At 60.5% G+C, this 189,634-nt stretch carries 165 protein-coding genes, 1 rRNA gene and 1 pseudogene (1 of these 167 cut by a window edge); 78 read left to right on the forward strand and 89 right to left on the reverse strand.

The features are described 5' to 3' along the window. On the reverse strand, positions 1-629 hold the 5' portion of the coding sequence (locus tag ACILSO_RS15415; protein ID WP_395738321.1) for an RNA polymerase sigma factor. Its footprint begins 88 nt before the window's first position; the window shows 629 of its 717 coding nt (coding positions 1-629); its start codon is at positions 627-629; its stop codon lies off the left edge, out of view. 327 nt (positions 630-956) lie between these two features. On the opposite strand from ACILSO_RS15415, the gene ACILSO_RS15420 reads away from it, so the two are divergent. Further along, positions 957-1,520, forward strand: coding sequence for a hypothetical protein (locus ACILSO_RS15420; protein ID WP_395738322.1), 564 nt, complete (start codon positions 957-959; stop codon positions 1,518-1,520). Between the two features lie 21 nt (positions 1,521-1,541). On the opposite strand, the gene ACILSO_RS15425 is transcribed toward ACILSO_RS15420, so the two are convergent. Continuing rightward, complete coding sequence (locus tag ACILSO_RS15425) at positions 1,542-2,564, reverse strand: alpha/beta fold hydrolase (RefSeq protein ID WP_395738323.1); 1,023 nt, start codon at positions 2,562-2,564, stop codon at positions 1,542-1,544. A gap of 145 nt (positions 2,565-2,709) precedes the next feature. Further along, positions 2,710-3,036 carry a hypothetical protein gene (locus tag ACILSO_RS15430; protein ID WP_395738324.1) on the reverse strand — a complete coding sequence of 109 codons (327 nt, stop codon included), beginning with the start codon at positions 3,034-3,036 and terminating at the stop codon, positions 2,710-2,712. A gap of 97 nt (positions 3,037-3,133) precedes the next feature. Between ACILSO_RS15430 and ACILSO_RS15435 the strand changes: the two genes are divergently transcribed. From ACILSO_RS15435 to ACILSO_RS15470, 8 genes are all read left to right on the forward strand, one after another. Next, positions 3,134-4,216, forward strand: coding sequence for a mannose-1-phosphate guanylyltransferase (locus ACILSO_RS15435; protein ID WP_395738325.1), 1,083 nt, complete (start codon positions 3,134-3,136; stop codon positions 4,214-4,216). 54 nt (positions 4,217-4,270) lie between these two features. Next, positions 4,271-4,762, forward strand: a complete 492-nt coding sequence (gene ruvX / locus ACILSO_RS15440; protein WP_395738326.1) for a Holliday junction resolvase RuvX — start codon at positions 4,271-4,273, stop codon at positions 4,760-4,762. Further along, a complete protein-coding gene (truA, locus tag ACILSO_RS15445) occupies positions 4,737-5,603 on the forward strand; it encodes a tRNA pseudouridine(38-40) synthase TruA (protein WP_395738327.1) in 867 nt (288 codons plus the stop codon). The genes ruvX and truA overlap by 26 nt, the downstream gene beginning before the upstream one ends. A gap of 65 nt (positions 5,604-5,668) precedes the next feature. Next, positions 5,669-6,688 (forward strand): hypothetical protein, encoded by a 1,020-nt coding sequence (locus tag ACILSO_RS15450; protein WP_395738328.1) that lies wholly within the window; start codon positions 5,669-5,671, stop codon positions 6,686-6,688. A gap of 431 nt (positions 6,689-7,119) precedes the next feature. Then, complete coding sequence (locus ACILSO_RS15455) at positions 7,120-7,362, forward strand: DUF350 domain-containing protein (RefSeq protein ID WP_395738329.1); 243 nt, start codon at positions 7,120-7,122, stop codon at positions 7,360-7,362. A gap of 18 nt (positions 7,363-7,380) precedes the next feature. Further along, a complete protein-coding gene (locus ACILSO_RS15460) occupies positions 7,381-8,013 on the forward strand; it encodes a hypothetical protein (RefSeq protein WP_395738330.1) in 633 nt (210 codons plus the stop codon). A 6-nt stretch (positions 8,014-8,019) separates the two neighbouring features. Beyond that, positions 8,020-9,135, forward strand: coding sequence for a glutathionylspermidine synthase family protein (locus tag ACILSO_RS15465; protein ID WP_395738331.1), 1,116 nt, complete (start codon positions 8,020-8,022; stop codon positions 9,133-9,135). Positions 9,136-9,735: 600 nt separating this feature from the next. After that, positions 9,736-11,343 (forward strand): peptide chain release factor 3, encoded by a 1,608-nt coding sequence (locus ACILSO_RS15470; RefSeq protein WP_395738332.1) that lies wholly within the window; start codon positions 9,736-9,738, stop codon positions 11,341-11,343. Between the two features lie 54 nt (positions 11,344-11,397). On the opposite strand, the gene ACILSO_RS15475 is transcribed toward ACILSO_RS15470, so the two are convergent. Further along, positions 11,398-11,709, reverse strand: a complete 312-nt coding sequence (locus tag ACILSO_RS15475; protein WP_395738333.1) for a hypothetical protein — start codon at positions 11,707-11,709, stop codon at positions 11,398-11,400. A 57-nt stretch (positions 11,710-11,766) separates the two neighbouring features. Between ACILSO_RS15475 and ACILSO_RS15480 the strand changes: the two genes are divergently transcribed. The 9 genes from ACILSO_RS15480 (at position 11,767) to ACILSO_RS15520 (ending at position 20,023) form a co-directional block, all read left to right on the forward strand. Next, the gene (locus ACILSO_RS15480; protein WP_395738334.1) at positions 11,767-13,860 is read left to right on the forward strand and encodes a hypothetical protein; all 2,094 of its coding nucleotides are present in this window, start codon (positions 11,767-11,769) and stop codon (positions 13,858-13,860) included. Beyond that, entirely contained in the window at positions 13,850-15,445 is a 1,596-nt protein-coding gene (locus tag ACILSO_RS15485; protein ID WP_395738335.1) for a hypothetical protein, read from the forward strand. The genes ACILSO_RS15480 and ACILSO_RS15485 overlap by 11 nt, the downstream gene beginning before the upstream one ends. Before the next feature lie 45 nt (positions 15,446-15,490). Then, positions 15,491-16,180, forward strand: coding sequence for an SDR family oxidoreductase (locus ACILSO_RS15490; RefSeq protein WP_395738336.1), 690 nt, complete (start codon positions 15,491-15,493; stop codon positions 16,178-16,180). A gap of 176 nt (positions 16,181-16,356) precedes the next feature. Then, positions 16,357-16,989: a phosphopantothenoylcysteine decarboxylase gene (locus ACILSO_RS15495; RefSeq protein ID WP_395738337.1), complete on the forward strand. Its 633-nt coding sequence runs from the start codon at positions 16,357-16,359 to the stop codon at positions 16,987-16,989. Between the two features lie 51 nt (positions 16,990-17,040). Next, positions 17,041-17,799 (forward strand): inositol monophosphatase family protein, encoded by a 759-nt coding sequence (locus tag ACILSO_RS15500; protein ID WP_395738338.1) that lies wholly within the window; start codon positions 17,041-17,043, stop codon positions 17,797-17,799. A gap of 37 nt (positions 17,800-17,836) precedes the next feature. Next, positions 17,837-18,076 (forward strand): addiction module protein, encoded by a 240-nt coding sequence (locus tag ACILSO_RS15505; RefSeq protein WP_395738339.1) that lies wholly within the window; start codon positions 17,837-17,839, stop codon positions 18,074-18,076. Further along, positions 18,073-18,375 carry a type II toxin-antitoxin system RelE/ParE family toxin gene (locus tag ACILSO_RS15510; RefSeq protein WP_395738340.1) on the forward strand — a complete coding sequence of 101 codons (303 nt, stop codon included), beginning with the start codon at positions 18,073-18,075 and terminating at the stop codon, positions 18,373-18,375. Before ACILSO_RS15505 ends, ACILSO_RS15510 begins: the two co-directional genes overlap by 4 nt. Positions 18,376-18,446: 71 nt before the next feature. Then, a complete protein-coding gene (locus tag ACILSO_RS15515) occupies positions 18,447-19,229 on the forward strand; it encodes an ABC transporter ATP-binding protein (protein ID WP_395738341.1) in 783 nt (260 codons plus the stop codon). Continuing rightward, positions 19,226-20,023 (forward strand): ABC transporter permease, encoded by a 798-nt coding sequence (locus ACILSO_RS15520; protein ID WP_395738342.1) that lies wholly within the window; start codon positions 19,226-19,228, stop codon positions 20,021-20,023. Before ACILSO_RS15515 ends, ACILSO_RS15520 begins: the two co-directional genes overlap by 4 nt. Positions 20,024-20,432: 409 nt before the next feature. Here ACILSO_RS15520 and ACILSO_RS15525 read toward each other — a convergent pair whose 3' ends face one another. Then, positions 20,433-21,449: a Gfo/Idh/MocA family protein gene (locus tag ACILSO_RS15525; protein WP_395738343.1), complete on the reverse strand. Its 1,017-nt coding sequence runs from the start codon at positions 21,447-21,449 to the stop codon at positions 20,433-20,435. 109 nt (positions 21,450-21,558) lie between these two features. On the opposite strand from ACILSO_RS15525, the gene ACILSO_RS15530 reads away from it, so the two are divergent. Together ACILSO_RS15530 and ACILSO_RS15535 are read left to right on the forward strand one after the other, a co-directional pair. Next, positions 21,559-22,341: a LuxR C-terminal-related transcriptional regulator gene (locus tag ACILSO_RS15530; protein ID WP_395738344.1), complete on the forward strand. Its 783-nt coding sequence runs from the start codon at positions 21,559-21,561 to the stop codon at positions 22,339-22,341. 166 nt (positions 22,342-22,507) lie between these two features. After that, positions 22,508-23,722 (forward strand): aminotransferase class I/II-fold pyridoxal phosphate-dependent enzyme, encoded by a 1,215-nt coding sequence (locus tag ACILSO_RS15535; protein WP_395738345.1) that lies wholly within the window; start codon positions 22,508-22,510, stop codon positions 23,720-23,722. A 68-nt stretch (positions 23,723-23,790) separates the two neighbouring features. Here the strand turns inward: ACILSO_RS15535 and ACILSO_RS15540 are convergent, their stop codons facing one another. The 6 genes from ACILSO_RS15540 to ACILSO_RS15565 are packed head-to-tail and all read right to left on the reverse strand — an operon-like array spanning position 23,791 to position 33,533. Continuing rightward, positions 23,791-25,371 (reverse strand): hypothetical protein, encoded by a 1,581-nt coding sequence (locus ACILSO_RS15540; protein ID WP_395738346.1) that lies wholly within the window; start codon positions 25,369-25,371, stop codon positions 23,791-23,793. Positions 25,372-25,376: 5 nt separating this feature from the next. Further along, a complete protein-coding gene (locus tag ACILSO_RS15545) occupies positions 25,377-28,010 on the reverse strand; it encodes a hypothetical protein (protein ID WP_395738347.1) in 2,634 nt (877 codons plus the stop codon). Continuing rightward, entirely contained in the window at positions 28,007-29,722 is a 1,716-nt protein-coding gene (locus ACILSO_RS15550; protein ID WP_395738348.1) for a hypothetical protein, read from the reverse strand. The genes ACILSO_RS15545 and ACILSO_RS15550 overlap by 4 nt, the downstream gene beginning before the upstream one ends. Continuing rightward, on the reverse strand, positions 29,719-32,268 hold the full coding sequence (locus ACILSO_RS15555) for a hypothetical protein (RefSeq protein ID WP_395738349.1): 2,550 nt from the start codon (positions 32,266-32,268) through the stop codon (positions 29,719-29,721). The genes ACILSO_RS15550 and ACILSO_RS15555 overlap by 4 nt, the downstream gene beginning before the upstream one ends. A gap of 3 nt (positions 32,269-32,271) precedes the next feature. Next, the gene (locus ACILSO_RS15560) at positions 32,272-33,174 is read right to left on the reverse strand and encodes an ABC transporter ATP-binding protein (RefSeq protein WP_395738350.1); all 903 of its coding nucleotides are present in this window, start codon (positions 33,172-33,174) and stop codon (positions 32,272-32,274) included. After that, complete coding sequence (locus ACILSO_RS15565) at positions 33,171-33,533, reverse strand: GntR family transcriptional regulator (RefSeq protein ID WP_395738351.1); 363 nt, start codon at positions 33,531-33,533, stop codon at positions 33,171-33,173. The genes ACILSO_RS15560 and ACILSO_RS15565 overlap by 4 nt, the downstream gene beginning before the upstream one ends. Before the next feature lie 170 nt (positions 33,534-33,703). Here ACILSO_RS15565 and ACILSO_RS15570 point away from each other — a divergent pair, with 170 nt between their 5' ends. Then, positions 33,704-35,080, forward strand: coding sequence for a hypothetical protein (locus tag ACILSO_RS15570; RefSeq protein WP_395738352.1), 1,377 nt, complete (start codon positions 33,704-33,706; stop codon positions 35,078-35,080). Beyond that, on the forward strand, positions 35,077-35,733 hold the full coding sequence (locus ACILSO_RS15575; protein ID WP_395738353.1) for an AIM24 family protein: 657 nt from the start codon (positions 35,077-35,079) through the stop codon (positions 35,731-35,733). The genes ACILSO_RS15570 and ACILSO_RS15575 overlap by 4 nt, the downstream gene beginning before the upstream one ends. A 96-nt stretch (positions 35,734-35,829) precedes the next feature. On the opposite strand, the gene ACILSO_RS15580 is transcribed toward ACILSO_RS15575, so the two are convergent. The 5 genes and pseudogenes from ACILSO_RS15580 to ACILSO_RS15600 form a co-directional block, all read right to left on the reverse strand. Beyond that, positions 35,830-36,909 carry a hypothetical protein gene (locus ACILSO_RS15580; RefSeq protein WP_395738354.1) on the reverse strand — a complete coding sequence of 360 codons (1,080 nt, stop codon included), beginning with the start codon at positions 36,907-36,909 and terminating at the stop codon, positions 35,830-35,832. A 159-nt stretch (positions 36,910-37,068) separates the two neighbouring features. Beyond that, positions 37,069-39,246: an excinuclease ABC subunit UvrB gene (gene uvrB / locus ACILSO_RS15585; RefSeq protein ID WP_395738355.1), complete on the reverse strand. Its 2,178-nt coding sequence runs from the start codon at positions 39,244-39,246 to the stop codon at positions 37,069-37,071. A 129-nt stretch (positions 39,247-39,375) separates the two neighbouring features. Further along, the gene (locus ACILSO_RS15590; protein WP_395738356.1) at positions 39,376-40,494 is read right to left on the reverse strand and encodes a fatty acid desaturase; all 1,119 of its coding nucleotides are present in this window, start codon (positions 40,492-40,494) and stop codon (positions 39,376-39,378) included. A gap of 499 nt (positions 40,495-40,993) precedes the next feature. Beyond that, complete coding sequence (locus ACILSO_RS15595; RefSeq protein ID WP_395738357.1) at positions 40,994-42,388, reverse strand: sulfatase-like hydrolase/transferase; 1,395 nt, start codon at positions 42,386-42,388, stop codon at positions 40,994-40,996. A gap of 249 nt (positions 42,389-42,637) precedes the next feature. Beyond that, positions 42,638-43,021 (reverse strand): annotated as a pseudogene (locus ACILSO_RS15600) (FKBP-type peptidyl-prolyl cis-trans isomerase); the annotation flags it as partial. 735 nt (positions 43,022-43,756) lie between these two features. Here ACILSO_RS15600 and ACILSO_RS15605 point away from each other — a divergent pair. After that, entirely contained in the window at positions 43,757-45,319 is a 1,563-nt protein-coding gene (locus tag ACILSO_RS15605) for a glycerol-3-phosphate dehydrogenase/oxidase (RefSeq protein ID WP_395738358.1), read from the forward strand. Between the two features lie 51 nt (positions 45,320-45,370). On the opposite strand, the gene ACILSO_RS15610 is transcribed toward ACILSO_RS15605, so the two are convergent. Genes ACILSO_RS15610 through ACILSO_RS15620 form a run of 3 tightly spaced genes read right to left on the reverse strand, consistent with a single transcriptional unit; the run spans position 45,371 to position 48,186 of the window. Next, positions 45,371-46,057 (reverse strand): hypothetical protein, encoded by a 687-nt coding sequence (locus ACILSO_RS15610; RefSeq protein ID WP_395738359.1) that lies wholly within the window; start codon positions 46,055-46,057, stop codon positions 45,371-45,373. 13 nt (positions 46,058-46,070) lie between these two features. Beyond that, positions 46,071-47,198, reverse strand: coding sequence for a hypothetical protein (locus ACILSO_RS15615; protein ID WP_395738360.1), 1,128 nt, complete (start codon positions 47,196-47,198; stop codon positions 46,071-46,073). Next, a complete protein-coding gene (locus tag ACILSO_RS15620) occupies positions 47,191-48,186 on the reverse strand; it encodes a hypothetical protein (RefSeq protein ID WP_395738361.1) in 996 nt (331 codons plus the stop codon). The genes ACILSO_RS15615 and ACILSO_RS15620 overlap by 8 nt, the downstream gene beginning before the upstream one ends. Before the next feature lie 602 nt (positions 48,187-48,788). On the opposite strand from ACILSO_RS15620, the gene ACILSO_RS15625 reads away from it, so the two are divergent. Continuing rightward, complete coding sequence (locus ACILSO_RS15625; RefSeq protein ID WP_395738362.1) at positions 48,789-49,490, forward strand: hypothetical protein; 702 nt, start codon at positions 48,789-48,791, stop codon at positions 49,488-49,490. Between the two features lie 267 nt (positions 49,491-49,757). Here the strand turns inward: ACILSO_RS15625 and ACILSO_RS15630 are convergent, their stop codons facing one another. From ACILSO_RS15630 to ACILSO_RS15640, 3 genes are all read right to left on the reverse strand, one after another. Next, positions 49,758-50,240, reverse strand: coding sequence for a hypothetical protein (locus tag ACILSO_RS15630; protein WP_395738363.1), 483 nt, complete (start codon positions 50,238-50,240; stop codon positions 49,758-49,760). A 1,168-nt stretch (positions 50,241-51,408) separates the two neighbouring features. Next, complete coding sequence (locus tag ACILSO_RS15635) at positions 51,409-54,057, reverse strand: protein kinase domain-containing protein (protein WP_395738364.1); 2,649 nt, start codon at positions 54,055-54,057, stop codon at positions 51,409-51,411. A gap of 94 nt (positions 54,058-54,151) precedes the next feature. Further along, positions 54,152-54,400, reverse strand: a complete 249-nt coding sequence (locus ACILSO_RS15640; RefSeq protein WP_395738484.1) for a hypothetical protein — start codon at positions 54,398-54,400, stop codon at positions 54,152-54,154. Between ACILSO_RS15640 and ACILSO_RS15645 the strand changes: the two genes are divergently transcribed. The 9 genes from ACILSO_RS15645 to hpf all read left to right on the forward strand — a co-directional run bounded on the left by ACILSO_RS15645 (position 54,338) and on the right by hpf (position 61,763). Beyond that, entirely contained in the window at positions 54,338-55,516 is a 1,179-nt protein-coding gene (locus tag ACILSO_RS15645) for a Gfo/Idh/MocA family protein (RefSeq protein WP_395738365.1), read from the forward strand. The two genes, ACILSO_RS15640 and ACILSO_RS15645, sit on opposite strands and share 63 nt — an antisense overlap. Before the next feature lie 505 nt (positions 55,517-56,021). Beyond that, positions 56,022-56,477 (forward strand): hypothetical protein, encoded by a 456-nt coding sequence (locus ACILSO_RS15650; protein WP_395738366.1) that lies wholly within the window; start codon positions 56,022-56,024, stop codon positions 56,475-56,477. A 180-nt stretch (positions 56,478-56,657) separates the two neighbouring features. After that, positions 56,658-57,239 (forward strand): ACP phosphodiesterase, encoded by a 582-nt coding sequence (locus ACILSO_RS15655; protein WP_395738367.1) that lies wholly within the window; start codon positions 56,658-56,660, stop codon positions 57,237-57,239. Between the two features lie 62 nt (positions 57,240-57,301). After that, positions 57,302-57,571 carry a type II toxin-antitoxin system RelE/ParE family toxin gene (locus ACILSO_RS15660; protein ID WP_395738483.1) on the forward strand — a complete coding sequence of 90 codons (270 nt, stop codon included), beginning with the start codon at positions 57,302-57,304 and terminating at the stop codon, positions 57,569-57,571. A 371-nt stretch (positions 57,572-57,942) separates the two neighbouring features. After that, entirely contained in the window at positions 57,943-58,734 is a 792-nt protein-coding gene (gene kdsA / locus ACILSO_RS15665; protein WP_395738368.1) for a 3-deoxy-8-phosphooctulonate synthase, read from the forward strand. Continuing rightward, positions 58,709-59,260, forward strand: a complete 552-nt coding sequence (locus ACILSO_RS15670; RefSeq protein WP_395738369.1) for a hypothetical protein — start codon at positions 58,709-58,711, stop codon at positions 59,258-59,260. The genes kdsA and ACILSO_RS15670 overlap by 26 nt, the downstream gene beginning before the upstream one ends. A gap of 1 nt (position 59,261) precedes the next feature. Then, entirely contained in the window at positions 59,262-60,272 is a 1,011-nt protein-coding gene (locus tag ACILSO_RS15675) for an LptA/OstA family protein (RefSeq protein WP_395738370.1), read from the forward strand. Positions 60,273-60,274: 2 nt separating this feature from the next. Next, entirely contained in the window at positions 60,275-61,120 is an 846-nt protein-coding gene (lptB, locus tag ACILSO_RS15680) for an LPS export ABC transporter ATP-binding protein (RefSeq protein ID WP_395738371.1), read from the forward strand. A 34-nt stretch (positions 61,121-61,154) separates the two neighbouring features. Further along, positions 61,155-61,763, forward strand: coding sequence for a ribosome hibernation-promoting factor, HPF/YfiA family (gene hpf, locus ACILSO_RS15685; protein ID WP_395738372.1), 609 nt, complete (start codon positions 61,155-61,157; stop codon positions 61,761-61,763). A 45-nt stretch (positions 61,764-61,808) separates the two neighbouring features. On the opposite strand, the gene ACILSO_RS15690 is transcribed toward hpf, so the two are convergent. Both ACILSO_RS15690 and pyrF read right to left on the reverse strand, forming a co-directional pair. Continuing rightward, positions 61,809-63,617 carry a lysophospholipid acyltransferase family protein gene (locus ACILSO_RS15690; RefSeq protein ID WP_395738373.1) on the reverse strand — a complete coding sequence of 603 codons (1,809 nt, stop codon included), beginning with the start codon at positions 63,615-63,617 and terminating at the stop codon, positions 61,809-61,811. A 94-nt stretch (positions 63,618-63,711) separates the two neighbouring features. Continuing rightward, positions 63,712-64,464, reverse strand: a complete 753-nt coding sequence (gene pyrF / locus ACILSO_RS15695) for an orotidine-5'-phosphate decarboxylase (RefSeq protein ID WP_395738374.1) — start codon at positions 64,462-64,464, stop codon at positions 63,712-63,714. A 163-nt stretch (positions 64,465-64,627) separates the two neighbouring features. On the opposite strand from pyrF, the gene ACILSO_RS15700 reads away from it, so the two are divergent. The 5 genes from ACILSO_RS15700 to ACILSO_RS15720 all read left to right on the forward strand — a co-directional run bounded on the left by ACILSO_RS15700 (position 64,628) and on the right by ACILSO_RS15720 (position 69,510). Next, positions 64,628-65,410, forward strand: a complete 783-nt coding sequence (locus tag ACILSO_RS15700; protein WP_395738375.1) for a hypothetical protein — start codon at positions 64,628-64,630, stop codon at positions 65,408-65,410. 230 nt (positions 65,411-65,640) lie between these two features. Beyond that, positions 65,641-66,168 carry a 5-(carboxyamino)imidazole ribonucleotide mutase gene (purE, locus tag ACILSO_RS15705; RefSeq protein ID WP_395738376.1) on the forward strand — a complete coding sequence of 176 codons (528 nt, stop codon included), beginning with the start codon at positions 65,641-65,643 and terminating at the stop codon, positions 66,166-66,168. Beyond that, a complete protein-coding gene (locus ACILSO_RS15710; protein WP_395738377.1) occupies positions 66,165-67,307 on the forward strand; it encodes a 5-(carboxyamino)imidazole ribonucleotide synthase in 1,143 nt (380 codons plus the stop codon). The genes purE and ACILSO_RS15710 overlap by 4 nt, the downstream gene beginning before the upstream one ends. A 445-nt stretch (positions 67,308-67,752) precedes the next feature. Next, on the forward strand, positions 67,753-68,862 hold the full coding sequence (locus tag ACILSO_RS15715; RefSeq protein ID WP_395738378.1) for a hypothetical protein: 1,110 nt from the start codon (positions 67,753-67,755) through the stop codon (positions 68,860-68,862). 165 nt (positions 68,863-69,027) lie between these two features. Continuing rightward, the gene (locus ACILSO_RS15720; RefSeq protein WP_395738379.1) at positions 69,028-69,510 is read left to right on the forward strand and encodes a hypothetical protein; all 483 of its coding nucleotides are present in this window, start codon (positions 69,028-69,030) and stop codon (positions 69,508-69,510) included. Between the two features lie 60 nt (positions 69,511-69,570). On the opposite strand, the gene ACILSO_RS15725 is transcribed toward ACILSO_RS15720, so the two are convergent. The 8 genes from ACILSO_RS15725 to ACILSO_RS15760 all read right to left on the reverse strand — a co-directional run bounded on the left by ACILSO_RS15725 (position 69,571) and on the right by ACILSO_RS15760 (position 80,984). After that, complete coding sequence (locus ACILSO_RS15725) at positions 69,571-70,419, reverse strand: transglutaminase domain-containing protein (protein ID WP_395738380.1); 849 nt, start codon at positions 70,417-70,419, stop codon at positions 69,571-69,573. 29 nt (positions 70,420-70,448) lie between these two features. After that, complete coding sequence (locus tag ACILSO_RS15730) at positions 70,449-71,507, reverse strand: alpha-E domain-containing protein (protein WP_395738381.1); 1,059 nt, start codon at positions 71,505-71,507, stop codon at positions 70,449-70,451. Between the two features lie 9 nt (positions 71,508-71,516). After that, positions 71,517-72,995, reverse strand: coding sequence for a circularly permuted type 2 ATP-grasp protein (locus ACILSO_RS15735; protein WP_395738382.1), 1,479 nt, complete (start codon positions 72,993-72,995; stop codon positions 71,517-71,519). A gap of 295 nt (positions 72,996-73,290) precedes the next feature. Next, positions 73,291-74,169, reverse strand: a complete 879-nt coding sequence (locus ACILSO_RS15740; RefSeq protein WP_395738383.1) for a transglutaminase N-terminal domain-containing protein — start codon at positions 74,167-74,169, stop codon at positions 73,291-73,293. Continuing rightward, positions 74,169-76,700, reverse strand: coding sequence for a circularly permuted type 2 ATP-grasp protein (locus tag ACILSO_RS15745; protein WP_395738384.1), 2,532 nt, complete (start codon positions 76,698-76,700; stop codon positions 74,169-74,171). The genes ACILSO_RS15740 and ACILSO_RS15745 overlap by 1 nt, the downstream gene beginning before the upstream one ends. Positions 76,701-76,873: 173 nt before the next feature. Beyond that, complete coding sequence (locus ACILSO_RS15750; RefSeq protein ID WP_395738385.1) at positions 76,874-77,284, reverse strand: PIN domain-containing protein; 411 nt, start codon at positions 77,282-77,284, stop codon at positions 76,874-76,876. Continuing rightward, a complete protein-coding gene (locus tag ACILSO_RS15755; protein WP_395738386.1) occupies positions 77,277-77,492 on the reverse strand; it encodes a hypothetical protein in 216 nt (71 codons plus the stop codon). The genes ACILSO_RS15750 and ACILSO_RS15755 overlap by 8 nt, the downstream gene beginning before the upstream one ends. 45 nt (positions 77,493-77,537) lie before the next feature. After that, positions 77,538-80,984: a DUF2126 domain-containing protein gene (locus ACILSO_RS15760; RefSeq protein WP_395738387.1), complete on the reverse strand. Its 3,447-nt coding sequence runs from the start codon at positions 80,982-80,984 to the stop codon at positions 77,538-77,540. Positions 80,985-81,178: 194 nt separating this feature from the next. Here ACILSO_RS15760 and ACILSO_RS15765 point away from each other — a divergent pair, with 194 nt between their 5' ends. The 3 genes from ACILSO_RS15765 (at position 81,179) to ACILSO_RS15775 (ending at position 87,799) form a co-directional block, all read left to right on the forward strand. Then, positions 81,179-83,881 carry a beta strand repeat-containing protein gene (locus tag ACILSO_RS15765; RefSeq protein ID WP_395738388.1) on the forward strand — a complete coding sequence of 901 codons (2,703 nt, stop codon included), beginning with the start codon at positions 81,179-81,181 and terminating at the stop codon, positions 83,879-83,881. A gap of 90 nt (positions 83,882-83,971) precedes the next feature. Continuing rightward, positions 83,972-87,487: a pyruvate carboxylase gene (locus ACILSO_RS15770; RefSeq protein ID WP_395738389.1), complete on the forward strand. Its 3,516-nt coding sequence runs from the start codon at positions 83,972-83,974 to the stop codon at positions 87,485-87,487. A gap of 12 nt (positions 87,488-87,499) precedes the next feature. Continuing rightward, positions 87,500-87,799 (forward strand): hypothetical protein, encoded by a 300-nt coding sequence (locus ACILSO_RS15775; RefSeq protein WP_395738390.1) that lies wholly within the window; start codon positions 87,500-87,502, stop codon positions 87,797-87,799. Positions 87,800-87,844: 45 nt separating this feature from the next. On the opposite strand, the gene ACILSO_RS15780 is transcribed toward ACILSO_RS15775, so the two are convergent. Continuing rightward, positions 87,845-89,061 (reverse strand): IS3 family transposase gene (locus tag ACILSO_RS15780; RefSeq protein ID WP_395737003.1). Its coding sequence is split into 2 segments (ribosomal slippage): positions 87,845-88,803 and positions 88,803-89,061, totalling 1,218 coding nucleotides; the frame shifts between segments, so codons are not numbered across the junction. A gap of 483 nt (positions 89,062-89,544) precedes the next feature. Continuing rightward, complete coding sequence (locus tag ACILSO_RS15785; protein WP_395738391.1) at positions 89,545-90,219, reverse strand: hypothetical protein; 675 nt, start codon at positions 90,217-90,219, stop codon at positions 89,545-89,547. A 303-nt stretch (positions 90,220-90,522) separates the two neighbouring features. On the opposite strand from ACILSO_RS15785, the gene ACILSO_RS15790 reads away from it, so the two are divergent. Beyond that, on the forward strand, positions 90,523-91,128 hold the full coding sequence (locus ACILSO_RS15790) for a fatty acid desaturase CarF family protein (RefSeq protein WP_395738392.1): 606 nt from the start codon (positions 90,523-90,525) through the stop codon (positions 91,126-91,128). A 67-nt stretch (positions 91,129-91,195) separates the two neighbouring features. Here the strand turns inward: ACILSO_RS15790 and ACILSO_RS15795 are convergent, their stop codons facing one another. Continuing rightward, on the reverse strand, positions 91,196-91,705 hold the full coding sequence (locus ACILSO_RS15795) for a transcription elongation factor GreAB (protein ID WP_395738393.1): 510 nt from the start codon (positions 91,703-91,705) through the stop codon (positions 91,196-91,198). A 54-nt stretch (positions 91,706-91,759) separates the two neighbouring features. On the opposite strand from ACILSO_RS15795, the gene ACILSO_RS15800 reads away from it, so the two are divergent. Next, the gene (locus ACILSO_RS15800) at positions 91,760-92,380 is read left to right on the forward strand and encodes a prepilin-type N-terminal cleavage/methylation domain-containing protein (RefSeq protein ID WP_395738394.1); all 621 of its coding nucleotides are present in this window, start codon (positions 91,760-91,762) and stop codon (positions 92,378-92,380) included. 9 nt (positions 92,381-92,389) lie between these two features. Here the strand turns inward: ACILSO_RS15800 and ACILSO_RS15805 are convergent, their stop codons facing one another. The 5 genes from ACILSO_RS15805 to ACILSO_RS15825 form a co-directional block, all read right to left on the reverse strand. Beyond that, positions 92,390-93,262, reverse strand: a complete 873-nt coding sequence (locus tag ACILSO_RS15805) for a hypothetical protein (RefSeq protein ID WP_395738395.1) — start codon at positions 93,260-93,262, stop codon at positions 92,390-92,392. Continuing rightward, entirely contained in the window at positions 93,259-93,792 is a 534-nt protein-coding gene (locus ACILSO_RS15810) for a hypothetical protein (RefSeq protein ID WP_395738396.1), read from the reverse strand. Before ACILSO_RS15810 ends, ACILSO_RS15805 begins: the two co-directional genes overlap by 4 nt. Positions 93,793-93,830: 38 nt before the next feature. Continuing rightward, positions 93,831-94,784 (reverse strand): substrate-binding domain-containing protein, encoded by a 954-nt coding sequence (locus tag ACILSO_RS15815; RefSeq protein ID WP_395738397.1) that lies wholly within the window; start codon positions 94,782-94,784, stop codon positions 93,831-93,833. A 152-nt stretch (positions 94,785-94,936) separates the two neighbouring features. Next, positions 94,937-97,183 (reverse strand): exo-beta-N-acetylmuramidase NamZ domain-containing protein, encoded by a 2,247-nt coding sequence (locus ACILSO_RS15820; protein ID WP_395738398.1) that lies wholly within the window; start codon positions 97,181-97,183, stop codon positions 94,937-94,939. 37 nt (positions 97,184-97,220) lie between these two features. Continuing rightward, positions 97,221-98,585, reverse strand: coding sequence for a sulfatase (locus tag ACILSO_RS15825; protein WP_395738399.1), 1,365 nt, complete (start codon positions 98,583-98,585; stop codon positions 97,221-97,223). A gap of 84 nt (positions 98,586-98,669) precedes the next feature. Between ACILSO_RS15825 and ACILSO_RS15830 the strand changes: the two genes are divergently transcribed. Next, on the forward strand, positions 98,670-99,701 hold the full coding sequence (locus ACILSO_RS15830) for a leucine-rich repeat domain-containing protein (protein ID WP_395738400.1): 1,032 nt from the start codon (positions 98,670-98,672) through the stop codon (positions 99,699-99,701). 55 nt (positions 99,702-99,756) lie between these two features. Further along, entirely contained in the window at positions 99,757-100,353 is a 597-nt protein-coding gene (locus ACILSO_RS15835; RefSeq protein WP_395738401.1) for a cyclic nucleotide-binding domain-containing protein, read from the forward strand. 310 nt (positions 100,354-100,663) lie between these two features. Here the strand turns inward: ACILSO_RS15835 and rlmN are convergent, their stop codons facing one another. After that, positions 100,664-101,791, reverse strand: coding sequence for a 23S rRNA (adenine(2503)-C(2))-methyltransferase RlmN (gene rlmN / locus ACILSO_RS15840; protein ID WP_395738402.1), 1,128 nt, complete (start codon positions 101,789-101,791; stop codon positions 100,664-100,666). Positions 101,792-101,854: 63 nt separating this feature from the next. On the opposite strand from rlmN, the gene ACILSO_RS15845 reads away from it, so the two are divergent. After that, positions 101,855-102,256 (forward strand): hypothetical protein, encoded by a 402-nt coding sequence (locus ACILSO_RS15845; protein WP_395738403.1) that lies wholly within the window; start codon positions 101,855-101,857, stop codon positions 102,254-102,256. Positions 102,257-102,503: 247 nt separating this feature from the next. Here the strand turns inward: ACILSO_RS15845 and ACILSO_RS15850 are convergent, their stop codons facing one another. Further along, positions 102,504-103,364 carry an AraC family transcriptional regulator gene (locus ACILSO_RS15850; protein WP_395738404.1) on the reverse strand — a complete coding sequence of 287 codons (861 nt, stop codon included), beginning with the start codon at positions 103,362-103,364 and terminating at the stop codon, positions 102,504-102,506. 162 nt (positions 103,365-103,526) lie between these two features. On the opposite strand from ACILSO_RS15850, the gene ACILSO_RS15855 reads away from it, so the two are divergent. Genes ACILSO_RS15855 through ACILSO_RS15865 form a run of 3 tightly spaced genes read left to right on the forward strand, consistent with a single transcriptional unit; the run spans position 103,527 to position 107,406 of the window. Beyond that, positions 103,527-103,838, forward strand: coding sequence for an FmdB family zinc ribbon protein (locus ACILSO_RS15855; protein WP_395738405.1), 312 nt, complete (start codon positions 103,527-103,529; stop codon positions 103,836-103,838). 29 nt (positions 103,839-103,867) lie between these two features. Next, positions 103,868-104,440: a hypothetical protein gene (locus tag ACILSO_RS15860; RefSeq protein WP_395738406.1), complete on the forward strand. Its 573-nt coding sequence runs from the start codon at positions 103,868-103,870 to the stop codon at positions 104,438-104,440. Further along, the gene (locus ACILSO_RS15865) at positions 104,437-107,406 is read left to right on the forward strand and encodes a hypothetical protein (protein ID WP_395738407.1); all 2,970 of its coding nucleotides are present in this window, start codon (positions 104,437-104,439) and stop codon (positions 107,404-107,406) included. The genes ACILSO_RS15860 and ACILSO_RS15865 overlap by 4 nt, the downstream gene beginning before the upstream one ends. A gap of 584 nt (positions 107,407-107,990) precedes the next feature. Here the strand turns inward: ACILSO_RS15865 and ACILSO_RS15870 are convergent. From ACILSO_RS15870 to ACILSO_RS15930, 13 genes are all read right to left on the reverse strand, one after another. Continuing rightward, entirely contained in the window at positions 107,991-108,713 is a 723-nt protein-coding gene (locus ACILSO_RS15870) for a hypothetical protein (protein WP_395738408.1), read from the reverse strand. A 255-nt stretch (positions 108,714-108,968) separates the two neighbouring features. Next, entirely contained in the window at positions 108,969-109,532 is a 564-nt protein-coding gene (locus ACILSO_RS15875) for a YqgE/AlgH family protein (RefSeq protein WP_395738409.1), read from the reverse strand. A gap of 492 nt (positions 109,533-110,024) precedes the next feature. Further along, positions 110,025-111,386, reverse strand: a complete 1,362-nt coding sequence (locus ACILSO_RS15880; protein ID WP_395738410.1) for a Gfo/Idh/MocA family protein — start codon at positions 111,384-111,386, stop codon at positions 110,025-110,027. Between the two features lie 352 nt (positions 111,387-111,738). Then, a complete protein-coding gene (locus ACILSO_RS15885) occupies positions 111,739-114,453 on the reverse strand; it encodes a VWA domain-containing protein (RefSeq protein ID WP_395738411.1) in 2,715 nt (904 codons plus the stop codon). Beyond that, positions 114,450-116,219 carry a BatA and WFA domain-containing protein gene (locus tag ACILSO_RS15890; RefSeq protein ID WP_395738412.1) on the reverse strand — a complete coding sequence of 590 codons (1,770 nt, stop codon included), beginning with the start codon at positions 116,217-116,219 and terminating at the stop codon, positions 114,450-114,452. The genes ACILSO_RS15885 and ACILSO_RS15890 overlap by 4 nt, the downstream gene beginning before the upstream one ends. Then, positions 116,216-117,100, reverse strand: coding sequence for a DUF58 domain-containing protein (locus ACILSO_RS15895; protein WP_395738413.1), 885 nt, complete (start codon positions 117,098-117,100; stop codon positions 116,216-116,218). Before ACILSO_RS15895 ends, ACILSO_RS15890 begins: the two co-directional genes overlap by 4 nt. After that, on the reverse strand, positions 117,087-118,571 hold the full coding sequence (locus ACILSO_RS15900; protein ID WP_395738414.1) for a hypothetical protein: 1,485 nt from the start codon (positions 118,569-118,571) through the stop codon (positions 117,087-117,089). Before ACILSO_RS15900 ends, ACILSO_RS15895 begins: the two co-directional genes overlap by 14 nt. Positions 118,572-118,573: 2 nt before the next feature. Continuing rightward, positions 118,574-120,031: a hypothetical protein gene (locus tag ACILSO_RS15905; RefSeq protein WP_395738415.1), complete on the reverse strand. Its 1,458-nt coding sequence runs from the start codon at positions 120,029-120,031 to the stop codon at positions 118,574-118,576. A gap of 61 nt (positions 120,032-120,092) precedes the next feature. Further along, the gene (locus ACILSO_RS15910) at positions 120,093-121,151 is read right to left on the reverse strand and encodes an ABC transporter ATP-binding protein (RefSeq protein WP_395738416.1); all 1,059 of its coding nucleotides are present in this window, start codon (positions 121,149-121,151) and stop codon (positions 120,093-120,095) included. Positions 121,152-121,169: 18 nt separating this feature from the next. Then, complete coding sequence (locus tag ACILSO_RS15915; protein WP_395738417.1) at positions 121,170-122,945, reverse strand: hypothetical protein; 1,776 nt, start codon at positions 122,943-122,945, stop codon at positions 121,170-121,172. Beyond that, positions 122,942-123,958: an AAA family ATPase gene (locus tag ACILSO_RS15920; protein WP_395738418.1), complete on the reverse strand. Its 1,017-nt coding sequence runs from the start codon at positions 123,956-123,958 to the stop codon at positions 122,942-122,944. The genes ACILSO_RS15915 and ACILSO_RS15920 overlap by 4 nt, the downstream gene beginning before the upstream one ends. A gap of 286 nt (positions 123,959-124,244) precedes the next feature. Beyond that, complete coding sequence (locus ACILSO_RS15925; RefSeq protein ID WP_395738419.1) at positions 124,245-125,582, reverse strand: hypothetical protein; 1,338 nt, start codon at positions 125,580-125,582, stop codon at positions 124,245-124,247. A gap of 33 nt (positions 125,583-125,615) precedes the next feature. Continuing rightward, a complete protein-coding gene (locus ACILSO_RS15930) occupies positions 125,616-127,826 on the reverse strand; it encodes an ATP-dependent RecD-like DNA helicase (protein ID WP_395738420.1) in 2,211 nt (736 codons plus the stop codon). Between the two features lie 130 nt (positions 127,827-127,956). On the opposite strand from ACILSO_RS15930, the gene ACILSO_RS15935 reads away from it, so the two are divergent. After that, positions 127,957-128,568, forward strand: a complete 612-nt coding sequence (locus ACILSO_RS15935) for a GNAT family N-acetyltransferase (protein WP_395738421.1) — start codon at positions 127,957-127,959, stop codon at positions 128,566-128,568. On the opposite strand, the gene ACILSO_RS15940 is transcribed toward ACILSO_RS15935, so the two are convergent. Next, positions 128,559-129,299: a helix-turn-helix domain-containing protein gene (locus tag ACILSO_RS15940; RefSeq protein WP_395738422.1), complete on the reverse strand. Its 741-nt coding sequence runs from the start codon at positions 129,297-129,299 to the stop codon at positions 128,559-128,561. The genes ACILSO_RS15935 and ACILSO_RS15940 overlap by 10 nt on opposite strands. Before the next feature lie 92 nt (positions 129,300-129,391). On the opposite strand from ACILSO_RS15940, the gene ACILSO_RS15945 reads away from it, so the two are divergent. The 5 genes from ACILSO_RS15945 (at position 129,392) to ACILSO_RS15965 (ending at position 135,530) form a co-directional block, all read left to right on the forward strand. Further along, entirely contained in the window at positions 129,392-131,959 is a 2,568-nt protein-coding gene (locus tag ACILSO_RS15945; protein WP_395738423.1) for a discoidin domain-containing protein, read from the forward strand. Between the two features lie 82 nt (positions 131,960-132,041). Beyond that, the gene (locus ACILSO_RS15950) at positions 132,042-132,287 is read left to right on the forward strand and encodes a hypothetical protein (protein WP_395738424.1); all 246 of its coding nucleotides are present in this window, start codon (positions 132,042-132,044) and stop codon (positions 132,285-132,287) included. 215 nt (positions 132,288-132,502) lie between these two features. Beyond that, positions 132,503-133,462 carry an HlyD family secretion protein gene (locus ACILSO_RS15955; protein WP_395738425.1) on the forward strand — a complete coding sequence of 320 codons (960 nt, stop codon included), beginning with the start codon at positions 132,503-132,505 and terminating at the stop codon, positions 133,460-133,462. A gap of 5 nt (positions 133,463-133,467) precedes the next feature. Continuing rightward, on the forward strand, positions 133,468-134,397 hold the full coding sequence (locus ACILSO_RS15960) for an ABC transporter ATP-binding protein (RefSeq protein WP_395738426.1): 930 nt from the start codon (positions 133,468-133,470) through the stop codon (positions 134,395-134,397). Further along, complete coding sequence (locus ACILSO_RS15965; protein WP_395738427.1) at positions 134,394-135,530, forward strand: ABC transporter permease; 1,137 nt, start codon at positions 134,394-134,396, stop codon at positions 135,528-135,530. Before ACILSO_RS15960 ends, ACILSO_RS15965 begins: the two co-directional genes overlap by 4 nt. Positions 135,531-136,037: 507 nt before the next feature. Here ACILSO_RS15965 and ACILSO_RS15970 read toward each other — a convergent pair. After that, positions 136,038-137,009, reverse strand: coding sequence for an amidohydrolase family protein (locus ACILSO_RS15970; protein ID WP_395738428.1), 972 nt, complete (start codon positions 137,007-137,009; stop codon positions 136,038-136,040). A gap of 96 nt (positions 137,010-137,105) precedes the next feature. On the opposite strand from ACILSO_RS15970, the gene ACILSO_RS15975 reads away from it, so the two are divergent. Continuing rightward, positions 137,106-138,575 (forward strand): PQQ-binding-like beta-propeller repeat protein, encoded by a 1,470-nt coding sequence (locus tag ACILSO_RS15975; protein ID WP_395738429.1) that lies wholly within the window; start codon positions 137,106-137,108, stop codon positions 138,573-138,575. 4 nt (positions 138,576-138,579) lie between these two features. On the opposite strand, the gene ACILSO_RS15980 is transcribed toward ACILSO_RS15975, so the two are convergent. The 3 genes from ACILSO_RS15980 to lpdA all read right to left on the reverse strand — a co-directional run bounded on the left by ACILSO_RS15980 (position 138,580) and on the right by lpdA (position 140,733). Beyond that, positions 138,580-138,807 carry a hypothetical protein gene (locus tag ACILSO_RS15980; protein WP_395738430.1) on the reverse strand — a complete coding sequence of 76 codons (228 nt, stop codon included), beginning with the start codon at positions 138,805-138,807 and terminating at the stop codon, positions 138,580-138,582. Between the two features lie 14 nt (positions 138,808-138,821). Then, on the reverse strand, positions 138,822-139,223 hold the full coding sequence (locus tag ACILSO_RS15985) for a hypothetical protein (RefSeq protein WP_395738431.1): 402 nt from the start codon (positions 139,221-139,223) through the stop codon (positions 138,822-138,824). 133 nt (positions 139,224-139,356) lie between these two features. Continuing rightward, positions 139,357-140,733 (reverse strand): dihydrolipoyl dehydrogenase, encoded by a 1,377-nt coding sequence (lpdA, locus tag ACILSO_RS15990; protein ID WP_395738432.1) that lies wholly within the window; start codon positions 140,731-140,733, stop codon positions 139,357-139,359. Between the two features lie 289 nt (positions 140,734-141,022). Here lpdA and ACILSO_RS15995 point away from each other — a divergent pair, with 289 nt between their 5' ends. Continuing rightward, a complete protein-coding gene (locus ACILSO_RS15995) occupies positions 141,023-142,009 on the forward strand; it encodes a S1C family serine protease (protein WP_395738433.1) in 987 nt (328 codons plus the stop codon). 93 nt (positions 142,010-142,102) lie between these two features. Beyond that, on the forward strand, positions 142,103-143,116 hold the full coding sequence (locus tag ACILSO_RS16000) for a PDZ domain-containing protein (protein WP_395738434.1): 1,014 nt from the start codon (positions 142,103-142,105) through the stop codon (positions 143,114-143,116). Between the two features lie 9 nt (positions 143,117-143,125). Here the strand turns inward: ACILSO_RS16000 and ACILSO_RS16005 are convergent, their stop codons facing one another. Further along, positions 143,126-143,548: a type II toxin-antitoxin system VapC family toxin gene (locus ACILSO_RS16005; protein WP_395738435.1), complete on the reverse strand. Its 423-nt coding sequence runs from the start codon at positions 143,546-143,548 to the stop codon at positions 143,126-143,128. Next, positions 143,535-143,780 (reverse strand): hypothetical protein, encoded by a 246-nt coding sequence (locus ACILSO_RS16010; RefSeq protein ID WP_395738436.1) that lies wholly within the window; start codon positions 143,778-143,780, stop codon positions 143,535-143,537. Before ACILSO_RS16010 ends, ACILSO_RS16005 begins: the two co-directional genes overlap by 14 nt. Positions 143,781-143,884: 104 nt before the next feature. Here ACILSO_RS16010 and ACILSO_RS16015 point away from each other — a divergent pair, with 104 nt between their 5' ends. The 5 genes from ACILSO_RS16015 (at position 143,885) to ACILSO_RS16035 (ending at position 147,817) form a co-directional block, all read left to right on the forward strand. Continuing rightward, positions 143,885-144,670, forward strand: coding sequence for a hypothetical protein (locus ACILSO_RS16015; RefSeq protein WP_395738437.1), 786 nt, complete (start codon positions 143,885-143,887; stop codon positions 144,668-144,670). A 78-nt stretch (positions 144,671-144,748) separates the two neighbouring features. Then, on the forward strand, positions 144,749-146,038 hold the full coding sequence (locus ACILSO_RS16020) for an aminopeptidase P N-terminal domain-containing protein (protein WP_395738438.1): 1,290 nt from the start codon (positions 144,749-144,751) through the stop codon (positions 146,036-146,038). A gap of 4 nt (positions 146,039-146,042) precedes the next feature. After that, positions 146,043-146,768: a 16S rRNA (uracil(1498)-N(3))-methyltransferase gene (locus ACILSO_RS16025; protein ID WP_395738439.1), complete on the forward strand. Its 726-nt coding sequence runs from the start codon at positions 146,043-146,045 to the stop codon at positions 146,766-146,768. Positions 146,769-146,815: 47 nt separating this feature from the next. Further along, the gene (locus ACILSO_RS16030; protein WP_395738440.1) at positions 146,816-147,166 is read left to right on the forward strand and encodes a DUF5329 family protein; all 351 of its coding nucleotides are present in this window, start codon (positions 146,816-146,818) and stop codon (positions 147,164-147,166) included. Positions 147,167-147,253: 87 nt separating this feature from the next. Continuing rightward, positions 147,254-147,817, forward strand: coding sequence for a hypothetical protein (locus tag ACILSO_RS16035; RefSeq protein ID WP_395738441.1), 564 nt, complete (start codon positions 147,254-147,256; stop codon positions 147,815-147,817). Positions 147,818-147,850: 33 nt separating this feature from the next. On the opposite strand, the gene ACILSO_RS16040 is transcribed toward ACILSO_RS16035, so the two are convergent. Both ACILSO_RS16040 and ACILSO_RS16045 read right to left on the reverse strand, forming a co-directional pair. Next, on the reverse strand, positions 147,851-148,432 hold the full coding sequence (locus tag ACILSO_RS16040) for a molybdenum cofactor guanylyltransferase (RefSeq protein ID WP_395738442.1): 582 nt from the start codon (positions 148,430-148,432) through the stop codon (positions 147,851-147,853). Further along, positions 148,429-148,884 (reverse strand): MOSC domain-containing protein, encoded by a 456-nt coding sequence (locus ACILSO_RS16045; RefSeq protein WP_395738443.1) that lies wholly within the window; start codon positions 148,882-148,884, stop codon positions 148,429-148,431. Before ACILSO_RS16045 ends, ACILSO_RS16040 begins: the two co-directional genes overlap by 4 nt. Positions 148,885-148,930: 46 nt before the next feature. On the opposite strand from ACILSO_RS16045, the gene ACILSO_RS16050 reads away from it, so the two are divergent. Then, positions 148,931-149,962, forward strand: coding sequence for a Gfo/Idh/MocA family protein (locus ACILSO_RS16050; protein WP_395738444.1), 1,032 nt, complete (start codon positions 148,931-148,933; stop codon positions 149,960-149,962). 198 nt (positions 149,963-150,160) lie between these two features. On the opposite strand, the gene ACILSO_RS16055 is transcribed toward ACILSO_RS16050, so the two are convergent. Together ACILSO_RS16055 and ACILSO_RS16060 are read right to left on the reverse strand one after the other, a co-directional pair. Continuing rightward, positions 150,161-151,456 (reverse strand): protein kinase domain-containing protein, encoded by a 1,296-nt coding sequence (locus ACILSO_RS16055; protein WP_395738445.1) that lies wholly within the window; start codon positions 151,454-151,456, stop codon positions 150,161-150,163. Between the two features lie 159 nt (positions 151,457-151,615). Further along, entirely contained in the window at positions 151,616-152,680 is a 1,065-nt protein-coding gene (locus ACILSO_RS16060; protein WP_395738446.1) for a TMEM43 family protein, read from the reverse strand. Positions 152,681-152,919: 239 nt separating this feature from the next. Between ACILSO_RS16060 and ACILSO_RS16065 the strand changes: the two genes are divergently transcribed. After that, positions 152,920-155,970, forward strand: coding sequence for a c-type cytochrome (locus ACILSO_RS16065; protein WP_395738447.1), 3,051 nt, complete (start codon positions 152,920-152,922; stop codon positions 155,968-155,970). A 140-nt stretch (positions 155,971-156,110) separates the two neighbouring features. Here the strand turns inward: ACILSO_RS16065 and ACILSO_RS16070 are convergent, their stop codons facing one another. Genes ACILSO_RS16070 through ACILSO_RS16080 form a run of 3 tightly spaced genes read right to left on the reverse strand, consistent with a single transcriptional unit; the run spans position 156,111 to position 159,513 of the window. After that, positions 156,111-157,403 carry a tetratricopeptide repeat protein gene (locus ACILSO_RS16070; protein WP_395738448.1) on the reverse strand — a complete coding sequence of 431 codons (1,293 nt, stop codon included), beginning with the start codon at positions 157,401-157,403 and terminating at the stop codon, positions 156,111-156,113. Between the two features lie 16 nt (positions 157,404-157,419). Next, positions 157,420-158,823 carry an AAA family ATPase gene (locus ACILSO_RS16075; RefSeq protein ID WP_395738449.1) on the reverse strand — a complete coding sequence of 468 codons (1,404 nt, stop codon included), beginning with the start codon at positions 158,821-158,823 and terminating at the stop codon, positions 157,420-157,422. Between the two features lie 48 nt (positions 158,824-158,871). Next, on the reverse strand, positions 158,872-159,513 hold the full coding sequence (locus tag ACILSO_RS16080) for an N-acetylmuramoyl-L-alanine amidase family protein (RefSeq protein ID WP_395738450.1): 642 nt from the start codon (positions 159,511-159,513) through the stop codon (positions 158,872-158,874). 373 nt (positions 159,514-159,886) lie between these two features. On the opposite strand from ACILSO_RS16080, the gene ACILSO_RS16085 reads away from it, so the two are divergent. The 6 genes from ACILSO_RS16085 to ACILSO_RS16110 all read left to right on the forward strand — a co-directional run bounded on the left by ACILSO_RS16085 (position 159,887) and on the right by ACILSO_RS16110 (position 167,842). Continuing rightward, positions 159,887-160,969 carry a ribonucleotide-diphosphate reductase subunit beta gene (locus ACILSO_RS16085; protein ID WP_395738451.1) on the forward strand — a complete coding sequence of 361 codons (1,083 nt, stop codon included), beginning with the start codon at positions 159,887-159,889 and terminating at the stop codon, positions 160,967-160,969. Between the two features lie 133 nt (positions 160,970-161,102). Next, on the forward strand, positions 161,103-164,423 hold the full coding sequence (locus tag ACILSO_RS16090; RefSeq protein ID WP_395738452.1) for a ribonucleoside-diphosphate reductase subunit alpha: 3,321 nt from the start codon (positions 161,103-161,105) through the stop codon (positions 164,421-164,423). A 452-nt stretch (positions 164,424-164,875) separates the two neighbouring features. Beyond that, on the forward strand, positions 164,876-165,166 hold the full coding sequence (locus tag ACILSO_RS16095) for a type II toxin-antitoxin system Phd/YefM family antitoxin (protein ID WP_395738453.1): 291 nt from the start codon (positions 164,876-164,878) through the stop codon (positions 165,164-165,166). A 506-nt stretch (positions 165,167-165,672) separates the two neighbouring features. Then, positions 165,673-166,308, forward strand: a complete 636-nt coding sequence (locus ACILSO_RS16100) for an HNH endonuclease (RefSeq protein WP_395738454.1) — start codon at positions 165,673-165,675, stop codon at positions 166,306-166,308. Positions 166,309-166,791: 483 nt separating this feature from the next. Next, positions 166,792-167,310, forward strand: coding sequence for a hypothetical protein (locus tag ACILSO_RS16105; protein WP_395738455.1), 519 nt, complete (start codon positions 166,792-166,794; stop codon positions 167,308-167,310). Between the two features lie 70 nt (positions 167,311-167,380). Then, a complete protein-coding gene (locus ACILSO_RS16110; protein ID WP_395738456.1) occupies positions 167,381-167,842 on the forward strand; it encodes a hypothetical protein in 462 nt (153 codons plus the stop codon). 362 nt (positions 167,843-168,204) lie between these two features. Here the strand turns inward: ACILSO_RS16110 and ACILSO_RS16115 are convergent, their stop codons facing one another. The 14 genes from ACILSO_RS16115 to ACILSO_RS16180 form a co-directional block, all read right to left on the reverse strand. Beyond that, on the reverse strand, positions 168,205-168,474 hold the full coding sequence (locus tag ACILSO_RS16115) for an addiction module protein (protein WP_395738457.1): 270 nt from the start codon (positions 168,472-168,474) through the stop codon (positions 168,205-168,207). A 160-nt stretch (positions 168,475-168,634) separates the two neighbouring features. Beyond that, positions 168,635-170,188, reverse strand: coding sequence for a phytoene desaturase family protein (locus ACILSO_RS16120; protein ID WP_395738458.1), 1,554 nt, complete (start codon positions 170,186-170,188; stop codon positions 168,635-168,637). Positions 170,189-170,228: 40 nt separating this feature from the next. After that, positions 170,229-171,569, reverse strand: coding sequence for a sulfate adenylyltransferase subunit 1 (locus tag ACILSO_RS16125; protein WP_395738459.1), 1,341 nt, complete (start codon positions 171,567-171,569; stop codon positions 170,229-170,231). A 65-nt stretch (positions 171,570-171,634) separates the two neighbouring features. After that, positions 171,635-171,874 (reverse strand): hypothetical protein, encoded by a 240-nt coding sequence (locus tag ACILSO_RS16130; RefSeq protein WP_395738460.1) that lies wholly within the window; start codon positions 171,872-171,874, stop codon positions 171,635-171,637. Position 171,875: 1 nt separating this feature from the next. Continuing rightward, positions 171,876-172,169 (reverse strand): type II toxin-antitoxin system RelE/ParE family toxin, encoded by a 294-nt coding sequence (locus tag ACILSO_RS16135; protein ID WP_395738461.1) that lies wholly within the window; start codon positions 172,167-172,169, stop codon positions 171,876-171,878. Next, entirely contained in the window at positions 172,166-172,432 is a 267-nt protein-coding gene (locus ACILSO_RS16140; RefSeq protein WP_395738462.1) for an addiction module protein, read from the reverse strand. Before ACILSO_RS16140 ends, ACILSO_RS16135 begins: the two co-directional genes overlap by 4 nt. Positions 172,433-172,459: 27 nt before the next feature. Further along, positions 172,460-173,368, reverse strand: a complete 909-nt coding sequence (gene cysD, locus ACILSO_RS16145; RefSeq protein ID WP_395738463.1) for a sulfate adenylyltransferase subunit CysD — start codon at positions 173,366-173,368, stop codon at positions 172,460-172,462. Positions 173,369-173,374: 6 nt separating this feature from the next. Next, complete coding sequence (locus ACILSO_RS16150; RefSeq protein WP_395738464.1) at positions 173,375-174,130, reverse strand: sulfite exporter TauE/SafE family protein; 756 nt, start codon at positions 174,128-174,130, stop codon at positions 173,375-173,377. Positions 174,131-174,136: 6 nt separating this feature from the next. Then, positions 174,137-174,793 (reverse strand): phosphoadenosine phosphosulfate reductase family protein, encoded by a 657-nt coding sequence (locus tag ACILSO_RS16155; RefSeq protein WP_395738465.1) that lies wholly within the window; start codon positions 174,791-174,793, stop codon positions 174,137-174,139. Positions 174,794-174,925: 132 nt separating this feature from the next. Continuing rightward, positions 174,926-175,180, reverse strand: coding sequence for a 50S ribosomal protein L27 (gene rpmA, locus ACILSO_RS16160; protein ID WP_395738466.1), 255 nt, complete (start codon positions 175,178-175,180; stop codon positions 174,926-174,928). A 21-nt stretch (positions 175,181-175,201) separates the two neighbouring features. Further along, positions 175,202-175,516: a 50S ribosomal protein L21 gene (gene rplU / locus ACILSO_RS16165; protein ID WP_395738467.1), complete on the reverse strand. Its 315-nt coding sequence runs from the start codon at positions 175,514-175,516 to the stop codon at positions 175,202-175,204. Between the two features lie 116 nt (positions 175,517-175,632). After that, a complete protein-coding gene (locus ACILSO_RS16170; protein WP_395738468.1) occupies positions 175,633-176,433 on the reverse strand; it encodes an HAD family hydrolase in 801 nt (266 codons plus the stop codon). A 16-nt stretch (positions 176,434-176,449) separates the two neighbouring features. Beyond that, a complete protein-coding gene (locus tag ACILSO_RS16175) occupies positions 176,450-177,910 on the reverse strand; it encodes a hypothetical protein (protein ID WP_395738469.1) in 1,461 nt (486 codons plus the stop codon). A gap of 45 nt (positions 177,911-177,955) precedes the next feature. Further along, complete coding sequence (locus ACILSO_RS16180) at positions 177,956-179,026, reverse strand: OmpA family protein (protein ID WP_395738470.1); 1,071 nt, start codon at positions 179,024-179,026, stop codon at positions 177,956-177,958. Positions 179,027-179,138: 112 nt separating this feature from the next. Between ACILSO_RS16180 and ACILSO_RS16185 the strand changes: the two genes are divergently transcribed. From ACILSO_RS16185 to ACILSO_RS16195, 3 genes are read left to right on the forward strand one after another with little or no spacing between them, the layout of a single operon-like run. Next, complete coding sequence (locus ACILSO_RS16185; RefSeq protein WP_395738471.1) at positions 179,139-179,861, forward strand: superoxide dismutase; 723 nt, start codon at positions 179,139-179,141, stop codon at positions 179,859-179,861. Positions 179,862-179,883: 22 nt separating this feature from the next. After that, positions 179,884-180,417, forward strand: coding sequence for a hypothetical protein (locus ACILSO_RS16190; protein ID WP_395738472.1), 534 nt, complete (start codon positions 179,884-179,886; stop codon positions 180,415-180,417). Between the two features lie 14 nt (positions 180,418-180,431). After that, positions 180,432-180,809, forward strand: coding sequence for a rhodanese-like domain-containing protein (locus ACILSO_RS16195; RefSeq protein ID WP_395738473.1), 378 nt, complete (start codon positions 180,432-180,434; stop codon positions 180,807-180,809). 415 nt (positions 180,810-181,224) lie between these two features. Here ACILSO_RS16195 and ACILSO_RS16200 read toward each other — a convergent pair whose 3' ends face one another. The 4 genes from ACILSO_RS16200 to ACILSO_RS16215 form a co-directional block, all read right to left on the reverse strand. Beyond that, complete coding sequence (locus tag ACILSO_RS16200; RefSeq protein WP_395738474.1) at positions 181,225-182,019, reverse strand: ThiF family adenylyltransferase; 795 nt, start codon at positions 182,017-182,019, stop codon at positions 181,225-181,227. A 47-nt stretch (positions 182,020-182,066) separates the two neighbouring features. Beyond that, positions 182,067-183,098, reverse strand: a complete 1,032-nt coding sequence (locus ACILSO_RS16205) for an SMP-30/gluconolactonase/LRE family protein (protein WP_395738475.1) — start codon at positions 183,096-183,098, stop codon at positions 182,067-182,069. Positions 183,099-183,222: 124 nt separating this feature from the next. Next, the gene (locus ACILSO_RS16210; protein WP_395738476.1) at positions 183,223-184,620 is read right to left on the reverse strand and encodes a Gfo/Idh/MocA family protein; all 1,398 of its coding nucleotides are present in this window, start codon (positions 184,618-184,620) and stop codon (positions 183,223-183,225) included. Between the two features lie 40 nt (positions 184,621-184,660). Next, the gene (locus ACILSO_RS16215; RefSeq protein WP_395738477.1) at positions 184,661-185,512 is read right to left on the reverse strand and encodes a sugar phosphate isomerase/epimerase family protein; all 852 of its coding nucleotides are present in this window, start codon (positions 185,510-185,512) and stop codon (positions 184,661-184,663) included. Between the two features lie 228 nt (positions 185,513-185,740). Between ACILSO_RS16215 and ACILSO_RS16220 the strand changes: the two genes are divergently transcribed. The 4 genes from ACILSO_RS16220 to ACILSO_RS16235 all read left to right on the forward strand — a co-directional run bounded on the left by ACILSO_RS16220 (position 185,741) and on the right by ACILSO_RS16235 (position 188,084). Continuing rightward, the gene (locus ACILSO_RS16220; protein ID WP_395738478.1) at positions 185,741-186,259 is read left to right on the forward strand and encodes a LysM peptidoglycan-binding domain-containing protein; all 519 of its coding nucleotides are present in this window, start codon (positions 185,741-185,743) and stop codon (positions 186,257-186,259) included. Positions 186,260-186,350: 91 nt separating this feature from the next. Beyond that, positions 186,351-186,962, forward strand: a complete 612-nt coding sequence (locus ACILSO_RS16225) for a sigma-70 family RNA polymerase sigma factor (protein ID WP_395738479.1) — start codon at positions 186,351-186,353, stop codon at positions 186,960-186,962. Then, a complete protein-coding gene (locus ACILSO_RS16230) occupies positions 186,946-187,590 on the forward strand; it encodes an anti-sigma factor family protein (protein ID WP_395738480.1) in 645 nt (214 codons plus the stop codon). The genes ACILSO_RS16225 and ACILSO_RS16230 overlap by 17 nt, the downstream gene beginning before the upstream one ends. Next, on the forward strand, positions 187,587-188,084 hold the full coding sequence (locus ACILSO_RS16235; protein WP_395738481.1) for a hypothetical protein: 498 nt from the start codon (positions 187,587-187,589) through the stop codon (positions 188,082-188,084). The genes ACILSO_RS16230 and ACILSO_RS16235 overlap by 4 nt, the downstream gene beginning before the upstream one ends. Positions 188,085-188,866: 782 nt before the next feature. Here ACILSO_RS16235 and ACILSO_RS16240 read toward each other — a convergent pair. Further along, on the reverse strand, positions 188,867-189,220 hold the full coding sequence (locus ACILSO_RS16240) for a hypothetical protein (protein WP_395738482.1): 354 nt from the start codon (positions 189,218-189,220) through the stop codon (positions 188,867-188,869). A gap of 319 nt (positions 189,221-189,539) precedes the next feature. Then, positions 189,540-189,634, reverse strand: a 5S ribosomal RNA gene (gene rrf / locus ACILSO_RS16245); the annotation flags it as partial.

Consider the following 189,634-nt stretch of genomic DNA (forward strand, 5'->3'; position numbering starts at 1 on the left):
GTTTTGCCAATGGCTTCACGCAGCCGGAAGACGGCCTGCTTCATCTCCTCGGCATCCATCCCTATCCTGGCCGCGACGTCCTTCTGCAGCGCGGTGTTTTGTTTGAACACACAATCGAGAATTTCAGCAAAGTCCTGCGCGCTCATCCCTTTGCTCAGGCGCTTTTCCCTCTCCGCTTGGACAGCCGCCTTCAGCATCGTCAGCCGCCACTGATTGTGGAACTCCTTGTCAGCCGTCTGCGTGTGGGATGGCTCGATTTTCTCCCGGTCTCCGGTTTCCATGGAATCCAGCGAGTCGGTCTGGTCCCTCCTGCCTCGATGGATCGAGCGCAGGTAATCCAGGTAATGGTACCTCAGTCTGCCCAGCAGCACAGCGCGAAGGGACACCCCTGGCTCCAGCGCCGCGGCAAAGGCCTCCTGGTGCAGGATTTTCACAAAAAACGACTGCCTCAGATCCTCCACGGCGTGAGGATCTGCCACATGCGTTCGCAGCCAGGCTAAAACGGGCGGCTCATACAATCGGCACAGCTCATCCAGCGCGTCCAATGACTTCGGGTCCGCTGCATTCAAGGACCTTTTCAGCAGCGTGATCCTCGTGTCGGGAAAGCGGTGAGGATTTTCAGGGGGCATTTCGGACGATCTAGCCAGAACAGCCCCGGGGATCAAGTCTTAAGAGCACACCCTGAATCACACCTCAGGTCCACCCATCGCGACCTGCGCATCCCGAGATCATCGCCAGACCAAAAACAGTCTCTTCCTCTCCGAGCCGAATCTGCGTGCCACCCTTCACCATAACCCTCTGGCCGTTAACATCTTACACGCTCACCCTCACGAACGAAGCAAGTTCTAGAAAGACGATAAAAGTCAGGATCTTTCACACGCCCGTTCCCTGGCATCGCCTCAGAAACCTACATCCACCTCCCCAAGCCGCTGCGAAAAATCAAGAGTATGAACTTCATGGCCACACTTCTGAGCGAGCAGCTCAAGCAACAGCAGGACGGCATCGCCGAAGCCATCGCCCAGCCGCTTTGGCAGAAAGCGGCTGCCTTCGCCGCCAGCGTCCACGCCTCTGAAGTCGCGAGCGGAGAAACACCCCCTTCCCTTGCCAAGGCTACGCGCGTTGCCCTGACCATTGCCTCCCGCTATCACTGCCCCGAGCCCCCCGTGCTCGCCACCGCGCTCCTGCACAACGTCATGGATAAATCCGAGGTTTCCTTCGACGAGCTTTGCGAGCACTTCGGCCGCCAGATTGCCACCCGCGTCGAGCGTCTGAGCCATGAGACCGAGCAGGACACCGAACTCCATCTCAAACGGCTGCACTCCTGCGACTGGCAGACACGTCTCATCAAGCTGGCAGATGCCGCCGACACCCTTGATCACGACGAAGTCGCTTTGGAAGACCGCATCACGCGCACCACCCAGGTGCTTGAGCTGGCTTTCAGCGAGGAGGAGCCCGTCCAGCGCGCTCAGCGTCACATCACCGAGCTGCTGGAAAACGTTCGCCTGAACTCCGCAGGCTGAGCCAGGTCGGCTCCCTCCTCGTCATCGCGCCGCCCTCGCAGACACCCGGTCATTGAGCCAGGAGCAGGTCTTGTCGAGCATCACCCTCCGCACCATTCGGTCATTCAGCATGTCATGATTCGCCTCGGGATCAGGGTGCCACCACAGCTCCTTGTCCTCCGAGTGAAACATTTCCCACAGCCGCCCGGGGCTGCGTCTGCACATGTACAGCGTCGCATCGCTGCGGCCATACTGCAGCAGCACGGGGATGTTCACCTTGCCCGGCAGATTTCGAGCCTGCTTCCCGGCGTCCATGCACGCGAGCACGTAGCGCAAGGTCATCCCCTTGCACAGCCTGTCGCAGGATCTCTCCCACGCGGCTTCATCCTCCACATTGGACACCAGGTTCCGGCCGATCAGTTCAAACACCGCCGGCCCTGTGACCCGGCTTTGGTTGAAGGTCACCGCCTCCGCCAGCGTGACCGCCGGACGTGCAAACCACGGGGGATAAGCCAGCACAAAGGCAGGCGCGTAAAGCACCAGCGCATCAGGTCCACGCCCCTCGCTAGAAACAGCCGCGCTCAGTGCCAGAATTCCACCCAGGCTGTGCCCCATGTAGGCCATGTGCAGGCTGCGTTTTCCGCGGGCATGATCCGCAAACTCATTCACATCCTCCACCCACCTCTTCCACCGGTGGTAGTCACCCCGCTCCGGGCAGTCCATGTCCCGCCCCTGTCCGCGCAGGTCGCACGAATACACCTCATATCCCCGGGCCGAGAGGTGCCTGCCCAGCTGTCCCCAGTCGTCTGAAGCCTCATCCATGCCGGGAACGGCAATCACCAGTCCCTTGGGCCGCATGCCCTTGGGCGGAAGCCATTGGCAGTAGGGCACCTCCACCCCGTCCGAAGCCCGCCATTTGTAGAGCGGCTCTTCACTCAGCGGCGGCCCTTCGCACATCTTTTTCTGAAACCTCCCGCCACCGTTCAGGCAGGAGGCGGCGAGCAGCGGCAGCAGCACAGCACCTGCTCCTCTCAGCCAGCCACGGAAAGTAAATGGAACCTTCATGCACCCAAATCGGACCTCCGGCGCGCCGAGGACGCATCACTTCCGCATGCCCCACCCCCTAAACATTCATTCAAATTGCACATTCCCAACCCCGCCAGTTCGAATGCTTTGAATCAAAAAAACGCCTTCAAAAGCCGCCGGCGAATCACCGGCTCTTCGTTCCAAACGACTCCGGCGGGTCAGCAAAAAACTCACCCACATCGCCATCCGGCATGCCGTGATTGCGGATGCCTTCCAGCCTCCGGCGGCTGCCCCTTTCGCTGCCTGGACGATTGGCCGTACGCTGGACGATTTCAGTGATCACCGGGGCCGCGATCGCGGCACTCGCGGCCAGCAAAGTCAGTGCGACCATGTTGGAAGATCCGCGACGCATCCCCCGCCCAAACAAGATGCCCAGCGCACATCCCGCAGCGGCAGGGGCGATCAGTGAAGCATAGGTTTCGTAACCGGGGGCGGAAGTGTTCTCTTGCATGCTTTACCATAACCGTTTCGCGAGAATCACCAAAGAGGAATTTGCCCGCATCCGGCTTTCCTGTTAAGGAAAGCCCGATCACTCCTATCTTTTGCACATGTCCCAAGCCGCATCCAAAAAACGTTACGCCCTCATTCTCGCCGGAGGCAGCGGCCAGCGCTTCTGGCCCATCAGCCGCGATGCCCTGCCCAAGCAGCTCCTCAAGCTCTTCGGAGAAAAAACCCTGCTCGAGCTCACCATCGAGCGCCTGGACGGCTTTGTGCCCAAGGAAAACATCCTCATTTTGACCAACAAGCAGCAGGAGGCTTCCGTTCGCGCCATCGTGAAGGACCTTCCGCCTGAAAACATTGTCGCGGAACCCGAAAAGCGCGATACCGCCCCCGCCATCGCCCTTGCAGTCGGCTGGGTGGTCGCCCGCGAACCCACCGCCACCATGATCGTGCTGCCGGCGGATCATCTCATCAAAGACCACGCCCAGTTCCAGCGCGTGCTTTCCAATGCCGCCCTCGCCGCCGAAAACAGCGGCAGCCTCGTCACCGTGGGCATCACCCCCACCTGGCCCTGCCCCAGCTACGGTTATGTCGAGCGCGGCCGCCGCGCCAGCATCGGCGGTCTGGATGACCTGCCCGTTTGGGAAGTCGCCCGCTTCCGTGAAAAGCCCAATCCCGATCTCGCCGAGCACTTCATCAGCCAGGGCAATTTCCTCTGGAACGCCGGCATGTTCATCTGGACCATTCCCGCCATCTTCAGCGAGCTCAGCCGCCACTGCCCCGTGCTCGCCGATTTCATCTCCGAGCTCCGCGGCTCCAAGGACTTCAGCGCCACCGTCGCCAAGCAGTTCGGCAAACTGCCAAAACTCTCCATCGACTACGCCCTCATGGAACGCGCCTCCCGCGTCCTCAACATCGAGTCCACCTTCGACTGGGACGACGTCGGCAACTGGACCAGCGTCGGCCGCTACCTCAAGACCGATGAGGATGGCAACCAGCACAATTGCGCCCTCTCCCAGCAGGATTCGCTCAACAACATCGTCTTCACCCAGACCGGCCAGCATGTCGCCCTCATCGGCGTGCAGGATCTCATCGTCGTCGCCTCCAAAGATGGCCTCCTCGTTGCCACCCGCAGCAAGGCCGAGAACATCAAAAAGATCGTCGATGGCCTCCCCCAGGAGCTCCGCTAATCCGTCTCTGGCTCTGGTATCCAGCATCTAGAAACCAGCATCTAGCCTCCAGCCATGCCGCGCATCCTCGCCATCGATCACGGCACCGTCCGCATCGGTCTCGCTCTCAGTGACGAGACCGAGATCGTTGCGAGCCCCTTCAAAACCATCGATGCCAACCACGAACCCGAGCGCACCCTCGCTCGGATCGTGCAAGAAAAACACATCGCCAAAATCGTCATCGGCATGCCCTTCCGCATGAGTGGCGAGAAAGGCAGCGCCGCCGAGCGCGTGGAAAAATTCGCCCTCAGCCTCGGCAAAGAGCTGCGGCACGAGGTGCCCATCGAGTTCGTCGATGAGCGCCTCTCCTCCGTCGAAGCCGAGGCCTCCATGTCCCGCGCCGGCATCACCGGAAAAAAGGAGCGCAACGAGATCGTCGATCAACTCGCCGCCGTCGTCATCCTCCAGGAATATTTGAATCAGCAGCGCGGCCCCGCCGGCTTCCTGCTCCCCGACGAGTCATACGAACTCTCATGGACCGATGAGCCGAAGCGACGTCGAAAGTAAGGCCGGTAAAAATCACGGCCCCGAGCCGGGATTCAAACGCCTCCGCTTCACCGTCGCCTACTGCGGCACACCATGGCGCGGCTGGCAGAGCCAGGAAGGCGGCGGCGGCGTGCAGGATGAACTCAACACCGCCATCCGCAAAGCCACCCGCATCGTCACTCACGTGCAGGGCAGCGGCCGCACCGACGCTGGCGTCCACGCCCTCGCGCAATCCGCCCACTGCGATGTCCCCGACACCGTCCGCATGAGCACCGAGGCCTGGGCCCACGCCCTCAATGCTTGCCTCCCCCTCACCATCCGCATCCTCAACGTCGAAGAATGCCCGCCCAGCTTTCACGCCCGCTTTGACGCCATCGGTAAAACCTACCGCTACCGCATCTGGCGCCCCCGCATGCTCTCCCCCTTTGAGGCAGACCGCGCCTGGCATGTCTATGGCCCGCTCAATTTGGACGCCGTTCGCTGGTGCTGCGAAAAGCTCGTCGGCACTCACAACTTCGTCCGCCTCTCCGCCAATCGTGGCGACATGCCCGAAACCGAGCGCCGCCAGCGCACCGAGAAAACCACCCGCACCATCCACCGCGCCGAAATGCGCGAAACCGGCGACCTCATCGAACTCGAATTCTCCGGCGACGGCTTCCTCTACAAAATGGTCCGCCTCATCGTCGGCAGCCTCATGCACGTCGCCCGCGGCCGCGAACCCAAAGAATGGTTCGCCAACCTCCTCACCGACCCCTCCGCCCCCCAAAGCAACCAAACCGCCCCCGCCTGCGGCCTCTACCTGATTGGGGTGGAGTATTCAACGGAGCTTTACCCCTTCCTCTCCGAGTCCAAGCGTGAGTAACGCCCACGAAAAACGGTAAGAGCGTTTTTCGTTTAACGGGTAGCAAATAATGCTAAGTATTCCGTATGGGAATCACTTTTAATCCGCTGAAATCAAACACTCGGCCAAAAAAATCGGTCGCAAGAGTCCTTCTCCGTGCTGCAAAAGGAACCATTAGCAAAAAAGCAATTATCGCTTCCGCGATTAGCGCCGCAATAGGATTGGCCATCGTAGTGAAGGCGCACTTTGAAGATATTATTTCATACCTAATAAGCATCCCAGCAGAGAATATCGGCTACACCTTTGTATTGGTCCCATTCACCCTCATCTTTTTTATTGTATATTTTAGAATGTTGCGGAATATGATTCGCCGTAAACCGTATGGTGATGATTCAGATGACTTTTTATCTGTAGATAGACGCTCAGCGAATCGCCGGAATAAGGAATCTTTTACTCCTCAGGAAATCTTCGCTATCATAAAGTCAGAAGGTCGGCAAGAACATCTTAGCCAAGACAAAATTCGTGAAATTGTCGAACAAACACTAACAGCCCGGGAAAAGAATCAACCAAATAACCCTGCAACTTTTACAAGTTATTTTACTTCAATTGTCGAAACGCTAGAAGCTAAAGCAGATGCAGCCGATGAAAAGGCCTCAATACTTCTAAATAAAGGAACGTCTTATTCAAAGTGGGGTATAGCCTTTTTTATTGTATCTATCGCGACATGGCAAGTGTTGGCGTGGGCCAACCAATTTCAAAATCAATTTCTCTATGGTATTATTTCATGTTCGATATTATTCGCTTTCATAGAATTTCTTAGCGCCTGGTTTCTGCGCCAATATCGGCATTTTGTAGATACGTCTACTTATCTGCTTCGCGTCAAATCTATTTTAGATCGCTATCTTCTAACTTATCTTGCAGCAAAAGAACAGGCCAAGGTGGATGGTTCAATTGATGGCAAAGCGTTTACCGCGTTGAATGCTCTTTTGAAAGAGCCAATTAAATGGCCTGAAACTGAGCTTTTTGATAAGGCTAATACAAACTTCGCCAAAGATGCTGCGGAATCCATTACTTTCCTTGCCAAGGAACTCAAAGATAAAAAATAGCATCAATCCTACTCTTGGGGGCCATTAGTTGAGGGATTAGTATACCATCTATGCACACTTCACACTGACGGCATGTGTGACCACTTCGAAAAACCCTTTTTCAGCCCCGAACACCGCTGGAAAAGCAGCGCAAAACACAGCGCGTTGATCAATGCCGCCTCTCACTGGCTCGTCACTTCAAAAATCGATTGCTCATCAATCGTCAATCACGCACTCCCAAAGCGCTTATGGGCCAAAGCATTGGCGATCGTCCTCGCAGACTGGCCACCTGCTCATACCACAAGATACCAAACCATCTGCCCGCTCGCATCCCCCTCCCAGACAAAAATCCCTCCGCCTTGTAATTTATCTTTCCCCCACCCGCGCTCATTTTATAGGCTCACCCCTCACCCTCTCTTCAGCCATCCCCTGCCAATCCCAAGACCACACTCATGCCCTCCCTCCCACACCTCCCCCTCGCCGAATACTCCATCCAGCACGGCCTTGAGCTCTTCCTCATCTTCGGCCTCGCAGGCATCCTCATGACCATCGTGGGCTACAAGCTCTTCGACAAGCTCACCCCCGGCGATCTCCACGGTGAAATCTTCGAAAAGAAAAACATCGCCGCCGCCATCCTCGCCGGCAGCGTCATCATCGGCGTGTCGCTGATCCTCGCTGCTGCGATGAGCAGCTAGGCATTTCCCGCCTCGATCATGAAACGAAGCAACGTCATCATCCTGACGCTCGCAGGAGTGAGCCTGGCTGCCACCCGCTGTCATCGCACACCCTCTGCCGGGCCTGTGAATGTCCACAGCACCGCAGTCCTGCCACCCAGCTCTCTGAGCCCGGCCATGCGTGCCGCCCTGCCTGCCTTTGCGGCAGGATATGACACTTCATACCAGTCCCCGCCGCACAACGCCTACGACCCCCAGCTCGGCTACTACCATCAGCCCTGCTCCGGTTGGTTCCCCTACCCCTACGATCATTACGACTCACGCTGGGGCTACTACCGCTGCGGCAGATGGTCCCGCTATCACAGCACCCAGGCCTACTCATCTTCGTCCTCCTACTATCGCATCGGCCCTACATTTTCAGGCACGTCAGCACCCCTGGCTTCTTCCCCTCCAAATAGCACCACCAGGCCGAGCACCTCGACCCCGGCCCTAAGCGACTACACACTCCAGCCCGCCGGAGCGCCCATCCACAGTGGCGTCCCACAAAACCAGGCCACCGCCACGCGTGCAGCCTTCGCTCCCTCCTCCCGTTACTCCTCGCACTCAGGCACCTCCAGCCGCGGCGGCTTCGGCCATACCGGATACTCCTCGGGCCACTTCTCCGGCTCCTGATCTCCTGTGAAACGCATCACCCAAAGTCCCCGCGCCGACTGGCAGGCCCAGGTGGAATCCCTCGGCCTCACTTACCACACCATCGACGGCCAGCTCTACTGGGACGAGTCCGCCCACTACCGCTTCAGCACCCGCGACATCGAAACGCTGGAGAAATCCACCGCCGAACTCCAGCGCATTAGCATCGAGGCCGCCGAGCGCGCCATCCGCGATAACTGGCGCGAGCGCCTCGCCATCTCCCCCGCAGCCTGGCAGGAAATCATTCAATCCTGGGAGCGCGACGACCTCTCCCTCTACGGCCGCTTTGATCTCATGTGGGACGGCACCGGCACCCCCAAGCTCCTCGAATACAACGCCGACACCCCCACCGGCCTGCTCGAAGCCGCCGTCGTGCAATGGCAGTGGCTCCAGCAAACCCGCCCAAACGCCGACCAGTTCAATTCCATCCACGAGCAGCTTCTCGCCTCCTGGCCCTCATGGCCGCAGAAACAAATCCACTTCTGCGCCCAGCGCGATGCCGAGGAAGACTGGCGCACCCTCCTCTACCTCATCGACACCTGCCAGCAGTCCGGCAAACGCACCGTCGATCTCGCCGTCGAAGACATCGGCTGGAACGAGCGCATGCAAAACTTCGTGGACCACCAGGACCACCCGATGGACCTCCTCTTCAAGCTCTACCCTTGGGAATGGATGTGGCAGGAAGACTTCTCCATCCACCTCCCCGGCAGATGCCAGCGCTTCCTCGAGCCCGTCTGGAAAATGCTCTGGAGCAACAAAGCCTTCCTCGTCCTCCTCTGGGAGATGTTTGAAGGCCACCCCAATCTCCTCCGCGCCTCCTTCAGTCCGGACGGCATGCCCAGCCACGTCGAAAAACCTTTCTTCGGCCGTGAAGGCACCAACGTCCGCCTCATCCGCAACAACGACCTCCTGGAAAGCAGCGACGGCCCCTGGCAGTCCCAGCCCAAAGCCTATCAAGAGCTCCACCCCGAAGTCTCCTTCGACGGCAACCACCCCGTCATCGGCTCCTGGATCATCGGCGGCACCCCCGCCGGCATCGGCATCCGCGAAGACACCTCCCTCATCACCGCCAACTCCAGCCGCTTCGTCCCCCACTGGTTTTAGAAAAGCACGCCACTTCAAAAATCAAAAATCGATTGCTCATCAATCGCCAATCACGCCCGCCCAAGTCGCTCACCATCTCTGGAATTGACCATCTTTCCTTCGCAGTGCTGAACGGAAAACAAATCGGCAATCGTTCTCCCCACACCTTGTCGACAGCATCAGGGCTTACGCATAAACAGCGCCCAAGTATCTAGCTGTCACGGAGCGCCGCGTCCTTTCGGTCCTTTCGCATGAGCCTTCGCCTTCGCTGCCCCTTCATGCGTAAGCCCTGCGCCAACATCTCCGAGCACCAACGGTGCGGCCTATCGCAGCCCTGGGCAGAGCGAGCCTCGGCGAGCGCCGCCCAGGGTTTTCCGCCAACAACTCCGGAAAGCAAACCCAGCGCTTCTCACTCACACAACGGGTCCCAGCAGCGTCTGCAAATCGCCCCGCCACACGCCTGCCTCCATCGCTCTCCTCAACCCCACCACCCCCTCACACCCGGCGCTCCCCAAACAATCGTTCAGCCACCGTCAACAACTGTCAACCACCGTAAACTTCCCCTTCCCCTCATTCCTCATTTGAACCCCCCACCTCCCTGAGGCATGTAAACCGCCCCTCATGCCCCACGAAGCCCAAATCGCCCGCCGTCGCTCCTTCGCGATCATCTCGCACCCGGACGCCGGTAAAACGACGCTCACCGAAAAGCTCCTGCTCTACGGCGGCGCCGTCGCGCTCGCAGGCTCCGTCACCGCCCGCAAAAACCAGCGCGCCACCACCTCAGACTGGATGGAGCTGGAAAAGCAGCGCGGCATCTCCGTCAGCTCCACCGTCCTCCAGTTTGAGTACAAGGACAGCGTCGTAAACCTCCTCGACACCCCCGGTCACAAGGACTTCTCTGAGGACACCTACCGCGTGCTCACCGCCGTGGACGCCGCCATCATGGTCATCGACGCCGGCAAGGGTATCGAGGCCCAGACCCGCAAGCTCTTCGAAGTTTGCCGCCGCCGTGGCGTGCCCATCTTCACCTTCATGAACAAGCTCGACCGCCCCGCGCGCGAGCCCCTCACCCTTCTCGACGAACTCGAAACCGTCCTCGGCATCGGTGCCTGCGCCATCAACTGGCCCCTCGGCCTCGGCCAGCAGTTCCGTGGCGTCTATGATCGCCGCAAAAAGGACGTCCATCTCTTCGAGCGTACCGTCCACGGCGCCTACCGCGCCCCCGAAAAAGTCGGCGGTCTCGATGACGACTTCGTCGCCCAGCACACCGTCCCCGAAGCACTCGAACAGGCCAAGATGGAACTCGAGATGCTCGACGGCGCCGGCCACGCCTACGACCGCACCAAAATCGATCGCGGTGAACTCACCCCCGTCTTCTTCGGCAGCGCCAGCAACAACTTCGGCGTGCAGATGCTGCTCGACGGCTTCCTCGAGCTCGCCCCGCCGCCCGAGCCCCGCATGGCCGCCGATGGCCGCGTCATCGAGCCCACTGCCGAAGGCTTCTCCGGCTTCGTCTTCAAGATCCAGGCCAACATGGATCCCCGCCACCGCGACCGCATGAGCTTCGTGCGCATCGTCAGTGGCAAGTTCGAGCGCGACATGCAGGTCACCCACACCCGCACCGGCAAGCTCGTCCGCCTCGCCAACTCCCAAAAGCTCTTCGCCCAGGATCGCGAAACCGTAAACGAAGCCTACGCAGGCGACGTCGTCGGCATCGTCGGCAATCACGGCTTCGGCATTGGCGACACCCTCGCCGCCGATCCCAAGCTCAAGTTCGACGAAATACCCCGCTTCGCACCCGAAGTCTTCGCCTACCTGCACAACCCCAGCACCGCGCACTACAAGCGCTTCCGCGACGGCCTCGAGCAGCTCCTCAGCGAAGGCGTCGTGCAGCAGTTCATCCAGCCTCACGCCGGTCAGCGCGTGCCGCTCCTCGGAGCCGTCGGCCCCCTCCAGTTTGAAGTCGTGCAGTTCCGTCTCGAAAGCGAATACAACGCCCAGAGCCGCCTCGAAAACGCCCCTTACACCGTCCTCCGCTGGGTCCGCACCAAAGACGGCGGCTCCATCGAAGACTTCGACATCCCCGGCGGCGTCACCACCGCCCAGGACAGCGCCGACCGCTGGGTCGTCTTCTTCTCCGACCAGTGGGCCATCAACTACTTCGAACGCCGCAACCCCAACGCCGAACTCTCCACCATTCCTTGGGATGAGGTGGAGAAGGCGGCATAAAAAACTTGGCCGCCTGCGCCACCATCGCCTATTAGGCTTTCAGTGCATGCACCGTTAGATGTCATTATCCGCCATTCTTGGGAAAAGGCCTTTTTCACCACCTACACCCTGAGTCTGGCATTCTTCGAAAGCCAGCTCAAGGGATCGATGTTGCGGAACGGTTGCCGCGAGCTTTGGATCATCACCGATACGGACGGCTACGAGCGCAGCCTGGATGAACGGCAGGCAAATGCTGTCGGCATTGAATACCGCGTGGTGCCTGTGGCGATGGAACATGGCGTGTTTCATCCAAAGCTGACCTACCTTGTGGGAGCCCATGAGCACGTCTTGGTGATTGGCAGCGGCAATCTGACCTTCTGCGGGCACGGCAGAAACGTGGAAGTGGCCGAAGTCATCTCCTCAAAACAATATCCGCGTGTCTTCATGGATCTGGCAGACGCCCTGGAGGCCTTGGAGCAACGCCGAGATTTCATCAATCCAGACCCCACATGGCTGGTCATCATGCGCGAGCATGCTCGTGATGCCGGCAGAGGAGCCGACCGCGCCGAGTCGCCGCGTCTGTGGCACAGCATCACGAACAGTTTAGCCACTCAAATCAAGGATGCGGCGCTGGCAGCAGGGGGTGCCTCCGCGATTCGCTCCCTTTCGCCCTTCCACGACACAGATGGCGGGGTACTGAGGCGGATGGCCCATGAGGTTGGGGCCGCCAGCCTGACGATTGGCCTGCTGCCTGAAAAACATGAGGAAACCACCTTCCCATTCAACTCGGGCAAGCGTGCCGCGGTCAAAATCATGGCGGCGGAAATCAGCACCGGCGACGAAGATGAGGATTTCATGCTGAGCGACCCTTCGCGCCGTCTGCATGCTAAATGGCTTGAGCTTGATTTACGGGATGACACACGCCTGATGATCACCGGAAGCGTCAACGCGACGACCAAAAGCCTGGAGACCACAGACAACATTGAAGTGGCGCTGATGCGCCGGCCCGGCCACCGGTCCCCGCCCGCGTTGAGGTGGAAAAAAGTGACGGCTCCTGAAACTCACAAGAGACAGGATTTTCGTGGGGCAGGCCTGCGTGGCCGCGCCTTTGTTCACGCCAGGCTGTCCAAAGATGTGCTCAGCGGCCAGATGTTGGGCCGAGGCGTGCTTGCAGGAAGCTGGCAAGTCGCTCTGGAGGATTCCGGGGGCAGCGTGAAGGATTTTATCCTGGAGGTGGACGAGAAGGGGGCCTTTTCGAAACGCCTCGCCGACTTGGGCCAGTTCGGCGCGTCGGCCACCCTTCAGCTCACCATGCATCTCGAAGACAGGACGGCCTGCGGGTGGGTGAGCGTGGAGATGTACCTCAACATGGCCCGGACCGGGCTGATGTCAGTAGGCACCCTGCTTCGCCACCTCAACGGCCAGGCCACCTTTGAGGATGACATTGTGCTGCTGAATTTCATCATGGAAAGCGCCATGCGCCACCTGCACGGCCTGGAGGAAGCACCCGCGACAGCTGATAACCCCAAGACTCCCAAGGCATCCGGCCCAGTCAACACCAGCCTGATTGATCTGGAACGGCTCGCAACGGTCAGCCGGGACCAGTCCTTGAACGAAACCCGCAGTAACTCAGCATCCACCACACAGCTCTCACACCTAATTGATGAGCTGAGAAAACGCCTGCGCCTGAGGCTCTCCCAAGAAACGGCCAACCATGCCACGGAAACGGAGGACGAAAGTGACGGCGGCATCGAGGACACGGAAAAAGGCGACAGCCGCGTGACGGAGGCCTTGGATCGTTTTGAAGCCATGATCCGCGATTCGCTTCGCGGCGGCAGCCCGAAGCAAAGGACTATCGCACTGATGATGTGGCGGGAGGTCAGGCTGGCGATGATGCTGGATCATGCGCGCGACCCGGGGACGATTGAGGCTTTCCTGCGACGCTGGCTGAATGCCGCCTGCCGCAACGCGCCGAAACCCGCCAGCGCGGCCCCCACACAGCTGGACCGCCACATTTTTTCGACGGCAGCCTTTCTGGCGGCGGGACGACGCAGGAATGCTGGCGTGGTCCTGCAAGCCCTGCACGAGGAGATCCAGACGTACATGGAGGGTGAACCCCGTCTCGATTTCATCGAAGCTGCCTTGGCCGAGGGCATCGAACCGGCTCTCCGGCAGCTGTTTCCAAAGCAAGCGGCCGGCATGCAGGAGGCAATACTGGAGATCCTCTGCACGCCTTCCTTGGGCGAGCAGATTCAGAATGCGTGCGCCTGGCTTGGCGGTAGAGGTTCGCAGCCGGACAAACGGCTGGCCCTGTTTCAAACACAAACTGGAGAGCTGCTGGCAAGAGCGCTCGACACGCCGGAGATGGTGCGGTTCACCTTGCGGAAAGATGAGCGCGAGGCCTGCCCGCATTGCCACCAAAGACTGAGCCATGCTGGCCTGAGTGAGCTCAACTATCATCGTCTCAGCCAGTGTGGCAATGAACGATGCCAGCGGTTTATCTTTGACCCCAGACTGCCAGAGCCCCATGCCGACTGATCTCAGCATCTACGGCGACGCGCCTTTTTTCGTCAGCCCTTCGGCCTCCATCGCCCGTGGCCTGGACCATCTGGGCATGGCGCAGGATAACTTCAATCTGATGGACGCCTGCATTCCGGGCATCAGCAATGCCACCCGCCATGTGCGGCCCTACAGCCTTATGTGTTGGGCATCTTGGTATTCGCGCGAGGCATGGAAGGCGCGCAACAGGCGGCCCACGACGGCTGACATGCTGCGGTTTCGCGAAAAAACGGAAAGCCTCTTCCTGTGGGGACACAAGCTTCACGACGCCACCCTGCACATGCCAGGCTCCGATGCCAAGGTGCCCAAGGCGGGCCCGGGGGGAAGGGTGATGCTGGACTTCAAGTCTTGGAACCGCAGCCCCGGGAACACGAGCTACCTCGCCGCCGTGCAGTACCGCCCCTCGCTGACCACAGGCCTAGGTCTGCTGGCGCGGGAAGGACCCGATCTCTTCAAGCCCACCGACACAGGCGAGGATCTGGCCATGGCGTTGCATGCCGAACTTAGCAGATGCACCTCCTTTGATTTGCTGTGTGATGCCGACGCGATCAAAGCGACCCCCAAGGAAGCAGAGGCTGCCTACGAAGTCTGGAACGTCAAAGAAACCTCCAAGGCCGAGGCCTGCTTGTTCCGCTCGGTGTTGTATGAAGAAAACTCGGTGCCGGCCGCCGCAGATTTGGAGCAGGTGAATCCGCTGGCAAGACGCAGCGCCTTCGTGCGGCTGGTGATCGATGCCTTGACACAGGCAAGGCAGCCGCTCGATGCCGCGACGTTGCGGGAACTGCTGGCGTTTGGCCGGCTTTCAAACGGCTCCCCTTTGCGCCTGGAGGCGGGCCCCAGGGCGCAGTCGCAACGCTGGCGGCTACTCCAGATGCGCCAGGCCCAGCGCCAGGCAGTCGAGTCCCTGCTCGCGTGGATTGAACGGATGCTGATTGATGAACAGATCTGTGAACCAAATGATCTCTGGCGGCGCGCGGCTGAGGAGATCGAGATGGATGGCTGCGTGGAAGAAGCTGTAACGGCCTGCCTGCCTGCCCAATGCCGCTCCTTTGAGGACTACAGCCAGTGGTTGCAGCAGGGCGAGGACGAGCACCTGTCCATCATCGCGGAAACCTACGTCTTGGGCCACGCTACCCGAGCAGGAGAACAGACGGTGAACGACTGCCTAGGGCTGTTGTTCAAACTGGAACGGATGCTGTCATGGATCACCCCGGACAGCTTTCTGAGCCAGGAACTTGCGCGATATAGCACCGCTCACAGAGTGCCCTTTGCCAAGTGGCGGAACTTGGTGCGAAGATTCGGGCAGCGCTCCCCTGCTGAGCTGGCCGAGCAGTTGCTAAAGCAGTGTGTGCTAAGCCAGCACTTTGCCATCGCGACACAGCGCAACGAGGAGGGCAAGCCGCGGCTACGCATCAGTGTCGAAGAAGAGGGCTTCCGGGCGTTGGTTGATCGTTCCTGGGCACCCCAGCCCACCCCCGACCGGCTGGAGGCGCTGCTTTCCTTGATGCAAAGCTGCCATTTACTTCGTGAGCGCGACCTATCCTATAGCCCCGCAAAGCTTTGAATGGTCACGATGGCCTTGATCCTGCATCCTCATCACTATCTTCGCATGAACCCCAAAACCGTCGTCATCACCGGCTGCACCCGCGGACTTGGCCGCGCCATGGTCCCCCTCTTCATCAAAGCCGGCTGGACCGTCATCGGCTGCGGCCGCAACACCGCCCAGATCGCCGAACTCTCCCGCACGTTCCCATCTCCCCACCTCTTCCAAACCTGCGACGTCTCCAGCGAGTCCGACATCGCCGCCTTCTGCGCCGCCCTCCTCAAGCACTCCGGCGCACCCGACCTCGTCCTCAACAACGCCGCCATCATCAACCCCAACGCCCCCCTTTGGGAAACCAGCGCCGAGGACTTCAGCCGCATCATCGACATCAACATCAAAGGCCCCGCCGCCATGATGCGCCACCTCCTACCCGCCATGCTCAAGCGCGGCAGCGGCGTCATCGTCAACTTCTCCTCCGGCTGGGGCCGCTGCACCGCCTCAGACGTCGCCCCTTACTGCGCCACCAAGTACGCCATCGAAGGCCTTTCCATGGCCACCGCCCAGGACACCGGCGGCAAAGTCGCCGTCATCCCCATGAACCCCGGCATCATCGACACCGACATGCTCCGCAGCACCTTCGGCTCCACCGCCGGCGACTTCCCCAATGCCGAAGCCTGGGCCCGCCGCGCCGTCCCCTACTTCATCAAACTCGGCCCCAAAGATAACGGCAAACCCCTCACCGTCCCCGGCGGCTAAACACCCACCCAATCTTCCTCCTCCCCTCAAGTCTGGAGACCCAAAGCGCCTTCTCATCACCGCAGGCCCAGCACAAGAACTCTCCAGTCCCGCGCACCTCCTCCCAACGAACCCAACGCCGTATTGTAGTACCGGCTTTAGCCGGTCTGGTCTCATCTCTGTTTCAAACACTCCCCATGCGCCTCCTCATCACCGCCGGCCCCACCCGCGAGCCCATCGACCCCGTGCGCTTCCTCTCGAACCGCTCCTCCGGTCGCATGGGCTACGCCCTCGCCGCAGCCGCCCACGCCGCCGGCCACGAAGTCCTCCTCATCTCCGGCCCCGTCGTCATCCCCGCACCCTCCGGCGTCCAGCTCATCCGCATCGAGACCGCCCGCGAAATGTACGACGCCGTCCGCACTCATCTCCCCGGCTGCACCGCCGCCATCTTCAGCGCCGCCGTCGCCGACTACCGCCCCGCCCAGGCCGCCACCCAAAAAATCAAAAAGTCCGCCACCACCCTCACGCTCGAACTCGAGCGCACCGAAGACATCCTCGGCTCCGTCCGCTCCACCTTCGGCTTCACCGGCTTCCTCGTCGGCTTCGCCGCAGAAACCGAGAACCTCATCCCCCACGCCCAGGACAAGCTCCAGCGCAAAGGCTGCGACCTCATCGTCGCCAACGACGTATCCCAATCCGGCATCGGGTTTGACAGCACAGAAAACGAAGTCACCCTCTGCCTCCCCGGCGGTCACACGATTCCCCTCCCCAGGCAGTCGAAAACCTCCATCGCAGATGAATTGATCCAGTTCATTTCATCCAGAATCTAGCTTGCCCTTCGTAGCTTCAGCGAAGAATGGGCATCCAGTATCCAGCATCCAGTGAAAGAACTCCTCGCCACCGCCACCGAAGCCGCCCACGCCGCCGGCAAACTCATCACCGAAAACTTCGGCTCCGAACTCACCGTCAACGAAATGCAGCGGCACGACATCAAGCTCGAGCTTGATGTCCGCAGCCAGAAGCTCATCACCGACATGATCCTCGCCCGCTTCCCCGACCACGCCATCCTCGGCGAGGAAGGCGGCGAAACCGGCGGCAATGGCGACGTCGAATGGATCGTCGATCCCATCGACGGCACCGTGAACTACTTCTTCGGCATCCCCCACTTCTGCGTCTCCATCGCCGCCCGCAAACGCGAATCCAAAGAACTCCTCATCGGCGTCATCTTCGACCCCATGCAGAACGAGACCTGGACCGTCATCCGCGGCGAAAAAGCCCAGCTCAATGGCAAGCCCATCGCCGTCAGCAATCGCGCCGAAATGGCCGAAGCCGTCGTCACCGTCGGCTTCTCCAAGAGCAAGGAAGCCCTCGACCTCGGCTTCGAGCGCTACAAGCGCATCGCCTACGAAGTCCGCAAAACCCGCATGCTCGGCAGCGCCGCCCTCGCCATGGCCTACATCGCCACCGGCCGTCTCGATGCCTACGTCGAAGAGCAGATCAGCCTCTGGGACATCGCCGCCGGCCAGCTCATGGTCGAAATGGGAGGCGGCAAAGTCATGCTCAAGCCCAGCACCACCAAGCCTGGCACCATGTTCATCTGCGCCTCCAACGGCAAGCTTCCCATCGAGGAGTATCTGTAAACCTTGTTTTTTCGTCAGCTAGAACTAAGCTCACCACATGATTGCCACTTTGGACACGGTGCTCGCGGAGGCGCTGTCTTTGTCAGAAGACAGCAGACTTCAGTTGGTGGAGAGCTTGATCCCCACCATCCAGATCACCCCCGATCTGGAAGCGGAGCAAATCCAGGAAGTGCGTCATCGCATCGATGACGTCCGCAGCGGGCGTTTGAGCACCATTCCTGGCGAGCAGGTTTTTCGTGAGATTCAGCAGTCTCTCGCCGAGCGCCGTTCAGCATGACGTTTGATTTTCATCCAGACGCTCGCAGCGAATTTCAAGAAGCTGCCCACTGGTATGAAGACCGCAGCATCTTTGCTGGAGACAGGTTTGTTAAAGCGGTGCGGCAGTCGATTGAGCAAATCATGCTCGATCCCTCGCGGTATCAAAAGCTCGAAGATGGCATTCATGTCTTCCGGCTCAAGGTGTTCCCATACCGCTTGTACTACACACACGAGGAACACATAGGCCTCATCCGGATTTTTGCTGTGATGCACGAGAAGAGAAAACCAGATTATTGGCGCCATCGTCTCGATGGCTGATTCCACTCCCAAGGTTTTCACCTTTTCCAGCATGACAATCACCTCACCCCCTGCGAACTAACCCACCGCGCATGTCCACCTCCCCCGCCCCCCGCGAAGTCATCCTCGAAGCCCGCGAGCTCACCCGTGAGTTCGATGGCGTCAAGGCGCTCGACCGCTTCAGCTTCCAGCTTCATCGCGGCGAGGTCCTCGGCCTCCTCGGTGCCAATGGCGCCGGCAAGACCACGGCCATGAACTGCCTCCTCGGCCTCACTCTGCCGACCTCCGGCGAGCTGAATGCCTTCGGCGTCCCACTCCACGCCAATCGCATCAGCATCCTTCAGCGCTCCAATTTCTCCTCCGCCTACACCGCCCTCCCCGGCAATCTCCTCGTCTGGCAAAACCTCAGCGTCTTCGCCGGCATTTACGGCGTCCCAAATCCGAAGAAAAAAATCGCCGAGCTGATGGAGCTTCTCGAAATCTCCCACCTCAGCAAACGCGTCACCGGCCAGCTCTCCGCCGGCGAATCCACCCGCGTCAATCTCGTCAAAGCCTTCCTCAACGACCCCGAGCTTCTGATGCTCGACGAGCCAACCGCCAGCCTCGACCCCGACATCGCCGACAAAGTCCGCAAAGTCATCCGCAAGGTCCAGCGCGAGCGCAGCATCGCCATTCTCTACACCTCTCACAACATGCGCGACATTGAGGAAGTCTGCGACCGCGTCATCTTCCTCCACAAAGGCAAGATCGTCTGCGAAGGCACCCCTTCCGACATCGTCGCCCAGTCCAGCAGCGACAACCTCGAAGACGTCTTCATCAAAATCGCCCGCGACGGCGAAATCCTCGACGAACCCAAGAAAGACCCCGCCCCATGAATCTCCGCATCATCAGCGCCCTCGTCATGCGCTACCTCTTCCTCTACTCCCGCACCCCCATGCGCCTTGTGGAGCTCATCTTCTGGCCTCTCGTCGATCTCGTCGTCTGGGGAAACGTCACCGTCTTCATCCAGAAAAACAGCGACGCCAAATTCGGCGAGTTCATCCTCTTCTTCCTCGGCGCCATGATCCTTTGGGACATCCTCTTCCGCGCCCAGCAGGGAGTCGCCATCTCATTCCTCGAAGACGTCTGGACCCGCAATCTCCTCAATGTCTTCGTCGCCCCCGTCCGCACCGCGGAATATCTCGGTGCCACCTTCGTCGTCGGCTTCCTGCGCATCCTCGTCACCTGCTGCGTCATGAGCCTCGTCTCCTACGTCGGCTACTCCTTCAACATCTTTCAGCTTCAGTGGTGGCTCATCCCCTTCTTCCTCAATCTCATGGTCTTCGGCTGGGCGCTCGGCATGATCTCCACCGCGCTCATTCTGCGCTGGGGCCAGGCCGCCGAATCCCTCGCCTGGGCCGTCCCCTTCTTCATTCAGCCCGCCGTCTGCGTCTTCTATCCCGTCAAAGACATGCCCGCCTGGGCCCAGCCCATCTCCTGGTGCTTCCCCGCCACCCCCATCTTTGAAGGCATGCGCGAAGTCATGAAAACCGGCGTCCTCAACTGGAACCACCTCTGGCTCGCCGCCGGCCTCAACCTCATCTACCTCACCCTCGCCGGCTGGCTCTTCGTCTGGGTCCTCAACATCACCCGCCAGCGCGGCCTCCTCACCAAGTTCGCGACTCAGTAAAAGTGATGCGGGCACTCCTGCCCGCACCAGAACTCCCGCAAACACCCGCCGACTCACTCCTAGTAATGGGGTATTCCTGCCCCCCTGCTGCAACGCCGGACCAGCACCCCATTTGGAGTGCGGTCGCGTAGTGAGGCACGAACGGAGCTACCGCTTTCGCCGTGCAGCACTGCGCACAAAGACCACCGAATTTCCGAAAGCGGCAGCCAGCACACTCTCGCAGGCCCCACCAGCACTCGCACACCCCAGCCCCACCGAGAACCCGCGCCAGCGTCCCCGGAGTGCGGCGCTTCAGCGCCGCTTTCGCACCACCCCCAGCTCTCTCCATCTTCCTCCCGTCCCACGCACCTCACACCCCTCTCAAAAGCCGGAACAACCGCCAACAACCGTAAACCATCGTCAACTCCCCTCACCCCTCCCACACCCCCGACGCACGCATCACCGTCTCATGCACGCTGATGTCATGCGCCGCATCCCACGCCAGCTTCTTCTCCCCGCGCACCACCTTCGCCAGATCCGTAAACTCCCCCGCATACCGGTCCTTCGGCACCTCCAGTTGAAACGACTGCGTCCCCTTCTTGTAGCTCCCCTTCGCCGTCGTCAGCGACAGATTCACCTTCCCGCTTTCCATCGGCACGATCTCAAACGTCCCCTCCGTCCCCGTCACATTAAATCTCCGTCGCGGCCCGCCAAACGGATCCACATGATTCACGCGCACCACTGCCGTTGCCTTCGCATACTGCAGCACCGCCATCTGGTTGTCCTTCACGCCATCATCCCGCGTCGGCGTTGAAAAAGCCGTCACCCCCTGCGGCTTGCCCAGGATCGTCGTCACCGCATCGATCATGTGACAGCCCAGCTCAAAAAGCCCTCCGCCCGGCAGCGCTCCCAAAATCCCACGCTGCTTCGCATCCCCCAGCTTCCCCATCGCCGCATCGATCTCCGTGATCTCCCCCAGCCACCCCCCGCGCACCGCCTGAAACAGCAGCTCAAACGCCGGATTGTATCGCAGCATATACCCCATCTGCACCGTCAGCCCCCGCTTCTCCGCCTCCAGTCGCATCGCCTTAAACTCCGCATGCTTCAGCGCCCCCGGCTTGTCCAGATGCACATGCTTCCCAGCCTGAATGCACCGCAGCGCAGTCGCACAAGAATCCGTCATCCGCGTCTCCACCGCCACCGCCTTCAGATCCGGCGTCCCCAGCAGTTTCTCTTCCGTCAGTAGTGGCACACCTTCATACCCCTTCTCCGCCACGACCCCCACCACCTCCCAAAGCTCCGTCAAAGACCGCATCGCCTCCATCTTCCCCGCCGCATGCGCATGCTCCGTCCCAATCTGCCCAATCTTCAGCCTCCCACCGCCACCAGCCGCAGAGGCAAAAGCAGTCGAACCACAGGCAAGAATAAAAGCGCGTCGTTTCATCATAGGCCCACTCAAACGACGCCAAATGGCCGTTCCTCACATCATGGTGCGCTTAAGACAGCTTTGCTTCCGTTTGACGGCGAAAGCTTAATCATGATCTTGCTGAATCACCATGAGCCGAGCAATTAAACAGGACATTGTCGCACTGCTGGAATCCTTGGAGATTTTGCACGATTTTTCAGCCGAACCTTTCGCCCAGCGGCTGCTTCGGGCCTGCACTCAGCTCATGCCTGAGACCTGCCACACCTTCGAACTGTGGGACCAGAAAACAAAAGAACATCAGGGGGCGCTCAATGTCCCCTACGATCCCAAGGACATGGAAGAGCGCTTCCGCTTGATGGGTGAGCTGGTGCCCAGGGAGCACCCTGTTTTGCCTCATTTCGCAGCGGGCTTCACGGGGCCTCTTCGGATCTCCGATTTCCTTACGCAGCGGCAGCTCCGAAAGCTCGACATGTATGATGTGATATTTAAACCGGCGGAAGTTTGTCATCAGGTGTCCATGCCCTTGAAAAATGATACTCATCTGGGCGGTTTCACCTTCAGCCGCGGAGGCAGGCGTGAATTCTCCGACCACGAGTTGAAACTGTTGTCCTTGTTCGGACGCCAGGTCGCCCTCGCCCACCAGAATGACCAGATTCTTCTCGCTGCAAACTTCCGGCAACGCGCAGTGTCTCAGACGGATTTCACCTCACTGCGCCGCCTCGGCTTGACCCGGCGCGAATGCGAAGTTCTCACTTGGATGGCGGAAGGAAAACGTGACCGAGAAATCGCCGTCATTCTTGGAATGAGTATCAGAACAGCGGAGCACCATGCTCGCAGGATCTTGGGAAAACTGTCTGTTGAAACTCGCACAGCTGCAGTGGCTGAGGCAAGGCGGCGCATGGGTCGTGATTGAGCTGAGGCCTCTTTCTGCCTCCTTGATTCTTTAACCCGGAGACCTGCCGCACCGGTCTTCGTGTGGGCATGTCCGTATTCCTACCTATCGCAAAAAGGCTCGTGAGCGCCTAGTGGGGTGAACACCGCCGCCCGTCCACAACGGTGGAATCTGTCCCGACAATCCTATGCGCGATCACCCACTCGAACCTTTCTGGCCAAAACAGAAGCTGCAAAATGAAGACCTCTGGTTCTACAACTCCTATCCAATCCAGGGCTATCCCGAGTCCGGCAAGGCAGATGTCGCGCATCATGGCCGCATGATCTTCCTCGGAAGCTATTCCTACCTTGGCCTGAATGGCGATCCCAGAATCAACCAGGCTGCTCAGGAAGCCATCGGCCTGTATGGCACCGGAGCCCACGGAGTGCGTCTGCTCGCCGGCACGCTTGAGATTCACAAGCAGCTGGAAAGTAAAATCGCCAGCTTCAAAGGCACGGAGTCCGCCATTGTATTCTCCAGCGGGTTCATGACGAATGTGTCCGTCATCGCCAGCGTCCTGTCGCGTCAGGACACCGTCATCATCGACCGTCTCGCCCATGCCAGCATCATCGATGGATGTCACCTGTCCCGCGCCAAACTCCTTCGTTTCAAGCACAATGACATGGACAGCCTGGAGCAATGCCTCACTTCCTTAGAGGCCAAAGGAAGAAAACTCGTCATTGTCGATGGTGTTTACAGCATGGACGGAGATGTGGCGGACCTGCCAAACATTCACCAGTTATGTAGAAGACACGGAGCCACGCTCATGGTGGATGAAGCTCACTCTCTCGGAGTTATCGGCAAAACTGGCCGTGGTATCGAAGAGCATTTCAGCATGCCGATGGACACGATAGACATCAAGATGGGCACCCTGAGCAAGGCCATCCCCAGCGTGGGTGGCTATGTGGCCGGAAGTGCAAAGCTTTGTGAATTTCTCTCGTTGCAGGCACGTGGCTTCATCTATTCGGGAGCCCTTCCGGCGGCTTCCGCGGCAGCTGCGCTTGAGGCGTTCAAGATCATCGAGACTGAGCCCGCGCGTGTCGAGATCCTCCATCGCAACGTGGAGCATTTCGCCAAAGGGCTTCGTGAGATCGGTCTTTCCTACCTGAACAGCACCAGCGCCGTCTTTCCCATCGTTTGTGGCAGCGACTGGGATGCATGGCGGCTCGCCCGCTTCTGCCAGCGAAGGGGAATTTTTGTCCAGGCCATTCCACATCCGGTGGTTCCAAAAGGTCTCGCCCGGCTGCGCGCGGCGGTCACGGCTGCCCACACCGTTGAGGATCTAAACCGTTGTCTAAGTGTTCTCCAGCAGGGCACTTGTTCCATTCCCGAAGTCCTTCGGCAGCACACGTCCAAGAATTAGCATCCCTCTCAAACACCGTCATCCACCAGTTCCGTTGCCCAACCCAAGAAACTGGAATCAAGAACTTCTCACCTCGCCTCCATCACCCTCCCCATCTCCTCCGCGCTCACCTCCAGATCCACCACGCCTCTCTCCTCCGGCAACCACACATCCAGCGTCGTCCCCGCCACCCATTCCTTCAGCTTCAGTCCGGCCATGTCCATCTGCGCCCGCGGATTTGGAAACCGAAAAGCCACATCCCGGTTATGGACGCGGTGCAGGATTCCGTCTGAGAAGGAATAGTTGTAGTCCCCTTCGCACGCCGTGCGCACCTCATGAATCCCCGGCGAGTGCAGCAGCACCAGAAAATCCTCCTCCGGAAACGCTCCCGCCACTTTCATCCGCTCCTGCTCGCTCACCGGTGCCAGCAGCGGATACCTGCGGCGCAGCTTCGCCCAGAAATGCATCTCGCTGTCATAATTCAGCGCACTCATTTCAAAATCCAGCCGGCGTCCCGTGTCCAGCACCAGACGTTTTTCCCCGCGAATCGCCTCACGCAGCGGCATCGACATCACACGCGTCATTCGCTGCACCGCCAGCCGCAGTCGCCAGGGCCTCTCCACATCTTTGCCCACCACCTTCTTCAGCGTCTCCACCCGCTCCGCATCCTCATTTCCATGCCAGAGCGCTCCGGTGGAATAGTGCGGCACCAGCACTCGTGTGTGCGCCATCGTCATCCAGTGCCTGCGATGATGCACCTTCCCCTGCGGCGCATCATCCATCCAGGTATAATCTGAAAACGCCGTCTGCGGCGGCCACGCCTCATCCACCGGCGCAAAGGCCACCACAGACACCGCATGATCCGCCGGCAGCCCCGTCACATACATTCCCGGCCACAGCTCCAGCGCCGCCCCCTCAGGTTTGGACCCACAATGCAGCACCAGCTTCGTCTCTGCGTACCGCCGCTCAGGTTTCGCGCGCCAGTTCCAGTGCCCCAGACTCACCACCAGCACTGTCGCCAGTCCACCGAAGGCCAGCGTCAGCCACGCGCGCCGCGTCAGCGTCGTCTGCCACCACGCCAGCACCAGCGTCACACTCAGCACACATCCCGCCACCGCCAGCACGCAGCGTTCCCCATCATCCCTCCCCATCGAGTACAGCTTCCACAGCAGCAGCGCCACCACCACGGCACTGCCCCCTCCCAGCATCCGGTTTTTCCGCGTCTCCCCGCTCCAGCTCGCCATCAGCGCAGCAAACGCACCCCACAGCACCGCAGGAAGCGCACGCCCAGCCACGTCCGCCACCCACTCCACCACCCCATATCCATAGCCACGATCTTCCGGCCACGCGCACACCAGCCACGGCAGCAGCAGCGCGATCTTGAAAAAGATCACCTTCGCCAGCCATACTGCCCCGCGCCCCAGCGGCCTCGCATGCGCACCCACATCCGCATTTCCCGGCCCATCCGCTTTCACCGATCTCACCACAATCATCAGCGCCAGCAGTCCCGGCAAAAATTCCGGCATCGAAATGTCCGCGTGATCATCCTGCAACACCTGCCAGCAGCCCGTCGCCAGCGCCACCAGCCACAGCAGCACCATCAGCCACTGCGCACGCCACTCCAGCGTGAACTGATGCCACACACGAAAAGCAAAGGTTGGAGCACTCATCGGGTTCATGGTTGGTCAGGCAGCAGTTCCCAGATCATCTTCGCCGCGTCATAGCGGTAATCCTTCGCCGTATGCCGGCGCGCATCCTGGAGAAATTGCTTCAGCGTCTTCACATCCGGCTGTCGCTTCTCCGGCTGGCCAAATATCGCGTTGTGCTGCAGCAGCAGCCCTCGCGCATCTTCATCCTCCTTCAGCACCACGACGCGCAGCAGCCAGTCCAGCGCCTCCGGCATGCCCAGCGCCACCGCCGAAAACAGCGGCCCCTCATGCGAGCGGTTCACTCCCATCGCCAGCGGCAGCTGCGCAAACGCCTCACGCGTCAGCCGCTCCGCTTCCTTCCGATACTTCACATCGGGCTGCTTCATCAGCCAGCGCAGTTCACCACAGTCAAATGTCTTCGCAAAATCCGCCAGCACCTCCTCAGCGTTCCGCGGCTTCTCATCCATCAGCGGCCACAGCGGTTCATCGGAGCGTTTTCGGATCGCCTCCATGTACGCCTCAAAGCTCCTGTCATAAGAGGCCAGCCACAGCGTCTCCATCACCCGCTTCGTCGTCTGTTCCGGCTTGTCCTGCACCGGCGTCACCCGCTCATACCTCGGTTCTCCTGTTGTCTCAGACCGGGAGATGCCCGGTATGCCCGCCTGCAGCACCGCCTCATGCACCACCCCCTGCGTCAGCTCCGCGTTATCATGCGCCAGCCCCGCACGAAACACCTCCGGCGCCTTCAGCAAAAAGGGCACCAGCAGCGCATGCACCTCCCGTTCGCTCCCCGGCCATTTCAGCTCCCCATCATTCCCCCGTTCCGTCCTGCGGACAAACACCTGAGATGCCTGATACACCCCCGCCACATATCGCGCGATCTCTTCACGCCCAGCCCCTTCTCCAGGGCGCACCATCTCGCGCACCTGCTTTAGAAAACCCTCCCGCGGATTCCCCGCGTAAGTCGAAGGTTGGCTCTTCGGCCACTCATCCTCTTTGTGCACATACCCCTCCATCGTCACATCCTTCATCTCAAAGGCATGCTCAGAGCTGCCCACATATTCCGGCTTCAGCCACATCAGCTTCTGCTCGGCCAGATTCTTCGCCGTCACGCCCGTTCCAGGTCCCAGCACCCGCTGAAACGTCAGCTGCTGGACCATCTGGCACCACCCCAGATTCGCACCCCGGATCTGCTCAATACCAGAATGCATCACAAACTGCCACATCAGCCGGTTCTTCTCCGAAACGATGTACGCATGCGGAAACAGCGGCAGCAGATCATTCCGCCACTCAAAACTGCGCGCGGACATCCGGTACACCACGGTTACGCAACCGGTGCTCTTGTTTCCCCGCCCGTCCATGTTCGGCCTCACGTCCAGCACTTCGACCTTGAAATCAGGTGCCTCCAATTTCGCCCCCGCACGCATCGGCATGTCGCCCAGCTTGTGCACCCTCATCCAATCAGCCGTGAGACCCAGCCGCGCATCCGCCGGCACATCCAGCTTTGCCGGCTGGGGCAGCCGGGCTTGCAAATTCTGCGTCTGCACGCTGACGTCCAGAGTCAGCATTCCTGGCGGCCGTCCTCCCGGCAGCGCGGATGCCATGGGGTAGTACTGGCAGAGATAAGCCAGGGCATAAAACGGCTTCCGCAGCAGCTCATCTTGCGCTGGCACAGGCATCGCCTCGCCGTTCTGCATCATGGTCCTCGAACTCGCCCGCCACATCGGCACAAACTCATCCGGCATGCCCTCCAGCCGCGCATGCGCACGGAAAAGAATGTATTTCCCGCCGCCGCCCTTGTCGATCTCCAGCTGAAACTTCCGGTCACGCTCCGGGATCACCACCGCACGCCCCGCCGCCAGTTTTTCGATCAGCTTCGGATCGCTCGGCTTCTCATACGCATTTGAAAAAATCGAGGAAGCAGCCACGCCTGCTTGCAGCACTGTCAGCAGCAGCAGCCCTCCCATTCGCACCAGCAATCCCAGTTGCCTGCGCCGGTGCCACATCACCAGTACCGGCACCAGCAGCCCTACCAGCCAGGCCGCCTGCACGTTGCGCCCAAACTCCATCGCCATCTGCGGCGGGTTGTACTCCAGATGCAGTGCCTCAAAGACCTTCCCCGTCGCTCGCGACAGCGGCGACTCCGCAGACAAAACCACCAGCACGATCATCGCATACCGCTCCCATCCCCGCAGCAAAAGCGGCAGCGGCAGCAGCCACAGCGTCATCGCTCCCGCCGCCCACGCACGCTCCGCCATCCCCAGCGCCACATCTGAAAAAGGCCGACCTTTCAGCACCAGATACGCCGCGCTCTCCAGCATCAGCGGCAGCAGCGCCAGCACCGTCCACACCATCAGTCGCGCCATCCAGTAGCTCATGCGGGAGAGCGGACGCGTCTGCACATAACTCTGCCCGCTGCCTGCGCCCTCCTCCGGTGGCACGCTCAGCATGAACCACCACACCACCATCCACAGCAGCACCCGCATCAGGATGTCGCTCGCAAAAGAAATGCCCTCGGTCCCCCCGGGCACAAGCGCCCTCATCGGCAGCACCCATTCCATCTGTACCGCCAGATCCAGCACCACCACCGCCAGCAGCACACACCACCGCACCCGCAGGTAGCGGAACTCTTTGCAAAACTGGTGCCACGTATGCCTCATGGTTTCTTCACCTCCGCCTGGGGTTGTGGCTGCGCCTTCACTTCCGCCAGCACCTCCGCCATCTGCGCCGCCGTCAGCTCAAGATCCACCGTGCCGCGTTCCTCCGCATACCACAAAGTAGCATTCAGCCGGTTCACCCAGTCCTCGTGCGTCGTCTTCAGCAGTTCATGCTGTACCCGCGGCGTCCACAGCCGGACCTCAAAACTTTGCGAATGATCGTCCTGCAATGCCAGGCTCAAATAACGCTCCAGGCCGTGTTTCTGCTGGAAGGGCCTGAGGTCCATGGCGTCATTTTCCTGCATCATGGGATCTTCCAGCACGAGAAGAAATCCGTCGGCCAGCTCACGTCCACGCGCCTCGGCCGCCCGGTGATCACGCGGTCGCAGCGTCAGCGGATGGAGGTAGTGCAGCCAGCCCTTGGATTCCCAGGCGCCTGCCAGAGAGCTGAAGGGCGTGAACTCCACCCGCAGCCCCTCGCGCACCGGAAATTCCGCACCATGCGCCCAGAGCTCCTTGAAGGGCATGCTCCCCACGCGCTTCATCTCATGCACCGCCAGCCGCAGCCTCCAGCGTTCCGGCATCGCCTGCGGTTTCAGGTGCAGGGGCTTGAGCGCCTCATGGATCTTCGGCCTCCCATTGTAGAGACCATTGCCGTACAACTGGTGCCGCCACAGCGTGGTGGGCGCACTGTATTTGAGCAGCGCACGCAGATGATCCATGTGCAGCCATGTGTCATAGCCGTTCGAGTTCACCATCAGATCGGAATAACTGCCCAGCGGCGGCCACTCCTTTGGGCGTTGGTCCATTGGCGCAAATTCGACCACACTCGCCACCTCATCCTTGCCCAGTCCGGTGAGCCTCAGCGTCGGCCACAGGCTGCGCCCAGGCGTCTTGTCCGCCGGATCCGCCTTGCCCGTTTTCACGCCCAGTTTCTTGCCGTCATATCGCAGCGCTGGCGGCGTGACCCAGTCCGCCTTCCACACCGCCGCAACAAACGGCGCCTGCATCAGACTCAGCACCAGCAGTGCCGCCGCTGCCGCTCGACGCCGCGGCACGGTGACTACCCACCAGGCAGTGATCACGCCCAGAAAAGCGATCCCGCCCGCAGCCATCCAGCCGCAATGTGTCACCGCCTCCGCAGCCACATCGTGTTGGCTCGGCCCCCACAAGTCCACCATGACGGTCTCTCCGCTCGCCATCCACAGAACAGCCGCCAGCACCCCCAGCACCGCGATGGCGATCACCTGCCGCGTGCTGCTCGTGAGCGCCGTCAGCGCACTGGCGATTCCCATTACCAGTCCCGCGCACAAAATCAAACCGCCGCCAAGCGCCAGCCAGCTCCCCACGCCCAGCCGAAAGCCCGTCCAGCCCATGCTCTCCGCCAGCAGCAGCGGCACGATCACGCCACAGAACAGAAACGCCACCTTCCCCAGCCACAGCGCACCTTGCCCCATGGGACGCGTGAGCGTGGCATAGTCTGTGTTCGAGGGCGAGTCTCCGCGGATGCAAAGCCACGCCATTGCCGCGGGCGGCAGCACCGTCATCAAAAGCGCAATATGGACGAACACAGAGCCCAGGTCTCCATTATTCCTCGTGTCGCCAAAGTACCGGTGCAGCACCACCCACGCTGTCCATCCCAGCACCCAGGCCCGGTGATGCCGCCACTCCGTGCGGAACTGATGCGCGACTCGAAAAGGCAGGGTGGCGGTCATGGTTTGCGGAGCCTCCAGGAACGTTGTTCAGGCAGGTACTCAAAATCAGACGCGTGCAGGTGCCGGTAGCGCGGCCACTGTTTCTCAGCGTCCATTTTCACATCCCACAGTTCGCTGCCGTCCGCCTTCAGCAGATGCACTGTGGGCAGGCTCGAGTTGCGCGAAGGCACATCTCCCCCCAGCCCCATCCAGCGCAGGCTCATCTCCAGCGCCTCGCTGCTGCCATATTCGGCGGCGTATTTGTACTCATAGGCCGTCCAGTGATTTCCATTTCTCAGCACAGGAATCTCCCACGTGATGGCTTCTCGCGTCAGCGCCTCCAGCCGCGGGCGCATCTCGGCAAATTTGTCCAGCCCTGCGTAGCCGTTCAGGCTGTCCTTGTGCCTCAGTTCATCCATCAGCTTTTCCAGCGAGGCCTTGTCCCCCCATTTCAGCATCAGCACGTCGATGCCGCTCGGCAGCCTGGGCAGCGACAGCAGGCGCGGCTGCAGACGCCGTGCATCCTCGCTCCACCCCTTGCGCACGATCGTGTCCGCCAGCACCGTGTTTTTCAGCACCAGGTCAATCACCATGTCTTTCTGAGCGTCACCAAGGTACTCATTCAGCAGACTCCTCGGCGGGTAGTTGTTCCAGCCCGGCCAGAGTGTTTCAGGCAGCGCCAGCATCAGCGAAAGATCGTGCTGCATCAGCGGGCGGAAGGCCTCTCCCATGTTTTTTTGCGCAGCAAGCTTGTTGGCTGCTCCCGTTTCAAACACGGTCGCCAGCAGATCATAGAGGTAGCGCCTTGCTTCGGCTTCAGAACTCTCCGCCGTCGGTGCCTTCAAGGTCGCCAGACGATCTTGGAAGGCCTTCACCTCCCGCCCAGTATAGATCTCCTGTTTCCACAGCTCAGGCGCTTCATTGCGTGATGGATGATCCGCCAGCGTGATGTCCGGAGATTTCCATGTCCACTCCGTCGTGCCAAGAAACCGGCTGCGCAGCAGCATCAGCCTGAGCTTCGGCACATTCACCCCGGCATCTTCACCATCCGCATAGTTCAGGACATTGCGCCAGCCCATGTGCACCACATGCCGGCTCCAGCCCGCTTCATTTCCACGTATCGGCTGATGTTTTTGAAATACCGGCTCCAGCCACACCAGACGCCGTTCCGGTGAATAGAGCAGCATCGTCGTGTCGCTCATCGGCCCCGCTGGCTGATGACGCGTGCTCACATGCAGTTCCACGCTCACACCCCCCAGGCTCGGCACACCGCTCTCATTTTTGTTCTCATCCACGTGCAGGATTCTCACCACATCACCATCGGACTCTCCTCGCGCACCGGTCTCCAGCGGCAGGTCCAGCGCGATCTCCCGCTGAAACCAGTCCACCTTGTAATCCGTGGTCATCCGCAGCATCTTCGTGGGATCAGGGAAAGGTGGATCAAATTTGCCGAGGCATGTGGATTCGTCCGTCACCATGCTCCATCCAGAATATTCCCGGCTGGCGGTGAAGAGTGTGCCTGCCGGAAACAGATCCCGCAGGACTCTGTCCGGAGCCATGAGCGTCTTCGAAATCAGCTGCAGATTGAAGCTCCGGTTGCGCAGCCAGTAATCGCATGCGGCTCGGCTCACTCGCTCAGCTTGGATCGTCACACTGGACTGCGGCCTCAGCAGCACGGACACACGCGGATCCGCGGTTTGCGTCCGGATCGGCAAATACAGCCGGCGCTGCTGATCCTCCGCAAAGCTCGTAAACTGCAGCCTGCCCAGATCGATGTTCACGTTCAGACTCGGTGCCAGCTCATTCACCCGCGCCTGGTTCTGCGGCCTGTTGTCGTCGTTCCATGGCCAGAACCGGCCCAGGATCAGGCACACCGTTGCAAGTCCCACCATCACACCCGCGCGCCATCGGAATGTTCTCACGCAGCCGCCTTGGTGCCGCCAGGCCATCCAAAACACACCCGCTGCAAATATCAGCTCCGCCACAGCCAGGCCCATATCGTTCGGCCGGTAAACCACAGACGTGTACAGCCATGTGAGCGCGGAAAATTCCGCCACCCGGTCCACCAGAAACAACCCGGCCGCCAGGCAGCCAAACGCCAGCCAAAATTCCCCGCGCCGCCACAGCCCCGTCATCGGCAGCACCCATGCCGTCAGCCCGATCGTCTTCATCCCCTTCCACAAAGCCCCCGTGCAAACCTCCGCCGCTGGCCGGTGCGAGAGCAGCAGATAAATCGCATCTTGCAGCATCACCGGCACCACCAGCAGCCCCAACCATAGCGCGATGCGTGCCTGCCAATACGCTCGCATCGGCAGCGGCCTCGTGCTGATAAAGCTGCCATCACTCCCCGGCTTGTCCTCGGGAGACGATCCCATCAGGCTGAACCCGGCCAGTATCAGCAGCATCGGCACATAGACCAGCCACCGCGGCACCTCCACTCCCGCCCGCAGCGGCATCAGCCATTCCAGATTCACCGCCAGGTCCAGCCCCAGCAGCCCCAGAAACGCAAACCAGCGCAGCCGCAGATATCGAAACTCTTTGCGGAAGTGATGAAGGATCAGGTTCATAACTCATTTCCCTTCCAGTCGATAAGCACGAGCCAGCGCCACAAAGATCTCCCGCAGGCTCATGGGCCGCACCTCATGATGGGCCGCACCCGGCATCGCCTCACGCAGCGCGGCAGAGAACGCCTCCTCATTGGCAAAGCGGCTCGCCGTAAATCTCAGCGTCCTCCCCGCCTGCTCCGCATGCAGCCAGTCACTCGGCAGCCCCACCGGCGCCCTACCATCATCTGGTAGCACGACTTCCACCGCACGAAACCGCGCCTGCAAGCTGTCGCTCGTTTCATTCAGCGCCAGCTTCCCACGATTGATGATCGCCACGCGATCCGCCAGTCGCTGCACCTCTTCAATATCATGAGACGACACAAACACCGTCCACCCCTCCTGCTCCGTCAGCTCCAGCAGCCCACGGATAAACTCATCACGCACCAGCGGATCCAGCCCGCTGAACGGCTCATCCAGCACCACCAGCTTCGGCCGGTAAGCCAGACTGCTCAGCAGCGCCGCCTTCATTCGCATCCCGCGCGAGAGATCCTTCAGCTTCGTACCTTGCGGCAGATCAAACTGCTTCATGAGCTGCCTCTCAAACGCCGCATCCCAGTTCGGATACAGCGGCCGGCAATAATCCAAAAACTGCTTCACCGTCATCCACAGCGGCAGTTCCATGTTCTCAGACACATACCCAATCTGCGTAAACTGCGCCGGCCCCAGCTTCCGCGAATCCCCGCCCAGCACCGTGATCGTTCCGCTGTCAGGCCTGTGCAAATTCAGCAGACACTTGATCGTCGTACTTTTCCCCGCGCCATTCGGCCCCAGAAACGCCGTCACCTGCCCTTCCGGCACCTCCAGGCTCAAACCGGCCACAGCTTCAGTTTTTCGAAAACGTTTATGCAGATCGTTGATCGTGATCATAGGCTTTTGAGATGTTTGATGACTTGTTCGAGCGTGAGATTGAGATCAGCAGCCTCCTTCAGCAGCGCCCGGCATTCCGGCGTGATCTGCTCCAGCCGCTCCTTCAAACTGGGCTGATCCGGCACCGTCACGACCATCCCGATTCCCGGTCGTGAATTCAGCCAGCCCGCATCCTTCAGTTGCAGCACCACCTTGTGCGCGGTCGTCGGGCTGATGCGCAGCTCCTGGCTCAGCGTCCTCACACTCGGAAACGCATCCCCCGCCCTCATCTGCCCGGTTAAGAGCGCTTTGCGCACAGCCCCAAGAATCTGGTCAGAGACCGGACTCCCATCCTGAAGCTGGATCGAAAAAGGCAGCATATTCGCAGGTGTTCTTACTGTAACAGCACAACTGTTACACTGGCAAGAAAAATTTTACCTGTCTCCTTCCCGCCCGTAAGAAGGGCCGCACAACGCGGTTTGGCATCGCCGATCCCAAACTGCAGCTCGCTTCATTCAAGTGAACCCCCAAGGTAGAAAATTACTCTCTCATGAGCCGCTTACATCATTTGCTCAGACATTCCTCCGTCTTTTGGTTGCTGATGGGGCTGTCATTGATGCTCATGATCGTCGGACATGTCGTCATCCACGGTCAAAACTTTGCTCTGCCCGGCGGACCAACCTATAATCCTGTGACATCGTGGGTTAGTGACTACGCCGCAAGGTGGCCGGAAGGCCTGTGGATCAAAGCGGCCATCGTTTGTTTCTGCCTGGCGATTGCCTGGTTCTGCGACCTCGCAATAAGGAAACTTGCAAAAGGACGCTGGATGCTTGTCGGGCGGCTTTTTTGGCTGTCCGTGACCGGGGTGATGATTGGAGGTGTTTTGCTCGTCATTCTCTTCGACATGCTTCCAGACCATTATGCTGAAGTACCGCCAGGATGGTTCGAAAAGCTGATTGGGAAGGGATCAAGTTATGTGCCCGTGCCCAGGACCACTGAGGAATGGAGCATGCGATGGTATCATCAACTGGGTTTCGAACTGTTTGTTGGGGCGTATGCTCTTGCTGCCATCATAACGCTGGCCGTTGAGGTGCTGAGAAAAACTTGGGGCACCTTGGCAACGAGCATATTCCTCCTGGCTGCGGCTGCTGTCTTTGTTATCTGGCTTTTCAGCAATACCCCATTGGCAGGTGTGCCGCAGAGGGCGCTGCTTGCCTTGATCGCTTTCTGGCTGGTACGCAGCACCCGTTTCTTGCAGGCAAAGGAGCCTGAGTCTACAGGCCTGCTACCTTCAGAAAAGATTTATTCGGCTGAATTAATGCAACAGCCCGTCTTCGATAACCGCCTCCACAAAAGATATCGGGCTTTCATTTACGGTGCCTTGGCACTGATTGCGCTGGGCTTTCTCAGCGTTGTCATCAAATACGGTTTCATCATTTTCCCTGCCGCTGCGCTGATCAGTTTTTCAGCGGGGGTTGTGATCATGTTCAGGAAATACAAGCGTGATAATCACGAACTCCTGAAATCGACAGGTGATGAAACCTTGTTCAAGGCGGGTCATCGCGGCATCAAGCTCGTTGCTTTTGTGTTCGTTGCATTGCTTCCAGGAATAACCATTCATTTTATCTTGGATCGAGTGATTGAATCGAAGCTAACACAGTCCAAAGCCTCGTTGGACAATTCGCTGAGCAGCACACCAAGCTTTTTCAAGGACCCCGAGGGTTGGCTAAGGCAAAAATGGCTGCACGAATCAAAAGAACCCACTGATTGGTTCTTCGAAACACTAATTGAGACCTTGCGCTGGCTGGACAGATTATTTGTCGCATACTTGATCTGCATAGCTCTCTGGCTGTGGGTCAGATACACGGCACGTATTGTCATCGCTCAAGCTGGAAGCGTTCGCTTTAGCCTCAAAGATCATTCATGAAGGCAAGTGTCCATAATCCTTTAAAGCTCAGTTTCCCCGAAGGCACGGCGTTCTACGCCAAGCGTACTTACCATCATATTGGACCGCCGCCCGAAATCGCATTTCCCCAACCATGGAACAGTCTGGTCGCCCGATTTCTCCATGGAACATGGAGCTTGTTTCGCATTCGATCTCCTCAAGGCCCTTTGGAGCTTCAATATGGCGCTTCGGAAGGCCATCGTTATGTGGTCATTGATCTGGATGAAAATGACACGGTCTGCTTCCACCATCACAGTTTGGTGGGCTTTAGCGGCGGAGTAACCCTGAGCACTGCGATAACGCTGCAGCTGTCCGCCGTGAGTCTTGGCCGGATGTTTTTTCACCTGGCGAAGGGCCCCGGTCTCCTCGTTCTGGACAGTCATGGAGAGCCTCAGATCATTGAAGATTTAAGGACCGAAGGAGCCTTGCCTCCTGCTCGTTTGTTGTGCTGGAGCAAAGACACTGAATTCTCCCTGATTGGCTCTCAAAGCGACCCTCAAGTTTTGCTAGATTCTCCCCTGTTTTTTCAGTTGGAGAAAAACAGGTTGGTGGTCATCGACGCAGCCCATGGCGCCCAGCACAAGAGCAGTTCGGTGTTCAGCATTCTCAAGAAGATATACCTTCCTTGGCTGTGAGGGAAATGAGGCACCTCCTTGGCCCGGCTTTCATGGCCTCTTCTTTCAGACTGGCACCGCCCATTCACCAACGCTTTCGCAATTTCTGGAGAAAGACTACTGCTCAGTCCTCTCAAACTGGTCCGCGTGGCTCAACTCATATCTCAGATTAAGCGCCACCACATTCTCCAGCGGTTCCGCACCCGCACACACCTTGTCCCAATGCGCCTGCGGCTTGAGCCTGCGTTTCTCGATGATCGTCTCCCGCTCATCGTCATCCCGCGGCCACTCCTCGCCAAACAGCCTCGCCCATTCCTGCAAACAACGCGCAGTCGCCGGCGCCCCGATCTCCTTTAACGCCTCCACAATCTCCGGCAGGTGATCCGCCTCACTGCTCGCCGCGTAAGTCTCAAACTCGGACCCGGCCGTGAGAAACACAAAGCAGTTCCCCACCAGCCACACCGTCCGTTCAGCGGGCCTCACCTTGTCGAGCCCCACTTCATCCACCCGGCTGCTCAACTTCCACACAGGATCAGGCAGCCCCTCAGCCTTCAACAGCAGCTTCGCGGCATCCAAGGCCATCTCTCCTCTCTCCACCAGCTCCCACAGCCGCCGTTGCGTTTCGGGCAGATCATGCTCGGCATGCGCGCGCAGCATCAGCAGGTACTGCTCTCCCATGCCCTTCTTGCTCAGATCCGGCAGCCCCCTCGGCAGCCACTGCGCCGCAATCTCCGCAGGCACCACAGCCGTAGGCGAAACATTGATCGCATCCACTGCGGCCGCAAATCCCTCCGCGCCCAGCACCAGCAGCCCTTGCTTGGCAAACACTTGAAGCGCGCGCTTCTCATCCACCGCCATCATCACCGCCGGCCACGAAACTCCCGGCCAGCCACGAAAACGATCCGGCGTCGCAGGATTGGCCAGCCCCTTTTCAAGCACTCGAAAGACACCCTCCCTCCACTTCTCGTCCGCATGCTCCGCACCCTCTAAGATGCCTTCCAGCAGATCCGGCCACAAGACGCTGAGACTCCGCGTGGAAAGCCAGTCTGCAATGAACGGCACCGATGCCCCGGTGCCCAGCGCACCCACCGCTTTGAGCACTTCACTCTGCGCCTCGCTGTCCCCTTTCTTCATCGCCGCCGCTGCCCGCGTCAGCAATTTCACCAGCTCCCCGTCTTCCGGAGTCAACGCTGCCATCCTGCGCTTTTCATTCCAAACACGACATCCCCATCCCACCCCGAGAATCGCAAAGAAAAGGACAATCACGTCAATCATCATCCCGCGATCCTGCCCAACCTCATCACAAACGTCAAGCACCACAACCTCTCCCCACACTCACCCCTCCATTCGTCATTCCTACCTCCCCTTCCTCCCACCCCTCTTCGGCTTCGCATACGTCACATTCTTCCGTTGCGCTGGCAGCGCACTCGAATCATCCGCATTCAGCCCCGCCCGCTTCTTCAGCTCACGAATCTGATCCCGCAGCAGCGCCGCGCGTTCATACTCCAGCTTCATCGCCGCCTCAGCCATCTCCTGCTCCAGCTCACGGATCGTCTCCGTGATCGCAAAATCACCGCCCCCTTCGCGCACCACGCTCTCCTCCACGTCACGCGCCTTGCCCAGGATTTGCAGACTCTCCTGCACCGCACGCTGCACCGTCTGCGGCGTGATCCCGTGCTTCTCATTGTGCTCCGTCTGCACCTGCCTGCGATAGCCACTGATGCTCAGCAGCGCCTGAATGCTCTTCGTCTGCAGATCCGCAAACAGCACCACCTCCCCGTTCACATGCCGCGCCGCACGTCCCGCCGTCTGGATCAGTGACGACTCACTGCGCAGAAAGCCTTCCTTGTCCGCATCCAGGATACACACCAGGCTCACCTCCGGCAAATCGAGCCCCTCGCGCAGCAGGTTGATCCCCACCAGCACATCGCAGTCTCCCGCTCTCAAACTGCGCAAAATCTCCACCCGCTCGATCGCATCGATGTCGCTGTGCAGATACCGCACCTTGAAATCCAGATTGCGCAGATAGTCCGTCAAATCCTCCGCCGTCCGCTTCGTCAGCGTCGTCACCAGCACACGCTCACGCTTCTCCACCCGCTGCCGGCATAGCTCGATTGTCTCATCAATCTGCCCCTTCAACGGCTTCACGGTGATGATCGGGTCCAGCAACCCCGTGGGCCTGATGACCTGCTCCACCACCAGCGCACGCCCCTTCGTCGTCACATCAAACTTCTCAATCGACTCCGCACTGCCACTGATGCGCACATTCCCCGCATACGGCAGCGCATCCGTGCTCTTCGCGATGTAGCCCGCATTCCCCACCTTGCTGTTTTCAATCTCAAACCGCGCCGGCGTCGCGCTCACATACACCAGTTGCCCCACCTTTCCCATGAACTCCTCAAACCTCAGCGGCCGGTTGTCCAGCGCACTCGGCAGACGGAACCCATGCTCCACCAGCACCGTCTTGCGCGACTTGTCCCCCTCATACATCCCCCCGATCTGCGGAATGGTTACGTGGCTCTCGTCGATAAACATCAGCGGCGGCTCCTTGAAGAAATCCAGCAGCGTCCCCGGCGTCGCCCCCGGCTCACGCCCCGTCAGGTGCCGGCTGTAGTTCTCGATCCCCTGGCAGAAGCCCATCTCCTGCATCATCTCGATGTCATACTGCGTCCGCATCTTGATGCGCTGCGCCTCCAGCAGCTTCCCTTCCTTCTCAAACCACGCCACCCGCTCCTCCATCTCCTCGCGAATTTTCACGATGGCATTGCGCATTTTGTCCCCCGGCGTCACGAACTGCTTCGCTGGAAAAATCGTATAACTCGGTAGCTTCAGCGTCACCGTTCCCGTCAGCACATCCACCGCGCTGATCCGGTCGATCTCATCGCCAAAAAACTCCACCCGGATCGCCTCGTTCTCCAGATACGCCGGCACGATCTCGATCACATCCCCACGCGCGCGAAATTTCCCACGCGTCAGCTGGATGTCGTTCCGCTCATACAGCATGTCCACCAGCCGCGTCAGCAGCGTCTCCCGCGTGATCTGCTGCCCCACATTCAGCGGCAGCATCATCCCCTCATAATCCTCCGGCGAACCCAAACCATAAATGCATGACACACTCGCCACGATGATCGTGTCCTGCCGCGTAATCAGCGCCCCCATGCTCGCCAGCCGCAGCCGCTCGATCTCATCATTCACCGCGCTGTCCTTCTCAATGTACGTATCCGTCCGCGCGATGTACGCCTCCGGCTGGTAGTAGTCGAAGTAGCTCACAAAATACTCCACCGCGTTGTTCGGAAAAAAGTTCTTAAACTCCGAGTACAACTGCGCCGCCAGCGTCTTGTTATGCGAGAACACCAGCGCCGGCCGCCCCACCTCCGCGATGATGTTCGCCATCGTGAAAGTCTTCCCCGATCCCGTCACGCCCATCAGCGTCTGGTGCCGGTTTCCCGCACGCACCGACTTCGTCAGCTTCGCAATCGCCTGCGCCTGATCCCCCTGCGGGCTATACTCCGTGTTAAGCCGAAAAACAGACATGCTACATGCTACGACCGCGACTCAGCAATGCGCGGAATAATTCGCGAAGAATAAATGAAAACACCGCAGAAAAACCCGGTTCAGCAGGCTCTCTCTGCGGTGTTGTGAAAAAAGGCGTCCCTACATTAATCAGGACATGCCAGAACCAATCTCGCTCGGCGCAGGCAGATCCGCAGGATCCACCTCCTCCGTCGCGGCAGCAGCAGGCGCCTCGGCGCCATAGCGCTGGCGGTACTCCTTCCAGGAGATCAGCCTGCGGTCGCTCTCATCATAAATGCGCAGGTTCATGCACTTCAGGCTCTCCCAGAAATACAGCGGCTTGATCGAATAGAACAGCGGGTGCGAGTTATGGCACTTCTCCAGGTAGTAGTTCGGGATGCGGGAGCTCAGGTGGTGCACATGGTGAAAGCCGATGTTGCCCGTGAACCATTGGAAGATCTTCGGCAGCTTGTAGAAGGAGCTCCCCTCCAGCGCCGCCGTCGTGTAGTCCCACTCCTCCTTGTGCTCCCAGTACACATCCTCATACTGGTGCTGCACATAGAACATCCAGATCCCCGCGATCCCCGCAAACATCGTCACCGGGATCTGCATCATCACGTAGTTCTTAAAGCCAAACAGAAAGCTCAGCGCCACAATCATCGCCACCAGCGCGATGTTCATCGTCATCACCGACTTGCGGTCCTTGCCCTTCGCACGCGGCGAGGGGAAGCGCTGATGGATCAGGAACAGCGCCAGCGGCCCCACCACAAACAGCGTGATCGGATTGCGGATCAGCCGGTAAAACCACTGCCAGCGCGGGCTGGAGGACTGGTATTCCTTCACCGTCATCGTCCAGATGTCGCCATCACCACGGCGGCTCAGGTCGCCAGAGGTCTGGTGGTGCACCGAGTGCTGCCACGTCCAGTGCGAATACGGTGTGAAAGTCAGCATCCCGCAGATGAAGCCCAGGAAGCTGTTCGCCTGCTTCGATTTGAAAAACGACCCATGCCCGCAGTCATGGAAAATGATGAAAATGCGCACCAGCAGCAGCCCCGTCACCGCCGCGATCCCCAGCGTCAGCCAGTAGGAAACCGAGAGGCTCCAGTACATCGCATACCAAAGCAGCGCATAAGGGACAAAAGTATTCAAAATCTGCCACGTCGCTCGGGGGATGGAGGGGACGGTGAAAGGGGCGACTATTTTCTTCCATTCGGAAATCGTGGCCTGCGGCTTGGGCGAAGACATCTCAGGGGCGCTGGATCTGGTCATAGTTGGGTTGAACCGCTTACATAGCACGCTTCCAGCAATAGTCCCGCACTCAATTTGTTAAAATCTTCTCATTTTCTGTGTTGACGCCATACCCTCCCGCAGGCCACCTCATTCATTATCAACGAACTAAATTTTAATAATTCCACGCCACCCCCTGAAAGCCGCACCAACCCTTTTGGAACCGAAGCGCAGCGAAGGTAGACAGCCGCAGGCTGCCCGAAGGGTGAGCGCAGCGAATCAATGCGGTCGCGAAATAAGGCACGAACGCAGCTACCGCTTTCGACGGCCAGCACCGCTCACAATCACCAAAGTTCATCCCGAAAGCAGCAGCCGACATCCCTCCCCGAGCCCCCCAGCCCTCGCGCACCACGCCCCTCCCAAACACCCGCGCCAGCGTCCCCGGAGTGCGGCGCTTTAGCGCCGCTCTCGCAGCCCCCCCGGTCACCGCCCTCCCCCCTACCGTCCAACACCCACCCCAGCCAACCGAGAACCGACAACCTCAATAGTCCCGAAACGGCCCCCGCGGCTCTGTCTCATCCATCTCCGTCCGCCACTTCTCAAACCTCTCCCGCATCATCTTCACCACCTCCGGCTTCTCCCCGCTCAGGTCCTTCTTCTCCCCCAAGTCGGCGCTCAGGTCATAGAGCCCCCCGCCCTTCTCGGACTCCACCCACTTCCAGTTCCCCACCCGTGCCGCCTTGTCTCCGCGGCGCTGCCAGTACATCTCCGTCCTCGGCGACTTCGCCTCCCCTTTCAGCACCGGCAGCATGTCAAAGCCATCCAGCTTCACCCCTTGCGGCGCTTTTCCGCCCGTCGCCGCCAGCAGCGTCGGCACCAGCTCCAGAGACGTGAGAAACTCGTCCGTCACCTTTCCCGCCGGGACCTTCCCCGGCCAGCGCATGATAAACGGCACCCGCAGCCCGCCCTCCCACATCGTGCTCTTCTGGCCCCGCAGCGGCGCATTGCCGCCGTTGCCGCTGCCGCCGTTGTCAGAGAGAAACACAAAGATCGTGTTCTCCGTCTGCCCCGCCTTCTCCACCGCCTCCATTACAGCCCCGATCGCCTCGTCCATGCACGTTACCGCACCGCAGTAGCGCGCCAGCTTCTCGTCCTTCACTTTCCCCCGATACATCGCCACGTATTTCTCCGGCGCCTGCACGCCCTCGCTCAGCTTCTTTTCCCCCTCCTTCGTCCCCTCCCCGAAGCTTGAAGCCCCATGCGGCGCGTTGAAGGCGAGGTAAAGGAAGAAGGGGTTTTTGACCACGTGCTGATCCACAAACGACAGCGCCTCACGCCGAAACACCTCCGTCACATACGTCCCCTTGTCCTCCTCCGTCCGCGCATTCCCGCGAAACAGCGAGGGCACCCCGTACCGCTCATGCGTGTAGTAGTCGATCCCGTTGTTCCCGTGCCCGTAGAAAAAATCAAAGCCCCGCTGCAGCGGCAGAAACCGCTTCGCCTGCCCCATGTCCCATTTCCCCACGCAACCCGTCACATACCCCGCCTGCTGCAGCATGTTGCCGATGGTGACTTCACGCACATCCAGCCCCAGCGTCATCTCGGGCGAAACCGCATACTCCTCCGCACCAAAACGGTGCCCGAAGTTCACCAGATCATTCCGCACCATGTCGTACAGCCCGTTCCGCTGCGGATACCTCCCCGTCAGAATGCTCCCCCGCGACGGCGTACAAGCCGGCCACGTCACATAAAAACTCGTCCCCCTCACCCCCTCCGCCGCCAGCTTGTCCAGATTCGGCGTGATCAGCGGCTTGCTCCCAATGCACCCGAGATCCGGATACCCCTGATCATCGCTCACAATGAGCACGATGTTGGGCTTGGCGGCGAAACCAGAGCACACCAGCAGGCAGGAGATAAAACAAACAGCAAATCGCATCCACATCCCCCCATAACGACGCCTCGCTCCCGTCCTAGCACCCTCTGCACTTCAGAATCTTTTACCATCCATCTTTTAGCAGCCCCTCCTCTCCGCATTCAAAACCTCCGCCCCCTCCGCCTCTCCGCCCCTCTGCGGCAAAACCGCACGTCCCTGCAGGCCGCGCACCAGATGAGTGCCAAAAAAAACTGGGCGGCGCAACACGCACCGCCCAGCACCACAGAGCAAAGAACTGCAAACAGGCGAAACTTACTTCACCTTGATCAGCTCCACGTCGAAAATCAGCGCCTCATTCGGCCCGATGTCACGACCAGCGCCACGGGGGCCGTAGGCGAGCTTCGAAGGAATGAAGAAGCGATACTTCGCCCCTTCCTGCATCAGCTGCACGCCTTCCGTCCAGCCGGCGATCACACGGTTCAGCGGAAACTCGATGGACTCCTTGCGGCGGTAGCTGCTGTCGAAAACCTTGCCGTCGATGAGGGTGCCTTCGTAGTGCACTTCCACCGTGTCAGTGGCCTTCGGGCTTTTGCCAGTGCCGGGGGTGATCACCTTGTACTGCAGACCGCTGGCGGTCACGACCACGCCTTCCTTCTTGGCGTTGTCTTCGAGAAATTTTTCACCTTTGGCGAGAGCGATGTCGGACATGGGATGGGGGGTAGTTGGGGGTTGGTTTGTTTGGGAATCCAAACGCTAGCAAGCCCCCCCGCAATGTCGAACGCCGAATGCACCCCCTTCCCGCAGCATAGTGGTCCGCACAGTCATAGTGGTCCGCACCTCGCGAAGCGCGCCGAAGGCAATCCCCTGTGCGGCGCCCCGCCACACCCAAAACCCCGCCCATCCCCACGCCCTCGGCACCCCCGACTCACCCGCAGACCGGCAAAGGAGCAGAAGTGCCGGAAACGGCTCTTCAAAATCTCCGCCCCCTCTGCCCCTCCACCCCTCTGCGGCAAACCCAAACGTCCCCCTCGCTCCCCCACCCCAAAAACCTCCCCCTCCGACCCCTCCGACCCCTCCGACCCCTCCGACCCCTCCGACCCCTCCGCCAAACCACCGCAAACCACCGCAAACCACCGCAAACCACCGCAAACCACCGCCAACCACCGCCAACCACCGCAAACCACCGCCAACCACCGCCAACCACCGCAAACCACCGCAAACCACCGCAAACCACCGCAAACCACCGCAAACCACCGCCAACCACCGCAAACCACCGCAAACCACCGCAAACCACCGCAAACCACCGCAAACCACCGCAAACCACCGCAAACCACCGCAAACAACCGCAAACTCCCCGCCAACGAACTCCCCCACTTCCCCCTCCTCACTCTACGCTTCCCCTAAGCCCCTCGCCCTCTTAGAATGCCCCCCATGAATCGCGAGCACCTCCTCTCCCAGCTCTCCGCCCACACCGGCCCCTTCGACATCGCGATCATCGGCGGCGGCGCCACCGGCCTCGGCGCCGCGGTCGATGCCGCCTCCCGCGGCCACTCCGTCGTCCTCATCGAGCAGTCCGACTTCGCCAAGGGCACCTCCTCCCGCTCCACCAAGCTCGTCCACGGCGGCGTCCGCTACCTCAAGCAGGGCAATGTCTCCCTCGTCCTCGAAGCCCTCCGCGAGCGCGGCCTCCTCGTCCGCAATGCCCCCCACCTCGTCCACAGCCTCCCCTTCGTCATCCCCAGCTACCACTGGTGGGAGGGCCCCTTCTACGGCATCGGCATGAAGGTCTACGACACCCTCGCCGGCCACCTCGGCCTCGAGCCCTCCCGCTACCTCTCCCGCGAGGAAATGATCGACCTCCTCCCCACCCTCGAAACCGAGGGCCTCTCCGGCGGCGTCGTCTATCACGACGGCCAGTTCGATGACGCCCGCCTCGCCATCCACCTCGCCCGCACCGCCGTCAACCACGGCGCCATCGTCCTCAATCACACCCGCTGCTGCGGCCTCATCAAGGAAAACGGCCACATCATCGGCCTCAAGGCCGAATGCGTCGAAACCGGCCGGCAGCAGGAAATCCGCGCCCGCTGTGTCATCAATGCCACCGGCGTCTTTGTCGATGACATCCGGCGCATGGACGAGCAAAAGGCCGAAAACATCGTCGCTCCCAGCCAGGGCGTCCACCTCGTCCTCCCCCGCGAGTTCCTCCCCGGCGACTCCGCCATCATGATCCCCAAGACCGACGACGGCCGCGTCCTCTTCGCCGTCCCCTGGCACGGCCGCGTCATCATCGGCACCACGGACACCCCCGTCCATCACGCTGCGCTGGAACCCCGCGCCTTGCCAGACGAAATCGCCTTCCTCATGACGCACGCCGCCCGCTACCTCACGCGCGATCCGCAGCCCAGCGATGTGCTCAGCGTCTACGCCGGCCTCCGCCCCCTCGTCGCCACCAAGAACGCCGAAGGCACCGCCGCCCTCTCACGGGACCACACCATCCTCGTCGCCGAATCCGGCCTCGTCACCATCATCGGCGGCAAGTGGACCACCTACCGCCGCATGGCCGAAGACGTCATCGACCAGGCGGAAATGGTCGGCGGCCTCGGCATGCGCCACTGCACCACCCAAAGCCTCATGATCCACGGCTCCGCCACCGTCCTCGATCCCCACGATCCCCTCGCCGTCTATGGCAGCGATGCAGCCGAAATCCGCGCCCTCGCCGCCAAGGAGCCCGAATGGGCCGGCAAAGTCCACCCCCGCCTCGACCTCACCTGCGCCGAAGTCATCTTCCACGCCCGCCACGAGATGGCCCGCACCGTCGGCGATGTCCTCGCCCGCCGCAGCCGCAGCCTCCTCCTCGATGCCCAAAGCAGCATGTCCGCCGCCCCCAGAGTCGGCGCCCTCATGGCCACCGAACTCAACTGGCCCCCCGAAAAAACCTCCCACGAAATCGACCGCTTCCAAAAACTCGCCTGCGGCTACATCCTCGAGGGCTGACGCATCAGAAGGGAGCGCGGACACTCCTTTCCACCTCCTTAATGTAAGAGTCTAGATAGTCGCACAAGTCAAGGCGTCGCCAATCGGCCCTATTATCCGATCGTAATCGCCTTTATGTACGACTGCGGCCCCCGTTGAGCGGAATTCAACTTTCCATTCTAAAGCGCCTTTTTTAATAGTGCAAAAAATATTGCTAGCTCGGACTTTCCTGCTGCCTAGTAGCCTTTCGAGTTCTTTTGCTATATCTCCGCTACCCGTTAAGCGAATAGAACCAGCTATACCACTTGATACTTCGAATGGAAAGGATCTTAAGGCTGAAAGCGACACTGAAGTATTTTTATCTGTTATGCATTGAGCCCATCGAAGAGGATCGATTTCAATCGGAGTTATTGAGATCGTATAGTCTAGCGCATCGGCAATAGTCTCTGTTAAACGTTTTCCGAGCCGGGCAAAATTTTGAAGACGGATATTGGGACTATTGACACCCACCAAAAAATTGCACTGGTCAAAGGCTATTCTGCGAACTTTTACCAAGTTTCCAAATGGATCCCGAACCTCTTCGACAAATTCTCTTTTATGAGTGAAAGTTCCCGCGATACGGTCTTTGCGTATTATTTCCAGGTTAAATCCAGTTGAAGCGTTTTGGTGATATACTTTCTTTTGCAATGAAGCCGCTAGTTTGACAACTGATGCATGATCAAACGGAGATATATTAAACCATCGAAAGCGCGGCTGCATAATAAGATTATTTTTATGGTGCTTCCTCTTTGGGTGGCAGTTCCAATTTTTCGGAACTAACTTTATCCAATGCCCGATAGGCGCTTTCTTCAATTAATTTCAAAAGCCTATTCTTTTCAGCGGGAGTGACTGCTCGACGAGTTTTTGCCAACTCGCCATCTTTTTTGACATCCCACTTTCCAAGCACTCCATATTTAAACCCAGTTCCATCGGGTCCATTTTGGAACTCAGCAGAAAATTCTACAATCCCAAGTGTTTTGTTTTCCGCCTCGGCAATCCACCCGAGCCTGCTAACAGAGTAGCCGCGCTTCGAATAGTCCTGATATTCAGCGGAGGAAAGAAGGGAATCTCCTTCTAGAACGGCCCTATTGACGCGGCCTTGCTTCTCTAGATGAGGATTGTCAGTATCATCGTCATCGTCTTCATTAACGTCGTCCTTTGGCTTATCCACTCGCAGACCGTGTTGATCAGAAAGGTTGTATCCCTCAATCCCCCGGGCTAATTCGATGAAGAACTTTGATCTTTGCTCACTGCCCAGACCTGTTACTATAATTTCCCTTCGTGTGGGGGGAGGACTGTCGTCGGAAGGCTGCAAATGCTGTTCGACATCGTTCATAATTTCGTGTCCACGACCTGCAGCTTGGTGCCGCACTTGAATGCCGGTCTTTGTAATATCTACTCTGAAATTCAATGTTTTTTCGTCTTTCTGACGCAATCTGGTCTTGGAAAAATCCGCTTCCACATATTCCACCGTTAAGACGGCAGACTTATCGTCAATTTTATTTATCTTATAAATTTCATTATATTTTGCTCCGCGTTCCGCCTTTACTTTTTCCATTGCGGTGATTGTGGCATCAATTGTTAATGCTTTCGATGACGCATCAATGCGACAATTTGTGAATCGATCTTCTCGCTCCGGCCGATCCAAAATCTCCAGAAAATCCGCTAATTGAGGCCAAGAAAATTGTAAGCGTTGGAAATAAGTAATTAAATTTTCTTTGCTGGTCTCACTGGATACAAAGGTTCCACGCTGTCGTAAAACTTCCGTCAGTTTAGAGCTTGTTACTGCCCCTTGTGATATTAAGTCACAAATATCTTTATCGTCAGCGAAATACCTGGAAATTCGTGCTACTTTACTCATATGTCTCCATGCCGAGTTCGACGGTTGAAAAGTTTTTAACAATGTTAGACATAGGTCCGATCTGAATACGACTGAGTCTTCCTTGGAATTCCTTAAGTCCGTAGAAGTCGGCTGCGTACGCTTCTTTTGCTTGTTGAAAAGTGGCAGCAGCTTTTAGATCTGCAAACGGCATCCGAATGTTTATGCTTTCCTCATCCCCTAACATTTGAAACCTGAAGAATGCGTCGAAAAGGTACTTGAATTCGTCTACACTTTCTCCTGTGCCGCGGTAATAAACAATATACTCATAACTGATCTGGGCTGGTTCTCCCCGTGTAGTGGATGCAAAGCGAATGATTTGCCAGGGGCTTAAGAGCATTTCGATTGATGCGCTTTTTTGATTCTGCGCTCTTGGATGAAGTCCCACTAAATCTGGGAAATAAAAGCCGCTCTTCGCAGATTGACCATCGTTCGTTTTGCGTGCGCGCAGAATAGCTAAGTCAATCGCTATAGTCGAGAGGTAGTTAACCGTGGCAGGTCCGAACACATGAACTTTGTTTTTGTTGCTCAGAGGGAGATCTTTACTATCCATTTTTTGAATCATTGAGTCAAAATCGCCCGTATACAATCCGTCGTGATTATATACAAAAAGGAGTCCATGCACTTGGTAGTTCGCACTAGAACTCCCATAGAGCGAACTCCAGTCGGCGCTCACATTCGCGCAGTCTGTGGCTTTACAAAGACTGGTCATAGCACTTCGAATTTTTGCCTTTTGTAGTGTTCCGGCAGCATAACTTTTCAGGTCAAAATTGAAGACCATCCGCACATCTTCATAGGGATCTTCGTACCACATGACCAAGTCTGATGGGTGGGTCTGCACCTCATGCTTCTCCTGGCTTACGCATGTCCAATCGTGGTCTTCAGGGCCTATTTGAGTCCATCCAAATTCCTTAAAAATTTCGGCAGAGACCTTTTGCGCAATCAGCGCTATTTGCTTAGTTTCACTCATTTTATACCCGCTTTGGCATGCAAATTAGGTCTTATATAATTAAGTGCAAATACTATTTGACGAGGTCTGTGCCTAGTATTGGGGGGCTAATGTGCAAACACCATATCAGAAGTGATCTGAACAGCCATATCATGGCGGAGGAACTGAAAAACTGGGGGGCAGGCAAATAATTGACAAAATTTCCGCTTACGCTTGGCCCTCAACGCAGCCAAGCCTCTCGCTTCTCCCTCACGTCCCCTCGGACCACTTCAGCATTCAAAAGCCGCGACACATGCAGCCCGCTGTTCCTTATCGCCACAAAGAGAACGGACTCAACTCATCCGTCGCTGCTTCGATGTACATTCATGGCTGCACACAAAAAGCTTTTTCAAGCCTCTCACCATCAATGCAGCCACTCAAGTGCAAAACACATGATTCAGAACAGCTTTGTCTGAAAGAACTGAACACGCCCTTTGAAGATTGCCTACCACCTGGATTGGCCGAGTTTAATTTTATTTAAAATCGGTGCCTTTTCATTAATGGCCAATAGAATAATGGCCGGGTTTTGTATTTTTGATTATACAAAAATTGGTGCAACCTGAGTGACTTCGTTTTTTTACTCAATGCATTTTTTAGCCATTTTTATGACTACGCTTCTTGCCACTCTTGTCGTTATTTGCATTACAGCTATCGTTTTCATTGCCGTTAGAGCGTGTAAATGCAGGAAGTTGGATCATGCAGAGTGGATTACTCTCATCGCTGCGGTCTTAGGGGGCTTCGGAAGCCTCCTCCCCATTCTTCCCGCTTCGACCTCATCCGAAAATTTAATCGCGGAGGGCAGTGGCACTTTGCATGCAGGCTCATTAATGAAAAGTATCGCAGACTGGTTTGGTTTGAATGTGCAAGTTACTAACTGCAGAGTTGTCTGCGAATACTCGATCACAAAAAGCGAAGGCAAACATTTATTTGGCGTAGGGCTGGTCCTCCGTGGCCAAAGTCGTAGTGGGGAAGATGGTGTTCGTATCTTTGTCAATTCAGATGGCACATGGGGAGACGGATATTGGGAAAATGGGCCTAAATGGGTTTCTGGAGGTCCTAGGGTGATCGGCAGTCCGATTGGAGAACTGTCGCTAGAAAGGAAAAATACATTCGAGATTACATGCAGGGATGGGAGAAGCGTGGTGACCCATAATGGCGTGATTTTGGGGGATGTTACGATGGGGCCAATGACAGAAGCTGGAACAATTCGATTTGGCCTTGAGACTCAGGGGCCGTTGACTGAAGTGGAGATTCACAAGCTTTCCGTTTATCACTTGCCTAATTAATTAGCGAAACTGGGGGTCAGGGTGCAAATAATTGACAAATGATCCCCCAGGCAAAGCCCCCAACGCAGCCAAGCCACTCGCTTCTCCCTCACCTCCCCAGGACCACCTCAACAGCCAAAACCAGCGCCACCTGCGTGCCGCCCGCTGTTCCGTATCGCCCCAGGGAGAACCGATTCAAAAACCATCTCTGCTCCCTCTGCCCCTTTGCGGCAAAAACGCACGTCCCAAATCTATCGGTCCTTTTTTGTACCCGGCCTCAGTTTCCTGCTACTCGTTTGCGTCGGCTGGTATTGCATTGAGTTTGGTATCCATATTCCGGCTGCCACCGTGCAGAGTCCGAAGGAGAATGCTTGCCACAATTTCACGCGGATCAGGACCCATGCTGCCAATGATCTCAATGGCCGTGGCACCAAGTCGGACTTCCGGGTCATGCACACCCGTTAAATGCACCTGCCATAGCAAGCTCATGCCACTGCTGCTTGCCGAATCATACTCCCAGAGGCATACCTGATGCTCTTCGAATGCCCCTCCGTAAGGTCTTTTGAAGACCCCGATATAAAAGCGTCTGCTGCCTTCGTCTAATCGCCACCACTTCTGGGCTGGAGTAATTTTGGCCCTGAGTTCAGCGAGATTGCGACAGTTTTTGGGCGGAAACTTCAATGCATCCTCAATCTGCTCTACCCCCGCCATGGCCGCATGAGCCACATGCAATATCATCCCGGCCAGCCAGATGCGAATGACGTTTTTCATGGATTCTAATGAGAGGTTAAAATGATTGAATGGGGCAGACTGCCGGGCGGCAGTAATAGCTGTTGTTACCATCGGCAGGGACATCTGCCGTCCAAGATCCGACAACTGGGTTGAAGAAACTTTTATACCAGGGGGAATGCGGTCACGGTGCAAATAATGGACAAAATCTCCGCTCCGGCAAAGCCCCCTCAACCCAGCCAAGCCACTCGCTTCTCCCTCACGTCCCCAGGACCACCTCAACATCCAAAACCAGCGCCACCTGCGTGCCGCCCGCTGTTCCGCATCGCCCCAGAGACGCCCCCTTCAAAAACCATCCCTGCTCCCTCTCCCTCTCTGCCCCTCCTTCCGTGTATTCCGAGTGTTGATTCGCTGTTCGCTCCCCTTCAGGCTCACTTCGTTCGTCAGATCTCCAAAACTCATCTCTGCGGCGTTCCAACCTCTGCGGTGCAAATCTCCGGCCATTCCTTTGCCAATCCATTCCTTTGCCAAAAAGCAGCGCCCCCTTTTTCCCCTCTTTCCCCTTTTTCGGCCAACCCCTCCGGTCCCTCTGCCCATCCGCCACAACACCTCCCCCCCCAAAGCCCCCTCTTCACAAATCGCAGCATCTGGATCTCTAAAACTCATCTCTGCGTTCTCCAAATCTCTGCGGTGCAAATCTCCGGCCATTCCTTTGCCAATCCATTCCTTTGCCAAAATGCAGCGCCCCCTCTCTGCCCCTCCCAAGTAACTTCCCTCAAAGACAGCGCCAATGGAGCCATCCCAGGGTCGGTTCCGGCTTCTTCCATGAGTGTTTTATGCGTGTCCGATGAGTGGTTCAAAATTCTGGTCTGCGGCGCGCCACCCCATCCGCTCCTCCTTCCGAGTATTCCGTGTGTTCCGTGTGCCACCCCCGTTTTGCAGCAGCCTGCAATCACCCACCGCCCCAGGAAAATCCTCCTCCTCATTTTCGTCGGCCTCACTCTCCAAACCCACGCCCCTGTCCCGGTCTCCATGGAGGCCTGCTCAACTGCAAACAACATGCAAGTCATTGCCGAATCCGACACAAAAACCCAACCGCAACCAGCTTGCAGGATTGCCGAATCCGACACACAAGTACGCCTCGACATCCTCCAAAAGCGCACCTCGTCGGCATGACGATTCTTGATCCAAACCCTCTCCCCGCCGCCCCTCAAAGCGCCCCCTTCTGCCCCGCCGCTTTCTGCCAGGCCGGGAGTTCTTCGGGGGGGAGGGCGGTGGGATCGGCGGCCTTGATGGTTTTCCAGGTCTGGAGGGCGAACTGGGCGATGTATTCCAGGTAGTCGGGCTCCAGCTTGGACGAGGGTTCGGCCAGCGTCTGCTGCCAGGCATCCCGGGCATGGGCCAGGGCGTCTGCCGGGCGCTGCTGGCGGAGGCGGAGGCGGGTCATCTCCCGCAGGTCGTCGATGCGGTTTTTGTAGCTGGCGTTGTGGGCGGCGTGGTTTTCGTAGAGCTGGTGGTGGAGCTGCCAGGCCTCCTCAAGGTGCCCGGCACCCTCGTGCGCGCTGGCCAGGGCGGCGAGGGCGCGGGTCAGGAGCGTCTCGGTGCCGCCCTGCTGGGCCACGCGGAGCCCCTCCTCCGCGGTGGCAATGGCGGCCTCAGGCTGCTTGAGGGCGCGTTGGGCGGCGGTTTTGATCTCATGGGCGACGAGGAGGTCCTCCCGCAGGGTGTTTGTCTGCGCCTGCTCCGGGGTGATGGCGGCATACCGTGCCTGGATGAGCTGGATGGCGGCGTCCGTATGGGTGACGGCCTGGGCGTGGAGGCTGGCGCGGTTTTCCACCTCGGCCAGAAAGACATACTGGTGGGGGAGATTGGGGGCCTGGGGATCGCTGGCCTGCAGGCGCTGGACGACGCCGGCCTGCATCTCGGCGGCGCGGGCGTATTTCCCGGCGTGGATCTGCAGCTCGACAAGGCGGTTGTCGAACTCCCAGAGGCGCGCCTCGTAGTAGCCGCCGGTTTTGGCCAGGGCGATGCACTCCTGGATCTGCTGCTCGGACCGGGAAAATTCGCGCGCGGATTCCAGCGCGGCGGCGTGGTCCATGAGGATGGCGTGAAGCTGGAGGCCGGTGAGCCCCTTGGCCCGGGCCTCGGCAACGGTGGCGGCAGTCTCCTGGGCGGCGTCCTTTCCCCGGCGGAGCTTGATCCAGACGCGGGCGAGGAGGTTCTGCGCGCGGAACCACCCGGGGCTGCCGCGCCCTTCATGCTGCTCGATGTGGCTTCGGAGCTCCTTGAGGAGATCGACCGCCTCGATGCGGGAGCCGTGATCGACGGCCATGAGGAGGTGCCGGAAGGCGGCCTCCCGGGCGACGGGGTGCTCCGCGCCCAATCGGGCGGCGGCGAGCTCCGCAGTGCGGCGGAGGGCGGCGAGGGAGAGCTTGCGGTCGCTCATGGCATCGTACAGGCTGGCGACCTGGCCCATGAGCTCGATCTGCAGGTCGGGGTCCTGGCGCATGTCCTCGATGCGCTTCTGGCTGGTGATGAGGGCCAGGCGGAGGGCTTCGGGGTTGCGGCCAAAGCGGACTTCGTCTGCGACCTCTGAGAGAAGGCTGGTGAGGAAGGCGGCGGTCTCCCGGCTGCGCAGGGACTGGGACTCGGCGCGGGCCTGGGCCTCCCGTGCGAGCTTTGCCTGCCAGATGGCGACGCCGGTGCCGGTGAGGACGGCGAGCAGGCTGAAGCAGGCGGCGGCAAAGGCGACACGGTGCCGGCGGATCCACCGCGAGGCAATGTAGGCGGTGCTGGGGGGGTGGGCGGAGACGGGCGCACCAGTGAGGTAGCACTGGAGATCGGCGGCGAATTCGGCCGCGCTTTGATACCGGCGCTGGGGCTCCTTTTCCAAAGCACGGAGGGTGATCCAGTCGAGGTCCGCGGGGAGCTGGGAGACATCCATGCGCCGCTCGGGGGCGGGGGAGGCGGAAGCGCCGGCGGCGGCGGTGGCGTCCAGGCTGGTGGCGGCCCCTGTGGCGAGGCCGGTGACGATGCTGGTGGAGGGGCGTGAGGGCGCTTTGTGGCGGATGAGGTGCCAAAATTCCTGCCGGGTCTGGCCGTGGCGGGTGACTTCTGCAAAGGGGGGGTGGCCGGTGAGGATCTCGTAAAGGACGGTGCCGAGGGCGTAGATGTCACTCCGGGTGTCCACGCTGCCGACGTCCTCGATCTGCTCCGGGGACATGTACTGGGGGGTGCCGAGCACGAAGTGGGCCTGGGTGGCAAAGGTCATGGCCTCGATGCCGCCGGAGGAAAGGGCCTTGGCGATGCCGAAGTCGATGATCTTGGGGACGGGGCGGCCGTCCACCTGAGTGACGAGGATGTTGGAGGGCTTTAAATCCCGGTGGATGACGCCTTTCTGGTGGGCGTGGTGGACGGCGCTGCAGACCTCCCGGAAGAGGGCGATGCGGTCGCGCAGGGGCAGGTGGTGCTCCTCGCAGAAGGCGGTGATGGGCCTGCCGCGGAGCAGTTCCATGACAAAGAAAGGGCGGCCGTCCGGGGAGATGCCGGCATCGAGAATCGTGGTGATGCTGGGGTGCTCCATGGCGGCGAGCACGCGGCGCTCCTGCTCGAACCGGGCCAGGACCTGGCGGGAGTCCATGCCGCGCTTGAGGAGCTTCAGGGCGACCTCGCGCCGGACGGGCTGGGACTGCTCGGCCCGCCAGACGATGCCGAAGCCGCCTTCCCCGAGCTTTTCCACCAGGCGGTAGGGCCCGAGGACGTCGCCGGGTTTTTCATCGCCGGCCTCCAGCTGCGCGATGCCGTCGTCCAGCAGAGCTGCGGCGGCGGTGGCAGAGAATGCGGGGGTGGAGGCGGGCATGAAGTCGGGCTGAATATCCTTAAGAACGGGGTTTGGCACCTCTTTTCATGCGCGGCGTGGGTGGGAAGAGCGATGAATAAAGAAAAGGCGTAGTTTAGGTGGGCCCGGAGCGGGGGCTGAAGGGGTGTTTGAGATAGGAGAAGGCGAGGAGGCAGGCGAAAGCGGCGCTGAAGCGCCGCACTCCGAGGACGCTGGCGGGACGTGCATAGCGGCGGCTAAAGATGAGGAGGGGACTTTTGACGCGTTGACCATTGCACTCCTCGCGCTTCACTGGGGCTGCATGACTCCTCTCCACCACCTTCGCGCCGGCGTTATTGGCACCGGCTTTATCGGACCTGTTCATATTGAGGCCCTTAAGCGCCTGGGGGTGACGGTGAACGGGATCTGCGGCTCGACGAAGAGCGCGCGGCAGGTGGGAAATCTGTGGGGCATCCCGGAGATCTACGGGGACTATGACCATGAGGCGATGTATGCGAGCCCGAACATCGACGTGGTGCACATCACCTCGCCCAACAAGGTGCACGTGGAGCAGTGCCTGCAGGCGCTGGAGATGGGCAAGCATGTGATCTGCGAGAAGCCGCTGGGGATGACGGCCAAGGACACGCAGCTGGTGGTGGATGCGGTGCGCAAGGGCGGGAAGAAGGGGCCGGTTTTCGCCGTGAACTACATGTGCCGGTTTTTCCCCGCCATTCTCCAGATGCGCGCCATGGTAGCCCGAGGTGACCTGGGGAAGATCATGCACGTACAGGGGCACTTTTTCCAGGACTGGCTGATGTATGAGACAGACTACAACTGGCGCGTGCTGGCAAGCGAGGGCGGAAAACTGCGCGCGGTGGGCGACGTCGGGACGCACTGGATCGACGCGGTGAGCTTTGTGCTGGGCGCGAAGGCGCAAAGTGTGTTTGCGCATGTGGAGACCTTCCACAAGACACGCAAGCGGCCGAAGGGGGAGGTGAAGACCTTTGCAAAAGTTGACCCGAAAAAGATGGTGGACTACAAAGTTGATACTGAGGACTTTGGAAGTGTGCTCCTCAAGTTTGGCAAGGCGAAGCATGGCTTTGCGGACGGGGTGCATGCGAACGCCTTCATCTCGCAGGTGGCGGCGGGGTGGAAGTGCAGCCTGAGCTTTGGCATTTATGGCACGAAGGGCAGCGTGCGCTGGGACCTGCAGCAGCCGAACGAGATCCAGGTGGGGCATCGCGATGAGCCAAACCAGATCATGCAGCGCGGAACGCCGGGATTCCTGGAGGACGTGGCAAACTACACGGACTATCCGCCAGGACATGCGGAGGGTTTCAGCGATGCGCACAAGATGCACTACCGCGCGGTGTATGAGCACATCGCGAGCGGGAAGCAGACGCCGGTCTTGTTTGCGACGGCGGAGGACGGGCACCACGAGATCAAGCTGTGCGAGGCGATGCTGGAGAGTACGGAGACGGGGAAGTGGGTGAAGGTGTGAGGGGGCCGGATCTTGGTTACGATATGAAAAGGGGATACCAAAACTGCAAGAAGTGCAGCAAAGAGGTAATCCGTGTCGTGGCCAAGAAAAGGAAGGGACGCTGCTATGATTGTTGGTTAGAGCTCCAGCGGGAGATTAGGGAAAGGAAAGATCCATACTTTGTTGTCCGCTCGGAAGAGGATCTTCTCAACGCTGCCTATCAAACGGCTCCCTGGATTCTACGAACTTTTGGAATCTCACTGCCTGCCTTCCTGGTTCGCCGAGAACTGCGAGATGCATATCGGAGATTCAAAGCCAAACTTGAACCGCATGAAAAGGTCTGGCCGTTCCACTTCAACAAGTGGTCACTGGCGAGGAGAAAAGGCTTTCTGGTGGTTAGCCATGGCAGACCCAAGAGTGTCTGGATTACTGAATTGAGTTAATGCGATAACCTGGAACATCCAACCACCAAGAGGATGTTATAAAGGTGTGACATGGTGCGTGTATAGGCTTTCATCCACGGCAAATGAATTCTGAGAAGACAGTCTGTTGCAAGTGTGGCACGTCGATTCTGGCTATGACGGCATCGATTTATCATGGCCGCTGCGTGCCTTGCTGGAAACACCGTTTGTCTGTGCGGGTGAAAGAGGCTGTAGCTGGCAGCATCTACGTTTTGGGGCTTTATCTTGCACTGCCTATCACGCTGCCCGCGGGGCTGATCAGGATGGCCGTGAGAAGGGTCTATCGGGATGTTCGTTTTCCCTATTCCCGCCATGAGTTGTTGAAGCAGATCTTCAAGCTCTACCCTGAACGCCGCGTGGCGCGGAGGTATCGGAAAGGGGTGATCGATGGCTATTTCGAGCCCGATGTTTTGAAGGTGTGGGGGCTGCCTTCGGATCCTAGAAAGCTAGCTTATTTTTATGGTCGGAATGCGGGAGCCAGTCTTCGCCGAGGTAAGATTGAGATTTCGTCGATTCCTTAACGCATTGATGTTTGTTTTGGCTGACGAAGAGCTTTGGCTAAGTGGGTTTGGTGGTGTTTGTGGGCTGGGGAGGATGGGGGAGCGCTGATCGACAGACAAGAGTGTCTGTCGTACTGGCTGGCACGAAGGCACTGGCTTTTGAAAGCTCGATCTTTGAGGGAAATGGGGCACTTTGTTTTTATGAACTGGCTGGCGCATCTTTATTTGTCGGAGGGGGATGTGGAGTTTCGGGTGGGGAATTTGCTGCCGGACTGGGTGGGGCCTTCGGAGTTGGTGGGGTTGCCGGAGGGGTTTCAGAGGGGGATTGCGAGGCATCGGAGGATTGATGCGTTTACGGATGCGCATCCGATGGTGAGAAGGAGTGTGAGGAGGTTTGAGAAGCCCTTTCGAAGGTTTGGGTCGGTGCTGACGGATGTGTTCTATGATCACTTTCTGGCGGCGGGATGGTGCGGTCACTGCGCGGGGGCGCCGCCGCTGGGGGAGTTTGTGAGTGAGTTTTACGAGTCGGTGGACGCGGTGCGGGAGAGGGTACCGGCGCAGGCGTGGGAGGTGCTGGAGCACATGCGGCGGGCGGACTGGCTGGGGTCCTATGCGACGCTGCCGGGGATTGAGATGACGCTGAGGCGGATGTCGCGGAGGCTGAGGAGACCGTTTGATCTGGCGGCGGCGGTGGAGGTGCTGGAGAAGGAGTATGAGGGGTTCAGGGAGGACTTTGAGGCGTTTTTTCCGGAGGTGAGGCGGGAGTGCTTGTGCGCTCAGTGATGACTGCGCAATAGAGTGACGCGAATGGAATGCCTGTGAATCTTGAAACCGGGGCTGGGGGCATGCGGGGACTGTGGCGGAGTGGCGTGAAGATTTTCTGGTCCAGCCAGGCGCGGAAAGACCTGCGAGCCATCCGCAGCTACATCGCGAGAGATTCGTCTTTTTATGCGGATCGAATGGTCACGCGAATCATCGAGCGCACGGACATTCTTGCGTTGCACCCCTCGCGGGCCATTCGGTTCATGAAGCTCTGGATTTGGATGTGCGGGAGACTCATGCAGCATCTTATCGCATCATTTATCGTGTGCTGCTTGATGAGGTGGAGATCGTGACGCTGATTCATTTTGCCCAGCGTTTACACACGAAAAAACTGCGATAGCCCGCTCCGGCCCATCCAGACTGTGCGTTGGGTGGGGGGAGGGGCGGAGTCACGAGACGGTCTTCTGCGGGGTGGCGGAAGACGGCCTGCGGGACGCAGGCGCTCCATTTGGGCGCCCGGGGTGGGGTCGGCGTTTGGATGCATCATTCCTGCTTTAATCTTCCGTTGTCTTTCGGCGAGTGCCCGCTTACAATTTGCGTCAGCGGGCCGCGCAACGGGGTTGGAGAAGTTCAAAACCGATTCTGGAGCGAGGCTCACAGAATCAAATTTTTAGTTTTTATGGGGCTGTTCTCTCTTCCGGTGGTGAAAATTGGGTCGGTGTCGATGGATGGCACAGAACCGGTCTTGATTCTTGGGCCGTGCGTCATCGAGAGCGAGGAGTTCATCTGGGGTGTGGCTGAAAAGCTGGATGCCATGGCCCGGCAGCATGGCTGGCGCTGGATTTTCAAGGCGTCCTACGACAAGGCGAACCGCAGCGCGATCTCGTCCTACCGGGGGCTGGGCTGTGAGGCGGGGTGCAAGCTGCTGGCACGGATCGGCGCGAAGCTAGGCGTGCCGGTGACGACCGATGTGCACTCGGTGGAGGAAGCGCGGCAGGCGGCGGAACACATCGACCTGCTGCAGATCCCCGCCTTCCTGTGCCGCCAGACAGACCTCATCGTGGCCGCCGGGGAAACGGGCCGCGCGGTGAATGTCAAGAAAGGGCAGTTCATGGCCCCGTGGGATGTGAAGAACATCGGCGACAAGCTGGTGAGCGCCGGCTGCGAGAACTTCATGTTTACGGAGCGCGGCACGACCTTTGGCTACAACAACCTGGTGGCAGACATGCGCTCCTTGTACTGGATGCGGGAGCTGGGCTACCGGGTGGTGATGGACGCAACCCACAGCGTGCAGCGTCCGGGCGGACTGGGCACGGCCACGGGAGGCGATGGCAAGCTGGCCCCTGTGCTGGCACGCGCCGCAGTGGCCACCGGCTGCGACGGCGTCTTCATGGAGACCCACCCGGAACCCGCCAAGGCCTTCTCTGACGGCCCCAACCAAATCCCGCTTTCCGACATCGCGGAAGTGGTGGAAACCTTGCGCAAGATTCATGGCCTCGTTCGCGACATCACTTGATCTGCTCTACCGCCGCAGGTTTGCCCTATCCATCACGCTCGGTGTGTTGGCGGGGCTGGTCATGTTTGCCACGGCTGACCAGCCAGAGGCGGCGGACGCCGGCATGAGCGCCTTCCTGCGGATGGTGCCGCCCGGCGCCGTCAACGACGGGGCGGTGATTCCCTCCTTTGATGCGTCCGGAAGGCGCTCGTCCCTCATCACGGCAGACATGCTGCGCCGGGTGGATGACCAGAGGATTTACGCCGAGAACCTGGTGGTGCAGATGTTCAACACCGACCCGAAGAACGATCTGCGAGTCGATCTGCAGACTGCGTTTTTCCAAATGGCGGGCGCCGGGGGAATTCTCCGCAGCACGGACCGCAGCCGGGTGACACGCTCCAACCTCGTGATCGAGGGCGACAGCCTGGTCTTCGACACCGCAAAAAATCAGGGACGCATGACAGGAAACATCCACATGGTGATCTTTGACAGCGACGCCGACAGCAGCGAGGTACCACCCCCCGCCGCCACACTCCCACCCAAGTGACATGAAGACGTCATCCATACTCTGCACCGCCCTGCTGCTCTCCTGCGCAGGCGCCATGGCACAGGCGCCGGAAAGCATCCGGCCGCTGCTGGATTTCCGCAAAAAGAAGGTGGATGCAGACACCAAGGCGAAGGCGCTGAACGCCGCCAAGGATGCCGTGAAACAGGTGCCGGACGAACTGAAGGACAAGGCGAAGGAAATCCTGCTCTCCCCCGAAGGCGTGGACATGAGGCAGAAAGCGCTTCAGGCGGCGCAGTCGGTGATGCAGGGCGGCTCCAATGCTGCCACGCCAGGGACCACCGCCACTCCGGCGGATGCCCCGCCGGCAACCGCGCCGGCGTCTGCACCGGCAGTCGCCGTGGCCGAGACACCGCCTGCCCCAAAGCCCACCGGCCCGCAGCCCAAACCCCTGCAGCCACTGAATCTGGACGAGGCGCCGAAGGCGACCAAGGGTCTGATCGACATCACCGCGCAGAAGCATTCCTATTTCGATTCGAACACGAACTACGCGATCTTTACTGGCGATGTGAAGGTCCGGCACCCGCAGATGTACATCGAGTGCGAGGAGATTGAGCTCTTCATTTCCAAGCAGGAGGGCGGCGTTCTCGGCGGAGCCTCCAAGACGAAGAAGCCAGGCCCCTCTGCCAAGGATGCGGACATCCTGGCGCAGCCAAAGAAGAAAGCCGACGCCGAACCACCGATCGACAAGGCGGACGCCCGCGGCCCCATGGTCACGATCGAAAAAATTTCCGAAGATGGCGAATTGCAGATCGGCCACTGCAAGCACCTGATCTACAACGGCAAGACCAAGATCACCACGCTCATGGAGTGGCCGCAGGTGCAGGCGGGCAACCAGCTGCTCAAGGCCACCGAGGCCGGCTGCATCATTGAAATCGACAAGAATGGCAAGCTTACCACCACAGGTAATCATGAGACGCTTATTCTTCAGGGAGACGAAGTCACGCCCCGCAGGAGCGCCACTCCGCCTTCCTCCGCACCCTCACCGCAGTGAACATGGCTCCGCGCAGCAGCAAGAAAAGAAGGCAGAAGGCTGACGGTCATGACCCCCAGCTCTCCTCGGAAGTTGCTGAAGAGCAGCTTCCGGAAGTCGAGCTGGAGGCCATCAATCCGGACGAAAACACCCTGCTTCACACGGAAGGGCTGAAAAAGGTCTATGACGGACGTGCCGTGGTGAATGGCGTGGATATCGAAGTGAAAAAGGGCGAGATCGTCGGCCTTCTGGGTCCGAACGGCGCTGGCAAGACCACCACCTTCTACATGATCGTGGGCCTGGTGCAGCCCAACGGCGGCAAGGTGACCTTCGACGGCCAGGATGCGACCAACAAGCCGATGTACATGCGCTCGAGGCTGGGCATGGGCTACCTGCCGCAGGAAGAGTCCATCTTCCGCCGCCTGACCGTGCGGGAAAACATCATGGGTGTGATGGAGACGCAGCCCTACACCCGTGCCGAACGTGAGGAGCAGACGCAGGCCCTCATGGAAAAGTTTGGCATCGACCATGTCGCCGACAATCTCGCCATCACCCTGAGCGGTGGTGAGAAGAGGCGGCTCACCATCGCCCGCTCGCTGGTGACTTCGCCCAAGCTTCTCATGCTGGACGAGCCTTTCAGCGGGGTGGACCCCATCGCCGTGAGCGAGATCCAGGACATCATCCGCATGCTGCGGAGCGCCGGGCTGGCCATTCTCATCACCGACCACAACGTCCGTGAAACCCTCAACATCGTGGACCGCGCGTACCTTATTTTCGAAGGCCGGGTGCGCCGCCACGGCAGCAAAGATTTCCTCGTCAACGATGATGAGGCGCGACGCCTCTACCTCGGCGAGGGCTTCACCATGTAACCCATTTTAGTCCAACCAAAAAAGGAGAACCACCATGCAAAAACACAACGTCAACCTCCCCATCATCGTCACCGCACGTCACATGGACGTCACGGATGCGATCCGCGAATACGCTCATAAGAAGATCGAAGGTCTCCACCTTGACTACCCCCGCATCATCGAGGCCAAGGTCGTGCTCGACGTGCAGAATCATCACCGGCACATCGCCGAAATCATCCTGTTTTGCGCCGACCACATCGTCATCGAAGTGAAATCGGTGACGGAGGACATCTATGCCTCGATCGACGAAAGCGCCTCCAAGATCGCCCGCCGCATGCGCAAGTATAAGACGCGTCTGCTGCGCAACCACCGCCCGCGCGGCGAGGGTTCGATCCGCCACATCGAGGAGCAGGTCTTCCACCAGGAAGTGCTTCACACCGAAGAGGAGCACATCGAGCCCGCTTACGTGCACAAGGAGAAGTACAAGATCCGTCCGCTGTATGCTGACGAGGCCATCATGGACCTGGAAATCAGCGACCGCCCCTTCGTGCTGTTCCACAACCAGAAGACGCACCGCCTGGCGCTGCTGTTCCGCCGCAAGGACGGGGACTACGGCCTGATCGAGCCCGAGCTGGCGGCGACCAATGGCAACGGTGCACACTGATGCCCTGGCAGAAATGAACTAATCCACCCGAGGAGCGGCCTGAATTCAGGCCGCTTCTTTTTTGATGTTTGCCAGGTAGTTCCGGCAGTTTTCCTCGCCCATGTATTTGCTGAGGAGGCGCTCGTCGATGTCGGTGAAGTCGACCATGATGAGGCCGTCCACCACGGAGGAGAAGTCCTTGTCCACATTAAAGCTGAGCAGCGTGGCGTTGAGCTTGAGGTAGTGCTTGAGCAGGATGGGGATGCCCTTGCCGTCCGTCTCCAGGCTGGAGATCAGCGCGGAGCAGTCGTCCACGTTTTGCAGATCCGCGCTGATGAACTCCCGCATCATGCGGCGGCTGCGGATGTAGCGGAAGGGATTGCGCGCCTTCACAAAGCTGGCCAGATGCGGGTGCATGCGGTTGTCCTGGAGGAACTCCACGATCATCTTCCGCGAGAGGCTGCTGTAGTCCTTGCTGATGCTGACGGGGCCGAAGAGCTTCTTGTAGTGCGGATTCCGCGCAACCCAGTGGGCGATGCCCTTCCACAGGAGCGGGAGGGAGGCGAGATTGCGCTGGTAGGCCTTGATGATGAAGCTGCGGCCCATCTCCACGGCATGCTCGAGATTGGCCAGGAAGGGCTTCTCAAAGCGGAAGAGGGTGCTGGTGTAGAGACCCTTGGAGCCGTACTCACGCAGGATGACATCCGCACGGCCGAGGCGGTAGGCGCCGGCGACCTGCTCCTTCTCCTCATCCCAGAGAATGAGGTGCTCGTAGTAGCGGTCATATTTGTCGATGTCGATCTCGTTGCCAGTGCCTTCTCCGACTTCGCGGAAGGTGATCTCCCGAAGGCGGCCGATTTCAGGCAGCAGCGCCGGGATCTCATGCGAATGGGCCTGATAGACGGAGAGATTTCCCTGACCAACAAGACGCCCGCCACGCGCGCGGATGCGGTCGATCTCGTCCACCATGTGGGCTTGCTGTGTTTCAGAGGGGGGTATGATGGTGAGGTTTTCGCCCTTGACCGTCAGTTTGGCCGTCTGCTCTTTGCCGCGCTGGTGCAGCACAAAGGTGTGGATGCGCAGGTAGCGTGTGAGGGACTCGTCATCCTCAAACTTCTTGAGGCGCGAGTAGGGGATGGGCTGTCCCACGCTCATGGGCACCGGGGTGTTTGCGCGGTTGCAGAACTCACGCAGGAGGAGGCCGGTGCGCAGGCGTGGGTGAATGACACCCGCCGCATGGAAGAGCGCGCTGTTGGAGCCGGGGAAATAGACGGGCAGCACGGTCGCCTGAGTGCGGCGGACGAGGGAGCCGACGTGATTGCTCCACGCCGGTTCATCCAGGCCGCGGCCGGGTTTGTACGAGGCCACCTCACCGGCCGGGAAAATGATGAGCGCACCACCGCCGCGCAACAGTTTGATGGCCTCCTTCATGGGGCCCATGTTGCGCTTGGCAGAGCCTTCACCGCCGAAGGGGTCCACGGGGATGACATGGTCCGCGAGCTCCTTCATGGCGAGCAGAAGCGAATTCGTCATCACCTTCATGTCCGGACGGAACTGGCCGGCCCAGCGCGCAAGCATGACGGGATCGATGACGCCAAAGGGATGGTTGGCCACGATGACGAGGGGACCCTGTTTTGGGAACTCAAATTCAGCGGGCAGATCCACCTCCTCCTGCAGTTTCAGCGAATGCGCCACGGAGTCGAACCAGGCAAAAACTTCAGGATGCCTCGGGTGCTGCTTGTAGAGGCGCGCAGACTCCTGGTAGCAGTCATCAAAGCCACGCAGGCCCAGCGCCTTCTCCAGAGTCGGGCCTATCAGGCGATAGATCCGTCTTTGCAGGGGTGTTTTGAGGTGCTCGCTAATGTCGATGACCATGGGATGGCTTTGAAAGTCATCATCCATCCGCACGAAAACGTTTCAATCAAGTAGCATCCGCGTTCCGATTTTGTTCATTCTTAAAAATGACAGGTCAGCTCAGGGCATTCTGGATTTGACTCTTCCAGAATTCCGCCCGGGCGGCGAAAGTCAGCTCATCCTTCTGATACAGAACCCCTCGCGAGACATTCACGAGCAGGGGTGCCTTCCGCCCGCTGCCTTTCAGGGCCGCCAGATCCCCCCCCTGAGCGCCGAGCCCAGGGATCAGCAGCGGTACGTCCGGGATGTGGTCCAGCACGTTTGGCGCTGCATTGGTGAGGCCGACCACCAGGCCCGCCTGGGGGTGGCCTGCCGTCATGGCGGCCACGAGTTCGTAGACTTGGCGGTCTCCAGTGGGCTGGAGTTCGATGTCCTTGGCGCCCGGGTTTGAGGTGACGCCGAGGAGGTAGAGGCCTTTGTCCGCGTATTTCAAAAACGGCTCCAGCGTGTCCCGCCCCATGTAGGCGTTCAGCGTCACGGCATCCACGTTCATCGCCTCAAAGCAGGCCTTGGCGTAGTAGCCCTGGGTTTCGCCGATGTCCCCGCGCTTCACATCGAGAACCACGGGGATTTCTTTTGGGATTTCCTGCAGGATTTCCTCCAGCATCTTCATGCCGCGCCAGCCGAGGGCCTCGAAGTAGGCTGAGTTGGGCTTGAACGCGGCCGCGAAGGGCGCGGTCTGCTCGATGACATTGAGGATCCAGCGCTTGGTCTCCTCCTCCGCATTTTCCGCCCTCACGTCCAGCCCCACGCAGAGGTTTGATCCAGTGGCGGCGATGCGCTGATTGAGTTTATCGAGGAAATTCATGGCCGTTTGCTTGCCACAAGCTGCGGCATCCGGCAAGGCCCTTGGTGCGAGGAAACTACGAAGCGGATTTTAGGTGGGAACGGCTGGATGCTTCCAGAAGAAACTTCAGGGGGTGCGGGCCTGCTGGATTGACGCTTCCCTGCCGACCCCCTAAAAAAGCGCGATGAAAAAGATCTCGCCCACCACCGCGTTGTTTTGTGCGCTGGGGTTCAATCTCCTTCTCGCCTCGTTTGCTTTCTCGCTGTGGGCGGAGTGGGGGCCGTATGGGTGGATCACCGCGGCGCAGACGGCGCTGCTGGGCAGCTACTCGGGCAAGGCCTCGTTCATGCTCACCTTCATCCTTCACCTGATTCCAGCGATGCTTTTGCTCCTGATGGCGTGGGGCCGGGTGGCCAAGGGGATCGTGCTGGGGCTGCCGGTGCTCTGCATCCTCGCCCACCTGAGTTTGACCGTGTGGCTGGTGAGCACCGGTGGACGGCATACGGATGCCGGATCTTTTGACAGCGCCGTACGGGACGCGAGCTTTGTGCCACAAAACATCGTGCTGGAGCACGCGAAACTGCCGGCGCTGGACATGGAAAAAATCTCCGGCATCCGAACCGGCGCGTCTGACTTGGGTGCGGATCTGTATGTGCCTTTCACGGCGGGTGCGTGGCCAGAGCCGGAGATGAAGGTGATCCTCAAGACCAAGTCGGAAGGCCTCGACAAACTGACCCGGGGAGCCTTTCTCGAGGGAGTGATCCAGAAGGCTCCCCTGCCCTACCTTGTGCGCCAGTCTTGGCCGCAAGATCCGTCTGTTTTTGCGATTGTGATCGAGGATCGGGGGTCGGTGCGGGGGAACTGGATTCCGGCGCTGGCGGCTTATGTGGTGCTGGGGATCTGGGGCATTTCCAGCTTTCTCAAACGCAAGCGTGGTCCGGCGGTGCCGAGGGCGCCGCTGGCGTGAGGAAACGGTAGCTCCCTATGAGGCCAGAGCTGCCCCAGGGCGCCGCTCGCTTAGGCTCGCTTTGCCCTGGGCTGCGATAGGTCGCCCCTTTGGGGCTGGGATCATGCGCAGTAGGATGAGGAAAGAGAACGACGTCCCAATGGTCATGGGGAGTCGAGCGTCTCCCTAAATCTGGGCCAGAAAAAATTTGTGCCGGGCGTGCCTGCTGCCATCGTGAATCTCTTTTCCCGATGAGCAACTCCGCTTCAGACAAGCCCCTTGTGGGCATCATCATGGGTTCCAGTTCTGACTGGCCCACGCTCCAAAATGCCGCCCAGGTGCTCACCGACTTTGGCATTCCGTTTGAGAAGAAGGTGGTCAGTGCGCACCGCACGCCGCAGCTGCTGTACGACTATGCCACCACGGCCTCGGCACGGGGACTCAAGTGCATCATCGCGGGTGCCGGGGGTGCTGCGCATCTTCCTGGCATGACGGCAAGCATGACGACGGTGCCGGTGCTTGGCGTGCCGGTGCAGAGCCGTGCGCTCAGCGGCGTGGACAGTTTGTACTCCATCGTGCAGATGCCGGGGGGAATTCCGGTCGCGACTTTTGCGATTGGCAATGCCGGGGCGCTGAATGCCGGGCTGTTTGCCGTCTCGATGCTGGCCAATGACAATCCCGAGCTGGTGGACAAGCTGCAGGCCTTCCGTGAGCGCCAGACGCAGAAGGTGCTGGAAAGTCAGAAGGAACTCGAAGCCGAAGTCCAACCCAAGGCATGAAGTTTCCGCCTCCCTCCACCCTCGGCGTCCTCGGCGGCGGCCAGCTCGGACGCATGCTGGCCCTTGAAGCGCGGCGCGCCGGACATCGCATCGTGATCTTTACCGATGAAGGGAAGGGCTGCCCTGCTGGGCAGTTTGCGGATGTTGAGATCAATGCGGCGTACTCGGACACCGAGGCGCTGAACGGCTTTCTGCAGCAGGTGGATGTGGTGACGGCGGAGTTTGAAAACATTCCCGGCTCATGTCTGGTTGCGGTGGAGGCGGTGAAGCCGCTGCGGCCCGGTGCGAAGGCACTGATCACGACGCAGCATCGTGAGCGTGAGAAGAATTTTCTGCGCGACCAGGGCATCGCCTGCGCGCCGTTTCGGGTGATCGATGATCTGGCGGGGCTTGAGGCTGCCGTGGCGGAGCTGGGACGCCCTTGTGTGATCAAGACGGCGGCGTTTGGCTATGATGGCAAGGGGCAGTGCAAGGTGACAGCGGACACGGATCTGGCGCAGGCGTGGAGCAGCTTCGCCGGCCAGCGTGCGGTGGTGGAGCAGTGGGTTTCTTTTGACTGCGAAGTGTCAGTGGTTGGCGCCCGGGGCATCGACGGCAGCATGGCGACGCATGGCTGCGTGGAGAATCAGCACACGCATCATATTCTCGATGTCACCATTGCTCCTGCGCGGGTGGATTCCAAGATCACCGAGGAGGCGATCGCGCTGTGGAAGGCGGTGGCGGAAGGGCTGGACTATGTGGGCACGATGGCGGTGGAGATGTTTGTGACGACAGCGGGCAAAGTGATCGTCAATGAGATCGCGCCGCGTCCGCACAACAGCGGACACTACACGATCGACGCGTGCCGGACGAACCAGTTTCAGCAGCAGCAGCGGGCGATTTGTGGCATTCCGTTGGGAGATGCTTCGCAGCATACGCCGGCGGTGATGATCAATCTGCTGGGCGATGTGTGGCCTGCGCCGCTGGTGCATCCGGACTGGTCGCCGGTGCTGAATCATCCACGCGCGAAGCTGCATCTTTATGGGAAACGCGAGGCGCGAGCGAAGCGAAAGATGGGGCATTTCACGGTGCTCGGGGAGACGGTGGATGTGGCGCTGAGGGATGCGTTGGAGATTCGGAAGGCGCTGGGAATTGGGTAGAGGAGGGGCCGTGTGGAAGCGGGGCGGAGTGTGGCGGAACGCCAGGCAGACGCTGCTGGTACCCGAGGGGTGTGGCGGGGTGCCCGGTTTGCTTCCCGGATGGTTTCTCTCTGACCCAGGGCGGCGCTCGCTGAGGCTCGCTTTGCCCTGGGCTGCGATAGGCCGCCCCTTTGGGGCTGGTGTGGTTCGGGGCGGGTTTGACGAGGAGAGGACCTAGCCGTGTTTTGTTAGTCGTGGCATCGGAGTTCGGTCACTGGGGAGCGTGATGGCGGGGAAATTTCAGCCAGTTTTTGCAGGCTCATTTGGGGTGATTTCTCATGAGTGCTTAAAGATTGCCTTTGGTGGACTGGGTGGATAAAATTTGGCGAATTTCCTTACTATGAGATCTGCGCTGTGTTCTTCCGTGTTGCTGGGTGGCCTACTGTTTTTCACCTGTTCAGTGGGAGTGGTTTGGGCTGAAAATGCGGGGCCGCTGATTGATGCGCTGATGAAGTCTGCGGGGGCGTGGAAGAATCCGACGCTGCCGGGAGTGTGGCAGCCGGTGGCGGGACCGGTGGGTTCAACACGGAAGGAAATGCGCAGCAGTGAACCCGTGTTTGATGTGCCGGCGGAGAGACTGGTGGCGACGGAAACCGCCGGAAAGCTGACACGACTGGATGTGCTGCTGATGGAGCGCGGCACGCAGGCGGCGGATGCGGCCTATCTGCAAACCATGCGACAGACGGCGGCCAAGGCCTCCGCTGCTGTGCAAGCGAAGGCTGGGAAGCCGGGACAACTGGTGAAGGCGGCCGGTGCAGTGCTTGGCACGGTGATTCAAGAATGGACCACGCCTGCGAGCAGCATCCGCCTGACGATGGAGCCGGGGGTGCGTCTGTGGGTTTCGATCAGCGCCCAGCAAAGCCCGGCCTCCGGCGCGACCGCGAGCCTCAAGGACACGCTGAAGGCCCACGTCCAGCAGAAGGAGAACGGGGATGTGCTGATCACCGAACTTCCTGAAGTGGCCCGAGAAGCGGAGGACAGGCCTGGTGACAACGAACTGCGTGCCAGCGAGTGCCTGGCCAGCTACTACGGCTGGACGATAGACGTGGAAGCCACCGCACGAACGACCGGATGGAAGCCGGAGTTTAACATGGACCATTCTCCCGAAGTTTTTGCCGCCGTGGCCAAAGCAGCCAAGGTGCGGACGGAGATGATCAAAAAGCTCGAACTGCTGCAGGTTCAGCACTCCATCGATCGAGGCCAGCCCCCAGTCTATACGCACGTGTATTCGGACATAAGAAACGGGTATCTGCTGGATTTTGCCAAGCGATATGCCGCCGATCCCTCACTGGAACTGCCGAGCCCGAAAAATCCTGAAGAAAGGAAAAAATGGCCCGTGGCAACCGACAACACTGACTATTACATTTATACCGCACTGATCATCGGCTATAACAAAAAGCGTGGTGAACTGATCCTGATGTATCCCGGCCATGCACCCGAAGTGCGGACGCTGCGTGTGAGAGAGGAAGAAGCGGTGGTGTCTCAGGCGGAAACTTATTTCATCCGGCCAAACTAGAAGGTTCAGCCGTCGATGCGTTTGACTTTGAGGGCGGTGGTGGCGCCAAAAATGGTCGTAACCGAAGTAGTTCACGACTGCGACTGATCTTGCACCCCAGAGCTTTCTTTGTCAGTTGTATGAAAAGACGGCATCATTTTTGCAGTTTGTCATTCATTATAATGTATGGGAAGACCTTTGTTCCATCGAGCTTGCCAGCTTCTTCTTGCGCTAGCGACCGTGCTTGTGACGGCTTGTGAGACGAATCTGTCGAAAGAACCATCGTTCCGTTCCATCATCGGGAAAAAATATCAAACGACTCAGCGGACATCGGTGTTTTATTATTCTGGAGAGAAACACTTGTTCCTCTACCCGCTGGAAAATGAAGCCTTATCCCCCCCTTCGGGCGCGCAGCTCTATGCCACCCTGCCCAAGGGTTCTATTTTGCAGGTCACTCAGGTGATGCGCACGGCTTCGTATACTTTCGTGCAAAACTATTTCATTGTTTCAGTCCTGACCCCCGACGGAGTCAGGCTGTCCAACATCGACTGCTTTTTTATCTCAAAAGGAATCGAAAGGACGGATGTGCCTCGGTTTGAAAATTATACGCGGGGTGCCGCCGGTGGCGCGTTTCAGGAGCCCATTGCCGTGGAGATGACTGGTCAATGAAGTGACCGCCTCCTTGAATTGGGAAAGAGAAACGGAGCCATGGTCAAATGGAAGCGAGGGTCAGTCGATGCGTTTGACTTCGAGTTCGACTTTGAGGGCGGTGGTGGCGCCGGGGGGGCCGTCGAAGTGGCCGGAGATGGGGGCGGCGTCGTGGTAGTCGCGGCCGGTGGCGATCTTGATGTGGCGCTCGTCGGCGAGGGTGGCGTTGGTGGGATCGAGGCCGAACCAGCCTTTTCCGGGGACGTGAACCTCCACCCAGGCGTGGGAGGCCTGGGCGCCGCGGAGGTGGGAGTCCGGGCCATTGTAGAGGTAGCCGCTGACGTAGCGGGCGGGGATGCCGAGGGAGCGGCAGATGCCGATCATTAGGTGGGCGAAGTCCTGGCAGACGCCATGCTTCTTTTCCAGAACCTCGGTCATGTGAGTGGAGGAGGTGGTGGCATTGGGCAGATACTTCCACTCACGGAAGATGTGCTGCATGACGGCCTCGGCGGTGGCGAAGATGTCGTCGGAGTCGTTGCGGATGTCGATGCCGAGGCGCCAGACTTCCGGGGTGATGGAGACGTAGGAGCTCTCGCCGAGAAAGGGGACGATCATTTCGTCGGTCTCGTTTTTGAGGACTTCAAAGCGGACGCCGAGGGGTTTGCCGTCCTTGTAGGGGCTGGTGGTGTTGATGGTGGACTGCGACTCGATGATGAGATCGGTATGGGGCTCGGAGATGTCGAAGTAGTGGACGTAGTTGAGCCAGTTGTCGCGGAAGTGCTGAAGGCGCGCGGGGGGCTTGATGTTCAGCAGGAAGAACTCGAGGCGCGACTTGTCATCCGTGACGGGACGGAGGCGCAGCTCGTTGTAGCTGTCGCGCACAGCACCACGGTAGACGTAATGGGTACGGTGGAAGACTCGGAATCGCATGAAAAGAAGCGGGGGATTCCGAGACGGAGCTATTGCTGCTGTTGTTGCTGCTGAAGATGAACATCTTCTTCGGCATGGGCGTGAAAGGCACCGGGTGCGGTGGTGGTTTCCACGGGAGCCTCCTCCGGAAGCTGGGAGAGCTCTGCATGCTGAACGAAGGTCTGGAAGATGGCCTCGCCGATCTGATTCAGGCGAAGCTGGAGATCGTCGATGTAGTCATGGAGGCCGGCGGCGAGGACTTCCTCCACGGTGGTGTAGGCGAGATCTGCGCGGAGGCGGCCGACGTACCGCAGGGGCAGGGGCATGCCATGGAGCCCGGCGTCTGCGCAGAGGGCCTGGAGGGCGGACTGGGCCTCTGCGACGCAGCAGGCGATGGAACGAGGGAAGGTTTCGTCGAGGAGGAGGTATTCGATGATCTGGGTGGGGTCCAGCTTGCTGCACTGAGCCTGGAAGGCGTGCCAGGCGGAGCAGGAACGGAGGAGCGCGGCCCAGCGCAGGGGCCTGGCCTGCGGTGAGGGAGGGAGCTCCAGCGAGAGACTGGAGCAGGTGTCCAGCAGGCGGGACATTTTGTCCGCACGCTCCAGGCAGGTGCCGAGGCGGAGGAAGTGCCAGATCTCACCGCGGGGAGTGGTGGAGTCCGCGATGCCCTGGAACTCATAGGAGCCGCGCAGGACGCGCTCATAGTAGGCGGCGCTCTGGGTGCGGTGCATGGTCTTGCCTTCAGAGGACTCGACGAAGAGACGGAGGGAATTCAAGGACTCCCAGATTTCATCGGAGATCTGGTCCCGCACGGTGCGCGCGTTTTCACGGGCGGCGCGGATGCTGTTGAGCATGGAGTTGGGATTGTCCGCGCGGAGGGCGAGGAACTCGGTGACGTCCTTGCCTTTGATTTTCTTGTGCTGGGTGAAGTAGGCCTCTTCATCGCCGGTGGTGGCGAGGAGGGGCTGCCAGAACTGGGCTTCATCGACACCGTCGGAGCCGGCATCGAGCAGGAGGTCCTGGGTGGAGAGGAGGAGGCGTGAGAGGTTTTCCGCACGCTCGACGTAGCGTGCCATCCAGTAAATGCTGTCTGCGACTCGGCTAAGCATGGCGTGTGATCAGGCGGCGGGTGAGGTTTCGGCAGGCATGTCGAGGGGATCATCCCACAGCACCCAGGTGTCCTTGCTGCCGCCGCCCTGGGAGGAATTCACGACGAGGGAGCCTTTTTTCAACGCCACGCGGGTGAGGCCGCCGGGGACGACGCGGACGCGGTCGCCGCACAACACGTAGGGCCGCAGGTCGATGTGACGGCCTTCGAAGTGGTCGTCCACAAAGACGGGGTGGCGGGAGAGCTGCAATACAGGCTGGGCGATGTAGTTGCGCGGGTTTTTCTTGATGCGCTCGGCGAACTCGGCGCGCTCCTTTTTGGAAGCGTGCGGGCCCATGAGCATGCCGTAGCCGCCGGATTCGTTCACGGCCTTCACGACGAGCTTGTCGAGGTTGTCGAGGATGTAGGCGCACTCCTTCTCGTCCACGCCAAGGTGGGTGGGCACGTTGGGGAGGATGGGGTCCTGATCGAGGTAGTATTTGATCATCTGCGGGACGAGGGCGTAGACGGCCTTGTCGTCTGCGACGCCGGTGCCGATGGAATTGGCGAGGGCGACGTTGCCTTTGCGGTAGGCATTGATGATGCCGGGGACGCCGAGGAGGGAGTCCTTGCGGAAAACGAGGGGGTCGAGGAAGTCGTCATCGATGCGGCGGTAGATGACGTGGACCTGCTCAAGGCCCTTCGTGGTGCGCATGAAGACGCGGTCGTTGCGGATGATGAGGTCGCGGCCTTCGACGATGGGGACGCCCATCTGCTTGGCGAGGTAGCAGTGCTCGAAGTAGGCGCTGTTGTAGATGCCGGGGGTGAGGACGACGATGGTCGGATCAATGACACTGCCGGGGGCGAGGTGGGCGAGGGTCTCCCGCAGCATGGAGCCGTAGGCGTCCACGGGGCGGACGGGCAGCGACTGAAGGAGGCCGGGGAAGGCGCGCTTCATGGCGTTGCGGTTCTCCAGCATGTAGGAGGCGCCGGAGGGGCAGCGGCCATTGTCTTCGAGGACGTAGTAGTCGCCCTTGTTGTCACGCACGAGGTCGGTGCCGCAGATGTGGATGTAGATGCCGTGGGGGACCTTGATGCCGCGGAACTCGGGGCGGTAATGGGAGGCGGAGAGGACGAGGTCGCTGGGCACGGCCTTGTCGGTGATGATTTTCTGACCGTGGTAGATGTCGTTGAGGAAGAGGTTCAGCGCGGTGATGCGCTGGATGAGGCCGGCCTCGACGGTCTCCCATTCACGCTGCGGGATGATGCGCGGCATGAGGTCGAAGGGGAAGATGCGCTCGGTGCCCTGGTCATCGCCGTAGACGGTGAAGGTGACGCCCTGGCGGAGGAAGGCGGCGTCCACGGCCTTTTGACGCGTGGAGTATTCGGAGGGGGTGAGGGAACCTGCACTATCAAGCATGGCTCCGTAGTGAGGACGTGCCTTCCCGGAATCGGAAAACACCTCGTCGAAGAAGCTCTCTGGTTGGTAGTCGTTAAACAGTGACGACATGAGGATCTATTACTTAGCAGGGGGTGTGCCAGAATTGGGAGGGCTTTGCGAATGAGATCGGTGGGCCGGGCTTGGCTGGATGTTGCTGAAAGCGGAGATGCGCTGGGGGGATGAGGTGCGGGCTTTCCAAATGAGCGGGGAAACAGGGCAGAAAAATTTTCCGGAGGGCTGATTCGGAGGATTTTACTGTTCTGTTTTTTCCTGACGCTTTTGCTTCTGAACGAGGCTGTGGGTGGCTATGAACCGAGGAACAGGGCAAAAAGATTTCTGACGGAGTGAACCGGGAAATTTTTTGTCAGGAGCCGACGGGTTCGACGTCGACGCCGACGCCGACGGTGTGCTTGCCGCCGCCGGTGATGATGCCGCGGACGGGGCTGACGTCTGAGAAATCGCGGCCGGTGGCGACGGTGATGTGATCCAGGGAGGTGAAGCAGTTGTTGGTGGGATCAAAGTCCACCCAGCCGAAGCCGGGGACGAAGCAAGAGGCCCAGGCGTGGGAGGCATCCACACCCTGCAGGCGGGGCTTGCCGGCGGGCGGGTGGGTGCGCAGGTAGCCGCTGATGTAGCGTGCAGGCAGACCCATGGCGCGGAGGCTGGCGATGGCGAGGTGGGCGAAGTCCTGGCAGACGCCGCGTTTTTTTTCCAGCACCTCATTCAGCGGGGTGCTGATGGTGGTGGCCTTGGGGTCAAAGACGAACTCGCGGTAGATGCGGCGGAAGAGATCTGCGGTGGCGGCGAGGACGGGGCGGCCTTTGGTGAAGCTGGGAAGGGCAAAGTCCCGCAGGGGCATCTCCGGCACGAGAAGGGGGCTGCCGAAAACAAACTGGCAGGGGTTCAGAAGATCCACGGGGACGGGATCCCGAAACATGGCGGCGACGGACTCCCAAGGCGGAGTCTGGAGGGGATCCGGCTGCAGAACGGGGGCAAGGGAGACGAAGCTGCGCGAGGTGACTTCGAAGTGGTGGTGGAGCTTCTGGACGGAGAAGCAGGAGACCTGATTGCCGAAGGAGTCGGTGTGCTCGGTGATGAGATCGGGCACGGGATCGAAGCTGAGACTGAACTCGAGGCAGCGCTGAGTTTCGGTATCGCGCGGGCGCAAACGGGCGGCATGATGGGACATGGCCACCTGGGAGCTGTAGGCGTACATGGTGCGATGGGTGATGCGGTAGTTCATCACGCGGAGGGTGGTTCGGCGGGCGCGACGTCGCTGCTGCTGATGGTGGAATGGGCGAAGTAACCGGCGGTGAGGGCGTCATTGAGGACGGGCATGGCCTCGATGAGCTGGGTGAGCACTTTGGCGACCTGAGTCTGGGACCAGGCGCCCGGCTCCACGCGGGCAAGCTCCGTGGGATCGCAGAGCTGGAGGCGCGTGCTGTTTTCCAGGAACACGCGCATGGCGGGAGTGAGGATGGCGGAGTTTTTTTCGTGCGGCAGGTTTTTGAACTGCTGGCGGATGCGCTCGAACTGAAACCGCAGGCCGCGGGGGTTGAGCTCGTCGAGCATGAGCAGATCGTAAACGGCGGCGAGCTGAGGAAGGAGGCTGTAGCGGTTGCGGTAGGTGATGGTGCTGTCTCCGACCTCAAGAATGGCCTCGAGGAGGCTGGGGTTTTCCGCGTCGTCGCTATGAAGGCCGGCGCGCAGAAGCTCGCAGATGTAAACGGTGCGCTCGATGCGGTGGCCCATGTCGAGAAACATCCAGCCCTGGGCGCGGGTCATGTTTTCCTTGGCGAGACCATGGAAGGAGGCGAGCTCGAGGATGATGCGGGTGAGCACGTTCAGCGCATCGGACATGGGGGTGACGCTGGGCGTGTTGTCATAGGCGTCCAGGGCATCGCCGAGCTGGCTGATGACGCGCCAGGTGTCCACAGAAATGCGGTCCCGCAGCAGGACGCCGATGCGCTGAATGTGGGTGACGCTGGAGCGGATGCTGTTGGGGTGATCGGCGTCAAAGATGGCCTCCAGGAGGCGGGCCTCAATCTGCTCCTGCTGGGAGGCGAGGGAGGCGGCGTCTGGCACGGCATCGAGAACAGTGAGGCGCTTGAGGGCCTCCAGCAACGGAAGGAGCAGGGGTGTCTCGCTCATGCCGCTTTCCGGCGAGCAGCGGAGGAGGGTGGAGCGCAGGAGGCGGGCGCTGGATTCGGCGCGCTCGGCGTAGCGGCCGAGCCAGTAGAGGTGATTGGCGACACGGCTGCCGAGATTGTGGCCGGTGCGGCGGAGCTCCACCGGGGCGCTGGTCCGGGAGAGGAGGGTGACGTTTTCCACGGGGCCGTCACTGAGCACCCAGGTGTCCTTGGTGGTGCCGCCTTTCTGCATGGAGACGAGGGGGGACTCGATGCTGGCGGCGACGCGGGTGAGTGCGCCGGGCATGACCATGTAGCCGTCCTTGGTGGCGACGAGGTAGACGCGGACGCTGACGGGCTTGTGAACGAGCTGGCCTTCATCCCACACAGGCGCGGTGGAGAACGAGATTTTTTCCTGGGCGGCCCAGCGGTCTGGCGCGAAGCGCATGCGCTCGACGAGGGCGGCACGCTCGGCAGCACCGAGAGCGCTGCCGAAGAAGGCCTCCCGGCCACGGCCGCGGAAGGCGCTCTTGATGACCATGCGGTCGAGATTTTTTTCCACCTCGGCACGCGGCCGCTCCTGACCGCACCACCAGGTGGCCACGGAGGGCATGAGGAGATCTGAGCCGAGCAGCTTGCGGCACAAGCCGGGGAGGAAGGCCATGAGGGCGGGGGCTTCGGCGAGGCCGGAGCCGAGGGCGTTTCCGAGGGAGACATTGCCGGCACGAACGGCGCGGACGAGGCCGGGGACGCCGAGCATGGAGTCATTGCGCAGCTCCAGGGGATCGCAGAAATCGTCGTCCACACGGCGGAGGATGACATCCACGGATTCGAGGCCGTTGAGGGTCTTCAAAAAGACGCGGTCATCGCGGACGGTGAGGTCCTCCCCTTCGACCAAGGTGTAGCCGAGGTAGCGGGCGAGGTAGGCCTGCTCGAAGTAGGTTTCATTGTAGGGGCCGGGAGTCAGCAGGACGACGCGGGGCTCCTCGACGGGACGAGGTGCGAGGGCGGCGAGGGACTGCTGCATCTGGCGGAAGAAGCCGGCGAGGCGGCGCACGCGGGCATCGCGAAACACCTCTGGCAGCAGGCGTGAGGTGATGAGGCGGTTTTCCAGGGCGTAACCGGCACCGGTGGGGATCTGGGTGCGGTCTGAGATGACCCACCACTGACCATCCGGGGAGCGGGCGATGTCTGCGCCGTATACTTGGAGAGGTTTGGCGTTTGGCACCTTGATGCCGTGGCAGGGGCGCAGGTAGGCGGCCTGCGCGAGAACGAGGGCCGCCGGCATGCTGCCTTCCCGGATCAGCTGCTGGGGGCCGTAGCTGTCGTTCAAGATGGCATTGAGCAGGGTGGCGCGCTGAATGAGCGCCTTCTCGATGCCCTCCCATTCTCCGGCGGAAATGACGAAGGGCACGGGGTCCATCTGCCAGGGCGTGTCCATGCCCTTTTCATCGTAGATATTGAAGGTGACCCCGCGCTCCGCGAGGAGGCGGCGGGCGGTGTCTGACATGCGTTTGACGCCCGCGACATCGCGCCGGAGAAGGTCGGCGATGACCTGCTCATAATGCGGACGCACCTTGCCGGTGGCGTCCCGCAGTTCGTCATAATGCCCGCGAAGCTCCGGACCCTCCATGCGCGGAGCCATGACCCGTGGCGAGACGGGGGAGGCGGCGGTGGAAGAGCTTTGGGATTGGAAGATCAATGCGGGGTCGGAGGTGGCTGGAGAAACAGGCTGACAGTAGGAACCCTTGCCGCCAGTGCATCCGATTTGTCGGGGGGACGCAAGGTTTATGCCATGAGTGAGCGGTGGGGACTTCTTTATTTGGGAGGAAGCATTTTTTGCTTCACCATGCCGCTCAAAGCCAGAAACTCAGGGTCTTTGTGAATCAGTGTGGCATCCAAATCCTGCGCCAGCGAAGCGACAAAGGAATCCGCAAACGATACCTTGTGAGCCGCTTTGAGTTTTGCCGCAGCGGAGCAAATGGCATCACCGGAATGATGCCAGGTTACCGGCCAGGCTTTGAGGGAGGCAAGCGCCCGGGCGGCGTCTTCCTCTCCACGCTCTTGCATCGTGATGTACTCCACTTCCGTCAAAGTCACAAATGATCCGTGAATGTCCACATGGCCCGATCTGGCATCGACAAGATGCTTTTCGACAACATCCGCTCCGCCCTCATCCTCCAGCAGGGCAAAACAGGCCGACGTATCCAGCACAACTGATTCAGCCACGATTGCGCTCCTCCTGACGATGCTTCATCAGGGCGTTGTTCAAGCCGCCACCAGCAAACATTCCGCGCGCCGAACGAATGGGATCTGGATTTGTTCTGGCAGACGCAGCTGCATTAAACCAAACCAGCACGCGATCACAGACTTCCTGCCGCTCTTCAGGAGGCAGCGCCTCTATCTGGCTCAAAATGGCCTGACTGCGTGAACTCATCTTTTATTGTAGGCTACCGGGGTAGTGGCGTCAATGTTGAGCCTGTCAGGCGTTTCGGAGGTCCAGGGTGAAGGGGAATTCGGGGTTGGGCTTCGCGGGTTCCACTTTCATTTTCCCGGGGGTGTGGCCGTGGCGGAAGAAGCGGGCGTAGCGGCGGCTTTCGGCTTCGTAGGAGTTCACGGGGAACTTTTCGTGACTGAGGCCACCGGGGTGGGCGACATGGTACGTGCAGCCGCCGAGGGAGCGCTGGTTCCACTGGTCCACGAGGTCAATCGTGAGGGGGGAATGAACGCCGACGGTGGGGTGCAGGCAGTTCGGCGGCTGCCAGGCGCGGTAGCGGACGCCGGCGACGTACTCGCCATTGGTGCCGGTGGGGTGCATGGGCACGGTGCGGCCATTGCAGGTGATGGCATAGCGGCCTTCGACAAGGCCCTGGGCTTTGATTTGGATGCGCTCGAGGGAGGAGTCCACGTAACGGACGGCACCGCCGGCACCGGCGTCTTCGCCGAGGACGTGCCATGGCTCCAGAGCCTGACGGATTTCCACGTGAACATTGCGCGTGGCCCAGTCGCCGCTGAGGGGGTAGCGGAACTCGTAGTGCGGAGCGAACCATTCAGGCTTCAATTCGTAGCCAGCCTGGCGGGTGTCCTGACAGACGTCTTCGATGTCGCTCCAGTTGAAGTGCGGGAGCATCCAGCGATCATGGATGTCGGTGCCCCAGCGCACGAGGGGGGCCTCGTAGGGCTCCTTCCAAAAGCGGGCGATGAGGGTGCGGAGCATGAGGGCCTGGGCGAGGCTCATGTGGGGATGCGGCGGCATTTCAAAGCCACGCATTTCCAGCAGGCCTAGGCGGCCGGTGCTGCTGTCCGGGGAGTAGAGCTTGTCGATGCAGAACTCGGCACGGTGGGTGTTGCCGCTGGAGTCGATGAAGAGATTGCGGTACAAGCGGTCCACGAGCCAGGGCGGCACCTCTCCCCCCTTTGCCACGGCATCGGAGGCGGCCTTGAAGGCGACTTCGAGCTCGTAGAGGGAGTCGTTGCGGGCTTCATCGATACGCGGGCTCTGACTGGTGGGGCCGATGAACATGCCGCTGAACATGAAGGAGAGCGACGGATGATTCTGCCAGTAGCTGGTGAGGCTGCGGAGGAGGTCGGGACGGCGAAGGAAGGGGCTGTCCTTGGGGGTCTCCGCGCCCATGACGATGTGATTGCCGCCGCCGGTGCCGGTGTGGCGGCCGTCCACCATGAACTTCTCGGTGCCGAGGCGTGCCTGCCGCGCTTCGTCGTAGAGGGATTCGGTGATGTGCACCATCTCGTCCCAGTTTTTGGCGGGGTGGACATTGACCTCGATGACGCCGGGGTCGGGGGTGACTTTGAGGACGTGCAGACGGGGGTCGTAGGGGGGCGGGTAGCCTTCGATGACGACGGGCTGATCTAGCGCGAGAGCGACATCCTCCACGGCGCCGAGGGCGGAGAGGTATTCCTCCAGCGTCTGGGTGGGGGGCATGAAGACAAAGAGTTTTCCTTCGCGCGGCTGCACGCAAAGAGCGGTGCGGACGATCCAGTCTGCGGACTGCCCGACGGTGGGCGGCTGGAAGGCGGGGTCGATGAAGCCGTCACGCTCCCCTGCCCTGGCCTGCTCTTTTTCCAGAGCTGCCGCCTGGGCCTTCACCCGGGCTTTTTCCTCGTCGGTCAGACCTTCCAGATCGAGCGGGGCCGGGCGCTGGGAAAGGCGCTGCCAGAAGGAAGCGGGGATGCCGCCGATGCCGCGCACGAAGTGCTGCCGGGAGGGGAGTGCGGCGCGGTCCTCCATGGGGTCCTGCTCATGGTGGTAGGGGTAGTCGGTGGTGGTGACCCAAGGCTGGGAATCAAGCGGGAGACGCAGCCCGATGGGGGAGTCTCCGGGAATGAGGTAGCAGCGCTCCGTGCGCAGGAACCAGGGGCCGGTCTGCCAACCGCTGCCGGCGGGCTTGAGAGGGAGTACGTGGCCCATGATCTTGTCCAGGCCCTGCTCAAACACTTTGGCGAGACGGGCGCGCTCTTCTTTGTCTTTGAGGTTGGATTTCAGCGGGTCCACGTTTGAAGGGAGCCGACGCTCACGCCACATGTAGTAGTAGGCGTCTTCGTAGGTGGGCATGATCCATTTGCCGCCGCAGCCGAGGCGCTCTGCGAGGGCGTGGATGAAGCGGGCGGAATGAACCTCACTCACGCCGTAGTCTTTCTGCATGTCTGCATAGAGATGGGGGTGTGCCCAGAGGGGCTGGCCGTCTTTGCGCCAATGGCAGGCGTAGGACCAGCGCGGGAGCTGCTCGCCGGGGTACCATTTGCCCTGGCCGTGGTGGAGGAAGGCACCGGGGGCGAAGCGATCGCGCAGGCGCTTGAGGAGCTCGTCTGAGAGCTGGGCTTTTTTGCGGCCAACGGCGGTGGTGTTCCACTCGGGGGCATCGGGGTCGTCGATGGAGACGAAGGTGGGCTCGCCGCCCATGGTCAGGCGTACATCGTTGGCGTCCAGTTCTTTGTCCAAGGCATGGCCGAGGGCGGCGATCTCGGCCCACTGCTCTTCGGTGTAGGGCTTGGTGACGCGGGGCGACTCGTAAATGCGAGTGACCTTCATGTCGAAATCGAACGTCGATTCGCATTTCTCCAAGATGGCACCGCTGATGGGGGCGGCACTGGTGGGGTCTGGCGTGGCGGCGAGGGGGATGTGCCCCTCTCCGGCGAAGAGTCCGGAGGTGGGATCGAGACCGACCCAGCCCGCGCCGGGGAGATAGACCTCGCACCAGGCGTGGAGGTCGGTGAAGTCGACTTCGGTGCCGCTCGGGCCGTCGAGGGATTTTACGTCCGGCTTAAGCTGGATGAGGTAGCCGCTGACGAAGCGGGCGGCGATGCCGAGGCGGCGCATGATCTGCACCATGAGCCAGGAGGTGTCACGGCAGGAGCCGGTGAGCTTGGTGAGGGTCTCCTCCGGGGTCTGGACGCCCGGCTCCATGCGGACGGTGTAGCCGATGTCCTTCCAGAGGCGCTGATTGATGGCGACCAGGGCGGTGGTGGTGCGTGGCGGCCAGGGCTTCATGGCGAGGAGATCGCTCTCCAGCCGGGTGAAGTATTCCGAGAGCTTTGGCGTGAGAGGGAGGCGCTTCAGGAAGGGGGCAAGCTCGTGGTCGAGCGTGGCATCGTACTCGAAGGGGAAGTTTTCGCCCTCGGGCTCGAGGAAGAAGTCGAAGGGATTGAAGACGGCCATCTCAGCCACGAGATCCACCTCCACGGTGAACTCGTCGGTCTTCTCCGGGAAGACGAGGCGGGCGAGGTAATTGGACTGGGGGTCCTGCTGCCAGTTCAGGAAGTGCTTTTCAGGCGTGATCTTCAGGGAGTAGCTGAGGATGCGCGTGCGGGAATGGGGTGCAGGACGGAGGCGAATGACCTGCGGGCCGAGCTCGATGGGGCGCTCATAGCGGTAGCTGGTGCGATGGTGAAGGGCGACGTGGATGGACATGCGAAAAGGGTTGGGGACGGACGAAAGCTGAGGGCCTGCCGGACTAGCACTTAGCAAGTTCACGGCCAATCTTGGTCCATGCAGAAGGGAAAACGTCATTCCCGGCACCGAAGGACGATAAAGAAGGCATTTATGTTCTTGTACTTTTCCAACGGCGATGGCTTGGCATTGTCTCTTCCCCCCATCCTTTTCGAATGTCCTTGCTGAAAAAACTGCGTCTTCCCCTGGCCCTGCTTCTCTGGGGAGCTGTGCTGCCGCTTCCCTCTCAGGGAGCCACTTTTGTGTGGGATGCGAACAGCGGAACTTCGGGAGCGCAGGATGGCACCGGCACGTGGTCGGACGGCAGTGGCAACTGGCTGGATGAAACCAACACCCTGCAGAACCAACCCTGGTCCAATGCCGCAGGGAACATTGCTGCGTTTGGCGCCGGTGGTGCGGGTGCCGCAGTGTCTGTCTCCGGCACGGTCAATGCTGGCGGCCTCATCTTCCGGGCTGTGAGCTCGGCCTACACTTTGAACGGGGGGACGATCTCGCTCGCGTCCGGCTCTTCCATCACCATGCAGGACGGGTCCAGCTCGGTCGGCTCGCGACTGACGATCAATTCGACGCTGAGCGGCAGCAACATCACGCTGCAAAAGACTGCCGGGGCCTTCGCCCTCGTCACCATCGGCAGCGCCTCGACCCTTTCGGGCACTTTGACGCTCACGTCGGCGGATACGAACGGTCTTTTTGTGCAGGTGAACAATGTGAACTCGCTGCCGTCCGCCACGCTGACGGGGGTGAGCGTGGGCACGAACACCACGCTGGTGCTGGGTGCCAGCGGCAACTGGCAGGTGCCCTTCACGCTGAGCGGCAATGGTGCCGGCGCGCGCGGGGCCATCCGGCTGGAGGTGAACAACGTCACACTCTCCGGGGCGATCACCCTGGCGGGGAACGCGCTGATCACCCAGAACCTCAGCGCGGTGAACTCGATCATCAGCTCGAACATTGGTGAATCCACCGTGGGCAGCGTGCTGAGCCTGGGCACGCAGGGCAGCAGCACGGGAACGATCGCGCTGGCGGGGAACAACACCTTCACGGGAGGCCTGGCGATCGATGTGACGAATGTGCGCATCGACAACGCCGGGGCGCTGAATTCCACCGCGCCCAACAAGGTCACCTTTACCAACAGCACGGTGGTGAAAAGCCTCTCGCTCAACGGCAACTCGGTCACCATCAGCGGGCTGGCCTCCACGACGGGAGCCGGGTCTGGAACGGTGCGCAATCAAAACGCCACGGCGGCCACCCTGACCATCAGCTCCACGGCGGACGCGGCGTTTGCCGGCATTTTGGCGGATGGCAGCGGCGGCGGGGCGCTTTCCGTGATCAAGACAGGGTCGTTTGCCCAGAGCCTGAGCGGGGCCAATACTTTCACCGGGGGGCTGACGCTGAACCAAGGATTGCTGAATTTGAACAACAGTTCGGCCCTGGGTGGCACCGCAGGCACCTTCACCATCAATGGCGGCACCCTGGGCAACAGCAGCGGTGCGGCCATCGTGATCGCCAACAGCAACGCGGTCGTCATCAATGGAGACTTCGCCGCCACGCTCACCAGCGCGCTGGATCTCGGTGCCGGAGGTGTGAGCCTGGGCACGGCGGCGGGAACCACGCGCACCATTAATGTGACGTCAGGCACCCTGACGCTGAGCGGCAGCATCGCGGATGGCACCACGGCCACAGGCATCACCAAAACGGGGACTGGCACCCTGGTGCTGAGCGGCAACAGCACGTTTTCCGGACAGGTGACGGTGAGCACGGGGAATCTGCTGGTGCGCAACGGTGGCGCGCTGGGTGGCACCGGCAACGGCGTCGTGATGGCCTCCACCGCAGGGCACCTGCAGCTGGACAGCAACATCACGGTCACGGGGGAGTCCCTGATCACGCTTTACATGGAAAACGTGTCTGGAAACAACACCTGGGCGGGCCCTGTGCGCGCCACGGTGGGTGCCACGCTGACGCTGGATGCGGTGGCGGGCAGTCTTTCGATTCAGGGTAATGTGAACGCCGCCTCCACCGACAGTGTGAGCCACACCTTCATTGTGACGGGCTCAGGCACCGGGGAGATCCAAGGCGTGGTGACCAATGCGCTCGCCGTCAACAAAACGGGGACAGGGACGTGGATTTTCAGCGGGGCGAACACATACACGAGCGCCACCAATGTGAACGTGGGGGTGCTGCAGGTGGGGAAGGCGGGCGTGGGGCAGACGGGGACAGGTGCGGTGTCCGTGGCCGCCAACGCCAGTCTCTCCGGCACCGGAGTGGTGCAGGGCAGCAGCTTCACGCTGAACGCGAACGCCACGCTGTATGCAGGAGATGGCACGACGGCTGCAAACCACGGTACGCTGACCTTCAGCCCTCTTGCCGCGGCCTCCTACAACCTGGCGGCCAGCTCCAAGATCTCTCTCGACCTCACCACGGCCACCCTCAGCGATGGGAGCTTCGGAGGCAATGCGGTGGGCAGCGCGGGCTACAACACCTGGCTCAATTCTGTGGCTGGCGTGGGCGGGCACGACCGTCTGGTCTTCAACGGCAGCAGCGGCACGCTCACGCTCGCCGGGAACATCGTCGTGCTGGCCAGCGGCTACACCCCGCAGGCGGGAGATGTTTTCAATCTGATGGACTGGTCGGGGGTGCTGACCAAGGATTTCAGCGGTTTCTCCGTCGGGACCAATTACCGCGATGGGAGCGGGGACAATGGCAGCCAGTTTGACCTGCCGGACATCAGCGCCAGCGGTTTGATCTGGGACGTCAGCCAGTTCACCACCTCCGGCAACATCGCGGTGGTCCCCGAAGCCGGACGCGCCAGTCTCCTTTTGCTGGCCCTCGGAGGGTTGGTGCTGCGGCGGCGGCGCGCCTAGCAGGCAAACGTCTCTGCATAAGAGCGCACCTACTCCTTGCCTCCCCGTGATTTCGCGGGACTATGCGCGCGCATTTCCCAACCCAACTCCATGTCCAAGAAAGCCCAAGCCCCTGCCACGATCCGTCCCATCAAGAAGCTGATGGTCGCGAACCGCTCTGAAATCGCCATCCGCGTGATGCGGGCGGCCACCGAGCTGGGGCTGAAAACGGTGGGGATCTATGCGCAGGAAGACCGCTTCTGCCCGCACCGCTTCAAGGCGGACGAGGCCTATGAGCTGAACAAGGACAAAGGACCGCTGGGAGCGTACCTGGACATCGAGGGCATCGTGACGCTGGCCAAGGAGAAGGGCGTGGACGCGATCCACCCGGGCTACGGCTTCCTCTCTGAGAACCCGCAGTTTGCCAAAGCCTGCGCAGACGCGGGGATCATCTTCATCGGCCCGGACTCGAAGATCCTGGAGATGATGGGTGACAAGACGGCGGCGCGCAACGTGGCGCGCAAGCTGAACGTGCCGATCCTGGAAGGCACGGATGAGCCGGTGAGCGACCGCAAGGAAGCGCTGGCGACGGCGAAGAAGATCGGCTTTCCGCTGATCATCAAGGCGGCCTTTGGCGGTGGCGGGCGCGGCATGCGCGTGGTGCGCGAGGCCAAGGACCTGGAGAAGCTGCTGGATGAGGCGCAGACGGAAGCGGAGCGGGCGTTTGGCAACGGGGCGGTGTTCCTGGAGAAATTTGTGGGCAAGGCCAAGCACATCGAAGTGCAGATCCTGGCGGACAAGCATGGCAATGTGCTGCACCTGCATGAGCGCGACTGCTCCGTGCAGCGCCGCCACCAGAAGGTGATCGAGCAGGCGCCGAGCTACGGCATCAAGCAGGAGATCATCGACGGCCTGTGCGACGCGGCGGTGAAGCTGGCACATGAGGTGAACTACACGCACGCGGGCACGGTGGAGTTCCTGGTCGATCACGAATCGGGCGAGTGGTACTTCATTGAGATGAATCCACGCATCCAGGTGGAGCACACGGTGACGGAGGAGATCACGGGCATCGACATCGTGCGCAGCCAGATCCTGATCGCGCAGGGACACAAGATGCACGACGAGCCGCTGGCGCTGCCAGTGCAGGACAAGATCGAGAAGAGCGGCTTTGCAATCCAGTGCCGAATCACGACGGAAGATCCGGAGAACGGATTCACCCCGGACTTTGGCAAGATCCTGACCTACCGCAGCGCGGGCGGCTTTGGCATCCGCCTGGATGGCGCGCTGGGTGCGACGAACGCGGTGATCACGCCGTACTATGACTCGATGCTGGTGAAGATGACGGTGTTTGCGCGCACGTATCAGCAGGCGCTGGACCGCATGGACCGCGGTCTGCGCGAGTTCCGCATCCGCGGGGTGAAGACGAACATCCCCTTCCTCATGAACGTGGTGCACCACCCGGACTTCATGTCCGGGCAGGCGACGACGCGCTTCATCGACAACAATCCGGACCTGCTGAAGTTTGTGGCGCGCAAGGACCGTGCCTCGAAGATGCTGAGCTACCTGGCGGACACGATCGTGAACGGGAACCCGTTTGCGAAAGGGCACAAGATTGCGAAGGCCTTCACGGCGCCGCCGATTCCGAAGTATGACCACCGCGTGGAGCCTGCCAAGGGCACCAAGCAGCTGCTGACGGAGATGGGGCCGGAGAAATTCTGCCTGAACTGGGTGGCGAAGCAGAAGAAGCTGCTGCTGACGGACACGACGATGCGCGACGCGCACCAGTCCCTGCTGGCCACGCGCATGCGCACCTTTGACATGCTGGCCGTGGCGGACAGCGTGGCACGCCGCACGCCGAACCTTTTCTCCCTGGAGATGTGGGGCGGTGCGACGTTTGACGTGACGATGCGCTTCCTGCGCGAAGACCCGTGGGAGCGCCTGCGCAGCATCCGCGCGAAGGTGCCGAACATTCTGCTGCAGATGCTCTTCCGTGGATCAAACGCGGTGGGCTACACGAACTACCCGGACAACGTGGTGAAGGGCTTCATCAAGCACTCCGCGGAGAACGGCATGGACATCTTCCGCATCTTTGACTCGCTGAACTACCTGCCAAACCTGAAGGCGGCGATGGATGCGGTGCGTGAGGACACGAACTCCATCTGCGAAGGCACGCTGTGCTACACGGGTGACATCCTGGATCCGAAGCGCGACAAGTATGACCTGAAGTACTACGTGCGCCTGGCGAAGGAGCTGGAGAAGATGGGTGCGCACATGCTGTGCATCAAGGACATGGCCGGCCTCGTGCGGCCCTTTGCGGCGAAGAAGCTGGTGAAGGCGCTGAAGGATGAAGTGGGCATCCCAATTCATTTCCACACGCATGACACGAGCGGGCTGAATGCCTCGAGCATTCTGGAAGCGGCGACGGCGGGCGTGGATGTGGTGGATGCAGCGATCTCCTCGCTCTCGGGCGGCACTTCGCAGCCGAACCTGAACTCGATCGTGGCGGCGATGCAGCACACGCCGCGTGACACCGGACTGGACAGCGAGGCGCTGCAGGAATTCAGCGACTACTGGGCGGCGGTGCGTGCCTTCTACAAGCCGTTTGATACCGCGGAGCCGTATGGCACGGCGGAGGTGTATCTGCATGAGATGCCCGGCGGCCAGTACACGAACCTCAAGGAGCAGGCGATCGGCATGGGCCTCGGGCCACGCTGGCCGGAGATCGCGCATGCGTATGCGGAGGTGAACCAGCTCTGCGGTGACATCGTGAAGGTGACACCATCGAGCAAGGTGGTGGGTGACCTGGCGATCGAGTGCGTGGCGCGCGGTGTGAAGCCGAGCGATGTCTTCAACCTGACGGGCACCAAGTGGAGCAAGGACGTGACCAGCATGTTTGAAGGCTGGCTGGGCGAGCCTTTCTACGGCATGGAGACCGCCAAGGCGGCGGATTCACGCAAGAAGTGGAACAAGCTGGCCGACGCCATCGTGGGCAAGGACGGCAAGCGCATCAAGGGCCGCCCCGGCACCCATGCGGCGAAGGTGAACCTGACCGAAGTGCGCGCCGAGCTGAAGGGCAAGCTGAAGAAGGACCCCACCGATGATGATGTGTGGAGCTACCTCATGTATCCGGATGTGTTCCTGAAGTTTGCAGACTTCCGCAAGACCTATGGCGATGTGTCCGCGCTGCCCACACCGGCCTACTACTACGGCCTGCAGGACAAGGAGGAGATCCACATCAACCTGGAGGAGGGCAAGACGCTCTTTGTGCGCCTGCTCAACATGACCGAGGCTGACCAGAACGGCCAGCAGACGGCGATCTTTGAACTCAACGGCTACCCGCGCCACACCAACGTGACCAACAAGGCGCTGGCGAAGAACGCGGTGACCAAGACCAAAGCGGATCCTGCGGACTCGACCCAAGTCGGTGCGCCGATGCCGGGCATGGTGGCGAGCATCGCCGTGAGCGTGGGCCAGAAGGTGAAGGAAGGGGAAACCCTGCTGACGCTGGAGGCCATGAAGATGTTTGCGGCCGTGGCAGCACCGACCGCGGGCACCGTGAAGGAGATCTGCGTCAAGATCAGCGAAAGCGTCGAGAGCAAGGATCTGATGGTGAGGCTGGTGAAGTAAACAATTCTGAAAATGAGTCCTCACTTCTCGATGTCTATTGAAACCACACATGTGTGGTTCACTGAAAAATGGAAGGTTTTGATGATTCTATTCAGCCTGTTTCCTCTCTTTGTTTCGATCTACGGCAGGCGTTACCAGAACAGTCCGTTTTGGATTTATCTCTTGGCCAATGCATTACTTGGAATACTTTTTCCAATATTCTTATCAAGTGATGAAAAAATGGCGATTGGACTGCCTGCTATTTTATTCGGCGTTTTTGCTTTTAAAGCACAACAGAGCCTGACTTTATATATGACAAATAATCCGGAGTAATGATATGCCTGCCAATTGATCTGCCCCCGGAGCTTGAGCCAGTTTCTATGAGAGTCTGACGGTGGCTAACGGCTTGGTTTGGGTGTTGTCTTTGTTCTTGGTTGTTGCGGGAACTGCGTTGCCTTTCGGTTGACGCAGCGTAGCGGAGTCGGCCGAAAGGCAACGCAGCGCGAACTCCGCCGGGGGCTCATACCCCAGAGCTGAATGCAGCCGCTGTTCATTGTAGCTGCGCCGATATTCTTTGCCCAGCACTTTTGCTTCTGCCAATGTGGCAAAGACCTCGCGGTTGAGCAGTTCATCTCTGAGGCGGCTGTTGAAGCTCTCGCTGTAAGCGTTCTGCCATGGGCTGCCCGGCTCGATGTAGAGCGTCTGGAAGCCCTGCTGCGCTATCCACTCCCTCACGGCTTTGGCGATGAACTCCGGACCGTTGTCGCTGCGGATGAACTGCGGCGCACGGCCGCGCTGGGCGATGGCGGCTTCCAGCACCCGCACCACATCTCTGGCATCCATCCGCCGCTCCACTTCCAACGCCACGCTCTCTCGCGTGAACTCGTCGCAGATCGGCAGCCATTTGAGCCTTTTGCCATCCACGGTCTGGTCAAACACGAAGTCATAACTCCACACTTCGTTGATGCGCGTGGCGCTGCGTCGTTGCGTGCTGTTGCCGCCGTGGCCCAGCCTGCGGCGCTTGTGCTGGCGTTGCGGCACTCGCAGCCCCTCCTGCCTCCAGAGGCGGGCCACGCGCTTACCGTTGACCTTCATGCCCTGCCTGCGCAGGTGTGCTGCGGCCATGCGATAACCACGTCGCGGATGCGCCGTGGCATAGCGGCGCAGCTCCGCCACGAGCTTCGCATCCCTCGCCGGGCGCGTGCATGCGTAACGCTGGGTCGAACGTGGCTGGCCAATGACCTGGCAGGCCCGGCGCTGCGACACCTGGAGCTTGCGCTCCAGGTGCGCGACTGCCTCGCGTTTGCGCGCCGGGCTCACCACTTTCCCTCCACCAGTTCCTTGAGCATCGCGTTGTCCAGCGCCTGGTCGGCCACAAGCTTCTTGAGCCTGCTGTTCTCCTGCTCAAGTTCCTTGAGCCGTTTGACGGTGCTTCGATCAGCGCCTCCATACTGCTCCTTCCACCGGTGGTAGGTCGGCACGCTCACTCCAATCTGCCGCGCCGCCTCCTCGGCGGTCTTGCCTCCGGCGATAAGCCCTGCGGCATCGCGCAGCTTCTTGATGATTTCCTCTGCTGTGTGTCTCTTGCGTTTCATGTCGTCTGATGATGCGCTTCGCGCACCTCAGACTCTCATAACACATGGCTCAGCTTTTGGGGAGCAGGTCACAATGAAGTCCCCATGATTGTCGGATTGGCGGTTTTCATTCTGGGGTGTCTTTACGCCATAATTCGGGGTTTTATTGTCGGGCCAAGGCTACCTGCCGCCGTGCTCCTGACAGGCATTTTGCTTTTGCTATCTATTTCATTCATAGCCGATTTTTACGTGAGGGCAGAGCCATCCCATTTCAGCTTTGATGAAGAACGCATGCTAATCGACATTTTACTGCATGCTACGATGTTGCTTATGCCATTGATCGCCGGAGTTTATGGGCTGGCAATATCGCGAGCTGAACGACAAATCTCGTGAGGAAGGCAGCTCATTGAACAGGCAAAGTGCCATCCATCAGACCGGCCTAAGCGCTCTGATTTTGGCCTGCCTCGCATGTGTCATGCGGCCGCTATCTGCCAGGTGATGCACTCAGGGCGGCATCGTCCAAACGATCAGATCAATGGGATACACCTGGCCGTCCACGTCGCTCTTGATGAAGTAGGTTTCGTTGGCGTCGAAGGCACCGATCTTGCCGCGACGCCAGGCATGAGGGCGCAGAGTCACGGCGACATCGCGCGACTCCTCCAGGGATTCCCAGCCATGCTGCATCATCCAGGCGCGGATTTCCTGCTCGGTGGGAGCGGAGCCGCTGATGAATGCCTGCGCGAGCAGCAGGCCTGAAACGTCAGCGCCAATCACATCCTCGAACACACAGCCGAATCCGAGCTGCTCCCAGCTGAGGCGCTCGCGCTCCATCGCCTGCTCGAGGGTGCCTGGGCCGTAGTCGATCATGCCGCGCTCATTGCGCGCCAGGATGCAGCCGAAGCCTGCGGTGCCGTAGCCGTTCTCTTCGCGTCCGCGCAGTTTGAGGATGCGGTTTTTTAGGTGGTTGTCCCAAAACAATACTGCTTCACCACGGCTGCCCACGATTTGATAGCGTGAACCTGATGGGCCGAGTTCCTCCCAATCCAACGTGCCATTGACCCTGCGACTGAGAATCTGCGCCGCCTGAAGCCAGCCGCCGCCTTTCTTTGTCAGACGGTCGATTTCGCGATCCACTGAAGGACCATCAACCAACCGTGCAAACTCGCGCTGGGTGAGCATGGAGGCCGTTGATTTGGGCTTTCATTTGGACCGACATCGTGCCTGCCTCGTCATCCTTCAAATGGCGACGCACCTGCTGATAGACCTCCTCATATGACAGCTCATGCCTGTTTTTGGGCGGCATACGCGTCTCCACCCCTGGCGGGGGCAGCTGGATGGAGGCGGGATCAAATGACATGAGGTAAAGGTATGGGAATCCCCACGGTGTGCAACCCGGAGTTCGGCTGTCATTGATCCCCTCAATCACACCTTCAAGAGTATCAATGTCCTGATTTACGAAGGGTGAGGCAGAGCTGCGGGGTCATGAAAGACCTTATCTTATTCTTTATGCAGGCGGCGGGCGTGGTGCTGGCGGCGGACTTTACGGCGGGGCTGGTGCACTGGTTTGAGGATGCGTATGTGCGCGAGGACACGCCGTGGCTGGGGCGGTGGCTGGGAAGGCCGAACATTGTGCATCATCATCTGCCGCGGCACATGACGCACAACACCTGGTGGGAGAGCAACAAGGAGCTGGTGATGACGATGAGTGTGCTGGTCATCGCGGCGGCATGGGCGGGCTGCCTGACATGGCATGTGTGGCTGTTTGCCGTGGTGGGCGGGAATGCGAACGAGGTGCACAAGTGGGCACACCGCACACGAAAGGAGAATGGGCGGGTGATCTCGCTGCTGCAGGACTGGCGGATTTTGCAGACGCCGCAGCACCATGCGGTGCATCACACGAACCCGAAGGACGTGCACTACTGCCCGGTGACGAATGTGCTGAATCCGGTGCTGGACACGCTGCGATTCTGGGAGGGGCTGGAGTGGGTGCTGGCGCATGCGGCGGGGTTGAAGCGGCAGCCGGACAGTTCGGTGCCTGGGCAGGGCCGTGCGCCGGAGTGGATTGTGGAGATGCGGCGGGCGAGGTGAAATCGAGCGGAACGCAGGAGCCGCACTCGGAGAGTGCGGACCACTTCGCGGTGGGTGCTCGAAGACTCTATTGGACTGTGGCTATCCTGGCAGAGAGGCCGGGCTGCATGGGAATAGACTCCCCTGCCCGCCTGCCCATGAGCTTTTGTCCGAGTGCGGAGGCGGGGGTGATGACGACGACTTCGCTGCCCTCGTGGGTGATCTCGGTGCCGCCAGCGAAGGGGCCGAGGAAGTAGTACGTGGTCTCTCCGGACAGGGACAAACTTACCAGTGCGCCGAGTGTGACGGCGGCGCCTGATTCCAACTCATGCCCGGAGAGAGCGCCGAAAGCCTGCACGGCCTGCTGCAGCTCTGCCACGCGCTGGGCCTGACCGCGGGCAACGTAGGAAGCCTCCAGCGTGCGAGTGTCGTATTTGTTTTCGGCCTTGCTGTCAGGATCTGTGGCGGCGGCGAAGGCACCCTGCGCGGCGCGGGTGAGTGCGGCGAGCTCGGCAGTGAGCACGGAGAGGATTTGAGCGAGGACGGAGGATTTGTTCACAGGAGGCGAGCCGTTCCGATGTTTCGGGAGCGGGATCAAGGGTGAAAAAATGGGGATTGACCCTGGAGGGCGATTTCCGGTAAAATCCTTCTCATGAAAACGCACCGGCAATCTGTTCAGGGCGCATTCACCCTGATCGAAATACTTATTACGATCACCATCGTGGCAATCCTCGCCAGCCTCACGGTAGCAGGGATCGGCCATGCGATTGACCAAGCGAACCGTTTGAAAGTGCGAACGGTGGTAACGGAGATCAAGAACGGCATCGAGACCTATTACACGGAGTACAACCGCTATCCTGTGAGCTCCAATTTAGCAGGGGCGAATGGCGAGGACGGGCCGGAGCTGCTGACGGATGGCAGCAGCCCTGTGGTGGATGCACTGATGGGCATTCCGCCAGCATCCAGCGGCACGCCGGATCTGAATCCGAAGCGGACGCAGTATTCCAACTTTGTTCCGGCAAACGGAGACCGCCACGGGCTGGTGGGCGCGGCGCGGCCCTACAGGCTGAATGACATGTATGGCAGGCCCTACCACATCCTGCTGGACACGAATGGTGACAACCAGGTGAAGAACCCTGACACCGCCAACGCCGATCCGAAGATCTCGCAGAATCAAGCGGCGCATCTGGTGATGAAGGTGGCGGTGTACAGCAGCGGAAAAGACCAGACGCCGCTGACGAGTGATGACATCACCTCCTGGCGGCCGAAATGACCCGCCGTGCTACTTTCCCGCGGCCTTGAAAACTTCGGGGTGATCCAGCAGCATTTTCTTCAGCCGCGACACCTGCACCACGGGGCAGTCCGGCGGGATCCATGAGGCTTGTTCGATGGCATCGCGCCCGCCAATGGTGCCGACGATGACATACGCGCCGAGCAGCGTGCCCAGCATGTCCGGGTGCGTGCCGTCCTCTGCGTACAGAGAAAGTGCGGGGTAGAGATCGTGCACCATCCACCAGAAATCTCCCACGGGGCTGACGAGCACCTGTGCGCCGGGATTTTTCTCCAGCGCGGCATTCACGGCGTTCACATTGGCGCGGTGGATGCGGGCGCGGGCTTCCTCCGGAGTGCTGCCGGTGAGAAGGGCGTCCTCCGACTTTTCCTTCCACAGTTTTTCATGCCGCGCCCAGACCTGAAAGTCCACGATGAGGATCTGCGGATTCACTTCCCGCGCGGCAGCCACGAGCCTGGCAAGGCCGGTATTCATCATCTGGGCCACCGGCGGCTGGACGGCGGCGACGGCAGAGACGATGCTCTGCTCCTGCACCACAAGTACATCCCAGGGCCGGCCGTCATCGGCGCCTTTTTTGAGAAGATCCATCGCGGTTTGATCCGCCGCATGCTCCTCCAGTTTGAAGCTGCCGCGCAGGTAGCTGCTGATGTGGGGAGCCAGCAGTTTGGAAGACAGCAGCAGCTCTCCCACCATGGAGGGAAGCTGATGATGCGCCGTGTAGCTGTTGCCGAGGAAAAGGATGCGGACGTGAGGCACCTCCGGGGCGGCGGGTTCGGCGCTGAAAACGCATGCGGTGAAAGCCGCGAAGAGGGCGGCGATCACCGCGACTGACGGGACCTGCTTTTTCATCGTCGGTTTGTTCACGGCCTGCAAAGTTTGTCCGCCAGCATCTCGGCTTTTTCATTTCCTTCCTTCGCGGCGACGTGGCCGACGACGCGGGATTTATCTTTGTCGAGCCGGATGATGACGAGGGTTTCGATGGGTGTCTGCTTTGCGTCGTCTGCGCTGGAGCGCATGCGGTAGATGATGGCGTAAGGCACAAAGGCGCCGCCCCGGCGGAGGCCGCGCCACTGCACGACATCGTTGGCCTTGGCCGGGAACTGACCCGGGCAGGCGGTGAGGGTGTCGTTCATGAGGTCGGTCTTCCGGCCGTCATACAGGAGATTGATCCAGCTCCGGAGATCGCCGCCTTCATGGATGACCTGATAGCCCGCGAGGCCGGGGCAGAGATGCCTGAAGTGATCGATCTCGGGGTCTTTCTCGCGAGCGGAGTCTTCGAGGATTTTGACCTTTTTGGGATCGGTGGTGGTGAATTCGGAATCAGGCTTTGGATCGGCGGCGAAGGCCAGCGCTGAGCTGAAGGCAAAGAATAAAAGCAAGGAGAGCGATCTCATAAGAAAAGGAAACCACAGACCGGCGGGCTGCATCAGGATTATTTCAGTGAAGCATCCGCAGCACCATCGGCTTTGCGATACAAGCTTGTGGGAATGAGCATCTGCGGCGGCAGATCCTCGCCTTTGGAATGGCGCAGGAAGGCGCGCACCACCTCCATGCCCATCTTGTCAGGGAACTGGATCGGGTCGGCGTAGATCTTGCCGTCTTTGATGGCCTGCTTGCCCTCGGGCTGACCATCAAAGCCGATGATGACGACCTTGTCTGCCTTGCCGGCTTTTTCCAGAGCGCCGCGGGCACCGAGAGCGCCAGGATCATTGATGGCGAAGATGCCGACGAGGTCTGGCTGCGCCTGCAGCATGTCCTCGGTGGCCTTGTAGCCTTTGTCATTCGCGCCGCCGCAGTCGAGCTCGCTGACGATCTCGATTTTTTGTGGAGCGGTGGCGTTGTGGGCGGCGAGGACTTCCTTGAAGCCTTTTACGCGGAGGATGCAGGACTCCACCTGCTTCATGTCCAGCACGCCGATTTTGCCCCCCTGCCCTTTCAGCGCCTCGATCATGGCCTGGGCTGCCATCTTTCCGCCGCCGAAGTTGTCCGTGGCGACCTGGGTGACGATCTTCACGCCGGGTTCGTTGCAAGGGATGTCCACCGTGAAGACGGGGATGCCTGCTGCATTGGCCTCCTGGATGACCGGCACGATGCCTTTGGAGTCTGCCGGACTGAGCACAATGGCGGCTGCTTTTTTGACGATGAAGTCCTTCATCTGGTTGCTCTGCCGCGCGACGTCTCCGTCCGCGCTGACGACCAGTGCTTCGTAACCGTGTTTGGCGGCCTCGGCAGCGATGTTGTCGCCGATGACTTTGAAGAAAGGATTCTGCAGGGTGAGCAAGGAGACGCCGATGGTGCCTTTCGAGGCGGCGGCTGGTTTGTCGGAGGTTTTGCCGCAGGCGGCAAGGACGAGGGCGCAGAGGAGAAGGAAGCGGCGGGATTTCATTGTGGGCATGGTAGCATAGACCCGCCCGGTGGGTGCAAGTCATCTCCCGTGGGAATTCTCAGGTAAGTGAGGTGGGAATGCCTGGGAGTCTGGGGGACAAGGGGGCGCTGACCGACAGACAGGAGTGTCTGTCGTACTTCTGAAATGGCGCGTCAGTATCGCAGAAAGCTTTTGCGGCGGACTTCGAATGCCTGCGTCTCAGCCTCCCAGCCTGCGACCACTTTTTTCCAGGCATCGCCCTCGCGCATTGAGTTCACACTGGCCTTCCGGTTGAGCAGTGTGTCCACGAGGGCCAGTTTGAATTCTTTGGGGTAAAGACGCTGGAGAGTGCAGGCGATGGCGATGCCCGCCTCAACTGGGTGCAATGCGGTACGGTCTGTGATGGCGATGCGGACGCCGCCGCAGGTTTCTCCTTTGAAGACGCTGGCGGTTGGGGTGAACCGCATGGGGGTGAACTGCACGCCGGGGAGGCCGAGCTTGTTGAGCTCGTAGGAGAGGCGCAGGTCATCCACATAGGGCGCGCCGAGAACTTCAAAGGGAGTGTCGGTGCCACGGCCGACGCTGATGCTGAACTCCAGCAAGCCGATACCAGGATATAGCAGCGCGGCGTTCAGGGTGCGCATGTTGGGGGAGGGATTGATCCAGGGGAGGCCGGTTTGATCTGAGAGCATGTGGCGCTGCCAGCCTTCGACGGGGATGATTTTCAAATCACAGTTCAAGCCGCGCTCGGCGTTCATCATTGCGGCGAGTTCGCCGGCGGTCATGCCGTGGCGCAGGGGGATGGCATGGGTGGCTGTGGGTTTCTCGGCATCGATGACCGCGGGGCCTTCCACGACGAGGCCGCCGATGGGATTCACGCGATCCAAAACGTAGAAGGCTTTTTTGGCCTTGGCAGCGGACTCCATGCAGAGACGCATGGTGCCGATGTAAGTGTAGAAGCGGCAGCCGATGTCCTGGATGTCGAAGACGAGGGCGTCGATGTCGGCGAGCTGTTCGGTGGTGGGCGCACGCTTTTCTCCGAAGAGGCTGAGCACGGGAAGACCGGTCTTTTTGTCCACCGAGTTGCTGATTTTTTCCTGGTCGAGTTCGCCACGGATGCCGTGCTCCGGGCTGAAGAGTTTTTTTAACTTCACCTCAGGCGCGTTGGCCAGGAGATCGATGGTGCTGCGGCGTTGGGCATCGATGCCGGTTTGATTGGTGATGAGGCCGATGCGCTTGCCGCGCAGATCGGAGAACTTGCGGCGAACGAGAACGTCGATGCCATTGAGCACGGTCGGGACTTCTTTTTCATCGCGGGGCCAGGGCGGGCCGCTGGTGAGTTTGAGGGTGGTGCATTGCGCGGCCGCGGTGCCGATGTCTTCGTACAAGTCGCGCACGCTGCCTTTGCCATTGGGGTGGAGGCGCGAGCTCATGAGAATGACGAAGGTCTGTGAGGGAGGATCGATCCACAGGCTGGTGCCGGTGAAGCCGGTGTGGCCGAAGGTGCCGATGGGGAATGTTTTGCCGCGCGGGCGGCTGAAGGGGGAGTCGATGTCCCAGCCGAGGCCGCGGCGCTCAAAGACGGTGGCGATGGTCTGCGGCGTGGTCATGAGCTTGATGGTCTCCGGTTTGAGCACACCGGCACCGCCGTGGAGGATCATGCGGGCGTATTTGGCGAGATCTCCTGCCGTGGTGAAAAGGCCGGCATGACCGGTGACGCCGCCCATTTTGCGCGAGGTGGGATCGTGCACGACGCCACGCAGCATGACGCCGCTCTCGTCTTTTTCGGTGGGGGCGATGCGTGGCTTCCAATCGTCCGGCGGCAGGAAGCGTGTGGAGTCCATGTGCAAAGGCTCGAAGACATGCTTCGTGGCAAACTCATTTAATTTCATGCCGCTGACGCGCTGAACGATTTCACCGAGGAGGATGAAGTTGATGTCCGAGTAGCGGAAGAAGCGGTCGGGCGGGCCGTCGGGCTCAGAGGCGACGGCGCGGGCGATGCCTGTGGCGTAACCGGTCCACTCCGGCTCTCTGGGAATGCCGGGTTTGAAGCCGGAGGTGTGGGTGAGCAGATGGCGGACGGTGATGCCCGCGCGGAACTCCGGGATGTAGGTCCGCACTTCGGCCTCGAGACTGATTTTTCCCTGCTCCATCAAGAGTAGCACGCATGGCAACGTGGCCACGACCTTGGTGAGAGAAGCGGCGTCGAAGATGGTGTCTTCGGTCATGGCCTCTCTGACCGGCACGAGAGTGCGCTGGCCTTCGACGAGGGTGAGTTTTTTCTCACCGGTTTCAAACCACAGCACGGCACCGGGCGGGTTTCCTTTGGCGACGGCTTTGCCGATGACCGTGCGCAGGGGATCGAACTCGTCCGCGCAAGCGAAAGAGCACAGGAGAAGGAAGCTGAGAAGGCGCTGCATGAGGAATCGCATCCTGCCAGAAACGCCGCTTGGCTGCCTAATTCTTTTTCTTCTTCGCCGCCGGCTTGCCCTGCTTGGGGCTTTCGAAAATGGGGGCGATGGTGCCTTTTTCCCATTCGGCGATGGCAGCGACGAGGTCTTTCACCACCTCAGGCTTTTCAGCGGCGAGGTTTTTGGATTCGCCAATGTCGGTGGAGAGGTCGTACAACTCAGGCTCCGCTTTGCCGAGGCGGACGAGCTTCATGCTGCCACGGCGCACGGCGTTGTTACCACCGGGGCCATTAGTGCGCCAGAATAGGGTGTCGTGCGGTGCGCCAGATTTTTCGCCGCCGAGGAAGGGCAGCAGATTGACGCCATCGAGGTTGTTCGGAGTGAGTGTTGCGGAGTCCGCGGCGGCGAGGGAGGTGGGCAGGAAGTCGAGAGCAATGACGGGCTGCTCGTATTTGCCGGGTTTGATTTTGGCGGGCCAGCTGACGAGGAAGGGCACGCGCATACCGCCTTCATAGACCATGCCTTTGGCGCCGCGCAGCGGGGAGTTGTTGGTGAAGTTGGTGCCGGTGCGGCCTTGCAAGTTTGGGCCGCCGTTGTCGCTGACGAAATAGATGAGCGTGTTGTCGCCCTGCTTGGTGGTCTCGAGTTGAGTGAGAACGGCACCGATGGCCTCGTCCATGGCTGAGACCATGGCGGCGTAGGTCTGGCGGCTTTTGTCGGCAATCTGCGAGTACTTATCCAGCCACTTCTGCGGTGCCTGAAGGGGGGTGTGGGGAGCATTGAAGGCGAGGTAAAGCATCCAGGGCTTGGACTCGCCGGAGTGACGGCTGATGAAGGACGAGGCTTCATCGCCGAACTGCTCGGTGAGGTACTTGGTCTGGGCCTCATCCTTGCCGTTGCGGTTCAGCGGGATGTTGTATTCCGCACCACCGCTAGTGCCCGGGACATACATGTGCCCGCCACCGAGAGCGCCGAAGTATTCGTCAAAGCCGCGCTTGTTGGGGTGGAACTGCGGATGCGCGCCGAGGTGCCACTTGCCCACGGCACCGGTGGTGTAGCCTGCTTTCTGCATGAGGTGCGGGTAGGTCGTCTCGGTGAGCGGCAGGCCGGCGACGGTGTCCTGAGGCAGCCAGGCGGGATTGTTCTCATGACCAAAGCGGTGCTGGTAGCGGCCGGTCATGATGCCCGCGCGCGTAGGGCTGCAGAAGGGATGCGAGACGTAGCCATTGGTGCAGACGAGGCTGCGCGCCGCAAGCTTGTCGAGATTGGGCGTGGTGATCTCCTTGGAGCCCTGAAAGCCGACATCGTTGTAGCCGAGATCGTCCGCGACGATGAGCAGCACGTTGGGTTTGGCAGCGAGGGCCGGGGAGGCCAGGAGCAGCAGGGATGCGAGGAGAAGGAGAGGGCGCATGGTGGTGAGGCGAAAACGTCCATTTGCCGTTCTTGTTTCACTTCCGGCTTGCATCGCCCGGGGAAATCCGGCATGCCCATTGGCATGAAGCCCAACCTGCCGCTCGTCCTGCTCCTGCCTCTTTTCCTGACCCAGTGTGGTGATGAGGCCAAAAAACCTGTGGATGCACCCAAGCCGGTGGCGGAAAAGCAGGGCGGTGAACAGCAGGCAGCGGAAAAGCCGGTGATGGAAAAGGCGGTGGCGGAAAAGCAGCCGATGGAAAAGCAGCCGATGACGGCGGCTCCTGCTGACGCCAAGCCAGAGCCTGCCACAGCTGCGCCTGCACCTGCCAAGGACGCACCGAAGAAGGTGTACTGGACGGAGCAGATGATGCACACGGAGATCAAGTACCACAACCCGACGTACATGGGAGAGGGACAGTTCAACATCCAGGCCGGGGACGTGGTGGCGCTGAGCCTGAAGGGGGCAAAGATCGAAAATGCAAAGTTTCTCGAACACATCGAACCGGTGGTGCTGGATCTGAGCGAAACGCCGATCACCGACCTGCGGCCGCTGCAGGGCAAGAAGCTGGTGGAGCTGTACCTTGAGGACACGAAGGTGCGGGATCTGTCTCCGCTGCGTGGCATGCCGCTGGAAAAGCTGTACCTGAGCCGCACGCCGGTGGAAAATCTGGCGGCGCTGGAAAACATGCCGCTGAAGGAACTGAATGCGCTCGGCTGCCCGATCGGAGATCTTTCGGGGATCGCCAAATGCCCGATCCAGATGCTGTGGCTGACGAACTGCCCGGTGGAGGACATCCGTCCGCTGAAAACGGTGCCGATGATCAGCCTGACTCTGCAGGGCACGCGGGTGAAGGATCTGACTCCGCTGGCAGGCACGGACCTTCAGCGTCTGCACATCGCGGAGACGCCGGTGACGGATCTGTCACCTTTGAAAGGAATGAAGCTCTCGCGGCTGGTCTTCACACCGGCCAACATCAAGGCGGGGATCGATGTGGCGAAGGCGCTGCCGCTGGAGAAAATCGGCACGCGATTTGACGACGGAGGAAATGATCTGATGTCTCCGAGCGATTTCTGGCCTGCGTATGACGCGGCGGTGAAGGCTGCCGGAAAATGACGGAAATTTGTCTTGTCCCCACGGCCTTCCTCCTGACAGAATCCCTGCATATTCAATGAAAGAATTCGCTTACATCCACGACGAGAAGCACAGCCCGTCGCCCCTGCGCGCGGTGCCTGCTCTCGCCAGTTTTAGCGATGACCAGCTTGATGATGTGCTCAATTCCAGCAGCCTGCTGCAATGCGAGCCGGGAGACCATATCATCCAAGAGGGCAGCATCGACTCCCGCATCTACGTCCTGCTCAGTGGTGAGCTGGAGGTGCGGGTCGGCAGCAAGAAAGTGGCTGCCATCACCCGGATCGGGGAAGTTTTTGGCGAGCTGGCGCTCGTGAACCATGACAAGCGTCTGGCGTCCGTGATCGCCTCCAACAAGGCGGTGTGCCTGGCGGTGGACCAGAAGTTTCTGCAGGACATCCATCCGCGTGAAGAGGATCCGGATTTCCATGCGGCGTTGTATGAATTTGTGGCGCGACTGGTGGTGCGGAAGCTGGAGGCGACGTCCAAGCGTCTGGCGGAAGTGGAGAAGGAACTGCGTGAGCTGAAGGAGGCGAATGCCACGGCTGCGGCCAAACCGGTGGCGTCTGCACCGAAGCTGAAGCGGCCGGTGAAGCGTGCGCCGTCTGCGGCGAGGAAGCCGGCGCGGGTGAGGTAGTTTGGAGCAAGAGGAGTTCGTTTAACTCCGCGAGAGAGGCTGGGGCATTTGGACCAGTTCTTGGAAGGGATGTTTGTGGGCTGGTCGTCGGGCTTGGCGTTGGAGAGCGCTGATCGACAAACAAGAGTGTCTGTCGTACTCCAATCCTGCTGCGCTGGAGCGGATGGAAACCAAGCGTTTCGTGTGAGTGACGGGCCAGAAACCGCACTCGGAGAGTGCGGACCACCACACGGGTGAGCCATGCGGGGACCTGTGAAGATAGGGTGGCGAGGCGACGCTCGGCGGCGGTTGGGGGACCAACCGCCCTACCTTAGTCGATGCCGCCGCCGATGGTGATGCGTTTGGCGGGGATGGGGGACTCGATGATGCCGAGTTCAGTTTCCTGCTTGAGGCGGAGCTGGCCGCAGGCGGCGGAGATGTCGTGGCCTTTTTCGCGGCGGAGGGTGGCGGTGACGCCGGCGTTGGTGAGGACGGCGAGGAAGGCATCCTGGCTGGCTTCGCTGGGGCGGACCCAGTCGAGGCCGTCAACGGTGTTGTAGGGGATGAGGTTCACCTTGGCATTGGCGGCACGGGCGCGTTTGGCAAGGGCCTGGGCCTGCTGGAGGCTGTCGTTCACATTGGCGATGAGGATGAACTCGAAGGTGAGGAACTGCTTCCGCTTTTGATTCCAGTAGTCGAGGGCTTCGAAGAGCTCGGCCAGGGCGTACTTGCGGTTCACGGGCATGATTTTTTCACGCACTTCATCGGTGGCGCCGTGGAGGGAAATGGCGAGGCGGATCTGCAGGGGGAAGTCGGCGAGTTTTTTGATCTGCGGGGCGAGGCCGCTGGTGCTGACGGTCATGTGGCGCGCGCCGATGCCGATGCCCCACTCGGCATTGAGGATCTCGATGGCCTTGGTGACGTTGGAGAAATTGGCGAGGGGCTCGCCCATGCCCATGAAGACGAGATTGTCCACGCGCTCACCGGCGTAGGCTTCGACCTGGACGATCTGCTCGACGATTTCGGCGGCGGTGAGATTGCGGGTAAAGCCGGCGAGGCCGCTGGCGCAGAATTTGCAGTCGTAGGCGCAGCCGACCTGGCTGGAGACGCAGAGGGTGCGGCGATCGGAAGCGCCGCCGTAGAGGGCGGGATTGGCCGGGATGAGCACGGTCTCGACATAGCGGCCGTCGTGGAGCTTGAGGAGGAATTTGCGCGTGGTGTCAGCAGAGCCTGTGACCTTGGCAATGGTCATGGTGCGGGTGACGAAGCGGGTGGCAAGGGCTTCGCGCGTGGCTTTGGGCAGATTCGTCATGGCCTCAAAGGTGGCGGCGCGTTTGGCGAAGACCCATTCGACGAGCTGTTTGGCGCGGAAGGCGGGCTGGCCCAGCTCTGTGAACACGGCAGAAATCTCCTCCGGCTTCATGCCGAGGAGTCCCTGGGGTGCGGGGGGCGTAGTCATCAGCGCACTATGCGCGTTGAAATGAACATTTGAAATTCGAGATTTGGGTTTGATGCTAAGGGCATGGGAATTCCCGGACTCATCGCGCTGATTGTCATGGTCGTCCTGATCGGCGTTGGCATTGGGATTGGCCTGTTTGCCTGCATGATCGCGGCAGGGCTGGCGATGCTTGGCGTGGTGTCGAGTTCGGTGGCGCTGGGGTTTTTCACCAAACGGCCGGCCACGGCGGTGCGGGCGCTGCTGCTGCAGTGCGGCATTCTGGCGGGCATTCCCGCTGGTGCGGTGACGGCGTGGGTGGGACGGGCGTTTCTGGACAAGGTGGACGCGAGCTGGATGATCGCCGTGTATGGCGCGATCGGCGGCGCATTTGCAGGCGCGGTGCTGGCGCTGCTGCTGGATTTTATTTTCCGACGCACGCATGCGTGGGTGGAGCAGCGGGTGAAGCGGAAGGCGCTGGTGGGGTAGGTGGCGATGGAATCGCACGCTAGCGGATGGGATGATGGCCCCTCACCCCAACCCTCTGACTCACTACGTTCGCCCTTCGGGCTGCCTGTGGCAGTCTATCTTCGCTTCGCTGCGATTCTCCGGCGGGGATCTTGGAGAATCGTGAGTCAGGGGCGGGGAGAGGGAACCTGCTCCCGAATCGTTGGGTTTTTCGGGCACTGGAAAGCTGGCGGGAGCGCTGGGCTCTTCTCGCGGAGCGAGAAGACTACTATGGCTGCTTCTCCTGGTCGCGGAACTGGGTGGGGGTGAGCTTGGTCATTTTTTTGAAGTCTTTGGAGAAGAAGAACTGGTCGTGGTAGCCGACCTGGCGGGCGATTTCTTTGACGGGGTCGTCGGACTCGATGAGGCGGCGTTTGGCCTGATTGATGCGCTCGCGGCGGAGCCAGTCGATGGGGCTGGTGCCGATGGCGGATTTGAACTGGCGGCTGAAGTGGCTCTCGCTCATGCCGCTGAGCTGGGCGAGCTCGATGACGCGCATGGGCAGGTGGAAGTAAAGGCGCATGCGCTCAAGGGCCTTCGATACTGCGGAGGGTAGCTCGGGCTGGACGAGGCCGGGCTCAGAGAGACGCACGTGGAAGGCGAGGCCGATGATGGCGGCGACGGCGGCGCTGGCGAGTGCGGCATCGCTGGGACGGGTGCCGCTCATGTATTGGAAAGCGCGCTCGAACTCCTGGCGGATGGCCTGCTCATTGATGCCTTCGAGCACGGGCTGGGAGCGGACCTGGAGGAGCTCGGCGATGCGGTCGAGGGAGCGGCCTTCAATGCGCATCCAGTAGAGCTCCCAGGGGTCTTTTTTGGCGGCGCCGTAAAGATGGGGGTGGTGGCAGTTCACCCAGAGGAGGGCGCCGGGGCCGACTTCATGGCGTTTGCCCGCGACCTGGACCCAGCCGCGACCTTTGAGGCAGAGAATCAGCTCGTGGCCGGGGTAGGTTTCCCGCTCGATGCGGTGCTCGAACCCGGCCTTCAAATGGCCTGCGCGCACCACGGAATAAAACAAATCGCGCTGCCAGTCGGCGGGCGTGGCGTAAAGATTCGTCATGAAGACGGTTTCTTGGAACAGCGTGGCCATGGCCGGATAATACATCGCACACCGGGCAGGTGTCGAGCATAGAATGCTGGAGGATGGAAGCAGGGAGGGGGAAAATCCTTTTGCAGCAGAGGGTGCAAAGCGGCATACTCACTCCCTGCTGCGCCCATCTGCAAAACGGCGCGGGCTTATTTCAAAACCATCATGCCAACTTACGAATACGAATGCCAGACTTGCGGTCATCAGTTTGAGGCCAAACAGTCGATGAAGGATCCGCACCTCACGGACTGCCCGAAGGAGGGCTGTCCGGGACCGGTGAAGAGGAAGATTGGACTGGGCTCAGGCTTCATTTTCAAGGGAAACGGCTTTTACATCACCGACTACCGGAGTGACTCGTACAAGGCGGCGGCGAAGAAAGATTCTGAAAGCGCTTCTTCCTCGAGCAGTTCAACGACGGCTGCCGCGCCTGCGGCGAGCACGCCGGCACCCGCGAAGCCAGCGGGTACTTCCGCCTGAGTTTGCCACCCTTTTCCACTCCAAACGCCGTGATTCGACATCTGTTCCAGACTTTGCGGCTGCTCGGGATCAGCATGCTGGCGGGAGCGGCGTGGGTGGCGCACCGGCCGGCGGAAACGCCGAAGATTCTTGCGTCTCAATCCGCAAAGACGGAGGACCTGGTGGACACGCTGAGGCAGGCGGCGATCAAGCGGGCGGCGGTGATCGAGATCAGTGAAGCGGACATCAACCGGTATCTGGCGACGACGCTGAATGGCAAGATCGACGGGATGCTGGGGGGATGGGTGACCTTTGATGGAGCGCGCCTCGACCTGGAACCGGACCGCGCGCGGCTGTATGTGATGTGGAAGATCCACGGGCATACGAGGACCGCCAGCGTGGACCTGGCCGTGAGGCGGGACGGGAATCATTTTCAGGTGGATCTGCTGAGCGGCGCGTATGGACACCTGCAAATGCCGCGGGGCATGATGAGGCCGATCTACCCTTCCCTGCGTGCGCTGGCGGAGGCGCTGGACCCGGAAATACGGGCGCTGTTTCAGATGACGCAGATCACCCTCGACAAGGACAAGCTCGTGCTTGATTCCCGCTTTCCCACAGCATGAAACGCCGCTTACCAATCATCCGAGGAGGAGTGCTCTCGCTTATCTATGTACCATGCATGGCGATGGGGCAGGCGACGGTGCCACCGCTGACGCAGGCGCAGAAGGAAGCAGCGGCAGCCATCGAGGCTCCGAAGACCTTCATGGTGCCGCCGGTGCCGGGGCAACTGCAAAACAGTGGACCGCCTGCGCCGGCGAATGTGCCGGTGCCGTCGTCACCTGCGCCTGGACCTGCACAGGCACCCATGCCAGGGGCTCCGGCAGGCGTCCCAGCGCCGGCGGCGACTGTACCGCCAGGGGTGGTGCCGTCTGAAAGCTCCCTGAGCAAGATGCAGGCGCTGGAGGCGGTGACGCAGAAGCCCGCGGTGACCGAGGTGCCGCGGGTGGCGTCTCCTTCGGAGAAAGCACCTGTGACGAGCTCCACCAGCACGAGCAGGCAGTTCGTCGTGCACGGGAAGGTGTTTGAGACGCGCAGCGCGATGTCCACACGGTGCGAGGAGATCGCCCAGGAAGTGCGGAAGGTGCTCAATGACAAGGAGCCGTGGGTGCTGCCGATCGTGGTGCTGCTGAACACCGGGGAGGCAGCCGCGAAGGCGCAGGGGCCGGCGATCTCGACCACGGTGTCTGAGCTGACGTTTGGAGGCTTTCACCTGCAGGTGACGGTGAATGAACAGCCGGGAATGAATGTGGCGGACCTGCGCAAGGAAGTGGTGCGCGCGCTGCTGGCGGAGCGCATTCTGCGCAACCACCAGAAGATGGAGATACCGAAAGGGCGGCTGATGCTGCCCGACTGGATTTTGACGGGCGTGCTGCATGCGATGGACTACCGCGCCACGACGAGCCCGAGCGCGGTGTTTGCCTCGCTGTTCCGCAGCGGCAAGGTTTATGGCATTGAGGAAATCATCGAGGCCTCTCCGACGGAAATGGACGGGCTGTCTCGAACGATTTATGACACCTCGTGCAGCGCGCTGGTGCTGGCGCTGGTGGACCAGCCCAACGGGCCGGAACATCTGAACAAGTTTCTCAACTCGCTGGCGGTGGACCCACGGTCGGAGCGGGAGCTGCTGAGCGCGGCCTTTCCGGGCTTTGCGGCATCGGCTTCGAGCCTGAACAAGTGGTGGTCTCTGCAGCTGGCATCGCTGGCGAAGCCGGGCGTGGCCGAACCGCTCACTGCGGCGGAGAGTTTGAAGGCGATCGAAGAAGCCATCACGATCCAATACGAAGCGCTGCCCGCCGATGTGCCGAAGAACGTGAAGATGCATCCGTTTGTGCTGCCCGCGCCGCTGCAGGTGGTGGATGCGCCTGCACCGGCGGCGCATGCCAGCCAATCGTCTGCCAATGCGGCTGCCAAGCCCAAGGCGAAGGGGAACAGCACGGCTGAAACCAAGGACAAGGAGAAGGAGACAGAGGCGACGAGTGAGGAAGATGGCAAACCGAAGCGCAGCCTGCTGAGGCGTCTGCTGTTTCTCGGTGATGGCAGCCCCAAGGAGGGCGAAGGCAAGACGGCTGACAAGGAAGCTTCAGCGGCTGACGCAGAGAAGTCGAGGTCCAAGATGGAGAGCCTGGCAAAGGCTGCGGAAAGCGCCGCAGCCGCAGAGAAGGATGCGAAGGCACAGGAGGAGAAGAAGCCGGGCTTCATGGGCCGGCTGTTTGGCGGGGGCGGCGAAGCCAGCGCCAAGAAGGAGCCTGAAAAGGAAGCCGCAGCAGCGCCTGCGACTGAGAAGCCGAAGACCAAAACGGAGAGCGTCACCAAAGCTGCCGAAAAGCCCGCGGAATCTGCCGCTGCCGCTTCCACGGCTGTGGCTGAGAAAGAGGCGAAGGCCGAAGAAGAGAAGAAGCCCGGGTTCATGGGGCGTCTGTTTGGCGCTGGCACGGGAGAGAAGAAGGTGTCTGAAAAGGAGGCTGCGGCGGCCGTGGAGAAGCCCAAGACGAAGGTGACGGAAAATTCTGCAGCGCCTGCGGCGAAGACTGCGACAACGGAGAAGTCCAAGCCGAAGGCGAAAGCGGAGACCAAGAAGGAACCGGTGGAGACCAAGGAACCGGAGCCGCCGAAGGAAGAAAAGAAGCCGACGAAGCTGAATCCGATGAACTGGTTCCGCGGCGGCAAGAAACCGGCGGACGAGACGCCGAAGGAGGAAGCGGACAAGCCTGCGACGAAGGACAAACAGGCGCTGGCGGAGCCGCCGACAGCCTTTGATGTGGCGCGCTTGATCTCCCCGGTGCTGGCAGATGCCTGGCAACTGCTGGCGCCCGACGCACCGCGCCCGACTGCGGAGCCGCTGTTTGACTTCCGCAAGCGCAAGCCCAAGCCGGAAGAGGAGCCGAAGGTGGAACCCAAGGAGGAGAAAAAGCCCGCGCCTGCCGCCGATGAGAAGCCTGCTGCCAAGAAGAGCAGCAAGCCGCGGAGCACGAATCCGAACTCCAAACCGGTGGCGAAGACGAAGAGTGCTGAATCTGACAAACCCCGCACGACGAATCCAAATGCGAAGCCTGCCACGGCGGAACAGATCAAGTCGCTGCCACCTTCAACCACCGCAGGCACGGCCTCTCCGCTGGTGCCGGTGAGTCTGCCGCTGGAGGAGTATCAGCGCATTCTGAAGCATCCGGACCGCACCAAAATACTGGCCGAAAACGTGGCTGCGCTGCGTGCGCTGGAGCTGCGGGTGAGCGTGCTGTTTCGCCCGGTGGTGAGAGGTTATCTCGTGGCGGTGCTGGACATTGAGGCGGGCCGCACGAAGGACATGGAGAAGCGGCTGGTGACGCTGCATGAGTTTGCGCTGATCGCGTATCAGAAGTCGATCGCGGTGCGTGACTATCTGGACTGGTTTGAGGCGAGCGAGAGCGGCGGGCTGTCGCGGAAGTTTGACAACTACCTGAACCTGCCGGAAACGATCAAAAAAGAACTGCCGCCGCGGACGGATCCGATCTCGAAGTATCTGGATGCGATTGACAGGGAGTTTTCGAAGTAGGGGGGCGGAGGTGGGAAGTGGAGTTGGCCGCAAAAAGGCGCAAAGAGTCGCAAAAGATTTGGAGCTGCTTTTTGTGGGGCTTTGCGGTTACTTCGAAGATTGGATGGAGGAGACAGGGTAACGAAAATTAGAGGTGAAAAAAATCTTTGAAGAGAGTCTAAGGTGTCGTTCGCTGCGACGAATGGTTGGCATCACGGTCACACAAATATCTCACCAGCCAACTCGCTCAAATGATCTCGAAACTCCGTGAATGCGATGTTGGTGTCCTTGCCAGCATGTCTCCGATACCAACTCCTCAATCCAGGACGCAACTCATGCGACAGCAAAAGACTGATAATCTCCTGAATCTTGGCACTCTACTCGCCCTCTATCAGCCGAAACCAACCGTAAACATCCATCAAAGCGAAGACCGGCTGCGCCTCGTCGGTCAAATCAGCAATGTGCAAGGCCATGACTCGCTTGTAAGCCTTCTCAACATCTGGATGCTGAAATGTCATCGCGCGAGTAATGCCTAACGTCGAGGTGTGGCACCGGCTACCGGGAGCGCCACTCCGCAACAGGGTCAAGGGTTGCAGTCAAGAGAGTCATTTCGGCTCGGGACGGGTAGCCGGTTGTCCACCACCGTCTTGTTCGCCTTCCTGTTTCTTTGGAGGGGAATCGGTCTTTTCTGGCTCCTTGTATTCAAGACTTTGTATTAGAACTGCACTACCTCCGTAAAGATCCTTTTGCGCTTCAGTTCCCCACTCGGCATCTATCTGCTTCGGGACTATCTTACCGGGCCAGTATCTTCGAATCAACTCTGCTTCCTTGGTGGACTGCGCCTCGATACACTTGAGAACCTCGGAGTAATCTCGAATGGCAGCTCCCGCCTCTGTGTAAATCCACTTCGCGGGTTCATCAGCGTAAAACACTGGACAGTTCCAAAAATGCGGCAGGAAGATGTAAAGTCCGTCAGTCTCAGGAAACGTATTCTCTGCGATTGTTGCCAAAACCAAAACATCACGCTTCCTAACCACCGCACTATTGAGGTCCATCTGGTCCGTTCTACCTTTGTGATCAATTGATGTCACAGTGACGAGGTCACCAACCGATAGCGGACCTTTAATGCGCTTATCTATTCGAAACTGCACGGTTGTCAGCCAACGATCACCAATGAGGTGCGAAACGACCACTTTCTGCGGCACACCAACAAAGCTTAAGGACGCTTGATGCGACAACCATTCTGGTGTGGCGCCGAAGGAAAGTGCAGCCACAAGACGCCCTGAACAAAGAGCGATCATGATGGCAGCAAGAAAGAGTGCGCGCATGGGACAATTTATTGTCGAACCATTGGACGGCCAACAAATTTGTCGAGTACGTGAATCCTATCATAGGCGACAGATTTGTTGGGCAAAGAACGACCGTGACGCCAAACACATCCAGCCTAGCAGCGGTGGGCCATTCAAGCCTGGCGTGAATGCAGTAACGAAAAGGCTGGCAGCAAAGGGAGCGTTTCCAGAGCGGCATCGGAGTGCCCCGTTCTTCGCTAAAGCTTCGAAGGGCAGGCGGCGCTCCCGGGGCGATTAGTTCAAGCCAACGTCTTCGGGGATGCCGGCGATCATTTGATAGACGGGGCCCATGTCTTTGAGGATGGCGGACCACATCTGGGTGGGTTTCTCGACGGTGAGAACGAGGGGGCGGGCACTGGTGGTGATCCAGGAGCGGACTTCGAGTTCGCTTTCGAGCTGACCACCGCTCCAGCCGGAATAACCGACGAAGCCGCGGACGTCATGGCCGAGGCTGAGGGCGTGGAGGGCATCGGCGACGGAGAGATGGGTCTGGCAGCGGAGGGTGCGGCGGCGTTTGTTCCAGTGGAGGGCGGCAAAGGCGAGCTTGTCTGTGGAGACGGGGCCGCCCATGAAGACCTGGACTTCGCCGAGGGGGCCGAGATCCTGGTCGGGGAGGAGATCGGCGACGCACTGCTCGAGAGGGCGGTTGAGGATGTAGCCGAAGGCACCGTCCTTGGCTGTGTGAGCCGCCATGAAAACCACGGAACGGGCAAAATTGGAGTCGCGCATGGCCGGTGAGGCGAGCAGGAGGCTTCCGCTGAGGGAAGACGACGATTCGTTCGTGTTTTCCGAGTTCATATAGTGTGTCTGACGCAATAATTACGCCAGCCACTCAATTAGCGCATGGAAAAGTTTGGGGGAAGTGGAGGGGAGGTTGACGGTGGCTGAACGGTTGTTGACGGTGGTTTACGGTTGTTGGGGATGGGCAGTGGAGTGCTTGGGGAGAAATGGAGGCGCGGGGAGACGTGATTAAAGCTACTCATTGCACGTTATCGCGATGGGCTGTGGAGCAGCGATATCGAGGGTCTGCGGCGGCAAGGCGGTGAGATGCTGCTGGAGGACGCGGTGTGATCAAGAACGCCCTGGCTTTGCTCCGGCTGCGTATGTGAATGAAAGTAGCAGCCCCTGCGAAAGTTTGTGGAACCAGGATGGTCCCACTCGTGCCGGACCGTCGCCACGCGCATGCCTTGGCGAAAAGCCAGGACGGCGTGGGACGTACGAAAGCGCCGGAGGGCCGGCGCACTCCAGGACGCAGAGCGTTGGCGAGGGGAATGAAGAGCGCTGCGGCGATCAGGCGGCGGGGACTTCGAAGCCTTTGCGGTAGGTTTTGGTGAGGAGGGCGTCGGCTTCGGGGGCGTTGGGGAACCGCAAGTTCGAAGCGTCCCATTCGAGGACTTTGTTGGCTTCTTCCATGCGGCCGGTGACGGGGTCGATCTTGGGGATGGCGAGGCGGGTGGCGACGTTGCCGAGCTGGACGGTTTCAGCGAGGGGGCCGGCGTAGTGGAAGCCGTCGCTGGTCTTGGTGCCGGCGAGGCAGGCGTCCACCCAGGTGTGCCAGTGGCTGCGGCCTTCTTCTTTGGGATATTTGAAACCGGTGAACTTGTCGAGCGGGTAGAGGCGCGGGCCGGCGACGTGGGCGAGAACCATGGTGCCGCCTTCGCCGATGAAGATGGAGCCGCTGCCTGGGAGATCGACGTCTCCAGGCATCTGCGCGAGCTTGTGGCTGGGCTTGAGGCCGCCGTCCATCCAGGTGAGTTTCATGGTCTTGCCGGCAGTGTACTGGGTGCCGGGGAAGACGTAGTTGATGGTCTCATGGGTGGGCCAGATCTGATTGTTGATGCCGCTGTTTTTGGCGTGGACGCTGATGGGGGCGGTGAGATCGAGCGCGGTGAAGACGGGGTCCATGATGTGGCAGCCGAAGTCGCCGAGGCCGCCGCCGCCGAAGTCCTGCCAGTCGCGCCAGATGAAGGGATGGTAGGAGGGGGCGTATTCGCGCATGGGCGCGGCACCGATCCAGAGATCCCAGTTCAGATTGGCGGGGACGGGAGCGGAAGGAGGCGGCTGGAACATGCGGGTGCGCTCGTTGCCCGTGACGCCGACCCAGGAATAGACTTCTTTGATTTTGCCAATGGCGCCTTCCTTGATGAGGCGGGTGCCCATGCGGTACTCGATGGAGGAGTGGATCTGATTTCCCATCTGAGTGACGAGGTTTTTCTTCTCGGCCCAGAGGCGCATCTGGCGGGCCTCCCAGACGGTGTGGGCGAGGGGCTTCTGGCAGTAGACGTGCTTGCCTTTCTGCATGGCGGCCACGGCCACGGGGGCGTGCATGTGATCGGGGATGCCAACGGTGACGGCGTCAAGGCCATCGCCGAGGGTGCTGAACATCTCGCGGTAGTCGGAGAAGTGTTTCACGCCGGGGAACTCTTTGTCGGCTTTGTCGAAGCGGTTGGCATCGACATCGCAGAAGCCGACGAACTTCACGGCGGCGTGGGAGCCGACGTTGTGGAGATCGCTGTAGCCCATGCCATTGACGCCGACGCAGGCGACCTGGAGCTTGCTGTTGAGGTTCTGGCCGCGAACGAAGGCGGGGAAGGCGGCGGCTGCGGAGGCGAGGGTGGAGTTCTTGAGGAAGGAGCGACGCGAGGTGGTCATGAGGAGCGGCGGTGGAGTGGAATGTCTCCGAACGTACGGTGTGAAGCCGGGGTGTTTGTCTCGAAAGGCGAAGAAGGGCAGTTTAGTATTATGAGCGGTTGGAAAAGCGTGTGGATTGGGGAAGGTGGGCGAATTCAGAAGGACAAAAAGGACGGAAGGGACAGAAAGGGCGTGGGGTGTCACGATAACCCGGTTTGTCTGTGTGAGCGCTGCCAGACCGCACATGGAATGTGCGGACCACTTCACGCTGGGTGGTTGTCACAGGCTGAGAGACGTGTCCATTCTTCGCACTACATGCTTCGAAGGGCACGCGGGCTATCGCCACATCCATCCCACGACTTCGGCATAAACCTCAGCGTTTCTTCGCGCGCTGGAAGCGGTTTTGGCGTTCTTCGGCGGAGGCTTGGGTGATCTTGGGTTCTGCGGGGGTGGCAGGGGTTTGGGTCTCTTCGGGCTGCGGGGCCTGATTGAGGCGCTGCTGATGTTGCAGGGCTTCCTGAGTGGGCTTGGCGGGTTTGGGGCGGGGCTTGAGTTCGGCGCGGGCGAGCTGGGGGAGCTTCCAGCCGGTGCGGGTGACGAAGGCTTCGAAGAGCATGAGGAGAAGCGCGGCGATGAGGAGCCAGAGGCCGAGATCGGTAAAGCGGGGGATGGTGGGGCTGCGCCAGGCCTGGCTCATTTCGAGAAGTTCGCGGCCGCCGCTGGTCTGGGAGACGCGACGGAGTTCTTCGACGCGGGCTTCATCGAAGGCCCACTCGGTGCTGGTGCCGACGATGGTGGGACCGAAGCTGATGGACTGGCCGCCGACCTGCACCGCTCCGCGGACCATTTCGCCTTCGGGGAGTTCAACGCTAGTCTGGAAATGACCGGGTGCGACACGCTCCCAGGCAAGCTCGTGCGAGCCTTCGGCACGGAGGCCGTGCGCGAGGACAACGCGGGGGGCTTTGGCGCGCAGCTTTGGCTCCCATGCGTCATCGTAGAGGAGATCGAGCGTGAGGGTGTTTCCATCGAGGCGATGGCGCACGCCGATGCCTGGAGGAAGGGCCTCGCCCATGAGCCAGCGGACCTGGGTCTGGAGGAAGTCGCCGTATTTGGGCCAGGCGCGGACGCGCTGGGAATGCTCGCCGCCGAGGGGAAAGCTGAGTGCCGCGGTGCGACCGGTGCCGCGAGGGCCAAAGGCGACGAGGGGGGCGGTGTATTCGTCCTGCGTGATAAGGGCCTGGCTGGCCCAGTCGCGCAGGTAGCTGAGATTGAAGCCGTCCACTTCTTTGGGCCAGTCCATGGTCTGGCTGCTGATCTCAAACCAGCCGCCGGCGGCCTTGGTGCCGACGGGTTCGGCGATGAAGGCGCTGCGCGCGACGGCGACGGTTTCCTGACTGAAGATGCTGGGGAGCTCCTCGGCTTTGTCGGTGTAAAAGATGCGGCCTTTGCCGAGCTTGGCGATGTCGTCGAGGAGCCAGGCATCGGGATCGCTGCGGGTGCCGAGGGCGATGACGCTAACGGTGCCGCCATTGTGGGTGATTTCGTCGATCAGGGTTTTGTAGGCATCTGGCTGCTCGGAGTCCGCGGCATCTGAAAAGAGAATGATGTGGCGCTGGCCGACGGGTGCGGTTTTGAGCTGATCCCAGGCGGCCTTGAGGCCATTGTAAACATAGATGCCACCACCGGTGCTTTCGATGCGGCGGACGGCGCTCTCCATTTTGTCGCGGTTGGGGCCGACCTGCTGGAGGGGGACCATTTCATGGGCTTCGCTGTCCACGGCGTAAACGGCGAGAAGATCCTGCGGGCCGAGGAAGCGGATGGCATTGGCCGCGCCTTCATCGGCAAGGGACATCTTGGTGAAGCCATGCTGCACGGTCATGCTCATGGAGCCGCTGCGGTCCATGACGATGGCCATGGCGACCATGAGCTTGCGATGCTCCTGCTTCATTTCGAGGGAGACGGGGAGCAGTGGATCGAGCGGTGACTCGAAATAGCCGCCTGCGGCGAAGCTCTGCTTGCCACCGGCCATGAGGACGCTGCCGCCCTGCTCGCGCACATAGAAGTCCATGGCGGGGAGGAACTCGGAGGGCAGCTCGAAGGCGGGGACGTTGTTGAAGATGACGCACTTCACGCCGGCAAGCTGGCCGGGGCGGAGGGAGTGGAGATCGGTGACGGTCTCGACGGTGAAGCCCTGGCGCTGGAGGGTCTCGGCGACGGGGTCGCTGGTGTATTTGGTGAGCAGCAGAACGCGGGGACCACCTGCGATCTCGATCATGGCTTCATGGCGGTTGTTGCCACGATGCGCGTCTTTTTCCGGCTGAATGAGAGCTTCGTAATGCGCGACGCCGGCGGTGGGAAGGCGATCGGTGAAGCGGATGAGGCCGCTGCCGAGCTGAACATTGACGTCGCTGGTTTTGATCTCATGACCATTGCGCAGGAGAGTGACCGGCACCTTGCCGTCCGAGGTGCCGCGGATCTCGACCTCGATGAGGAAAGGCTCGCCAAGCTGAGCGCGGGAGGGGATTTTCAAGGCGGAGACGCGGAAGTCGGTGGTCTCGCTCTCACGGGCAAGGCGGTAGTCGAGCTCGACGCCCTGCTGGGTGAGCTTTGAGGCAAGGCCTGTGAGTGGCTCGGTGGAGTAACCGTCAGTGATGGCAAGGATGCGGGCGGGTCTGCCGGCCCCTTCGCGCTGGGCGAAGGCGAGGGCCTGGGTGACGGCCTGGGCGGTGCGTGTCTGGGTCTGATTGCGGGCGTAGAGTTCAGCGCCTTCCGCGCCGCGCTTCATGACTTCCGCGGCGTAGTTGAGATAGAAGATGCGGTCCTGCGGGCCGCGGCCTTTTTCGAGCAGTTTTTCCCATTCGGGGAGCCCCTTGGCCATGGGATGTTCGGCGGAAGTGGAGCTGTCGAGCAGGACCCAGAGGTCCACGCCATCGGCAAGGCGGCGCAGCTGGGGCTGAGCAAGGGCGACCGTGATGAGGAGGAGCAGGAGCAGGCGCAGAGGACGCCAGAGAGAGAGGCGCGGCAGGAACCAGCCTGCGAGAAGCAGGACTGGAAGAAGAGCGAACCATTCTGGATGGCGGAAGATCATGCGCCGGCGGCCTCCTTGAGTTCGCGTTTGGAAATGGTGAACCACCAGCTGCCGAGGAGGAGAAGGAGCAGGAGGACGAGCCAGAGACGCCAGTTGGGGTCGGCCTCGTGGAGGGTCTCGACTTGCATGGCTTTGACCTTGGAGAGTTCATCGAAAGGCTTGGCCTGAGTGAGGTCTGCCTCGCGGGTGTCTGCGAAATGGGCTGCACCGGAAAGGAGGAGCGAGTCGCCCTGACGGATGGTGAACTGACCAGGCTTTGCAGGGGCGCGGAGAAGGCGGGCCTGGGAGAGGGGGATCTCCTGGGTGCCTAGTTTTAACGGAGCCGCTTCTGCATCATGGCGATGGGCGATGTGGAGCTGCTGCCGCACATCGAAATTGGCGGCTTCGGGTGCGAGCTTGTCTTCGCGGAGGCCTTCGAGGAAGCGATGGAGTAGGACGGCGAATGCGGGCAGCTTGCGGGCATTGGAAGTTTCGAGATCGAACTGGCAGATCAACTGGCGGCCGCCGGCGGGCATCGTGCGGAGGACGATGAGGGGACGCTCGCCCTGCCAAAGGAGGACGCGATCCTGAGACTGACGAGGCATGGCCTTTGACTCGCGCACGAGAAGGCCCTGCCAGTTCAATCCTTCCACGAGTGGATGGGGCTCGGCAACGATGCTGCCTTTGAGATAAGGAGCGGAGGCGTCTGCCGGGGCCTGGAAGAAGCAGCCATGGCGCTGCTCCGGAAGAGCGAAGCCGGGGGTCATCACGGCGGCGACGAGGTCAGAATCTCCAGGCATGCTGACGATGCGCAGATGGGCGTAGCGGCTGAACAAGTCTGCGAGGAAGGGTGTCTTCCCTTCGAACGGACAGAGGGTGAGGACCTTGGGCTGCGGACGGACGAGCGGGAGGTCGTTGTCGAGAAGCAGGGCGTCATCGCTGAGGCGCAGAGTGATCTGCTGGATCTCGCCTGCGGGGAAAGGTCCGGAGAGGGTTTGTGTTTCGCTGGGCGCGAGTTTGAGCGTTTTGAGCGGAGACTCCACGCCGCCGGCGAGTGCACGCCACTGGCGCTCCTGCACGACAGGGCTGTAGTTTTTTACCAGAGCATGCCAGAGCCACTGCCCGTCTTTTTCCTCCACGGTGACTCCAGCCCACCCGACGTTGTCTGTGGGCTGACCGACAGAGATGACCTGCGCGGCGAAGAGGGGCGGAGCGGAGAGAGGGTGATCAGTGATGAGGACGACGACGCCCTGAGAACCGACGAGACCACGAGCGACGCGCAATGCGGGGGTGAAATCGTGCACGCCGAGGAGCGGCTCCCATTGAGCGAGGGACTGACGAAGCTCTCCGGGCATGGTGCCGTGGTAGAGGCTCGGGGCTTCGGGGTCTGAAGAGAGGAGTGTGAGCTCGGCGCGTGCAAGCGGGCCTTCGAGGAGGCCGAGGACTTCGTTCACGGCCTGCGATGCCGGCTCGCGAAAGGCCTGCATGCTGGCGGAGGAGTCCATGACGATGGCGATGCGCTGAACGGCATCCTGCTTGAGCCAGCGGGGCTGCACGAGGAGCCAGGTGAGGAGGAGCACCATGAGAAGCTGCAGCCAGAAGGGAATGGAGGTGCGCAGGCGCTCGAAGCGGCTGCCGGTGCGGCTTTCCCGCTTCATCTGCTGAAGCAGGAAGAGGGTGGTGGCGGGCACACGGCGATTGCGCCGCTGGAGGAAGTGGATGGCGATGATGGCAGGGAGACCGAGCAGCGCCCACAGACCCCAGGTATTGGCGAGAGTGAAGTTCATGCGGTTTCCACAGCTCCACTGGGGATGCCTTCAAGCTGAAGTGCTTTTTGAAAATCGGACTCGGCAGAGACGCGGGCGAGGGCGATGCCGTGCTTTTGTGCGGTGGCTTTCCACAGCTCGAAATGACGGCGGTAGGCGGCCTCGTAGCGCTGGAGCAACGCGGCCTCGACACGGTGCTCGTGAGGAAGGCCGGTTTCGGGATCGATGAACTCGTAGTTGCCGTCCCAGCCGGGGTCGGCCTCCTCGCGGGCCTGAGGAGCGAAGACGATGCCGCGGCCGTTGCGGGAGCTGAGACAAGCGAGGACGGATTCGGGTTCGGTGGGAAAGAGGAGATCGCTCACCAGGATGCGCATGGCACCGGCACGAAGCGGGAGGCGATTGAGCACCGGAGTGACGGGGGTGGAATGCAGGGCGCTGACGCGTCCGGACCACTGGCCGCTGAGAATGACCTCGGGCTCCAGAAGCTGATGGTCCGCGCCGGCAATGGCGTAGCAGCGCAGCGTGGCGCCGGATTGCAGGGCGGACTCTACGGAATAAGCGAACAACTCCAGCGCACGCTGCTCCTTGGCAGGAAAGGCAAACATGGAGGCGGAGACATCAAAGATGACATCGACGAGGGGGCGGACCTCCTCGCGATAGAGCTTCATGGAGTAGGTGCCGGTGCGGGCGTAGGCCTGCCAGTTGATCTGGCGGGGGTCATCGCCCGGGAGGTAGAGGCGATGGTCCTGGAAGTCGAGACTGCTGCCGGTGCCGCCGCCCATGAACTCGCCGGCATGGCCGCGCCAGCGCTGCTGGCGGAAGGGGAGCTTCAGCACGCGTGCCCAGCCGCGGGCGCGGGCGTGCAGAGAACGGAGGGCGGTGGCATCCTCAAGCAGCGTCATGGGTGCGGGAGGCTGGTTCAAGTGCGGCGAGACGCTGAGCCTCGCGCTCGAGCGTGGTGTAGGCGGAGGCGTTCAGACGGGCACGGACGAGTGCGGCGAGCATCCAGAGCGAGCTGCAACCAGCGGCAACGAGGAGGAACTTGTCCCTGATGCTGTAATTGATGCTCTCCATGCCAAACAGAGCGGTGATGGGAGTGACGATGCCGAAGACGCCGAAATCCCTGGCATCCACGGCGTGGAGAAAGGTGGTCATCATGATGCCAAAAATGACGGACACGAGCTGCCAGACCCACCAGTTGGCAAACATGTTGGAGCGATTGATGCGGATGATGACAGGCACGAATGATGCGGAGAACATGCAGAGCATGAACAGGGGGGGGCCGTCGTCCCAGTCCCAGTGGCGGCTGCGAAGGGTGATGATCGAGATGAGGAGCATGGCCATGCCACTCAGGATGGCCGCAAACCAGACGCCGGAAACCCAGCCGGGATGAAGGACTTGGGCCGCAAGGCGCTCAAGAGGGCGGCGCCGTGCGGGAAAAGCGAGGGCATTGGGGAAGCGGGGCATCTCCTCGGTCATGACGTCCATGCAGACGATGAAGGTGAGGAACATGAGGGGAATGAAGGCCCACATGGCGACCTCGGAGTCCTTGTTGAAACAGGCCAGGAGCAGGCCGGTGATGAGCAGGGCACCATGCGCAGCCAGGGCGACGAGGCGCTTGCGCGTGCTGTGGTTTTCCGAGGGCGGGGCAATGCGGGAGGAACCGAGGGCCAGGAAGTAATACACGGCATAAACGACCACCGCCAGAACGCCACCAATGATGCCGAACTGCTCCCAGAAGGAGAGCAAGAAGAACTCGCGCAGCATGGTGTCCGCCTCTGAGGCGGACACGAGGTAGGCGGTAAAAAAGGCCAGGGGCATGGCGCCCGCGCCAATGCAGAGCGTGAGAAAGATGCGAAGCACGAGGGAGGCCTGGGACGAAAAGGCCAGCAAGCCAGCGGTGATGAGGCCGGAACCCAGCAGCAGAACGCACAGGGCCATCACTTCACGCAGGATCTCCACGCCACCGAAGAAGTAGCGCGCCACCATGTAGGGGAGGATGGAACCGGCGACGAGAAGCGACTGCCCGCAAAGCGCCGCCCATTTCCCAGACAGAATGCGAAACGAAGGAATGGAGGTGAGGGTGAGCATGTCCAAGGTGCCGTCCGCAGCCTCTGAATGGAGAGCACCGAAGCCGCGCAGAGGCAGAACCACCAGGAGCATGAGTCCGGCGATGCCCCAGAAAATGCCGTTCACCGCCTCGACCGGCACATCCAGCGTGGCGGTGACCAACAGCAGAATGATGAAGGTGTGGAACAGAATGAGCGCCGAAGTGAAGAAGCGGGTGCGCAGCCCCTGGCGCAGTTCTTTGACGACGATGGGGCTGAAGCGGTCGCTGAAATCACGCAGCAGAGGCAGAGAGATCGTGCTCATAATCAGCTGGCGGCGCCTCCTTTCAAACCATGAACCATGCGCCAGGCTTCCTGACGGGCGGCACGGGTGTGACGCCAGGCAAAGACTGCGAGGAAAAAAAGCAGCACCGGCCAGAAAAGAGCAGCACAGGAGCCGAACTCGAGGAAAGCGGATTTGTCAGCGGCCTGGGCGGTGGCATAACCCATGGGCACCAGCTCTGGCAAAGCGCAGGCGAACCATGCGGTGCCACCCTTCAAGACAAACGGCTGGAGCAGGAGCCCGCCGAACAACATGATGAGCACACTGGCCATGAGCCAGAAGATCAGGAAGGGCGGCAGGAGATCGCGTGCATTGCGGGTGGAGAAGAGCTGAACGAGAACAGCGATCAACCAGGTGCTGGCGGCGCTGACACCCACGAGCTGGGCTTCCGCGAGACTGCGGGTGAAACCCACCTGCAGTGCAAAGAGACTGGTGATCAGCACGGTGTAAACAAATCCCGTGACCCAGCCGGGCGCGAACAGCCAGAGGGCCACGCGGCCAGGCAGGCCACGCCGATAAAAGGCGGCGTAGACCGATGGGATCTCGTTCACGCGTTCGGTGAGGGCATCGACCATGATGAGTGAGAGCACCGTGGAGGTGATGATGGCCAGGGGACCGCTCAATCCTGTGAACCAGCCCAGAAGGATCAGCAGCAGCAGCACGACGAGATGCACGGAGCGTTTGACCACGCTGAGGAGCGACGAAGCAGGAGCGATGCGGGTGGCAGCGAGACTGAGGAAGAAGAAAATCGTCCAAGCGGCCAGGCCCACCAGCAGCGAGATGACACCGCTTTCTCCCGAACTGCCTGATGTGGAAATAACGGAGAACACGGCGGTGCTGGAACTCAGGCCACGGCTCATGCGTGAGATCATGAAAAAGGAAGCCGCGCCACAACCGCCGATGAGCAGAGGCAGACCGACGACGACCGCCCGCAGCCAGAACTGACGCTGGGTGGAGAGAGCCACGATCACGGCGGCAAGCACGATGCCAATGACCCATTTGTAAAAGAGAACGGCGATCTCCTCGAACAAGTCCAGCCCGCCGAAGACGAAACGCGCCACCACGTAGGGAAGCACGCTGAGGGCGATGAGCAGGGACTGGGAGGCGATGGCGGCCCACTTGCCGAAGATGATGCGACCGGCGGAGAGGCTGGTGAGCACGAGCATGTCCAGCGTGCCCGCCTTCAGTTCATCCGCCACGGCGGAGAAGCCGCGCAGGGGTATGATGATGCAAAGAACCAGGGTGATGATGCCGTCAAACCAGTCGCTGACCACGGAGGCATTTTGCGCGCCGCCGCTCATGAGCGTGAACAGGATGAGCAGGACATGCAACGTGAGCATGACACCGCCGAACAACCGCGTGCGCATCCCCTGACGCAGCTCCTTCACCACCATGGGCGAGAGACGGTCCGGGAAGTCGGTGATGGCGAGGGCGGAGGTCATGAACTGGATGGCCGCAAAGAGGCGCAAAAAATCGCAAAAAAGGGATTGGAGTGCTGATGCTTCATCTTGCGTCTTCTGCGTTTTTTTGCGGCGGAAGAGGCGGGGGCTGGGCTTGGGATTTGAGGGTGCCTTTGTCGATCTGGCCGAGCATGTCGATGAAGGCGTCTTCGAGGCGGCGCTCTTCGCGGTGGTAGTCGAAGACGGGGAGGCCGTCCTGAATCATGCGGTTGAGGACACCGGCAAGGGTGGCTTCATCCGTGGCCTGGACGCGGAGGCGGGCGCCGCGCTTGGTCTCTTCCTCGATTTTGATGAGGGGTGCGGTGAGGGCCCACTCGATGAGTTTGGCGGGGTCTCCGGAGATCTGGACATTGATGAGGGTTTCCGCAGCGGCCTCCGAACCGCGGAGCATGCTTTCGGCATCGCCATGATGAACGATGCGGCCTTTGTCGATGAAGAGGAGGCTGTCGCACATCTCGCCGAGTTCGCTGAGGATGTGGGAGCTGATGAGGATGGTCTTGCCCTCCTGGGCGAGGATGCGGATGAGGCTTTTGAGCTCCACGCGGGCTTTTGGGTCCAGGCCTGCGGCGGGTTCATCGAGGATGAGGATCTGGGGATCGTGCAGCAGGGAGCGTCCGAGGCAGAGACGCTGGGTCTGGCCCTTGGACATCTTGTTGCTCATGCGATCCGCGAGCGGCGTAAGGTCGGTGAAGTCCATGACCTCCTGGATGCGGCGGAGACGGTCCTCCCCTTTGAAACCGAGGGCGCGGGCGTAGAAGTCGAGGTATTCAAGCACGGTCATGTGCTCGTAGGTGCCAAAGGCGTCCGGCATCCAGCCGAGGAGGCGGCGCACCTTGGTGGGATGATGCACGACGTTGTGACCGCCGATGCAGACCTGGCCGCTGCCGGGAGAATCGAGCGTGGCCATGATGCGCATGGTGGTGGTCTTTCCAGCACCATTGGCGCCGACAAAGCCGACGACCTGGCCGTGATTGATCTGGAAGGAGACGCCATCCACCGCCTTCAGAGAGCCGAAGCTGCGATGCAGATCGTCAACAACGACGGCAGGCTGGCTGCGGTCCATCTCAGGGACATGCGCGGGGGACGAAGCAGACGATGACATGAAGATGAGGAGAGGGGTTCAAGGCTGAGTCACCGGCCCAAAGACGACGACATGATCATCCACCCAGCGAATGGAGGAAAGGGTGTCGAGAGTGAAGTCCGGGGCCTGATGTGCCCGGGCGACGAAGAAGGAGCGGCGGGCCTTGCAAGCGTCCGCAAGCTGGGAGCGGAGGCTGTCCACCGCAGGCTTGAGGGCGGCCTCCCGCCAGAGACGCAGGGAGCTGTCGTCCGCCTGGACCAGCGTGGCGCTCCGGCCTGTGGCGAGGGGTTTCTCAAGCCGCCAGTGCGCGCCGGCGGCATCGGTGTAAAACAATTCGTCCACCGTGAAGCCGAGGGCGGAGATCAAGGTGGGAGGAGCATCCGCGGCGGCGCCGGCCTTGAGCTCCAGACGTGCGCGAGTGGAGACCGCAGCACGCAGGACCTGGCCCTGCTCGGCCCGGCTTTGGAAGAAATTGCCCCGGCGTGCGCGGCCTTCCTGAGTGAGGTTGGCAGGCTGGCCGGTGCTCTGGTCCTTGAGCTTCACCCAGGGGGTGTCCGGCATGGAGAGAGGCTCGACGAGAGCAGGCTGCTTCATTTCAAAGCCGGCGCTGAGCAAGACCCCGGTGCGGCTGACCTGCTCCTGAGTGACATAAGCAGCGGCATCCGCAGGCTCGAGATCGATCGCGACGAAACGTCTGCCCATGCCGCCGGTGCCGTCCTGAACGAGGATGAGGATGACCATGACCACGCTGGCCCCGAGGGAGAGCAAAGGCGTGGTGATGAAGAGCTTGTGGCGCTTCCCCGCGGGAGCCAGCACGAAGAGATTGACCGGACCGACGAGGAGGCCAAAGACGACGAGAAAGACGATGACCTGCCAGGAAGCAAAGCTGCGCAGGCCGAGCAGTGTGAGCAGAGGCCAGCGGGTGCCCACGGTATGATCCGAGGTGAGGGAGGAGATGCGCATAGCACCACCCCAGTAACGGCCAACCGTGGCGGAGGCAGGCAGGGATTTGCCATCCCAGGTCAGGATTTTGATCTGCCCCAGGGAGGTGGACTGCTCCTCCGGGAGGCCCAGCGAGGAGGCTGTAAGTCCGGAGGTGAGGAAGACATGAAGATTGCCACCCAGACGCACCCACTCCATGAGCGCGCGCTGTACGGCGGGCTTCAGCTTCTGCCAGTCCGTGCCGCTGAGAAGGATGAAATCAAAACCGCTGAAGCCGAGCCATGAATCCGGCAGGTCCGCGGCATCAAAGCGGCTGCCAAAGGTGAGGCTGCCGCCGTAATAACGGCTGCCTGAGTGCATGCGCGACTCCAGTTCTTTGTTGAGCTGGGAGATGCTGAACTCTGCCAGAGTCTCGCTGAGGGCCACCGCGGGGAAGGACTCATTGCGGTTGTCGTGGTCAAATTTGGGCTGTGTATCGAATCCAGTGCCGGAGAACTCCACCCTCATGGAGCGGCTGCAGCTACCGTGATTGCCATAGCCCAGGGCCAGCGGCACCAAAAACATGGCGGACTGGGTGGAGCGGGCGGGCACATCCAGAGCGAAGCTGCTGTTGTGCTCGTTATGCAGGCGGTAGTGCTCGGTCTGGGAATGAAAGGCGAAACCCCAGCGTGCATTCCGCGCAGTGCCATTGGTGGCCACGATGCGCATGGGCGCATACCCAGAAGCGGGGAGAGGATCAAAGACGCTGCGGACCTGGAGCCGCGTGCCCGTGCGAGGATCAAGCTCGTCATTGACGATGTTTTTCTGCGCCTGAACGGGTGCGGCGGCCATGAGGCCCGCCATGCACAGCAGGTGGAGATGAAGAGACTTCATGCCGCCTCCTTCAAGGTGCGTGGTGTGGCGAGATTTTGCACCGGGACCTCCTCCAAAATAGCGCGCACCACGCCTGCGCTGGTTTTTCCATCCATGCGTGCGGTGTAGTCCAGCAGCACGCGGTGATTTAGCACTGGCAGCGCGAGGGCCTGGACGTCTTCGAAGCTGGCGTTTGGCCGGCCATGCATGAGCGCACGCGCCTTTGAAGCGGCGGCGAGGCTGAGGGCGGCACGCGGGCTGGCGCCGTAGCGCACGCCCTGCGCGGCCTTGGACTGGCCGGGATGAGTGGCGTCCACCAGACGGGCGATGTAGTCTGCCACGATCTCCGGAAGGAAGATGCGCCGCGCGGTGGCCTGAATGAGAGCGAAGGTCTCGCGAGTGATGACCGAAGCGACCTGAGGCTCGACGCCGAGTTCGCGCTGAGTGACGATCTTCGCGAGCGTCTCAGCGGAATTGCGCAGCACCTCGAGCTTGAAGAGAAAGCGGTCCACCTGGGCCTCCGGAAGAGGATAGGTGCCTTCGAGTTCAATGGGGTTCTGCGTGGCGAGCACGAAGAAGGGGTCTGGGAGCGTGTGTGTCTGCCCGAGGACGGTGACGCGGCGCTCCTGCATGGCCTCAAGGAGTGCGGACTGGGTTTTCGGCGAGGCGCGATTGATTTCGTCCGCGAGAAGAAGATTGGTGAAAACGGGGCCGGGCTGAAACACGAACTCGCGTTTGCCATCCACCTCCTGCAGCACCGGATTTCCCGTGATGTCTCCGGGCAGGAGATCGGGGGTGAACTGCACGCGGCGGGTGGTGAGATTCAGCGCCTTGGAGAGACCTTTGACGAGTTCCGTTTTGCCGAGGCCGGGCAAACCTTCGAGCAGCACATGGCCGCGGGCGATGACGCCGCAGAGCACAAGCTCGATGAGTTCACTCTGGCCGAAGAGCACTTCGTTCAAGGTCCGCCGCAAAGCATCGACGGGTAGGGAAGCTGTCTGAATTTCTGAGGCTGAAGCGTAGGCGTCGGTCATTCATCCGACTAAAACAAGAACCATGGCCGGAAGTCGAGATGAAATCTGCGCTTCACGTACATTTCACAGAGGGGAGTTACAAAACGAGGCGATGTTTGTTTTGTAGCACGGTGGAATGCTGAAGCGGCGCGGGCGATACATTGCGACGAAGGAGAATGCGCATCGTCCTATTGAAAGCGTGGCGGCGAAGGAGGCGCTGATGGACAGGCAGGAACCGGAGCGCAGCGCAGATAGCCAGCCGAAGGCTGCCCGCAGGGCGAACGCAGTGAGGCAATGCCTGCCGTACTTATTTGAAGACGCGCTTGAGCACGGCTTTTTCGTCGGGGGTGAGGGACTCGCGCCAGACTTGCTCACCTCCCTGCCCTGCGTTTTGAATGGAGCCGGCGGCTTGCGGGCCTTTGGCGGTCTTGTCCACTTCGTGTTTTCCATCCTGAAGGGCGAGCATGTTGCCGACCTGGGCGCGTGACATGTCGGTGTTTGAAACAGCTTCGTTCTTGTTGGTGCCGAAGTCGTTTTCTTCATCGGAGAGTGTCAGTGGCGCGGTGCCCGGGCCGCGGGTGATGCCGCCTTTGCCGGGGTTTTCGCCCATGCCTTCCTTTTGAAGCTTGCCGAGGAGGGAGGCGAGCTCATCGTCCTCCCCTTCCCCATCGCCGAGGAAGCCGGGGTTTTTGCACATGCCGTTGCAGGCGCCGGCCTTGTTTTTCATGGACTCGCTGAGCTGCTTCATCTGCTCCGCAGAGAGGGTTTTCAGATTTTTGGGGTCGATGCCCTTGATGGCATCCAAGAGCGACGGGTCGATTTCTAACGAGCTGGACTTCATGTCCGCAAGGGCCTGATCGAAGTCTTTGAGCAGGTGCTCCTTGGCGGCGACGGAAAGCTGATCGGCGTAATTTTTCAGCGCGTTGAGACTGCGCTCTGCGGTGGTGAGGTTTTGGGCGAGCTGCTTGATGTCGCGCTGAAGCTGCTCCTTGAGGGTGTCTCCGGCATTGAGGCTTTCATGGCTGAACCACTTCTCAGGTGGCTGATCGCGGAGATCGGAGATCTTGGCGAGCTGCTCTTCTTTTTCTTCTTCGGTGACGATCTGCTCTTCCTTGAGCTTTTCCAGCCAGTCCTCCATCTGCGCCCAGGCCTGAGGCTCGACGACGGGACCTTTGGCTTCTGCGTCTTGAGCGACTGGCAGGAGAATGGCAAGAGCAAGACTGCCTGCGAAAGCTAGGAAGGGACCGCTGACGGACTGCCAGCGCCAGCGGAAGCCGTCGTCCGCAGCAGCGACGAGCGAGGGCCAAACGCCGCGGCCTGCCATGGCGGTGGTGAGCGCATTGTGCAGCTGCAACTCCGACTCAAGCCGGACAAGGGCCTGGGAGGTGGAGACGAACTGATGCCGAGCGAGCAGCCAGCTGATGAGCATCAACGCAACAAAGACGGAAACGACCCACGGCCAGAGCTGTTGAAAGCCCAAATCCATGCCGCGTGAGCGGAGGATGAAGATGGTGGCAAAACCGACGACTCCCGCCATGACAAGGAGGGGCATGGACCGCGCGAGCCACCAGCCGAAATTCACCTTGCGCTGCGTGCGGCGCGCCTGTCTCAGCCAGGCGGAGGAGAGCTGAAGTTGGTCCGTCATGGCGGGAGTGATACGCGATCACGCGGCAAATGACTAGGACAATAATTGGCGAAGGCCGGTCCAGCGCTTGCGGCTTTCCTGTTTGCTGACAGCAAGGGACAAAGCGCGCTCTGCTCCGACGAGGACGCACAATTTTTTGGCGCGGGTGATGGCGGTGTAGATGAGGCTGCGCTCCAGCAGGACGTAGTGCTGGGTGCTGACAGGAATGATGACGCAGGGGAATTCGCTGCCCTGGCTTTTGTGAATGCTGAGGGCGTAGGCGAGCTGGAGTTCATCGAGCTCTCCGGGCTCGTACTGCACGAGGCGGTCGGCCTCGTAGCGGACATGAATTTTGACGGGATCGGGATCGATGGTGACGATGTGGCCGATGTCGCCATTGAAGACTTCCTTGTCGTAGTTGTTGTGCGTCTGGATGACTTTGTCGCCGACCCGGAAGGTGGTGCCGAAGCGCTCGATTTCGAATTTGAGTTCGTTGGGCGGGTTGAGCGCGAGCTGCAGCGATTGATTGAGCGAAACGGTGCCGAGGAGGTTGCGATTCATCGGGGTCAGCACCTGGATGTCGCGGATGGGATCGAAGCCATACTTGGCGGCGAGGCGGGTGTGGGCGAGCTCGACGAGGGTGTGCTTGATCTCTTCAGGTTCCGTTTCCGGGAGGAAGAAGAAGTCGCTGCTGCGCGCGGTTTTCAGATCGGGGACCTGACCGCGATTGATGGCATGAGCGCTGGTGATGATGCGGCTGCTGGCGGCCTGACGGAAGATCTCGGTGAGTTTCACGCAGGGGACGCGCTCGCTGGCGATCAAGTCATTGAGCACCATGCCGGGACCGACGGAGGGGAGCTGATCGGCATCGCCCACAATGAGGAGATGGGCGCCATCTGGCAGGGCGGCGAGGAACTGCGCCATGAGCGGGGCATCGATCATGGAGGCTTCATCGATGACGAAGAGATCTCCAACGAGAGGCTTGCCGCGATGGCGGCCCCACTGGCCTTCGCCCTGGTATTCGAGGAGGCGGTGCAGGGTCTTGGCCTCAAGGCCGGTGCTTTCAGCGAGGCGCTTGGCGGCACGGCCGGTGGGTGCGGCGAGGACGAGCTTGATCTGCTTGCTCTGCAGAATGAGCAGGATGCTGCGCAGGATGGTGGTCTTTCCCACACCGGGGCCGCCGGTGATGATGAGGAGGCGATGACGCAGGGCCTCGCGCACGGCGCGCTGCTGGCTTTCGGCGAGCTCTTTGCCGGTCTTTTTCATCACCCATGCGAGGGCGGCGTCTTCATCGATGGCCGGGTAGGCCGCAGGAAGGGAGGCGAGGGACTTGATGTTGGCGGCGATGCTTTGCTCGGCGGCGCGGAGGTAGGGGAGGTAGAGGAATGAGGTGGACGTGGCGGAGTCTTCGGTGCGGGCAGAAGTGCCCACATCACTCATGATGCGCTCGACTTTGTCGCTGGTGATGAGGGCTTCGATTTGGGGGGCGATGAGAGCTTCGACGCCGAGGAGTTCGGCGGCTTTTTTGATGACCTCGGTTTCGGGGAGGCAGCAGTGGCCGCTGCTGGCGGCAGTTTCGAGGACGTGGAGGATGCCTGCTTTGATGCGCTCGGGTGCGTCTTCCGCGACGCCGAGCTGATAGGCGATGTCGTCCGCGGTTTTGAAACCGACGCCGCGAATGTCCTGCGCGAGGCGATACGGGTTTTCTTTGAGCACGGCCTGCGCTTCCTCGCCGTACGTTTTGTAAATGCGCAGGGCACGGGAGGAGCTGATGCCGTGCTGATGCAGGAAGAGCATGATGCCGTGAATGGACTTCTGCTTGATCCAGGACTCACGGATTTCGAGGCGGCGTTTTTTGCCAACGCCTTCGACGTCCTCGAGTTTCTTGGATTCGTTTTCGATGATGTCGAAAATCTTGGGCCCGAACTTTTCCACCAGGCGCTTGGCGTATTTGGGACCAATGCCTTCGATCAAACCGCTGCCGAGGTAGCGCTCGATGCCGGCGAGGGAATCGGGGCGCTTCAGCTTTAACTCGTCGGCTTTGAACTGCGGACCGAAGTCGCGGTTCGGCTCCCAGACGCCGCGGGCTTCGAACTCTTCGCCGGCGACGACGCGCGGGGCTTTGCCGATGAGGCTGACGACGTCGTGTTTACCGGCGGGGACGATTTTCAGGATGCAGTAGCCGTTGTCCTCATTGTGAAACACCACGCGGTCCACGAGTCCGCGCAGGACTTCGGATTTGGCGGTGGTGCGTGGCGGCGGCATGGGGAGCAAGGCTAGCACTGAGGAAATGTGATTGCGAGCCGTGAAGCATGAATGAGGCGGAGACAATCAAGAGTCACCAGCGAGCGTTTGATCACGTAACCGATGAGACTTTATTGCCCCCATGCCTGCCATGATGCCCAGTTACCGCCTGCTGCTGCGAGACCAGCTTCCCGTGATCCTGCGCCCGCTGACGCCGGATGACCGGGAGCGCATTGCAGACGCCTTCCGCAGGCTCTCACCGGAGTCCACGTATTTCAGGTTCTGGACCCGGGTGCATGGGGCCAACCCCAAGTTCATCGAGCGGCTGTGCACGGACGACCAGGGCCAGCACCGCACGTGGGTGATCGTGATCGAAAACAACGACGACATTCCCGGCCTGGGCGGCGGGTCCTACTGGCGACTGGACGGGAATGAGGAATGCGCCGAGGTCTCCTTCACAGTGGCGGATGAATTTCAAGGGCAGGGAGTGGGAACGCTCCTGCTGGCCGTTCTATGGGAGGAGGCGCGCGAGGCGGGCATCCGGCAGTTTGTGGCGAACGTGCTGGATGAGAATCATGTGATGCTCACCTGGTGGGCCAGCCTGGGGGCCGAGAATGTGAGGCAGCCCAGCGGGGGATGGGAGCTGAGACTGAGGCTGGATGAAACTCTGCTGCCGGAATCCTCTGCCGCTCTCAGCCTGCGGCGAAGGCTCGCTTTCATCCGCGCCACATCCGCGGATGCTGAAGCGCCCTCTCAGCCATGATGCCTGCGGCGGAACTCCTTGGGCGTCATGCCGGTGCGTTTGCGGAACTGCTGGGTGAAGGCGCTTTGATCGCAGAAGCCGTGGTCGAGGGCGATCTCGATGATGGGCGTGGATGTCTTGGCGAGGGCTTCGGCGGCGGACTGGACTCGGGTGCGCAGCAGAAGCTCGTAGGGGCTGAGGCCGAGGGCGGCGCGCAGCTTGCGGTGGAGGTGGCGCTCTGAAACTCCGGCGGCGCGGGCGAGCTCGGCAGCGGTGATGACCTCGTGGCAGTGCTCGGCGGCGTAGCGCACGGCGGCGGTGACCTCGCGGACATCGTGCTGGCGCAGGCGGTCTTCATCGCGTCGGGTGATGCCCATGACGCCGATGACTCTGCCGCGCCGGTCGAGCACGGGCAGCTTGGTGCAGAGGAACCAGCTCAGGTTGCGCTGCTCATCGTACCAGACTTCAAGGCGGTTGATGAGCGGCCTGCCGCTGCGGATGACTTTCTGGTCGTCCTCGCGGTAGGCTTTGGCGACTTCAGGCGGGAAGAATTTTTCATCCATGGCGCCGACGAGTTCGCGCTCGTTTTTGATGCCGAAGCGCTCAAAGGTGGCGGTGTTGGCGGCGATGTGGCGGCCCTGGTCGTCCTTCATAAAGAAGAAGACGCCGGGCATGTGCTCGAAGACGGCGCGCACGCCCTGGGGATCGGCGATCCGGGCGAAGAAATCGGCTTGGAGGCGTGGCATCGTCATGGCCGGATTTTAACAAAAATTGGCAGTCTGTCACCAAAGGAGCGGCGGGTGACGTCAGTATATTCACAACGATTTCACCACCACTGTCCGTCATGCACCTCCGCCTTTTCTCCATTCTCGCGTTTGCCAGCACGGTTGCGTTTGCCCAAACGAAGCCGGCCTACACCTTTCCCATCAAGGCGCTGAGCGCGGAGGAGGAGCTCAAAACGATCGAGCTGCCGAACGGCTACAAACTGGAGCTGGTGCTGAGCGATCCGATCATCAAGGAGCCGACGGCCATCGTCTTTGACGGCAACGGCAAAATGTATGTGGTGGAGATGCGGACGTACATGCAGGACATCGACGGCACGGACGAGCTGACGCCGAAGAGCCGGATCTCGCTGCATGAATCGACGAAGGGTGATGGCGTGTATGACAAGCACAGCGTGTACCTGGACAACATTCTGCTGCCACGCATGGTGCTGCCGCTGGATGACCGGGTGCTGGTGGGCATCACGGACACGAACGACATCACCATGCACCGCGATGCGAATGGAGACGGCGTGGCGGATGAGCAATGGCCCTGGTATGTGGGCGGGCCGCGCGGCGGCAACATGGAGCACCAGCCGAGCGGCCTGGTGTGGGGTCTGGACAACTGGATTTACACCACCTACAACAGCTACCGCCTGCGCTGGAATGGCAAGGATGCGCCGCTGAAGGAGAATACGGCATCGAATGGCGGGCAGTGGGGTCTGGCACAGGACGACTACGGCAAGATGTGGTGGAGCAATGCGGGTGGCGAGAAGGGCCTGTGGAACTACCAGGCACCGATCCTCTACGCGGCGATCAATGTGCCGCAGCAGAAGAGCGAGAAGTTTGACACGGTGTGGCCGATTGTGGCGCTGGGTGATTTTCAGGGCGGGCCGGGGCGCTTTCACTCGCCTGAGGACCTGCGTCTGAACCATTTCACCGGCTGCGCGGGACAGACGATCTATCGTGGTGATCGTTTGCCGAAGGAGTTGTATGGCAATGTGTTTCTGCCGGAGCCGGTGGGCCGCCTGATCCGTCGTGCGATTGTGGACGTGAAGGACGGCATCACCACCGTGACGAACCCGTATGAGGCGGAGATGACGGAGTTCATCCGCAGCAGCGATCCGAACTTCCGCCCGCTGAACATGACCACGGGACCGGACGGCACTCTCTACATTGTGGACGCTTATCGAGGCATCATTCAGGAAGGCAACTGGGTGAAGCCGGGGAGTTTCCTGCGCGGCGCCATCGAGCCGACCGGCATGCAGCATGTGACCGGGCACGGCCGTGTGTGGCGTCTGGTGCATAAGGATACCAAGCTGGGGCCGCAGCCGAAGATGATCGGCGAGACGCCTGCGCAGCTAGTGGCACATCTGACGCACCCGAACGGCTTCTGGCGCGATACGGCGCAGCGCATGCTGATTGTGAAAAATGACAAGTCGGTGGTGCCTGCGCTGGTGGAGATGGCGGCGAAGAATGAGAGCCACCTGGCGCGCCTGCATGCGCTGTGGACGCTGGAAGGACTGGATGCGGTGACGCCTGAGATCGTGCGCACCTCCATGAAGGACGAGCACCCGCAGCTGCGTGCGAATGCGATCCGTGTGGCGGAGTCGCTGCTGAAGAAAGGCGACACTGCTTTGATCGCGGACATCAAAGGACTGCGTGCTGACAAGGACCCGACGGTGGTGCTGCAGACGCTCTACACGAGCCGCCTTTTCAACTGGCCGAACTGGAAGCTGGAGGCACAGACGGCGCTGATGACTTCGTCCAGCATTGGCGTGCGTGAGATCGGTGCGCAGTTGCTGGTGGAGGCGCCGAAGATCAGCGGCAGCTTCAGCAAGGATGAGAAGAAGCAGCTCGAACGCGGGCAGGAGATCTTCCGCTCGCTGTGCTTTGCCTGCCATGGATTTGATGGCGCGGGCATGCCCATCGCCGGCCGTGAAGGGGCCACACTGGCTCCGCCGCTCGCGGGTTCGAAGACTGCAGTGCAGGGAGACGCGATTGTGCGCGTGATGATGAACGGCCTCGCGGGTCCCATCAATGGCAAGACGTATGAGGCGGCGATGGTGCCGATGGCCACGAACAACGACCAGTGGATCGCTGATGTGACGAGCTACATCCGCAAGGCCTTCGGCAACAACGGCAAACTGGTGCAGAAGAAGGAAGTGGAGAAGCTGCGCAAGGAACTCTCCAAGCGCGTCGCGCCCTGGACGATTGAAGAGCTGCAGGCGCTTTATCCGCAGCCGCTGAAGGACCGCAGCGCGTGGAAGCTGACGGCCAGCCATGGTGCGAAGGATGTGGGCAAGGCCGTCGATGGAGACATCGGCACGCGGTGGGACACGCATGGCTCGCAGTCGCCTGACATGTGGTTTCAGATTGAGCTTCCTGAGGCGACGGAGATCTCCGGGCTGGTGCTTGATACTGGGAAGTCCCACAATGATTATCCGCGGCAATACAAGATTGAGCTCTCGCTCAATGGGACAGAGTGGGAGAAACCCGTGCTGCAAGGCAAGGGCGAGGCGGGGTCCGTGGAATACCTCTTCCCCAAGCCAATGAAGGCCAAGGCGATCCGCATTTTGCAGACCGGCGAAGCGAAAGGAACGTACTGGTCCATTCATGAGCTGGAGGTGCTGGGCGTGGTGAAGAAGTAGGCCCATCTCAGATCCGGGACGTAGAAGGCTATCCCCCAAAGATGAGTGCTTGAGGAAAGGTCCGCATGAGTGATTTTCGCTCATGCAAACGGTCACACTGCCAGATGCGCAAACTTCCCTGCCAAAACTTGCCCAGGCGGTTTTGGAGGGAGAGTGGTTTGTCATCCCTTTCGCGGGTAAAAAGATGGTGCTTCATCTCGCCGAAGATGATGATCTGCCTGTTCCGGCTCGTGAACCTGGCTACTTTGCGGACTGCCTTGAGGAGGACGAGTTTCGCGATCTGGAGATCGCGGCTGCAGCACATTGCCCCACCACACTGGTGCCATGAAGCAATGACTGCCGTGCGCTGTGATGTCATCTACCTCCTGCCGAAGAATCTTTTCCAAGGGAAACGAGGAGATGTTGCTCGCGAACGGCGGGGGTACCATCGGGCGCAAAATCACGGAGTGCTATCGCTTGCTGCAATCATAGATTGTTTCTGAGACGTCCGCACCTTGCGCCCCGTGCGTAACGGGGTAACCAGTGCCGCGTCCTCCCTTCCCCATGAAGCAGTTGTTCCATTCCCTCGGTTGCGTGGTGCTGATCTTTGGCTTGCTTGGCTGCAAGCGTCCGCCATCCAATGTTTTGCAGGGTTATGTGGAGGGTGAGTTTGTGTATGTTTCAGCGCCACTTGCCGGCAAGCTGACGAAGCTGAATGTGCAGCGAGGTTCGCAGGTGAAGGAGGGCGATGTGCTGTTTGAGCTGGAGAATGTGGCGGAGACAGCGACGCGGAATGAGGCGAGCCAGCGGGTGCAGCAGGCGAAGAACACGCTGGCAGATGCGCAGAAGGGCAAGCGGCCGACGGAGATCGCGTCGCTGGAAGCGCAGCTGAAGCAGGCGCGTGAGGCTTCATCCCTGGCTGAGATCGAGCTCGCAAGGCAGATGGAGCTGACGAAGTCGGGCGCGGTGGCGGTGGACAGCACGGACCAGGCGCGCAGCGCGAATGTGCAAAACCACAAGAAGGTGGAGCAACTGGAGGCAGACCTGAAGACCGCCAATCTGGGCATGCGCAGCGATGCGGTGGCCGCGCTGGAAGCGGAGGTGAAGGCGCGTGAGGCGGCGCTGGCGAAGGCGGCGTGGGACCTTTCGCAGAAGCAGCAGAAAGCACCGCTGGCAGGCGTGGTGAATGATACGCTGTATCGCGAAGGCGAAATGGTGGGGGCGGGCAAGCCGGTGGTGGTGCTGCTGCCGCCGGCGAACATCAAGGTGCGCACGTTTGTGCCACAGACGCGGCTGACGACGCTGAAGGTAGGAGATGCGGTGAAGGTGCGGCTGGATGGAGTGGCCGAGGCACTGAATGCGAAGGTGAGCTTTATCGCGGCGCAGGCGGAGTACACGCCGCCGGTGATCTACAGCCAGGAAAACCGCAGCAAGCTGGTGTTCATGATCGAGCTGAGGTTTGACAATGAGGTGGCGGCCAAGCTGCACCCAGGGCAGCCGGTGGATGTGGAGTTTGCGCCTTGAAACCGATGAGCGAGGAACTGGCCATCGACGTGAAAGGGATGACGAAGCGATTCGGCACGCGCACGGTCGTGAACAAGATCGACCTGCAGGTGAAGAGAGGCGAGATCTATGGATTTCTGGGTCCGAATGGCAGCGGCAAGACCACCTTCATCCGCATGCTGTGCGGGCTGCTGAAGGCGGATGAGGGCAGTGGCACGTGCCTGGGGTTTGACGTGATCAAGCAGAGCGAGGAGATCAAAAAGCAGGTGGGCTACATGACGCAGAAGTTCAGCTTTTATGAGGACCTGAGCATCCGCGAGAATCTGGACTTTGTGGCGCGCATGTATGGCGTGAAGGATCGGGCGAAGGTGGTAGAAGATTCCATCAAGCGACTGGGCCTCGCAGGGCGTGAGCAGCAGCTTGCGGGGCAGCTCTCCGGCGGGTGGAAGCAGCGGCTGGCGCTGGCGGCGTGTCTGATTCATGAGCCGAAGCTGCTGCTGCTGGATGAACCCACGGCTGGTGTGGACCCGAAGGCGCGGCGGGATTTCTGGGAGCAGATTCACCAGCTTGCGGCCGAGGGGCTGACGTTTCTCATCACGACGCATTACATGGATGAAGCGGAGCGCTGCCATCGGCTGGCGTATATTGCGTATGGGGATTTGCTCACGCATGGGACGGTGCAGGAAGTGGTCGAGAGCGCGCACCTGACCACCTGGCAGGTGAAGGGCGGCGATCTGCTGAAACTGGCGGGTGAGCTGCGGGGCAAACCGGGCATTCATCAGGCGGTGGCGTTTGGCAGCAGTCTGCATGTGAGCGGCGGGGATGAGGCCGCGCTGGAGAAGGCCATCGAGCCGTATCGCAAGGATCATGAATGGACTCAAATTCGCTCCGGGCTGGAGGATGTGTTCATTCACCTGATGGACAAGTCGAAGGACAACTTTGCCGCTGCCGCATGAACCGCTATTTTTCCATCACCCGATTTTTGGCGATCATCATCAAGGAGTTCATCCAGATGCGGCGGGACCGTGTGACTTTTGGGATGATGATCGGGATTCCGATGCTGCAACTTTTGCTGTTTGGCTTTGCCATCAACTCGGACCCCAAGCACCTGCCCGCAGCGGTGCTGATGAATGACGATGGGCCGCAGGCGCGCACGCTGCTGAGCGCGATCCGCAACAGCAGCTATTATGAGTTTGTGCGGCAGGTGCACAGCGAGGACGAAGCGCGCGAGGTGCTGGAACATGGGGAAGTGCAGTTTGTCGTGACGATTCCGCAGGATTTCTCGCGCGATCTGCTGCGTGGAGACAAGCCCACGCTGCTGGTGGAGGCGGATGCGACGGACCCTGCGGCGACGAGCAATGCGATCAATATTCTGCGGCCGCTGCTGACCACGGCGCTGCAGAATGATTTCAAGGGGCCGCTCGCTTATCTGGCGCAGAGCGTGGCACCGATCGACCTGCGGATTCATGCGCTGTACAATCCGGAGGCGGTGACGCAGTACAATATCGTGCCGGGCCTGATGGGCGTGGTGCTGACGATGACGATGGTCATGATCACGGCGCTGGCGATCACGCGGGAGCGGGAGCGCGGCACGATGGAGAATCTGCTCTCCATGCCGACGCGACCGTTTGAGGTGCTGCTGGGGAAGATCATTCCGTACATCTTTGTGGGGTACATTCAGATCACGCTGATCCTGCTGGCGGCGCATTTCTTGTTTCATGTGCCGATGATGGGAAGCCTGGGGCCGCTGTTTCTGGCGGCGTTTGTTTTCATCGCGGCGAATCTGGCGGTGGGCATCACCTTCTCCACCCTCGCGGCCAATCAGCTTCAGGCGGTGCAGGGTTCGTTCTTTTTCTTTCTGCCCTCGCTGCTGCTGTCTGGGTTCATGTTTCCGTTTCGCGGCATGCCGCAGTGGGCGCAATACATTGGCGAGGTGCTGCCGCTGACGCATTTCCTTCGCATCGTGCGCGGCGTTCTGCTGAAGGGAAACACGCTGATGGACATCTCGCTGCAGCTCTGGCAAATCGCGCTGTTTGCGCTGGTGGCGTTGTTTATCGGGGTGTTTCGCTACAGGCAGACGCTGGATTGAGGGCGCTTAGACCAAGAGCAGTTGAAAAGGGGTTTGTTAGTGTGCCAGCCGCAGGCTGGCTCTTAAAGTGGTCCGCTCAGTCCTCTGAGCGGAACGCAGGCCGCAAAGCCAACGCATGCCCCCTGACACTCAAAGTCCGAACCTCTTCCTTTCTGGCTTGTTCGACACACGCTCGCTCGTTCCGCTCAGAGGACTGAGCGGACCACTTTGCTGGCGCTCTCGCGCTGCCATGGGTGTCTATCCTCCCTGAGGATGGCTCTATCATCCAACTCGGCTGCCCACCAACCTTATGCGGCGTGGACGAAGACTCGTTTTCAACGGTTCATGGTATTAGACCAATACTGCCTGCGCTTTGCGTTTTGGACTGCGCTGGCCCTCCGGCGCTTTCGAATGTTTCATGTCCCGCGAAAGCTCCAGAGGGCTGGAGCACTCAAAAACGCTGACGCGGTTTTCACCACGCCGCAGCGTGAGGGACGGGCGGGCTGTCGCCACACCCGTCCTACGGGGTCACAGGCGGTAAAACTTGGTCGCATTGCCAGACCAGAGCTTGCGCTGATCTTGGAAGGGGCGTGACGCGACGATCTGATTGAGCGCCTCCACCCAGCCACGGACGCGGCTGCCGAGAAGGCACACCGGCCAGTCGCCGCCGAAGAAGACGCGGTCGGGGCCGAAGGCATCGAGGCAGTGATTGACGACAGGGGCGAGGTCTTCGGCGCGCCATTCTCCCGGGGGGACGAAGGCGACGATGCCGCTGATCTTGCACATGACACCGGGGCAGGCGGCGACGGCATCGATGCCGCGCTTCCAGCCGTCGGCGGTGCAGGTGCGGGGGAGGCCGGGGCCGAGTTTGGGATTGAAGGCTTTGGGATCGCCATTGCCGCAGTGGTCGAGGACGAAGCGGGTTTCAGGGCACTGCTGGATGAGCTTCACGGCATCGTGCAGCTCGGTGGGGCGCATGGTGAGTTCGAAGTTGAGGCTGTGTCTGCCGAGGGTCTGCACGCCGCGCACGAACTCGGGGCGCAGGCAGTAGCCGCGCGGGGTGGTGGGACGATGCAGCACCTCGCGCAGGCCTTTGACGATGCCAGTGCCTGCGTAGCGCTGGACGTAGCTTTCGAAATCGGCGGAAGCTGGGCGGCCGCCGATGGTGGCGGCGACGGTGGGGGTATTGCGCGCACGGATTTGCGCGACGATGGCGTCGGCTTCTTTGACGTGATCTTTGGGATCGACATCGACCTCCATGTAGATGGCCTTCACGTTGAGGCCGTGAGTGGCTTCTTGATACTCCGGAGTGAGGAAGTCATGACGCAGAACCTCGGGCGCTGTTTTGAGCCACGGAGGATTCACGAAGTCGCCGCCCCAGAGGTGCTGGTGGGTGTCGATGATCAGCTTGTCCGCACGCCGGGTGGTTGTGGTGCAGGAGGAAGCCGTGAGGGCTGCGGCAGACGCGGAGGCGGTGTGAAGGAACTGGCGGCGGTTCATGTGGGAGAAGGCTGTACGCGTCATCAAACGGCACCTTGTCATCTCGTTTCAAGCCTTGCCTGAGTGAAGTGCTGAAACTGCAGCGTTGGAAGCTCAATGTCCTTCTTCCGCGTCGCGTTTGTCCTGCTCCCCATCCTGTCGTTTGCCGCCGATCAACCCCAGTGGGGCCAGGCCTGGACGCGTAATCTCGTTTCGGAAGAAAATCATCTGCCAGAGAGTTTTGATCCCGTCACAAGACAGAATGTGAAGTGGGTGATGGATCTCGGCACGCAGGGGCACTCCACGCCGGTGGTGGCAGGAGGGCGCATCTTCATCGGCACCAACAATGCCAATCCGCGTGATCCGAAGCACGTCGGTGATCGGGGCGTGTTCATGTGCCTGGATGAGAAAGACGGCCATCTGCTGTGGCAGCTTGTGGTGCCGAAGCTGGAGGACGACAAATACTTCGACTGGCCGGACGTGGGCATGTCATCCGAAGCCACCGTGGAGGGTGATCGCGCTTATCTGGTGACGAATCGCGGCGAAGTCGTGTGCCTGGACGTGCATGGCATGGCCAATGGCAACGACGGCCCCTACCAGGATGAAGGCAAACATCTGGCCCTGCGGGATCAGCCCGCACTGATGCCCGGCCCGCTGGATGCGGACATCGTGTGGCTGCTCGACATGAAAGAGGCCTGCGGCATCTGGTGCCATGACAATGCGCACAGCTCCATCCTCATCCGCGGCGACCACCTTTACCTGAACACCGGCACCGGCGTGGACAACACGCACCGCTTCATCCGCAAGCCGGATGCGCCGAGCCTGATCGTGGTGGACAAGAACACGGGCAAATACCTCGCGCGGGATGACGAGCACATCGCGCCAAACATCTTCCACGCGACCTGGTCCTCGCCGAGCTTTGCGCAGGTGGATGGCAAGCCCACGATCTTCTTTTGCGGCGGCAACGGCATCACCTATGCCTTCGAAACGCTGGAAAACGCATCGCCGACGGATGCGGTGGTGACGCTGACGAAGCGGTGGCAGTATGACCTCGACCCCACCGCGCCCAAGACGCAGGTGCATCAGTTCACACAGAACAAGCTGGAAGGACCGAGCAACATCTACGGCATGCCGGTGCTCGCCGATGGCAAGCTTTTCATCGCCGGCGGCGGCGATGTGTTCTGGGGCAAAAACGAATCGTGGCTCAAATGCGTCGATCCGCGTGCCGGCAAAGAAGTATGGAGCCACCCCCTCGGCAAACACACGCTGACCACTGCCGCCGTGCATGACGGCCTCGTGTATGCCACCGATGCCGACGGCACAGTACATTGTGTCGATGAGAAAACGGGCGAAGGCATCTGGACCCACGCGATGAACGGCACCTTCTGGGCCTCGCCGATGATCGCCGACGGCAAGATCTACCTCGGCACCCGCAAAGGAAACTTCTGCGTGCTGGCCGCCGGCCATGAGAAAAAGGTGCTCTGCAATCTCGAACTCAAAGCCCCCATCAGCGCGAGCACGACGATGGCGAATGGCGTCGTCTATGTCGCGACGATGAAGCAGCTTTGGGCGCTGGCGCTGCCTTGATGATTCAATGGCTTTGCGATTTCCAAATGGCAAAGGCAGCCAGGCCCACCAGCCCCAGCGACAATAGAACGCCGAATACGCCGAAGATGATTTCGAGCGTTATCCAAACCCATCCAACATTTCGCCATTCACGGCGTTTTTTCAGCCGGTAGGTGCTGCTGAGCAGGTAGCGCCAGCCTCCGATCATCGCATCAGCGAAGTCAACTCCGCTGATGAGATCATCAAGAGGCATGGCTGCTGTTGAAGTTAGTGATGGGAGCTGGAAGACGCATTCAACAAGACTCGTGGAGCGGCCAAGACGGCTCTTTCGTTGAGAATACGATAGAGACGTTTTGCCTTGGCTGGCCCATTGAACATGGTTCCTTTATGTTGAATCTCAAACCCAAACGCTGACAAACGAGGCACCGCAATAGCCGTGGCAGTATAAGTCTGAGTGTCTATGATCGAACGATCATAACCAGAAGCCACTAGTTTACTGCCGGGCAGCATACGATCATTGGCAATATTTGAGCGTATCACTGAATCAACAAGAACTGCAGCCTGATCTTCTGTGACCTGGTAGGCATAACCCTCTTTGATTGTTGAGTGTGTGCCAGAGCAAGCATTTAACAATGTGCAGGCAAGAAGCAGAGAAAAGAGTGATTTCATAAGTGCATTAAACTTATCTATTTGGTTTGGATGAGCGAATATCCCGGCCTCATGGATACATAAAAACTGGCGTGCCCATAAAGAGCACGCCAGAAAAAGTTTCAGATTGTTGCGACCGAGATCACGCTACGACTCACACGTGAATCGGATGCCCCTTAGCGACTTCCGTAGCCTCCTTGACCATCTCGGACAGGGTCGGATGGGCGTGGATGGTGGCTTCGATTTCGTCCCAGGTGGCTTCGAGATTCATGGCGAGGCCGATCTCGGCGATCATCTCGGTGCTTTCGCTGCCGATCATGTGCGCGCCAATGATTTCGCCGTGAGGCTCGCCGTAGAGGATCTTGACGAAGCCTTCGGGCTCGGCGGCGGCGAGGGCCTTGCCGCTGGCCACATAGGGGAACTTGCCGACCTTGAACTTGAGGCCCTTTTCCTTGGCCGCGCGTTCGGTGAGGCCGATGCTGGCCACCTGCGGATGGCAGTAGGTGCAGCCTGGGAAGACGCCGACTTTCTTGGGCTTGTGCTTGGTGAAGAGACCTTCGACGCACTGCACGGCCTCGTAGCTGGCCACGTGGGCGAGCCAGGGCGGCCCGATGATGTCGCCGGCACCGTAGATGCCTTTGACGGAGGTTTGATAACGGTCGTCGGTCTGGAGCCAGCCGCGGTCGGTGAGCTTGATCTCGATGCCGCCGGGCAGCACGGGAGCGACGCCGATGGCGACGAGGCAGACGTCTGCTTCGAGGGTTTCATTGGCTGCGCCTTCGACGGTGATCTTCACGCCCTTGCCGTCTTCGGAGGTGCCGGTGACTTTGGTGTTGGTGAGGATGCGGATGCCGGCCTTCGTCAGGCTCTTTTCCAGGGTCTTGCTGACTTCGGTGTCTTCCACAGGAAGGATGTCCGGCAGCATTTCAACGACGGTCACCTTGGTGCCGTAGGCGTTGAAGAAGTAGGCGAACTCGATGCCGATGGCGCCCGCGCCGATGACGATGACGCTCTTGGGCTGGGTGGCGAGGGTCATGGCTTCCTTGCTGCCGATGACGGTCTTGCCATTGAAGGGGAATCCTGGCATCGGGCGGCTCTTGGCGCCGGTGGTGATGAGGATGTTGGCGGCGTCGTGGGTTTCCTTTTTGCCGTCTGCGGCTGTCACTTCGACCTTGCCGGCGGCAGGGATGCTGGCGGTGCCTTTGAGGTAATCGACCTTGTTCTTCTTGAAGAGGAATTCGATGCCTTTGTTCAGCTTGTCGCTGACGCCACGGCTGCGGCCGATCACCTTGGACCAGTCATACTCGACGCTGCCGATCTTGAGGCCGAACTCTTCGGCGCGGTGGGTGAGGGTGTGGTAAAGCTCGGCGTTTTTGAGGAGAGCCTTGGTGGGAATACAGCCCCAGTTCAGGCAGGTGCCCCCGGCGCGGTCGTTTTCGACGCAGGCCACTTTCTTGCCGAGTTGAGCTGCGCGGATGGCTCCGACGTAGCCCGCAGGCCCGCCGCCGATGACGATGAGGTCGTAGTTCATGTAAAGAGTGTGATTGGGGGGTAAGACGCCCGAGAGAAGCGCAGGCCGGGGGGATGTTCAACCGGGGAATCAGGGTTCCCTCGGCGGGCTTTTTCCGGATGACGGCGCCGGGAGGCGTCTGGGAGTAAGCGCCCGACGCAGCCTTCAGGGCGGATAGGCTGATGGATGATGCTGCCTCCGGCGACCCGCCTGTGGGAGCCGATGGAGGATTGACAGAGGGGGCGGAATTGAACACTGTACGCTGACAATTTTCAAAGGTTCGGACCGTTGGTATTCAGGCTGCCGTTTCATGCGCTCCACTTTTTTGCTTTTTTCCTCCCTTATCTTGCTCTCCGGGCAGGCATGGTCGGCTGATCGACAGATGGAGAGCAAGGGAGCCAAAACGGACATTTCCGCCCTGCTCAAGGTGCAGAGTGATGTGCAGAAGCTGCTGCCAAAGGTGAGACCGGCGCTGGTGGCCATCCAGACCGGGGGCGGGACGGCCAGCGGGGTGATCATTTCCGCCGACGGACTGCTGCTAACGGCCGCCCACGTACCCAATGGGCCGGGCAAGGAGATGCGGGTGATTTTTGAAGACGGCAGCGTGACCACGGCCAAGTCTCTGGGCCTGGACAAAACAACGGACGCGGCGCTGGCGCAGCTGAAAGACCGTGGCAAGCCCTGGCCTTTTGTGAGCCTCAGCCGTGAAGTGGCCAAGGCCCAGCCCGGAGAGTGGTGCTTTGCGCTGGGGCACCCCGGCGGCTTTGACAAGGCGCGCGGGCCGGTGCTGCGCGTGGGCAAGATCGTGAAGCAAACCGCCAACAGCCTGCACACGGACTGCATTCTGATGGGAGGCGACTCGGGCGGGCCGCTCTTCAATTCCAATGGCGAGGTGATCGGCATTCACAGCCAGATCTGGGAGGGGCGGGACCAAAATGTACATGTCTCGATGGCTCCCTTCCTGCGGTCCTGGGATGCGATGCAAAAATCCCAGGTGATCAAGACCTGGGGAATCGGTGCCGGTGGCTACCTGGGGGTGGCCACGGTGATGAACGACGATCTGGAACTGAGCGTGGCAGATGTGATCGATGGGTCCCCTGCCCTGAAGGCCAGCATCCGCGCCGGGGACATCATCCTGAGCGTGAATGGCGAGGCGATGACGGACCAGCAGCAGTTCAGCGCCACGGTGCGTGCCCGTGCCGCCGGCGACACCCTGAAGATCCGGCTGCGGACGCATGGCAAGGAGCGCGACGTCTCCGTGCAACTGGCTCAAAAGCCGCAGGAGGAAGGAGAATAAGCAATGACGGATGACGCATGCGGCATGAAGAGTGGAAGGCCTGCGCTGAGCCGCATTTCGCTCGTGTGTTCGTTGGTGCTCCGGCATTCAGCCATGGTGTGTCTCCTGGGTCCTCTTTGCGCCCAGGCGGACTCCCCGCGGCCCACGCTGCCCCCTGACCAGCGCACGAACGGAAAGCAAACACTCACGGCGGTGGAGAAGCTGAAGCCGCTCACGGTCTCCTGCGCCGCACGAATTGAGAGCCTGCTCGGGAGGCCTATCTGCACCGCTACCATCGTGGGAGAAGACGGGTATGTTTTACTCAAGGCGAGCGAAGTGCCAGAGCTGCAGAAAGCACGCATCAAATTTAGCGACGGGCGCACGGCGGACCTGCGGGAGGTGCACCGGGAGACCCGCCTGGACCTGCTGCTGGCGCAGGCGGTGGGCATCACCGGGCTGAGGGCTGTTTCATTTGGGGGCGCGCATGCGCTGACCATGGGGCAGTGGCTGTGCAGCGTGGCGGATGCGGGGACGGAGCCGCGGATCGGCATTGTGAGCGCCAAAAATCGCCGCATTGCCGGTACGGGCGCGGCGCTGGGCATCCGCATGGATGAAAAATCCACCAAAGACGGCAAGGGCGTGCGCATCGTGGGCATTGCCAGTGAGAGCCCGGCCGAAGTGGCGGGCCTGCAGGAAAATGACGTGCTGCTGACGATCGCTGGCGAGAAGGTGGCGGAGTTCCGCCGGGTGCATGACATCGTGAACAAGCGGCAGCCCGGAGAGATCATCGAGGTGCACTACCTGCGCAAAGACAAGGAGGAAACCTGCCGCGTGCGTCTGGCCAGCCGTACCAAGGTGCTGCAAAACTGGGAGGGCGAGGACTTTGCCAACGGCGGAGTCTCCCTGCGCAGCGATAATTTTCCGGAGGTGCTGCAGCACGACATTCCGCTGATGCCCTCCGACATGGGCGGCCCCGTGGCCACGCTGGAGGGCAAGGTCGTGGGAATCAACATCGCCCGCGTGGACCGTGTGACCACCTTTGCCCTCCCGTCGGAAGCTTTTTGGACGGAAGCGCAGCGGTGGATCAAGGAGGACCGCCATCCGCCGAAGGCGGTGCCGGCGGAGTGAGGCAACGCTCTAATCCGCCCAGTTTTCAAATCGCAGCCCAGGCACCTGGGCAAAATCCACGGTGTTTCGTGTCAGCAGCAGCGCATCATGCGCGAGTGTGATGCAGGCGATTTTCAGATCACGCGTCCCGATGCGTACGTTTTCACGGCGCAGTTTCAGAAAAAGGTCGGCCGATTCCTTATCCCAGCCCAGTACAGTCCATTTGGCAAACACATCCACACTCATGTGCATGCGCCTGTAAACTTCGATTTGCTCGTGCGGGCTGGCCGACCTGCGATTCAATTCCGCCAGCCATCCACGCATGGACTCCTCAATGGTGACCACGGTCAGAGATGCGTCATCACCGGACGCATCCACTCGGGCGCGCAACCGTTCACCTGACTCCGAGGCGCTCAGGAACTGCCGGAGCATGTTGCCGTCAAAGACCAGCATGAGTCTTCGGCGTTGCCTGCTCTTTCTCCCAAGTCTGCGTTTTTGCCCATGCCTCGCCTGCATCCATCGCTGATTCAAAAATCGGATCCTCGGCAAAGGCACCGAAGGTGCTCATCCATTCCCGTTTTGGGTGGAGGGTCACCTCCTCAGCATTGCCGGCAGGCATGCTGGCGGGTTGTGTAGATGCAACGGCCATGGATTTGATTTTACACCCGGCCCCTTTCAAATTCAAGGCCCGCCTTTCCCGGCATGTCTGCATCTCAAGGCGGTGCCGGCGGAATAAAAGGGAGTGCACGCTGAGGGCTGCGGTGCAGAGTCGGGCGCTTGCATCGAACCATGAATGTTACTCGAACTGCCACCACGATTGCTCTGGCTCTCATCTGCGGCTGCTTGTGTGATTGCGCGAGCACGGATTCGGCAGGACCGCCACAAGTGACGCTGGGCTTTGTGCCTCCGGGATTGAGCATCAAAAGCCGCACAACGGTTCCGGCCTTGAGCGCCGGGCAGGCGAAGGAAAAGCAGATGAACGCTCTGGAAACTGCGTGGCGCGTGCAGCCGGAAACCAAAGTGATCCACCTCGGAACAGCGGGTGCCATGAGGGTTATCCATGTGCCCTCGCGTCCAGAAGTGCTGCAGAGAGACTATCCCGGACTTGCCCGCGGTCTTTCGAACATGAAGGACTTCATCAACTCGAACCCGGTGACGTATCCTGACTCGCCGCAGCCGGATTTTCTTTTTGCGAACGCCAGTGTTTACATTCGAGCGAAGTTTCGCTGCCTCGACCTTCCGTGGGGGAAGGCTGTGATGATGCTGGCGCAGTACACCCAAGGGCCCGGTCCGCCGCCGCCGAACAGTGATGATCTGCGCATCTGGATCCGCGGGATTTCGAAGGATGCTTTGCAAGGCAAGGGTGGCTTCTGCCTCTCGGGAGAGCTGAAGGTGGCGCACCCGCAGTTGAAATCCAGAGACGCCGCCTGCGCGGAGGTCGAGGGGCAGGATGAGGAGAAGGCGATCGCGGAAGGGGAGAAATGGCTCAACACCCTGCCCGACGAGTCATTCAGCCCCTCTTTGCAGGACATTGAACGGATGCTGCGGGAGCTGAAAACGGGGGATGCCCCTTAACTCGGTCATGTGCTCGACTTTCGGAGAAAGTCAGCCACAATCGGGTCCTGCTGCAAGCGGGACGCTTGCCCTACACCTATGCGCTACCAACCTCTGCCTGCCGAACTGTTTGTCTCCAACCGTCAGCATCTTTACGCGAAGCTGCCGCCGCAATCCGTGGTCATCGTGCATGCCAATGATGTGCTGCCGACGAATGCGGACGGCTCGCTGAGCTTCATTCAGAACAGCGACCAGTTTTACCTGAGCGGGATTGACCAGGAGGAGACGATCCTCGTGCTCTTTCCGGACGCGGCGGATCCGAAGCAGCGGGAGATGCTGTTTGTGCGTGAGACGAATGAGCACATCGCCGTATGGGAAGGCGAGAAGCTGACGAAGGCGCAGGCCAAGGAACGCAGCGGCATCGAGCGCGTGCACTGGCTGGAGGAATTTGAGGTGCAATTTCGCAGCGTGATGTGCCAGGCGGACCATGTCTTCCTGAACTCGAACGAGCACACGCGCGCCACCATTCCGACGGAGACGCGGGAGACGCGCTTCACACGGCGCTGCCAGCATGAGTATCCGCTGCACGACTACCGCCGGCTGGCGCAGCTGATGCATGAGCTGCGGGTGATCAAGAGCCCGCATGAGATCACGGCGCTGAACGAGGCCATCCGCATCACGGGCGACGGCTTTGACCGCCTGCTGAAGTTTGTGAAGCCGGGGGTGCATGAGTTTGAGATCGAGGCGGAGCTTTGCCACGAGTTCATCCGCCAGCGCGGACGCGGATTTGCCTACACGCCGATCATCGCCACGGGAAAAAACGCCTGTGTGCTGCACTACATCACCAACCACTGCCAGTGCGAAGATGGCGAGATGCTGCTGCTGGATGTGGCGGCAAACTACGGCAACTACAACGCCGACCTGACGCGCACGATTCCGGTGAACGGCAAATTTACGCCGCGCCAGCGTCAGGTGTATGATGCGGTGCTGCGTGTCTTCAAGGAGTGCTGCAAGATGCTTCGCCCGGGCGTGATCATTCGTGAATACCAGGAGAAGGTGGGACTGCTGATGCAGGAGGAGCTGCTGGGGCTGGGTTTGATCACTCAGGAAGACATTGCCAAGCAGGATCCCGAGAAGCCGGCGTACAAAAAATACTTTCCGCATGGCACCTCGCATCCGCTGGGGCTCGATGTGCATGACGTGGGGCACATGTGGAAGGCCGTGCAGCCGGGCATGGTCTTCACCGTGGAGCCGGGCATTTACATTCGTGAGGAAAAGCTGGGCGTGCGGCTGGAGAACAACATCTTCATCGGCGAGACGGAGAACATTGATCTCATGGCGCATATCCCCATCGAGGCGGATGAGATTGAAGCCCTCATGAAGCGCTGACCACATGTCGCTGCCGCGTTTTCATCTGCCAGCTGCTGAATGGGCTGCGCCACATCTCACGCTAAGCGACGATGAGGCGCAGCATTGCAGCCGGGTGATGCGCAAGCAGGCGGGGGACAGCATTGAAATCTTTGATGGCGAGGGGCGCGTGGCGGTGTGTGAGATCACGCATGTTTCCAAAGCGGAGGTGCAGGCGCGCATCATCTCGGAGTCCTGTGTGCAGCCTTTTCAAACTTCGATCCATCTGCTGCCTGCGCTGATCAAAGGGGAGCCTTTTGAGTGGCTGCTGGAGAAGGCGGTGGAGCTAGGAGCGGCGAGCGTGCAGCCGGTCATCACGGAGCGGACGGTGATTCATCTGGATGCGGCACAGGCCGAGAAGAAGCTGGCGAAGTGGCGGCGGCACATGATTGAAAGCGCGAAGCAGTGCCACACGCCGTTTGTGCCGGAGTTTAAAGCGCCGGCTGCGTTTGCCGTGGGAGTGAAATTCCAGGCGGACTTCAAAGTGGTTCCTGCGCTCAGCGAGCGGAGCCGCACGCTCAAGCAGGCGCTGCCGGAATCAAAGCCGGCTAGTGTGGCGGTGCTGATCGGGCCGGAAGGTGATTTCACGGCTGAAGAGGAAGCGCAGGCATTCGCGGCGGGCTTTGTGCCTGTGACGCTGGGGCCGCTGGTGCTGCGTGCGGAAACGGCCAGCATCGCGACGCTGGCGATTCTGGGGCATGAATTGCGCTGAATCGGGACGGCCTTGAATCTGGGCAGGAACGATCATTGAATACCGCCATGACATCGAAACTCATCACCCAGATTGTGTGCCTGCTGTGTTTCTTTGCCATCCTGCCCGCGGCAGAGCCCGGAGAGAAGGTAAAAATTGAGGCGCTGATCTCGCACATTCAGGGATTGGAAGGCGCGACCTTCATCCGGAATGGCAGCGAGTACACTGCCGCGAACGCCGCCAAGTTTCTGCGCGCGAAATGGGGCCGGGCCGACAAGGAGGTGAAGACAGCGGCGGATTTCATCGCCAAGGTGGCCTCGACCTCAGGGACGTCTGGCAAGCCTTACATGATCCGGTTCAAGGATGGAAAAGAGGTGCCGTGCGGCGAGTATCTGACGGCACAGCTCAAAAAGATGTGACCGGGGTGTGCCGAGGCACATGCGCCATTGATCGGGACGGCTCTCAAAGGTGTTGTCCTGCTGCTTCAGGCGGCCTTATTCTGGAACATGAAAACTCACCTCATACGCTCCCACCTTGTTCTCCTCCTGACGGCATTCACGCTCATGGCGCTTTCGGTTCTGCAGGCAGAGCTGCCGGGTGAAGAGGCTATTTTGAAGAAAGGTGGTCCGGACGCAGCGAAGCTCATCGACAAGGCCAGGGACATTCTTTGCAACACCCAGGTCTTTGCCTCGCGCGCCTTTGGCGAAGGAGGCTCTCCCACCGATGCCTGCTGGGCGCTCACGGTGATCGTCCGCTATGACCCTGAAGCAAAGTGGTTGTTGAACGAGCTGTTTGAGAGTGCCGAGTTCCCAGAGCAGCGGCTGTATGGAATGGCCGGCTTGATCGCCCTGGATCCGAAGGCAAAGGACCGCTTCACTGAAGAGAAGCTGAAGGAGTTCTCGGAGGAGCGGGTGTACACACAGTTTGGCTGTGTGGGAGAGGCGAGTACTTTTGGAATACAAAGGCACATGCTGCTCCAGGACAACTACACGGGTTATTACCTCTTCAAGAACCTGCCCTCATTGTATTCCACCACGACGGTGCCGCGGCCCAAGGAACCCGCCAAATGACCCGATGCGCCCGCCGGGAAACGGAGCGGCGCATTACTTCAAATCCGCCGGCGTGTTCACGTTGTGGAAAAACGGCATCTGCTGATCTCCCAATGCATGGGTGATGGCGAGCCCGGTGTGGACGGCGGCTTCGATGATGTGCTGGAGTTTGAAGTCTTTCCTGGCAAGCGCGTCCTGCATGAGGGGCAGCATGGCGGGGACGTAGAGACCGGCCAGGGCTTCGTCTCCATGAGGGCCGCGGAAGAACCAGCCTTTGTCCGGGCTGTCGTGCTTGTGAAGCTGCTCGCGGAGAAAAGCGGCGGTCATCCATGGCATGTCCACAGCGAGGACGAGGAGGGGCATCTGCACGAGTTCCAGGCAGCGGGTGATGGCGTCCAGCGGGCCGCCTTCCGCGTCTTCGGGATCGAGAACGACTTCCACTTCATCGCTGGGGCTGACGTAGAGGGGCTGATCTGCGCGGCAGGAGAGGAGCACGCGCTCAGCATCGAGGGACTGGAGCTTGTGCAGCTGGGCCTGCCAGAGATCCTGGCCATGCCAGTGGAGCAGGGCCTTGTCCTGTTTCATGCGGGTGGAGCGACCACCTGCCAGCAGTGCGGCGGCGAAGGGAGTGTTCATGAGGGGCGGAGGGTACCGTCGGTCAAAATTTTGGCGCGCAGGCCACCGTGGCCTTTGAGAGCGGCTTCGGCGCCTTCGGCGAAGGCCTGGTTCATCCAGTGGCAGGGAGCGGCCTCCTGCGTGCCGAGAAAACGAACCCCCTGCACCTCGAATTCGGTGCCGATGAGGGTATTGAGGTCGATGCCTTTGGTGATGATGTTGCGGCGGAAAGCCGAAGGTGGCACACCCATGACGCTGAACTGCTCACAGAGGCGCTCGTACTGCTCGTGCTCGAAGAAGGTGACCTGGCCCTTGTAGTCGTCCTTCCACCCAAAATAGCGATCACCGCGCAGGCCCTTGCCGGCAACGCATTCAACCTCAGGCACTTCGACGGTGGGCGCGGTGCCGGGCGGCTGGCCGTGATGACCGACGTAGATGTGCTCAGGAGAAATGAAGATGTGCAGGATTTGCATGCGGGGATTGGATGTTGGGTCCAACGTGCTGTTTATCCATACGTCTATGAACGCAACAGAGCAACCCATCCGCATCGGCATCATTGGTGCCGGAGGCATCGTCAAAACCCGCCACATCCCCGGACTGCGGGCCATCCCGAATGTGCAAATTGTACAGGTGACGAACCGATCCGTGGCGAGTGCCGAGGCCTTCTGCCGGGAATTCGCGCCGGAAGCGAAGGCCGTGGAGCGCTGGGAGGAGCTGGCATCGAGCGATGAGGTGGACGTGGTGTGGATCGGCACGCACCCGTACATGCACGCGGAGATGACGTGCTATGCGCTGCAGCATGGGAAGCACGTCTTCACGCAGGCGCGCATGGCGGCCTCGGTACCGGAGGCGAACCAGATGTGGGAGGCGTCCATTCGTTATCCGGAACTGGTCACGGCCATCTGTCCGGCACCGCAGGGCATGAAGGGCGGAGAGCTGGTGAAGAAGCTGCTGGCGGAGGGAGCAATCGGCACGCCGCACCAGGTGCTGCTGCACAGCTTCAATGACGCGTGGCTGGATGCTGCGAAGCCGGCGCACTGGCGGCAGCAGTCGGAGCTGAGCGGCATTCAGATTCTCACGCTGGGCATCTACACGGAAGTGTTGCAGCAGTGGCTGGGTCACATCGTGGAAGTGGAGGCACGCGGCAATGTGGTGATCCCGGAACGTGCGGGCGTGGAGGTGGACATCCCTGACTTCGTGCATGTGATGGCGAAATTCCGCAGCGGCATCGAGGCGACCATGCTCTTCAGCGGCGTGGCGGCGCATGCACCGACGGACAAGCTGTGGATCTTTGGCTCCGAGGGCACGCTGAGCTATGACTTTGCCACAGACGATCTGCAGATGGGCAAACGTGGTGGCAAGATGGAGTCGCTGACCGTGCCAGCGGAACTGCAGCGCAGCTGGACGGTGGAGCGGGACTTCATCGCCGCAGTGCGCGATGCGAAGGCGCCGAGGCCGCGCCCGGATTTCAACGAAGGCATGAACTACATGCGCGTGGTGCAGGCCGTGTGGCAGGCGATGGATGCCCAGGCGGCGGTGCGCGTGGTGTGAGAAGCGATAATGAACGCCTGCGGAATACACGGAACAAACGGAAAACAGACAGGAGCCCGAGGCAGTAGTCTCAGGTTTTGAACAGGCCGTTCACTCCGCTGTAACGACGGACTGGCTCTTGGATGGAAGCGTGTCGTGGGGCTTTGAACGCGCTCGCAGACGGGCGGGCTGTCGCCACACCCGTCCTACGCACTGAAATCAGTACGTGCGGCGGCGGCCCACGGCGAGGGCGCCGTTGACGATCTGCAGGAGACCTTCCACCTGGTAGGGCTTGGGGAGGGCGGCGGCAAAGCCGTAGGCGGCGCAGTCTTTCATGACGGCGTCGTCCCGGTAGCCGGAAGAGACGATGGCGAGGATGTTGGGATCAAGACGGCGGAGATAGAGCATGGTCTCCCGTCCGCACATGCCATCCGGAATGGTGAGGTCGAGAATGGCGAGATCGTAGGGACGGCCCTGCTGCATGGCCTCCTGGTAGAGGCGCACCGTGTCCTTGCCGTCGCCGGTTTCCACGACTTCAAACGAGGCTTTTTCCAAAGCGCGGCGCAGGAGATCGCGCACCATGAGATCGTCTTCGAGGAGGAGAATGCGTCCGGCGGAGGGCTTGGCGACCGGCAGAGGGCGGCTAGGAGTGTGGGCCGCCGGCGCGAGGGCAGCCTCGATGACTCGGCGCATGTCTCCCACGGACTGGTAGCGATGCTGGCGATCCGTCATGAGCGCACGGACGATCACGGCATCGAAGCGGGGGTCCAGGCCGGGCAGGAGAGTGGAAGGCGGCTGCCAGGAGCCCCGGGGCAGAGCGCCGGTGAGCATCTGGTACATCAGCACGCCAAAGGCGTAGATGTCGGCACGGTGATCGACATCGCGATGGGCATGAAACTGCTCGGGCGCGGCGTATTCGGGCGTGCCCATGACCATGTGCGTTTCGGTGACCATGGAAGGCGCGCGCATGACGTCCTTGGCCAGGCCGAAATCCGTGATCTTCACCTCTCCCTGACGGGTGAGCATGATGTTGGCGGGCTTGATGTCCCGGTGCACGATGCCCTTGGAGTGGGCGTATTCGAGGCCGGCGCAGATCTGGGGAAGCAGCTGCAGGGCGAGCTCCCGGGTCATGCGGCCCGTGCGCATGATTTCGCCGAGGTCGGTGCCATCCACGAACTCCATGACGAAGAACAGGAACTCGGTGCCGATGTGGCCGTAGTCGTAGATGGCGACGATGTTAGGGTGGTTGAGCGTGGCCATGGCCCGTGCCTCGCGGCGGAAGCGGTCTTCAAAGGCGAAGTCGAAGCCATCGCTCACACGCAGCACCTTGATGGCCACCGGGCGGGCCAGACTGAGCTGGGTTCCGCGATACACGGTGCCCATGCCACCGATACCCACCTGGGCCTGGACCGAATAACGGCCGAAGGGCATCATGGCCGAAAGTTCCTGCGGCGAAGGCGGCGCAGAACGGGCCACGGCGGGCGGGGTGGTGCTGGAGTGACTGGTGAGACGCATCAGTGGAGTACTGTGGCACACCTATCAACGCGGGCAACAACCATAAAGCTTAGAAGATATTTAGGTTGTGCTCTTTTTTAGGCCATCTTCGAAGGAAATCGGTTCGGCTCTCGCGCGATGGCGTGGCACCACCTCTCCGGGCGTCTTGAGCGTTGATCTTCAAACAAGGACGCGCTTGGGCCTGCTCCCCGCCGCCAGCCTGCGGGTGTAGATGAGGCCGCCAATGGCAAGCACCAGCAGCGCGACGCCCAAAAGCGGGCGCACGACGATCCACGCCAGAGCAATGATCACAAAGGAAAGGGTGGCGGCGAGGGCAAATGAGATCATGCCGGTGCCCACACCGATGATGTTTCCCACGACGGGAAGCACGCTGCCCACCACGCTGAGGGGCCTCAAGAGGGCCATGAATCCGAAGGCCATGAAAAGGAAACCCAGCAGGCGAACCAGCCAGGTGATGAGCGAGTTTTCGCGAGCGGCGCTTTTGAACATCGCGGGGGCGCTGACCGCACCTTCCTGAATGATGTCGATCGTGTCCCCGGCATTGGTTTGATAGGGCTCGAAGGTCTGGCCGTTTTGGGCGGCAAGAACGCTGAAGACGCCGGGTTGGACCACCTCATAGGAAACGCGCACGTCTCCAATCTTGGGCTCCTTGGGATTGGCGCCGAAGAAGAAGGCGCCGTCTTCGATTTTGGTGCCTTCCCTGTGATCCGCAGGCAGTCTGGCAAGATCCCCGTCGGTGAGAGCACTTTTGATGGGGCTGCCCATTTGTTTCACGAAGTTCTCCGGCACACTGAAGGCGCCCAGGGTGACTTTTTCGGCATTCAGCAGCTTGGTTCCAGCGATCAATTTGCCCTCGTTGGCATGGCCGGCAGGGGTTTTAAATTCGGAAGACTTCACGGGCTCGTCCACCCACTTCTTTTCATAGGTGTAGGTGACGATGGTTTCTGTGCCGCCGCCCACTTTCTGCTTCGTCTCTGATTTCTCGCTCTCAACCCACTGATAGATCATCTCGGTACGCACCAGACGCAGTGCCGGCACGCTGACGCCGTAAACGGTGTCCACCAGGGGACCTTCGGCCTTGGCTTCCCCGGTGACGTGGACGAGCTTTTTATCATTGGCGGGGTCCACCCGGTCCGCGGATACATCCACCACTGCGGCCGCACCTTCCTTGAGGCTGTAGGTCGTGGTGACGGCACGCCCTTCATTTAACCAGAGCACGATCATGGTTATAGGAATGATGATAATGCCGAACAGAATGCCTTTGATGGACGTGCCAACACGACCCGAATAGGATTGCGAAGTTACTTCTGTATAGGAGTCGGCCATAAGATGGGACGGAACCATCTATTTCATCGGACCCGAGGCTGCTTTTGGTCGCCGGATTTTTCTGCCACACGAAAATACCGAAACCCGTGACAAGGCGGCAAGAAACGGCCGCAACTTCGTTTGTTAGTCTCCACACCATGAAATCGCGCCTTCTTCTCCTTTTGCTCGGCAGTTCTGCGCTGGCCGCCGACTCGAATGTCAAACCGGAAGCTGTCGCCGGGAACGAGGCTGTGAAGAAGATCATGGAAACCCGCCCCGGACGGGGGGTGATGCGCGACGACACACCGCCCACGCTGCCGGAAGAGGCGCTGAAGAAATTCAAAACACGCAGCGACGTGGCGATCGACCTGATGGCCGCCGAGCCGGTGGTGGAGCAGCCGCTGTATGCGAGCTGGGACTCCAAAGGACGCATGTGGGTGACGCAGTATCGCCAGTACCAGTTTCCCGCCGGGCTGAAGATCATCAGCTACGACCAGCACCTGCGCGCGAAATTTGACAAGGTGCCGCTGCCACCGCCGCGTGGTGAAAAGGGCGCGGACAAGATCACCGTCTTTGAAGACACGGATGGAGACGGCTTCTTTGACAAGCACGAGGATGTCATCACGGGCCTAAACATCGCCAGCGCGGCGCTGCACGGCATGGGGCGCATCTGGGTGCTGAATCCCCCTTACCTGCTGAGCTATGCGGACGCCGACTTTGACGCCAAACCGGACAGCGACACACCCGAGGTGGAGCTGAGCGGCTTTGGCCTGGAAGACACGCACAGCGTGGCGACGAATCTGCAGTGGGGCATGGACGGCTGGCTCTACGGAGCGAATGGCAGCACCACCACCGGCAACGTCAGCAGCGCCAACACCAAGAACGTGAAGTGGGAGGGGCAGTGCATCTGGCGCTTTCACCCGATCTTTAAAACCTTTGAGATCTACGCCGAAGGCGGTGGCAACACCTTCAGCCTGGACATTGACAGCAAGGGCCGCCTCTTCTCCGGCACAAACGGAGCCACGCGCGGCATGCACTACGAGCAGGGCAGCTACGGCATCAAAGGCTGGGGCAAACACGGCCCGCTGACCAATCCGTATGCGTTTGGCTGGTTTGAGCACATGCGCCATGAGGGCGACAACAAGCGCTTCCCGCAGGCCTTCACCGTGTATGAAGGCGGACTGCTGGGCAGCGCCTATGAGGGCAAGATCATCGCGCCGAATGCGCTGCAAAATCTCGTGTATGTGAGCGAGCGCATCCCGGACGGCTCCACCTTCCGCACCAAGGATGAAGAGAATCTGCTCAGCACGCCGGACCGCTGGTTCCGCCCCGTGTGGGCCGGAGTGGGCCCGGATGGCGGCTTTTACATGGCCGACTGGTATGACACGCGTCTGAGCCACGTGAGCCCTATTGATGACTGGCACAAGACGAGCGGCCGAATCTATCGTGTGCGGCCTGCGGCAGGTGCGCCGAAGCTGAAGACGTTTGATTTGAGCAAGGCTGGTGGGGATGAACTGGTGGGCTACCTGAACCATCCAAACGAGTGGTTCCGCAAGCAGGCGATCCTGGAGATGGGATGGCGCTGGAGTAGTTTTGAAGATCTTCCTCAAAAGCTCAATGACAAGCCGCTGACACTCGAAACGTTATGGGCGCTCGATGCGCTGACACGCAATATAAGGCCACAGATCAACATCGGAAATGGGAGAATCGGGCCTATGCTGCATCACAGGGCGATGAAGAGCGAAGACCCATATGTGCGCCGTTGGGGAGTCAAAATGATCGGCGATCAGGACCGCGACACAAGTGACTTAGTTCGTCTCGCAAAGGACGAAAAACATCCTGAAGTCCGCGCTCAACTCCTCGCGACGGCCAAGCGCCTTCCCGCAGACGTCGCTCTCCCGATGCTCTGGGCGGGCGATGCGGAAGACGAAAGCGGCCACCTTCAACTGCTTGCCTGGTGGGCGCTGGAGTCCAAGGCGGAGAAGGAGCGCGCTGCGGTGTTCGCCTTCCTCAAATCCGACAGCGCCTTCCTCAAGACCACGCTGTTCCGCGACAACCTCGCGGAGAAGCTTTCCAAGCGCTACGCGCTGGCCGGTGGCGAAGAGAACCTGCAGTCCTGCGCGGATCTGCTGGCGCTGACGAATGACGAGGCGCTGCGTGGCAAGTTCGTCGCCGGCCTGGCTTCCGCCTTTGAAGGCGCGGAGATGCCGAAGCTGCCGGACGCGCTCTCGAAGGCGCTCAACGAGTACATTGCCAAGCAGAGCGGTGGCGATCTCACGCTGGCGCTGCGCAGCGGCAATGCGGATGCGCTGAAGAACGCGCTGAAACTGCTGGATGACAAGAAGGCCAGCAACACGGCGCGCATTGCCATCGCGAAGACGCTGGCGGAACTGGGCAAGACGGAGGCGGTGATGCCGATGGTGAACATCTTGAAGAGCACGAACGCGCCCAGTCTGAAGCGCGGCATTCTGCAGGCGGCGGCGAAGTTTGATGACAAGCGCATTCCTGAAGCGCTGCTGCTGAACTGGGAAGGGCAGATCGCCGGAGACAAGGCGCTGCGCGAAGATGCGCTGCGCGTGATGGCAGGACGCAAGGAGTGGGCGCAGATTTTGGTGAACTTCGTCAATGAGTGGAAGATCCCCGCCAAGCATTTCACCGTGGACATTGTGCGCCAGCTCAGCCTGTACAAGGACGCTGACATTGACGCGGGCATCGAGAAGCACTGGAAGGGCCTGCTGGCCACCGGCCCAACGCCGGAAAAGAAGAAAGAGGCGGAGCGCATCAAAGCGGTGCTGAAGACCGGCCTCGGGGACGCGGACAAAGGCAAGATCCAGTTCATGGCGCGCTGCGCCATCTGCCACAAGCTGTTTGGCGAAGGCGGTCAGATTGGCCCCGAACTCACTGGTTACGACCGCAGCAACGCCGACTTCTGGCTGGACAACCTCTTCATGCCCAGCATGGAAATCCGCGAGGGCTTCGGCGCCTACATCGTGAAAACCAAAGGCGGCCAGATGCTCACCGGCCTCATGGATGCGCAGGATGCCAACGGCATCGTCATCAAAGACATGGCCGGCAACAAGACGGCACTCAAGCAGGCCGAGATCGAGAAGATGGAGGCCTCCCCTGTCTCGCTGATGCCGGAAGGACTGACCACGGGAATGAGCGATGCGGATTTGAAGGACTTCTTTGCGTATTTGATGAAGAAGTAGCCGCATCGGCAGGACTAAACCAGCGCATGACTGCATGCGCTGGTTTGACATGGCTGCATCGTCTCTTCGTATTCTGAAGGCCAACGGGCTTAAGAGCCGAGCAAAAGCACGTGCCAGTGCTGGTTGCAGCAGGCCACACCTCACGCATACAGCACCCGCAGCTGGCGCAGCCAGGTGGTGGCGATGCCGATGTACAAGGCGGTGATGCCCGCGAGGCCGATGAGCGGAAGATCGAGATTGGCAAAGATGGCGATGCCGCAGTAGAGGACGCCTGCTCCGGAGATGGCGGCGGCGACATTGTAAACGTGCCGCCCGATGTAGTGATCATTGGTGAATGCGGCGGCATTCGTGACAGCGGTGAGGATGCAGATGAGGGCCACAAAGCCTGCATCCGGCACGTGAAGGACATAGCCGAGCACCAGGGCGGTGGGCGAGAGAAACACCAGCCCGCCAACCACGATGCCCTCCCAAAATTCACGCGGCTTGAGCGCCTGGCGGGCGAAACGGTCCAGCGTGACGAAAAAGGTGCTGAACCCGCGCGCGAGGTGCGACCAGAGCGCGAAGACGAGCCATGCTCCGATGACGACATTGGCCCAGAAGGGGGCGACGGTCTTGAGGTAGCTGCTGAGCACCCGGTAGCCGATGAAGCCGCCGATCATGATGGCGGTCTGCCGGCCTTCGGTAAACTGGTTCATGAAATGCGCGAACCGCAGCTGCAGGCGGTAGGGCCAGGAGCGCGCACGGAAGGACTCGATGAGCCCCATGCGCGCGTTTTCATTCATGGGGTTCAGCCGCAGGGCTTCGAGGAAATGCTGGTTGGCTTTTTTATGGTCTCCCTGCATGAGGGCCATCCATCCGGCGCCGGTGTGGGCGCTGTCGTCGTCGGCATTGCGCTCGAGCTGGTAGCGGGTGAGATTCTGGATGTCGCCGTCCTTTTTTTGCATCAGCAGCGCGGCGGAGAGCACCTCCGCGGCCATGGTGTTCTCTGTGTCTAGGGAAAGCGCGGCTCGTGCGGAGGCTTCGGCTTTGGGATAATCACGGAGACGCAGGTGCAGACGGGCGACCACCGCGTGGCCGAAGTCGCTGTCGGGGTCCAGATTCACGGCCTCGCCGGCCTGCTCCAGGGCGGCTTTGATGGCGGCGGTCTGGCCGTCTTTGGCGTTCGCGTTCAATGCCAGTGCGAGGACGCTGCGGGCAAATGGATTTTCGGGTTCCAGAGCGACGGCACGGCCTGCGGCATCGACGGCCTGCGGCGCGGTTTCGTCGTCATTCATCCAGCACAGCGCCAGCATCATGTAGCTGGGCGTGTGGTGCGCATCCAGCGCGAGCGCCTGCTTGTAGCAGGCGATGGCGTCCTGCATGCGGTGCTGGCTCTGCAGCAGCCGGCCACGGGCAAAGGCGGCTTCTGGGGAGGGATGAAAGTCGTCTGACATGCGCTGCCTCAGGAGTTCAGCGCTTCATGAGGCCGAGGTGCTTCAGGACGTCATCGTAGAAGCCGCTTTGATTGGAATACATGGCATAGTTTTTGGCGCTCTCAAACCAGGCCTTGGTGGTGGCCTTGTGACGACCGGCGGCCTTGATGAGATCCTTGGTGTTCAGGGGAATGACTTTGCCCGTGCGCATGACTTCGTTCATGACTTCCTCCGTGGCGATGTCGAAGACCGCCTTGAGGTCCGCGCCGGAGAAGCCTTCGGTTTTTTTGGCGAGGGCACGGGGATCGAGTTCGCCAATGGGTTTTTTCTGCGCCATGACCTCGATGATGGCGGCGCGCCCGGCTTCATCTGGCGGCGGGACAAACAAGGTGCGGTCAAAGCGGCCCGGGCGGCGGAAGGCGGGATCGATATGCCAGGGGGCATTCGTGGCGCCTAAAATGAGCACGCCGTCGTTGTTTGACTCCGCGCCGTCCATCTCGGCCAGGAAGGCATTGATGAGGTTGCGACCGGCGCTTTGCCGCAGATCGCGGCGATCAGCGGCAAGGGCGTCCACTTCGTCAAAGAACAGGATGCTGGGGGCGTTCTGGCGGGCCAGTTCAAACACCTCGTGCATGTTCTTCTCCGAGTTCCCGATCCACATGTCGAGAATCTGGTGGAGGCCGAGGGCGATGAAGTTGGCCTTGATCTCGCCGGCGGTGGCCTTGCTGATGAGCGTCTTGCCCACACCGGGCGGGCCGTACAGCAGGACGCCGCCGCCGACTTTTTTGTCGTAGGCCTTGAAGAGTTCCGCGTGCTGCAGCGGGTAGATGATCTTCATGCGGATCTCCTCCTTCAGGGCCTCCATGCCGCCCACGCCGGAGAAATTGAGCTTCGGCTTTTCGAAGTCGGCCAGCCCAAGGTCAAAGGCGGCGCCGCCGCGGGGGTGGCTGTCGTCGTCGTTGTCGTCAGAGACCGACTCCATGAAACTGCCGCTGGAAGTCATGGCGCCGCGCTTGCGGCCGGAGGTCTCTTCTTCAGGAGGTTTGACGCCGTGCAGGTCTTTTTCGATGCCGGGATCTGCCAGGGAGCGGTTCAAGGCGATGCCTTTGTCATACATGGCGCGGGCCTTGGAGCGGTCTCCCTCCGTGATGTGAATGCGTGCGAGCAGGAGATAGGCGGCGGCGCAGGAGGGCGTGTCTGAGATGATCTGCTCCGCGCGCACGGCGGCCTGGGAGGTCTTGCCCTGCAGGAGCGCGACCCGCGCAAGGCCCAGTCGTGCGTCCGCGTTTGCAGGATCGTTTTTCAGCACGTGTTGAAAGCTTTGCTCGGCCTCGTCCATCAGGCCTTCATCGAGGCAGGCGTCTGCAAAGAGCATGAGCAGGGGCGCATTGTCGGGCGAATGCTGGAGTGCGAGGCGAAGTGCATCGAGGTTTTGAGCCATGTCGGAGACTCCAGCGTGGGCCGGCGGATGTGGCAAGGCATTTTAATCTCACATCGCCCTTCGATAGGCGGCGATCCTGCTGAGGAACGCCTGCCACTTGGCGCCGGGGCGACCGCGGTCCATGAGGAAGTGCGGGCAGTTCTTGTGCCCCAGGTTGCGATGGTCATCGTGCCGGACCATGAGCCAGTGCTGATGCGGGACGACGTGATCCAGCGGAATGTCGTACTGCTTCATGAGCCAGGCGGTGAGACGCGCGGTCTTGTCCAGGGTGCGGGCGCGGTCGTTGCCACGATTTTCACACATCTCGATGCCGATGGAGCTGCGGTTTCCCGGGCCGTCGTAGTCGGCATGCTCCCCGCGTTCATTGGTGGGCATGTGCTGGTAGATGGAGTGGTCGTCCACGGTGAAATGCCAGCCAATGTAGCCGATGGCATTGTGGCGGCCTTTGATGGAGCCGTTTTTAAGCATCTGCGCGTGGGCATAGGCATTGCCTCCCCGGGAATAATTCTCCGTGGCATGGATGGTGATGTACGTGGGCCGCATGGGCCGGTACTGCCGCCGGGCGTAACGGCCATTGGGTATCAAATCCACCGTGACTCCCGGTGGCGTGGGCCCTTGTGGAACCATGACGGAGCAGGAGCTGAGCAGGGCGGCGATCAGCACGCAGCGGGTGATTTGGGAGAAATTCATGGGGGAAAACTCAGGGGAGCAGATTTTGTGACAAAAATAGGAACAGTGTGAATGTTCGTGGTTTAGTTGACTCTATTTTTCGTTTCTTTAGGCGTATTTGGCGGTATCGGGCAGGGGTGCAAGGATTCTCAAATTTGCACATCAGGGGCGGCATTTTAACGCGTGGAAAATTTTTTCGGCGTGGAACCCTTGAAACTGCGGTGTGAAACGCTTTTCGGCACAATGGATGGGAAAAAGATCTGGCCAAAACACTATATCTTGTGCATGATCCGCCTCGGGACGCGTGCCGTCTAGTATTTATAACAAGTGCTGACTTGTTTATCATTTTCAATAAAAATCTAAAAATCACCCCTCACTCTGCAACGAAATCGTCATGGAAAAGACCTACAAGATCGGCAACCGCGAATTCCCACTCGATCAGGACAAAGCTGAAGCTGCCTACGCGGCCAAGAAGGTGATTAATGGTCGCAAGAGCATGACCTTTAACCTTCTCCCGCTGAAATATCAGTGGGCGTATGATCTTTACCGGATCATGAAGGCCAACCACTGGGAGCCTGAAGACATCCAGATGCAGAAGGATGTGGAACAATGGCGCTCCAACGATGTTTCCCAGAACGAGCGCTGGATCATCATGATGGGCATCGGCTACTTCAGCGCGGCTGAAGGCATCGTGGGAGACAACGTGCAGCACGTGGTGCGCGAGCTGGTGACCGCCCCCGAACTCAAGCTCGTCCTGGGCCGCCATGCGCATGAGGAGAACATCCACGCGGACTCCCTGCTGTACATGATTTCCTCCCTGGGCATCAACCCGCATGAGTGCGAGGCCATGTTTGAGCAGATCCCGACGATCGTGAAGAAGAACGAATTCGTCACCAAGCACTCCAACAACCTGCGCCGCGACCTGGACCTGACCAAGCTGGAAAACAAGCAGCTGCTGGCGAAGAACATCTTCGTCTTCGGCCAGTGCATGGAAGGCACGCAGTTCTACGGCCTGTTTGGCATGATCCTGAGCCTGTACCGCCAGAACAAGTTCCCCGGCATCGGCCAGATGTTCCGCTACACGCTGCGCGATGAGTCGAACCACATCGAAGTCTTCCGCAACCTGTTCATGGACCTCATCGAGGAAAACCCGGACATCTGGACGGCGGAGTTCCGTGAGGAGCTGCTGAACATCATGCGTGAAGGCGTGGCGCTGGAGAAGGAATTCATCCGCGACTGCCTGCCGGTGAACGCCGTGGGCCTGAGCGCCGAGGAATTTGAGCGTTACACCGACTACATCGCGGACCGTCGTCTGGACGGCTGCGGCCTCCCGGCACTGAACCCGGGCATCACCAATCCGCTGCCATGGCTGGCGGAGCTGATGGACATCAAGAAGGAGCAAAACTTCTTCGAGGGCAAGGTGACCGACTACCAGAAGTCCTCCGCCCTGAAGGTGTGCTCCGACGACGACCTTTAATTCCCTTTAGATCTTTAATTTATCAATGCTGGCCGACTTTCCGCTGGATGGTCGGCCGCCTGCCTCATCTGCCTGTTTCGCTCCGTTCCGCCCACCCACTGCTCCCGTTAACTCCACACCTGGATCTCCCGCCATGCTCACCGACCTGCTCCACGAAGACAAGGCGCTCAAGCGCGTCACTCACAACACCCCTCAGAACGAAAAACCACAGTTCGAATGGAGGAGTGCGCTGGCCTCCGGCACCATCAGCATTCCGCTGCCGGGTTCCACGAAGGTGCGGATCGGCAGCAGCGAGCGTGACTTTGATGTGGGTGAGATCGCCGACACGGTGGGCAACGCGATCACGGACCTGCTGCTGGCGCGTGAACGGCAGAGCGAGATTTTCAATGATTCCAACCGCAAGCTGGTGCAGGCGATTTCCCGGGCAGTGGCGGAGGAGGTGACGCAGCGCACGGCGGAGAGCAGCAGCGAGGCCCCCATGCTGAGCACGAAGGAGATCTACCAGGTCATCGAGCGCGCGCTGGTGCGCCACAATGCGCATGACGTGGCACGCAGCCTGGCCGAGCGACGTAAACGTACGGAAACGCTTGCCAACTCCGACGCGAACGACGCAGGCTCGCTCCAACCCCTCATGGTCACTACCAAAGTCATCCGCCGCAACGGCCAGCTCGTCCCCTGGAATCACAACAAGATCGAGATCGCCGTGCGCAAGGCCTTCCTCTCCATGGAGATGGACTCCTCCCCCGCCGTGCAGGTGGCGGAGGCGGTGAGCCGCGCCATCATCAATGATGGCAAGCAGTTCATGCACATCGAAGACGTGCAGAACCTGGTGGAAGAAGAGCTGATGAAGCAGGGCTACTTCAAGGTGGCCCGTGCGTACATCCAGTACCGTGCGCTGCGCTCCACCATGCGCACGGCGGACGAGCAGGCCGCCGCCATCGCCGACGAGCAGGAGTCCGACCAGCAGCAGACGCTGATCCTGGTGCGTGCCTCGCCCACGGAGACCTTCCTCTGGGATGGCCAGGACCTGAAGCGCCGGATCGACTTTGCCAGCCTCGGCCTGGACCTCTGCATCAGCCGTGGCGAGATCGAAATGGAGCTGCGCCGCTCCATTTTCAGCGACATCACCGTGGAAGCGCTGAAGACCACCATCATCCTCAATGCGCGCACCTTGATGGAAAAGGACGCCGACTTCGCGAAGTTCGCCGGCCGCATGCTGCTGACCTACATCTATGAGGAAGTGCTGGGCTGGAACATCGTGGAGCATGGCATCGAGCAGCTTCCCAACTTCCACCGCCGTGGCTTCCGCAAGAATCTGGCCCGTGGCATCGAGATCGAGCGCCTGCACCCGCAGCTGCTCAAGTATGACCTCGACAAGATCGCCGACGCTCTTGATCCCGCCGCCGACATGGACTTCGACTTCCTCGGCATCCAGACGCTGTATGACCGCTACCTGATCGTCGATAAAAAGATCAAGCCCTCCAAGCGCCTCGAAACCCCGCAGCTCTTCTGGATGCGCGTGGCCATGGGCCTGTGCGTGCAGGAAAAGGAGAACGCCGAGGACAAAATCATCGCGCTCTACCGCCTGTACAAAGGCCGCCGTTTCTGCTCCAGCACGCCGACGCTCTTCAACAGCGGCACGATGCATTCTCAGCTCTCCTCCTGCTACCTGTACAAGGTGGACGACAGCATCGAGTCCATCATGCAGCGCGGCATCGCGGACAATGCCTACCTTTCCAAGTGGGCAGGCGGTCTGGGCGGCTCCTGGACGGCGGTGCGCGGCACCGGCGGCTACATCAAGGGCACCAATGGCGAGAGCCAGGGCGTCATCCCTTTCCTCAAGCTGCACAATGACCAGCTCATCGCCGTGAACCAGGGCGGCAAGCGCCGCGGCTCCGGCTGCGCCTATCTGGAAATCTGGCACAACGACATCGAGGACTTCCTGCAGCTCCGCGTGAACACCGGCGACGAACGCCGCCGCACGCATGACCTGAACACGGCCAACTGGATTCCCGACCTCTTCATGAAGCGCATGGAGAACCGCCAGCAGTGGACGCTTTTCCGCGCCAATGAAACGCCGGACCTGCACGACCTCTACGGCAGCGCCTTTGAAAAGCGCTACACCGAATACGAAGAGATGGCCGCCAAGGGCAAGATCTTCGGCCGCACCATGGAGGCCCTGGACCTGTGGAAGAAGATGCTCAAGTCCATCTTCGAAACCGGTCATCCCTGGATCACCTTCAAAGATCCCTGCAACGTGCGCAGCCCGCAGGATCACGTGGGCGTCATCCACAGCTCCAATCTCTGCACCGAGATCACGCTCAACACCAGCTTTGAAGAGACCGCCGTGTGCAACCTCGGCTCCGTCCTCATCGACAACCACCTCGACGACAACGGCAACATCGACCACTCCAAGCTCCGCGAGACCATCCGCGTCGCCGTGCGCATGCTCGACAACGTCATCGACATCAACTACTACCCGACCGAATCCGCGAAGACCGCGAACAGCCGTCATCGCCCCATCGGCCTCGGCGTCATGGGCCTCGGCTACGCTCTCTATCGCAAAGGCCTGCCCTTTGCCTCCAAGGAAGCCGTGGAGTTCAATGACGAGTTCATGGAAGCCGTGGCCTACTACGCGTATGAAGCCAGCAGCGATCTCGCCGCAGAGAAGGGCACCTACTCCACCTACAAAGGCAGCAAGTGGGATCGTGGTCTCCTTCCCCAGGACACCGTGGACCTCCTCGCCAAAGAGCGTGGTCTTGAAATCGAAGTGCCCCGTGGTGGCAAGATGGACTGGTCCGGCCTGCGCGCCAAGATCGCGAAGAACGGCATGCGCAACAGCAACGTGCTCGCCATCGCACCGACGGCCACCATTTCGAACATCATGGGCTCCAGCCCCTGCATCGAGCCGCTGTTCACCAACTTCTACACCAAGAGCAACCTCTCCGGCGACTTCATGGTGCTGAACCCCTACCTGGTGAAGGACCTCAAGAAGCGCGGCCTGTGGAACTCCGAGATCCAGAACAAGATCAAGTACACCGACGGCGAACTCGAAAGCATCGAGGAAATCCCGGTGGACCTGAAGCGCAAGTACGCCACCGCCTTCGGCATCGACTGGGCCTGGCTGCTCGACGCCGCCGCACGTCGTCAGAAGTGGATCGACCAGTCCCAGAGCGTGAACCTCTTCTGCGGCGAGAGCGCCATGCAGACCCTCTCCCACATGTACCGCGCCGCCTGGCGCAAGGGCCTCAAGACCACCTACTACCTGCGCACCCGCAGCGCCTCCAACATCGAAAAAGCCACCAGCGAAGTCGAGAAGGACAAGCGCGGCGTCATCGCCACCACCCAGGCCGCCGCCGTCGCAGCCGCCGCCAAGCAATACACCGCCGAAGAAGTCATGGCCTGCTCCATCGAGGCCATGCGGAATGGCGGGACGTGCGAGGCGTGTCAGTAATTCGCTGAATACTATCTCGAATCATAATCCACAAAATACATATCATGCATTTTTCACTAACCTATGATCGCATATTTAAAAACATGCTTCGTTTCAGCCAGTTCGTGAAAGAGGGTTACGACTACATTTTGAACCCGGCACAAGGCGAGTTGCACAGGGCAGTTGGAGGTAGCTTATTGGGCAATCACAACTTGGTGCATGCTAATCTAGATAATTTTATTGGACTGTACAATTTGCAGGTCCCTCCGATTCATTTAAAATTTGATGGAACGCTTATCCCAATTTTTGACGAGTCGACAGGGCGACTTATCGAGTTCTATCGTCTAAATAAGTGTAGATATTGCTTCCCGCATTTGCGCTAGAGAAATACCATCGGGAGGCTGCATGGAATGCCCATGCCTGCCCTGACTAGTTTCTTGCCGCGAGTGCTTCTGCCGGGTATTCTCCCGACCATGAGCACCGCCACGCTTCAGCAGTTCGGCCAGAGTCTGCCATCCTGGCTGGCCTTGGTGCAGCGTGGGGAAACGGTGGCCGTCATGGACGGCGGGCATGAGGTGGCGCGATTGGTGCCGCCGGAGAAACCGAAGGCTGTCGCACCTGCGCCTGCATGGTCTTGGAAAGATCATCTGGCAGATCTGGAGGCCATCTTTCCAGAGCCGGTGACCGGCATGGCGGAAGAATTGGAATTGCACAGGGGCCCATTCGATCGCGACAGCGTCTTGGAGTGCGTGCGGGAAGCGTAGCGCCACGCCGCTTTTCGCAGGCCGAACGGCGCGGGAGGACCTGAGAACGCTCGATACCCCCGCGAAAGCGGTGTCGTCGATGCAGGCTTGCGCCGTGCATCTCTGTCACCGCATTGATTGATTCGCTGCGCTCACCCTGCGGGCTCCTTTCAGTCGTCTGTCTCACTTCGTTCGGCTCGCTGACGCTCACCCCTTTGGGGCAGCCTGCGGCTGTCTACCTGCGCTGCGCTTCGGTTCCAAGACGCTGTCGCGTTTTTTCCTAGCTGTCCACGCCCCTTGAAATGGGGCTGCCGGCTGAGGGTCTGAATAGGCTGAAAAAAACCTGAATTGAGGCCGTGAAAACAGGTCAAAATCTATTGATAAAATACCGTTTCATACCATGATATGCCCACGGTGATAATCACCAAAACGAGCGCCTCGTTGTCCGCCTCCGGACGGCGTTTGGAAGAAAAAATGCCATTCATCCTGTGCATCAAAAATCGGTTTCAGCCCTGCCGCCAGATATTATGGAAACAGCCACACACGCTCTCATGGGTGCAGTCACCCACCAACGCCTCATGCGCCGCAAGTGGCTGTTTCCCTCGTTCAAAATCGACGGCCGTGAGATCAGCACGGAGGTTGCCAGGCAGCGGCATTGCGATCATCTGCGGAAAGGGCCTCATGTGGCCCTGCAGTCGGACGGCAAGCCTTTCTACCGCATCCAGTGTCCTGACTGCGGTGAGAAGCTTAGCGGTCAACTGCCACACTCCAGCATCCCAAACCGCGAGAGGTGCCCGCAGTGGAATGAAGAACTCTACCAGAGCCGCCTCAACGGTGGCGGTGCTGCCTACGAGCAGCTCCGGACCGCCGCCGTCGCGAAGCGGAAGGCGGAGTGGCGGGAGGTCTATCATCGCTATCTGGCATCTGCGGACTGGCAATCCGTGCGTCAACGCGTTCTCAAGAGAGCCCAGGGCACCTGCGAAGGATGCCTGCAGGCTCCGGCCACGCAAGTCCACCATCAGACCTATGAGCATGTGGGTGATGAACTCCTCTTCGAGCTTGTGGCGATCTGCCGCCCCTGCCATGAGCGCCTGCATCCGAAGACTTCGAACGGCGATTCGGAGCTTCTGGAATGGCACCTGCAAAACGTTCGCGTTTACTGAGATGGACCTCGGTCGGTTGCAGGTCCGCAGAGGCCGCGAGGAAGCCGTGGCCAGGGCCCTGAAGCAGGCAAAAGCATTTGATCAAATACCCATTCATACCACAACATACCTATGGTGATCCCGACTGAAATGATTGCCGCGCTGCTCGCCTCGGGCCGGCGCTTTGAACTCACTCCCGAAGGGGGCGTTATCGTGGATGCGGAGCCGTCCAAGGCCAGCAGGCGTGCCGAAAGGAACCGCCGCTACTATGAGTCACAGCGTCAGCGTGCGTCTGAAAACCTCTTAACATCGTCTGAACCCGCCCTGGAGCGTCTTGCTGCGCCTGAATCGTCTGAAAACACCCCACCTCTCCCCCTCTCTCCCTCCCACCCCCTTTCCCCTCAGACTCCCCTTTCCCCCGCCCACCCACACGCCCCCACACCTGCATACGGGCGAGCGCATGCGTACGTACGCGAGGCCGGGACGGGTCCAGCAGCGCAGCCTTTGGCCACGCAACCCCTGGCAGCAGCCACGAGTTCCAAACCCAGGCGCCAAACGCAGCCGGTGGATGACGCGACGTGGCTCGCGCACCTCGCTGCAAATCCGGCGTATCAAGCCCTCGACATCCCGGCGGAGCTGGGGAAATGCACCGCCTGGTGCGAGCTGAAACACCGGCGCCTCAGCCGTGCGAGGCTGCTGAACTGGCTGAACAAAGCGGACCCGCGCATCAGCCTCAAGGGCCTGGAGTCTCCCGTCAGCGCGGAGCCCCACGCCGACCGTGGCACCCAGGCGGAGCTGGAGGCCTACGCAAGGCAGATCGGACTGCCCGCCAGCGACGGCGCCTCGATGTTTAACCACTGGGAGGCGAACGGCTGGATGAACGGCCCCAATTCGATCAAGGACTGGCGCGCGGGCCTGCGCAAGTGGCGGGATCAAGGCTGGCTGCCCTCGCAAAAGGTGATTCACCGGCCAGCGCCAGTGCCGCGCTGTGACAGCGCGAACCTGCCGGGTCGGTATGCGTAGAAAGGGAGCGATGCTGCGGCCACCGATCCCACGGTCTTGATTCCTGCTGGTTTTCGGGAATCCTTGGTGCATGAAGCCTGCTGAATCGCTTTCCATCGCCGAGCAGATGAAGGTGCTGCAATCCGAGGATGATGTGGCGACGTGGTCGCTGGCACGTCTAGGAATGCCGCGAGAGTGGCGGGATACGAATGAAGAGGGCAACACAGAACGCTGCCAGGAGGCGGTAAACCGGCTTTTCACGCTGACGCGGGCGGACATTGAAGCGAGCCTCGTCGCGCAGGGGCTGCAGCCGGAGAACCTGCCGCCGACTCACACCCAGCCCGGCTCGCGTGATGGGTCTTACTTCATCGCCAAGGGTAAGAACGAATGGGAGTATTACTTCCAGGAACGCGAATGCCGCTGGCCCAGCGCGACTTTCAATGATCTCGCCGAGGCGAGAAAGCTGCTGCTCAATCAATGGATTCCCATCTGGCTGGAGCACCTCCGTGTTCCGTGCGGGACGAAGGAGGGGAAGGTGATTGAGACGTTGTGAGATGAAGAGCTTCGGACGTGATACGGGCTGCCAGCCCGTGATTCCGATCCGACGGGCTGGCAGCCCGTTTCACGATCTCCCGCTGCCATATCGAGGATGCCTTTTTTCGTGCCGGAGGCAGAGAACGCGAATCCGCCCGGGTCGGATCTCATAGAGCACATCGTATGGGAAACGCTGCAGTTTCACCCGGCGGACAGATGAGGAAGACATCCAGAAACTGAAACCTTCTGGATGGGCTTCAATCTGGCCGAAGGCTGTCTTCAGCTTGGCGAAGAAATCTTCACCCAGTCCGGGACTCTGCTCCTCCTACCATTCCACGGCTTCATCCACTTCTGCCTGAACCCGCTTGTGATAGGTCATCCTCATCGGCTAACACGATTGATTTTGAGTCCCGCCATGAATTCATCATGCGAAAGTTCCAGACTCGGGTCGGCATCCATTTCCTCCGACCGCCGCGTCGCCTCTTCCAGCCAGGCCTGATCCACCGTCTTCTGCCAGTCTTCTGGCACACTGGCGTAAAGCCTGTCGGCCAAAGCCACGCGTTCAGCCACGGGCAGCGAAAACAAGGATTGCGTCAGAGCAGCCGTACTCATGCTGCCCATTGTCCGCCATTCGGGGCGAAAATCCATCATTCTTTGAAACTCCGCTGCTCAAGGGGTATCACGTGGGCGGCAGCCAAGTGGTCCGCTCAGTCCGCTGAGCGGGTATAGGGACGTGGTGCACGCTCGAACCGCACAGAGGATTGCCTTCGGCGCGCTTCGCGAGGTGCGGACCACTATCTTGCGCCAGCCTTCAGCATCCGCAATCCGCCAACACCGCCTTCGCGGCATTGTAGCCGCAGAGGCCGGTGACGTTGCCGCCGGGGTGGGTGGAGCCGCCGCAGAGGTAGAGGGCTTCAATGCCACTGCGGTAGGTGCCTGCGCCTGGAAAGGGGCGGTGGTAGCCGATCTGGTCATTGGCGAAGGAGCCGACGAGGAGATCGCCGCGCATCATGTTGGGCAGCAGGCGCTCGGTATCGAGGGCGCTGCGGGTGAAGGAGTCCAGAACGGCGTTTTCAAGATTGGGCGCGTAGGTTTGCCAGAGCTTCAGCATCTCGCGACCGTGCGCGTCTTTTTCGCCGTCCCAGTTTCGGGCATCGCCACGCAGGGCGTAGGGCAGCTTTTCCCACATGAAGGCGGTGTGGCGTCCGGCGGGGGCCTGGGAGGGATCGAACTGTGTGGGGCAGGCTCCCCACATGACGGTGCGTGGAATTTCGCCCCGCTCATGCGCGGCGACGATGTCGTGAAACTGCGCCACATCATCGAGGCCGAGGATGGTCATGAAGGCCTGGTTCAAGTGCGGATGTTTTTCGGCAGCGGTGTAGCGTGGTGGTTCGCGCAGGTTGAGGTTCAGCGCGAAGAGTGGAGCGAGGAGGTTGTATTCGAACGCGGCGGCCTTTTCACGCAGATGCGAAGACGCGACATCGGCGGGAATGAGATCGAGAAAAGTCTGCTGCGGGTTCAAGCCGCTGGCGACGAACTGGGCGGCTTCGATGCGATCTCCTGTGATGGATTCCACGCCGCAGGCGCGTCCGCTTCGAGTTAGGATGGAGCGCGGCTGCCAGCTAGTGAAGATCTCGCCGCCGTGCTCGCGCAGATCGGCGCACAGGGCTTCGGCGAGACGGAGGGAGCCGCCGATGCACATCTGCGCCTTGCGCGGACTGGCGAGCAGCGCGGGGATGGAATGGCCGAAGCCTTTCTGCCGCAGATCCACCTCGCGCAGGCCATTGAAGAAGAGAAGCCCGGCACGCACGGCAGGGTGCTCGAACTCGCGCATGACAAACTCGATGGGAGACAGCGCCTGCACCTCCAGCAGCGTACGCCCGAGTGCGCTCTGCTGCAGCCGCGCCACACGCTCCGCCGGCGGCAGCGGCGCATTCTGAGCCTCGGGGATCAGGATCTGCTGCACGATGGGGCGAAAGCGCTCCGTCCACTCGCGCAGGCGCTCCGCATCGCGTGGCGAGATGGCGGCGAATGAGGCGAAGGTTTTGTCGAAGTCCGTCCACCACTCCAGCACGCGATCGCCGGGGAGGACCATGGCCACATTGAGCTCGGGCTCGATGTAGCGCAGACCGTAGCGCTCAAGCTCCAGCTCGGCATACCAGGGCATGGCAGTGATGCCGCGGTGGAAAAACGAATGAGTGTTGTGCCTGAAGCCTGAGCCGGGCGGATGCTCCACCGTGGCGAGGCCGCCGCCTGCCACGGGATTTTTCTCCACCACGGCCACCTTCATGCCCGCGCGTGCCGCGTAGCAGGCGAGGACGAGTGCGTTGTGCCCGGAACCGAGGATGAGGCCGTCGTAGGTCATGGTTGCGTGTTAAAACGCCACCATGCCCCCGACTTGCGCATCAGATGGAGACTTCGACGTCTTCCGAATCGGCATCCACCAGCGGCTTGAGGATCATGCCGGCAGCCACGGTGTTGTTGGTCTGCTCGTCCACGAGGACGAAGCTGCCGGTGGTGCGGTTCTTGGAGTAGGGGTCGAAGAAGATCGGCGCAGCGCAGCGCAGGCGGACGCAGCCGATGTCGTTCAGGGAGAACTCCTTGTTGGCAGCGCTTTTTTCCAGCGTGCTGATGTTCACCTTGTAGAGCACATCGGTGACGACGGCGCGCACATCATTGGTGGTGTGGCGCAGGTGGAAGCGGCTGCGGGGCTTGAGTGTTTTCTTGTCGGCAAACCAGCAGATCATGGCGTCAAACTCCTGGTTGGTCTGCGCGGGCTCGCCGGCCTTGACGATCATGCCGCCGCGGCTGGTGTCGATCTCATCGGCCACGGTGATGCTGTAGCTGAGCTGCGGGATCGCCTCTTCCTGCGGGCCTTCAAAGGTATGAATGCCGGTGATCTTTGACTTCATTTCAGACGGATAGACGAGCACGTCATCGCCTACTTTGAAGGTGCCGCTGGCCACGCGGCCGGCAAAGCCGCGGTAGTCGTGAAGATTGCCGACTTTGGCGTCGTCGCGGTCGGAGATGGGGCGGATGACCCACTGCACCGGGAAGCGTGCTTCATCGACGGCCGTTTCCGTGTGCACCTGCGCGGTTTCCAGATGCTGGAGAAGCGACGGGCCAGTGTACCAAGGTGTGTTGGCGGATTTTTCCACCACGTTGTCGCCATTGAGCGCGCTCATGGGGATGGGTGTGACGTGCGGCAGATTGTCGAGGCCTTTGGCAAAGGCCATGTACTCGGCCACGATCTTGTCATAGACGGCCTGATCAAAGTCCACGAGGTCCATCTTGTTCACCGCCAGCACGATGTGGCCGATGCGCAGCAGCGAGGCGAGGTAGGTGTGACGCATGGTCTGCTCGATGACGCCCAAGCGTGCATCGATCAGAATGATCGCGAGATCCGCCGTGGAAGCCCCCGTGACCATGTTGCGCGTGTACTGAATGTGCCCCGGCGTATCGGCGATGATGAACTTGCGCTTCGGTGTGGCGAAGTAGCGGTAAGCCACATCGATCGTGATGCCCTGCTCGCGCTCAGCACGAAGGCCGTCGGTGAGCAAAGCGAGATTGACATGCGCATCGCCACGACGCTTGGAAGATTCTTCGACGGCGAGAAGCTGGTCTTCGAAGATCGACTTCGAGTCATACAGCAAGCGGCCGATGAGCGTGCTTTTGCCATCGTCCACACTGCCGGCAGTGGTGAAACGAAGAAGGGAGGATTCGGTGGGATTGACGAGAACGTCCATGGTAAAAACTAGATGGGAAAGAGGGGTTTAAGCGACAGCCTCAAGAGCTGGGAGAGATGGCGTGATTACCATTCATCTCCAGCATCAGAAGGATTGTTGGGGACTTTGGACAAGATGCGAAGAAACTTGTCCTTATGTGGTGACTGAGTGCACCTCAGATTCAAGGCTTCAAGAGCCTCAGCCTGCTCAATTTCGGAAACCACCATGTCAGCAACGAAGCGGGCAGGCTCTTTGCACCCCTTGTCGGCGTATTTCTCCAGGCGCTGAGCTATGGTCTCGTCGAGTTGGATTGTCAAAAGCGGCATGTTATTTGAGGCGATGACTCCAGTAACCTGGACGGCGTTTGCTGTGGGCGACGGCGACGATGCTGATCGCGTCAGGGTGGATGAGATAAATGAGGCTGTAGGGGTAGCGCTTGATACGAATGGTTCGGATGTCTGGCCGGATTTGACGATTGCGGGCCGGGGCTTTAAGAATTTTGGCAATGGTTTTATTCGTTTCTTCGATGAAGTGATCCGCAGCCTGATCGCTTCGCTTTCGATACCAGCGCAGGCCATCGGCAAAATCTCGCTTCGCTCCGTCTGCCAGCTGGACTCTCATGTGGGACGTTGGAGAGATTCGCGGGCTTCCTGAAGCACATCCTGCCAGTCGTGCATCTGGCAGGTGCCAGCCTCTACTTCAGCAACCCGGCGGTCGATCTCTGCCATCCATTCGGGCGAAAGCGGCGGGCCTTCGTCCTCATTCTCAAACTCGTCGTCCAGCGACTCGGAAAAGCGGTCGAAAAAGGCCACACGCTCTTCTTGAGTGAGGCGCTTGGCGGCTTCGAGCAGGCTGTCAACCGGACTGAGAACGACGGTGTTCATGGGTGGAGCATAGCACAGGATCGAAAATCAGAAATACCCTTCTTTTTTGCGGTCCTCCATGGCGGTCTCGCTGCGCTTGTCATCAGCACGTGTGCCACGCTCGGTCTGACGTGCGGCAGCCACTTCGGCGACGATTTCGTCGATGGTGCTGGCGGTGGATTCGACAGCGCCGGTGCAGGTGGCATCACCCACGGTGCGGAAGCGGATGGTCATTTCCTTCACGCGGGGTTTTTCTTCATCCAGCAGCGGGATGATGCCGGTGCTGGCGTCGAGAAGCTGGCCGTGGCGCTCAATGATCTTGCGCTGGTGGCTGAAGTAGAGGCTTGGCAGGGGGATGTTTTCCTGGCGGATGTACTGCCAGATGTCCATCTCGGTCCAGTTGCTCAGCGGGAACACGCGGAAGTGCTCGCCGAAGTGCTTGCGGCCATTGAAGATGTTCCAGAGCTCGGGGCGCTGGTTCTTGGGGTCCCACTGGCCGAATTCATCGCGGTGGCTGAAGAAGCGCTCTTTGGCACGGGCTTTTTCTTCATCGCGACGGCCGCCGCCGAGGCAGGCGTCGAACTGGTTTTCCTCGATGGTGTCCAGCAGCGTGACGGTCTGCAGCTTGTTGCGGCTGGCGTTATGCCCTTTCTCCTCCTGCACGCGGCCATCATCGATGGACTTCTGCACGAGGCCGACGGTCAGCGTGGCACCGATCTCCTGCACGAACCAGTCGCGGTATTCCATGGCCTCGGGGAAGTTGTGGCCGGTGTCCACATGCAGCAGGGGGAAGGGCAGCCTGGAAGGGTAGAAGGCTTTGCGCGCCAGCCAGGCCATGACGATGGAGTCCTTGCCCCCGGAGAAAAGCAGCGCGGGCTTTTGAAACTGGGCGGCAGTTTCCCGCAGGATATAAATGGCCTCGGATTCGAGGAACTGGAGATGGGTGATCGCGGACATGAGTTGTCAAATAACGTCGATAGATTTGAGAAGATTACGTAGGCTCAGGCAGGTGACAAGCACGCCTACCAGAACCATGAAAGGTTTGTGCGGGATGCGCCGGGCCGCCCACGCGCCGAAGGGAGCTGCGACCACACCTCCCACGGCCAGGCCGACGATGGCGCTCCATTCTGAGAAGCCGATGGTAAGGAAAAAGGTGATGCTGGCCGCAAGAGTGACAAAAAACTCCACCGCGTTCACACTGCCGACCGTGATCCGGACGTTGTTGCCACGCACGATGAGATTGGAAGCCACGATCGGCCCCCAGCCGCCGCCGCCCATGGCATCCACAAGCGCTCCCACGAATCCCAGCGGAGCCAGATGGGTGGTCACATTGCGTGGCGGGATGCGCATGAAGGCCTTGCCGATGATCACGAGCCCCATGATGATGAGATAGCCCGAGACATAGGGTTTTAAAACTTCACCATCAATGCGATACAGGGCATAGGCGCCGATGACGGCACCAATGACCGCCGGCACCAGCAAACGCCGGAACAAAAACCGGTCCACATTGCCGAAGGCATGATGCGAAATCGCCGAGGCGCCGGTGGTGAAGCACTCTGCGGCATGCACCGTGGCGCTGGTGTTGACTGGGGAGACGCCGAAAGCCATCAGCAGCGAAGATGCGCTGACGCCATAGGCCATGCCGAGCGCACCGTCGATCAATTGAGCGACGAAACCTGCCAGCACATAGAGTCCGAATTCGTGAGTCAGGAAATCCATGGACGCTTAAGCTTTGTCGGTGACGAGCTTGGCATGCAGGCCGCATTCGTGTTTTTCATCGCCCTTGGCGGGATCGTAGTAGGTGCGCTCGTTTGGCAGACCGTGCTCGGCCAGGTAGGCGTCCATCTCGGTGGGGGTCCAGTCCAGGATGGGGTTCACCTTGAGGCAGTTGAACTTGGCGTCCCACATGAAGGGCTGCAGGGTGGCGGCGCGCTGGGGATTCTGCTCTTTGCGCAGGGCGGTGATCCAGACTTTCGGGGCGAGTTCGCGCATGCCACGCTCAAAGGGCTCCAGCTTCATGATGCGGCTGAAGGATTCCACGCGCTCGACTTCGTCCGGCATGGGGATCTGGCCGCCATTGAGCGCCAGCCAGTGGGCCGCGGTCATCTTGGGCAGGTAGGGCTGCAGATTGAGGCCGAGCTTGGCACGGCTCTTTTCGGCGAAAACGTAGGTTTCAGGGAGATTGGTGCCGTGATCCACCCAGAGGATGGGGATGTCTTTGCTCTGCTCCGTGGCGAGATGCAGGATCACCGCTTCGTAGGGGCGGAAATTGGTGGTCACGATGGCTCCGCCTGCGGCATGAGCGAGGGCAGTCTTGATGATTTCCTGTGGGGACTGGCCACGAGCAGCGTCGTTGAGAGCTTGGATTTGATCGGGATTCATGCGAGGGGCGCGAGTATTAACCTAATTCCCGATGTGTAAAGTAGGAAATTAAAGTTTACGGGTAAAATTTGGTCACGAAAAAGGGCGCGGAGATTATCCGCGCCCTGATTCAAAATAGATTGGCCGAACTGCTTAAGCCTGGAGAGCAGGCTCGACGTTCACACGGGTGCCATCCTTGTCGAAGAGGACCTTGCCGTCCACCAGAGAGAAGATGGTGTGGTCCTTGCCAAGACCGACGTTGCGGCCGGGGACCCACTTCGTGCCGCGCTGGCGGAGGATGATGTTGCCTGCGATGACGGCTTCACCGCCGAATTTTTTGACGCCAAGACGCTTGCTCTGGCTGTCGCGACCGTTTTTGACGGAACCTTGTCCTTTTTTATGGGCCATAAGAAGTGAGGAGTAAAAAGATTAGGCGTTGATGGCGGTGATCTGCACGAGGGTCAGCGGCTGGCGATGACCACGGGTCTTGTGAAAGCCCTTGCGCTTGCGGAACTTGAAGGTGGTGGCCTTGTCTGCCTTGTGCTGGCTGAGCACCTTGGCGGAAACGGTGGCACCTGCGACGGTGGGGGCACCGACCTGGATGCTGCTGCCTTCGCCAGCGACGAGCACCTGGTCGAAGGTAACGGTTTCGCCTTCGGCGGAATCGAGCTTCTCCACGTCGAGCTTGTCGCCCTGGGAGACTTTGTACTGTTTGCCGCCTGTTTTGATGATTGCGTATGCCATGACCTGAAAGAAGTGAGAGTTCTGCGTCCTCTTTTGGGAAGAGGGGCGCGGAGGTTTCCACACCTCACCGGGTTCGGCAAGGGAAAATTCCCCTGAAAGTCTTAGAAAAAGCAAAATCAGGCCGCCGGCGCGGGCGAATTTCCAAAAAAATGAGTCAGCGCCTCCATCATTCCTTCGCTCGCAGGCCTGCTGGCAATGTAGCCGCCGTAGGAACGGACGATCTGCTTCACGGGCTCCACCGAATTGCTGGGACAGGCGATCATGCGGGCATGGCGTGGATCGAGCATGCTGAGGTCATTGAAATTGTCACCCGCGGCAAAGCAGGCGGAGGAGTCAAGACCAAGAAGGCGGGCCAGCTCGCTGAGCGCGGTGCCTTTGCTGTAGCCGCTGTGCGAGAAGCGCAGGTAGATGCCATTGCGGTGATAGCCGATCTCCGGGTACTGCCGGGCGTGCGTGTCAATGTAGGCGCAGATGCCATCCAGCTCGAGATCATTGGACCCGACAATGCCCATTTCACCCGCGCTGCCGGTGATGAAGGAGGCATTCGTCTGTGTTTCCACCATGTGCCGGATGGCCAGAAGCGACTGCTGATGATCTTTCGCAAAGCGCTCCTGGGCACGGCGCGCCTGCCGGTTCCATGAGCCGTAGTCCGTCCAGCGGCTGAAGAAGCCCGGCTTATAGATGTCGCTCTCCTGGGCGATGATGAAGTCGGGTTCGTAAAAAATGCCGTATTGGGCAAGCCCCTGGAGCGTCTGGCTCAAACTGCGGCCGGTATTGATGACCCACGCAGCACCCTGGCTGCGCAGCAGCTGGATCATCTGCCCGAAACCCGGATGATAGATAGGCTCGCTCTCAGGATGCACGAGCGTGCCATCGAAATCGAAGCAGAGAATGAAGCGATGTTTGGGAGCTGCCATGTAGCGGGGCGCGCATTCATGCCGCGAAAGAGGCCGGCTGCAAGACCGCGATCACACGCCAGAAGGCCAGAACGCACAGCGCCCAGAGGACGGATTCATAAATCACAAACACCGGCAGCCGCATTTTCCGCCGGCGGGCACGATGGACCAGGGCTTCGCTGGCCCACAGCAGGCTGAGCACGAGGGGCGGGTAAAGAGCCAGGTGGCGGTTTCCCCAGGTGAGGACGGGCATGTCCCAGCCGAAATCGAAGAAACATGCCACGCAGGCCAGCACGCTGAACAAGGCAAGCGGGGCGGTTTCAGGGTGGAGTGCCTGCCCTGCATGCGCCGCCTGCGGCGCCACGAACCCGAGGATCAACATCAGCACGAAAAGGATGCTGGCCAGGGCGATGACGAACACACCGCGCTCATGCGGGAGTGAATCAAAACTCCAGGGAAACTGCAGCACCGATTCGGTCATTCTCAGCCCCCCTTCGAAGAGCCGCTTCTTCACGTCCTCCGAAGAATGGGCGGCCCGGTAGCTGGCATAGCCTGGCCGGTCTTCTGGAGGCACCGCCTGCAAAGACTCGCGCGTCTGGTGCGCAGCCGTCCACTGCTGCATGGCGGACTCGTTTTCAAACCACCGCCAGTGGAAGGGCGCGGCGTCCCCCAGCTTTTCCTTCGAATAGGAAAGCATGGGCCCCACGGTGATCAGATGGCACACCACCAGCAGGATCATGCCCAGCCAGTGATTGCGCCAGGTCCAAAGGGAAGTCCCCCTTTCATGCGGCAGGTGGGCCATGATCCACCCCCACAGCCAGCGCAGTGAGCTGACAGCGATGAATACGCCCACCAGCGTGGTGGTGGTGGGAAGCGTCAGATTGGCCAGGGCGGAAAGAAAGCCGATCAAGCCGTAGAGCCAGAGAGAGTTGCGCTTCAGGGCCGCCACGCAGCACACCCAGATCATCAGAAACAAAAGCTGAAACAGCACGTCAGGTGAAAAAGCAGAGGCCGACGGCAGGAGCACTCCGAAGCCGATGGTGAGAATGGTGAGCAGCGCTGCGGGGACGGAAAAAACACGCGCCGCCGCCAGGCCAAGCATCAGCAGGAAAGCCAGACTGAGACCCAGCATCCAGCGTTTGCCAGAGTGCAGCACATGCTGGTCTGCCGCAGTCAAAGCCGCCGTGGCCGGCTCCTGCCCTTTGGCCACATTCCACGCAGCCAGCCAGGGCCAGAGCGGCCGCACCACGCCATCCGTGCGGTGAGGCAGCCAGTCATTCAAAGGCTGGGAGACGCTCCTGGAAAAATCAGGGCTGAGATCGGGCCGGGTTTCAATGGCGGCATTGAGGTACACCCTCTCCTGCTCAGAGATGGCGGTCGTGGTGGTGCCTTGCGATTGAAAAGCCCGGACATAGCACCAGGCAAAAAAGATCAGGCAGGCGAACATCACCAGCCAGCGTCCGCCGCGCAGCCAAAGCTTTGTGAGTTGCAGGAACACGGGCTTGACCGGTGGGCGTTCTGCGAGGGTTTGCGTAGAAAGGGTTTATTTCCTGGGCCGCACTTTGATTTCCACCCTGCGGTTCATGCCCTGCTGCTCGGCCGTGCCTGCCGTGCTCACGATCGGCTTCGACTTGCCCATGCCCACGGCCTGGATGCGGTCCGTGCCCAGTCCCAGAGATTCACGCAGCCAGCTCACCACCGCCGTGGCGCGGCGGATGCTGAGTTCGAGGTTGTAGTCCTCGCCGCCGAAGCTGTCGGTGTGGCCTTCGATGATGAAAAGCGAGTCCGGGTTTTTTTGAATGAGGAAGCCGAGCTTCATCAGGCTGAGGCGGGCAGCCTCCGCCAGCTGATCGCTGCCGTAGTCAAACAGCAGGTCCGTGGGCATCAGAATGGGGGCGGTGCTGCCACCCATCTTGCCACCGCCGCCGAGGAGATCATCGAGATTGCTGAAACCCTTCACGCGAGCGCCAGCAGCCGTTTCCGTGCCCTGGCTTTTCACCGCATCCAGCAGCCCGGTGTCCATCTTGCCACCCAGGCCGGGATCCACCGCGCCGGCATCCAGCAGCATTTGCTTTTCTGAAACGGGTTTGGACAAAACATCGCGCCGCACGCTGGCGAGATCCGCGGCGAAGTCCGGCGCTGCCATGGACTGCGGGGCGAGAAGCTTGGCCATGTCGCTGCCTTTCGGCGTTCCAGGGGCGCCATCGCCGGGGTCATTGGCTCGGACGAAATTGGTGATCTCCTTCACGTTGGGCGTGAGGTCGATTTCCTGGTTCTTCGGCAGTTCCTGCAGCTTGTCGAAGTCATCCAGCTTGGGCTCAAAGGCCTTCATGTCCGGCATGTTGCCTGGAGCGATGGTCTCGGGAATCTGCTGAATGGCCTCCTGCTCCCTGAGTTTCTGCTCGCTGATGCGGATGCGCTCGGGGACTTCACGCGGTTTGGCGGGCGTCACGTTGGCGATGCCCAGGGTGTCGAATCCGACGACGAGCATCATGTGGAAAACCACTGAGAGGATCAGCGCAAACATCATCCACCACTTCAGGCTCCAGTCGTCGCGGGAACGAAAAGAAGACTGCGGAGTGGTCCATTCGGGGGGATGGGTGACTGCGGCCATGGTAGAGGCAGCTTAGCACGTGGGCAAAGCTTTGCACGCGGCACTTTAACCGTGACATCGACGCCGCCAGTTTCGTATTCTTGGGACCACTGAACCCACCCCACCCACCACTATGAACCGACGCGCCTTCATGACCACGAGCACCGCCGCCCTGGCAGGCTCCCTCTTCGTTCCAGCCACCAGCCATGCGCTGGACCTCACCCAGGCCCCCCTGCCCTACGCCGCCGAAGCGCTGGAGCCTCACATCGACGCCCAGACGATGAACATCCACTTCGGCAAGCACCACACCGCCTACATTGCCAAGCTGGGCGATGCGCTCAAGGCCGCGAACATCAGCAAGACAGACGCCATCGAACTGGTTTCCGACATCAAGGCCCTGCCCGAAGCCTCCCAGGCGGCCATCCGCAACAACGGCGGCGGCCACGTCAACCACACCTGGTTCTGGAAGTGGATGGCCCCTGCCGGCAGCGGCCCGAAAGGCCCCGAGGGCAAGCTGGGAGAAGCGATCCAGAGCACCTTCACCAGCGTGGACGATTTCAAAAAACTCTTCGGCGAAGCAGGCGTGAAGCGCTTTGGCTCCGGCTGGGCCTGGCTCATCGTCACCAAGGACGGCAAGCTCAAGATCACCTCCACTCCGAACCAGGACAATCCGCTCATGAAAGGCATCGTCGATGAAGCCGATCTCGGCACGCCGATCCTGGGGCTGGACGTGTGGGAGCACGCCTACTACCTGAAGTATCAAAACAAGCGGCCTGACTACATCGCCGCATGGTGGAATGTCGTGAACTGGGCCGAAGTCTCCAAAGGCTACGCTGCGGCCAAGGGAAAGGCCTGAGCGCCCACGCCATCTCCGCACCATGACAGGACTCATTGAGGTCAAGCTCATGGAGTTGAACCAGTTGTTCAACTCCATGGACCCTTCCCCGTTTCACGAACGTGACCTGGATCATGACGCCGAGGAGTTCATCGTCAGCTGGGCGCAGGAGCACCCTCAGCAGCATGAGCTGAAGCTGGTCGTACACCTGGCGAAACACCCTGCCGACGTGGATGACGCACGGAAGCTCGTCGCGGACTCTGTGGCGCATTACTTCGACTATCGTGCCGCGATGACGCTGCGAGAATTCAAACGACTGATGCGGGAGGGGCGGGCCTCCTTGGTGATCGGCATGCTGTTTTTGGGCCTCTGCCAGTTCGCCGCCACCGTGCTCTCCCCTGCCGCCGCCAACTGGCAGGCGGTCGCCCGTGAAGGGCTGACCATCATCGGCTGGGTGGCCATGTGGAAACCTTTGGAAATCTACCTCTACCGCTGGTGGCCCCTGCTGAGTCTGCGAAAACTTTACCAACGTCTCGGCCGTATGTCTGTGGAGGTTCACTGCTCGACTCCCACTTGAAACTCTCCAACCCTATGAAAACCCTCCTCGCCACCCTCCTGCTCATTCTTCCCGCCCTTATGCTCGCCGCCGAACCCGTCAAACATGTGAAAGCCAATGAAGCCGCCAAGATCATCGCCGACGGCAAGACAGCCGTGATCGATGTGCGCACGCCGGACGAGTTTAAAGACGGCCACATCAAAGGCGCCAAGAACATTGACATCATGTCCAAAGACTTCGAAGCCGAGCTGGGGAAACTCGACAAGACCCAGCCCACGCTGGTGCACTGCCAGGCCGGCGGCCGCAGCACCCGCGCACTGCCGATCTTCGAAAAACTCGGCTTCACGAATCTGATCCATCTGGACGACGGCTTCGGCGGCTGGGCTGCTGCGGGTAAGCCGGTGGAAAAATGATCAGGATAGGTAACTATTCAGGTCCGGGGTCATGGGACGAAGGATGACGGCGCAAGCTGGATTTCGAACGCCCCTCACCCTAACCCTCTCCCCGAAGTCAGCATTCAGCTATCAAGCTTGGGGCGGGGAGAGGGGATTGGCGCTGTCACGCTTTAAAACTCAGTCGGAGTCGCAACGCGAACCTCCTCTCCCCGCCCCAGACATCGCAGGTCTGTGCATCCTTCGGGGAGAGGTTAGGGTGAGGGGCATTCCAAATCCACCGAGACGTCGCTGCCAGATTCCCTACCGACCTGAATCGTTACCAAAAGACAGCGGCAACGCCGCAAAAGTTGAACCAGCTCGCGGACGAACTCGACGCAGATGCCTTTTTTGGCACGGCAGAAGTCATGATTCTGCAGGACTTCAAACTGCCGAGTCAACTCTTTGCCACCACTCTCTTCACCACCTCCGCCGCGAGCACAAAACCGAACGTGCCGGTGACATGAGTTGCCGCACCGAAGCCGGCGGCGCAGTCCAGGCGCAGGCCGGTTTCGGCTCCGGTTTCGGGTTCAAGAGAGCAGGAGCCATCGGCCCAGGGGTAGATGGGTTTCTCGCTGGAGAAGACGCAGGACACTCCCATGGCCAGCGGGCGGCCTTCCTCGCTTTTGGGAAAGCCGTGCTGGCGGCGCAGGCACTGGCGCACGCCTTTGAGCAAGGTATCGGCCCCCGCGTGGCCGAGATCCGCTGTGCGAATCAGCGTGGGATCGCGCCGTCCGCCGGCGGAACCCGAGGTGATGACGGGCACTCCTCGCGCATGGCATTTCGCGATGATGAGCGCCTTGATCGAGGTGCGATCCACGGCATCGACCACGAAATCAAACTCCGGCGCAAGCAGGCGATCCGCATTGGATTCGGTGAGGAATTCGATGACGCGGTTCACGCGGCAGGCGGGATGGATCTCGGCCACACGTGCGGCCAAAACATCGACTTTCGAAACGCCGATGGTGTGGGCGAGCGCGGGTAGCTGCCGGTTTGTGTTGGTGATGCAGACGTCGTCCATGTCGATCAACGTCAGCTCGCCAACGCCGCTGCGGGCCAGTGCCTCGACCACCCAGGAGCCAACCCCGCCAACACCCACGATGGCCACGTGTGCCGCCGCCAGACGCGGCAAAGCAGCGGCCCCGTAGAGCCGTCCGATGCCGCCAAAGCGCTGCGTGTAGGATTCATCCATGCTGTCGTTTAATACGACCGCAGCAGAAGATCAAGACGCCATGGCGCCTAGCAATGATGCGCGCCGCGTGTGTTCACATGCAGCGAGTACAGGCTCTGAGAGGCAGTGATGAAGAGGCGGTTCCGCTTGGGGCCGCCAAAGCAGAGATTGCTGGCGGTCTCCGGGAGCTTGATGTGCCCGAGCATTTTGCCCTCGGGATTGAAGACGTGGACGCCGTCATAGCCATCGCCAATCCAACCGGCGCTGGCCCAGAGGTTTCCTTCCACATCGCAGCGGACACCATCGGAATTTCCCTTGGCTTTCTTGTCTGCCAGAGCGCCTTTGTTGGTGGTGAAGATTTTGCCGTTTTTCACCTTCTTCCCATCCACGTCATAGACGCGGATGTTTTTTGGTGAGCCGCTGTCCACGACATAGACCTTCTTGTAATCAGGCGAGAAGCACAGCCCGTTCGGCTTCTCCAAATCTTCGGTGATCTTGGTGATCTCGCCGCTGGGATCGATGCGATAGACGGACTCTTTGAGCAGCAGCTCCCCTTTGTTTCCTTCGTAATCCATCATGCTGCCGTAGCCTGGGTCCGTAAACCAGATGGAGCCATCCGCATGCACGGCGCCGTCATTCGGTGCGTTGAGGATTTTGCCCTCAAACTTGTCCGCGAGCACGGTGACCTTGCCGTCGAGTTCATAGCGCACCACACGCCGTGTGGCGTGCTCGAAGCTGATCTGGCGGCCCTGCAGATCAAAGGTGTTGCCATTGCTGTTGTTGGCGTTGTTGCGCATGACGGAGACATGGCCGTCCTCGGGCAGGTAGCGCATCTGCGCGTTGTTGGGGATGTCGCTCCACACGAGGTAGTTCCCCGTCCCGTTCCACGCGGGACCTTCCGCCCAGAGCATGCCGGTGTGCAGACGGCGGATGGGCGAATTTCCCTGAATGAGTTTTTCGAACTCGGGATCGAGCACGATGACGTCGGGATCGGGATAGCGCTCCGGCGTCCTGCCGGACCAGTCACGGGAAAGCAGCGTCGTGGTGGCGGCAGAAGCAGCGAAAGTGGCAAGGAAAGTGCGGCGGTTGGTGGTGGTCATGACGAAGGTGGTTGTAGCGAATGAAACGTGGCGCTGGCAAGGCTTTCATCGCCCGGCGCTCCACAAAAAAAGCCCCGGTCACATCGCTGCGACCGGGGCCTGATCAAAACATCAGCCTGCGGGATCAGATGATCTCCACGTTCTGGCGGCCGTGCTCGGCGTAGTCCTTGGCGGCCCAGCCGGGCATGGCGACAGGGTACCAGCCTTCAGCATCGGGCTTGACCGGCGCTTCAGACTCGGCGGTGATGATGTTGGGCATGTGCTGCACTTTGCTGTTGAGTGCGTCATCCCATTTCACTTCTTTGCCGGAATAGGTGGCCATGCGGCCCATGACGGCGGTCATGGTGGATTCAGCACCGTAGTAGGCGTTGTTGATCGGCTTGTTCTCACGGATGCAGGCCTGCAGCGTGTCGTGTTCCGTCTGATACGGATCTGGATCAAGACGCTTGGCGTTCTTGCCCTTGGCATCGCCGATGTCCTTGCCGCCTGGACGATATTTCCAGATGGTTTCGCCCTTGTGATTGTTGGCGTAGCAGCGGCCGCTGTTGTCGAGGTAGATCTTGCCCTTGGTGCCGGTGAATTCTTCACGCACAGCGTTGCTGACACCGGACTGGTGGCGGCACTGGCTGTTGATGCGCACACCGTTTTCATAGGTGTACTCCACGTAGTGGTGGTCAAAGATCTGGCCGAACTTCTTGTCCACGCGCTGCTGACGGCCGCCCATGCCCTGGGCGGTGACGGGAGGACCGCCAATGAACCAGTTGGCCACGTCGATGTTGTGGATGTGCTGCTCATTGATGTGGTCGCCGCAAAGCCAGGTGAAGAAGTACCAGTTGTTGAGCTGATACATGAGCTCGGACTGGCCTTCGCGCTTGTCGCGGAACCAGATGCCGCCGCCGTTCCAGTAAACCTGGCCGGAAACGATGTCGCCGATGACGCCTTCTTCTTTGACCTGGGCGAGTGCCTCGCGGTAGCAGTTCTGGTAACGGCGCTGAAGGCCGCAAACGACCTTGAGGTTCTTTTCGTCAGCGATTTTGGCCATCTCAAGAACCTTGCGCACGCCGGGAGCATCCACAGCGACGGGCTTTTCCATGAAGATGTTTTTGCCAGCGTTCACCGCAGCTTCGAAGTGATAGGGGCGGAAACCGGGAGGCGTGGTGAGAATGACGAGGTCGCAGCAGTCGATGACCTTCTTGTAGGCGTCCGGGCCGGCGAAGATGCGGGAGTCATCCACTTTCACCTTGTCCGGGGCTTTGTTGCGCAGATTGCTCAGCGCGCCATCGGCCTTTTCTTTGAAGGCGTCTCCAACAGCGTGGAGGGTGATGCCCTGCTGATTGGTGCTGAGGGCCTGGCCGGCGGCGCCGGTGCCACGACCGCCGCAGCCGATGAGGCCGATTTTGATTTCATCGCTGCCGGCTGCCCAGGCAGACTGGGCGACGGTGAGAGCGCTGGCGGCGGCAGTGGTGCCGATAAACTGACGGCGGGAAGTGGCCGCAGCGGTGGTGGTGGTCGGTGTGTTCATGGGATGAATGAATAGGTTTGACGTGAACGGTCGTAAAAAATCAGGCGAGCGCGTTTTTGATGAGCGCAAAGCCTTCGGTGTAAACTTGTTCGGTGCTGGGGAAGAAATCGCGCCAGACGCGGGTGGCGGCGGCGAGGTCTGGCAGGGCGCTGCCAAAGGCTTCGATGGTCATCCAGCCGTTGTAGCCGATCTTTTTCAGGTGCTTGATCTGCTCGACGATGTTGATGTGACCGCGCCCAGGGGTACCGCGATCATTTTCGGAGATATGCACGTGGTTGAGCTTGCCGGTGGCAAACACGGTGTCGATGGCAGCGATGGGATTCTTCTCTTCGATGTTGGCGTGGAAGGTGTCATACATCGTGCCGAAGTTTGGATGATTGACGCGCTTCACGTAGGCGGCGGCCTGCTCCATGGTGTTGAGGAGGTGGGACTCGAAGCGGTTCAGCGCCTCGATGGCGCACTTCACTCCGGCGGCTTCAGCCACGGGAGCGATGGCGCGGTGCACTTCAGCAGCGCCTTCCAGCTCAGTCTCGGTCGGGAAAGCTCCGGTAAACTGGCCCAGCACCTGGTAGTAGGGGCCGACCAGAGTCTGCACGCCGGCATTGTGCGCGCACTCGATCACGCGCTTGAGATGATCCACCGCGCCCTGGCGGTTTGCAGCCACGGGGCTGATGGCGTTGTGGGCTTCATCCGGCAGGACGGTCACGGCGGTGCACTCCATGCCGTTGTCTTTCAGCACCTGGCCGATGCTTTTGAAATGGGAGGGATTGCTCACATCAAAGATCGGCACCTCGACGCCGTCATAGCCCGTAGCCTTGAGTTTTTCGATGACAGGGTAGTTCGCCTCGGTGACGTGGCCGGTGTAGAGCAGGAGATTGAATCCGATTTTCATGGGGTGGGACGCGAAGCTAGGGAATGGCGGGCGGATTGGCAAGGTCTGTATCCGAAGATTTCCCTCGAATCGGACAACGCCCCTGCCGACGCTTCTATTGCGGGGATCTGCATAAATCCCAGGGGGGGCGCAATGGCGTCAATTTTGGCATTGAAAAGGGAGCGGCCGATTTGAATAGTGTAAGCTTCTCCCGCCGTGCTGATTTGCAAGACGGAAACCCACCCTACCATGACCGCCCTTCGATTCATTGCGATGTCCGCCACCTGCCTCGCCCTGGCCTCGTGTGAAAGCACGAAAAAGTCCAGCAGCAGCGATCCTTACGCTTCGAACTACGGCAGCGACGGCCACTACAATCCTTATCCGGGCCAGACCGGCTACGCCTCCACGACGCCGAAATACCAGACGCCTCCAGCGCCCGCCTCTTTCCCCTCCCAGCCTGAACCACCGGCCAATCCGTACGCTTTCAGCGGCACGAAGAAGGCGCCTCCGCCCTCCTCGTCCTCCTCCTCGGCTTCCAAGTCGTCCTCCAGCAAGAAAACGGTGGCTTCCCACAGCACCACGAAGAAGAAGTCCACGCCTTCCAAGTCGACGGCTAAAAAGTCAACCGGTTCGAGATATACCGTGGCCAAGGGCGACACCTTGTCTGCCATTGCGAGGAAAAAGGGGTCTTCGGTGGCGAGAATCAAGGCTGCGAACGGCCTCAGCAGCGATCTGATCCGCCCGGGACAGAGCTTAAAGATACCGTGATCCGGGGTTAGGGCACTTTTTGGCTGCAAAACGTGCTGAGAACTGAATATTTCCCCGGTTAGAGCCGTCCATAATCCGCCACTAAAAATCCATGCCTGCCTCAGCCGCGCCTGACCCTGGCGAAGTCTCAGACCTCGACTTGGTCAAACGCAGCCAAGCGGGCGACACGCGGGCTTTTGACGAACTTGTCACTCGCTATCGTGGGAGGATCTACGCCATGACCTATCACCTCATCCAGAACGAAACCGAAGCATGGGACCTCGCCCAGGAGGCTTTCATCAAGGCATGGCGTGCGCTTCCAACGTTCAAGCACGATGCCGGTTTTTACACCTGGCTGTACCGCATCGCGCACAACGTGAGCTATGACTGGCTGCGGAAGAAGAAGATTCAGGGCGATGGTGAGTTTGACGACGAGCGCACCGAGCACCGCGTGGCAGCCGGTGCTGAAGCGGCGCCGAAAGGCGACGTGGCCCCCGACACCGCTCTGCGCAACGCGGAACTGGGGCAGCGCATCCAGGAAGCGATCGCCAAGCTCTCCCCAGAACACCGTCAGGTCATTGTGCTGCGCGAAGTCGAGGGCCTGGCCTATGAAGATATCGCCGCCTTGATCCCGTGCTCGCTTGGCACGGTGATGTCCCGCCTTTTTTACGCCCGCAAGAAACTTCAGGAACAACTCCACGACGTTTATGAAACATCCCTCTGAAGAACACGATCTCATCCGCTGGCTTGACGGCGAAATGAGTGAAACAGAACGCACTCAGTTTGAGGAGAGCCTCAAACAGGATGCAGCCCTGGCCAGGGAAGCTCAGAACATGCGCGCTCTGAGCGCCACCCTCCGCGCCCATCTCCCCGCTGAAATCCGTGTCCCCCACGCCGATTATTTCAACACGCAGATCGGGGTGCGCATCACGCAGATGGCACTGGACGATGCGCGCGCAAAGCAGGTTGGAACTAGCTGGGGTTCCATCCTGCAATGGATGCGCCAGCCGTGGTTTGCACTCGCCGGAACAGCCGCAGTCGCGGTATTGAGCTTCAGTCTGATGAAGCCAGCCGAAGAGAGCACCACGCAGAGCAGAATCCTCAGCTCCTATACCCCCAACGTGAACGTTCAGGCGCACGCCTACCATGACAGCAATGCAGATGCCACGGTGCTGATGCTCGACGGCCTGGATGCTGTGCCGGCTGCGAAGAAAATCTCCGGCATAAGCGTGCACCACAGCGAACTCGAGCCAGAGCTGGCAGAAACGACGATGTTTGACGACCAAGGGGCTGCCCTGCTCCAAATCTCCCGTGATTCGCTTGGCAATCCGGTACTCTTCCCCAGAGGATGAAGGCGCTCCTGACAGTTCTTGCCCTTTTTTGTGTCACGGCCCTTGGGCGTGCCCAGGAGACGGCGACGCCGGTGATCTCCGCAGCCAAACATGCCACGGACGGCCATGTGTGGGGCGCACTGATTTTTGCGACGAATTCCGTGGAGCAGTTGACCGGAGCGAAGGAGCAGGCGCATTTGGATCTTCCCAATCTGACCCAGCGCCTGGGCAAAGTTTTCCCCTACAAGCATTTTGAGATTCTAGGGCAGCACCGGCAGGACATTTTTCGGGAGTATGAATCCTGGGTGGTTCCATCCCGGGACCTTTTCATGAAGATCGATTCCAAAGGTCCTGCCGACAAGGACGGCGTGAACCTGCACCTGCAGGTCTGGCGTGAGCACCAAGTCTTGGTCAAAAGCGATGCCGTGCTGCGCAAGGACAGCCCCCTGTTTATTGGTGGGCCGCCATGGAAAGACGGGCGCTTGATTTTTGTGCTGTTTCTGGAGAGGAAGTAGCACCCGTTAGATGCCGCGGTCGTCGCCGGCAGGCCAAACGAAGAAGAAGCCTGACACAGCCGGTCCCCTTATACCGGCAGCAGTCGAAAATAGGTCTGGACGTTCAGCCTGCTGCTAAGGCTTCGAGTAGGAATGAAAATCGCAGCCTCGGCAGGGCGTTGCGTGACCAGGATGCTCCCACTCCTGCCAGAGCTAGGCCACGCGGAAGCCTTGGGGGAGAGGGCTCTTCTTGATCCCTCAACGCTCCTCTATATCCCAGTGCCTTGTGTGGGTGCAAGCTCCTGCCGGACAGGCCGAGACTTGTTTTCAACGGTCTGAGGTATAGACCAGTTCTCGAAAAAATGGTCATTTTGACCGGCGAGCGCAGCCGCCCCAGTGGCAAGCCGGGAGCGCCGTCTGCTATTGGAACATAACAGGCAAGCGACTAACTCAGCCAATAGGACCGCTCCGCTGCCCGGGCAATGTGACAAGCTTTTGGAGAGTGGGTCTAATAGACTGACAGACTGACGATCTCGCATTGAAGGCCAGCGGCCTTCCGTCATGGAGCCCACGAATGCCGGGCGATAGCAAGTGCTTCCCTGGGTTTGCAAGCACAGCCCGGGGAGCCAACCCATCGCCTTCTTAGCACACCGCGTTCACCAGCAGCGTCTTCACGCCACCCCGCCGCAGCCACAGCCCCCGCATGCCCACCAGCCCCCAGATTCAAGCTTCACAGGCATTCCATTCGTGTGAGTCTATTCCGCAGACATCAATAACCCCTGCAAGGCGGCTTTGGCACGCGATCACCCCTCTGCATCATGCACCACGTTCGTCACCCGGCCGCGGATGGCTCCACTTTTCACCCAGCCATTGATCTTTCCCAGATTGTTGCCGATTAAAAACTCGTCGCCCCGAATCTCCCGCACCCGATGAAGCAGGTAGCTGCGCTGCCACTGCACCAGCACCACGTCATCGACCTTCACCTCACGCACATCCACTGGCGACACCGTGACCAGATCTCCGCTCTCAATGCGGCCACGCATCGACCCGCCCTGTGGACGGATCCTCTGCACCAGCACCACGTCATCGACCTTCACCTCACGCACATCCACTGGCGACACCGTGACCAGATCTCCGCTCTCAATGCGGCCACGCATCGACCCGCCCTGTGGACGGATCCTCGCGTCCTTCCCTGCGGACAGCTGCTGCAGCGCTTCATTAACCCAGCCCATCGGCGTTTCTTTTCTGGTCTATTAGTTGTTAGCCGGCCTTCTTCACAACGAGACAACGGCTGATCCACTAGGTCTTGCAGGACCTGTTTCATCAGCCTCGTTCGCGCCGGGCGGGCGCCATGGTCGCCGGTGCGCTTCTGGACGTCAGACCCCACTTCGAAGTATTGCGATCCCGCCCCGCCGGTCATGCCGCGTGCACACAAAAAACCCCGCATCCTTTTGAGGGGATGCGGGGTGATGTTTAATCTGGCAACGTCCTACTTTCGCATAGCCTTTCGCCATACTATCATCGGCGCAACAGCGTTTCACTTCCGTGTTCGGAATGGGAACGGGTGGTAC

Source organism: Prosthecobacter sp. (assembly GCF_044226605.1).
In the GTDB taxonomy this organism is placed as follows: Bacteria; Verrucomicrobiota; Verrucomicrobiia; order Verrucomicrobiales; family Verrucomicrobiaceae; genus Prosthecobacter.

What these genes read in the sequence shown, in the direction of transcription:
- ACILSO_RS15420 (WP_395738322.1), top strand. Translation starts at nt 957, where the DNA reads ATGGCCACACTTCTGAGCGAGCAGCTCAAGCAACAGCAGGACGGCATC.
- ACILSO_RS15425 (WP_395738323.1), bottom strand. Translation starts at nt 2,564, where the DNA reads ATGAAGGTTCCATTTACTTTCCGTGGCTGGCTGAGAGGAGCAGGTGCT.
- ACILSO_RS15430 (WP_395738324.1), bottom strand. Translation starts at nt 3,036, where the DNA reads ATGCAAGAGAACACTTCCGCCCCCGGTTACGAAACCTATGCTTCACTG.
- ACILSO_RS15435 (WP_395738325.1), top strand. Translation starts at nt 3,134, where the DNA reads ATGTCCCAAGCCGCATCCAAAAAACGTTACGCCCTCATTCTCGCCGGA.
- ruvX (WP_395738326.1), top strand. Translation starts at nt 4,271, where the DNA reads ATGCCGCGCATCCTCGCCATCGATCACGGCACCGTCCGCATCGGTCTC.
- truA (WP_395738327.1), top strand. Translation starts at nt 4,737, where the DNA reads ATGAGCCGAAGCGACGTCGAAAGTAAGGCCGGTAAAAATCACGGCCCC.
- ACILSO_RS15450 (WP_395738328.1), top strand. Translation starts at nt 5,669, where the DNA reads ATGGGAATCACTTTTAATCCGCTGAAATCAAACACTCGGCCAAAAAAA.
- ACILSO_RS15455 (WP_395738329.1), top strand. Translation starts at nt 7,120, where the DNA reads ATGCCCTCCCTCCCACACCTCCCCCTCGCCGAATACTCCATCCAGCAC.
- ACILSO_RS15460 (WP_395738330.1), top strand. Translation starts at nt 7,381, where the DNA reads ATGAAACGAAGCAACGTCATCATCCTGACGCTCGCAGGAGTGAGCCTG.
- ACILSO_RS15470 (WP_395738332.1), top strand. Translation starts at nt 9,736, where the DNA reads ATGCCCCACGAAGCCCAAATCGCCCGCCGTCGCTCCTTCGCGATCATC.
- ACILSO_RS15480 (WP_395738334.1), top strand. Translation starts at nt 11,767, where the DNA reads ATGGATCTGGCAGACGCCCTGGAGGCCTTGGAGCAACGCCGAGATTTC.
- ACILSO_RS15485 (WP_395738335.1), top strand. Translation starts at nt 13,850, where the DNA reads ATGCCGACTGATCTCAGCATCTACGGCGACGCGCCTTTTTTCGTCAGC.
- ACILSO_RS15490 (WP_395738336.1), top strand. Translation starts at nt 15,491, where the DNA reads ATGAACCCCAAAACCGTCGTCATCACCGGCTGCACCCGCGGACTTGGC.
- ACILSO_RS15495 (WP_395738337.1), top strand. Translation starts at nt 16,357, where the DNA reads ATGCGCCTCCTCATCACCGCCGGCCCCACCCGCGAGCCCATCGACCCC.
- ACILSO_RS15505 (WP_395738339.1), top strand. Translation starts at nt 17,837, where the DNA reads ATGATTGCCACTTTGGACACGGTGCTCGCGGAGGCGCTGTCTTTGTCA.
- ACILSO_RS15510 (WP_395738340.1), top strand. Translation starts at nt 18,073, where the DNA reads ATGACGTTTGATTTTCATCCAGACGCTCGCAGCGAATTTCAAGAAGCT.
- ACILSO_RS15515 (WP_395738341.1), top strand. Translation starts at nt 18,447, where the DNA reads ATGTCCACCTCCCCCGCCCCCCGCGAAGTCATCCTCGAAGCCCGCGAG.
- ACILSO_RS15520 (WP_395738342.1), top strand. Translation starts at nt 19,226, where the DNA reads ATGAATCTCCGCATCATCAGCGCCCTCGTCATGCGCTACCTCTTCCTC.
- ACILSO_RS15525 (WP_395738343.1), bottom strand. Translation starts at nt 21,449, where the DNA reads ATGATGAAACGACGCGCTTTTATTCTTGCCTGTGGTTCGACTGCTTTT.
- ACILSO_RS15530 (WP_395738344.1), top strand. Translation starts at nt 21,559, where the DNA reads ATGAGCCGAGCAATTAAACAGGACATTGTCGCACTGCTGGAATCCTTG.
- ACILSO_RS15535 (WP_395738345.1), top strand. Translation starts at nt 22,508, where the DNA reads ATGCGCGATCACCCACTCGAACCTTTCTGGCCAAAACAGAAGCTGCAA.
- ACILSO_RS15540 (WP_395738346.1), bottom strand. Translation starts at nt 25,371, where the DNA reads ATGAGTGCTCCAACCTTTGCTTTTCGTGTGTGGCATCAGTTCACGCTG.
- ACILSO_RS15545 (WP_395738347.1), bottom strand. Translation starts at nt 28,010, where the DNA reads ATGAGGCATACGTGGCACCAGTTTTGCAAAGAGTTCCGCTACCTGCGG.
- ACILSO_RS15550 (WP_395738348.1), bottom strand. Translation starts at nt 29,722, where the DNA reads ATGACCGCCACCCTGCCTTTTCGAGTCGCGCATCAGTTCCGCACGGAG.
- ACILSO_RS15555 (WP_395738349.1), bottom strand. Translation starts at nt 32,268, where the DNA reads ATGAACCTGATCCTTCATCACTTCCGCAAAGAGTTTCGATATCTGCGG.
- ACILSO_RS15560 (WP_395738350.1), bottom strand. Translation starts at nt 33,174, where the DNA reads ATGATCACGATCAACGATCTGCATAAACGTTTTCGAAAAACTGAAGCT.
- ACILSO_RS15565 (WP_395738351.1), bottom strand. Translation starts at nt 33,533, where the DNA reads ATGCTGCCTTTTTCGATCCAGCTTCAGGATGGGAGTCCGGTCTCTGAC.
- ACILSO_RS15570 (WP_395738352.1), top strand. Translation starts at nt 33,704, where the DNA reads ATGAGCCGCTTACATCATTTGCTCAGACATTCCTCCGTCTTTTGGTTG.
- ACILSO_RS15575 (WP_395738353.1), top strand. Translation starts at nt 35,077, where the DNA reads ATGAAGGCAAGTGTCCATAATCCTTTAAAGCTCAGTTTCCCCGAAGGC.
- ACILSO_RS15580 (WP_395738354.1), bottom strand. Translation starts at nt 36,909, where the DNA reads ATGGCAGCGTTGACTCCGGAAGACGGGGAGCTGGTGAAATTGCTGACG.
- uvrB (WP_395738355.1), bottom strand. Translation starts at nt 39,246, where the DNA reads ATGTCTGTTTTTCGGCTTAACACGGAGTATAGCCCGCAGGGGGATCAG.
- ACILSO_RS15590 (WP_395738356.1), bottom strand. Translation starts at nt 40,494, where the DNA reads ATGACCAGATCCAGCGCCCCTGAGATGTCTTCGCCCAAGCCGCAGGCC.
- ACILSO_RS15595 (WP_395738357.1), bottom strand. Translation starts at nt 42,388, where the DNA reads ATGCGATTTGCTGTTTGTTTTATCTCCTGCCTGCTGGTGTGCTCTGGT.
- ACILSO_RS15605 (WP_395738358.1), top strand. Translation starts at nt 43,757, where the DNA reads ATGAATCGCGAGCACCTCCTCTCCCAGCTCTCCGCCCACACCGGCCCC.
- ACILSO_RS15610 (WP_395738359.1), bottom strand. Translation starts at nt 46,057, where the DNA reads ATGCAGCCGCGCTTTCGATGGTTTAATATATCTCCGTTTGATCATGCA.
- ACILSO_RS15615 (WP_395738360.1), bottom strand. Translation starts at nt 47,198, where the DNA reads ATGAGTAAAGTAGCACGAATTTCCAGGTATTTCGCTGACGATAAAGAT.
- ACILSO_RS15620 (WP_395738361.1), bottom strand. Translation starts at nt 48,186, where the DNA reads ATGAGTGAAACTAAGCAAATAGCGCTGATTGCGCAAAAGGTCTCTGCC.
- ACILSO_RS15625 (WP_395738362.1), top strand. Translation starts at nt 48,789, where the DNA reads ATGCATTTTTTAGCCATTTTTATGACTACGCTTCTTGCCACTCTTGTC.
- ACILSO_RS15630 (WP_395738363.1), bottom strand. Translation starts at nt 50,240, where the DNA reads ATGAAAAACGTCATTCGCATCTGGCTGGCCGGGATGATATTGCATGTG.
- ACILSO_RS15635 (WP_395738364.1), bottom strand. Translation starts at nt 54,057, where the DNA reads ATGCCCGCCTCCACCCCCGCATTCTCTGCCACCGCCGCCGCAGCTCTG.
- ACILSO_RS15645 (WP_395738365.1), top strand. Translation starts at nt 54,338, where the DNA reads ATGACTCCTCTCCACCACCTTCGCGCCGGCGTTATTGGCACCGGCTTT.
- ACILSO_RS15640 (WP_395738484.1), bottom strand. Translation starts at nt 54,400, where the DNA reads ATGAACAGGTCCGATAAAGCCGGTGCCAATAACGCCGGCGCGAAGGTG.
- ACILSO_RS15650 (WP_395738366.1), top strand. Translation starts at nt 56,022, where the DNA reads ATGAATTCTGAGAAGACAGTCTGTTGCAAGTGTGGCACGTCGATTCTG.
- ACILSO_RS15655 (WP_395738367.1), top strand. Translation starts at nt 56,658, where the DNA reads ATGAACTGGCTGGCGCATCTTTATTTGTCGGAGGGGGATGTGGAGTTT.
- ACILSO_RS15660 (WP_395738483.1), top strand. Translation starts at nt 57,302, where the DNA reads ATGCGGGGACTGTGGCGGAGTGGCGTGAAGATTTTCTGGTCCAGCCAG.
- kdsA (WP_395738368.1), top strand. Translation starts at nt 57,943, where the DNA reads ATGGATGGCACAGAACCGGTCTTGATTCTTGGGCCGTGCGTCATCGAG.
- ACILSO_RS15670 (WP_395738369.1), top strand. Translation starts at nt 58,709, where the DNA reads ATGGCCTCGTTCGCGACATCACTTGATCTGCTCTACCGCCGCAGGTTT.
- ACILSO_RS15675 (WP_395738370.1), top strand. Translation starts at nt 59,262, where the DNA reads ATGAAGACGTCATCCATACTCTGCACCGCCCTGCTGCTCTCCTGCGCA.
- lptB (WP_395738371.1), top strand. Translation starts at nt 60,275, where the DNA reads ATGGCTCCGCGCAGCAGCAAGAAAAGAAGGCAGAAGGCTGACGGTCAT.
- hpf (WP_395738372.1), top strand. Translation starts at nt 61,155, where the DNA reads ATGCAAAAACACAACGTCAACCTCCCCATCATCGTCACCGCACGTCAC.
- ACILSO_RS15690 (WP_395738373.1), bottom strand. Translation starts at nt 63,617, where the DNA reads ATGGTCATCGACATTAGCGAGCACCTCAAAACACCCCTGCAAAGACGG.
- pyrF (WP_395738374.1), bottom strand. Translation starts at nt 64,464, where the DNA reads ATGAATTTCCTCGATAAACTCAATCAGCGCATCGCCGCCACTGGATCA.
- ACILSO_RS15700 (WP_395738375.1), top strand. Translation starts at nt 64,628, where the DNA reads ATGAAAAAGATCTCGCCCACCACCGCGTTGTTTTGTGCGCTGGGGTTC.
- purE (WP_395738376.1), top strand. Translation starts at nt 65,641, where the DNA reads ATGAGCAACTCCGCTTCAGACAAGCCCCTTGTGGGCATCATCATGGGT.
- ACILSO_RS15710 (WP_395738377.1), top strand. Translation starts at nt 66,165, where the DNA reads ATGAAGTTTCCGCCTCCCTCCACCCTCGGCGTCCTCGGCGGCGGCCAG.
- ACILSO_RS15720 (WP_395738379.1), top strand. Translation starts at nt 69,028, where the DNA reads ATGGGAAGACCTTTGTTCCATCGAGCTTGCCAGCTTCTTCTTGCGCTA.
- ACILSO_RS15725 (WP_395738380.1), bottom strand. Translation starts at nt 70,419, where the DNA reads ATGCGATTCCGAGTCTTCCACCGTACCCATTACGTCTACCGTGGTGCT.
- ACILSO_RS15730 (WP_395738381.1), bottom strand. Translation starts at nt 71,507, where the DNA reads ATGCTTAGCCGAGTCGCAGACAGCATTTACTGGATGGCACGCTACGTC.
- ACILSO_RS15735 (WP_395738382.1), bottom strand. Translation starts at nt 72,995, where the DNA reads ATGTCGTCACTGTTTAACGACTACCAACCAGAGAGCTTCTTCGACGAG.
- ACILSO_RS15740 (WP_395738383.1), bottom strand. Translation starts at nt 74,169, where the DNA reads ATGAACTACCGCATCACCCATCGCACCATGTACGCCTACAGCTCCCAG.
- ACILSO_RS15745 (WP_395738384.1), bottom strand. Translation starts at nt 76,700, where the DNA reads ATGGCTCCGCGCATGGAGGGTCCGGAGCTTCGCGGGCATTATGACGAA.
- ACILSO_RS15755 (WP_395738386.1), bottom strand. Translation starts at nt 77,492, where the DNA reads ATGAGTTCACGCAGTCAGGCCATTTTGAGCCAGATAGAGGCGCTGCCT.
- ACILSO_RS15760 (WP_395738387.1), bottom strand. Translation starts at nt 80,984, where the DNA reads ATGTCCATCCACGTCGCCCTTCACCATCGCACCAGCTACCGCTATGAG.
- ACILSO_RS15765 (WP_395738388.1), top strand. Translation starts at nt 81,179, where the DNA reads ATGTCCTTGCTGAAAAAACTGCGTCTTCCCCTGGCCCTGCTTCTCTGG.
- ACILSO_RS15770 (WP_395738389.1), top strand. Translation starts at nt 83,972, where the DNA reads ATGTCCAAGAAAGCCCAAGCCCCTGCCACGATCCGTCCCATCAAGAAG.
- ACILSO_RS15775 (WP_395738390.1), top strand. Translation starts at nt 87,500, where the DNA reads ATGAGTCCTCACTTCTCGATGTCTATTGAAACCACACATGTGTGGTTC.
- ACILSO_RS15785 (WP_395738391.1), bottom strand. Translation starts at nt 90,219, where the DNA reads ATGCTCACCCAGCGCGAGTTTGCACGGTTGGTTGATGGTCCTTCAGTG.
- ACILSO_RS15790 (WP_395738392.1), top strand. Translation starts at nt 90,523, where the DNA reads ATGAAAGACCTTATCTTATTCTTTATGCAGGCGGCGGGCGTGGTGCTG.
- ACILSO_RS15800 (WP_395738394.1), top strand. Translation starts at nt 91,760, where the DNA reads ATGAAAACGCACCGGCAATCTGTTCAGGGCGCATTCACCCTGATCGAA.
- ACILSO_RS15810 (WP_395738396.1), bottom strand. Translation starts at nt 93,792, where the DNA reads ATGAGATCGCTCTCCTTGCTTTTATTCTTTGCCTTCAGCTCAGCGCTG.
- ACILSO_RS15815 (WP_395738397.1), bottom strand. Translation starts at nt 94,784, where the DNA reads ATGAAATCCCGCCGCTTCCTTCTCCTCTGCGCCCTCGTCCTTGCCGCC.
- ACILSO_RS15820 (WP_395738398.1), bottom strand. Translation starts at nt 97,183, where the DNA reads ATGCAGCGCCTTCTCAGCTTCCTTCTCCTGTGCTCTTTCGCTTGCGCG.
- ACILSO_RS15825 (WP_395738399.1), bottom strand. Translation starts at nt 98,585, where the DNA reads ATGCGCCCTCTCCTTCTCCTCGCATCCCTGCTGCTCCTGGCCTCCCCG.
- ACILSO_RS15830 (WP_395738400.1), top strand. Translation starts at nt 98,670, where the DNA reads ATGAAGCCCAACCTGCCGCTCGTCCTGCTCCTGCCTCTTTTCCTGACC.
- ACILSO_RS15835 (WP_395738401.1), top strand. Translation starts at nt 99,757, where the DNA reads ATGAAAGAATTCGCTTACATCCACGACGAGAAGCACAGCCCGTCGCCC.
- rlmN (WP_395738402.1), bottom strand. Translation starts at nt 101,791, where the DNA reads ATGACTACGCCCCCCGCACCCCAGGGACTCCTCGGCATGAAGCCGGAG.
- ACILSO_RS15845 (WP_395738403.1), top strand. Translation starts at nt 101,855, where the DNA reads ATGGGAATTCCCGGACTCATCGCGCTGATTGTCATGGTCGTCCTGATC.
- ACILSO_RS15850 (WP_395738404.1), bottom strand. Translation starts at nt 103,364, where the DNA reads ATGGCCACGCTGTTCCAAGAAACCGTCTTCATGACGAATCTTTACGCC.
- ACILSO_RS15855 (WP_395738405.1), top strand. Translation starts at nt 103,527, where the DNA reads ATGCCAACTTACGAATACGAATGCCAGACTTGCGGTCATCAGTTTGAG.
- ACILSO_RS15865 (WP_395738407.1), top strand. Translation starts at nt 104,437, where the DNA reads ATGAAACGCCGCTTACCAATCATCCGAGGAGGAGTGCTCTCGCTTATC.
- ACILSO_RS15870 (WP_395738408.1), bottom strand. Translation starts at nt 108,713, where the DNA reads ATGCGCGCACTCTTTCTTGCTGCCATCATGATCGCTCTTTGTTCAGGG.
- ACILSO_RS15875 (WP_395738409.1), bottom strand. Translation starts at nt 109,532, where the DNA reads ATGAACTCGGAAAACACGAACGAATCGTCGTCTTCCCTCAGCGGAAGC.
- ACILSO_RS15880 (WP_395738410.1), bottom strand. Translation starts at nt 111,386, where the DNA reads ATGACCACCTCGCGTCGCTCCTTCCTCAAGAACTCCACCCTCGCCTCC.
- ACILSO_RS15885 (WP_395738411.1), bottom strand. Translation starts at nt 114,453, where the DNA reads ATGATCTTCCGCCATCCAGAATGGTTCGCTCTTCTTCCAGTCCTGCTT.
- ACILSO_RS15890 (WP_395738412.1), bottom strand. Translation starts at nt 116,219, where the DNA reads ATGAACTTCACTCTCGCCAATACCTGGGGTCTGTGGGCGCTGCTCGGT.
- ACILSO_RS15895 (WP_395738413.1), bottom strand. Translation starts at nt 117,100, where the DNA reads ATGACGCTGCTTGAGGATGCCACCGCCCTCCGTTCTCTGCACGCCCGC.
- ACILSO_RS15900 (WP_395738414.1), bottom strand. Translation starts at nt 118,571, where the DNA reads ATGAGCACGATCTCTCTGCCTCTGCTGCGTGATTTCAGCGACCGCTTC.
- ACILSO_RS15905 (WP_395738415.1), bottom strand. Translation starts at nt 120,031, where the DNA reads ATGACCTCCGCCCTCGCCATCACCGACTTCCCGGACCGTCTCTCGCCC.
- ACILSO_RS15910 (WP_395738416.1), bottom strand. Translation starts at nt 121,151, where the DNA reads ATGTCATCGTCTGCTTCGTCCCCCGCGCATGTCCCTGAGATGGACCGC.
- ACILSO_RS15915 (WP_395738417.1), bottom strand. Translation starts at nt 122,945, where the DNA reads ATGAAGTCTCTTCATCTCCACCTGCTGTGCATGGCGGGCCTCATGGCC.
- ACILSO_RS15920 (WP_395738418.1), bottom strand. Translation starts at nt 123,958, where the DNA reads ATGACCGACGCCTACGCTTCAGCCTCAGAAATTCAGACAGCTTCCCTA.
- ACILSO_RS15925 (WP_395738419.1), bottom strand. Translation starts at nt 125,582, where the DNA reads ATGACGGACCAACTTCAGCTCTCCTCCGCCTGGCTGAGACAGGCGCGC.
- ACILSO_RS15930 (WP_395738420.1), bottom strand. Translation starts at nt 127,826, where the DNA reads ATGCCGCCGCCACGCACCACCGCCAAATCCGAAGTCCTGCGCGGACTC.
- ACILSO_RS15935 (WP_395738421.1), top strand. Translation starts at nt 127,957, where the DNA reads ATGATGCCCAGTTACCGCCTGCTGCTGCGAGACCAGCTTCCCGTGATC.
- ACILSO_RS15940 (WP_395738422.1), bottom strand. Translation starts at nt 129,299, where the DNA reads ATGACGATGCCACGCCTCCAAGCCGATTTCTTCGCCCGGATCGCCGAT.
- ACILSO_RS15945 (WP_395738423.1), top strand. Translation starts at nt 129,392, where the DNA reads ATGCACCTCCGCCTTTTCTCCATTCTCGCGTTTGCCAGCACGGTTGCG.
- ACILSO_RS15950 (WP_395738424.1), top strand. Translation starts at nt 132,042, where the DNA reads ATGCAAACGGTCACACTGCCAGATGCGCAAACTTCCCTGCCAAAACTT.
- ACILSO_RS15955 (WP_395738425.1), top strand. Translation starts at nt 132,503, where the DNA reads ATGAAGCAGTTGTTCCATTCCCTCGGTTGCGTGGTGCTGATCTTTGGC.
- ACILSO_RS15960 (WP_395738426.1), top strand. Translation starts at nt 133,468, where the DNA reads ATGAGCGAGGAACTGGCCATCGACGTGAAAGGGATGACGAAGCGATTC.
- ACILSO_RS15965 (WP_395738427.1), top strand. Translation starts at nt 134,394, where the DNA reads ATGAACCGCTATTTTTCCATCACCCGATTTTTGGCGATCATCATCAAG.
- ACILSO_RS15970 (WP_395738428.1), bottom strand. Translation starts at nt 137,009, where the DNA reads ATGAACCGCCGCCAGTTCCTTCACACCGCCTCCGCGTCTGCCGCAGCC.
- ACILSO_RS15975 (WP_395738429.1), top strand. Translation starts at nt 137,106, where the DNA reads ATGTCCTTCTTCCGCGTCGCGTTTGTCCTGCTCCCCATCCTGTCGTTT.
- ACILSO_RS15980 (WP_395738430.1), bottom strand. Translation starts at nt 138,807, where the DNA reads ATGCCTCTTGATGATCTCATCAGCGGAGTTGACTTCGCTGATGCGATG.
- ACILSO_RS15985 (WP_395738431.1), bottom strand. Translation starts at nt 139,223, where the DNA reads ATGAAATCACTCTTTTCTCTGCTTCTTGCCTGCACATTGTTAAATGCT.
- lpdA (WP_395738432.1), bottom strand. Translation starts at nt 140,733, where the DNA reads ATGAACTACGACCTCATCGTCATCGGCGGCGGGCCTGCGGGCTACGTC.
- ACILSO_RS15995 (WP_395738433.1), top strand. Translation starts at nt 141,023, where the DNA reads ATGCGCTCCACTTTTTTGCTTTTTTCCTCCCTTATCTTGCTCTCCGGG.
- ACILSO_RS16000 (WP_395738434.1), top strand. Translation starts at nt 142,103, where the DNA reads ATGGTGTGTCTCCTGGGTCCTCTTTGCGCCCAGGCGGACTCCCCGCGG.
- ACILSO_RS16005 (WP_395738435.1), bottom strand. Translation starts at nt 143,548, where the DNA reads ATGCTGGTCTTTGACGGCAACATGCTCCGGCAGTTCCTGAGCGCCTCG.
- ACILSO_RS16015 (WP_395738437.1), top strand. Translation starts at nt 143,885, where the DNA reads ATGAATGTTACTCGAACTGCCACCACGATTGCTCTGGCTCTCATCTGC.
- ACILSO_RS16020 (WP_395738438.1), top strand. Translation starts at nt 144,749, where the DNA reads ATGCGCTACCAACCTCTGCCTGCCGAACTGTTTGTCTCCAACCGTCAG.
- ACILSO_RS16025 (WP_395738439.1), top strand. Translation starts at nt 146,043, where the DNA reads ATGTCGCTGCCGCGTTTTCATCTGCCAGCTGCTGAATGGGCTGCGCCA.
- ACILSO_RS16030 (WP_395738440.1), top strand. Translation starts at nt 146,816, where the DNA reads ATGACATCGAAACTCATCACCCAGATTGTGTGCCTGCTGTGTTTCTTT.
- ACILSO_RS16035 (WP_395738441.1), top strand. Translation starts at nt 147,254, where the DNA reads ATGAAAACTCACCTCATACGCTCCCACCTTGTTCTCCTCCTGACGGCA.
- ACILSO_RS16040 (WP_395738442.1), bottom strand. Translation starts at nt 148,432, where the DNA reads ATGAACACTCCCTTCGCCGCCGCACTGCTGGCAGGTGGTCGCTCCACC.
- ACILSO_RS16045 (WP_395738443.1), bottom strand. Translation starts at nt 148,884, where the DNA reads ATGCAAATCCTGCACATCTTCATTTCTCCTGAGCACATCTACGTCGGT.
- ACILSO_RS16050 (WP_395738444.1), top strand. Translation starts at nt 148,931, where the DNA reads ATGAACGCAACAGAGCAACCCATCCGCATCGGCATCATTGGTGCCGGA.
- ACILSO_RS16055 (WP_395738445.1), bottom strand. Translation starts at nt 151,456, where the DNA reads ATGCGTCTCACCAGTCACTCCAGCACCACCCCGCCCGCCGTGGCCCGT.
- ACILSO_RS16060 (WP_395738446.1), bottom strand. Translation starts at nt 152,680, where the DNA reads ATGATCGTGCTCTGGTTAAATGAAGGGCGTGCCGTCACCACGACCTAC.
- ACILSO_RS16065 (WP_395738447.1), top strand. Translation starts at nt 152,920, where the DNA reads ATGAAATCGCGCCTTCTTCTCCTTTTGCTCGGCAGTTCTGCGCTGGCC.
- ACILSO_RS16070 (WP_395738448.1), bottom strand. Translation starts at nt 157,403, where the DNA reads ATGTCAGACGACTTTCATCCCTCCCCAGAAGCCGCCTTTGCCCGTGGC.
- ACILSO_RS16075 (WP_395738449.1), bottom strand. Translation starts at nt 158,823, where the DNA reads ATGGCTCAAAACCTCGATGCACTTCGCCTCGCACTCCAGCATTCGCCC.
- ACILSO_RS16080 (WP_395738450.1), bottom strand. Translation starts at nt 159,513, where the DNA reads ATGAATTTCTCCCAAATCACCCGCTGCGTGCTGATCGCCGCCCTGCTC.
- ACILSO_RS16085 (WP_395738451.1), top strand. Translation starts at nt 159,887, where the DNA reads ATGGAAAAGACCTACAAGATCGGCAACCGCGAATTCCCACTCGATCAG.
- ACILSO_RS16090 (WP_395738452.1), top strand. Translation starts at nt 161,103, where the DNA reads ATGCTCACCGACCTGCTCCACGAAGACAAGGCGCTCAAGCGCGTCACT.
- ACILSO_RS16095 (WP_395738453.1), top strand. Translation starts at nt 164,876, where the DNA reads ATGAGCACCGCCACGCTTCAGCAGTTCGGCCAGAGTCTGCCATCCTGG.
- ACILSO_RS16100 (WP_395738454.1), top strand. Translation starts at nt 165,673, where the DNA reads ATGGAAACAGCCACACACGCTCTCATGGGTGCAGTCACCCACCAACGC.
- ACILSO_RS16110 (WP_395738456.1), top strand. Translation starts at nt 167,381, where the DNA reads ATGAAGCCTGCTGAATCGCTTTCCATCGCCGAGCAGATGAAGGTGCTG.
- ACILSO_RS16115 (WP_395738457.1), bottom strand. Translation starts at nt 168,474, where the DNA reads ATGATGGATTTTCGCCCCGAATGGCGGACAATGGGCAGCATGAGTACG.
- ACILSO_RS16120 (WP_395738458.1), bottom strand. Translation starts at nt 170,188, where the DNA reads ATGACCTACGACGGCCTCATCCTCGGTTCCGGGCACAACGCACTCGTC.
- ACILSO_RS16125 (WP_395738459.1), bottom strand. Translation starts at nt 171,569, where the DNA reads ATGGACGTTCTCGTCAATCCCACCGAATCCTCCCTTCTTCGTTTCACC.
- ACILSO_RS16130 (WP_395738460.1), bottom strand. Translation starts at nt 171,874, where the DNA reads ATGCCGCTTTTGACAATCCAACTCGACGAGACCATAGCTCAGCGCCTG.
- ACILSO_RS16135 (WP_395738461.1), bottom strand. Translation starts at nt 172,169, where the DNA reads ATGAGAGTCCAGCTGGCAGACGGAGCGAAGCGAGATTTTGCCGATGGC.
- ACILSO_RS16140 (WP_395738462.1), bottom strand. Translation starts at nt 172,432, where the DNA reads ATGAACACCGTCGTTCTCAGTCCGGTTGACAGCCTGCTCGAAGCCGCC.
- cysD (WP_395738463.1), bottom strand. Translation starts at nt 173,368, where the DNA reads ATGTCCGCGATCACCCATCTCCAGTTCCTCGAATCCGAGGCCATTTAT.
- ACILSO_RS16150 (WP_395738464.1), bottom strand. Translation starts at nt 174,130, where the DNA reads ATGGATTTCCTGACTCACGAATTCGGACTCTATGTGCTGGCAGGTTTC.
- ACILSO_RS16155 (WP_395738465.1), bottom strand. Translation starts at nt 174,793, where the DNA reads ATGAATCCCGATCAAATCCAAGCTCTCAACGACGCTGCTCGTGGCCAG.
- rpmA (WP_395738466.1), bottom strand. Translation starts at nt 175,180, where the DNA reads ATGGCCCATAAAAAAGGACAAGGTTCCGTCAAAAACGGTCGCGACAGC.
- rplU (WP_395738467.1), bottom strand. Translation starts at nt 175,516, where the DNA reads ATGGCATACGCAATCATCAAAACAGGCGGCAAACAGTACAAAGTCTCC.
- ACILSO_RS16170 (WP_395738468.1), bottom strand. Translation starts at nt 176,433, where the DNA reads ATGGCAGCTCCCAAACATCGCTTCATTCTCTGCTTCGATTTCGATGGC.
- ACILSO_RS16180 (WP_395738470.1), bottom strand. Translation starts at nt 179,026, where the DNA reads ATGGCCGCAGTCACCCATCCCCCCGAATGGACCACTCCGCAGTCTTCT.
- ACILSO_RS16185 (WP_395738471.1), top strand. Translation starts at nt 179,139, where the DNA reads ATGAACCGACGCGCCTTCATGACCACGAGCACCGCCGCCCTGGCAGGC.
- ACILSO_RS16190 (WP_395738472.1), top strand. Translation starts at nt 179,884, where the DNA reads ATGACAGGACTCATTGAGGTCAAGCTCATGGAGTTGAACCAGTTGTTC.
- ACILSO_RS16195 (WP_395738473.1), top strand. Translation starts at nt 180,432, where the DNA reads ATGAAAACCCTCCTCGCCACCCTCCTGCTCATTCTTCCCGCCCTTATG.
- ACILSO_RS16200 (WP_395738474.1), bottom strand. Translation starts at nt 182,019, where the DNA reads ATGGATGAATCCTACACGCAGCGCTTTGGCGGCATCGGACGGCTCTAC.
- ACILSO_RS16205 (WP_395738475.1), bottom strand. Translation starts at nt 183,098, where the DNA reads ATGACCACCACCAACCGCCGCACTTTCCTTGCCACTTTCGCTGCTTCT.
- ACILSO_RS16210 (WP_395738476.1), bottom strand. Translation starts at nt 184,620, where the DNA reads ATGAACACACCGACCACCACCACCGCTGCGGCCACTTCCCGCCGTCAG.
- ACILSO_RS16215 (WP_395738477.1), bottom strand. Translation starts at nt 185,512, where the DNA reads ATGAAAATCGGATTCAATCTCCTGCTCTACACCGGCCACGTCACCGAG.
- ACILSO_RS16220 (WP_395738478.1), top strand. Translation starts at nt 185,741, where the DNA reads ATGACCGCCCTTCGATTCATTGCGATGTCCGCCACCTGCCTCGCCCTG.
- ACILSO_RS16225 (WP_395738479.1), top strand. Translation starts at nt 186,351, where the DNA reads ATGCCTGCCTCAGCCGCGCCTGACCCTGGCGAAGTCTCAGACCTCGAC.
- ACILSO_RS16230 (WP_395738480.1), top strand. Translation starts at nt 186,946, where the DNA reads ATGAAACATCCCTCTGAAGAACACGATCTCATCCGCTGGCTTGACGGC.
- ACILSO_RS16235 (WP_395738481.1), top strand. Translation starts at nt 187,587, where the DNA reads ATGAAGGCGCTCCTGACAGTTCTTGCCCTTTTTTGTGTCACGGCCCTT.
- ACILSO_RS16240 (WP_395738482.1), bottom strand. Translation starts at nt 189,220, where the DNA reads ATGCGTGGCCGCATTGAGAGCGGAGATCTGGTCACGGTGTCGCCAGTG.